Annotated in this window: 206 protein-coding genes and 1 tRNA gene (2 of these 207 cut by a window edge); 134 read left to right on the forward strand and 73 right to left on the reverse strand. The window is 67.4% G+C overall.

The window, feature by feature from the left end:
- The 5 genes from WKF39_RS01235 to WKF39_RS01255 all read left to right on the forward strand — a co-directional run.
- Nucleotides 1-77, forward strand: the final stretch of a protein-coding gene (locus WKF39_RS01235) for an RluA family pseudouridine synthase (RefSeq protein WP_340385095.1). It extends 868 nt beyond the left edge of the window; the window shows 77 of its 945 coding nt (coding positions 869-945); its start codon lies off the left edge, out of view; it ends in the stop codon at nt 75-77.
- A gap of 41 nt (nt 78-118) precedes the next feature.
- On the forward strand, nt 119-1,342 hold the full coding sequence (locus tag WKF39_RS01240; protein WP_340385096.1) for a pyridoxal phosphate-dependent aminotransferase: 1,224 nt from the start codon (nt 119-121) through the stop codon (nt 1,340-1,342).
- An 81-nt stretch (nt 1,343-1,423) separates the two neighbouring features.
- Complete coding sequence (locus tag WKF39_RS01245) at nt 1,424-2,410, forward strand: DUF6454 family protein (RefSeq protein WP_340385098.1); 987 nt, start codon at nt 1,424-1,426, stop codon at nt 2,408-2,410.
- An 80-nt stretch (nt 2,411-2,490) separates the two neighbouring features.
- Nucleotides 2,491-3,789 carry a hypothetical protein gene (locus tag WKF39_RS01250; RefSeq protein WP_340385100.1) on the forward strand — a complete coding sequence of 433 codons (1,299 nt, stop codon included), beginning with the start codon at nt 2,491-2,493 and terminating at the stop codon, nt 3,787-3,789.
- Nucleotides 3,786-6,533 carry a PQQ-binding-like beta-propeller repeat protein gene (locus tag WKF39_RS01255; RefSeq protein WP_340385102.1) on the forward strand — a complete coding sequence of 916 codons (2,748 nt, stop codon included), beginning with the start codon at nt 3,786-3,788 and terminating at the stop codon, nt 6,531-6,533. Before WKF39_RS01250 ends, WKF39_RS01255 begins: the two co-directional genes overlap by 4 nt.
- 41 nt (nt 6,534-6,574) lie before the next feature.
- Here WKF39_RS01255 and WKF39_RS01260 read toward each other — a convergent pair whose 3' ends face one another.
- Nucleotides 6,575-7,591 carry a hypothetical protein gene (locus tag WKF39_RS01260; RefSeq protein WP_340385104.1) on the reverse strand — a complete coding sequence of 339 codons (1,017 nt, stop codon included), beginning with the start codon at nt 7,589-7,591 and terminating at the stop codon, nt 6,575-6,577.
- 79 nt (nt 7,592-7,670) lie between these two features.
- The gene (locus tag WKF39_RS01265) at nt 7,671-8,078 is read right to left on the reverse strand and encodes a DUF1801 domain-containing protein (protein WP_340385106.1); all 408 of its coding nucleotides are present in this window, start codon (nt 8,076-8,078) and stop codon (nt 7,671-7,673) included.
- Between the two features lie 125 nt (nt 8,079-8,203).
- Here WKF39_RS01265 and dnaE point away from each other — a divergent pair, with 125 nt between their 5' ends.
- The gene (dnaE, locus tag WKF39_RS01270) at nt 8,204-11,749 is read left to right on the forward strand and encodes a DNA polymerase III subunit alpha (RefSeq protein WP_340385108.1); all 3,546 of its coding nucleotides are present in this window, start codon (nt 8,204-8,206) and stop codon (nt 11,747-11,749) included.
- Nucleotides 11,746-12,228 carry a hypothetical protein gene (locus tag WKF39_RS01275; protein ID WP_340385111.1) on the forward strand — a complete coding sequence of 161 codons (483 nt, stop codon included), beginning with the start codon at nt 11,746-11,748 and terminating at the stop codon, nt 12,226-12,228. Before dnaE ends, WKF39_RS01275 begins: the two co-directional genes overlap by 4 nt.
- A 10-nt stretch (nt 12,229-12,238) precedes the next feature.
- Here WKF39_RS01275 and ybaK read toward each other — a convergent pair whose 3' ends face one another.
- Nucleotides 12,239-12,730 (reverse strand): Cys-tRNA(Pro) deacylase, encoded by a 492-nt coding sequence (gene ybaK, locus WKF39_RS01280; RefSeq protein WP_340385113.1) that lies wholly within the window; start codon nt 12,728-12,730, stop codon nt 12,239-12,241.
- Nucleotides 12,731-12,764: 34 nt separating this feature from the next.
- Between ybaK and hisD the strand changes: the two genes are divergently transcribed.
- The 4 genes from hisD to hisH are packed head-to-tail and all read left to right on the forward strand — an operon-like array spanning nt 12,765 to nt 16,450.
- The gene (hisD, locus tag WKF39_RS01285) at nt 12,765-14,093 is read left to right on the forward strand and encodes a histidinol dehydrogenase (protein ID WP_340385115.1); all 1,329 of its coding nucleotides are present in this window, start codon (nt 12,765-12,767) and stop codon (nt 14,091-14,093) included.
- Nucleotides 14,093-15,169, forward strand: coding sequence for a histidinol-phosphate transaminase (locus tag WKF39_RS01290; protein ID WP_340385117.1), 1,077 nt, complete (start codon nt 14,093-14,095; stop codon nt 15,167-15,169). Before hisD ends, WKF39_RS01290 begins: the two co-directional genes overlap by 1 nt.
- Nucleotides 15,166-15,789 (forward strand): imidazoleglycerol-phosphate dehydratase HisB, encoded by a 624-nt coding sequence (gene hisB, locus WKF39_RS01295; protein WP_340385119.1) that lies wholly within the window; start codon nt 15,166-15,168, stop codon nt 15,787-15,789. Before WKF39_RS01290 ends, hisB begins: the two co-directional genes overlap by 4 nt.
- A 25-nt stretch (nt 15,790-15,814) precedes the next feature.
- A complete protein-coding gene (hisH, locus tag WKF39_RS01300; protein ID WP_340385121.1) occupies nt 15,815-16,450 on the forward strand; it encodes an imidazole glycerol phosphate synthase subunit HisH in 636 nt (211 codons plus the stop codon).
- A 27-nt stretch (nt 16,451-16,477) separates the two neighbouring features.
- On the opposite strand, the gene WKF39_RS01305 is transcribed toward hisH, so the two are convergent.
- Nucleotides 16,478-17,185 (reverse strand): alpha/beta fold hydrolase, encoded by a 708-nt coding sequence (locus WKF39_RS01305; protein ID WP_340385123.1) that lies wholly within the window; start codon nt 17,183-17,185, stop codon nt 16,478-16,480.
- A 44-nt stretch (nt 17,186-17,229) separates the two neighbouring features.
- On the opposite strand from WKF39_RS01305, the gene priA reads away from it, so the two are divergent.
- The 9 genes from priA to WKF39_RS01350 are packed head-to-tail and all read left to right on the forward strand — an operon-like array spanning nt 17,230 to nt 24,571.
- Entirely contained in the window at nt 17,230-17,955 is a 726-nt protein-coding gene (gene priA / locus WKF39_RS01310) for a bifunctional 1-(5-phosphoribosyl)-5-((5-phosphoribosylamino)methylideneamino)imidazole-4-carboxamide isomerase/phosphoribosylanthranilate isomerase PriA (protein WP_340385125.1), read from the forward strand.
- A gap of 53 nt (nt 17,956-18,008) precedes the next feature.
- A complete protein-coding gene (gene hisF / locus WKF39_RS01315; RefSeq protein ID WP_340385127.1) occupies nt 18,009-18,770 on the forward strand; it encodes an imidazole glycerol phosphate synthase subunit HisF in 762 nt (253 codons plus the stop codon).
- On the forward strand, nt 18,760-20,601 hold the full coding sequence (locus WKF39_RS01320) for an ABC transporter ATP-binding protein (protein ID WP_340385129.1): 1,842 nt from the start codon (nt 18,760-18,762) through the stop codon (nt 20,599-20,601). The genes hisF and WKF39_RS01320 overlap by 11 nt, the downstream gene beginning before the upstream one ends.
- Nucleotides 20,598-22,427: an ABC transporter ATP-binding protein gene (locus WKF39_RS01325; RefSeq protein WP_340385131.1), complete on the forward strand. Its 1,830-nt coding sequence runs from the start codon at nt 20,598-20,600 to the stop codon at nt 22,425-22,427. Before WKF39_RS01320 ends, WKF39_RS01325 begins: the two co-directional genes overlap by 4 nt.
- A 4-nt stretch (nt 22,428-22,431) precedes the next feature.
- A complete protein-coding gene (gene hisI / locus WKF39_RS01330; protein ID WP_340385133.1) occupies nt 22,432-22,779 on the forward strand; it encodes a phosphoribosyl-AMP cyclohydrolase in 348 nt (115 codons plus the stop codon).
- Nucleotides 22,776-23,351, forward strand: coding sequence for a Trp biosynthesis-associated membrane protein (locus WKF39_RS01335; protein ID WP_340385135.1), 576 nt, complete (start codon nt 22,776-22,778; stop codon nt 23,349-23,351). The genes hisI and WKF39_RS01335 overlap by 4 nt, the downstream gene beginning before the upstream one ends.
- Before the next feature lie 37 nt (nt 23,352-23,388).
- Nucleotides 23,389-23,601, forward strand: coding sequence for an HGxxPAAW family protein (locus tag WKF39_RS01340; protein ID WP_340385137.1), 213 nt, complete (start codon nt 23,389-23,391; stop codon nt 23,599-23,601).
- 26 nt (nt 23,602-23,627) lie between these two features.
- Nucleotides 23,628-24,140 carry a DUF4190 domain-containing protein gene (locus WKF39_RS01345; RefSeq protein ID WP_340385139.1) on the forward strand — a complete coding sequence of 171 codons (513 nt, stop codon included), beginning with the start codon at nt 23,628-23,630 and terminating at the stop codon, nt 24,138-24,140.
- The gene (locus WKF39_RS01350; RefSeq protein WP_340385142.1) at nt 24,137-24,571 is read left to right on the forward strand and encodes a DUF2752 domain-containing protein; all 435 of its coding nucleotides are present in this window, start codon (nt 24,137-24,139) and stop codon (nt 24,569-24,571) included. Before WKF39_RS01345 ends, WKF39_RS01350 begins: the two co-directional genes overlap by 4 nt.
- Nucleotides 24,572-24,573: 2 nt before the next feature.
- Here the strand turns inward: WKF39_RS01350 and WKF39_RS01355 are convergent, their stop codons facing one another.
- On the reverse strand, nt 24,574-24,879 hold the full coding sequence (locus WKF39_RS01355) for a hypothetical protein (RefSeq protein WP_340385144.1): 306 nt from the start codon (nt 24,877-24,879) through the stop codon (nt 24,574-24,576).
- Nucleotides 24,876-25,262, reverse strand: a complete 387-nt coding sequence (locus tag WKF39_RS01360; RefSeq protein ID WP_340385145.1) for a DUF4190 domain-containing protein — start codon at nt 25,260-25,262, stop codon at nt 24,876-24,878. The genes WKF39_RS01355 and WKF39_RS01360 overlap by 4 nt, the downstream gene beginning before the upstream one ends.
- Before the next feature lie 104 nt (nt 25,263-25,366).
- On the opposite strand from WKF39_RS01360, the gene trpC reads away from it, so the two are divergent.
- The 8 genes from trpC (at nt 25,367) to pyk (ending at nt 37,538) form a co-directional block, all read left to right on the forward strand.
- On the forward strand, nt 25,367-26,173 hold the full coding sequence (trpC, locus tag WKF39_RS01365) for an indole-3-glycerol phosphate synthase TrpC (RefSeq protein ID WP_340385600.1): 807 nt from the start codon (nt 25,367-25,369) through the stop codon (nt 26,171-26,173).
- Nucleotides 26,174-26,235: 62 nt separating this feature from the next.
- On the forward strand, nt 26,236-27,462 hold the full coding sequence (trpB, locus tag WKF39_RS01370) for a tryptophan synthase subunit beta (RefSeq protein ID WP_340385147.1): 1,227 nt from the start codon (nt 26,236-26,238) through the stop codon (nt 27,460-27,462).
- Nucleotides 27,459-28,256, forward strand: coding sequence for a tryptophan synthase subunit alpha (trpA, locus tag WKF39_RS01375; protein WP_340385149.1), 798 nt, complete (start codon nt 27,459-27,461; stop codon nt 28,254-28,256). Before trpB ends, trpA begins: the two co-directional genes overlap by 4 nt.
- A gap of 4 nt (nt 28,257-28,260) precedes the next feature.
- The gene (gene lgt / locus WKF39_RS01380; protein ID WP_340385151.1) at nt 28,261-29,112 is read left to right on the forward strand and encodes a prolipoprotein diacylglyceryl transferase; all 852 of its coding nucleotides are present in this window, start codon (nt 28,261-28,263) and stop codon (nt 29,110-29,112) included.
- 44 nt (nt 29,113-29,156) lie between these two features.
- Entirely contained in the window at nt 29,157-29,897 is a 741-nt protein-coding gene (locus WKF39_RS01385; protein WP_340385153.1) for a VIT1/CCC1 transporter family protein, read from the forward strand.
- A gap of 106 nt (nt 29,898-30,003) precedes the next feature.
- Nucleotides 30,004-34,551: a glutamate synthase large subunit gene (gene gltB, locus WKF39_RS01390; protein ID WP_340385155.1), complete on the forward strand. Its 4,548-nt coding sequence runs from the start codon at nt 30,004-30,006 to the stop codon at nt 34,549-34,551.
- Complete coding sequence (locus tag WKF39_RS01395) at nt 34,544-36,007, forward strand: glutamate synthase subunit beta (protein WP_340385157.1); 1,464 nt, start codon at nt 34,544-34,546, stop codon at nt 36,005-36,007. The genes gltB and WKF39_RS01395 overlap by 8 nt, the downstream gene beginning before the upstream one ends.
- Nucleotides 36,008-36,086: 79 nt before the next feature.
- The gene (gene pyk / locus WKF39_RS01400; protein WP_340385159.1) at nt 36,087-37,538 is read left to right on the forward strand and encodes a pyruvate kinase; all 1,452 of its coding nucleotides are present in this window, start codon (nt 36,087-36,089) and stop codon (nt 37,536-37,538) included.
- Between the two features lie 198 nt (nt 37,539-37,736).
- Here the strand turns inward: pyk and WKF39_RS01405 are convergent.
- Nucleotides 37,737-37,819: transfer RNA gene (locus WKF39_RS01405), tRNA-Leu, on the reverse strand.
- A gap of 70 nt (nt 37,820-37,889) precedes the next feature.
- On the opposite strand from WKF39_RS01405, the gene WKF39_RS01410 reads away from it, so the two are divergent.
- Together WKF39_RS01410 and WKF39_RS01415 are read left to right on the forward strand one after the other, a co-directional pair.
- The gene (locus WKF39_RS01410) at nt 37,890-38,507 is read left to right on the forward strand and encodes a response regulator (RefSeq protein ID WP_340385161.1); all 618 of its coding nucleotides are present in this window, start codon (nt 37,890-37,892) and stop codon (nt 38,505-38,507) included.
- A gap of 151 nt (nt 38,508-38,658) precedes the next feature.
- Nucleotides 38,659-39,942 (forward strand): ABC transporter substrate-binding protein, encoded by a 1,284-nt coding sequence (locus WKF39_RS01415; RefSeq protein ID WP_340385163.1) that lies wholly within the window; start codon nt 38,659-38,661, stop codon nt 39,940-39,942.
- Between the two features lie 204 nt (nt 39,943-40,146).
- On the opposite strand, the gene WKF39_RS01420 is transcribed toward WKF39_RS01415, so the two are convergent.
- From WKF39_RS01420 to WKF39_RS01440, 5 genes are all read right to left on the reverse strand, one after another.
- Complete coding sequence (locus WKF39_RS01420) at nt 40,147-40,926, reverse strand: ABC transporter ATP-binding protein (RefSeq protein ID WP_340385165.1); 780 nt, start codon at nt 40,924-40,926, stop codon at nt 40,147-40,149.
- The gene (locus WKF39_RS01425) at nt 40,923-41,831 is read right to left on the reverse strand and encodes an ABC transporter ATP-binding protein (RefSeq protein ID WP_340385166.1); all 909 of its coding nucleotides are present in this window, start codon (nt 41,829-41,831) and stop codon (nt 40,923-40,925) included. Before WKF39_RS01425 ends, WKF39_RS01420 begins: the two co-directional genes overlap by 4 nt.
- Entirely contained in the window at nt 41,821-42,816 is a 996-nt protein-coding gene (locus WKF39_RS01430; protein WP_340385168.1) for a branched-chain amino acid ABC transporter permease, read from the reverse strand. Before WKF39_RS01430 ends, WKF39_RS01425 begins: the two co-directional genes overlap by 11 nt.
- A 9-nt stretch (nt 42,817-42,825) precedes the next feature.
- Complete coding sequence (locus tag WKF39_RS01435; RefSeq protein WP_340385170.1) at nt 42,826-44,190, reverse strand: hypothetical protein; 1,365 nt, start codon at nt 44,188-44,190, stop codon at nt 42,826-42,828.
- A gap of 143 nt (nt 44,191-44,333) precedes the next feature.
- Complete coding sequence (locus WKF39_RS01440; RefSeq protein WP_340385172.1) at nt 44,334-45,080, reverse strand: DUF554 domain-containing protein; 747 nt, start codon at nt 45,078-45,080, stop codon at nt 44,334-44,336.
- A 120-nt stretch (nt 45,081-45,200) separates the two neighbouring features.
- Between WKF39_RS01440 and WKF39_RS01445 the strand changes: the two genes are divergently transcribed.
- Nucleotides 45,201-45,812 (forward strand): GNAT family N-acetyltransferase, encoded by a 612-nt coding sequence (locus WKF39_RS01445; protein WP_340385174.1) that lies wholly within the window; start codon nt 45,201-45,203, stop codon nt 45,810-45,812.
- Between the two features lie 54 nt (nt 45,813-45,866).
- Entirely contained in the window at nt 45,867-48,530 is a 2,664-nt protein-coding gene (polA, locus tag WKF39_RS01450) for a DNA polymerase I (protein ID WP_340385176.1), read from the forward strand.
- A 30-nt stretch (nt 48,531-48,560) separates the two neighbouring features.
- Here polA and WKF39_RS01455 read toward each other — a convergent pair whose 3' ends face one another.
- Nucleotides 48,561-49,778: a hypothetical protein gene (locus WKF39_RS01455; protein ID WP_340385178.1), complete on the reverse strand. Its 1,218-nt coding sequence runs from the start codon at nt 49,776-49,778 to the stop codon at nt 48,561-48,563.
- A gap of 45 nt (nt 49,779-49,823) precedes the next feature.
- On the opposite strand from WKF39_RS01455, the gene WKF39_RS01460 reads away from it, so the two are divergent.
- The gene (locus WKF39_RS01460) at nt 49,824-51,542 is read left to right on the forward strand and encodes a hypothetical protein (RefSeq protein ID WP_340385180.1); all 1,719 of its coding nucleotides are present in this window, start codon (nt 49,824-49,826) and stop codon (nt 51,540-51,542) included.
- A 46-nt stretch (nt 51,543-51,588) separates the two neighbouring features.
- Nucleotides 51,589-51,735, forward strand: a complete 147-nt coding sequence (locus tag WKF39_RS01465; RefSeq protein ID WP_340385181.1) for a hypothetical protein — start codon at nt 51,589-51,591, stop codon at nt 51,733-51,735.
- A gap of 77 nt (nt 51,736-51,812) precedes the next feature.
- Here WKF39_RS01465 and WKF39_RS01470 read toward each other — a convergent pair whose 3' ends face one another.
- Entirely contained in the window at nt 51,813-52,913 is a 1,101-nt protein-coding gene (locus WKF39_RS01470) for a glycosyltransferase family 4 protein (protein ID WP_340385183.1), read from the reverse strand.
- A 154-nt stretch (nt 52,914-53,067) separates the two neighbouring features.
- Between WKF39_RS01470 and WKF39_RS01475 the strand changes: the two genes are divergently transcribed.
- Both WKF39_RS01475 and WKF39_RS01480 read left to right on the forward strand, forming a co-directional pair.
- The gene (locus WKF39_RS01475) at nt 53,068-53,802 is read left to right on the forward strand and encodes a class I SAM-dependent methyltransferase (protein WP_340385185.1); all 735 of its coding nucleotides are present in this window, start codon (nt 53,068-53,070) and stop codon (nt 53,800-53,802) included.
- A complete protein-coding gene (locus WKF39_RS01480) occupies nt 53,769-57,791 on the forward strand; it encodes an alpha-(1->3)-arabinofuranosyltransferase family protein (protein ID WP_340385187.1) in 4,023 nt (1,340 codons plus the stop codon). Before WKF39_RS01475 ends, WKF39_RS01480 begins: the two co-directional genes overlap by 34 nt.
- Here the strand turns inward: WKF39_RS01480 and WKF39_RS01485 are convergent.
- Nucleotides 57,695-58,873: an acyltransferase gene (locus WKF39_RS01485; protein ID WP_340385189.1), complete on the reverse strand. Its 1,179-nt coding sequence runs from the start codon at nt 58,871-58,873 to the stop codon at nt 57,695-57,697. The two genes, WKF39_RS01480 and WKF39_RS01485, sit on opposite strands and share 97 nt — an antisense overlap.
- Nucleotides 58,870-60,708, reverse strand: a complete 1,839-nt coding sequence (locus WKF39_RS01490; RefSeq protein WP_340385191.1) for a hypothetical protein — start codon at nt 60,706-60,708, stop codon at nt 58,870-58,872. Before WKF39_RS01490 ends, WKF39_RS01485 begins: the two co-directional genes overlap by 4 nt.
- 107 nt (nt 60,709-60,815) lie before the next feature.
- Here WKF39_RS01490 and WKF39_RS01495 point away from each other — a divergent pair, with 107 nt between their 5' ends.
- The 3 genes from WKF39_RS01495 to rpsA all read left to right on the forward strand — a co-directional run bounded on the left by WKF39_RS01495 (nt 60,816) and on the right by rpsA (nt 64,784).
- Complete coding sequence (locus WKF39_RS01495; protein ID WP_340385193.1) at nt 60,816-61,826, forward strand: DUF3068 domain-containing protein; 1,011 nt, start codon at nt 60,816-60,818, stop codon at nt 61,824-61,826.
- Between the two features lie 53 nt (nt 61,827-61,879).
- Nucleotides 61,880-63,136: a M18 family aminopeptidase gene (locus tag WKF39_RS01500; protein WP_340385195.1), complete on the forward strand. Its 1,257-nt coding sequence runs from the start codon at nt 61,880-61,882 to the stop codon at nt 63,134-63,136.
- A gap of 181 nt (nt 63,137-63,317) precedes the next feature.
- Nucleotides 63,318-64,784 (forward strand): 30S ribosomal protein S1, encoded by a 1,467-nt coding sequence (gene rpsA, locus WKF39_RS01505; RefSeq protein WP_340385197.1) that lies wholly within the window; start codon nt 63,318-63,320, stop codon nt 64,782-64,784.
- 62 nt (nt 64,785-64,846) lie between these two features.
- On the opposite strand, the gene WKF39_RS01510 is transcribed toward rpsA, so the two are convergent.
- A complete protein-coding gene (locus tag WKF39_RS01510) occupies nt 64,847-64,978 on the reverse strand; it encodes a hypothetical protein (protein WP_340385199.1) in 132 nt (43 codons plus the stop codon).
- Nucleotides 64,979-65,071: 93 nt separating this feature from the next.
- Between WKF39_RS01510 and WKF39_RS01515 the strand changes: the two genes are divergently transcribed.
- Nucleotides 65,072-66,031, forward strand: coding sequence for a helix-turn-helix domain-containing protein (locus WKF39_RS01515; protein ID WP_340385201.1), 960 nt, complete (start codon nt 65,072-65,074; stop codon nt 66,029-66,031).
- A 69-nt stretch (nt 66,032-66,100) separates the two neighbouring features.
- On the opposite strand, the gene WKF39_RS01520 is transcribed toward WKF39_RS01515, so the two are convergent.
- Nucleotides 66,101-67,411, reverse strand: coding sequence for an AMP-binding protein (locus tag WKF39_RS01520; protein WP_340385203.1), 1,311 nt, complete (start codon nt 67,409-67,411; stop codon nt 66,101-66,103).
- Nucleotides 67,412-67,630: 219 nt separating this feature from the next.
- Between WKF39_RS01520 and WKF39_RS01525 the strand changes: the two genes are divergently transcribed.
- Together WKF39_RS01525 and coaE are read left to right on the forward strand one after the other, a co-directional pair.
- Complete coding sequence (locus WKF39_RS01525; RefSeq protein WP_340385204.1) at nt 67,631-68,383, forward strand: SH3 domain-containing protein; 753 nt, start codon at nt 67,631-67,633, stop codon at nt 68,381-68,383.
- Between the two features lie 9 nt (nt 68,384-68,392).
- On the forward strand, nt 68,393-68,995 hold the full coding sequence (gene coaE / locus WKF39_RS01530; protein WP_340385206.1) for a dephospho-CoA kinase: 603 nt from the start codon (nt 68,393-68,395) through the stop codon (nt 68,993-68,995).
- 6 nt (nt 68,996-69,001) lie between these two features.
- Here coaE and WKF39_RS01535 read toward each other — a convergent pair whose 3' ends face one another.
- The 3 genes from WKF39_RS01535 to WKF39_RS01545 all read right to left on the reverse strand — a co-directional run bounded on the left by WKF39_RS01535 (nt 69,002) and on the right by WKF39_RS01545 (nt 73,527).
- Nucleotides 69,002-69,898, reverse strand: coding sequence for a sigma-70 family RNA polymerase sigma factor (locus WKF39_RS01535; RefSeq protein ID WP_340385602.1), 897 nt, complete (start codon nt 69,896-69,898; stop codon nt 69,002-69,004).
- 225 nt (nt 69,899-70,123) lie between these two features.
- Nucleotides 70,124-72,226, reverse strand: a complete 2,103-nt coding sequence (locus WKF39_RS01540) for a S9 family peptidase (protein ID WP_340385207.1) — start codon at nt 72,224-72,226, stop codon at nt 70,124-70,126.
- Entirely contained in the window at nt 72,223-73,527 is a 1,305-nt protein-coding gene (locus WKF39_RS01545) for a DNA polymerase IV (RefSeq protein ID WP_340385208.1), read from the reverse strand. Before WKF39_RS01545 ends, WKF39_RS01540 begins: the two co-directional genes overlap by 4 nt.
- A gap of 123 nt (nt 73,528-73,650) precedes the next feature.
- Between WKF39_RS01545 and WKF39_RS01550 the strand changes: the two genes are divergently transcribed.
- The 3 genes from WKF39_RS01550 to WKF39_RS01560 all read left to right on the forward strand — a co-directional run bounded on the left by WKF39_RS01550 (nt 73,651) and on the right by WKF39_RS01560 (nt 77,745).
- A complete protein-coding gene (locus WKF39_RS01550; RefSeq protein WP_340385209.1) occupies nt 73,651-74,637 on the forward strand; it encodes a DUF4192 domain-containing protein in 987 nt (328 codons plus the stop codon).
- 9 nt (nt 74,638-74,646) lie between these two features.
- Nucleotides 74,647-76,125: a glutamate--cysteine ligase gene (locus WKF39_RS01555; protein ID WP_340385211.1), complete on the forward strand. Its 1,479-nt coding sequence runs from the start codon at nt 74,647-74,649 to the stop codon at nt 76,123-76,125.
- 219 nt (nt 76,126-76,344) lie between these two features.
- Entirely contained in the window at nt 76,345-77,745 is a 1,401-nt protein-coding gene (locus tag WKF39_RS01560) for an RNA polymerase sigma factor (RefSeq protein ID WP_340385604.1), read from the forward strand.
- A gap of 115 nt (nt 77,746-77,860) precedes the next feature.
- Here the strand turns inward: WKF39_RS01560 and WKF39_RS01565 are convergent, their stop codons facing one another.
- On the reverse strand, nt 77,861-78,079 hold the full coding sequence (locus WKF39_RS01565) for a hypothetical protein (RefSeq protein ID WP_340385212.1): 219 nt from the start codon (nt 78,077-78,079) through the stop codon (nt 77,861-77,863).
- 213 nt (nt 78,080-78,292) lie between these two features.
- On the opposite strand from WKF39_RS01565, the gene WKF39_RS01570 reads away from it, so the two are divergent.
- Nucleotides 78,293-80,350 (forward strand): DNA topoisomerase IV subunit B, encoded by a 2,058-nt coding sequence (locus tag WKF39_RS01570; protein WP_340385606.1) that lies wholly within the window; start codon nt 78,293-78,295, stop codon nt 80,348-80,350.
- Nucleotides 80,351-80,368: 18 nt separating this feature from the next.
- On the opposite strand, the gene WKF39_RS01575 is transcribed toward WKF39_RS01570, so the two are convergent.
- From WKF39_RS01575 to WKF39_RS01590, 4 genes are read right to left on the reverse strand one after another with little or no spacing between them, the layout of a single operon-like run.
- Complete coding sequence (locus tag WKF39_RS01575) at nt 80,369-80,863, reverse strand: carbonic anhydrase (RefSeq protein ID WP_340385213.1); 495 nt, start codon at nt 80,861-80,863, stop codon at nt 80,369-80,371.
- A gap of 14 nt (nt 80,864-80,877) precedes the next feature.
- Nucleotides 80,878-82,617 (reverse strand): MFS transporter, encoded by a 1,740-nt coding sequence (locus WKF39_RS01580; protein WP_340385214.1) that lies wholly within the window; start codon nt 82,615-82,617, stop codon nt 80,878-80,880.
- 28 nt (nt 82,618-82,645) lie between these two features.
- Nucleotides 82,646-83,338 carry an LppX_LprAFG lipoprotein gene (locus WKF39_RS01585; RefSeq protein ID WP_340385215.1) on the reverse strand — a complete coding sequence of 231 codons (693 nt, stop codon included), beginning with the start codon at nt 83,336-83,338 and terminating at the stop codon, nt 82,646-82,648.
- Between the two features lie 25 nt (nt 83,339-83,363).
- A complete protein-coding gene (locus WKF39_RS01590; RefSeq protein WP_340385216.1) occupies nt 83,364-85,811 on the reverse strand; it encodes a DNA topoisomerase IV subunit A in 2,448 nt (815 codons plus the stop codon).
- 111 nt (nt 85,812-85,922) lie between these two features.
- Here WKF39_RS01590 and WKF39_RS01595 point away from each other — a divergent pair, with 111 nt between their 5' ends.
- The 4 genes from WKF39_RS01595 to WKF39_RS01610 are packed head-to-tail and all read left to right on the forward strand — an operon-like array spanning nt 85,923 to nt 90,998.
- Complete coding sequence (locus tag WKF39_RS01595; RefSeq protein WP_340385217.1) at nt 85,923-88,616, forward strand: GNAT family N-acetyltransferase; 2,694 nt, start codon at nt 85,923-85,925, stop codon at nt 88,614-88,616.
- Complete coding sequence (locus WKF39_RS01600; protein WP_340385218.1) at nt 88,616-89,182, forward strand: DUF5998 family protein; 567 nt, start codon at nt 88,616-88,618, stop codon at nt 89,180-89,182. Before WKF39_RS01595 ends, WKF39_RS01600 begins: the two co-directional genes overlap by 1 nt.
- Nucleotides 89,179-90,282, forward strand: a complete 1,104-nt coding sequence (locus WKF39_RS01605) for a nucleotide pyrophosphatase/phosphodiesterase family protein (RefSeq protein WP_340385220.1) — start codon at nt 89,179-89,181, stop codon at nt 90,280-90,282. Before WKF39_RS01600 ends, WKF39_RS01605 begins: the two co-directional genes overlap by 4 nt.
- Before the next feature lie 56 nt (nt 90,283-90,338).
- A complete protein-coding gene (locus WKF39_RS01610) occupies nt 90,339-90,998 on the forward strand; it encodes a thymidine kinase (protein WP_340385222.1) in 660 nt (219 codons plus the stop codon).
- A 6-nt stretch (nt 90,999-91,004) separates the two neighbouring features.
- Here WKF39_RS01610 and sepH read toward each other — a convergent pair whose 3' ends face one another.
- On the reverse strand, nt 91,005-91,997 hold the full coding sequence (gene sepH / locus WKF39_RS01615; protein ID WP_340385224.1) for a septation protein SepH: 993 nt from the start codon (nt 91,995-91,997) through the stop codon (nt 91,005-91,007).
- A 119-nt stretch (nt 91,998-92,116) separates the two neighbouring features.
- Between sepH and WKF39_RS01620 the strand changes: the two genes are divergently transcribed.
- Nucleotides 92,117-92,737, forward strand: a complete 621-nt coding sequence (locus WKF39_RS01620; RefSeq protein WP_340385226.1) for a trimeric intracellular cation channel family protein — start codon at nt 92,117-92,119, stop codon at nt 92,735-92,737.
- Here WKF39_RS01620 and WKF39_RS01625 read toward each other — a convergent pair.
- Nucleotides 92,734-96,132, reverse strand: a complete 3,399-nt coding sequence (locus tag WKF39_RS01625) for a bifunctional proline dehydrogenase/L-glutamate gamma-semialdehyde dehydrogenase (protein ID WP_340385228.1) — start codon at nt 96,130-96,132, stop codon at nt 92,734-92,736. The genes WKF39_RS01620 and WKF39_RS01625 overlap by 4 nt on opposite strands.
- A gap of 35 nt (nt 96,133-96,167) precedes the next feature.
- Nucleotides 96,168-97,352 carry an MFS transporter gene (locus WKF39_RS01630; RefSeq protein ID WP_340385230.1) on the reverse strand — a complete coding sequence of 395 codons (1,185 nt, stop codon included), beginning with the start codon at nt 97,350-97,352 and terminating at the stop codon, nt 96,168-96,170.
- A 51-nt stretch (nt 97,353-97,403) separates the two neighbouring features.
- Between WKF39_RS01630 and WKF39_RS01635 the strand changes: the two genes are divergently transcribed.
- The 3 genes from WKF39_RS01635 (at nt 97,404) to WKF39_RS01645 (ending at nt 99,613) form a co-directional block, all read left to right on the forward strand.
- A complete protein-coding gene (locus tag WKF39_RS01635; RefSeq protein WP_340385231.1) occupies nt 97,404-98,456 on the forward strand; it encodes a ferrochelatase in 1,053 nt (350 codons plus the stop codon).
- Complete coding sequence (locus WKF39_RS01640; protein ID WP_340385232.1) at nt 98,453-99,250, forward strand: inositol monophosphatase family protein; 798 nt, start codon at nt 98,453-98,455, stop codon at nt 99,248-99,250. The genes WKF39_RS01635 and WKF39_RS01640 overlap by 4 nt, the downstream gene beginning before the upstream one ends.
- 63 nt (nt 99,251-99,313) lie before the next feature.
- Nucleotides 99,314-99,613 (forward strand): DUF4193 domain-containing protein, encoded by a 300-nt coding sequence (locus WKF39_RS01645; RefSeq protein WP_340385235.1) that lies wholly within the window; start codon nt 99,314-99,316, stop codon nt 99,611-99,613.
- On the opposite strand, the gene WKF39_RS01650 is transcribed toward WKF39_RS01645, so the two are convergent.
- Entirely contained in the window at nt 99,588-100,043 is a 456-nt protein-coding gene (locus WKF39_RS01650) for a DUF4235 domain-containing protein (protein ID WP_340385237.1), read from the reverse strand. The genes WKF39_RS01645 and WKF39_RS01650 overlap by 26 nt on opposite strands.
- Nucleotides 100,024-100,530: a DUF3093 domain-containing protein gene (locus WKF39_RS01655; RefSeq protein WP_340385238.1), complete on the reverse strand. Its 507-nt coding sequence runs from the start codon at nt 100,528-100,530 to the stop codon at nt 100,024-100,026. Before WKF39_RS01655 ends, WKF39_RS01650 begins: the two co-directional genes overlap by 20 nt.
- Nucleotides 100,531-100,584: 54 nt before the next feature.
- On the opposite strand from WKF39_RS01655, the gene dut reads away from it, so the two are divergent.
- The 4 genes from dut to WKF39_RS01675 are packed head-to-tail and all read left to right on the forward strand — an operon-like array spanning nt 100,585 to nt 102,723.
- Nucleotides 100,585-101,046, forward strand: coding sequence for a dUTP diphosphatase (dut, locus tag WKF39_RS01660; protein WP_340385240.1), 462 nt, complete (start codon nt 100,585-100,587; stop codon nt 101,044-101,046).
- Nucleotides 101,047-101,050: 4 nt separating this feature from the next.
- Complete coding sequence (locus WKF39_RS01665) at nt 101,051-101,680, forward strand: DUF3710 domain-containing protein (RefSeq protein ID WP_340385242.1); 630 nt, start codon at nt 101,051-101,053, stop codon at nt 101,678-101,680.
- Nucleotides 101,681-101,689: 9 nt separating this feature from the next.
- Nucleotides 101,690-102,040: an OB-fold nucleic acid binding domain-containing protein gene (locus tag WKF39_RS01670; protein WP_340385244.1), complete on the forward strand. Its 351-nt coding sequence runs from the start codon at nt 101,690-101,692 to the stop codon at nt 102,038-102,040.
- The gene (locus WKF39_RS01675; protein ID WP_340385246.1) at nt 102,037-102,723 is read left to right on the forward strand and encodes a DUF3159 domain-containing protein; all 687 of its coding nucleotides are present in this window, start codon (nt 102,037-102,039) and stop codon (nt 102,721-102,723) included. Before WKF39_RS01670 ends, WKF39_RS01675 begins: the two co-directional genes overlap by 4 nt.
- 113 nt (nt 102,724-102,836) lie before the next feature.
- Here WKF39_RS01675 and WKF39_RS01680 read toward each other — a convergent pair whose 3' ends face one another.
- Both WKF39_RS01680 and WKF39_RS01685 read right to left on the reverse strand, forming a co-directional pair.
- Nucleotides 102,837-103,499, reverse strand: a complete 663-nt coding sequence (locus WKF39_RS01680) for a TrkA family potassium uptake protein (RefSeq protein WP_340385248.1) — start codon at nt 103,497-103,499, stop codon at nt 102,837-102,839.
- On the reverse strand, nt 103,499-104,161 hold the full coding sequence (locus WKF39_RS01685; protein ID WP_340385250.1) for a TrkA family potassium uptake protein: 663 nt from the start codon (nt 104,159-104,161) through the stop codon (nt 103,499-103,501). The genes WKF39_RS01680 and WKF39_RS01685 overlap by 1 nt, the downstream gene beginning before the upstream one ends.
- Before the next feature lie 69 nt (nt 104,162-104,230).
- On the opposite strand from WKF39_RS01685, the gene WKF39_RS01690 reads away from it, so the two are divergent.
- From WKF39_RS01690 to WKF39_RS01730, 9 genes are all read left to right on the forward strand, one after another.
- A complete protein-coding gene (locus WKF39_RS01690; RefSeq protein WP_340385252.1) occupies nt 104,231-106,240 on the forward strand; it encodes an APC family permease in 2,010 nt (669 codons plus the stop codon).
- Entirely contained in the window at nt 106,241-107,449 is a 1,209-nt protein-coding gene (locus WKF39_RS01695) for a TRAM domain-containing protein (protein WP_340385254.1), read from the forward strand. It begins immediately after the preceding gene.
- 21 nt (nt 107,450-107,470) lie between these two features.
- A complete protein-coding gene (locus tag WKF39_RS01700) occupies nt 107,471-110,059 on the forward strand; it encodes a hypothetical protein (protein ID WP_340385256.1) in 2,589 nt (862 codons plus the stop codon).
- An 11-nt stretch (nt 110,060-110,070) separates the two neighbouring features.
- The gene (locus WKF39_RS01705) at nt 110,071-110,757 is read left to right on the forward strand and encodes an RDD family protein (protein ID WP_340385258.1); all 687 of its coding nucleotides are present in this window, start codon (nt 110,071-110,073) and stop codon (nt 110,755-110,757) included.
- 138 nt (nt 110,758-110,895) lie between these two features.
- Entirely contained in the window at nt 110,896-113,700 is a 2,805-nt protein-coding gene (gene acnA, locus WKF39_RS01710; protein WP_340385608.1) for an aconitate hydratase AcnA, read from the forward strand.
- Nucleotides 113,701-113,912: 212 nt separating this feature from the next.
- Nucleotides 113,913-114,995, forward strand: a complete 1,083-nt coding sequence (locus WKF39_RS01715) for a substrate-binding domain-containing protein (protein WP_340385260.1) — start codon at nt 113,913-113,915, stop codon at nt 114,993-114,995.
- Between the two features lie 96 nt (nt 114,996-115,091).
- Nucleotides 115,092-115,871, forward strand: coding sequence for an ATP-binding cassette domain-containing protein (locus WKF39_RS01720; protein WP_340385262.1), 780 nt, complete (start codon nt 115,092-115,094; stop codon nt 115,869-115,871).
- An 8-nt stretch (nt 115,872-115,879) separates the two neighbouring features.
- Nucleotides 115,880-117,142, forward strand: a complete 1,263-nt coding sequence (locus WKF39_RS01725) for an ABC transporter permease (protein WP_340385264.1) — start codon at nt 115,880-115,882, stop codon at nt 117,140-117,142.
- A 2-nt stretch (nt 117,143-117,144) separates the two neighbouring features.
- Complete coding sequence (locus tag WKF39_RS01730) at nt 117,145-118,368, forward strand: ROK family transcriptional regulator (RefSeq protein ID WP_340385265.1); 1,224 nt, start codon at nt 117,145-117,147, stop codon at nt 118,366-118,368.
- A 120-nt stretch (nt 118,369-118,488) separates the two neighbouring features.
- On the opposite strand, the gene WKF39_RS01735 is transcribed toward WKF39_RS01730, so the two are convergent.
- A complete protein-coding gene (locus WKF39_RS01735; protein WP_340385267.1) occupies nt 118,489-119,331 on the reverse strand; it encodes an acyl-CoA thioesterase domain-containing protein in 843 nt (280 codons plus the stop codon).
- 41 nt (nt 119,332-119,372) lie between these two features.
- Nucleotides 119,373-119,798 carry a nuclear transport factor 2 family protein gene (locus tag WKF39_RS01740; RefSeq protein WP_340385269.1) on the reverse strand — a complete coding sequence of 142 codons (426 nt, stop codon included), beginning with the start codon at nt 119,796-119,798 and terminating at the stop codon, nt 119,373-119,375.
- A gap of 46 nt (nt 119,799-119,844) precedes the next feature.
- Here WKF39_RS01740 and WKF39_RS01745 point away from each other — a divergent pair, with 46 nt between their 5' ends.
- The 10 genes from WKF39_RS01745 (at nt 119,845) to WKF39_RS01790 (ending at nt 128,521) form a co-directional block, all read left to right on the forward strand.
- Nucleotides 119,845-120,723 carry a TIGR03619 family F420-dependent LLM class oxidoreductase gene (locus WKF39_RS01745; protein WP_340385271.1) on the forward strand — a complete coding sequence of 293 codons (879 nt, stop codon included), beginning with the start codon at nt 119,845-119,847 and terminating at the stop codon, nt 120,721-120,723.
- A gap of 49 nt (nt 120,724-120,772) precedes the next feature.
- On the forward strand, nt 120,773-121,573 hold the full coding sequence (locus WKF39_RS01750) for an SDR family oxidoreductase (RefSeq protein WP_340385273.1): 801 nt from the start codon (nt 120,773-120,775) through the stop codon (nt 121,571-121,573).
- A complete protein-coding gene (locus WKF39_RS01755) occupies nt 121,570-122,637 on the forward strand; it encodes a diacylglycerol kinase (protein WP_340385275.1) in 1,068 nt (355 codons plus the stop codon). Before WKF39_RS01750 ends, WKF39_RS01755 begins: the two co-directional genes overlap by 4 nt.
- 56 nt (nt 122,638-122,693) lie before the next feature.
- Nucleotides 122,694-123,299, forward strand: a complete 606-nt coding sequence (locus WKF39_RS01760) for a TetR/AcrR family transcriptional regulator (protein WP_340385276.1) — start codon at nt 122,694-122,696, stop codon at nt 123,297-123,299.
- 83 nt (nt 123,300-123,382) lie between these two features.
- The gene (locus WKF39_RS01765) at nt 123,383-124,588 is read left to right on the forward strand and encodes a lipid-transfer protein (protein WP_340385278.1); all 1,206 of its coding nucleotides are present in this window, start codon (nt 123,383-123,385) and stop codon (nt 124,586-124,588) included.
- A 17-nt stretch (nt 124,589-124,605) separates the two neighbouring features.
- Nucleotides 124,606-125,037, forward strand: a complete 432-nt coding sequence (locus WKF39_RS01770) for an SRPBCC family protein (protein ID WP_340385280.1) — start codon at nt 124,606-124,608, stop codon at nt 125,035-125,037.
- 4 nt (nt 125,038-125,041) lie between these two features.
- Nucleotides 125,042-125,911, forward strand: a complete 870-nt coding sequence (locus WKF39_RS01775) for a MaoC/PaaZ C-terminal domain-containing protein (RefSeq protein WP_340385282.1) — start codon at nt 125,042-125,044, stop codon at nt 125,909-125,911.
- 54 nt (nt 125,912-125,965) lie between these two features.
- Nucleotides 125,966-126,844, forward strand: a complete 879-nt coding sequence (locus WKF39_RS01780) for an SDR family oxidoreductase (protein WP_340385284.1) — start codon at nt 125,966-125,968, stop codon at nt 126,842-126,844.
- Between the two features lie 7 nt (nt 126,845-126,851).
- Nucleotides 126,852-128,069, forward strand: coding sequence for an acyl-CoA dehydrogenase family protein (locus tag WKF39_RS01785; protein ID WP_340385286.1), 1,218 nt, complete (start codon nt 126,852-126,854; stop codon nt 128,067-128,069).
- On the forward strand, nt 128,066-128,521 hold the full coding sequence (locus WKF39_RS01790; protein ID WP_340385288.1) for a YiiD C-terminal domain-containing protein: 456 nt from the start codon (nt 128,066-128,068) through the stop codon (nt 128,519-128,521). The genes WKF39_RS01785 and WKF39_RS01790 overlap by 4 nt, the downstream gene beginning before the upstream one ends.
- 31 nt (nt 128,522-128,552) lie before the next feature.
- Here WKF39_RS01790 and WKF39_RS01795 read toward each other — a convergent pair whose 3' ends face one another.
- Nucleotides 128,553-129,149 (reverse strand): TetR family transcriptional regulator, encoded by a 597-nt coding sequence (locus tag WKF39_RS01795; RefSeq protein WP_340385290.1) that lies wholly within the window; start codon nt 129,147-129,149, stop codon nt 128,553-128,555.
- A gap of 108 nt (nt 129,150-129,257) precedes the next feature.
- Between WKF39_RS01795 and WKF39_RS01800 the strand changes: the two genes are divergently transcribed.
- Nucleotides 129,258-131,435, forward strand: coding sequence for an acyl-CoA dehydrogenase family protein (locus tag WKF39_RS01800; protein WP_340385292.1), 2,178 nt, complete (start codon nt 129,258-129,260; stop codon nt 131,433-131,435).
- A 2-nt stretch (nt 131,436-131,437) separates the two neighbouring features.
- Here WKF39_RS01800 and WKF39_RS01805 read toward each other — a convergent pair whose 3' ends face one another.
- Nucleotides 131,438-131,812: a VOC family protein gene (locus tag WKF39_RS01805; RefSeq protein ID WP_340385293.1), complete on the reverse strand. Its 375-nt coding sequence runs from the start codon at nt 131,810-131,812 to the stop codon at nt 131,438-131,440.
- Between the two features lie 5 nt (nt 131,813-131,817).
- Nucleotides 131,818-133,086, reverse strand: a complete 1,269-nt coding sequence (locus WKF39_RS01810; RefSeq protein ID WP_340385294.1) for an alpha/beta hydrolase — start codon at nt 133,084-133,086, stop codon at nt 131,818-131,820.
- A gap of 55 nt (nt 133,087-133,141) precedes the next feature.
- On the opposite strand from WKF39_RS01810, the gene WKF39_RS01815 reads away from it, so the two are divergent.
- Nucleotides 133,142-134,548, forward strand: a complete 1,407-nt coding sequence (locus WKF39_RS01815; RefSeq protein WP_340385295.1) for a wax ester/triacylglycerol synthase family O-acyltransferase — start codon at nt 133,142-133,144, stop codon at nt 134,546-134,548.
- A gap of 110 nt (nt 134,549-134,658) precedes the next feature.
- Here the strand turns inward: WKF39_RS01815 and WKF39_RS01820 are convergent, their stop codons facing one another.
- Complete coding sequence (locus WKF39_RS01820; protein WP_340385296.1) at nt 134,659-135,606, reverse strand: alpha/beta fold hydrolase; 948 nt, start codon at nt 135,604-135,606, stop codon at nt 134,659-134,661.
- Between the two features lie 100 nt (nt 135,607-135,706).
- On the opposite strand from WKF39_RS01820, the gene WKF39_RS01825 reads away from it, so the two are divergent.
- The 3 genes from WKF39_RS01825 to WKF39_RS01835 all read left to right on the forward strand — a co-directional run bounded on the left by WKF39_RS01825 (nt 135,707) and on the right by WKF39_RS01835 (nt 140,461).
- Nucleotides 135,707-137,881, forward strand: a complete 2,175-nt coding sequence (locus WKF39_RS01825) for an acyl-CoA dehydrogenase (RefSeq protein ID WP_340385297.1) — start codon at nt 135,707-135,709, stop codon at nt 137,879-137,881.
- A complete protein-coding gene (locus WKF39_RS01830) occupies nt 137,878-139,185 on the forward strand; it encodes an OB-fold domain-containing protein (protein ID WP_340385298.1) in 1,308 nt (435 codons plus the stop codon). Before WKF39_RS01825 ends, WKF39_RS01830 begins: the two co-directional genes overlap by 4 nt.
- A gap of 79 nt (nt 139,186-139,264) precedes the next feature.
- Nucleotides 139,265-140,461 (forward strand): lipid-transfer protein, encoded by a 1,197-nt coding sequence (locus tag WKF39_RS01835; RefSeq protein WP_340385299.1) that lies wholly within the window; start codon nt 139,265-139,267, stop codon nt 140,459-140,461.
- On the opposite strand, the gene WKF39_RS01840 is transcribed toward WKF39_RS01835, so the two are convergent.
- Genes WKF39_RS01840 through kstD form a run of 3 tightly spaced genes read right to left on the reverse strand, consistent with a single transcriptional unit; the run spans nt 140,458 to nt 143,641 of the window.
- A complete protein-coding gene (locus WKF39_RS01840) occupies nt 140,458-141,060 on the reverse strand; it encodes a methyltransferase (RefSeq protein WP_340385300.1) in 603 nt (200 codons plus the stop codon). The two genes, WKF39_RS01835 and WKF39_RS01840, sit on opposite strands and share 4 nt — an antisense overlap.
- A 29-nt stretch (nt 141,061-141,089) precedes the next feature.
- A complete protein-coding gene (locus tag WKF39_RS01845) occupies nt 141,090-141,959 on the reverse strand; it encodes a MaoC/PaaZ C-terminal domain-containing protein (protein ID WP_340385301.1) in 870 nt (289 codons plus the stop codon).
- Nucleotides 141,959-143,641 (reverse strand): 3-oxosteroid 1-dehydrogenase, encoded by a 1,683-nt coding sequence (kstD, locus tag WKF39_RS01850; protein ID WP_340385302.1) that lies wholly within the window; start codon nt 143,639-143,641, stop codon nt 141,959-141,961. Before kstD ends, WKF39_RS01845 begins: the two co-directional genes overlap by 1 nt.
- Before the next feature lie 57 nt (nt 143,642-143,698).
- Here kstD and WKF39_RS01855 point away from each other — a divergent pair, with 57 nt between their 5' ends.
- The 3 genes from WKF39_RS01855 to dmpG are packed head-to-tail and all read left to right on the forward strand — an operon-like array spanning nt 143,699 to nt 146,500.
- The gene (locus WKF39_RS01855) at nt 143,699-144,487 is read left to right on the forward strand and encodes a 2-keto-4-pentenoate hydratase (RefSeq protein ID WP_340385303.1); all 789 of its coding nucleotides are present in this window, start codon (nt 143,699-143,701) and stop codon (nt 144,485-144,487) included.
- 10 nt (nt 144,488-144,497) lie between these two features.
- A complete protein-coding gene (locus tag WKF39_RS01860; protein ID WP_340385304.1) occupies nt 144,498-145,409 on the forward strand; it encodes an acetaldehyde dehydrogenase (acetylating) in 912 nt (303 codons plus the stop codon).
- Nucleotides 145,406-146,500, forward strand: coding sequence for a 4-hydroxy-2-oxovalerate aldolase (dmpG, locus tag WKF39_RS01865; RefSeq protein ID WP_340385305.1), 1,095 nt, complete (start codon nt 145,406-145,408; stop codon nt 146,498-146,500). Before WKF39_RS01860 ends, dmpG begins: the two co-directional genes overlap by 4 nt.
- Before the next feature lie 345 nt (nt 146,501-146,845).
- Here dmpG and WKF39_RS01870 read toward each other — a convergent pair whose 3' ends face one another.
- Entirely contained in the window at nt 146,846-147,046 is a 201-nt protein-coding gene (locus WKF39_RS01870) for a helix-turn-helix domain-containing protein (RefSeq protein ID WP_340385306.1), read from the reverse strand.
- A gap of 109 nt (nt 147,047-147,155) precedes the next feature.
- Here WKF39_RS01870 and WKF39_RS01875 point away from each other — a divergent pair, with 109 nt between their 5' ends.
- From WKF39_RS01875 to WKF39_RS01910, 8 genes are all read left to right on the forward strand, one after another.
- Nucleotides 147,156-147,581, forward strand: coding sequence for an MmcQ/YjbR family DNA-binding protein (locus tag WKF39_RS01875; protein ID WP_340385307.1), 426 nt, complete (start codon nt 147,156-147,158; stop codon nt 147,579-147,581).
- A 29-nt stretch (nt 147,582-147,610) separates the two neighbouring features.
- Nucleotides 147,611-148,438, forward strand: a complete 828-nt coding sequence (locus WKF39_RS01880) for a hydrolase (RefSeq protein WP_340385309.1) — start codon at nt 147,611-147,613, stop codon at nt 148,436-148,438.
- Between the two features lie 257 nt (nt 148,439-148,695).
- Entirely contained in the window at nt 148,696-148,974 is a 279-nt protein-coding gene (locus tag WKF39_RS01885; protein ID WP_340385311.1) for a hypothetical protein, read from the forward strand.
- 147 nt (nt 148,975-149,121) lie between these two features.
- A complete protein-coding gene (locus WKF39_RS01890) occupies nt 149,122-149,697 on the forward strand; it encodes a helix-turn-helix domain-containing protein (protein WP_340385313.1) in 576 nt (191 codons plus the stop codon).
- Nucleotides 149,694-150,248, forward strand: coding sequence for an SRPBCC domain-containing protein (locus WKF39_RS01895; protein WP_340385315.1), 555 nt, complete (start codon nt 149,694-149,696; stop codon nt 150,246-150,248). The genes WKF39_RS01890 and WKF39_RS01895 overlap by 4 nt, the downstream gene beginning before the upstream one ends.
- A complete protein-coding gene (locus WKF39_RS01900) occupies nt 150,245-150,688 on the forward strand; it encodes a DUF6069 family protein (RefSeq protein WP_340385316.1) in 444 nt (147 codons plus the stop codon). Before WKF39_RS01895 ends, WKF39_RS01900 begins: the two co-directional genes overlap by 4 nt.
- Nucleotides 150,685-151,368, forward strand: a complete 684-nt coding sequence (locus WKF39_RS01905) for an MBL fold metallo-hydrolase (RefSeq protein WP_340385318.1) — start codon at nt 150,685-150,687, stop codon at nt 151,366-151,368. Before WKF39_RS01900 ends, WKF39_RS01905 begins: the two co-directional genes overlap by 4 nt.
- A gap of 905 nt (nt 151,369-152,273) precedes the next feature.
- Entirely contained in the window at nt 152,274-153,521 is a 1,248-nt protein-coding gene (locus WKF39_RS01910) for an IS256 family transposase (protein WP_340385320.1), read from the forward strand.
- A gap of 529 nt (nt 153,522-154,050) precedes the next feature.
- Here the strand turns inward: WKF39_RS01910 and WKF39_RS01915 are convergent.
- Both WKF39_RS01915 and WKF39_RS01920 read right to left on the reverse strand, forming a co-directional pair.
- Nucleotides 154,051-155,082 carry a tyrosine-type recombinase/integrase gene (locus tag WKF39_RS01915; RefSeq protein ID WP_340385322.1) on the reverse strand — a complete coding sequence of 344 codons (1,032 nt, stop codon included), beginning with the start codon at nt 155,080-155,082 and terminating at the stop codon, nt 154,051-154,053.
- Nucleotides 155,083-155,330: 248 nt separating this feature from the next.
- The gene (locus tag WKF39_RS01920; RefSeq protein ID WP_340385324.1) at nt 155,331-155,861 is read right to left on the reverse strand and encodes a hypothetical protein; all 531 of its coding nucleotides are present in this window, start codon (nt 155,859-155,861) and stop codon (nt 155,331-155,333) included.
- A gap of 741 nt (nt 155,862-156,602) precedes the next feature.
- On the opposite strand from WKF39_RS01920, the gene WKF39_RS01925 reads away from it, so the two are divergent.
- The 10 genes from WKF39_RS01925 to WKF39_RS01970 all read left to right on the forward strand — a co-directional run bounded on the left by WKF39_RS01925 (nt 156,603) and on the right by WKF39_RS01970 (nt 168,493).
- Nucleotides 156,603-156,944, forward strand: coding sequence for a hypothetical protein (locus tag WKF39_RS01925; RefSeq protein WP_340385326.1), 342 nt, complete (start codon nt 156,603-156,605; stop codon nt 156,942-156,944).
- Between the two features lie 328 nt (nt 156,945-157,272).
- Entirely contained in the window at nt 157,273-158,334 is a 1,062-nt protein-coding gene (locus WKF39_RS01930) for an IS110 family transposase (RefSeq protein ID WP_340385328.1), read from the forward strand.
- Nucleotides 158,335-158,895: 561 nt separating this feature from the next.
- The gene (locus WKF39_RS01935; RefSeq protein ID WP_340385330.1) at nt 158,896-159,687 is read left to right on the forward strand and encodes a hypothetical protein; all 792 of its coding nucleotides are present in this window, start codon (nt 158,896-158,898) and stop codon (nt 159,685-159,687) included.
- 1,158 nt (nt 159,688-160,845) lie between these two features.
- Nucleotides 160,846-162,057, forward strand: a complete 1,212-nt coding sequence (locus WKF39_RS01940) for an IS110 family transposase (protein ID WP_340385332.1) — start codon at nt 160,846-160,848, stop codon at nt 162,055-162,057.
- 189 nt (nt 162,058-162,246) lie between these two features.
- The gene (gene hsaA / locus WKF39_RS01945; RefSeq protein WP_340385334.1) at nt 162,247-163,413 is read left to right on the forward strand and encodes a 3-hydroxy-9,10-secoandrosta-1,3,5(10)-triene-9,17-dione monooxygenase oxygenase subunit; all 1,167 of its coding nucleotides are present in this window, start codon (nt 162,247-162,249) and stop codon (nt 163,411-163,413) included.
- A complete protein-coding gene (gene hsaD, locus WKF39_RS01950) occupies nt 163,413-164,321 on the forward strand; it encodes a 4,5:9,10-diseco-3-hydroxy-5,9,17-trioxoandrosta-1(10),2-diene-4-oate hydrolase (RefSeq protein ID WP_340385336.1) in 909 nt (302 codons plus the stop codon). Before hsaA ends, hsaD begins: the two co-directional genes overlap by 1 nt.
- Nucleotides 164,318-165,214, forward strand: coding sequence for an iron-dependent extradiol dioxygenase HsaC (hsaC, locus tag WKF39_RS01955; RefSeq protein ID WP_340385338.1), 897 nt, complete (start codon nt 164,318-164,320; stop codon nt 165,212-165,214). Before hsaD ends, hsaC begins: the two co-directional genes overlap by 4 nt.
- 11 nt (nt 165,215-165,225) lie before the next feature.
- Nucleotides 165,226-165,861 carry a flavin reductase family protein gene (locus WKF39_RS01960; protein WP_340385340.1) on the forward strand — a complete coding sequence of 212 codons (636 nt, stop codon included), beginning with the start codon at nt 165,226-165,228 and terminating at the stop codon, nt 165,859-165,861.
- 41 nt (nt 165,862-165,902) lie between these two features.
- Nucleotides 165,903-167,390, forward strand: a complete 1,488-nt coding sequence (locus WKF39_RS01965) for a hypothetical protein (protein ID WP_340385342.1) — start codon at nt 165,903-165,905, stop codon at nt 167,388-167,390.
- Nucleotides 167,391-167,452: 62 nt separating this feature from the next.
- On the forward strand, nt 167,453-168,493 hold the full coding sequence (locus WKF39_RS01970; RefSeq protein ID WP_340385344.1) for a hypothetical protein: 1,041 nt from the start codon (nt 167,453-167,455) through the stop codon (nt 168,491-168,493).
- A gap of 1 nt (nt 168,494) precedes the next feature.
- Here WKF39_RS01970 and WKF39_RS01975 read toward each other — a convergent pair whose 3' ends face one another.
- Entirely contained in the window at nt 168,495-169,517 is a 1,023-nt protein-coding gene (locus WKF39_RS01975) for a TIGR03617 family F420-dependent LLM class oxidoreductase (protein WP_340385346.1), read from the reverse strand.
- A 54-nt stretch (nt 169,518-169,571) separates the two neighbouring features.
- On the reverse strand, nt 169,572-170,051 hold the full coding sequence (locus WKF39_RS01980; protein ID WP_340385348.1) for a nuclear transport factor 2 family protein: 480 nt from the start codon (nt 170,049-170,051) through the stop codon (nt 169,572-169,574).
- Nucleotides 170,052-170,162: 111 nt separating this feature from the next.
- Between WKF39_RS01980 and WKF39_RS01985 the strand changes: the two genes are divergently transcribed.
- Entirely contained in the window at nt 170,163-170,834 is a 672-nt protein-coding gene (locus WKF39_RS01985; protein WP_340385350.1) for a PaaI family thioesterase, read from the forward strand.
- 31 nt (nt 170,835-170,865) lie between these two features.
- Here the strand turns inward: WKF39_RS01985 and WKF39_RS01990 are convergent, their stop codons facing one another.
- The 6 genes from WKF39_RS01990 to WKF39_RS02015 all read right to left on the reverse strand — a co-directional run bounded on the left by WKF39_RS01990 (nt 170,866) and on the right by WKF39_RS02015 (nt 177,023).
- The gene (locus WKF39_RS01990; protein ID WP_340385352.1) at nt 170,866-171,357 is read right to left on the reverse strand and encodes a nuclear transport factor 2 family protein; all 492 of its coding nucleotides are present in this window, start codon (nt 171,355-171,357) and stop codon (nt 170,866-170,868) included.
- 31 nt (nt 171,358-171,388) lie between these two features.
- Nucleotides 171,389-172,459 carry an acyl-CoA dehydrogenase family protein gene (locus tag WKF39_RS01995; protein WP_340385354.1) on the reverse strand — a complete coding sequence of 357 codons (1,071 nt, stop codon included), beginning with the start codon at nt 172,457-172,459 and terminating at the stop codon, nt 171,389-171,391.
- Nucleotides 172,460-172,535: 76 nt separating this feature from the next.
- A complete protein-coding gene (locus WKF39_RS02000; protein ID WP_340385356.1) occupies nt 172,536-173,432 on the reverse strand; it encodes an acyl-CoA dehydrogenase family protein in 897 nt (298 codons plus the stop codon).
- On the reverse strand, nt 173,429-174,583 hold the full coding sequence (locus tag WKF39_RS02005) for an acyl-CoA dehydrogenase family protein (RefSeq protein WP_340385358.1): 1,155 nt from the start codon (nt 174,581-174,583) through the stop codon (nt 173,429-173,431). Before WKF39_RS02005 ends, WKF39_RS02000 begins: the two co-directional genes overlap by 4 nt.
- Entirely contained in the window at nt 174,580-175,476 is an 897-nt protein-coding gene (locus tag WKF39_RS02010) for an enoyl-CoA hydratase (protein ID WP_340385360.1), read from the reverse strand. The genes WKF39_RS02005 and WKF39_RS02010 overlap by 4 nt, the downstream gene beginning before the upstream one ends.
- Entirely contained in the window at nt 175,473-177,023 is a 1,551-nt protein-coding gene (locus WKF39_RS02015; RefSeq protein ID WP_340385362.1) for an AMP-binding protein, read from the reverse strand. Before WKF39_RS02015 ends, WKF39_RS02010 begins: the two co-directional genes overlap by 4 nt.
- An 81-nt stretch (nt 177,024-177,104) precedes the next feature.
- Between WKF39_RS02015 and WKF39_RS02020 the strand changes: the two genes are divergently transcribed.
- The 8 genes from WKF39_RS02020 to WKF39_RS02055 all read left to right on the forward strand — a co-directional run bounded on the left by WKF39_RS02020 (nt 177,105) and on the right by WKF39_RS02055 (nt 184,964).
- Nucleotides 177,105-178,283, forward strand: coding sequence for an acyl-CoA dehydrogenase family protein (locus tag WKF39_RS02020; RefSeq protein ID WP_340385364.1), 1,179 nt, complete (start codon nt 177,105-177,107; stop codon nt 178,281-178,283).
- Nucleotides 178,280-179,098, forward strand: coding sequence for an SDR family oxidoreductase (locus tag WKF39_RS02025; RefSeq protein ID WP_340385366.1), 819 nt, complete (start codon nt 178,280-178,282; stop codon nt 179,096-179,098). The genes WKF39_RS02020 and WKF39_RS02025 overlap by 4 nt, the downstream gene beginning before the upstream one ends.
- A gap of 1 nt (nt 179,099) precedes the next feature.
- Entirely contained in the window at nt 179,100-179,702 is a 603-nt protein-coding gene (locus tag WKF39_RS02030) for a TetR/AcrR family transcriptional regulator (protein WP_340385368.1), read from the forward strand.
- The gene (locus WKF39_RS02035; RefSeq protein WP_340385370.1) at nt 179,699-180,862 is read left to right on the forward strand and encodes an acetyl-CoA C-acetyltransferase; all 1,164 of its coding nucleotides are present in this window, start codon (nt 179,699-179,701) and stop codon (nt 180,860-180,862) included. The genes WKF39_RS02030 and WKF39_RS02035 overlap by 4 nt, the downstream gene beginning before the upstream one ends.
- A gap of 132 nt (nt 180,863-180,994) precedes the next feature.
- Complete coding sequence (locus WKF39_RS02040; protein WP_340385372.1) at nt 180,995-181,429, forward strand: SRPBCC family protein; 435 nt, start codon at nt 180,995-180,997, stop codon at nt 181,427-181,429.
- A gap of 30 nt (nt 181,430-181,459) precedes the next feature.
- Nucleotides 181,460-182,371 (forward strand): sulfate adenylyltransferase subunit CysD, encoded by a 912-nt coding sequence (cysD, locus tag WKF39_RS02045; RefSeq protein ID WP_340385374.1) that lies wholly within the window; start codon nt 181,460-181,462, stop codon nt 182,369-182,371.
- A complete protein-coding gene (gene cysC, locus WKF39_RS02050; RefSeq protein WP_340385376.1) occupies nt 182,371-184,215 on the forward strand; it encodes an adenylyl-sulfate kinase in 1,845 nt (614 codons plus the stop codon). The genes cysD and cysC overlap by 1 nt, the downstream gene beginning before the upstream one ends.
- Entirely contained in the window at nt 184,212-184,964 is a 753-nt protein-coding gene (locus tag WKF39_RS02055; RefSeq protein WP_340385378.1) for a 3'(2'),5'-bisphosphate nucleotidase CysQ, read from the forward strand. Before cysC ends, WKF39_RS02055 begins: the two co-directional genes overlap by 4 nt.
- Before the next feature lie 82 nt (nt 184,965-185,046).
- Here the strand turns inward: WKF39_RS02055 and WKF39_RS02060 are convergent, their stop codons facing one another.
- From WKF39_RS02060 to WKF39_RS02080, 5 genes are all read right to left on the reverse strand, one after another.
- The gene (locus WKF39_RS02060) at nt 185,047-186,273 is read right to left on the reverse strand and encodes an HNH endonuclease (RefSeq protein ID WP_340385379.1); all 1,227 of its coding nucleotides are present in this window, start codon (nt 186,271-186,273) and stop codon (nt 185,047-185,049) included.
- A gap of 69 nt (nt 186,274-186,342) precedes the next feature.
- On the reverse strand, nt 186,343-187,410 hold the full coding sequence (locus tag WKF39_RS02065) for a nitronate monooxygenase (protein WP_340385381.1): 1,068 nt from the start codon (nt 187,408-187,410) through the stop codon (nt 186,343-186,345).
- Complete coding sequence (locus tag WKF39_RS02070) at nt 187,407-188,168, reverse strand: CoA-transferase (protein WP_340385383.1); 762 nt, start codon at nt 188,166-188,168, stop codon at nt 187,407-187,409. Before WKF39_RS02070 ends, WKF39_RS02065 begins: the two co-directional genes overlap by 4 nt.
- Nucleotides 188,165-189,037, reverse strand: coding sequence for a CoA-transferase (locus WKF39_RS02075; RefSeq protein WP_340385385.1), 873 nt, complete (start codon nt 189,035-189,037; stop codon nt 188,165-188,167). The genes WKF39_RS02070 and WKF39_RS02075 overlap by 4 nt, the downstream gene beginning before the upstream one ends.
- Nucleotides 189,034-189,846, reverse strand: coding sequence for an enoyl-CoA hydratase family protein (locus tag WKF39_RS02080; RefSeq protein WP_340385387.1), 813 nt, complete (start codon nt 189,844-189,846; stop codon nt 189,034-189,036). Before WKF39_RS02080 ends, WKF39_RS02075 begins: the two co-directional genes overlap by 4 nt.
- A gap of 37 nt (nt 189,847-189,883) precedes the next feature.
- Between WKF39_RS02080 and WKF39_RS02085 the strand changes: the two genes are divergently transcribed.
- The 3 genes from WKF39_RS02085 to WKF39_RS02095 are packed head-to-tail and all read left to right on the forward strand — an operon-like array spanning nt 189,884 to nt 192,058.
- Entirely contained in the window at nt 189,884-190,666 is a 783-nt protein-coding gene (locus WKF39_RS02085; protein WP_340385389.1) for an SDR family oxidoreductase, read from the forward strand.
- Nucleotides 190,663-191,541, forward strand: coding sequence for an SDR family oxidoreductase (locus tag WKF39_RS02090; protein ID WP_340385391.1), 879 nt, complete (start codon nt 190,663-190,665; stop codon nt 191,539-191,541). Before WKF39_RS02085 ends, WKF39_RS02090 begins: the two co-directional genes overlap by 4 nt.
- A gap of 22 nt (nt 191,542-191,563) precedes the next feature.
- Complete coding sequence (locus WKF39_RS02095) at nt 191,564-192,058, forward strand: nitroreductase family deazaflavin-dependent oxidoreductase (RefSeq protein WP_340385393.1); 495 nt, start codon at nt 191,564-191,566, stop codon at nt 192,056-192,058.
- Between the two features lie 96 nt (nt 192,059-192,154).
- Here WKF39_RS02095 and WKF39_RS02100 read toward each other — a convergent pair whose 3' ends face one another.
- Nucleotides 192,155-192,940, reverse strand: coding sequence for an SDR family oxidoreductase (locus tag WKF39_RS02100; protein WP_340385395.1), 786 nt, complete (start codon nt 192,938-192,940; stop codon nt 192,155-192,157).
- 76 nt (nt 192,941-193,016) lie between these two features.
- On the opposite strand from WKF39_RS02100, the gene WKF39_RS02105 reads away from it, so the two are divergent.
- Genes WKF39_RS02105 through WKF39_RS02125 form a run of 5 tightly spaced genes read left to right on the forward strand, consistent with a single transcriptional unit; the run spans nt 193,017 to nt 197,574 of the window.
- Nucleotides 193,017-194,123, forward strand: a complete 1,107-nt coding sequence (locus WKF39_RS02105; RefSeq protein ID WP_340385397.1) for a DUF1214 domain-containing protein — start codon at nt 193,017-193,019, stop codon at nt 194,121-194,123.
- Nucleotides 194,120-195,295 carry a sulfotransferase gene (locus tag WKF39_RS02110; RefSeq protein ID WP_340385400.1) on the forward strand — a complete coding sequence of 392 codons (1,176 nt, stop codon included), beginning with the start codon at nt 194,120-194,122 and terminating at the stop codon, nt 195,293-195,295. Before WKF39_RS02105 ends, WKF39_RS02110 begins: the two co-directional genes overlap by 4 nt.
- A complete protein-coding gene (locus WKF39_RS02115; RefSeq protein ID WP_340385402.1) occupies nt 195,292-196,068 on the forward strand; it encodes an SDR family oxidoreductase in 777 nt (258 codons plus the stop codon). The genes WKF39_RS02110 and WKF39_RS02115 overlap by 4 nt, the downstream gene beginning before the upstream one ends.
- Before the next feature lie 7 nt (nt 196,069-196,075).
- Nucleotides 196,076-196,540, forward strand: a complete 465-nt coding sequence (locus WKF39_RS02120; RefSeq protein ID WP_340385404.1) for an SRPBCC domain-containing protein — start codon at nt 196,076-196,078, stop codon at nt 196,538-196,540.
- On the forward strand, nt 196,537-197,574 hold the full coding sequence (locus WKF39_RS02125; protein WP_340385406.1) for an alcohol dehydrogenase catalytic domain-containing protein: 1,038 nt from the start codon (nt 196,537-196,539) through the stop codon (nt 197,572-197,574). Before WKF39_RS02120 ends, WKF39_RS02125 begins: the two co-directional genes overlap by 4 nt.
- Nucleotides 197,575-197,583: 9 nt before the next feature.
- Here WKF39_RS02125 and WKF39_RS02130 read toward each other — a convergent pair whose 3' ends face one another.
- From WKF39_RS02130 to WKF39_RS02140, 3 genes are read right to left on the reverse strand one after another with little or no spacing between them, the layout of a single operon-like run.
- Nucleotides 197,584-199,149 carry a succinic semialdehyde dehydrogenase gene (locus WKF39_RS02130; RefSeq protein WP_340385408.1) on the reverse strand — a complete coding sequence of 522 codons (1,566 nt, stop codon included), beginning with the start codon at nt 199,147-199,149 and terminating at the stop codon, nt 197,584-197,586.
- Entirely contained in the window at nt 199,146-200,765 is a 1,620-nt protein-coding gene (locus WKF39_RS02135; RefSeq protein ID WP_340385410.1) for a GMC family oxidoreductase N-terminal domain-containing protein, read from the reverse strand. The genes WKF39_RS02130 and WKF39_RS02135 overlap by 4 nt, the downstream gene beginning before the upstream one ends.
- A gap of 13 nt (nt 200,766-200,778) precedes the next feature.
- Nucleotides 200,779-201,942, reverse strand: coding sequence for a steroid 3-ketoacyl-CoA thiolase (locus tag WKF39_RS02140; protein WP_340385411.1), 1,164 nt, complete (start codon nt 201,940-201,942; stop codon nt 200,779-200,781).
- Nucleotides 201,943-202,042: 100 nt separating this feature from the next.
- Here WKF39_RS02140 and WKF39_RS02145 point away from each other — a divergent pair, with 100 nt between their 5' ends.
- A complete protein-coding gene (locus WKF39_RS02145; RefSeq protein ID WP_340385412.1) occupies nt 202,043-203,296 on the forward strand; it encodes a cytochrome P450 in 1,254 nt (417 codons plus the stop codon).
- Nucleotides 203,297-203,347: 51 nt separating this feature from the next.
- Here the strand turns inward: WKF39_RS02145 and WKF39_RS02150 are convergent, their stop codons facing one another.
- The 6 genes from WKF39_RS02150 to WKF39_RS02175 form a co-directional block, all read right to left on the reverse strand.
- Nucleotides 203,348-204,514, reverse strand: coding sequence for a thiolase domain-containing protein (locus WKF39_RS02150; RefSeq protein ID WP_340385413.1), 1,167 nt, complete (start codon nt 204,512-204,514; stop codon nt 203,348-203,350).
- Nucleotides 204,514-205,569, reverse strand: coding sequence for a thiolase domain-containing protein (locus WKF39_RS02155; RefSeq protein WP_340385414.1), 1,056 nt, complete (start codon nt 205,567-205,569; stop codon nt 204,514-204,516). The genes WKF39_RS02150 and WKF39_RS02155 overlap by 1 nt, the downstream gene beginning before the upstream one ends.
- A 112-nt stretch (nt 205,570-205,681) precedes the next feature.
- The gene (locus WKF39_RS02160) at nt 205,682-206,638 is read right to left on the reverse strand and encodes an OB-fold domain-containing protein (protein ID WP_340385416.1); all 957 of its coding nucleotides are present in this window, start codon (nt 206,636-206,638) and stop codon (nt 205,682-205,684) included.
- A 50-nt stretch (nt 206,639-206,688) separates the two neighbouring features.
- Nucleotides 206,689-207,141 (reverse strand): nuclear transport factor 2 family protein, encoded by a 453-nt coding sequence (locus WKF39_RS02165; RefSeq protein WP_340385418.1) that lies wholly within the window; start codon nt 207,139-207,141, stop codon nt 206,689-206,691.
- Between the two features lie 94 nt (nt 207,142-207,235).
- The gene (locus WKF39_RS02170; RefSeq protein WP_340385420.1) at nt 207,236-208,108 is read right to left on the reverse strand and encodes a DUF1295 domain-containing protein; all 873 of its coding nucleotides are present in this window, start codon (nt 208,106-208,108) and stop codon (nt 207,236-207,238) included.
- Entirely contained in the window at nt 208,105-209,604 is a 1,500-nt protein-coding gene (locus WKF39_RS02175) for an FAD-dependent oxidoreductase (RefSeq protein ID WP_340385422.1), read from the reverse strand. Before WKF39_RS02175 ends, WKF39_RS02170 begins: the two co-directional genes overlap by 4 nt.
- A gap of 89 nt (nt 209,605-209,693) precedes the next feature.
- On the opposite strand from WKF39_RS02175, the gene fadD8 reads away from it, so the two are divergent.
- Nucleotides 209,694-211,268 carry a fatty-acid--CoA ligase FadD8 gene (gene fadD8 / locus WKF39_RS02180; protein ID WP_340385424.1) on the forward strand — a complete coding sequence of 525 codons (1,575 nt, stop codon included), beginning with the start codon at nt 209,694-209,696 and terminating at the stop codon, nt 211,266-211,268.
- Here fadD8 and WKF39_RS02185 read toward each other — a convergent pair.
- Together WKF39_RS02185 and WKF39_RS02190 are read right to left on the reverse strand one after the other, a co-directional pair.
- The gene (locus WKF39_RS02185) at nt 211,265-212,599 is read right to left on the reverse strand and encodes a DUF222 domain-containing protein (protein WP_340385426.1); all 1,335 of its coding nucleotides are present in this window, start codon (nt 212,597-212,599) and stop codon (nt 211,265-211,267) included. The two genes, fadD8 and WKF39_RS02185, sit on opposite strands and share 4 nt — an antisense overlap.
- Nucleotides 212,600-212,738: 139 nt before the next feature.
- Nucleotides 212,739-213,533, reverse strand: a complete 795-nt coding sequence (locus WKF39_RS02190) for a crotonase/enoyl-CoA hydratase family protein (protein WP_340385428.1) — start codon at nt 213,531-213,533, stop codon at nt 212,739-212,741.
- A gap of 47 nt (nt 213,534-213,580) precedes the next feature.
- On the opposite strand from WKF39_RS02190, the gene WKF39_RS02195 reads away from it, so the two are divergent.
- From WKF39_RS02195 to WKF39_RS02230, 8 genes are all read left to right on the forward strand, one after another.
- Entirely contained in the window at nt 213,581-215,215 is a 1,635-nt protein-coding gene (locus WKF39_RS02195; RefSeq protein ID WP_340385430.1) for an acyl-CoA synthetase, read from the forward strand.
- Nucleotides 215,205-216,302 carry a nitronate monooxygenase family protein gene (locus WKF39_RS02200; protein WP_340385432.1) on the forward strand — a complete coding sequence of 366 codons (1,098 nt, stop codon included), beginning with the start codon at nt 215,205-215,207 and terminating at the stop codon, nt 216,300-216,302. Before WKF39_RS02195 ends, WKF39_RS02200 begins: the two co-directional genes overlap by 11 nt.
- A complete protein-coding gene (locus WKF39_RS02205; protein ID WP_340385434.1) occupies nt 216,299-217,135 on the forward strand; it encodes an SDR family oxidoreductase in 837 nt (278 codons plus the stop codon). The genes WKF39_RS02200 and WKF39_RS02205 overlap by 4 nt, the downstream gene beginning before the upstream one ends.
- Before the next feature lie 75 nt (nt 217,136-217,210).
- Nucleotides 217,211-218,044, forward strand: coding sequence for an alpha/beta hydrolase (locus WKF39_RS02210; RefSeq protein WP_340385436.1), 834 nt, complete (start codon nt 217,211-217,213; stop codon nt 218,042-218,044).
- The gene (locus WKF39_RS02215) at nt 218,041-218,826 is read left to right on the forward strand and encodes a 1-acyl-sn-glycerol-3-phosphate acyltransferase (RefSeq protein ID WP_340385438.1); all 786 of its coding nucleotides are present in this window, start codon (nt 218,041-218,043) and stop codon (nt 218,824-218,826) included. The genes WKF39_RS02210 and WKF39_RS02215 overlap by 4 nt, the downstream gene beginning before the upstream one ends.
- Nucleotides 218,827-218,833: 7 nt before the next feature.
- The gene (locus WKF39_RS02220; protein WP_340385440.1) at nt 218,834-220,480 is read left to right on the forward strand and encodes an AMP-binding protein; all 1,647 of its coding nucleotides are present in this window, start codon (nt 218,834-218,836) and stop codon (nt 220,478-220,480) included.
- A gap of 22 nt (nt 220,481-220,502) precedes the next feature.
- Complete coding sequence (locus WKF39_RS02225; protein ID WP_340385442.1) at nt 220,503-221,978, forward strand: wax ester/triacylglycerol synthase family O-acyltransferase; 1,476 nt, start codon at nt 220,503-220,505, stop codon at nt 221,976-221,978.
- A 143-nt stretch (nt 221,979-222,121) separates the two neighbouring features.
- Nucleotides 222,122-222,940: an alpha/beta fold hydrolase gene (locus tag WKF39_RS02230; RefSeq protein ID WP_340385444.1), complete on the forward strand. Its 819-nt coding sequence runs from the start codon at nt 222,122-222,124 to the stop codon at nt 222,938-222,940.
- Here WKF39_RS02230 and WKF39_RS02235 read toward each other — a convergent pair.
- From WKF39_RS02235 to WKF39_RS02245, 3 genes are read right to left on the reverse strand one after another with little or no spacing between them, the layout of a single operon-like run.
- Nucleotides 222,931-224,475: an AMP-binding protein gene (locus WKF39_RS02235; RefSeq protein WP_340385446.1), complete on the reverse strand. Its 1,545-nt coding sequence runs from the start codon at nt 224,473-224,475 to the stop codon at nt 222,931-222,933. The two genes, WKF39_RS02230 and WKF39_RS02235, sit on opposite strands and share 10 nt — an antisense overlap.
- Nucleotides 224,472-225,563 carry an acyl-CoA dehydrogenase family protein gene (locus WKF39_RS02240; RefSeq protein WP_340385448.1) on the reverse strand — a complete coding sequence of 364 codons (1,092 nt, stop codon included), beginning with the start codon at nt 225,561-225,563 and terminating at the stop codon, nt 224,472-224,474. Before WKF39_RS02240 ends, WKF39_RS02235 begins: the two co-directional genes overlap by 4 nt.
- Nucleotides 225,564-225,591: 28 nt before the next feature.
- A complete protein-coding gene (locus tag WKF39_RS02245; RefSeq protein ID WP_340385450.1) occupies nt 225,592-226,776 on the reverse strand; it encodes an acyl-CoA dehydrogenase family protein in 1,185 nt (394 codons plus the stop codon).
- A gap of 62 nt (nt 226,777-226,838) precedes the next feature.
- Between WKF39_RS02245 and WKF39_RS02250 the strand changes: the two genes are divergently transcribed.
- The 4 genes in view from WKF39_RS02250 to WKF39_RS02265 are tightly spaced (at most 14 nt apart) and all read left to right on the forward strand, a layout consistent with a single transcriptional unit that may run on beyond the window.
- Complete coding sequence (locus WKF39_RS02250; RefSeq protein ID WP_340385452.1) at nt 226,839-227,984, forward strand: Rieske 2Fe-2S domain-containing protein; 1,146 nt, start codon at nt 226,839-226,841, stop codon at nt 227,982-227,984.
- Nucleotides 227,984-228,283 (forward strand): hypothetical protein, encoded by a 300-nt coding sequence (locus WKF39_RS02255; RefSeq protein WP_340385454.1) that lies wholly within the window; start codon nt 227,984-227,986, stop codon nt 228,281-228,283. The genes WKF39_RS02250 and WKF39_RS02255 overlap by 1 nt, the downstream gene beginning before the upstream one ends.
- Before the next feature lie 11 nt (nt 228,284-228,294).
- On the forward strand, nt 228,295-229,383 hold the full coding sequence (locus WKF39_RS02260) for a ferredoxin--NADP reductase (protein WP_340385456.1): 1,089 nt from the start codon (nt 228,295-228,297) through the stop codon (nt 229,381-229,383).
- 14 nt (nt 229,384-229,397) lie between these two features.
- On the forward strand, nt 229,398-230,686 hold the 5' portion of the coding sequence (locus WKF39_RS02265; RefSeq protein ID WP_340385458.1) for an FAD-binding protein. 235 nt of this gene lie beyond the right edge of the window; only the first 1,289 of its 1,524 coding nucleotides appear in the window; the start codon lies at nt 229,398-229,400; its stop codon lies beyond the right edge, outside the window.

Below are 230,686 nucleotides of genomic sequence, written 5' to 3' on the forward strand. Positions count from 1 at the left end.
GCGACTTCGTCGAGTTCGAGTCGGACTATCCCGAGGACCTCACGGCGGCCCTCGAAGTCATCCGCGCCCTGGACTGACCTCGCTCCCTGCGGGGCGGTGGGTCGTGGACAATGACTGTATGAGCCCCGTCGTGCGCCAGTCCGAGAAGCTGAGGGATGTCCTCTATGACATCCGTGGACCCGTCAGCGCCCGAGCCGCCGCCCTCGAGGCCGAGGGCCACCGCATCCTCAAGCTCAACATCGGCAATCCGCAACCCTTCGGATTCGATGCACCCGCCGAGATCCTCCAGGACGTCATCGCCGCGCTGCCGGGCTCGGCCGGCTACTCGGACTCCCGGGGCATCCAGTCGGCACGGCGAGCCGTGGTGCATCACTACCAGCTGCAGGACGGCTTCCCGACGATCGACATCGATGATGTCTGGATCGGCAACGGAGTCTCCGAGCTCATCCAGATCGCGCTGCAGGCTTTGCTCGACAACGGCGACGAGGTGCTGGTGCCCGTCCCGGACTACCCCCTGTGGACTGCCGTGACCAACCTCGCGGGTGGGGTGCCGGTGCACTATCGATGCGACGAGGACAACGACTGGAACCCAGATCTTGCGGATCTGGAGTCCAAGATCACCGATCGCACGCGGGTCATCGTCGTGATCAACCCCAACAACCCGACCGGCGCGGTCTATGGCCGGGAGACGCTGACCGCGATCGCCGACCTGGCCCGCAAGCACGATCTCGTCCTCATGTCCGATGAGATCTACGACAAGATCCTCTACGACGACGCGGTCCACATCCCGATGGCCAGCGTCGCACCGGACGTCCTGACGCTGACGTTCAACGGGCTCTCCAAGGCATACCGGGTGTGCGGCTATCGGGCCGGCTGGCTCGTCGTGACGGGGCCGCTGGATCGCGCCCGCGAATATCTGGAGGGCATCACGCTGCTGGCCTCGATGCGGCTGTGCCCCAATGTCCCTGCCCAGAACGCGATACAGGTCGCGTTGGGGGGCTATCAGTCGATCAAGGAGCTGATCCTGCCCGGTGGCCGGTTGCTCGAGCAACGCGACACCGCGGTCAACGAGCTCCGCAAGATCCCCGGCGTCAGCGTCGTGACCCCGCAGGGGGCGCTGTATGCCTTCCCGCGTCTGGACCCCGAGGTGCACCCGATCAAGGACGATCAGCAGCTCGTGCTCGACCTGCTCCTGCAGGAGAAGATCCTGTTGACGCAGGGCACGGGCTTCAACTGGCCCGATCCCGACCACCTCCGCATCGTCACGCTGCCATGGGCCCGTGATCTCGCCGAGGCGATCCAGCGCCTCGGCAACTTCCTGAGCAGCTACCGACAGGACTGAGCCGGCATGGCGGCCGGGCCGTTCAGCCAGCCGTCACTTCGAGGTGGTGTGCGGTCCACCTGCGGCTCCTAGGTTCGAACGATGAACCCGATCAAGCGCGCGCTCGTGGCCGGACTGACCCTGATCGCGGTGCCGGCGGCGGTGGCCGTCGGCGATGTCGCCGGTGCGGCCGACAGGCCCGGCGCGCATCACGCCTCCGACTCCGCCCTTGTGCGGGCCTTTGCGTCAGTCAACCGCGACACCCCGTGGAAGCTGACTAGCAAGCTCAAGCTGGACTTCCCGACGTTCCACACCGAAGGCATCGCGTTCGCAGGTGACCGGGTGTTTCTGTCGGCGGTCGAGATCCTGGCGCCGACCGTGAAGTATCCCGCGCCGGTCGATGGCTACGACCGGACGCCCGGCAAGGGCATCGGCCACCTGTTCGTGATGGATCGTCAGGGCAACCTGGAGCAGGACATCGTGCTCGGCGAGGGCGACGCCTATCACCCCGGCGGCATCGACTTTGACGGTGAGAACATCTGGGTCCCGGTGGCGGAGTACCGGCCCGACAGCAGCGCCATCATCTATCGCATCGACGCCAAGACCCTGCGGGTTCACAAGCAGTTCGAGGTCAAGGACCACTTCGGCGGCATCGTGCTCGACAAGACCACCGGCCACCTCGTCGGCAACACGTGGGGCTCCCGCCGGTTCGCCGAGTGGAACCGCAAGGGCAAGCAGCTCAGCACCTGGCCGAACACGAGCTACTTCATCGACTACCAGGACTGCCAGTACGTGCCGGCAGGCAAGATGCTGTGCGGCGGGGTCACCAACCTGCCGCAGACGCCGAGCGCCGGGGGACCCCCCGCGACGTACGAGCTCGGCGGCATGGCGATGATCGACCTGAAGTCTCACCGGGTGCTTCGGGAGCTGCCGTTCCAGCAGTTCTCCACCGCTGGCCATGTCGCCACCCGCAACCCGCTCAAGCTCGCGGTCACGGGCAAGGAGCTCACGATGTGGGCTGCCCCGGACAACGGCGAAGAGGGCAACGGGACCGAGATCCTGACCTATCGTGCGACATTGAAACAGTAGTTTGCGGGTCTCCGGGACGGGCCGCTCCACGCGCAGGTAGCCTGTCACCTCATTCAAGGTTCGGGGGACCAGTGAACGGCATGGATCGACGCACGCTTCTGCTGGGATCGGCGGGACTCGTCCTGGCGGGTTGCAGCGGTGGCAGCGACCCCAAGGGCGGCAAGCAGACGACGAGTGGTCCCAACATCGTCAAGCCCGAGACCGGCACGGTCGTCACCGAGGCCGACGTCACAGCCCTGCGCGATCGTCTCAACAAGGCGTTCGAGTCCAAGGACGTCAAGCAGCTGTCAGGCGTGATCGACAGCGAGGACTTCGCCCTGAAGGACTTCGAGAAGCGCTGGTCCCGGCGCCTGGACAACTTCCGGCGGACCAACTTCCTCGAGGGCGAGTGGTATGTTGGGCTGCCGACCGGACGCACCCGCAACGGCGCGGGCGGCAAGGTCGAGTACAGCGGCGAGCTCGTCTTCGCGCACACCGTCAAGGGGTGCGACGGTCAACAGGTCGTGGAGAACATGCGAGCCGACTTCCGCAAGAAGTCCGAGGATGCGCCGCTCGAGCTCATGCACGTGGGTGAGGTCGACGGTCTCTTCGACCCGTCGTTCTGGGACGTGGCCAAGATCGATGCGATCGAGACCAAGAACGCATGGATCACCTTCCGCACCAAGGACGCCAAGCGCGCCAAGGCCTTCGCCTCGCGGATCGAGGCCGGAGCCAAGCGCGCGTTCGACGTCATGCCGAGGCCGAAGGGCGTCGACAAGCTCTTCTACGCCCTGACGTGGCCCGGGATCGACGGCAAGCTGTGGGGTGGGGTGTCCGTCGGTGAGGCCGACGCCCACGCCTACTACCACCCGTTCCTCGACCCGGCAGAGCTCTCACGCGGCCAGAAGAAGGTCTCGGGCAAGAAGGGCCTCCCGCTGGCGACCGGCCGCGTGGGCCTCCACCAGGCGTCGTTCGACCGCGACGACTTCGAGGACGTCGCATGTCACGAGGGAATCCACGTGCTCGCCGACCAGTGGTATGCCGCCGCAAGCGAGACACCGACGTGGGTCATCGAGGGGCTCGCGGTCTGGGGGTCGACGCGGCCGGGGTCGGGCAACCTCCTGGCGCGCGAGGGCGGACGCATCCGATCGACGTTCGGCGAGTTCCAGTCGGTCGTGCCCAAGGGCTACAAGGAGTTCCACGACTCACCGCGGGAGTACGAGTTCTACCAGTGCTCCGGCGCGATCTATGAATACCTCGATCAGGAAAAGGGACGTGACGCAGTGTTCGAGGTGGCCGAGGCCTTCTACTCCACACAAAGTCGCAAGGCAAGCGAGAGGAAGCTGGGTCGCAGCGAGAAGGACCTGGTCGCCGCGACTCGCAAGTGGCTCAACGCATGAGGCGCACAGCAGCCGTCGTCGTCGCCGTCCTGCTCGCGCTCACCGCCTGCACGGGTGGCGGAGGTGGCAAGGACAAGGACGACAAGGCCGGACAGTCCCTGCCGTTGCCGGCCAAGGCGCCGTCGGCCCGCGGCCCGGCCCTCGGCCCGGCACTCGAACCCAAGGTCCTGCTCGCCGCGTCGGACGACCTGGAGGAGCTGACCGGTGCGCTCGACACCGCTCAGGTGGAGCGGAAGTCCGGGGCTTTCATCAGCGGCCAGAAGGTCGTCGGCTACTCCGTCGACAACATCTCGGGCTACGACCTGAAGTCCGGCAAGCAGCTCTGGACCTCCAAGCTCGATCTGGGCGGCGGCACGATCTGTCTTGTGTCCAAGCCCGACCGGGCAGTCAAGACGTTCACGGTCGCCTACGGCGAGTCGAGCTACTGCCCGAACCTCGCCACCATCCGGGTGTCAGACGGCAAGGTCGTCAAGAAGACCGAGAAGCTGAGCGACATGCCGGACTTTCAGGGCGAACGGACCGGCGGTGCTGCCAACGAGCTGTTCACGGTCAAGGGCCAGGACTTCATCGTGGACATGAGCGGTGTGGTGTCGAAGATGGTCAAGGGAGAGCCAGAGCCGGTCGCCCGCCTGGAGGCGGACTCGTACTTCACCCTCTTTCCTACGCCCGAAGGCAATGTTCTGATCGGCTCACGATCCAGTGACGAAGCGTGCCGCGTCGACGGCTACGCCCTGCCGTCCTTCAAGCACCTGTGGACCGAGGACACCAAGACCCTGTTCCCAGACGTACGTGAGGACTGTGTGATCGCGGCCGTACCGGGCAACTCGGCATGGCTCACGCAGGAGACCACGCAGAAGTACTACATGACCCAGGTCGAACCCAGGACCGGCAAGGTGCTCGGGCGCGAAGATGCTTCGAAGGACTCCGGCGGCAAGGCTGCCAAAGGGGAGTTCGACCTCGCGAGCGCGTCGAACCAGTACGACCAGGCTCTGGGCCTGCCTGACGGTGACACGGTCTTCGCGCAGGTCAACGGCCTGACGCGCTACTCGCTCGAGACCGGCAAGGTCGAGTGGGACCTCGACCTCAATCAGATCCAGCTCGACTCGGACGAGGAGTACCCGAGCACGACCGTCCTGCCGCAAGGTGTCACGTCCGACGGCTACCTGGTCGCGTCCGTCAGCAACGACACCTCGGTCGAGATCGTGGCAATCAACGTCAAGACGGGCAAGCTGGCGGCTCGCTGGGCCGTGCCCAAGGACTACCGCAACGGGTTCCAGGTCGAACCCGGCATGACCCTGTTCGACTCGGGTCTCGTGCTGACCCGCAACTTCGAGGCCTGGGACTTCACGTTCGCCGACTACAGGGGGGTCAAGGAGCCCAAGGGCGACCTGTTCGACATCGGCGTCTTCACGTTCCCCAAGGCTGACAACTCGGCGGTGGCCGCCGTGGCCACCTCCGGACCGGTCGACAACGATGCCAAGGCGGTTGCCGGTGTCAAGACTCCCGCAGGATCCAAGGAGGACCGGTCGCCCGGCGCCATCAGCACCGGGTCCCGCGTGGTCGCCTACGCGGGCAACACCGTGACCGGCATCGACCCGAAGTCCGGCGACGAGAAGTGGACGCTCAAGGTCGACGACGACACCGCTGCGCGCGTCTGCGCCGCGGCCGAGCCCGACAAGGCGGTCAAGACGTTCACGATCGCCTACCGCGGGGGTGGCAAGGACGCGAGGTGCAGCACGCTGCTGCGCGTCAGCACCTCGGACGGCAAGGTCCTCGACCGCATCGAGCTGCCTGCTTCGGCTCGTTCGGTGTCACGCCTGGAGGTGCATGACCGGGTCGTCTATGTCATCACCGGCGACTTGTTGGTCAGTCGCATCGACGACGGCGCGCTGGTCCAGCAAGCCAAGCTGGCCCACCAGCCGTACGGATTGGAGCAGACCCCAGAGGACCCTTCTCTCGTGATCACCACGTCCGCCGTCAAGGGTGGCCGTGACTGGGCCATCGATGCCTACCAGCTGCCGTCGTTCAAGCGCGTGTGGTCGACCACCGGCCGCAAGATCTTCACTAAGATCGACCGCAAGAACCCGCTCTTTGCCTGGCGCGGAAACGGGCTGTTGATGTCGACCTCATTCGGTGACCCATCCAAGCCAGAGGCGAAGGTCAAGGACTCCCTCGTGCTGTTGGATCCTGACACCGGGCGGGTCGTGCAGCGCACGGGCTCGGTCGAGCGAGACTACCTGGCCGACGACCTGCGCAAGTTCACGCTGGTGCAGGCGGCGTCCTCGGCCTACGAGACCGTCGGGTTCGATGACGGCGACGTCGTTGTGGCGCAGAGCTCGGGTGTCATGCGCTATTCGCTCTCGGAGAAGAAGATCCGTTGGGCTGTCGACATCAAGTCGATCATGGACTCGATGGAGCAGGATCGCGGTGCGATCACAGTGACCCAGCACTATGACCTCATCGACGGCGGCAAGACCGTCCTGGTCACGCTCAACAACGACATCTCCGTGGAGTTCATGACGCTCAACGCGTCGAGCGGCAAGATCACCGGCCGGTGGAACGCGCCGAAGAAGTACCGCAACGGCCTGCAGGCCGACGCAGCCGTGAGGCCGTTCGACGGGGGAGTCGCGCTGTCGCACGTCGACTACTCGTGGGACTACGCGTTCCGCCAGTCCGGTCGCAAGGTGCCGCCGGGCCAGCGCTACGACGTCGGTCTGTTCAAGCTGACCAAGCCCAAGGGCTGATCGGCCCGATCGTCCCGCAAGTCCTGTTCGACTCGACTGACTCAGTCGTCGCGCAGGGCCTGTCGGACGTCGGCGGCGCCGTTCTCATCAGCATCACGCAACCGGTCGGCCGCGCCGTCGGCTGCGCGACGAGCGGCGGTCAGCGAGTGCTTGAGCTTGTCGAAGTGCTCGGTCCAGTCGCGCTTGAAGCCGTCGTTGCTGCCGACCCGGTCGTCGTCGGGCAGCATGCGGCCGGCCCGGATGGCCAGCCGGATGTCCTCGAGGCGCTGGGAGGCCTGCTCGATCGTGTGCGCACCCTGCCCCAGCTCCTCCCCGATCGACCGCACCGCACCGGGACCGGAGATGGTGTGGTGATCGGGGCCGCTGCCGCCGTCGTGCTCAACCTCTGACAACGCGGCACTGGAGTGCCGGGGCAGCTTCTCATCGAGCTGGTTGTCGGCGTTCTTGGTCTTCTGCATGAGCTCGGCGAACTCATCGACGATGCTGCGGACGTCGTGTCGGTATGCCGTGATGGCCTGGTCGACGGCGCCATCCTCCTCGAGCAGCATCGCGTCGGGCCTGGCACCGCCGCCACCGACGTTGGCGAAGGTCAGGCCGGCCTGCTGCTTGAACTGACCCTCGTGCGACTCCGACGCGTCGGAGTCGATGCGATGGATCAGCGCCTCGACGTTGTCGGGAGCGTTCTTGTGCCCGTGGAGGGCGTCGCGGAAGGCATCACGCGACGAACGCCAACGGCGGCGCAGGTCATCGACGCCACCCTGCGAGCTGGTCAGCACGTCAGCGGCGTGGTCGATCGCGTCGGCGAGGCTGTCAAGCTGCTGCGAGTCAGCATCCAGGACCCGGCCGGTGCGCTGGGCGGCGCCGGACAGCGCGAGGACGATGCGACCACGATCGCTGTCGGACGGGTTGGCCTGCTTGAGCTGGTTGCTGGCCTGCTCGATCTGACGGCACAGGCCGCGCAAACCCTGCACTGCGTTGCGCAGCTGGGTCGGCTCGCCCGGAATGTCGATGGTGTCGGGCCCGATCGGTCCGGAGACGAGCGTCGCGTGCATGGTCATGGTTCCCCCTGGAGAGCGTGAGTGCTACCCGAGTATTGCCGATGTCATGACCTGCCGACCAGCCCGTTCGCGGGAACGCTCAGCGACCGGTTTGCTTGCGCGCCGCGAACTCGGCGGCCTCGGCAGCGCGGAACCGCGCGATCGCGCCGATCAGGTCGACCGGGAGTGGCTCATCGAGCGGGAAACGGATCGCCGACTTGCTCGTCCGGTATGCCTCGAGCTCTCCCGCGAAGGTCGCGAAGGTCGCAGCGGTGGGGAAGAAGTTGATCGACGTGTGCTCGGTGTAGCCCGCGAACTGGATCACGACGACGCCATCTTGCTTGTAGGCCGGAATGTTGTAGCTGATGGTCTCCTCGGCGTCCGGCAGCGCCTCGCGGATGATCCGCCGGGTCTCGAGGAGCCGCGGCTCCACGTCATACGTTGCAGCAGCCAGGTAGTCCTCGACGGTTGCGTAGGTCTGCTTCTGACGGTCCGGGTGCTCGGTCATCACCCCAGTATGGGTCAGGGCACTGTCGTGGCGGCAGCGGATCGGCGCGCCGTCGAAGACGGTCGGGACCCTCGACTAGGCTGAGGACCTTCCCCCCAGATCGTGCCGAGGAGGCCACTTTTCCGATGTCGAGCGACTCGCCATTCGTGCACCTGCACGTGCACACGGAGTACTCGATGCTCGATGGTGCCGCCCTGCTGGACGGACTGTTCGACCGGACTTCTCAGCTGGGCATGCCGGCCATCGCGATGACCGATCACGGCAATCTGCACGGCGCCTTCGACTTCTACAGCAAGGCCAAGGCGCACGGCGTCAAGCCGATCATCGGGATGGAGGCCTACCTCACGCCCAACATCCCGCGCAGCGAGAAGAAGGCCGTGCAGTGGAACAAGGGCGCCAAGGATGCCGACGTCGCAGGACGCGGCGCCTACACCCACATGACCTTGCTCTCCGAGACGACCGAGGGCATGCACAACCTGTTCCGCATCGGGTCCTATGCGAGCCTCGAGGGCCAATATCGCAAGCCTCGAGCCGACCGCGACCTGCTGCAGCGTTATGGCAAGGGGCTCATCGCCACGACCGGTTGTCCGTCGGGTGAGATCCAGACCTGGTTGCGCATCGGCAACTACGAGAAGGCGCGGGCATCGGCTGCGGAGTTCCAAGACATCTTCGGCAAGGACAACTTCTTCCTGGAGCTGATGGACCACGGTCTGGCGATCGAGACCCAGGTGCGCGACGGATTGCTGCGGCTCATGAAGGATCTCGACCTGCCGCCGATTGCCACCAACGACTCGCACTACACGGCGCCCGAGGATGCCGAGGCGCACTCGGCCCTGCTGTGCGTCCAGTCCGGCAGCACGCTGACCGATCCCAACCGGTTCAAGTTCGACTCCAACGACTTCTACATCAAGTCGGCCAAGGAGATGCGTGATCTGTGGGAGGACCGCTTCGACCTCAAGGCGGCGTGTGACAACACCCTGCTGATCGCCGAGCGCTGCAACGTCGAGTTCGCCGAGTCCAATGGCGGCTACATGGCCCGGGCCGACGTACCGGCGGGCCACACCGAGGAGAGCTGGTTCGTCGAGGAGGTCTGGCGCGGCATCGAGTTCCGCTATCCGGGTGAGGCCCTGACCCCCGAGGTCAGGGCGCGCACCGAGATGGAGCTCGCGGTCGTACGGGACAAGGGCTACTGCGGCTACTACCTCGTCGTGGCGGATTTCATCAACTGGGCCAAGGACAACGGCATCAGGGTGGGCCCGGGCCGCGGATCCGGCGCCGGCTCGATCGCTGCCTACGCACTGCGCATCACCGATCTCTGTCCGTTGACCCACGGCCTGATCTTCGAGCGGTTCCTCAACCCGGAGCGACCGTCGATGCCCGACTTCGACATCGACTTCGACGAGCGTCGGCGCGGTGAGGTCATTCGCTACGTCAGCAACAAGTACGGCGAGGAACGGGTTGCGATGATCGCGACGTTCGGCCGGCTCAAGTCCAAGGCCGCGATCAAGGATGCCGCGCGCGTCATGGACTACCCGTTCACGCACGGCGAGCGCATCACCAAGGCGCTGCCGGCCGATGTGATGGGCAAGGGCGTGACGCTCAAGGGTCTGTTCGACTCCGGCGACAGGCGCTACGGCGATGGCGCCGACTTCCGCAAGATGCACGACGAGGACGCCGATGTCCGCAAGATCTATCAGACCGCCTTGGGTCTGGAGGGCCAGATCCGCCAGTGGGGCGTCCACGCGGCCGGCGTCATCATGTCGAGCGACCCACTGATCGACATCGTCCCGATCATGAAGCGGGAGCAGGACGGTGCGATCATCACGCAGTTCGACTACCCGATGTGCGAAGCGCTCGGGCTGGTCAAGATGGACTTCCTCGGCCTGCGCAACCTCACGGTCCTCGACGACACGCTGATCAACATCAAGCGCAACCGCGACATCGATCTGGTGCTCGAGGACCTGACGTTCGACGACCCCGCGACCTACGACCTGCTGGCCCGCGGCGACACGCTCGGTGTCTTCCAGCTCGACGGTGGGCCGATGCGATCGCTCCTGCGCAGCATGAAGCCCGACAAGTTCGAGGACATCTCCGCCGTCGGCGCGCTCTACCGCCCCGGGCCGATGGGTGCGGACTCGCACAACAAGTACGCCCGCCGCAAGAACGGTCGCGAGCCGATCGACCCGATCCACCCCGAGCTCGAGAAGCCGTTGGAGAAGGTGCTCGGAGAGACCTACGGCCTGATCGTCTATCAGGAGCAGGTCATGGAGATCGCGCAGGTCCTGGCGGGGTTCTCGCTGGGACAGGCCGACAACCTGCGCCGCGCGATGGGCAAGAAGAAGAAGTCCGAGCTCGACAAGCAGTACGCCGGCTTCCAGGGCGGGATGCTCGAGCGTGGTTACTCCCAGAAGGCCATCACGGATCTGTGGGAGATCCTGCTCCCGTTCTCGGACTATGCGTTCAACAAGGCGCACTCGGCGGCATACGGCGTCATCTCCTACTGGACGGCCTATCTCAAGGCCAACTTCCCGGCTGAATACATGGCGGCGCTGCTCACCAGCACCCGCGGAGACAAGGACAAGTCGGCGATCTACCTCAACGAGTGCCGGCGCATGGGCATCAAGGTGCTGCCGCCGGACGTCAACGAGTCGGTCTCCAACTTCGCCTCGGTCGGCGCGGACATCCGGTTCGGTCTCGGCGCGATCCGCAACATCGGTGAGAATGTCGTGGCCGGCGTCGTCGAGGGTCGCACGCCGGGGCCGGAGGGGGGGGGCACCTACACCGACTTCACCGACTTCCTCGACAAGGTCCCGACCCTGGTGTGCAACAAGCGGGTGCTCGACTCACTGATCAAGGCCGGGGCCTTCGACTCCCTCGGGCACCGGCGCCGCGCGCTGACGACGATCGCCGAAGACGCCGTCGACCAGTACATCGACCTCAAGCGCAACGCTGCGATCGGCCAGGACTCCTTGTTCGGCGGCATGGACGACTCGTTCACCGGCGTCACGGTGACGGTGCCGATGATGCCGGAGTGGGAAAAGACCCAGTTGTTGGCGTTCGAGCGCGACATGCTCGGTCTCTACGTCTCGGACCACCCGCTCCAGGGCCTCGAGCACGTCCTGCGCGCCAGCAGCGACTGCACGGTCGGTGAGCTGCTGACCGACGCCGACCGGCCTGACGGGAGCACCGTACGCATCTGCGGCCTGATCACCGGGGTCCAGCGCCGGATGAGCAAGAAGGGTGACAGCTGGGCCTCGATCACGATCGAGGATCTCGAGGGCGGCATCGAGGTCATGGTGTTTCCCGGGGCCTATCAGCTCGCGATGCCGGTGCTGATCCCCGACACGATCGTGGTGGTCAAGGGCCGGGTCCGGCGCAAGGACGACGGCATCGAGCTCAATGCCGTCGAGGTCACCCTGCCGGCCATGAACACCGGTGGACCGGAGCGCCCTCTGCTCGTGAGCCTGCCGGTCGCGCGCTGTACGGCCGACACGATCGGCACGTTCAAGCAGGTCCTCGCGGCGCACCCGGGTGTCTCCGAGGTTCACCTGAGACTGATCGGCAACGGCTCGACCAAGGTCATGCGGCTCGATGACAGCCTGCGTGTGGCACAGTCGTCGTCACTGATCGCCGATCTCAAGGAATTGCTGGGTCCCCATTGTCTCTCGTGAGCCGACTCCTGCTCTCCTTCGCCGCGATGCTCATGCTGGGCATCGCGGCCGGTTTCGTGTGGCTGACCCTGGCCAACCCGGCCGAGTGGGAGGCGCGTGCCGAGGGCATCGTGCTGACTGAAGCCGCCGCCAGGGGCCAGTTCTCGGTCATCGTCACCTTCGTCGCAGTCGGTGCGGTGGCCTCGGTCCTGTGGGGTGCATTCCTGGCGAAGGCCCTCGACGACCTGGGTTGGTTGCTCACCCCGATCGTCATCGCTTCGTCGGTCATCGTGGCCGTCGTCGCCTGGCGGTTCGGGGTCTGGCAGGGTCCGCCCGATCCGGCATCGGTCACCGGTGTCGCGGTCGGCGATCGCGTCCCGGCCAAGCTCGCGGTCGACGGCTTCTCGCCGTTCGTCGTGTGGCCGATCTTCGGGTTGATCGGTCACATCCTCATGACACTGCTCGGCACGACGAGGACCGGTCCGAGGCAGCACGTCTGACGGTCGCGAGTCAGCGGGCGATGCGGGCAACGACGGCGCCGGTCAGCAGCACGAGGTCGTTCGGGTGCAGCTCGGCCTCGAGGCCGCGACGCCCGCCCGACACGAAGATCGTCGGCCACTGTGCCGATGACTTGTCGATCACGGTGCGATGCTTCCGCTTCTGACCCAATGGCGAGATCCCGCCGATGACATATCCCGTGGCGCGTTGCGCCTGGGCTGCGTCGGCCATCTGCGCGCGCCTGCCATTCAGGGCATCTGCCAGCGCCTTGAGGTCCAGCGAGCCCATGACCGGAACGACCCCGACGCACAGCTCGCCGTCGATCTCGGCCATCAAGGTCTTGAACACCCGACCCGGTTCGACGCCCAGCGCTTGGGCGGCCTCCATGCCGAAGGACTCGGCCCGCGGATCGTGGACGTAGGAGTGGGGCGTGAAAGGGATGTTGGCCCGATGGAGCGCGACGAACGCCGGCGTTGCGTCGGTGGACTTCTTGTTGGCGGCCACCAGCCCACGGTAGCCCGTCCGTAGACTTGGCGCCGTGATGCAACGACTCGACCTGAGAAATCTTGAGCCTGCTGCCGAGGAACGGCACAGGGCCTACAGCGCTGTGGTGCCGCGCGCCGAAGTCGATGTCGAGCACGCCATGGCAGCGGTGCGGCCGATCTGCGAGGACGTCAGGTCACGCGGCGCCAGCGCCGTGCTCGATGCCGGCGAGCGTTTCGACGGCGTACGCCCGGCACAGCTCCGGGTGCCTGTTGACGCGATCTCCGGGGCTCTCGCGGCGCTCGACCCGAGCATCCGCGCGGCGTTGGAGGAGTCGATCAGGCGGCTCAGGACGACCAGCGAGGCCGAGCTGGAGCACAGTCTCGTCACCGAGGTTGCGCCGGGAGCCTCGGTCGAACGCCGCATCGTGCCGATGCAACGCGTCGGGCTCTACGTCCCTGGTGGCTTGGCCCCGCTGGTCAGCACCGTCATCATGAACGCAGTCCCAGCCCAGGTCGCCGGCGTGCCCGGCATCGCACTTGCGAGCCCGCCCAACGCCGAGTTCGGTGGACTGCCGCACCCCACGATCCTGGCGGCCTGCGGCCTGCTCGGCATCGACGAGGTCTACGCGGTCGGCGGAGCACAGGCACTGGCGATGTTCGCCTACGGGACCAGCGCCGAGAGCGGTGGGGAGTGCCGCCCCGTCAACCTCATCACCGGGCCCGGCAACATCTACGTCGCTGCGGCCAAGCGCTATCTCCAGGGCACCGTCAGCATCGACTCCGAGGCCGGCCCGACCGAGATTGCGATCATCGCCGACAGCAGCGCGGATGCCGCTTTTGTCGCGGCTGACGTCATCAGCCAGGCCGAGCACGACCCGATGGCAGCCAGTGTGCTGATCACCGACAGTGAAGCCCTGGCCGACGCCGTCGACTCCGAGCTCGAGGACCAGATCGGGTCCGCCAAGCACGCCGACCGCATCCGCACTGCCCTTGAGGGTCGGCAGTCGGCCACCGTCCTGGTGCGCGACATCGACCAGGCTGTCCACGTCGCCAACGGCTATGGTGCTGAACACCTCGAGATTCAGACCGTCGACGCAGCCTCGGTCGCCGCCCAGATCGTCAACGCCGGCGCGATCTTCGTCGGTCCACACACTCCGGTCTCGCTCGGCGACTATGCGGCCGGGTCCAACCACGTGCTGCCGACTGCGGGCTGCGCCTGCCACTCCTCGGGTCTCTCGGTGCGCGCATTCTGCAAGAACATGCATGTCGTCTCGTATGACGAGGCCGCGCTGCGTGAGGTCGGCGATCACGTCGTGAACCTTGCCGAGGCGGAGAACCTTCCGTCGCACGGTGCGGCCGTCACGATCAGGACCTCACGCTGATGCCGCTGCCCTCCTGGGTGCCGATCCGCGAGGACCTGCGGGACTCAGAGCCCTACGGCGCACCTCAGATCCCGGATGTCATCAACCTCAACGTCAACGAGAACCCCTACGGTCCCAGCCCGGAGGTGGCCGCCGGCATCGCAGACGCCGTGCACGCCGCGGCGACATCGCTCAACCGCTATCCGGACCGGGAGGCGGTGGCGCTGCGGGAGGGTCTTGCGACCTATCTCGGACACGGACTGACCCGCGATCGGGTGTGGGCGGCCAACGGATCGAACGAGGTCATGCTGCAGATCTTGCAGGCGTTCGGCGGGCCCGGCCGCACTGCGCTCTCGTTTGCGCCGACCTATTCGATGTATCCGGAATATGCCCGTGACACGCACACCCGTTGGGTCGCGGGACAGCGTGAAGCGGACTTCACGGTCGACGTGGATCGAGCGCTGGCGCTGATCGAGGCCGAGCAGCCAGATGTCGTGCTGCTGACATCGCCCAACAACCCGACCGGCACGGCGCTGCCGCTCGACACGGTTCGCGCGATCGCCACGGCGGCACCCGGGGTCGTGGTGGTCGATGAGGCGTACGCCGAGTTCCGTCGTTCGGGCACGCCGAGCGCGCTCGACGTCCTGGATGAATATCCCCGCCTGCTGGTGACCCGCACCATGAGCAAGGCATTCGCATTCGCGGGCGGACGCCTCGGTTATGTCGCCGCTGACACGGCGATCATCGATGCCCTGCGCATCGTGCGGCTGCCCTATCACCTGTCGGCCGTGACGCAGGCAACCGCGCTCGCGGCACTGGGTCACAGCGCCGAGCTGTTGGCCCGGGTCGACGAGCTGCGGACCACCCGGGACGAGCTCGCCGCGTGGTTGGCAGCCCGGGGTTTCGAGGTCGCGGACTCCGATGCGAACTTCGTCCTGTTCGGCCGGTTCGCTGATCGACACGCCATCTGGCAGGGTCTGGTCGACCGTGGCGTGCTGATACGGGAGACTGGACCCCGCGGATGGCTTCGCGTGTCGGTCGGGACCCCCGATGACATGCGGGTCTTCTATGACGCACTTCTGGAGGTGACCCGATGACGCTTCGATCGGCTCGTCGCGCGGCTCGTACCGCGCGCATCGAGCGAAAGACCTCGGAGTCCCATGTCGTCGTCGAGCTGGACCTCGACGGAAACGGCACCCACGACATCTCCACTGGCGTCGGCTTCTACGACCACATGCTGACCGCGTTCTCGCGGCACTCGCTGATAGATCTCACGGTCAAGGCCGAGGGCGACCTGCACATCGACGCGCACCACACCGTCGAGGACACCGCGATCTGCCTCGGCGAGGCGATCCGCGAAGCACTCGGCGACAAGGTCGGCATTCGCCGTTATGGGGATGCGCTGGTCCCGCTCGACGAGTCGATCGCGCAGGCCGTCGTCGACGTCTCCGGGCGCCCCTACTTCGTGCACTCCGGCGAGCCCGATCGGCAGATCACCGCGATCATCGGCGGTCAATACACCGGCGCCCTGACCGCGCACGTCCTCGAGTCGATCGCCCACCACGCCGCGATCACGCTGCACGTACGGCTGCTCGACGGCCGCGATCCGCACCACATCGCCGAGGCGCAGTTCAAGGCCGTCGCCCGTGCCCTGCGTGACGCGGTGGCGATCGACCCCCGCGAGTCCGGCATCCCGAGCACGAAGGGTGCTCTGTGACCGAGCGCCAGCGAGGGCGCCGGCTGTGACCGCACCGCGCGTCGCGGTGCTCGACTACGGTTCAGGCAATCTGAGGTCGGCTGTGCGCGCTGTCGAGCGTGCGGGAGCCCGGGCCGAGCTCACGAGCGACGCGACCATCGCGCAGGAGGCCGACGGGCTCCTCGTGCCCGGGGTCGGCGCGTTCGAGGCGTGCATGCGCGGGCTCGTCGACGTCGACGGTGTCCGCATCATCGAGCGCCGGCTCATCGCCGGTCGTCCGGTGCTGGGCATCTGCGTCGGCATGCAGATCCTGTTCGGCGAGGGCATCGAGCACGGCGTACGCACTGAGGGTTGTGGCGAGCTGCCCGGCGTGGTGGAGAGACTGCAAGCGCCGATCGTCCCCCACATGGGATGGAACACCGTGGAGCCGGGCGAAGGCTCCCGTATGTTCGCCGGCATCGAGGACCAGCGGTTCTACTTCGTCCATTCCTACGGCGTGCGGGACTGGGTGCTCAGCCAGCCGCCGGCGTTCCCCGATCCGGCCGTCACGTGGACCGAGTATGCCGGCGACCGGTTCGTCTCGGCGGCCGAGCACGGCCCGTTGTGGGCCACGCAGTTCCACCCCGAGAAGTCCGGCGACGCCGGCTCGCAGCTGCTGCGGAACTGGCTCGCGACCCTCTAGGTCGGTCGGTGAAGCCGTCGGCGCGCCTCAGATCGCGTCGCGGAGGACCTCGGCGAGCTGCTCGGGCTTGGTGAACTGAGGCCAGTGGCTCGTCGGGAGCTCGACGATCGTGACGTTCGAGATCTGCGGCAGCTCGGCGAAATAGGCCTCGCCCGCCGCGACATACTGATCGATCTCCTCGCGGGTGAACGTCGTGGTGATGATCGTGATCGGGACGTCGAAGCGAGCCTCGTTGGTCAGGACCTGGAGATCTCGGGCAACCCCGATCGGGATCGGGATCGCGCGGGCCCGGAAGTCATCGAGCTGTGCGTCAGTGAAGTCGTCGAGGTCGCGGGCGCCATCTTCGCGGAAGACGTCCCACGGCGGCAGCGGGATCTCTCCGTCCTCGTCCGGCAGGCCGGGGTTGATCGCTGCGCCGTGGGGCAACGGGCCGCTGTCGACATAGATGGCGCGTGCGACCTTGTCGGGTCGGCGGTCGACCGCCCCGTGGACCGCGGCGCCACCCCCGCTGTGCCCGACGAGCACGACCGGCTGGTCGGCCGCGTCGATCGCGTCGATCGCGGCCACGATGGCGTCGACGTGATCGGCGAGGCCGATGCTCGACCGGTCGGCGCCCGCCTCGAGACCCGGCAGGGTGAGTGCGGTGACGCGGTGGCCCGCGGCCTCGAGCGCGGGGGTGATGCGGTCCCACGAGGAGGAGTCAAGCCAGAAGCCGGGCACGAGGATGAGGTGCATACCGACCACGTTAGACAACCCGGGCGACATATACGATCACCTGCGTGACCCTCGAACTCCTCCCCGCTGTCGACGTCGCCGATGGGCAGGCCGTTCGCCTCGTCCAGGGTGAGCTCGGGAGTGAGACGACGTATGGATCCCCGCTCGACGCCGCGCTGCAATGGCAGACCGACGGTGCGGAGTGGATCCACTTGGTGGATCTCGACGCGGCCTTCGGCAAGGGATCCAACCGCGAGCTGCTCGCCGACGTGGTGGGCCGGCTCGACGTCAAGGTCGAGCTGTCCGGCGGGATCCGCGACGACGCCTCACTCGAAGCCGCGCTGGCGACCGGCTGCACCCGCGTCAACCTGGGCACCGCCGCTCTGGAGAACCCGACGTGGTGCGCCAAGGTCGTGGGGGAGCACGGCGACCAGATCGCCGTCGGCCTCGATGTGCGCGGCACCACGTTGGCGGCCCGGGGCTGGACCCAGGAGGGTGGCGACCTGTTCGAGGTCCTCGAGCGGCTCGAGCGCGATGGCTGCGCGCGCTACGTCCTCACAGACGTCACCAAGGACGGCACGCTGACCGGCCCCAACCTCGACCTGCTGCGGCAGGTCTGCGCCATCACCGACAAGCCTGTCGTGGCCTCCGGCGGCGTGTCGAGCCTGCAGGACCTCCGCGACATCGCGACGCTGACCGGGCTCGGCGTCGAGGGCGCGATCGTCGGCAAGGCGCTGTATGCCGGGGCGTTCACGCTGCCGGAGGCACTGGACGCCGTCCGCGAGGTCTAGCAACGCTCTGGTCGTCGACAGAGGTGTCCGGGCCTGCCAGATAGGCTCTCCCGGTGAGCCTTGCCATCCGCGTGATCCCCTGCCTGGATGTCGACAACGGCCGGGTCGTCAAGGGCGTCAACTTCGTCAACCTGCGCGATGCCGGCGATCCCGTCGAGATGGCCAAGGTCTATGACGCCGAAGGTGCCGACGAGCTGACCTTCCTCGACATCACGGCGTCCTCGGACAGCCGCGACACGACATTCGACGTCGTCGGTCGCACGGCCGACCAGGTGTTCATCCCGCTGACGGTCGGCGGCGGTGTGCGTACGCCCGAGGACGTCGACCGTCTGCTGCGAGCCGGGGCGGACAAGGTGGGCATCAACACGGCCGCGATCGCCCGGCCGCAGGTCATCGCCGAGATCGCTCACCGATTCGGCAACCAGGTGCTCGTGCTGAGCGTTGATGCGCGCCGCAGCAGTGACCAGCCGAGCGGCTTCGAGGTGACGACTCACGGCGGGCGGACGTCGGCGGGTCTCGACGCCGTGCAGTGGGCCCGAACCGCCACGGAGCTGGGGGCCGGAGAGATCCTGCTCAACTCGATGGACGCGGACGGGACGAGAGATGGCTTCGATCTGGAAATGATTCGGGCGGTCCGTGACGTTACACAGGTGCCACTGATTGCCAGTGGTGGCGCCGGCAGGCTCAAGCACTTCCCTGAAGCCATAGACGCCGGTGCCGACGCAGTGCTCGCCGCGAGCGTCTTCCACTTCGGCGACATGACCATCGGACAGGTGAAAGAGACGTTGCGAACAGCTGGACACAGTGTCCGATAGCCCTTCGACGAGCTCCGGACGGCCCACGACCGACGACCGTGATCTCGGTCAGACCGATCACACCCATGTGACCGGCCGCGGCTTCGCTCTGCTCGGTCGAGGCATCCGCGAGCAGCGATTCCTGTTCTCGCTCTCGGTGATCGGTAGCGTCCTCTACGGCGCCATGACGGTTGCCGACGCCTGGGTGCTGGGGTGGGCCACAGATCATGTGATCCGGCCGTCGTTCGCTCGCGGCGAGATCGTCAAGGGCGCCCTTGCCGGCGCCATCGCACTGTTCCTCGCCGTCGCGATGCTGCGGGCACTGGGCGTCATCGGCCGACGGCTCATCGGCGGCATCGTGTTCTACCGGCTCGTGGCGGACTACCGCCGCAAGGTCACCCGCAAGTACCTGACCCTCCCGATGGCCTGGCACCACCGCCACCCGACCGGCCAGCTGCTGTCCAACGCCAACGCCGACGTCGAAGCGACCTGGGCGGTGTTCATGCCGCTGCCGATGGCGGTCGGCGTCATCGCGATGCTGGTTGCGGCCATCATCGCGATGCTCGCCGCCGATGTCGTGCTCACGATCGTCGGCCTGATCGTGTTCCCGGCACTGTTCGCGATCAACGTGTTCTACCAGCGCTGGTTGTCACCCAAGGTCGCCCACGCCCAGGCGCTCCGCGGTGACGTCAGCGCGGTCGCGCACGAGTCGTTCGACGGCGCCCTCGTGATCAAGTCCTTGGGGCGGGAGTCCGACGAGACGGAGCGATTCACCCGGGTCACCCACGAGCTGCGAGACGCCAACATCGAGGTCGGCCGCATCCGCAGCATGTTCGACCCCCTGCTCGAGGCACTACCGAGCCTGGGCATTCTTCTGGTCATCGTGCTCGGCGTCGGACGGGTGGCCAGCGGTGCGGCCGACCCGGGCGACGTCGTGCAGGTCGCCTATCTCTTCACGGTCGTCGCATTCCCCGTGCGTGCGATCGGCTGGGTGCTCGGCGAGCTGCCACGCAGCGTCGTCGGCTGGGAGCGGGTCTCCTCGGTGCTGGATGCCGACGGCTCGATGCACTATGGCGGCCGGACGCTGGCGGGCTCAGGGCCGGTCGCACTCGATGTCGACGACCTGACCTTCAGATTCGCCGATGGCCAGCGCAACGTCCTCGGCGGCATCGACCTCGAGGTCGAGCCGGGCAAGGTCGTGGCGGTGGTCGGTGCCACCGGCAGCGGCAAGAGCACGTTGACATCGCTGCTGACCCGTCTCGTCGATCCGCAGGGCGGCGCGATCCGGGTCGACGGCCACGACATCCGCGAGCTGACGCACGACGAGCTGGCCCGCACGATCGCCGTCGTCCCGCAGGGCACATTCCTGTTCGACGACAGTGTCCGCGAGAACGTCACGCTGGGTGGCGACTACACCGACGAGGAGGTCTGGGACGCCCTGCGCACGGTGCAGGCCGACCAGTTCGTCGCCAACCTGCCGGCCGGCCTCGACGCCGAGCTCGGGGAGCGCGGCACGACGTTGTCCGGTGGGCAGCGCCAACGCCTGTCGCTGGCCCGCGCCCTCGTACGCCGACCCCGCCTCCTCGTGATGGACGACGCCACCAGCGCGGTCGATCCCGAGGTCGAGCAACGCATCCTCCGGGCACTGGCCGCCCACACGGCAGACGACGACGGTCCGACGGTGTTGGTCGTGGCCTATCGGAAGGCCACGATCGCGCTCTCCGACGAGGTCGTGTTCCTCGATGACGGTCTGATCGCCGACCGGGGCAGCCACGCCGAACTCGTCGAGCGCTCGAGCGACTATCGCGATCTCGTCAATGCCTATGACCAGGCCCGGGAGGTGGAGTCATGAGCACCAATCAAAGCGAGCGCCTGACCGGCACAGCCATCCTGCGCCGCGGACTTGCGCTCTCGCCGGCGATCAAGGACGGCCTCGGCCTGACCTTGCTGCTCGCGATTCTCAGCACGATCGGTGGATCTGTCATCCCGATCGTCATCAAGGAGACCGTCGACTCCGGCCTCGGCGAGGGCCGCGGCACCGAGCTCAGCGATGTCGCCGGCTACCTGATCGGGGCTCTCGGGGTGATCATCGTGTCCGGGCTGCTGGCCTACTGGATGCGCGTACGCCTGTTCGTCGCGAGCGAGCGTGGCCTGGCCCAGCTCCGTGTCGACGCCTTCCGCCACGTTCACGACCTGTCGATGCTGACGCAGAACGCCGAGCGGCGCGGTGTGCTGGTGTCCCGGGTGACCTCCGACATCGACCAGATCTCACAGTTCCTGCAGTTCACCGGGATCATGATGGTTGTCAGCGTGGGCCAGATCCTGGTCGCGACGGCAATCATGACCTACTTCTCCTGGCAGCTGACAATCGTGGTCTGGCTCTGCTTCCTGCCGCTCGGGATCAGCCTCAAGTTCTTCGCCGAGCGGCTCAGCCGGGCCTACGACATCGTCCGCAGGACGGTCGGCGAGATGCTCGCAGTCATCGCCGAGCCCGTCGTCGGTGCATCGGTGGTCCGGGCCTACGCGATCGAGCGACGTACGCAGGATCGGGTTGACGGCGGCATCAACCGCAACCTCGACGCCAACGTCCGGGCCCAGAAGCTCGTGGCCGTGACATTCGCGTCCGCGGGGGTTGCCGGGGGGCTGGCCAATGCCGCGGTGATCGGCTTCGGCGTGGCGATCGGCCTGTCGGGCCAGCTGTCGATCGGCACCGTCATCGCCTTCGCGTTCCTGGTCGGCCTGTTCGTCGGTCCCGTGCAGATGGCCACACAGGTCCTGACCGAGGCCCAGAACGCCATCGCCTCGTGGCGGCGCGTCATCGAGCTGCTCGACACGCCGGCCGACGTCGTCGATCCGGGCGCAAGCGGTGAGACCCTGCCCGATGAGACCCTGGGGGCCCGTTTCGAGGGCGTCACGTTCGCCTATCCGGACGGGCCGGTCGTGCTCAAGGACATCGACGTCACGATCGCCCCACGCCAGCGCATCGCGATCGTGGGCGAGACCGGTTCGGGCAAGACCACGTTCGCCAAGCTGCTGACCCGGCTCATGGACCCGACCCATGGCGTGGTCCGACTCGGCGAGACTGACATCAGCACGGTCTCGTTCGACGACCTGCGCAAGCACATCCTCATGGTGCCGCAAGAGGGATTCCTGTTCGACGCGACGCTGCGCGACAACCTGCGCTACGGCAAGAAGGACGCGACCGACGATGAGCTGATGGTGGTCTTCAACAGGCTCGGCCTGACCGACTGGTATGCCGCACTGCCGCGTGGGCTCGACTCGCAAGTCGGCCAGCGGGGCGAGTCGCTGTCCGCGGGGGAGCGCCAGCTCGTTGCGCTCGTACGTTCGGCGCTCGCCGATCCGGACTTCATCGTGCTCGACGAAGCGACGAGCGCCGTGGACCCACAGACCGAGCTGCGGGCGACGCGCGCCCTCGACCGGTTGCTCGACGGCCGCTCCAGCGTGACGATCGCCCACCGCCTCTCGACGGCCGAGAACGCCGACCGAGTCCTGGTGTTCGACGCCGGCCGGCTCGTCGAGGACGGGACCCATGCCGAGCTCGTCGTGCTCGGAGGTGTCTACGCGCGCCTGCACGCCAGCTGGATCGCGCAGGCCTCGCTGTCGAGCCACCATGCCGCCGTCGACCCGGTGGCTCCGACGATCTCTGGCAACGCCTGAGACAATGGTTCGCGTGAGCTCCCTCGACCCGACCATCGCGGCACGTCTCAAGCGTGACGCCGATGGCCTTGTGCCCGCCGTGATCCAGGATGTCGGCAGCCGTGACGTGCTCATGGTCGGCTGGATGGACGATGAAGCGCTCCACCGCACACTGTCGACCGGTCGTGGCACGTTCTGGAGTCGCAGCCGTCAGGCCTACTGGGTCAAGGGCGAGACCTCCGGCCACACGCAGGCCGTGCGTGAGGTCCGTCTCGACTGCGACGGCGACACCCTCCTGGTGCTGGTCGACCAGACCGGACCCGCTTGCCACACCGGCGACCTCACCTGCTTCGACGCGGACAGATTGCTGTGAACCCGCGCCGGCTCTACGGCCCGGTCGTGCTCGGCACCCTCGCCGCCGGGGGACTGGCGTTCTTCGCCGCGTCCCGGTCGTGGGCCGAGGTCAGGATCGCGACCGACGGCCTGCCGTCGGACTCCGTCAGCGTCACGGGAGCAGACGCCCAACCGCTGGTGCCCGCGTTGGCGATCGTCATCGTCACGGCGGCGCTCGCGGTGCTGGCCTCGTCGCCGCGTGTGCGCCGGGTGGTCGGAGCATTCACGATCCTGGTCGCGATCGCCGGCGCTGCCGTCGTGGTCCTGGACTCCTCGTCGCTCGGCGACGCCGTCGGCCGCGCGGTCGAGGAGTCGCCGGCCTACACCGGCACGGGAAGTCAGGACTTCTCGGTCTCGATCTGGAAGTACGTCACGACGCTGGGCTTCGTCGTCGCCGCGCTCCTCGGTGGGGTCACCGCCAGGCTGGGAGGCGTATGGCCGACGATGGGCAGCCGCTACGAGTCCCCCGCAGGCAGGCCAGCCGTCACGGCACCCCAGTCCGACGCTGAGATGTGGAAGGCGTTGGACGAGGGTCGGGATCCGACCCAGTAGTCTGAGCGCAGTTCACGACCACGAGGAGATTTCACCCATGCACGGATCATCGCCCGCCGCCTGGACCGCTGTCCTGATGTGCCTCGCCGGCACCTTGATCGGTGGCATCGCGCTGATCCCTGAACCCCACTGGGTGTGGTTCACAGTGGGTTGCGTCATCGCGGTGGGGTCCGGACTGGTTGGCCGGGCCATGGCGGCAGCCGGATTTGGCGTGAGTCGCGCAGACGGCGACTCCAACGCCAACCACTGAGCTCTCGACTGACCAGGACCAACGACATGAGCGACCAGCCGCAGTATCCCAGCTATCCCGGATCCGAAGAGCCCGATGGGCAGCAGCCCAGCCCGCCGCCGCCCGGCTATGGTCAGGCCCCGCCATCCGGGCAGCCGGACCAGCCCGCCTACGGCCAACCCGCCTACGGCCAACCGGCTTACGGTCAGGCACCACCGGCGTACGTTCAGCCGACTTACGGTCAGGCACCGCAGGCGTACGGCCAGCCGGCCTACGGCCAGCCCGGCTACGGCTACCCGGCCCCGCCCAGCAACAACAACAAGGCGTTGTGGGCGATGATCACCGGGATCGTCTCGATCTTCTTCTGCTACCTCGGTGTGCTGATCGGCCCCGTCGCGATCGTGCTGGCGGTGCTCGGCAAGAAGGACATCAAGGGGAGCAACGGGACCCAAACCGGTGATGGCATGGCGACGGCCGGGCTGATCACCGGGATCATCGGAACGTTGATCTGGGCTGCAGTCATCGCCCTGATCATCGTGGGAATCACCGTCGGCGCGTGAGCCTGCAGCCGGGGCTGGACACCGAGCGCAGCGCGACCGCGGCCGGTCTGCGGGCCCCGGCGATCGTCGGGGCAGTCGGGCTGAGTGCTGCGGTGCTCCTGCACTTCCACGACCCGCACGACTCGGGCTCCTACGGCTATTGCCCGTTCCTGGCGCTCACTGGCATACCCTGTCCGGGCTGCGGAGGACTGCGCGCGGTCAACGACCTGACTCGCGGCGACCTCGTCGGGGCTGCCAGCAGCAACATCCTTGCGGTCGCGCTGGTCGCAGCCCTCGCCGTGGCCTGGGTTCTGTGGGTCGTACGTCGTTGGCGCGGCAGCAGGGAGCGGATGTTCGTGATCAACACGCGCGTCGGCTATGCCGCGATCGCGCTGCTGGTCGTCTTCGGCATCCTGCGCAACACCCCATGGGGCTCCTGGCTGGCTCCCTGAACTCAGCGCGTCGTTACTGACAGAACCGCGGCCAACATGGCCAGGCCGATCGTTGTGATGCCAATCGTCAGACCCGCGACACCGAGCAGGTCACCGCTCTCCGTGCCGCCGGATCCTCGGATCTCACGCCGCCCGTGGATCGCGGTCGTGATGGCCGGGAAGGCCAGCAGAAGTCCGCCGATCGGCGCGAGGAACGTGCAGGCGAACGCAACCGTGCCGAACACGACGCTCAGGAGCACCTTGCGGTTGATCGGGAGGCCCGTCCCGTCGTCGGGCGCACCCGGGGGCGGGACGGGCTCCTCGGTCATGTCGTCGAGAAGTCGAGGGCCCCGGTGGCGAACAGGATGAGCGAGATGACACCGAAGACGATCGCGACGATGCCGAGGATGACACCGGCCGTCGCCATCCCTCCGCCGGTCTGCGAGCCGCCGGAAGCGGCGATCTCCTTCTTGGCCTGGTTGCCGAGGATCAGCGCCGGGATGCCGGTGAAGAATCCGCAGCACAGCAGTCCGAGGATGCCGAGGATCATCGACCACAGGGCCTTCTTGTTCTGCTGCGGCGGTGCGCCATAACCGCCTGGAGCGGGAGCCTGGAAACCGCCCGGTGGCGGTGGGGTGGAGCCGTAGCTCGGGAGATCGTTGGTGGGAGGGGTCGGTTCACCCGGGTAGGGGGGTGGCTCGTTCGTCGTCATGGCGCGAGCATAGTGATTTCCCGCATCGAAGGAACCCCCGGGAGGCATGAGTCCCTACAGGGTTACTCTTGAATCAGTCCAACGTGCGTGAGGAGGGGGTTCCTGTGTCCGTGCTCGACGAGATCTTGGCCGGCGCGGCCGCCGACCTCCAGGACCGCATGGACAAGACCTCCCTCGACGATCTCAAGGCGCAGGCCGCACGACAGCATCCCGCGCTCGATCCGATGCCGGCCTTCCGGGCCGACGGGGTCTCCGTCATCGCCGAGGTCAAGCGCGCCAGCCCCAGCAAGGGCCAGCTGGCGGCGATCAAGGACCCGGCAGCCCTGGCGTCGGACTACGCGGCCGGCGGCGCAGCCGCGATCAGCGTCCTCACCGAGCAGCGCCGATTCGGCGGCACGCTGGACGACCTGCGTTCCGTGCGCGCGAACGTCGACATCCCGGTGCTCCGCAAGGACTTCATCACGACCTCCTACCAGCTGTGGGAGGCCCGTGCTGCCGGCGCCGACATGGCGCTGTTGATCGTCGCCGCGCTCGAGCAGATCGCGCTGGAGAGCCTCATCGAACGAGCCCGCTCAATCGGTCTCACCCCGCTCGTGGAGGTCCACGACGAGGAGGAGGTCGACCGTGCCGTCGACGCAGGCGCCGACCTGATCGGCGTCAACGCGCGCAACCTCAAGACCCTCGAGATCGATCGTGGCACGTTCGAGCGACTCTCGCCCCGCATCCCCGACCGCTCAGTCAAGGTTGCCGAGTCCGGCGTTCGTGGTCCACACGACGTCATCGAGTACGCCAAGCTGGGCGCCCACGTCGTCCTGGTCGGTGAGACCCTCGTGCGCGGAGATGATCCCCGCGCGACCGTCGCAGATCTCGTGGCAGCGGGAGCTCACCCCGCCCTGCAGCACCGCTGGTGACCGGTCGAGCAGCGACCTGAGTACCTTCCTTCCAGCGCGAACTTGAGCCGAGAGTTACCAACATGTCCTACACCCAGCCTGATGCCACCGGACACTTCGGCCGCTTCGGCGGCCGCTTCATGCCCGAGGCGTTGATCGCCCCGCTCGATGAGCTCGATCGGGCCTGGACCGAGGCCAAGGCCGATCCGATCTTCGTGGCCGAGCTCGATCGAATGCTGCGGGAGTACGCCAATGTGCCCAGCCCGCTCTATGAGGCGCACCGCTTCTCCGAAGCCGCCGGCGCACGCATCCTGCTCAAGCGGGAGGACCTCAATCACACCGGTGCCCACAAGATCCGCAACGTCATCGGCCAGGCCCTGCTCGCCAAGCGCATCGGCAAGCCGCGAGCGATCGCCGAGACCGGTGCGGGCCAGCACGGGGTCGCCTCGGCCACGGCGTGCGCCTACCTCGACCTCGAGTGCGTCGTCTACATGGGCGAGATCGACACGGAGCGCCAGGCCCTCAACGTCGCGCGCATGAAGATGTTGGGTGCCGAGGTCGTGCCGGTCACCACCGGAAGTCGTACGTTGAAGGACGCGATCAACGAGGCGCTCCGTGACTGGGTCGCCAGCGTCGACACGACGTCCTATCTGTTCGGTACCGCAGCCGGTCCGCACCCGTTCCCGAGCATGGTGCGCGACCTGACGCGCGGCATCGGTGACGAGGCGCGGTCCCAGGTCCTCGAGCTCACGGGTGCACTGCCCGACGCCGCTGTCGCGTGCGTTGGTGGTGGCTCCAACGCGATCGGGCTCTTCAGCGCATTCATCGACGACGTCGACGTCCGACTCGTCGGCATCGAGGCCGGGGGCGACGGAGTTGCCACCGGTCGCCACGCCGCGACGATCACCGGCGGCGACGTGGGTGTGCTCCACGGCGCGCGCTCCTTCCTGCTGCAGGACGAGGACGGCCAGACGATCGAGTCGCACTCGATCTCCGCAGGTCTGGACTATCCCGGCGTCGGCCCGGAGCACTCCTTTCTCGCCGACACCGGCCGGGCATCATACGTACCGGCGACAGACGACGAAGCGATGGCGGCATTCGATCTGTTGTGCAAGACCGAGGGCATCATCCCGGCGATCGAGTCGGCCCACGCGCTGGCCGGCGCCCTCGACCTGGCCAAGGAGCTCGGGCCGGACGCGACGATCCTGGTCAACCTCTCGGGACGTGGGGACAAGGACGTGCACACCGCCGCGGAGTACTTCGGGCTGATCGATGAGCCGGTCGTCCTCGAGCCGGGGGTCGAGGAATGAGCCGTATCGACGAGCTCTTCGTGCGTACGCGGGCGGAGGGCAGGGCGGCACTCGTGGGCTATCTGCCTGCCGGGTTCCCGTCCAAGGAGATGTCGATCAAGGCCATCGAGGCGATGGTCGAGGGGGGAGTCGACCTGGTCGAGGTGGGCCTGCCCTACAGCGATCCGGTCATGGACGGGCCCACGATCCAGGCCGCTGCCGAGCAGGCGCTCGGTGGCGGAACACGGACAACCGATGTGCTCGACGTCGTGCGAGCCAGCGCCGCGACCGGTGCCCCCACGGTGGTCATGACCTACTGGAACCCGGTTGAGCGCTTCGGCGTCAACAGATTCGCCGAGGCTCTGGCGGCTGCGGGGGGATCTGGGCTCATCACACCTGACCTGATCCCGGACGAAGCGGCTGAATGGGTCGCGGCGTCCGCGCAGCACGGTCTCGACCGCATCTTCCTGGTCGCGCCGTCCTCGACCGACGAGCGCCTTGCGATGACGGCAGATGCCGCCGGTGGATTCGTCTACGCAACCGCGGTCATGGGTGTGACGGGTGCGCGCGAGCAGACCAGCTCACTCGGGCCTGAGCTCGTGGCCCGCCTGCGCAAAGTCACCGACAAGCCGGTCGGGGTCGGCCTGGGCGTGAGCTCTGGTGCCCAGGCGCGCGAGGTCGCCGAGTTCGCCGACGCGGTGATCGTCGGGTCCGCCCTCGTACGCTGTCTGCTGGATGCCGCAGACGAGTCCGCCGGGCTCGAGGCCATCCGCCTGCTGGCCCAAGATCTGCGCGCCGGCGTCGAGAGGAACTAGTCAGGTGAACGTCGCGACCTTCATCCCCAGCCCTTCGAGCGGTGTCTGGGAGATCGGGCCGGTTCCTCTGCGGGCGTACGCGCTCGGCATCATCATCGGTGCCCTGGTCGCGATCTGGATCGGTGAGCGCCGATTCCAGGCCCGTGGAGGACGCGAAGGCCTGATCGGCGACGTCGCGATCTGGGCGATCCCATTCGGCATCGTCGGCGCGCGGATGTATCACGTGGCGACCGATCCCGAGCTCTACTTCGGGGAGGGCAAGCAGGCCATCGATGCCCTCAAGATCTGGCAGGGCGGCCTCGGCATCTGGGGAGCCATCGCCGGTGGTGCGCTGGGGGCGCTGATCGCGTGCCGCCGCTACGACGTATCGCTCTCCTCGGTGGCAGATGCCGTCGCCCCGGGACTCCTCGTCGCGCAGGCAATCGGCCGGATCGGCAACTACTTCAACCAAGAGCTGTTCGGCAAGCCGACGACTGCGCCCTGGGGGCTCGAGATCGATGTCGCGAATCGCCCGGACGGCTATGCGCAGTTCGCGACGTTCCACCCGACGTTCCTCTACGAGCTGCTGTGGAACCTCGCAGCCGCGGCGCTGATCATCGCAATCGATCGACGGGTCAAGCTCACGGGCGGGCGCGCATTTGCCCTCTACGCGATGCTCTACACCTCCGGGCGGGTCTGGATCGAGGCGTTGCGGATCGACACGGTCAACCACATCGGGCCGTTCCGCCTCAATGTCTGGACCTCGATCATCGTGTTCGTGCTGGCCGCTGCCTTCTTCTTCGCGACCCGCAAACGTACCCCCGACCCCGCTGGGAGTGACGCTTTTGATGCGACACGCGGCAACGAACCGCAATAGCGTCACTCTCATCCTCAGCTGACGCAACCGAGAGCACCGAGCCCATGACTGACGCAACCGAAGGCATCGAACCCCTGCCGGCTCCCGACCATGTCGACCACGAGCACCCCGACGTGACGGGCGGCTGGCTCCGTCCCGCGGTGTTCGGCGCGATGGACGGTCTGGTCTCCAACTTCGCGCTCATCATGGGGGTCGTGGGTGGCAGCAGCGCCAACGACACCAAGCCCGTCGTCCTGGCCGGGCTGGCGGGGCTCGCGGCCGGATCGTTCTCGATGGCGGCGGGGGAGTACACCTCGGTGGCCAGCCAGAGCGAGTTCGCGCTGGCCCAGGTCGACATCGAACGCGATGAGATCCTGCACAACGAGCCGGCGGAGGAGGCCGAGCTCGCGGCAATGTTCGTCGAGAAGGGCGTCGACGAGGACGTCGCTCGCCAGGTTGCCACCCAGATCCACCGCGATCCGGAGAACGCCGTCAGGGTCCACGCCCGTGAGGAGTTCGGCGTCGACACCGATGATCTCGCCTCGCCGGTCCTCGCCGCCGCTTCCTCGTTCATCGCCTTCGCGCTGGGCGCGACGATCCCGCTGTTCCCCTACCTGATCGGCATCGAGTCCCCGTGGACCGCGATCGTGCTCTCGCTCATCGGCCTGTTCGCGTGCGGGGCAGTCGTCACCAGGATCACCGCGAGGTCGTGGTGGTTCGGCGGACTGCGCCAGCTCGTGCTCGGCGGAGCGGCTGCCGGGCTGACGTACCTCGTGGGTCACGCGGTCGGCGGTGTGATCGGCTGATGCGACACGGCGGCGGGGAGCCGTGTAATCTTGGCATGCTGTCCGAGGCCAACGTCGTCCCCGGCACGAAGATCTTCGTGACCACCGATGACGTGAAGTGAGGCCCATGGTGCGCGCCCCCCTCTTTTCGACGCAGCCTCCCGCCCAGGGTCTGTATGACCCGCAGCACGAGCACGACGCCTGTGGTGTCGCGTTCGTGGCGACCCTGACCGGTGTGCCGAGCAACGACATCGTCCTCAAGGGCCTCACTGCGCTGCGCAACCTCGACCATCGTGGAGCTGTCGGTGGCGAGCCGGACACCGGCGATGGTGCCGGCATCCTGATCCAGATCCCCGACGCCTTCCTGCGTGCCGTCGCCGGTGTGGAGCTGCCCGAGCTGGGCTCATATGTCGCGGGCATGGCCTTCCTCCCGACCGACGAGACGGAGGCCGCCGAGGCCCGGGTCCGGATCGAGGAGATCGCGACGGAGGAGGGCCTCGCGGTCCTCGGCTGGCGCGATGTGCCGGTCAACCCGGACATCCTCGGCTCGATGTCCCGCAGCGCCATGCCCTCCTTCGCCCTGATGTTCGCCACCGCGTCGGGAGACACCCAGACCGGCATCGACCTCGACCGCACGGCGTTCTGTCTGCGCAAGCGCGCCGAGCACGAGCACAAGGTCTACTTCCCGTCGCTGTCGAGCCGCACCCTGATCTACAAGGGGATGCTCACGACCGACCAGCTGGAGAACTTCTTCCCCGACCTCAACGACGAGCGGATGGAATCGGCGATGGCGATCGTCCACAGCCGCTTCTCGACCAACACGTTCCCGAGCTGGCCGCTGGCGCACCCCTTCCGCTTCATCGCCCACAACGGCGAGATCAACACCGCCCGGGGCAACCGCAACTGGATGCGGGCGCGTGAGGCCCTGCTGGAGAGCGACCAGATCCCCGGCGACATGCGCAGGCTCTTCCCGATCTGCGATCCGCTCGGCAGCGACACCGCGTCATTCGATGAAGTGCTCGAGCTGCTGCACCTTGGCGGTCGAAGCCTGCCTCACGCCGTCATGATGATGATCCCCGAGGCGTGGGAGAACGACGCCGACATGGATCCCGCCCGCCGCGCGTTCTATGAGTTCCACTCCTCGGTCATGGAGCCGTGGGACGGGCCTGCCGCCATCGCGTTCACGGACGGCAACCAGATCGGTGCGGTCCTGGACCGCAACGGGCTTCGACCCGGTCGCTACTGGGTCACCGAGGACGGCCTCGTCGTGCTCGCGTCGGAGGCCGGAGTCCTCGACATCGACCAGAAGACCATCACCCGCAAGGGTCGCCTGGAGCCGGGCAAGATGTTCCTCCTCGACCTCGACGAGCACCGCATCATCGAGGACCACGAGATCAAGAACACGCTGGCCGCCGAGCACCCGTACGACGAGTGGCTCTACTCAGGACTCGTACGCTTCGAGGACCTGCCCGATCTCGAGCACATCGTGCACACGCACGCTTCGGTGACCCGGCGCCAGCAGGTCTTCGGCTACACCGAGGAAGAGCTCCGCATCCTCATCGCTCCGATCGCCCGTACGGGCGCCGAGGCGATCGGTTCGATGGGGACCGACACGCCCATCGCGGCGATCTCGGAGCGTCCCCGTCAGCTGTTCGACTACTTCTCGCAACTGTTCGCGCAGGTCACCAACCCGCCGCTCGACGCGATCCGTGAAGAGGTCGTGACCTCGCTGGCCGGGACGATCGGCCCCGAGCGCAACCTGCTCGCGCCGAGCCCTGCCTCGTGCCGCATGCTGCAGCTGCCGTTCCCTGTGCTCGACAACGACGAGCTCGCCAAGATCCGGCACATGAACAAGGACGGCGACATGCCGGGCTTCTCGGTGCACGTCGTCCGCGGCCTGTATGACGTGCACGGCGGGGGAGCTGCGCTCAGGGCCAGGCTCGAGGAGATCTGCACCGAGGTGTCGTCGGCGATCGCCGACGGCGCCCGCATCATCGTGCTGTCGGACCGGCATTCCAACGCCGACCTCGGGCCGATCCCGTCGCTCCTGCTGACCGGTGCCGTGCACCACCACATGGTGCGTGAGAAGCTCCGCACGCAGGCTGGGTTGATCATCGAGTGCGGTGACGTCCGCGAGGTCCACCACGTCGCGTTGCTGATCGGCTACGGCGCGACCGCAGTCAACCCCTACCTGGTCCTCGAGTCGGCCGAGGACCTCGCCCGCGAGAAGGTCTTCGTCGCGGGGGTTGAGCCGGCCAAGGCGCTGCGAAACGTTGCCTACGGCCTTGGCAAGGGTGTCCTCAAGGTCATGAGCAAGATGGGCGTGTCCACGGTCGCCTCCTACACCGGCGCACAGATCTTCGAGGCGGTCGGCCTCTCCCACGAGATCGTGGACGCCTACTTCACCGGTACGTCCTCCAAGCTCGGCGGCGTCGGTCTGGACGTGCTCGCCGAGGAGGTCCGCTCGCGACACCTCAAGGCATACCCCACGAGCGGCATTGCCGGCTCACGCCGTCACCTCGAGGTGGGTGGCGAGTACCAGTGGCGACGTGAGGGCCCCGAGCACCTCTTCGATCCCGAGACGGTGTTCCGCCTGCAGCACTCCACGCGCACGGGCAGCTACGAGATCTTCAAGCAGTACACCTCCCGCGTCGACGACCAGTCGGAGCGGCTCATGACGCTGCGCGGACTGTTCCGGTTCAGCGAGGGCGAGCGCCCACCCGTGCCGATCGACGAGGTCGAGCCGGTCTCCGAGATCGTCAAGCGATTCTCGACCGGCGCGATGTCCTACGGGTCGATCAGCCAGGAGGCGCACGAGACGCTCGCCATCGCGATGAACCGCCTCGGCGGCAAGTCCAACACCGGCGAGGGTGGCGAGGACTCCGATCGCCTGTATGACCCTGAGCGCCGTTCGGCGATCAAGCAGGTCGCGTCAGGACGTTTCGGTGTCACCTCGGAATACCTCACGAACGCCGATGACATCCAGATCAAGATGGCGCAGGGCGCCAAGCCGGGTGAAGGTGGCCAGCTGCCCGGACCCAAGGTCTATCCATGGGTGGCCAAGACCCGCCACTCCACACCGGGCGTGGGGCTCATCTCGCCGCCGCCGCACCACGACATCTACTCGATCGAGGATCTCAAGCAGCTGATCCACGATCTCAAGAACGCCAACCCGTCGGCGCGCGTCCACGTCAAGCTCGTGTCGGAGATCGGCGTGGGCACCGTGGCCGCGGGCGTCTCCAAGGCCAAGGCCGACGTCGTGCTGATCTCGGGACACGACGGTGGCACCGGGGCGTCACCGTTGACCTCGCTCAAGCACGCGGGCGGTCCGTGGGAGCTCGGCCTGGCCGAGACCCAGCAGACCCTGCTGATCAACGGCCTGCGCGACCGCATCGTGGTGCAGTGCGACGGCCAGCTCAAGACCGGCCGTGACGTCGTCATTGCCGCACTGCTCGGCGCCGAGGAGTTCGGTTTCGCGACCGCACCGCTGGTCGTGAGCGGCTGCATCATGATGCGGGTCTGCCACCTCGACACCTGCCCGGTCGGGGTCGCGACACAGAACAAGTCGCTGCGCGAGAAGTACTCCGGCAAGGCCGAGTATGTGGTCAACTTCTTCACCTTCATCGCCGAGGAGGTCCGGGAGATCCTGGCGAGCCTGGGCTTCCGCTCGATCGAAGAGGCCGTCGGCCACGCTGAGCTCATCGACGTCCGCAAGGCGGTCGACCACTGGAAGGCAGACGGCCTTGACCTGACGCCGATCCTCTACGTCCCCGAGCTCCCTGAAGGGGCCTCGCTGCACAACACCACGGGCCAGGACCACGCCCTGGAGCGGGCCCTCGACAACGAGCTGATCACGCTGAGCGCCGATGCCCTGGACCACGGCGAGCCCGTACGTGCCCAGGTCGACATCCGCAACGTCAATCGTACGGTCGGCACGATGCTCGGCCATGAGGTCACCAAGCGCTATCGGGGTGAGGGTCTGCCGGAGAACACGATCGACATCACGTTCCTCGGCTCGGCCGGTCAGTCGTTCGGCGCCTTCGTGCCCAAGGGCATCACGTTGCGCCTGGAGGGTGACGGCAACGACTACGTCGGAAAGGGTCTGTCCGGGGGCCGGATCGTCGTGCGCCCGCCGCGGGAGGTCCAGTTCACCGCGGAAGCGCAGATCGTGGCCGGAAATGTCATCGGCTTCGGAGCGACGAGTGGCGAGATCTTCCTACGCGGCAAGGTCGGCGAGCGATTCTGCGTCCGCAACTCCGGTGTCAGCGCCGTGGTGGAGGGTGTGGGCGATCACGCGTGTGAGTACATGACCGGTGGACGCGTCGTGATCCTGGGCCGGACCGGGCGCAACGTCGCGGCCGGCATGAGCGGTGGCGCGGCTTACGTGCTGGATCTCGACGAGAGCCGGGTCAACATGGACATGGTTGAGTTGCGGCCGGTCCCTGATGAGGTTGCCGCCGAGCTGCAGGCCCTGATCCGCAGGCATCACGAAGAGACCGGTTCGGTTGTCGCTGAGCAGCTGCTCGGCAGCTGGGAGCAGTCGCTCTCCCGCTTCACCGAGATCATGCCGGTCAACTACCGGCTGGTGCTCGAGGCGCGCGACGCCGCCGAGTCCGAAGGACTGTCCGAGGAAGAGACGACTGCACGCATGATGGAGGTGGCCGCACGTGGCTGATCCCCGAGGATTCATCACGACGCCCCGCGAGGTTGCCGAGCGGCGTCCGGTGGAAGAGCGCGTCAAGGACTGGAACGAGGTCTATCCCGGAGGGCCGGGCCGGGCTCTGCTCCCGATCATCAGTGAGCAGGCCGGGCGCTGCATGGACTGCGGCATACCGTTCTGCCACTCGGGCTGCCCGCTCGGCAACCTGATCCCGGAGTGGAACGACCTCGTGTGGCGCAAGGACTGGGACGAGGCGCTCGACCGGCTCCATGCGACCAACAACTTCCCGGAGTTCACCGGGCGGCTGTGTCCCGCCCCGTGCGAGACGGCCTGCGTCGTCGGCATCAACCGCGACGCGGTGACGATCAAGAACGTCGAGGTCGCGATCATCGACAAGGCATGGGAGGACCGTCAGGTCCGCCCGGAGCCGCCGGAATGGTTGACCGGCAAGACAGTCGCCGTCGTCGGATCAGGGCCAGCCGGACTCGCCGCTGCCCAGCAGCTGACCCGTGCGGGTCACACCGTCGCGGTCTATGAGCGCGACGACAAGGCCGGTGGACTGCTTCGCTACGGCATTCCCGAGTTCAAGATGGAGAAGATCCAGGTCGATCGCCGGATCAACCAGATGGAGCGTGAGGGAACGGTCTTCCGCACCGGCGTGCAGGTCGGTGAGACCCTCACCGGACACCACCTGCGCGACCGCTATGACGCCGTGGTGCTCGCGATCGGCGCGACCGTGCGCCGCGACCTGCCCGTGCCCGGGCGCGAGCTCACCGGCATACATCAGGCCATGGAGTTCCTCCCGCAGGCCAACCGAGTGGCTCTCGGTGAAGAGGTCGAGGACCAGATCCTCGCGACGGACAAGGACGTCATCATCATCGGCGGTGGAGACACCGGAGCAGACTGCCTCGGGACATCGATCCGCCAAGGTGCCAGGTCCATCACGCAGCTGGAGATCCTGCCCAATCCCGGCACAGACCGTCCCGAGACCCAGCCATGGCCCACCTACCCGATGATCTACCGGGTGTCGTCGGCGCATGAGGAGGCAGGGGAGCGGGTCTATTCGATCTCCACCAAGGAGTTCCTCGGGCAGGACGGCCACGTGAGCGCTCTTCGCCTCGTCGAGGTCCAGATGGTCGACGGGAAGTTCGAAGAGGTAGAGGGCTCGGAGAAGGACCTGCCTGCGCAGCTCGTGCTGTTCGCGATGGGATTCACCGGTCCCGAGCGGGAAGGCCTCGTCGACCAGCTCGGCGTGGACCTGGACGAGCGGGGCAACGTCAAGCGCGACAAGCGTTACATGTCCAGCGTCGACGGGGTGTTCGTCGCCGGGGACGCGGGCCGTGGGCAGTCGCTCATCGTCTGGGCGATCGCCGAGGGTCGTTCCGCCGCGGCCGGGGTCGATGAGTATCTGTCCGGTTCGACCAATCTGCCGGCGCCGATTCCGCCCCATGCCCGGCCTCTGACGGTCTAGCTGTGATGGTTCCCGTGTGCGTCAGCCCCCACCGCACAAGTGACTCGCCGGTACGCCGAGCACTGGATAGGGTCGACGAGTGAGAAGAGCGAAGATCGTCTGCACCCTCGGTCCTGCCGTCGGTAACGCCCACAAGATCCTTCAGCTGGCCGAGGCCGGGATGGACGTCGCGCGGCTGAACATGAGCCATGGCGAGCAGTCCGACCACGAGCAGAACTACGCCTGGGTCCGTGAGGCCGGCGACAAGACGGGCAAGGCCATCGCTGTGCTGGCCGACCTCCAGGGCCCCAAGATCCGGCTCGGCCGGTTTGCTGATGGCCCCGTGCAGCTCGAGGCCGGATCGACCTTCACGATCACGACCGATGACATCCTCGGTGACGTCCACCGGTGCTCCACGACATACAAGGGCTTGCCGGGCGATGTCGCGGTCGGTGACGAGATCTTGATCGACGACGGCCGCATGCGTCTGCGTGCGACGGCGGTGACCGACACCGATGTCACCTGCCAGATCGAGACCAGCGGTCCGGTCAGCAACAACAAGGGCATCAACCTGCCCGGCGTCATGGTCAGCGTGCCGGCGATGAGCGAGAAGGACATCGACGACCTGCGGTTCGCACTGCGGCTCGGCGCTGACTTCATCGCGCTGTCGTTCGTACGCTCGGCCGACGATTACGACGACGTCCGCAAGATCATGGACGAAGAGGGCATCATCCGCCCGGTCATCGCCAAGATCGAGAAGCCCCAGGCCGTGGAAAACCTCGACGGCATCATGGACGCCTTCGACGGTGTCATGGTGGCGCGCGGTGACCTCGGCGTCGAGCTTCCTCTCGAGGACGTCCCGATCGTGCAGAAGCTCATCGTCGAGAAGGCCCGCCGCAACGCCAAGCCGGTGATCGTCGCGACGCAGATGCTCGAGTCGATGATCTCGGCACCGCGGCCGACCCGCGCCGAGGCGTCCGACGTGGCCAATGCGGTCCTCGACGGTGCCGACGCCGTGATGCTCTCGGGCGAGACCAGCGTGGGGGAGTACCCCATCCACACCGTCACGACGATGGCGCGCATCATCGAGTCCACCGAGGACCACGGACTTCCGCGCATGGCGGCCTTCACGTGGAAGGCCAGGACCAAGAGCGGGATCATCTGCCGGGCGGCCTCGGATGTCGCCGAGGCGATTCAGGCTCGCTACGTCGTCGCCTTCACGACCAGCGGTGACTCAGCACGGCGGATGACCCGCTATCGCTCGAGCGTCCCGGTCATTGCTTTCACCCCGGAACCGCTCGTACGCTCACAGCTCGCCCTCAGCTGGGGGATCGAGACATTCCTCGTCCCCGAGGTCACGCACACCGACGAGATGGTCCTGCAGGTCGACAAGGCGCTGCTCGAGATCGGCCGATGTGCCGACGGGCAGCAGGTCGTCATCGTGGCCGGGAGCCCTCCGGGCATACCCGGCTCGACCAATGCGCTCCGCATTCACAACATGGGCGACGCGATCAACGGCGTCGTCCCGGCATACCAAGACGTCACGGAGTAGGGCCACCCTCGCCCGGGAGCGGTGAGTTAGCGTCCAATCCCGACCAAGGGCGGTGAGCTAGCGACCGATCCCGGCGCCGCATAGGTCGCTAAGTCACCGGGCTCGGTGGCGCGGTGGCTCGTGTGCCGGCACCGCGGCCTTCGGCCGTTGCTTCCATACCTGGAGCTTTCGCCCAGTCAATCTGGGCTCAAGTTCCGGTGCCGGGTGCGGGAGTCGAACCCGCACGCCCTTGCGGACAACGGTTTTTGAGACCGTCGCGTCTACCATTCCGCCAACCCGGCTTGCGCTGCGGTGAACTGGACCCGATCGGTCGAGCCCATCAGGCGCTCGCGCGCGAGATAACCTTCTCACGTGACTGACTCCTCGCCTGAATCGGGACGGACCTCGCCGCGTGTCGTGATCGCGGAGGACGAGGCATTGATCCGTCTCGACCTGGCCGAGATGCTGGGCGAGGAGGGCTACGACGTCGTCGGGCAGGCCGGCGACGGCGAGGCGGCCATCGAGCTGGCAATGGAGCACCGCCCAGACCTGGTCGTCATGGACGTCAAGATGCCCAAGCTCGACGGCATCGCCGCCGCCTCACAGATCGCCCAGGCCAGGATCGCCCCCGTCGTGATGTTGACCGCCTTCAGCCAGCGCGAGCTCGTCGAGCGTGCCCGCGACTCCGGCGCCATGGCCTACCTCGTCAAGCCGTTCACCAAGTCCGACCTGATCCCCGCAATCGAGATGGCCATGAGCCGGTTCGCCGAGATCAGGGCCCTCGAGCACGAGGTCGTGGACCTGGCCGACCAGCTGGCCACGCGCAAGGCCATCGAGCGGGCCAAGGGCCTGCTGCAGGAGGCGTTGGGGGTCAGCGAGCCCGAGGCCTTCCGCTGGATCCAGCGGACCGCGATGGACCTGAGGCTGACGATGTTGCAGGTCGCCCAGGGCGTCATCGACCACGGCCCCGAGCTGGGATCGACCGCCTGATCGCTGCGTTGAGCGCCGCTGGTTACAACTTGGCTACGTTGCAGGCCGTAATCGGAACCTTGGCCCAAATGACCCATGGAAAGACTAGGTTCGGACCTACGTACACGCTCCCTGGCACGGGCCATGGGCTTTCTACATATCCGGAGGACTGATGAAACGCAGTACCCAGACGATCCGCATCGCGGCCGTCGTTGCCGCGAGCGCGCTTGTTCTCGCCGCATGTGGCGGCAGCGACGACAAAGGCGGAGACAAGAAGTCCGATGCCCCCAAAGCCAAGGGTGACGGCACCCTGACCATCGGCCAGCTGCTTCCGCAGACCGGCAGCCTCGCATTCCTCGGCCCGCCGGAGTTCGCCGGCGTCGAGCTCGCGATCGCCGACATCAACAAGGCCGGCGGAGTCCTGGGCAAAGACGTCGTAGGCGTCAAGGCCGACTCCGGCGACACCGATTCGGGCATCGCCCCGGCCGAGACCGACAAGCTCCTGAAGGCCAAGGCCGACGTCATCGTCGGTGCTGCCTCATCGGGCGTCTCGCTCACCGTGATCGACAAGATCATGTCGGCAGGTGCAGTCATGTTCTCGCCCGCCAACACGTCGACCGCGTTCGACGAGGGTGACTACTCCAAGCCTGACAACTACTTCCGTACGGCGCCGTCCGACATCCTGCAGGGTGCCGTGCTCGCCAACCTCCTGATCGAGGACGGACGTCAAAACGTCGCCATCCTGGCCCGCCAGGACGCATACGGCGAGACGCTGGCCAAGGAGGTCTCCAAGAACCTTGAGTCCGCCGGTTCGAAGGTCGCCGCCTCGGTGCTCTACAGCGAGAAGGACGGTCCGGGCGACACCCAGATCTCCGAGATCGCTGACGCCAACGCTGACGCCGTCGTGCTCATCGCCTTCGATGAGACCACGACGATCGTTCCGAAGCTGATCCAGGCAAATGCCGGCCCGAAGGACGTCCCGACATACTTCGTCGACGGCAACACGGCCAGCTACGCCAAGGACTCGACCACTCCGCTGCCCAACGGCACATTGACCGGCACCAAGGGCACCATCCCCGGCGCCGAGGCGGGCGATGAGTTCAAGGATCGCCTCGCCACGGTCGATGACAAGCTGTCGGAGTACTCGTATGCGGCGGAGTCCTATGACGCCACCGTCGTGTCGGCATTGGCGGCCCTCGCGGCCGGCGATGACTCCGGCGATGCGATCGCTGCGAAGATCCCGAGCATCACCGAGGGTGGCGAGAAGTGCGAGACGTTCGAAGCGTGCGCCAAGCTGCTCGAGGCTGACAAGGATGCTGACGTCGACTACAACGGTGTCTCCGGTCCGATCGAGCTCGACGAGCTCGGTAGCCCGACTGCCGCATCGATCGGCATCTACGAGTACAAGGCCGACAACACCTACAAGTCGGTCGACTACATCAGTGGCACGATCTGATCGACGCTGATCTGATCAGCTGATCTGGAGGAGGGCCCCGGTGCTTCGGCACCGGGGCCCTCTTCTGTCGTGCGGGACGTAGGTCGGGGGAGACGCACGACCGCCCGGCACCAAGGGCGCCGGGCGGTTGCGGTGGATCGATGTCAGTCGGCCTAGTCTTCCTTTTGACCCAGGGTCCCCAGCGAGCTGGGGCGAAGGCTCGACCTAGTCTTCCTTCTGACCTAGGGTCCCCAGATAGAGCTCGATGACCTTGGGGTCGTCCGCGAGGGACTTACCGGTGCCGGAGTAGGCGTTGCGGCCCTGGTCGAGCACATAGCCGCGGTCACAGATCTGCAGGCAGCGTCGAGCGTTCTGCTCGACCATGATGACCGAGACGCCGGCCTTGTTGATGTTTCGGGTCTGCACGAACACTTCGTCCTGCAGGACCGGTGACAGTCCCGCGGAGGGCTCGTCGAGCAGCAGCACGGAGGGGTCCATCATCAGGGCGCGGCCCATCGCGACCATCTGCCGCTCACCGCCGGACAGCTGACCGGCTCGCTGCTTGCGGCGCTCGCCCAGCCGGGGGAACAGGTCGGTCACGAAGCCGAACCGCTCGGTGAACCGCTTGGGATCCTGGTAGCACCCCATCTCGAGGTTCTCCTCGATCGTGAGGCTCGGGAACACGTTGTTGTTCTGCGGCACGAAGCCGATGCCCTTGGACACCAGCTGGTCGGCCCGCTGGTTGGTGATGTCCTCGCCTTTGAGCTTGACGCTGCCCTCGTGCACCTTGACCAGGCCGAAGAGGGCCTTCAACAGGGTGGACTTGCCGGCGCCGTTCGGGCCGATAATGCCGACGAGCTCGCCGGGCTGGCAGTAGAGATCGGCGCCGTTGAGGATGTTGACCCCCGGCAGGTAGCCGGCGATCAGGTCGTCGGCCCGCAGGACCGCGCCGTCAGCGTGAGCCAGGTGGTTGTCGTGCTCGGCGCTCTGAGTGGTCTCGGTCATGGCTTGGTCCCCTCGTCGAGCTCGGCCTCGGCGGCCTTCTCGAGGTCCGCGATGTCGATCTCGGTGATGTCGGAGTCGTGGTGGGCGCCGAGGTAGGCATCGATGACCCTCTGGTCGGCCATCACGGACTGCGGAGTGCCTTCGGCCACGATCTGGCCCTGCGCCATCACGATGACCCAGTCCGAGATGTCGCGGACCATGTCCATGTCGTGCTCGACGAACAGGACCGTACGTCCTTCATCGCGCAGCGACTTCACGTGGCCGAGCAGCGACTGCTTGAGCGCGGGATTGACGCCGGCCATGGGCTCGTCGAGCATGATCAGCTCGGGGTCGACCATCAACGCGCGTGCCATCTCCAGCAGCTTGCGCTGGCCGCCCGAGAGCGATCCGGCGAAGTCTTCGCGCTTGGCATCGAGCTTGAAGCGCTCGAGCAGGGCGTCGGCGCGATCGGTGTTGGCCTTTTCCTGCGCGCCCCACAACGACTTGAACGCCGCTGACAGGAACTTCTCGCCGCGCTGTCCCTTGGCGCCGAGCCGCATGTTCTCGATGACCGTGAGCTTGGATAGCACCTTGGTGAGCTGGAACGTCCGGACCATGCCGAGTCGGGCGACCTTGTAGGCCGGCACCTTGCCGAGGGCCGTGCCGTTGAAGGCCCAGGTGCCGTCGTCGGGCTCGTCGAATCCGGTCAGCAGGTTGAACAGCGTCGTCTTGCCGGCGCCGTTGGGGCCGATGAGGGCCGTGATGACGCCTCGCTGGATCTCGATGTGCTCGACGTCGACAGCCTTGAGGCCGCCGAACGTACGCGTGATGTTGTCGCCCTTGACGATCGGGTCGGGCTTGGGGACACCGGGTTCGCTGGGCACTCCTTCGAGTGCTGCGCGGGCGGCGCTGAGGTCAGCGGCCATCGATCGCTATCTCCCTTCGATCGCCGAAGATCCCCTGTGGTCGCAGGATCATCAGCAGCATGAGTCCGAGCCCGAGCACGATGAAGCGCACCAGGCTGGCCTGGGTGTCGGTCATGATGGAGGCGGGAATCAGCGGATCCGTGCCCCCCGTGGCCTGGCTGAAGAACGAACCGAGGCCGGCGATGAGGAACCAGAACAGGATCGATCCGATGACGGGACCGAGCACGCGGGCCGCGCCGCCCATCAGCAGGGCCGCATAGGCGTAGAACGTGAATGTGGTGTTGAAGTCGGTCGGGACTGCCGAAGCCTGCTTCAACACGTGGAACACGCCGGCGAGTCCGCCGAACACGCCGCCGAGCACCAGCGCCTGCATCTTGTAGGCGAAGACGTTCTTGCCGAGCGAGCGCACGGCGTCCTCGTCCTCACGGATCGAGCGGAGGACACGTCCCCAGGGGCTGCGCATGAGCGTCCAGATGAGCACGCAGCCGAGCGCCACGAGCGTCCAGCCCACCGTGATCGACCAGAGATCGTCCTTGCTGAAGGACACGACACCGATGTCGACCCCGTCGCCATACGGATTGAGGTTCTTGTAGGTCCTGGCGAATCCGGTGAGCCCGTTCGAGCCGCCGAAGGTGCCTTTGAACTCCACTGCACCCAGCACCAGTCGCAGGATCTCGCTGGACGCGATCGTCGCGATCGCCAGGTAGTCGGCGCGCAGGCGCAGGGTCGGCACGCCCAGGACGAGGGCGAGGACGATCGTGGCGAGCATCGCGACGATGAGGCCGACCCAGAACGGGAGGTCCCAGGTCACGACGCTGACAGCGAGGCCGAAACCGCCGACCGCCATGAATCCGGCCTGGCCGAAGTTGAGCAGCCCGGTGTAGCCGAAGTGCACGTTGAGGCCGATCGCCGCGAGGGCGAACACGATGGCCTGGGGTCCGAGCGCGGCCGAGAAGGCGGCGTCGATGACAACTGCGAAATCCATGATGTTCGCCTATCCGATCCGCTGAGCTCGGCCGAGGATGCCCTGGGGTCTGACGAGCAGGATCAGGATCAGCACGACGAGCGCGCCGACCTCCTTGATCGATGCGGGTACCGGGTTGTATCCGTTGATCGAGATGATCGGCGCGACCTCAACGATCAGGCCGATGATGATGGATCCGACGAGGGCGCCCCAGATCGTTCCGAGGCCGCCCAGCGTGACACCTGCGAAGACCAGCAGGAGCAGCTTGAAGCCCATCTGGAAGTTGACCTGCTCGTTGATCGCGAGCAGGACGCCGGACAGGCCCGTCAGGGCGGTGCCGAGGATCCAGACCGATGAGATCACACCGTCGACCCGCAGACCCGACGATGCAGAGAGCGCGGGGTTGTCTGAGACGGCTCGCATGGCCTTGCCGAGGCGGGTCTTCATCATCGCGATGCACACGATCACGATCGCCACGATCGAGATCCCGAAGATCGCGATCTCCTTGTCGGACAACGAGATCAGCCCGTAGTCCGTGCGAGGCTGCGCGACGTACTGGCTCAAGGTCTGAGTCGAACTGCCGAAGGTGTACTGGAAGATGCTGCGCATCAGCAGCGCCAGGCCGATCGAGACGATCATCATGGCGATCAAGCCTGTGCCGCGTCTGCGCAGAGGTCGCCACAGGCCTCGGTCCTGGACCCAGCCAAAGCCCGCCGAGACGACCACCGCGAGCGCACCAGCGGCGATGACCGGTATGCCGAAGCCGCGGTTGAACATGAAGGTGATGATGGCGCCGAAGGTGATGAGCTCGCCGTGCGCGAAGTTCGTGAGGCCGGTCGTGCCGAAGATCAGGGAGAGCCCGAGCGCTGCGAGCGCGATGATCAGGCCCTTCTTGAGGCCGGAAACCACCGAGTTGGTGAGTTTTTCGCTGAAGGCGACACTCTCGCCGACGGATGCGCCGATCGGGAAGGTCGCGAAGTTGTTGCCACCGAGGCGGGCGGTGATGGTCAGGTTGCTCTCGCCGCCACTGAGCTCGACCCCGTCGGGCAGGCTGTCGGGGTCGAGCGCGATGTAGTAGACACCGTTGGAGGGGATGGCGATGCTGATCCGTCCGGCGGTGTCGGTGACCTGCGTGCCGACCTGCTCGCCGGACTTGCTCTCCTTGAAGACCGTCAGCGTGACGCCGGGCACCGGCTTGGGTTCGCCCTTGCCGCCGTTGAGGTCCTTGAGGGTGACGGTGATGTTCTGGCCGTCGACGATCGGATTGGCCTCCGGCGCCTCGGCGCCGGCGGACGGGCTGGGGGCGGGCGTTGTCGCAGCGTTGGCGGTGACCGGTGCCAGCAGGATCAGGCCGGCCAGGATCGCCATGAGGAGCGTCGCTGGTCGCAGGTGCACGCGGGGATCTCCTGTCGTGGTTCCTAAAATCGGTCGATGGGTGGCTCGACCTGCAGTGACTATAGCCACATGCGGGAGTCACGCACGTCACACTGCGGACGCAGAAGGTAACAGTTGGGTTTCAATCCGTTCGGGACACGGTGTCAGTGCATCGCGACGGCCAGCTGGCACAGCACCGGCGCGATCACGAGCGCAGGCAGCAGGTCCGCGACATGGATGGACTTGATGTCGAGCAGCCGCAGTGCGACCCCGATCAAGATCAGGCCGCCGGTGGCCGTCAGTGCCGCAAGATGGGCGTCGGGCACGAATGCGCCCAGCAGTGCTCCGAGGACGGTCAGCGAGCCCTGGATCACCGCGATCGAGATCGCCGATGCCATGACCCCGATGCCGAAGGATGCGGCAAATGCGAGCGCCGCGAACGCATCGAGGGTCGATTTCAACAGCAGCTGGTCGGCACCGTTGCCGAGGCCCTCGTTGATCGACCCGAGGATCGTCAGAGGACCGATGCAGAAGACGAGCGAGCTGATGACGAAGCCCTCGATGAATCGTTGCCGTCCCTCCCCGGGCTCTCCGCGAGTCAATCGGACCTGTAGCCAGGCGCCGAAGTCCTCGAGTCGGTCCTCGAGCCGCAGCCAGGCGCCGGCGATGCCGCCGAGGACCAGTGAGCCCAGCACGATCAGCATCGGGGCGCTCCGGCCCACGGCATCACGCAATGCTGGGTCGGACACGGCCATGGCTGAGTCGGCAGCGATCAGCAGCGTGACGAGCCCCAGTGCCGACGTGACGGTCGTGCGTACCCGCAGGCTCAGCCGATGGCCGATCAACAGGCCGACCCCCGACCCCACGAGAACCGTCGCGATGTTGGTGGCTGTGCCGAACCCGACGAACATGTAAGGTCTCCCTCGACAATTGAGCATTCAACCGGACCCTTCCCGGCACCCGCGCGTAGTGTGTCACTCCGACGCCTGCGAGTTGTGCACAGGACTGTTCGAACTGACGACAGGAATCGCATGTCGGGCCGACCCCCCATCGTTCTCAGGGACGCAGATCGCGAAGACGCATCCGCCCTGATCGCGCTGTGGTCAGAGTGCGCTGACGCAGGCCAGGACGAAGGGTCTGAGGCGTTCACGCAGCAGGCGTTGTGGCGGGAACCGGGCGTCGCCGAGGCCGCTGCCGCCCTCGACCTCAATTTGGGGCGACCCGACAAGCGCATCATCGTGGCGATGGCGGACGGCGAGATCGTGGGAGCCACGGTCTGCGACATCACCACGCTGACCCCGATCAACCTGACCCGCGTCCTGCTCGTCACGGAGATCCAGGTGTCGCCGCGCTTCCGCCGCAGGTCCGTCGCTTCGACGCTGTTGTCGGCCGCCGCGACCTATGGTGAGGAGCACAATTGTGAGATCGTCGTCGCGGCGATCCCGGTGCACTCGCGCGAGCCGCACCGCTACCTGACCAAGATCGGGTTCAACCAGATCGCCGTCCTCCGCGCGATCCAGGCCAGCAAGCTGCGGTCGCGGCTGACCACCAAGGCCACCAACTCACGTGACACCGGGAAGCTGATCGCCGTACGTCGGACGTTGCGCCGCCGCACCGACGCGCGGGGCCACTCCCGCGCCTGACGCGCTCGAGCCGCCCGTCGCGGTTGGTCAGTCCCGGCGACTAGAGTCGCCGGTGTGGACCGCCTCTTGCTGATCGACGGTCATTCCGTCGCCTACCGTGCCTTCTTCGCCCTCCCCGTCGAGAACTTCTCGACCACGACGGGCCAGAGCACCAATGCGGTGTTCGGCTTCACGTCGATGCTGATCAATGTCCTGCGCGATGAGAAGCCGACGCATGTCGCGGTGGCGTTCGACGTCTCGCGCCAGACCTTCCGGCTCGAGCAGTACTCCGAGTACAAGGGCAACCGGTCGAAGTCCCCGCCGGAGTTCACGGGGCAGATTCCACTGATCAAGGAGATCCTCGACGCGTTGCACATCAAGACCTTCGAGAAGGACGGCTTCGAGGCCGACGACATCATCGGCACGCTGGCGACCCGCGCGGAGTCGGCCGGCATGGACGTGATGATCTGCACGGGCGATCGTGACGCGCTGCAGCTCGTCAGCGACCGGACCACCGTCCTCTATCCCCGCAAGGGGGTCTCGGACCTGGCCCGCATGACACCCGCGGCGGTCGAGGAGAAGTACGCCGTCACCCCAGATCACTATCCCGACATCGCCGCCCTCGTCGGCGAGACGAGTGACAATCTGCCGGGCGTCCCGGGGGTCGGGCCCAAGACCGCCGCCAAGTGGATCAACCAGTACGGCACCCTCGAGGCGCTCGTCAACGATGTCGGCAACGTGCCCGGCAAGGCGGGCGAGTCGCTGCGCGAGCACCTCGACAGCGTGCTGCGCAATCGCAGCATCAACGCGTTGATCCTGGATCTTGATCTGCCTGCTGGACCGGCAGACCTTGCCTTCGACACGGTCTGGGATCGCGAGGCGATCCACACGGTCTTCGACTCACTGGAGTTCAACGCCCTGCGGGTCCGTCTCTTCGAGGCCTTCGGCGACGTGGAGCCTCAGGCAGAGGAGGGCTTCGACCTCGAGGGCGTGACCCTGGCACCCGGAGAAGTGGCCGGCTGGCTCGACGCGCAGACCTCTTCGGGCTCTCGACTTGGTCTGCACGTGCAGGGCTCCTGGGGGCGCGGCACGGGCGACGTCGTGGGCCTCGCGATCGCCTCGGCCGAGGCCGCCGTGTGGATCAGCACCGACGACATCACGCCCGGCGACGACACCGCCATCGCGGACTGGCTCGCTGACGCGGACCGACCCAAGGTGCTGCACGACGCCAAGGGGCCGTCGCTCGCGCTCGCGGCCAAGGGCTGGCCGATCAAGGGGGTCTCGGCAGACACCGCGCTCTCGGCCTATGTCGTGCGGCCGGACCAGCGGTCCTACGACCTCGGCGACCTCTCGCTGCGCTACCTCAAGCGCGAGCTGCGAGATGAGTCCGACGACTCCGGTCAGCTGACTCTCGACACCGACAACATCGGTGCCGAATCGGGCATGTTGCGGGCCAGGGCGACGCTCGACCTCGCGGTCGTGCTCGACGAGGAGGTCGAGCAGGCCAGCGGCACTGCGCTGATCAACGATGTCGAGCTCCCGCTCGTGGCCACCCTGGCGCGGATGGAGCGCACCGGTATCGCGATCGACGACGATCACCTCATCACGCTCGAGTCCGAGTTTGCCGGGCGCGCACAGAACGCCGCCAGCGAGGCGTTCGCGGCGATCGGCGGCAAGGAGATCAATCTGGGATCGCCCAAACAGCTTCAGGTCGTCCTGTTCGACGAGCTCGGCATGCCCAAGACCAAGAAGACCAAGACCGGCTACACGACCGACGCCGAGGCCCTGCAACAGCTCTTTGCCAAGACCGAGCACCCATTCCTGCAGCACCTGTTGGACCACCGCGACGTGACCCGCCTGCGCCAGACCGTCGAGGGCCTGCGCAAGTCGATCTCCGACGACGGCCGCATCCACACGACGTACGCCCAGACGATCGCCGCGACGGGTCGACTGAGCTCCAATGATCCCAACCTCCAGAACATCCCCATCCGCACTGCTTCGGGGCGGCGGATCCGTGAGGCGTTCTGTGTCGGGGAGGGCTTCGACACCCTCGTGACGGCCGACTACAGCCAGATCGAGATGCGGATCATGGCTCACCTGTCTGAGGATGCCGACCTGATCGCCGCGTTCAACTCCGGTGAGGACTTCCACACCGTGATGGCGGCCAAGGTGTTCTCCAAGGATCCCAGCGAGATCGGCGGCGAGCTGCGCGCCCGGATCAAGGCGATGAACTACGGCCTGGCCTATGGGCTTTCGTCCTATGGGCTCAGCCAGCAGCTCAACATCACGACGGGCGAGGCGCAGGGCCTCATGGACGACTACTTCCAGCGGTTCGGGGGAGTGCGCGACTACCTCCGCGGCCTCGTCGACGAGGCGCGGCAGACCGGCTTCACCGAGACGATCATGGGCCGCCGCCGCTACCTCCCCGACCTCCAGAGCGACAACCGCCAACGTCGGGAGATGGCTGAGCGGATGGCGCTCAACGCCCCGATCCAGGGCTCGGCCGCGGACCTCATCAAGGTCGCGATGTTGAATGTCGAGCGCGCGCTCGACGATGCCGGGCTCACCTCACGCATGCTTCTGCAGGTGCACGATGAGCTCGTGCTCGAGGTCGCCGCAGGGGAGAAGGACCAGGTCGAGGAGCTCGTCCGCGAGCAGATGGCGTCGGCGGCCGCCCTGTCGGTGCCGCTGGACGTCTCGGTCGGGGTCGGCCGCACGTGGCACGAGGCCGGCCACTGAGCAGGTGGTGTGACCCGGCTCAGCCCTGACCTACCGCCGGGCGCGCTGGCTGGCGGCCGGTTCGCGCGCCGACCGGGGCATCAGATAGACGACGGTGGCCAGGACCGCGGCAACGCAGGCAACTGTGAGCACCAGACCCGTGATGCCGACACCCAGCCCGTATGCCGATGCGATCACCGCGGCGACGGCACCCCACAGCAGCACGACGACGCCGTGCGCGTGGCGGGCGAGCGCGTCAAAGACCAGCAGGTGCACGATCGCGAGGACGGATCCGGCGACGGCAAAGAGCCACAGGCGATCGGTGATCTCCTGATACTTGTTGCCACCCACGAGGATCAGTGCGAGTCGCGGAAGCGCGGCTGTCGCGAGCACAGCCAAGGACCCGAAGCCGGCAACCAGCGCCACAGCTCGCAGCCGCGCGTGGTGCGTCGTCGCGCGGGCAAGGTCGGGGAACAGCACGACGCTCACGAATTGGGGAAAGAACAGTGCGGCCTTGGCCAGGATCAGCCCGGAGGCATAGAGACCGCTCTCGTGCGCGTCGAATCGGTTGCGTGCGATGAGCGAGTCCAGGTTGCTGAGCACGAAGTAGGCCAGGAGGGCGTGCGTCGAGAACAATGCCTCCCGCAGGAGGGGGCGGCGGCTGTTTCGAGGGTTCGAGCCGTGACCAGTCATCAACCGGGCCCCGGCGAGGGCGGGGAGCCAGGACCCCACCGCGATCCCGACCATGGCGGAGATGACCGATGGCGAGATCAGCAGGGCGATCGTGCCGCCGGTCAGCCGACCGACGCCGTTGCCGATGTAGATCGCGGTGAGGGCGCCCCACCGGGACGTGCCTTGGGCGATCCCGGACTCGGCCCCCATCACGGTGAGCGGTACCAGCGTGGCCCCGCACAGGATCACGGGCCAGTGGCTGTCGAGCCTGAGGATCGGCGTCAGGATGAGCGACGACACGGCGACGAGGATCCCGACCGATGATGCGACGATCACCGTTACCCGCACGGTGTCGCCGATGATGTCGTCCTGGTGCTCCGGGTCGACCGCGAGCCGGCGAGCCGTGACCGCCTGCAGGCCCAGGGACGCGACCGAGCCGACCAGGAGGATGCCGAACAGTGCCGTGAGTGCACCGAACTCCCGTGGGAGGAGGGCTCGCGCGGAGACGACGTTGAAGGCATAGACCGTGATGTTCATGGTCATCATCCCGGCCGCCACGAGCGTGCCACCCGTCATCGTCGCGCGCGTGGTCCTCACCACGGCACAATAGCCGTGGCCGGGGTCGACCAAGGCAGGGGCAGGATGAACTGGTGGCAGCGTCACGATCTGGACCGAGCCGTTGTGCCGGTCTGGGCGGCGACCCTTGCCCTCGCGGTATGTGTCCCGCTTTTCGCGCGGGGCTACGTCCTGACCTACGACATGGTGTGGGTCCCTCAGCTCGACCTGGATCGACCCGAGATCTGGGGCCTCGGCACAGGTCTGCCCCGCGCCGTTCCGTCGGATGCAGTGGTTGCGCTGCTCGACACGGTGCTCCCGGCGGCTCTGGTGCAGCGGCTCGTCCTGTTTGCTGCCCTGTCGCTGCTGGCGCTCGGGACCGCTCGGCTCCTGCGCGAACGTCCGCTGGTGGCACAGCTGTCGGGCGCAACCCTCGCGGTGTGGAACCCGTTCATCGCCGAGCGTCTCGTCCTCGGTCAGTGGCCGCTCCTGCTGGCGCTGGCGGCATTCCCATGGCTGATCGGGGCGCTCGGCGGCAAGGACGGGCCGCGATGGGCGGTTGCGGTCATCGCTCTCGCGGCCACCGCGTTGACCCCCGCCACCGGGGTCATGGGGGTGCTCATCGCGGTGACAGCGGCGTGGCGGCGCGGTGTCGTGACGGTTGTGCTCCTCGCTGCCCTGGTCAACGGGCCGTGGATCGTCGCAGGGCTCCTGCGCGCGTCGATCTCCCGCACCGATCCGGCCGCCGTCAAGTTGTTCGAGCTCCAGCCTGAGGGTCACTTTGGTCGGTTGGGATCGGCCCTGACTCTCGGCGGTGTCTGGAACACCGAGGTGGTACCGACCTCACGGACACTGTGGATCGCAGTCCTGATCGCCGTCGTCATCGGGGCGGTCATCGTCGTCGGCCTGGTCATGATGTGGCGGGACGACCGGCGACTCCTGGCCGTCCTCGGGATGTCCGGAGCGATCGGGCTGGCCATCGCGCTCCTGGGCTGGTTGGCGCCCGAGCTCGTCACGAAGGTGGTTGCTGACGTGCCGGCGGGCGGACTCATCCGGGACGGCACCAGGTGGCTGGCCATGTTGGTTCCTCTGGAGGCCGTCGCGTTCGGGGCGGGCGTACACGCCGTCTTCCACCGGTTCGAGTTCACCGCCTGGGAGCTGCCGGTCGTCGTGCTGGCCGTCATGCTGCCGCTCACGGCGATCCCTGATCTGGCGTGGGGTGTGGGCGGCCGCCTGGACCCGTCGACGTACCCCGCATCGTGGAGCGATGCCCGGCGCGTCATCGAGAAGGCCAGGACTCCCGGCGACATCCTCGTCCTACCGTTCAGCGCCTACCGCAGACCGTCGTGGAACGACGACACACCAGTGCTCGATCCGGCCGGCCGGTACTTCGACCGTGCAACGGTCGTCAACGACGAGCTCGTCGTGTCGGGGCGCACCATTGCGGGCGAGGACCCGCGCGCTCGCCGCGTCGGCAGGGTCCTACAGGGCGAGGCGGTCACCCGGGGGGTGGCCAGGCAGGGGATCGGGCTGGTCGTGGTCGAGACCGACGCCCTCGGGGCTCGCGAGTCACTCCGGCAGCTCAGGGGCGCTCGCGAGCTCGCCGTCAGCGGCAATGACCTCAGGGTCTTCGCCATCCCGGGGGCACGTCCCGAACCAGTGGATGAGGGCGATCGTCGGCTCATGATCGGGACGTGGGGTGTGGCGGCCCTGACCCTGCTGGTCGCACTGATCGGAGCGGTCCGCGCAGGCGCCTCCCGATGGCGCAGGAGGCACGCCGAGACGCCGCCGCGAGTTCGGCCGTGACCCCTACTGACTGGTAGACTTGCGGCGTCTCGAGGGAGGACACAACGTGGGAACTATCACTGGCGGCATCGTCGCCTTCATCGCTGGTCTCGGTCTGGCTGGGGCCACCGTCGTGGGTGTCGTGCAGTCGCAGCAGAGTGCCGGCGAGGAGCCGGTCTCATCGACCACCGTGAGCTACGGCTCCAACAACTGAGAGCTGGCGTCCACGACGCCGGCTGACACGAAGGGCGAGCTCCTCGGAGCTCCCCCTTCGTGCATCCCTGGACTGGTCTACCTCTTCGGCGAGCACGACTCGATGATCGTGCCGAACTCCCGTTGGGAGATCGACCACGTGAACGCCCGGGACTTCTCTAGCGCCCCACGGCCGAGGAACTCGCGCCACTCGCGATCCTCGATCAGCGAGCTGAGCGCCGCGGTGAGCTCCTGAGGCGAGTCAGCGAGGATGCCGGAGTCCTTGTGGTCGATGGATTCGGTCGTGCCGCCGGCCGTGCTGTAGGCGACTGTCGGGGTGCTGTGGGCGCCGGCTTCACCGATCACGATGCCCCAGCCCTCCTTGAGCGATGGCAACGCCATGAGCCAGGCACCGGCCAGGAGCTCATGCTTGGTGCGGTCGCTGACGAAGCCGTGGAACACGACCCGATCCGCAACACCGCTTCGCTCGGCATGGGCGCGCAGCTCCTGCTCCCACCAGCCGGTGCCGATGACGTCGAGGATGAGGTCGGGCTGATCGCGCCGCATCGAGGCGGCAGCGTCGATCGCATGCTCGACCTGCTTGTGCGGCACCAGGCGACCGACGACCGCGATACGCGGTGTGACTGATCGCGACGTGTCGACGACCGGCGCGGGATCGTTGCCGTTGTGCACGATCGCGATGCGGTCACGGTCCACGCCCAGATCGATCAGCTCGAGGCGAGTCGCCTGCGACACCGCGACATACTGGCTGCGGCGATAGAGCCGCGGAGCGATTCGGCTCTCGATCCACCAGCCGATGCGGCCCACGAGTCCCGGATAGACGACGGGCCACTGCTCACGGTGCACGTGGTGCACGAGGACGACCACCGGCTTGCGCGTGGCAAGGCGGGTGAAGAAGGGCAAGCCATTCTGGACGTCGACGACGAGATCGACCCTGCCGTAGCGGCCGAGGAGCAGTGCGAAGAACGTGCGGACGTAGATGTCCAGCTTGGTCCCGCGGCGGACGAACCTGACGCCTTCGATGGTCTCTTCACGGGGGGCGTTGGCGTGTGAGGCGCACGCGATCGTGACCTGGTGCCCCTGCTCGACCAGCCCGCGGGCCATGCTCTCGACGTAGCGCTCGGAACCGCCACCCTCGGGGTTCTTGGTGTCCCGCCAGTTGCAGAAGAGTACGCGCATGTTCGGCCGACGGTTGTCGGCCCCTCCCTCGTGGCCGGCGTGCTGCCGGCGGCTCCCTCGCGACACGTCCCTCAACGTGGCGACGCCGTGTCCCTCAACACGGCGCGGCAATTCTAACATCGAGGGTGGTCCACCCCTCCCGTATCCTTTCGAGGTGCCTGACCTGCCCTTTCGCCCGGATCTGGCGCGTTCCTGGAGGTTGTTCCAAGCATTCCGGGTCGAGCAGACCGACCCGGGGCGCTTCTATGGAACCCTGGCCCGCGACTCGGTCGATCAGATCAGCACGTATGCCGATCTGGACGGCCGGTGGGTCCTCGACGTCGGAGGCGGGCCGGGCTATTTCGCCGAAGCCTTCCGCAGCGCCGGTGCGACCTACACGCCGCTGGACGCCGACCTCGGCGAGCTGTCGGGTCTGGGCGATCCCGAGCCCGGGACGGTGCTGGGCAGCGGCATGCGGCTGCCGTTCGAAGACGGCAGCTTCGGAGTGACCTATTCGTCCAACGTGCTCGAGCACGTCAGCGAGCCGTGGAGCATGGCCGATGAGATGGTGCGTGTCACCAGGCCCGGTGGACTGGTGTTCTTGTCCTACACGCTTTGGTACGGCCCGTGGGGCGGGCACGAGACCGCCCCCTGGCATTTCGTCGGGGGTCATCGAGCGGCTCGTCGCTACGAGAAGAAGCACGGACATCCGCCCAAGAACATCTTCGGCACGTCCCTGTTCGCCGTCACGGCGGCCGCCGGGCAGCGATGGGTGCGCCAGCAGACCGCCGCCGAGGTCGTCGCGGTGATCCCGCGCTATCTACCGCGCTGGGCGTGGTGGGTCCTGCGCGTGCCGGGGCTCCGCGAGGTGGTGACGTGGAACCTCGCGATCGTGCTGAGGAAGACGTGAGCGAGGCTCCGGTCCGCCGACGCTTCCGTCTCGCCGCCACGTGCCTGGTCCTGACCGCGCTGTCCCTCGTCCAACAGCCCGGCCGCATCGTTGCCGACACCAAGCTTGATCTGGCAATCAATCCGGGTGGGTTCCTCGCCAGATCGCTCGACCTCTGGGACGCGGACGGATTCTTCGGGCAGGTTCAGAACCAGGCCTATGGCTACTTGTTCCCGATGGGTCCGTTCTTTTGGATCGGCCACGGCGTGCAGCTGCCGCCATGGGTCGTCCAGCGGATGTGGTGGGCGTTGATCCTGTGTGTCGCGTTCCTCGGCATGGTGGCGCTCTGCAAGTCGATCGGGATCGAGTCGTTGGGCGTGCAGATCTTTGCGGGTCTGGCATTCGCGTTGTCCCCACGGATGGTCTCGGTCATGGGCCCCAGCTCGATCGAGGTGTGGCCGTCGGCGGTTGCGCCGTGGGTCCTGGTACCGCTGGTGATCGGGCTGCGACGTGGGAGTCCGCGTCGGCAGGCCGCGCTCAGTGCGGTTGCGGTGGCGTGCGTGGGTGGGGTCAATGCCGTCGCGACATTTGCGGTTGTCCCGCTGGGTGCGATCTGGCTCCTCACCGCGCCACGGGGTCCACGCCGCCGCGCACTGATGGTGTGGTGGCCCCCGCTGGTTCTGCTCGGCACGTTCTGGTGGCTCGTCCCGCTCTTCCTCCTCGGATCGGTGAGTCCGCCGTTCCTCGACTTCATCGAGAGTTCCTCGGTCACCACGTCGGCGGCCACTGTCGTCGATGCGCTGCGCGGGACGAGCAACTGGGTCCCCTACATCTCCTCCGATGCGGTCGCGGGCAAGGAGTTCCTCACGAATGCCGCCGTGATCGTCAATTCCGGCGTCGTCATGACACTCGGGGTGGTCGGACTCGTCCTGGCCCCGGCTCGCCACCGGCGGTTCCTGGTGTGGGGCACCCTGAGCGGCCTGTTCCTGGTAACGCTCGGGCAGACCGGATCGGTCTCGGGTTGGGGATCCGGTTCGATCCAGACTGCGCTGGACGGCGTACTCGCCCCTTTGCGAAACACCCACAAGTTCGATGTCGTGGTGCGGATTCCCCTGGTGCTCGGGGCGGCATACGCCCTCAAGACCGCGATCGACCGCGGAGCCCGGGCCGAGCGCACGGACCTGGTCCGGAGAGTCGGGGCGTCGGCGCTGGTCGTCGCGGCCCTGGTGGGGGCGACCGCGCCGGCGTGGACCGGCCAGCTTCCCAACCGGCGATCCTTCGAGGTGACCCCGGCCTATTGGCACCAGACCGCCGACTACCTCGCCAGGGCCGGCGTCGGAACGTCGCTGATGGTGCCGTCCTCGGGGTTCGGCGACTATCTGTGGGGGAGCACGGGCGATGAGCTGATGCAGCCGATCGCCCGATCACCCTGGGCCGTGCGCAACAGCATCCCCCTCACGCCGACCGGCACGATCCGTTACCTGGATGCGATCACCGCGGCGCTCGACCAAGGTCGGGGCTCGGCCGGGCTGGCGGCCCGCCTGCGCCGAGCCGGGATCGGGCAGCTGGTCGTCCGCAACGATCTCGAGCCGGAGGTTGCCGACGGGCGCACGGAGCCGGTCTACGCGACCCTGCGGGATTCACCCGGCCTCATTCAGGTGGCCGGGTTCGGCCCGAGGCTCGGCGGTGATCCGATGATCGATCTCGAGACGCAGCGTTCGTTCTCCGCCGGCGGGTGGCAGTCGACCCATCAGGCCGTCGAGATCTGGCAGATAGACGACCCGGACTCGACCACCGTCCAGGAGCTGTCGGACACTCCGACCATGGTCGGAGGATCCGACGGCCTGCCGATCCTCGACGACCTCGATCTGATCCGCGGCCGCTCGGTAGTCCTTGCACAGGATCAGGACGCGAGGTCCTCACTTGGCGAGCTGATCGTGACGGACGGGCTCAGACGGCAGGAGGCAGCATTCGGACGGGTCGACACCCTCCGGTCCGCGTCGCTCACCGTCGAGGACCCCTACACCCTGGATCGCAGGCTCCATGACTATGTCCAGGCACGGGATGAGCCGTGGATCAGCGTCCCGGAGCTGCGCGGAGCACGTGTGCTCGAGGCGTCGAGCTCGCGCTCGGCAGTGGACAGTCTCGTGGGGGTCGACCCTGGGGCTCAACCGTGGTCGGCATTTGACGGCGACGGACGTACGTCCTGGGTCGCCAACGCCGACACGGGCTGGATACGACTCGGTCTGCACGGCAAGCGGGACCTCGGCACCGTCAGGATTGTCGCCGACGCCGTCCCGGGGGAGAAGGTGCGACTGCGCATCGGCACCGCGAACGGTGTCGTGCGTCGTGAGGCCATAGGCGATCAGCCGGTGCGGGTCCGAGTCGGACGGGTCGACGAGCTGCGCATCGAAGGTGATCGCGAGGGTGCTCGTCCGCTTGCCATCGCCGATGTCTCCTCAACGGCGCTCCAGGTGTCCCGGCCACTGGTCCTGCCCAGAACACCCAGGGGGTGGGGAAGCCCCGACCGGGTCGTGCTGGGCATGGACGAAGGTGGACGGCCGGCCTGCATCACGGTCGAGGAGCTGGTTCGCTGCCGTGCGGGCGCCGGTGGCAGGAGCGAGGACGCAGTGCTGGTCGACCGCGAGCTCCCGATGCACACGACGGCCGCATATGACCTGGCCGTCACGACGCGGCCGCTGGCCGGGCCTGCCGCCGATGCGTTCTTGCAGGAGGGGCTTCCCTTGCGCGTCTCCGCGTCCTCGGCGGCGGCAGCGGACGTGCGGAACAGCGTCGCTGGAGCGGTCGACGGGGATCCCCGGACGGGGTGGATCTCCGAGCCGGGCGACACCGACCCGTCGCTCGACGTGACTTGGAGGTCACCCAGGACGCTCTCGCGGATCAAGCTCACGACGGCTCCCGGCCTTCCGGCCTCACGGGTCTCGGCGGTGACGGTGGAGCTGGACGACGGAACGCGGCGTCGGGTCGCCCTCAAGGACGGTGAGGGAACCTTCGCGCCCGTGCGGGTCAGACGTGTGGTCGTCCGGCTGTCCTCGGTCGGCGACGCCCGTGACTTCGGTGTCGACGGCTTCGCCAAGACCCTGCCGGTCGGTGTCAGCGAGCTGACGTTCGACGATCGGCCCGCCCGACGACCGGACCGGTCGTCAGCTGAGATCAGCCTCCCGTGCGGATCTGGTCCGATGATCCGCGTGAATGACCGTGCCCATCTGACGTCGGTGAGGACAAGCCGCGCCGATGTGGCGGCGGGGCGTTCCGCGGTCGCCCGCACGTGCACCGGGGACTCTGTGACCCTGACGGCCGGCGTCAACCGGGTCACGAGCACCGCTTCTGGCCTCTTCGACGCCGGCCGGTCGGTCCTGACCTCGACCGGAACGCCACGCTCGGCAACCGGCACCGGCGATCTGGTGACGAGGTCGCAGAACACCAATCCGGGTTGGCAGGCGACCGTGGAGGGTCGCTCCGTCACACCCGTCACGGTCAACGGCTGGCAGCGGGGATGGCGATTGGCCGGCACGGGCCCGACCGATGTCGCCGAGACCTACGCCCCGAACGCGTCATACCGGGCGGCGCTGGTCGCCGGCGCGCTGGGCGTCTTGGCACTCCTGTGCATCGCGTTGATCAGAGGCAGCCGCCCTCGTCCTGGTCCCGACGTCTGGTCAGCCGGGCGGGCGAGTCCTGTGGGTGTGATCGCGATGATCGCGGTGCTGGGGTTCACGGCCGGAACGATCGGTGTGGTGTGCGCCCTCGCCGGTATGGCCCTCGGCGCCTGGGTGGCCGCGCGCCGGGAGGCGTCGGGCTGGACGGTCGCCGGCCCGTTGGCGGTCGCTGTGGGTTGCTACGTGTGGTGGGCCGTGGCCGGGGGCGACATCCCGGTCATCCCGTGGCGGGCGCCTCAGCTGTGTGCGATGGCGTCGCTCGGTGTCGTCGTGGGAGTCCTGGCGCGTCGACCCGGCGCGAGCGACATGAACGGCCGCTCGACGGCGCGATAGAGCACTTCGGCAACCAGCAGGCTGATCGCGAGGATGATCGCGAACAGCAACAGGAACGGAGTGTCGAACACGGTGAACCCCATCATCGGAACTCCGACGGCGAGGACCGTCACGTGGCAGCAGAACAGGGCATACGAGATGTGCCCGAGGTGACGCAGGGCGGGCAGGGAGAGCACCCGGGCGACCGGGCTCTCGTCGCTGCCGAGGACGCACGGCGCGACTGCCAGCACCGCGATCAAGGCGTAGCAGGCATGACGCATAGCTGCCTGGCCAGCCGTGGGGGAGACCAGCAGGGGCGAGCCGCCGAGCGGCGTGGACACGATGAGGAAGATCGCTCCGGCGGTGAGCCAGCACGACGTACGGTCGCGGGCGGCGGAGATGAGCAGCCCAGTCACCCGGCCCGGCGCGGCTGAGTCGATCGTGAGCACGGCGAGACCGATGCCGAGGGCGAACCAGCTGGCATAGGACGGCAGCCAACGGGCCGCCTGCTCGGCCAGGTCCGAGCGCAGGTTGTGGGTGACCAGCACCCACGCGAGGCTGCCGGCCGCGCTGGCCGCGAGGAAGACCAGCAGTCGTACGGGTCGCCAACGGTCTCGGCAGACGACCTTGATGCAGAGGCCACCCAGGAGCGGGAGGATCAGATAGAACGCGACCTCGACCGTGAGGCTCCACATCTGGGTGAGACCCTGCGGCAGCTGGTTCTCCCGGTAGAGGTCAACCAGCAGCAGGTTCTGGATCCACCGGCCGATCCCCAGCGAGCGATTCTCCTCGATGAGCGCCAGGGCGGCGATCGCCGAGACGACATAGACCGGGAAGATCCGCAGCACTCGCTTGGTGAGATAGCGGCGAGCCGGTTCGTGGCCGACCCGGTCGTGGGCGGACACCAGATAGGGCCGGCTGAGCAGGAATCCAGACAGGACGAAGAAGATCGCGACACCGACCTCGAGTCGTTGCACCACGACCCCCCAGAATCCGCTGGTGTAGAAGCCGGACCAAAAGCCCGCATGCGTCGCGACGACCGCGATCGAGGCGACGGCTCGCATGGCATCGAGCTGAGGGAAGTCGCGGCGGGCGATGTTCATCGTGGCTCCATCTTCGCTCCGACGTGCAAGGCCTCGACACACACCCGTGCACCGGCCGGCAGGTCGAGCGTCACCCGGTCGATGCTGCCGGTCGTGCGGAGACTGAGGATGTGCGACCCGGACTCGACCCGCCCCTCGTAGCGCGTGGTCCCGACGGTCACGCCGATGTCATCGCTGGTGTCGGATCGGTAGGTCATCGAGAGCCAGAAGGGGAAATCGAATGTCGCACTCCCGAGCTCGATCTGCTGGGTCCCGCCCCCGCCGACCAAACACCTGGCGAGCTCTCGAGGACTGACCGCGATGTCTGGGGTCGCGACCCCCGGGACGACGGCCCCGGTTTCATCGAGGATTGCGAGGTCGGTGGCGATGTCTGGGGTCGTGAACGTCTGACGGATCGGCGACAGCACACGGCTCGGCAGGTTGTAGGGGAAGATCAGGGCGGGGACGACAGTGCCCGGCACCGGCTGGTCGGCGAGCTCGACCGGGGCGGACCCGGCCTCGAGGCCCTGCCGTGCGGTGGTCAGGTAACGCCTCGCCTCATAATCCTTGTGCCACGGCTGAACATAGGTCACGGTCGACACGATCGACCCCAGCACGAACGCGGTGAGATAGACACCGGCGATCGTGGTCGAGGTGCGAGCGGCGAACGGCGACGCCGACCGTTCACGCAGGACGTCCGGCAGGCCCCGGACCGGCATGAGGGCCAGGCCGACAGCCAGGGTCAGGAACGGCATGAAGTCCGACCAGTAACGGACTTCGGCTGAGGTCACCCTGCCGTAGACCCCGGCGCGGCCATAGGCAAGCAGGCCGACGGTGAACGCGACGTAGGGGACGACGAACCACAACGGCGTCAGCACGCCGCGATGGCGCATCATCAGGGCGACAACCACGCCACCGAGGATCAGAAGACAGCCGATGACCGCCGCCTGCGGCGGATCCGCGAGCTGACGCGGGCCTGACTCACCGCCGATCGACATCCACCTCCACGGACCGCCGAACAGCGCGGTCGACAAGTTGGTGACCACGAATCGCTCGGCCAGGCCGGAGTAGTCGACATCGCCCCGCGGCGGCGCGGGAGGCGAAGTGGCGAAGTAGGCAGCCAGATATATCGCGGACGGAACGGCATAGGCGACCCAAGCGAACCGGAACCGGACGAGTGAGGACCAGATCCGCCGCGGGACCGAGCCCTCGGCCGCATAGCAGACCGTGATGATGGCGAGCATCGGAACGATCAGGAGAGCCTTGACGAAGAACAGCAGCGCGACGACCAGGCACAAGGTCACCCCGATGGCATACCGCTTGCGGCGGGTCCGCAGCAACAGGACATGGAGACCGATCGCCAGGAAGACGAACGGTTGCACCATGAGCGAGTTGAGCCCGGCCGCCCACCACATCAGCGATGGGACGGTGATGGCCGAGAACAGGTAGATCGTGAGCGGCACGAGGATGCGCAGCCGGTCGCCGAACCACATGCGCAACATCCACCAGCACGCAAGGCCCGCTGCCGCTTGGAATGCCAGGAGCTCGGCGGCTGCGGCCCACCAGGCGAATGGTCCCGCGAGGTCAACCAGCAGCACCAGCACGAATCCCAACGGCATCCTCTGGAAATCGTGACGGTGGAACAGCCAGCCGAGGTCGGCCTCGCCGCGGCCCGCATCCGCGAGGAAGGTGAAGTCGTCGCCGAAGAACCATCCACTGGACACGGCCCACCCGCGGAGCACCACCTGCACCGCGATCAGCATCAGCGCCGCGGCCGTCACGACCCGGCGCGCGGCGATGGGATCGGACCGCACGTCACGGACGGCTGCGGTGCCTTCGACGAGCAGCGAGGTCACCCCGGCATCGTCCCACGTCAGGGGGTCGCGGCAGAGGCTGAGAGCGCTCGATGGGTGACCCTCTGCGGTGTTACGGTCAAGCGTTCATACCGTGGAGGGAGCCCACAGTGAGTAAGAAATTGGGAACAGTCGCGCTGTTCCTGGGTGCGTTTTTGCTGGCATTGGCCGCATTGTCCAAGTTCTACATGTACGACCAGCTGGCCGTCGTGCCGCTCAACACCGAGTCCACGAGCCAGTCGACCACGGCCCCGGGCGCCGACGCCGAATATCTCGACGCCGCCGCCGGGCTGAAGTCCACCTCGGGCCCGTTGAAGAACACCAAGGCGGTGATCGGCAATGTCGAGGAGGGCAAGAAGGCCAGCGAAGAGCTTGGCCGCGACATCGCGGTCTGGGACATCTATGACTGCACTGACAAGCCCGACTTCAACTGCGGCAGCGGTGAGACTGCGTTGAGCGCAGCAGACGACCGGGTCGCATTCGACCGCACGTCGGGCGAAGCGGTTTCTTGGAAGGGCAGCCGTTCGTCGTTCGACGGCAAGGACCTGCAGCCCGGTGACTTCGAGGGGCTCTATTTCAAGTTCCCCTTCGATGCTCAGAAGAAGACGTACCAGTTCTGGGACGGCACGCTTCGCAAGGCCACCCCCGCCACGTACGAGGGGGAGGGCGAGGTCAAGGGCATGAAGGTCTACGAGTACGAGCAGAAGATCGCGCCGGTCAAGACCGGCTCGATCGACGTCCCCGGCAAGCTGGTCGGTTCGGACGAGCAGACTGTCACCGCCGACCAGATCTATTCGAGCGTGACCGACTACAGCGTCGATCCGGTGACGGGCGTGGTCCTGGTCGGCCAGACAGCGCAGGACAGCTATCTTGAGGTCGACGGCCAGCGTGCGCTGACGACCACGGAGGCGACGCTGCGCTACACCGACGCGAACATCACGAAGACCGTCAACGAGTACGAGTCCAAGGCGATGCTGTTGTCGGCCGCCAAGACATACGTCCCGGTTGGCGGAGCGATCCTGGGTCTGGTCCTCATCGGGCTCGGCCTGTTCACCCGCCGTGATCGCGGCGATGTCGGCGCGCGCAAGGCTGATCGGGGCGAGCTCGTCGGCGCACGCTGACGGTGGGCTGGGCCGTGATGAACAGCTCGGCAGCGTAATAGGGTGGGACGTCTATGACCCTCGCCTCCGCTGCCGAGCTGTGCACGTTCGTCGACCGCTCACCGACCCCGTTCCACGTCTGCCAGACGGTTGCGGCCGAGCTCGAGTCCGCGGGTTACGTCAGGGTTCAGGAGCAGGACGCATGGCCGACCGCGGCCGGGCGCCACTACGTCATCCGTGGCGGTTCGCTCGTCGCATGGTCGAGCGACGCGGCACAGTCACCGACCGACGGCTTTCGCGTCGTCGGCGGTCACACCGACAGCCCCAACCTGCGGCTCAAGCAGCATCACGACCTGGCGCCGGCGGGACTCGGAGTCGTCGCCCTCGAGCCGTATGGCGGTGCATGGCTCAACTCCTGGCTCGACCGCGATCTGGGCATTGCCGGGCGAATCGCCTTGCGGGATGGCACCGAGCGGCTCGTCCACATTGATGAGCCACTGCTTCGGGTGCCTCAGCTGGCGATCCACCTCTCCGCCGAGCGCAAGGGTGATGAGCTCGATCCACAGCGCCATCTCAACGCGATCTGGTCGGCCGGATCAGGCACCTTCCTCGACCTCGTCGCGGATCGGACCGGTGTCGCCGGTCGCGAGATCGCCGGCTTCGAGCTGATGACGCACGACACCGCCGCGAGCGCTCTGACCGGGGCGGACGGTGACCTCGTGTCCGCCCCCCGGCTCGACAACCAGGTCACTTGCTTCGCGGGGCTTCGCGCCCTGCTCGACGCCCCGGCAGTGTCGGGCGTACGACCCGTTCTGGCCCTGTTCGACCACGAGGAGGTCGGCAGCACCTCCGAGCGTGGGGCGCAGTCGGACCTGTTGGCGACAGTGCTCGAGCGCATAGTCCTGGCGGCAGGCGGCTCGCGCGATGACTATCACCGCGCGATTGCCGCGTCGGTCTGCGCGTCCGGCGACATGGCGCATGCGACCCACCCGAACTACACGGAACGCCACGAACCGCTCCACCACATCGCGATCGGCGGGGGACCCGTGCTCAAGGTCAACGTCAACCTGCGCTATGCGACGGACGCGCCCGGCGCCGCAGTGTTCGCGTCAGCCTGCGAGCAGGCCGGTGTCCCGATGCAGCGCTACGAGCATCGTGCTGACCTGCCGTGCGGCTCGACGATCGGCCCGCTGAGCGCCGCACGGACCGGGATGCTGACAGTCGATGTCGGCGCTCCGCAGCTGGCGATGCACTCGGCCCGCGAGCTCATGGGCGGAGCCGATGTGGACACGTATGGCCGGGCACTCTCGGCATTCCTGTCACCCGCCTGACCCGACTTCCCGTGTGGGTCCGCCGTCGCGTAGCATTGAGGTTGCGCTGACGGCCTGTACGTACCTCGGACAGAGCAGGCCCGTGCTCGTGCAGAATCGAGCGAATCTCCTCGACACCACGCGATCCAAGGGCTGTCAGACGTGCCCGACAATTCCACCCATCCATCGGAGCAACTCCTCTATGACCAGCAGCATCGCCACACCCCACACCGCACCTCAGGTCGCGGTCAACGACATCGGCTCTGAGGCAGACTTCCTCGCCGCTATCGATCTGACCATCAAGTACTTCAACGACGGCGACATCGTCGAGGGCATCATCGTCAAGGTCGACCGTGACGAGGTCCTCCTCGACATCGGCTACAAGACCGAGGGCGTCATCCCCTCCCGCGAGCTTTCGATCAAGCACGACGTCGACCCCAACGAGGTCGTCTCCGTCGGCGACAACGTCGAGGCCCTCGTCCTCCAGAAGGAGGACAAGGAAGGCCGTCTGATCCTGTCCAAGAAGCGTGCGCAGTACGAGCGTGCGTGGGGCGACATCGAGAAGATCAAGGCCGAGGACGGCGTCGTCGAGGGCACCGTCATCGAGGTCGTCAAGGGCGGCCTGATCATGGACATCGGCCTGCGTGGCTTCCTGCCGGCATCGCTGGTCGAGATGCGCCGCGTGCGCGACCTCGATCCGTACATCGGTCAGAAGATCGAGGCCAAGATCATCGAGCTCGACAAGAACCGCAACAACGTGGTCCTGTCGCGCCGTGCTTGGCTCGAGCAGACCCAGTCGGCTGTTCGCCAGAACTTCCTCACCGAGCTCCAGAAGGGGCAGGTCCGCAAGGGCGTCATCTCCTCGATCGTCAACTTCGGTGCGTTCGTCGATCTCGGCGGCGTCGACGGACTCGTCCACGTGTCCGAGCTGTCCTGGAAGCACATCGACCACCCCAACGAAGTCGTCCAGGTCGGCGACGAGGTCACTGTCGAGGTGCTCGATGTCGACATGGATCGCGAGCGGGTCTCGCTGTCGCTCAAGGCCACGCAGGAAGATCCTTGGCAGCACTTCGCCCGTACGCACCAGATCGGCCAGATCGTGCCGGGCAAGGCGACCAAGCTGGTCCCCTTCGGTGCGTTCGTCCGCGTCGAGGAGGGCATCGAGGGCTTGGTGCACATCTCCGAGCTCGCCGAGCGTCACGTCGAGATCCCCGAGCAGGTCGTGCAGATCGGCGACAGCGTCATGGTCAAGATCATCGACATCGACCTCGAGCGTCGCCGTATCTCGCTGTCCCTCAAGCAGGCCAACGAGACCGAGGCCGCAGTCAGCGATGACTTCGACCCGACGCTCTACGGCATGACGTCGTCCTATGACGCCGAGGGCAACTACATCTACCCCGACGGCTTCGATCCGGAGACCGGCGAGTGGCAGGAAGGCTTCGACGAGGCCCGTGCCACTTGGGAGAAGCAGTACGCCGAGGCGCACGAGCGCTGGGAAGCCCACAAGAAGCAGATCATCGATGCCGAGCAGTCGAGCATCGAGGCTTCTGAGGCCGCGAACTACTCGTCGGACACCACCGCAGAGGGCGACGCTCCGCAGCAGGAGGGTTCGCTCGCCTCGGACGAAGCGCTGCAGGCGCTTCGCGAGAAGCTCACGGGCGGCGAGTAGCCACTCCGCTCAGCGAAGAACCCCCGGTCCATGTGGACCGGGGGTTCTTCTGTCTCCCGATGTCAGTTGAGATGGGGCGAGAAGTCCGCGTGGCTCGGCGGGCCGGGACGGCTGCCATACCCGTCTCGGGGGATCAGTACGGCGAGTGCGATCCCGGAAGCAATGACCAGCAGGGCGATGGTGAAGATCAACATGGCAGCAATTCTCGTCGCAGGCTATTCCTGCCACCAGTGGCAGAAATGACATCATGCATTGATTTACTGCCATCGCCCTGTCAGGATGGACACATGAAGAAGGTCGTGGTGATCGTGCAGGACGGTGTCGAGCCCTTCGGTCTCGGCGTGCTGGGTGAGGTCTGGGCCGAGCCCTACCACCCCGAGGACGACAATCCGCTGTTCGACTATGTCGTGTGCACACCCAACCCCGGCCGCGTCAAGGGCACGGCGGGCTATGACTACTTCATCGATCGCGGGCTGGACGAGCTCGACGACGCCGATCTCGTGGCGATCGTGCCCAAGCGGGACTTCCTGGAGCCCTCACCCGAGGTCGCGGCTGCCGTGCGAGCCGCCGCGGGCCGTGGCGTGCGCGTGCTCGCGTCGTGCACCAGCGTCTTCATCCTCGGGGAGGCGGGGTTGCTCGACGGGCGGGAGTGCACGACCCACTGGCGCTATGGCGGCCTGCTGGCCGAGCGGTTCCCCTTGGCCAAGGTCAACGCCGACGTCCTCTATGTCGAGGATGATCTGGTCCTGACCGGTGCGGGATCGGCCGCTGCGATCGACGCCTCGCTCCACCTCGTGCGGCAGGTGTTCGGAGCGAAGGTCGCCACCACGACGGCCCGACGCATCGTCGTGGCCCCTCACCGGGACGGGGGGCAGGCGCAGTTCGTCCGGACCCCGATGGGTCAGACCGAGGCCGACACGCTCGCGCCGTTGCTGGCCTGGGCCAGCGACCACCTCGATGAGCAGCTCTCGGTCGAGCGACTCGCCGCCCACGCCCACATGTCGCCGCGCACGTTCGCCCGACGCTTCCGGGACGAGACCGGGACGACCCCGCTCCAGTGGCTCACGAGCCAGCGCCTCGCACAGGCCGAAGAGCTGCTCGAGAACTCCTCGCTGCCGGTCGAGCAGATCGCCGGCCGGGTGGGATTCGGCAACGCCGCGACGCTGCGACACCACTTCTCCATCGCGCGAGGCACGACTCCCCAGCAGTATCGAAAGACCTTCACCTGCGTGGCAGAGGCCGGCTGAGCAGATTGACAGGCCGGTGTGTCACAGCCCGGTGCCTTCACAGCCCGGTGCCTTCACAGCCCGGTGCCTTCACAGTTCCGTGCGTCGGACCTTGCCGGTCGCCGTCCGGGGCAGGGAGTCGAGTCGTTCGTACGACTTGGGGCGCTTGGGTGGGGCCAGCCGTTCGGTCGCGAGCGCGCGCAGCGCGTCCTCGGTGATGTCGCCGACATAGGCCGCGCACACACGCTGACCCCACCGCGAGTCGACGCGCCCGAACACCGCCACATCGACCAGTCTCTCGGCGCCCTCCAGCGCGGCCTCCACCTCGGCCGGATAGACGTTGACACCGCCGGAGATGATGAGGTCCTCTCGGCGGGAGTCGAGATAGACCAGGCCGCCGTCGACCCGGCCCAGGTCGCCGACGCTGAACGCCGGTCCGTGGGCTGTGTCAGTCCAGGCCGAACGGGTCTTGTCGGGATCGCCCCAGTACGTGAATCGGGCCCATGGTGGCACGACACACCACAGCTGTCCGTCGTCGTCGACCGTGACCAGCCGACCGGGGCGCGCGCGGCCGACCGTGCCGGGGTGGGCGATCCACTCGTCGGCCGGGCATGCCGTCAGCTGCCCCTCGGTCGAGCCGTAGAACTCCCAGACCACCTCGGTCCCGAACAGCTGGTGTGCCCGCCGGCGGATGGGTTCAGGGCAGGGCGCTCCGGCGTGGGCCACCAGTCGGAACGACGCCGCGTCGAGAGTCGCGCCGTGCTCGTCGAGCCAGCCGAAGAGTCGCTGTAGGTGCGCCGGCACACAGAACATCGTCGTCGGTCGGAGCCGGGCCACCTCATCGACGAACGCCGGGGGGTCGAAGCCCGACATGACAGCGATCGCCCCTCCAGACAGCAGCGTGCCCATCGCGAAGCGCAAGGGTGCCGAGTGATAGATCGGCGAGATCACGAGGTGGAGGTCGCTGGGGTGGAACCCCCAGAGCTCACGTTCTTCGCGGACCAGCGCCTCCGCGTGATCCGGTGCCAGTAGTCCCGACCAGACGCCCTTGGGTCGGCCGGTCGTGCCCGAGGTGAAGTGCATCGGACGGCACCGGGGCCAGTCGTCAAGATCGATCGGATCGCCCTCGAGGAGTGATGCGAGCGTGGTCGCCTCGTCGATCACGAGGGCCGGCCCGACGTCGCGGATGATCTTGGTGCGTTCGTAGTCGGTGAGGCGGGGATCCAGCGGCACGGGGACGACTCCCGTGCGAGCCGCTCCGAGCACGACACTGACGTAGTCGACCGACCCGGCGACACACAGGACGAGCCGATCGCCTGCCCGCAACCCCTGGGCATGCAGCGCACCGGCGACATTGGCCTGCGTGCTCTCGCTCTGGGCAGAAGTGAGGACCTCGAGCACGTGATCCTCCACATCGTGAGACGTCTGTCACGTCGGTGAGCGGGGATCATCTCATCCAACGTGAACCCCCGGACAAAGTATGCTTCACTCGAACGCTGACCCTGACTTTCGTCTATGCCTCAAGGTGGTTCATCCGTGGCAGATTCTCGCCACAGGCAAGTTCGCAAGGCGCCCAGAAGCCTTCGTGCATCCCGCGCGTTTCTCCCCACTGCAGGTTTGGTGACCCTCGTGGTCGCCGGCGCCCTGGTGGTCTCGCACGATGGCGCGGCTCCTGAGGCCGCGGCGGCCCCCAAGCAGGACCTCTTTGCGGTCTCGGCGGACAGGCGGGCTGAGGCTCAGGCCCCCGCAACCGTCAGCCGTAGCGCTGAGCGCGCACCAGTGACCAACGAAGCCGCCGCAGAGGACAAGGTCGAGGGCACCCGGTTCGCCGTGGTCCCGGTCGAGATTCACGCCGCGCCCAAGGAGTCCTCGCCGGTCCTGGCCAAGGTCGACTCCGGCGAGACCGTTGACATCACCGGCGTCGTCAAGGGCGACTGGGCCCAGATCATCCACAAGGGACTCCCGCGCTGGGTGCCGGCCAAGAGCATCGCCACGGAGATGCCGCTCGGCAGCTCGCCATGCCCGATCGGATCCGAGGGCGGCCTGCAGCCCGACACGGTCAAGGTGCTCCGTGCCGTCTGCGCGAAGTTCCCGGAAGTCCGCGCATACGGTGGTATCGCCGGCCGCGGCGAGCACGCCACGGGTCATGCTCTCGACATCATGGTTGGCAACGGCAATCCAATCGGCAACGACATCGCCGCGTTCCTGCAGGAGAACCGCGCAGAGCTCGGCATCGAATACCTGATCTGGCGGCAGCGCATCTGGCGGCCCTCGACCTCAGGCGCCTGGCGGGGCATGTCGAACCGCGGCAGTGCCACGGCCAACCACATGGACCACGTGCACGTCACGACCTTCGGCAACGCTGCCGGCTGAGGGTCCTCGATGCTGAGGGTCGGCCTGACCGGCGGTATCGGTTCGGGCAAGAGCAGCGTCAGCGAGCTGCTGACGTCCCACGGAGCCGTCGTCATCGACTACGACCAGCTGGCTCGCGAGGCCGTCGAGCCGGGCAGCTCGGCGCTAGCCGAGATCGCCGAGCGCTTCGGAGCCGAGGTGATCGCCCAGGACGGAACCCTCGACCGACCCGCGCTGGGGGCCCTCGTGTTCGCCGATCCCCAGGCGCTGGCCGATCTCAACGCGATCACCCACCCCGCAATCGGCCGCCTTGCGGCAGCCCGCGAGGCGGCGGCGCCGTCTGATGCGATCGTCGTGCACGACAACCCGTTGCTCGTCGAGATGGGCGCGGCCAGCTGGTGCGACGTCGTGATCGTGGTCGACGTTCCCGAGGACGTCCAGGTGGACCGCCTGATGGCCAGCAGGGGGATGTCCGAGAGCGACGCCCGCGCGCGCATCTCGGCGCAGACCTCCAGACGACAAAGGACCGGCGTCGCCGATCTGGTGATCGACAACACCGGTCCACTGGACGAGCTCGCCCGCCTCGTCCGGGGCGCCTGGGACGACCTCGTGACGAGGTCCGCCTCGCGCTAGGTGCGATCAGGCGGCGAGTTCCGGATCTGCGATGCGGCGCAGGGTCGCCAGCGCTTCGCGCTCGAGCTGGCGGACCCGCTCGGCCGAGATGCCGTGGCGCTTGCCGATGTCGGCGAGCTTTTGCTGGCGGCCGTCGAGCAGGCCGTAGCGGGCCCGGACGATGTCGGCCTCCCGGTCGCCGAGGTGATCGACCAGTGTCGAGATCAGGTGCCGCGACTCGTCGTCGAGCACCGCGAGGTCTGGTCCGGGCTGCGTCTCACGAGCGATCAGGTCGCCCAGCGAGGTGTCGCCGTCCTCGTCGACGGGGGAGTCGAGGCTGACGTGGTCGCGTCCCCACGACATCAGGTCGATGACGCGGTCGACGTCCATGCCGAGCTCCAGGGCGATCTCCTGCGGCTCCGGGTCGTAGCCGAGCTGGCGCTCGAGGTTGCGGCGCGCGGCCGTCACCTGGTTGAGCTCCTCGACCACGTGAACCGGAAGGCGTACGACTCGGGCCTGCTGCGCGATGCCTCGGGTGATCGCCTGACGTACCCACCAGGTGGCGTACGTCGAGAACTTGAACCCCTTGGCGTAGTCGAACTTCTCTACCGCACGGATCAGGCCGGTGTTGCCCTCCTGGACCAGGTCGAGCATCGGCATCGCCGATCGCCCGTACTTGCGGGCGATCGAGACGACCAGCCGCAGATTGGCCTGGATGAACTCCTGGATTGCCAGGTCGCCTTCAGTAGCGAGCCACTCGAGCTCATCCGCGGTGGCGGACTTGGGCGCGCCGCCCTTGCGGCGACCCACTCGACCCTCCGCCAGGAGGTGACGGGCGAACAGCCCGGCCTCGACGGTCTTGCTCAGCTCGACCTCACGCTGGGCGTCGAGCAGGGGAGTGCGGGCGATCTCGGCGAGGTACATGCCGACGCTGTCCTTGCCCTCGGTGTTGCTGTTGCCATGTCGTGCGCTCACCGTGCGCCTCCCATCAGTGTCTGTACTGATGAGAACGCTTTCGGTACCCCAAGGATTCCGCTCTCAGTTGGTTCTTAGGAGCCCCGTGCTAAAGGGCGCCGCAACCGATGAGCGCAGCGAAGGTGTTCGCTGTCGAATCCTCGTGTCACATCGCCAAGCGACCGAAAGCGACGCTCACGAGCTCGCTGTCGCCACGTCGACGATCCAGGCGAGCTCCCACGCCCGCTCCTTCCACGAGGCGTAGCGTCCGCTGACCCCGCCGTGGCCGGCATGCATCTCGGTCTTGAGCAGGATCGGGGCGTCTCCCGTCGCGGTGGAGCGCAGCCTCGCGACCCACTTGGCCGGCTCGACATAGAGCACCCGGGTGTCGTGCAGGCTCGTCACGGCGAGGATGGCTGGATAGGGATGGGCGCCGACGTTCTCATAGGGCGCGTAGGACTTCATGTAGGCGTAGACGTCGGGGTCGTCGAGCGGATTGCCCCACTCGTCCCACTCGATGACGGTCAGCGGCAGGCTGGGATCCAGGATCGTGGTGAGGTTGTCGACGAACGGGACACTGGCGATGATCCCCGCGAATGCTTCGGGAGCCAGGTTGGCGACGGCTCCCATCAGCAGGCCGCCGGCACTGCCGCCCTCGGCAATCAGCCTGTCGGCCGACGTCCAGCCCTCGGCGACGAGGTGCCGAGCGCTCGCGATGAAGTCGGTGAACGTGTTGCGCTTGTGCAGCATCTTGCCGTCGTCGTACCAGTGCCGGCCGAGTTCGCCTCCGCCGCGGACGTGGGCGATCGCGAACACGAAGCCACGATCGAGCAGTGAGAGGCGCATCGCGGAGAATCCCGGATCCATGCTCGCCTCGTAGGCGCCGTAGCCGTAGATCAGTGCCGGAGCGGTGCCATCGCGCGGGGTGTCCTTGCGGCAGACGATCGAGACCGGCACCTGTGTGCCGTCGTCCGCAGTTGCCCAGCTGCGGTGCTGCTCGTAGTCCTCGGGGTCATAGCCCCCGAGGACGGGTGCCTGCTTGCGCAGCACCAGCTCTCCGGTGGCCACGACGTAGTCGAAGATCGACGCCGGCGTGACGAACGATCCCACGCCGACGCGGATGAGCGGCTGGTCCCACTCGGCATTGGCGCCCACCCCGCTGGTGAAGAGCTCCTCACCGAACTCGATCTCCTCGAGCTGGCCGAGCCCGTCGGCGCCCAGGGGGATGATGCCGATGCGGGAGAGTGCGTCCCGCCGAAAGGACACGACGAGCTGCTGGGCGAAGACGTCGACATCCTCCAGACGGGTCGACTCGCTGCCGGGGATGATGACCGTGCGGACGCTTGGATCGGAGACCCGCACCGCGGCGAGCTCGAAGTTGAGCGCGCCGTCATTGTGCAGGATGAGGAAGACGTCCTCGCCGCCGATCACGGCGTGCTCGAGGGAGTACTCGACACCGTCACGGCGGGGGAGCACGACGTGGAAATCGCCCTCGGGCTCGTCTGCCGCCAGCACCCGCACCTCGCTGGTGACCTTGGAGGACAGGCCGATGACCAGGAAGCGCTCGGACTGGGTGCGACCGACGCCGACGAAGTAGCGCTCGTCGGGCTCCTCGAAGACCAGGACGTCATCGGCGGTCGAGCCCAGCGTGTGGCGCCAGACGCGGTGAGGACGCCAGGCCTCGTCGACGGTCGTGTAGAAGAGATGGGTTGCGCCCGTGGACCAGGTCGCTCCTCCGCTGGTGGCGGGGATCTCGTCCGGGAGCACCTCACCGGTGCGCAGGTCCTTGACCCGGATCGTGTAGCGCTCGTCGCCCTGCGTGTCGACGGACCACGCGAGGAGGCCCCCGTCGTCGCTGACGCTGAATGCGCCGAGGGAGAAGAACTCGTGTCCGTCGGCCTCGATGTTGGAGTCCAGCAGGACTTCCTCACCGGCGATCTCGGAGCCGGCCTCCAGCACCGGCGGATCCCAGTCGTCGACGTCGCCGATCGGACACCGGCAGCGGATCGCATACTGCTGGCCCTCGACCGTACGTGCGTAGTACCACCAGCCGCCTCGACGGACCGGGACGGACAGGTCGGTCTCGAGCGTGCGCGCCTTGATCTCGTCGAAGATCTGCTGGCGCAGCGGCTTCAGGTGGGCCGTCGCGTCATCGGTGTGGGCGTTCTCGGCCTCCAGATAGGCCAGCGTTGCGGGATCGTCCTTGTCGCGCAGCCACTCGTAGTCGTCGACGAACTCGTCGCCATGATGGCTGCGGACAAGGGGCCGGCGCTCGGCAGACGGTGCGGGGGCGTTCATGCCTCGAACGTACCGGTGTGTCCTGCGCCGAGCGCGGGGTCCTCGGCCCGGAATGTGTGCACCGGTCCGGGCGGTGTCCAGCGGGTCTCGAATCGCACCGTGACACGGCCGAGCCCCGAGCCCCAGACCCACCCGTCGCCGTGGCTGTCGTGGTGCACATCCATGCCGGGATACCACCTGGTCGGGCGTATGAGGCTCTGCTCGATCGGCTCATCCTCGACGTCGTCGTCCTCGTCAGCCGCGAAGAGATCGTCCTGCACCCAGTCGGCGAGACCGCTCACGCCGACCCCCAGGAGGCGCAGGCCGTTGCTGATGTCCTCTCCGGCGAGGAGTCCGCGCGCCGTCGCCGCCAGGATGCGCGCATTGTCGGTCGGGTTCGGCAGGGTCGACGACCGGGTGTGGGTCTCGAAGTCGTGGTGTCGCATCTTGAGCGTCACGGTGCGTCCGGAGAGCCCGTTCTTGCGGAGCCGGCCGGAGACCGACCGGGCCATGCGCTCGATGATCGACTCGAGCTGGACCCGGTCGGAGATGTCCTGCTCGAAGGTGTCCTCGACGCTGACCGACTTGGTCTCGCGCGATGACATGACCGGCCGGTCATCATCGGCTCGTGCCATCCGGTGCAGCGAACGGCCGGAGGACTGCCCGAGCAGGCGGGTGAGCTCGTCCTCGCTGGGTGAGCGCAGGTCCTCGACCGTCAGGATCCCGACCCGGCGGAGTCGCTCCGCGGTGGCCGGACCGACGCCGGGGATCGCGGTGGCCTGCATCGGCCCGAGCACGTCCGCCTCCGTGCCGGGCTGGACGATGAACACGCCGTCGGGCTTGTTGATCTCGCTGGCGATCTTGGCCATCAGCTTGGACGAAGCGATCCCGACCGATGCGGTCAAGCCGCCGGTCAGGTCCGCGATGTCGGCCCGGATGCCGGCGACGATGCGCTCGACCTCGCCGGGATCGAAGTCGGGATCCGCGGCTAGGTCGACGAATGCCTCGTCGAGGGACAGCGGCTCGATCAGCTCGGACTCCTCCCGCAGCCGCTCCATCACGATGCGGCTCGCCTCGCGATACGCATCGAACCGGCCGCCGAGAAAGGCCGCGTGCGGGCACCTGGCCCGCGCCTCGGCCGTACGCATCGCGGATCGCACCCCGTGCACCCTGGCCTCGTAGGACGCCGTCGCGACCACCCCACGGGGTCCGATGCCACCAACGATGACCGGCCGGCCACGCAGGGACGGCTTGTCACGCTGCTCGACCGAGGCGAAGAAGGCGTCGAGATCCAGGTGCATGATCGACGCCGTGGACCGCATGGCCCCAGTGTCTCGCGCGGGTCGGACAGCACCGCCATGCACATGGAGTCGGCCGGATCCGGACTGTCCACAGATGCCGCGCGACGGGCTGACCGAGCACGGCGGGCTCGCGAGCGTGGACCCATGACACAGACACCCTCGGTCTACACGGCCCACGACATCCCCGATCTGCTCAACACCCTTCCGACGTTGTTCGGCTTCCGACCGGCCGAGTCGCTGGTGGGGGTGGCGACGTATGGCCCGCGGCGAAGGTTCGGGTTCCGGCTCCGCGTCGACATACCGGCTCACGAAGATGTCGAGGAGCTCGCCGGAGTCGTGGTGAAGCACCTGCGCAATCAGGGAGCGGAGGGCGCGATCTTCCTGGCGGTGACCGAGCAGCAGGACGTCGCCAAGGACCTGCTCTTCGCGATCGAGCGGCAGCTCGCCCCGATCAGCCTGATCGTCGCGGCCCGCGCGGACGGTCACCGCTATTGGAGCGACGAGCCCGGCTTCCCTGCCGAAGGCATCACCTATGAGTCGTCGGACCACCATCTCGCCGTGGTCCAGGCGGTCGCAGCGGGCCAGCAGATCCTGCCGGACCGCCAAGCGCTGGTCGACCGATTTGCTGCCGTGCAGAATCCCCGCCGCGCGTGGATGCACAGAGCTGTCGCTGAGGTGCTCGACCAGGTGATCCCTGTCGTGACGCGTACGCCGCCCGACGATCTGACGGCGGTCGCGATGCGGCAGGTCCAGCCGATCCTGGACCGCGGCCTGGCCGGCGGGACCCTCAGCGACGACGACCTGGCGCGATTGGCGATCTGGGTGTCGGGGATTCGTGTACGTGACGAGGTGTGGGAACAGATCACGCGGGAGCGCGCGGACGACATGTTGCGAGTCCTGACCGTGGTCTCAGGCAGTGTCGTGCCACCGTTCGAGCCCGCTGTCCTGTGCCTCACGGCATTCGCGGCCTGGCTGACCGGTGACGGCGCCCAGTCGCTGATCGCAGTTGAGCGTGCGTTGAGCGTCGACCCCGACTACTCGATGGCCCGACTGCTGCTCGACATGCTGGAAGGCGGTGTCTCGCCCGACCGATGGGTCGCGCTGCGAGCCGCCGACACCGCATCGCCCTAGGGTGGAGGCATGGGACAAGATGTCGACGAGCGGGAGTTCAGCCGCGAGGATCGCACCCGCTATCGGGCAAAGGTCCGCCGCTGTCTCGACGTCTTCGCCCGGATGCTCAGCGAGTACGACCTCTCGTTCGAGCACACCCACGTCGGCATCGAGATCGAGTTCAACCTCGTGGATGACAAGGGAGATCCGGCGCTCAAGAACGCCGAAGCCCTCGAGGCGATCGCCGACTCGGACTTCCAGACCGAGCTGGGCCTGTTCAACGTCGAGGTCAACGTCCCGCCGGCGCGGATCGACGGCACGGGGTTGGACGACCTGGAAGCCGCCCTACGGGACGACCTCAACCGGGCCCAGGCCAAGGCAGCCGGGGTGGGTGCGCACCTGCTGATGATCGGCATCCTCCCGACCCTGCAGGACGGACACTTCAGCCGCGAGGCGATCTCGGCCAACCCCCGCTACCACCTGCTGTCCGAGCAGATCCTGGCCGCTCGAGGCGAGGACATCGAGATCGTCATCGACGGTGTCGACCGCCTCGACACCACGGCTGACACGATCATCCCAGAGGCGGCGTGCACCAGCACGCAGCTCCACCTGCAGGTCGAGCCCGATGACTTCGCTGTGATGTGGAACGCTGCGCAGGCCATCGCGTCGGTGCAGGTCGCGATCGGCGCCAACTCCCCGTTCCTCCTCGGCCAGCAGCTGTGGCACGAGACCCGGATCGCGCTCTTCGAGCAGGCGACAGACACACGGAGCGAGGAGCTCAAGGCCCAGGGCGTGCGCCCCCGGGTGTTCTTCGGCGAGCGGTGGATCACGTCGGTGTTCGACCTGTTCGAAGAGAATGTCCGCTACTTCCCGGCCCTGCTGCCGATCGTCGACGAAGAGGACCCCCTGGCCGAGCTCGAGGCCGGCAGGGTCCCCAACCTGGCGGAACTGAGGCTGCACAACGGGACGGTCTATCGATGGAACCGGCCGATCTACGACGTGGCAGACGGCCGCCCCCACCTGCGGATCGAGAACCGGCTGCTCCCGGCCGGCCCCACGGTCGTCGACACGATGGCCAACGCCGCCTTGTTCTACGGCCTGGTCAAGTCGCTGGGCTCCAGCGATCGGCCGGTCTGGTCCCAGCTGTCGTTCCGGGCCGCCGAGGACAACTTTCATCAGGCGGCCCGCGCCGGCATCGAGACCGACATCTACTGGCCGTCGGTCGGCACGGTCTCGGCCCGTGAGCTCGTGCTTCGTCAGCTCCTGCCGTTGGCGCATGCCGGGCTCGAGGAGATGGGCGTCGACACCGCGGTCCGGGACCGGCTGCTCGGGATCATCGAGCAGCGGTGCATCACGGGCCGAAACGGCGCCACCTGGCTGATTGATGAGTTCGGACATCAGCTCGGGTCTGCTCCCGATCGCCTCGCCGCCATGCAGGCGACGACGCGCGCATACGAGGAGCACATGCACCACGGCGAGCCGGTGCATGTCTGGCCCACGCGCTCCTGAGAAGACCCTGAGATGGAAGTGCTTGGCCACTCGTGGCACACTTGGGCCAGAGGTTGACCACAGGCCTCATTGTTGCGCCCATCTATCGTCTGCGAGGTTGACGTGCCGGTGAATCCCGCATCTGGAAACCCCCTCCGGGCGGTGACCAAGCTCCTGTCGGGAGTGGGCAAGGATGGACCTGCGGAATCGCCGAAGAACGCCCCGGCCACCAAGAAGGCCGTGGCCCCCAAGGCGCCCGCAAAGAAGATCTCGGCAGCAGTGAAGGCAGCACCCAAGGCCGCTTCGACCAAGACCTCGGCGAAGAAGACCCCGGCCAAGAAGACCCCGGCCAAGAAGACCGCTGCCAAGAAGGCCAGCGCACCGTCCAGTTCCCCGGCGAAGACAGAAGCGACAGTGACCAAGACCGCATCCAGCCCCACCAAGAAGACCGCTGCCAAGAAGGCGCCTGCCAAGAAGGCCGCCGCCGCCAAGGACGCTCCCACCACCGAGGAGTCCAGCATCCCGGCGAACATCGACATCGCCAAGGTGCTCGAGGTCCCGGCCGTGCAGGTCGACTCGCAGGGCAAGAAGATCCTTCCGGACATTCCCGACGAGGAGTTCGAGAAGGACCTCGCGACTGATCCGACGCTCAAGGAGGACGAGAAGTCGTCCTACACGATCTCGGCCGCGGATGAGAGCGATGAGCCGGTCCAGCAGGTCATGGTCGCCGGCGCCACGGCCGATCCGGTCAAGGACTACCTCAAGCAGATCGGCAAGGTCTCGCTGCTGACCGCCGGTCAGGAGGTCGAGCTCGCCAAGCGCATCGAAGCTGGCCTGTTCGCTGAGGAGAAGCTCGCCAAGGGCGGACGCATCTCGGCCAAGATGCTCGAAGAGCTCGAATGGATCACGGTCGACGGCCGCCGCGCCAAGAATCACCTGCTCGAGGCCAACCTGCGACTCGTCGTCTCGCTGGCCAAGCGTTACACCGGTCGCGGGATGCTGTTCCTGGACCTGATCCAGGAGGGCAACCTCGGCCTGATCCGTGCGGTCGAGAAGTTCGACTACACCAAGGGCTTCAAGTTCTCGACCTATGCCACGTGGTGGATCCGTCAGGCCATCACCCGCGCGATGGCCGACCAGGCCCGCACGATCCGCATCCCGGTCCACATGGTCGAGGTCATCAACAAGCTCGCCCGCGTCCAGCGCCAGATGCTGCAGGACCTGGGTCGCGAGCCCACCCCCGAAGAGCTGGCGATCGAGCTCGACATGACACCTGAGAAGGTCGTCGAGGTCCAGAAGTACGGCCGTGAGCCGATCAGCCTCCACACGCCGCTCGGCGAGGACGGCGACTCGGAGTTCGGTGACCTGATCGAGGACTCCGAGGCCATCGTCCCGGCCGACGCGGTGTCGTTCACCCTGCTCCAGGAGCAGCTGCATGCCGTCCTCGACACGCTCTCAGAGCGTGAGTCCGGCGTCGTCTCGATGCGCTTCGGTCTGACCGACGGTCAGCCCAAGACGCTTGACGAGATCGGCAAGGTCTATGGCGTCACGCGCGAGCGGATCCGCCAGATCGAGTCCAAGACCATGAGCAAGCTGCGGCACCCGTCGCGCTCGCAGGTCCTGCGCGACTACCTCGACTGAGGGCGCACCGCCTGGGGGTGCCACACCCACCGCTGGGAGTGACACTCTTGAGGCGACGCGCCGGTGCGCGCCTCAAAGGTGTCACTCCCAGCGGGGTGAGCGGATGTGACGAAGTTCAGCCCTCGTCGGCGAGAGACTGGCTCGGGGCGAGTCGTTCGCTCTCGTCATGGATGCTCGCGGACATCTCGCGAAGCTTGTCCTCGTGCTGCCGTGCGTGGTGAGCGCAGAACATCAGCTCACCACCGCCGCCGAGTGTCACACGTACGTATGCCTGAGCGCCGCAACGGTCGCAGCGGTCGAGGGAGCTCAGCATGGGGGCTGTCAATGTAGTCATGATGACCTTCTCTCTGAGCATTCGGCGGTACTACTAGATCAACATCCAATCACGGGGAGCTATTCCTTCGTGGTCATTCGTGACCTACGACATACATACTCCCCGACGGGCACAAATGGACGCAGGCGCGCGGCGAGCCGCGTGTCACCGAGGGCAGGTCGCAACGGCTCGATATCCTAGGGCCACACGACAGATTCCGAGAGGCTTCCGACCATCGACAGCACGTACGACGCCCGCAACCTCCTGGTCCTGGAGGGTCTGGAAGCCGTCCGCAAGCGTCCGGGGATGTATGTCGGCTCGACCGACACCCGTGGCCTGATGCACTGCCTCTGGGAGATCATCGACAACTCGGTCGACGAGGCGTTGTCCGGCTTCGGGACGCACATCCGGGTGGCCCTCAACGATGACGGGTCGGTCGAGGTCCAGGACGACGGCCGTGGTGTGCCGGTCGACATCGAGAAGAAGACCGGGTTGACCGGGGTCGAGGTCGTCTACACCAAGCTGCATGCCGGCGGGAAGTTCGGCGGCGGCTCCTATGTCGCGACCGGTGGCCTGCACGGTGTCGGCGCCTCAGTCGTCAATGCCCTGTCGTCGCGCCTCGACGTCGAGGTCGACAAGGGCGGGGCCACGTGGGCGATGTCATTTCGGCGCGGTGAACCTGGCGTGTTCGCCGGCGACGGGCCCGAGGCGGAGTTCTCGCCCACCAACGAGCTTCGCAAGATCGGCAAGGTCGCCAAGGCCCGGACCGGCACCCGGGTGCGCTACTGGGCGGACCCGCAGATCTTCATCAAGGACGCCAGGTTCGCCTACGAGGAGCTGGTCGCCCGGGCACGCCAGACATCGTTCCTGGTCCCCGGTCTCGAAATCGTGATCAGCGACCGTCGCGGCGACGTGCCGCACGAGGAGAAATTCCGACACGACGGAGGCATCACCGAATTCTGCGAGTTCCTCGCGGCTGACGCCCCGGTGACCGAGGTCCTGCGCCTGCAGGGTGAGGATGTCTTCACCGAGACCGTCCCGCTGCTGGACGCCAAGGGCCACATGACGCCCCAGGACATCGAGCGCACCCTCGGGGTCGACATCGCGGTCCGTTGGGGCTCGGAGTGGGACACCGAGATCAAGTCGTTCGTCAACATCATCGCGACGCCCAAGGGCGGCACGCACCTCAACGGCTTCGAGCGGGGGTTGACCAAGACCTTCAACGACGTGCTGAGGACCACCCGGCTGCTCAAGTCCGGGGACCCCGACGTCGCCAAGGACGACGTCCTCGAGGGCATGACCGCGGTCGTGACCGTACGCCTGGCCGAGCCGCAGTTCGAGGGCCAGACCAAGGAGGTCCTCGGCACTCCCGCGGTGACCAAGATCGTCAACCAGGTCGTGTCACGGGAGCTCAAGGCATTCCTGACATCCACCAAGACCGCCGAGAAGGCCAAGTCCCGGCTCGTGATGCAAAAGGTCGTCGATGCCTCACGGACGCGTCTCGCCGCCCGGCAGCAGCGCGACACCCAGCGGCGCAAGAACGCACTGGAGTCCAGCGCCCTGCCGGCCAAGCTCGCCGACTGCCGCAGCAATGACGTCGAGCGCTCTGAGCTGTTCATCGTCGAGGGCGACTCGGCGCTCGGCACCGCCAAGTCGGCCCGAGACTCCGAGTTCCAGGCCCTGCTGCCGATCCGCGGCAAGATCCTCAACGTCCAGAAGGCCAGCATCGGCGACATGCTCAAGAACGCCGAGTGCTCCTCGATCATCCAGGTCGTCGGCGCGGGCTCCGGTCGTACGTTCGACGTCGACGCGGCGCGCTACGGGCGGATCATCTTCATGGCCGACGCCGACTCCGATGGCGCGCACATCCGCTGCCTGCTGGCAACGCTGTTCTTCCGTTACATGCGCGAGCTGGTCGATGCCGGCCGGGTCTACACCGCGGTGCCGCCCCTGCATCGCATCGAGCTGGCCAACCCCAAGAAGGGGCAGGAGAAGTACGTCTACACCTACTCCGACGTCGAGCTGCAGCGCAAGCTTGCTGAGCTGCAGCGCAAGAACGTCAGGTGGAAGGACCCGGTGCAGCGCTACAAGGGTCTTGGCGAGATGGACGCCGGCCAGCTGGCCGAGACCACGATGGATCCCCGCCACCGCACGCTCCGACGGCTCACGGTCGACGACGGCGAGGAGGCATCGTCGGTCTTCGAGCTGTTGATGGGCAACGACGTCCCGCCGCGCAAGGAGTTCATCGTGCAGGGCGCCTACGAGATCGACGCCGACAAGATCGACGCCTGACCCAGGCGCTCTGCGTGACTAGGCCACCGGGTTGAGCAGCCCGGAGTCCACGTCGTAGATGAAGCCCCCGACGAGGATGTCGTCGCTGATCAGCGGGTGGCTCTTGACGCGGAGCACGTCCGCGCGGATCGTGCTCGCCTGGTCGGTGATCGCTCCGAGCGTCATCCATGACGCATCGGCACCTGCGCTGTCGGCGATCCGGCCCTTGAGCTCGTCTTCGCTCGCGGTGGCCATGGCACACCGCGTGTGCTCGATGATCAGGACCCGGCGTACCTGCAGGAGGTTGACCCCGAGCACCAGGGCGACGAGGGCTTGGTCGGTCACGCGGCCGCCGGGGTTGCGCAGGATCTTGGCGTCGCCGGGCTCGAGCCCGATCATCTTGAGGGGATCGATGCGCGAGTCCATGCAGGTGACCATCGCGATGCCGGCATGGGCGATGCCGTCGAAGCCCGAGAGCTCGAACTTCTCGGAGTAGTCACGATTGGCGGCCAGCAGGTCGTCGAAGTCGGGCATGACGCACATCTTAGTCAGCGGTCTGAGGAGGTCTCACGCAGGAGCGCCACCGCGAGCACCGCCGCGATCACGGCGCACACGGCTGCCCCGATGAAGACCGTGTGCAGCTGGGTGATGCCGGCATCTCGCACGGCATCCTTGTAGGCCTGACAGGCCGTGGCCTGGCCGTTGCAGAGCTCCGCGGCCGGCGGGATCTTGTCCGATGCCGCGTAGAAGGCTCGAAGCCCGATCGTGGTGAGCGCCGATATGCCGAGCAGCATGCCGACCATGCGGGCAACGATCAGCAGTGCGGAGGCAACGCCGTGAACGGTGTCTGCGGTGTGGGCGAGCAGCGCCGCGTTGACCGGCGCTATTGCCAGTCCGAAGCCCAGCCCGCCCAGGATCAGCGACAGCGTCTCGACCTGGTTGTCGAGGGAGCTGGCGTCCCACGTCGACATGTGCCAGAAGGCGACGGCACTCATCAGCATCCCGGCGCACGTCAGCCCCGATGCCGGCACCCGGCGCAGCAACCACCCGCCGATCACGGCGCCGACCGGCAGTGCGACCAGGAAGCGCACCAGCACCAGGGCCGCATCGAGCTGGGACTCCCGGTGCACCGTCAGCCGGGCGAAGAACGGGATGTCCACCAGGGCAGCGATGAGCGAGGCCCCGACGAAGAAGGACACCACGAGGGCGCCCCATGCCGGACGCGCGCGCAGGGCGCCCCGGGGGATGAGTGGCCGTGGGGCGCGGCGCTGGCGCACGGCGAAACCAGCGAATGCCACGATCGCGAGCGGAACCAGCCACGGAGCCTGGTCGGAGACCGCCGCGCTCTCGGGCTCGGCGGAGGCAAAGGTGACGATGACGGCCCCGAGCCCGGTCGTGAGCAGCAGCGCGCCCCAGATGTCGGTCTCACGGGCGAGCGACGGCCATTGACGCCAGCCGACGAGGGGCGTTCGCGCGGTGGCCTGGCGCAGCAGGAAGAGCGCGAGCAGCCCGGCGGTGGCCAGCGCCAGGGGAGTGAGCCAACGGGAGTCACCCGCAACGGGCAGGAATGCTAGTCCGGACGTGACGCCCTGGGTCAGCCGGTCCGGCTCGAGCATCACGAGCGTGACCCCGGCCAGGGTGAGTATGGCGAGGGCGGCGCCGGGGATGTCGAAGCCTTGCTTTGGCGGGGCGTCCGGCGCGGCCGGCGCGGTGTCGCGTTGCGCGAATATCGCGGCAGCAAGCACGAGCCCGATGGCGCAGTTGAGCCAGAAGATGAGGCGCCAGTCGCCGAAGGCGAGCACGACGGCGCCATAGAGCGGGCCGAGGACGCTGCCGACCTCCTGGACCGCACCAACGATCCCGAGGGGGAGGCCCCGCTTGTGGGGCGGCCACAGATCGGCGACCAGCGCGAGAGTCGGCGGGATCAGGCCGCCGCCACCGATGCCCTGGATCAGTCGGCCCAGCACGACACTCTCGAGGTTGTATGCCGCCGCGGTGATCAGCGAGCCGGCGGCAAAGACCACCAGCGAACCGAGCAGCACCGGAATCCGGCCACGGAGGTCGGAGATCCGGCCGATCAGGGGCAGCACCCCGACATACCCGAGCAGGAAGCCCGAGACGATCGGCGCGGCCCGCTGCAGCTCGTCGAGCTCGAGCCCGGTCGACGTCATCATGTCCGGCAGCGCGAGCACCACGACATAGGTGTCCGCAGCGGCGAACGAGATCGCGACGGCCGCCAGTCCGAGCAGGATCCTCGAGGCCGGTGTGATCGCGCCCCGGGTGGTCATCGACCGAGGCGGGTCGGCGGCCCGATCGTCACGGCGCCTCGATCTCCACGGGAGTGTCGGATGTCGTGAGCGTGACCTTGTAGGAGACCGCGCCACCTCCTGGGTAGAACGGACCCTTCAGGGTCGCATCGCGCAGGACGTCCTTGTCGTCGAGGCGGTAGGTGACCGTGAAGGTCTTGTCAGCGTCGGCCGAGGGGATGACGTCCTTGACCACGCTGCCGGGAAGCGTGCCCTTGATCGTGGTCAGCACGTCCTGCCCGTCACGGGACTTGCCATCGTCGGTCAGCTTGTCGGTCTTGACCAGGATCTGGGTGATGCCGGTATCGGTGGAAAGCAGTGTTGCCGGATCGGGGGCCTTGAGCGTCGCGGGGTCGATCGTGAGGAACACGGGGGCGAAGCTGGTCTTGGCATAGACCTTGCCGTCGACCGCGATGACATCGGCATCGAGGCTCGAACCACCCGTGTTGACCGTGACCAACCCCTCGAACGCAGGGGAGTGGTTGCCCTTGCCCTTGGCGGACTGCAGGCCGGTCACACCATCGGGGAGCTTCTTGGTGGCCAGAGAGATGTTGATCGTCTCGGCGTCGTCGAGCACCTTCTTGGCTGTCGCGAGGCGTGCCTTGAGCTCGGCCGGATCGCCTTGGTCATCTGAGGAGCCGGAGCACCCGGAGGCGAGCACGACCGCTGCTATCAGGGACAGGATCAGGTGTCTGGTGCGCACGGGACAGTCTTGCATGGTTGCCGGCTCAGCTCGGGACAGAATCGGCAGGTCCCGACACAGCCAGGATCGGCTGGGCGGCGGGCACGCCGGACCCGTCGCGGCGGTCGGTCGGTTCGGGCAGGTCGACTGGTGACCCGCTCGCGGCACAGGCCATGGGTTGGCCGTCGCCGGCCCACGCGAGAAGCAAGGCATCCTCGCCCTTGAGCAGGCGCTGGCAGCGGACACCGCCGGTGGCGCGACCCTTGCTGGGATAGATCGTCAGCGGGCTGACCTTGACCGCACCATTTTGCGTGCCGGGCAAGGCGTCGCCGGATCCGGCGACCGTCACGACGTGAGCGGACTCGACGTCATGCACGGCACCGAACGACACGGCACGCGCGCCGGGCGCGAGCTTGACGCCCGCGACACCGCCTCCGGCGCGACCCTGTGGGCGTACGAGTGAGGCGGGGAAGTGCAGCAGCTGAGCGTCCGAGGTCACGAACACGAGCTCCTCGTCGCCGGTCGCAAGCTCGACCGCGCCGATCACGGCGTCGCCATCGTCAAGCGAGATGATGTCCCAGGAGTCGCGCGACAGCTGCTCGGGCTTGACCCGCTTGACGACCCCGCTGCGGGTGCCCAGCGCGAGCCCTGCCCCGGAGTCGCCGAGTCGGGTCAGTGCGAGCACCGTGCCCTCGAGGCCCGGGATCTCGCGCAGCGGCATGCCGCCTTGCAGATTGGGGGACTGGACTGTCGGCGGCAGGGCGGGCAGCTCGAGCATCGAGATGCGCTGCATGCGGCCGTCCGACATGACCACCCCGATCTCGCCCCGGGCGGTCGTGCGTATGGCTGACACGATCGTGTCGTGCTTGACCCGGCGGTCGACCTGCCCCAGGGGTGAGTCGTCGGACGTCCGGGCCAGGAGCCCGGTCGCCGAAAGCAGCGCCCAGCACGGATCGTCGGCGACCTCCAGCGGCGATGCCGCCGTGGCGGTCTGACCCGACGACTCGAGAAGCACGGTGCGGCGCGGCGTGCCGAACGTCTGGGCCATCTCGCCCAGCTCGTCCCCGATGACCTTTCGCAGGAGCTGTTCGTCGGCAAGGATCGCGTCGAGCTCCTCGATGGTCTTGCGCAGCTCCTCGGCCTCCTTCTCGATCTCGATGCGGGACAGTCGGGTGAGGCTGCCCAAGGTGCGATCGAGGATGAAGTCGGCCTGCATCTCGCTGAGGTCGAACACCGAGATCAGTCGCTCGCGGGCCGCGCCTCGGTTGTCGCTGGACCGGATCAGCTGGATGACCTCGTCGATGTCGAGGATCGCGATCAGCAGGCCGTCGAGCAGGTGCAGACGGTCAGCGGCCTTGTTGCGGCGGAACTGCGTACGCCGCCTGACGACCTCGATCCGGTGGCCGAGATAGACCTCGAGCATCGTCTTGAGACCCAGCGTGCGGGGCTGCCCGTCGACGAGCGCGACAGCGTTGATGCCGAACGAGCTCTCCATGGGGGTGCTCTTGTAGAGCTGCTCGAGGATCGTCTCGGGGATGAAGCCATTCTTGACCTCGATGACGAGATTAAGGCCCTTGTGTCGGTCGGTGAGGTTCTTGATGTCGGAGATGCCCTGGAGCTTCTTGGCCTGGACGAGCTTCTTGATCGCCTCGATGACCTTCTCGGGCCCGACGTTGTATGGCAGCTCGGTGACGACGATGCCCTTGCGGCGTGGCGTGACGCTCTCGATCCGCGCCGAGGCACGCATGCGGAACGAGCCGTTGCCGGTGGCGTAGGCATCGCGGATGCCGTCGAGGCCGACGATCTTGCCGCCTGTCGGGAGGTCGGGACCGGGGATGAAGCGCATGATGTCGTCGAGGTCGGCCGACGGCTTGCTGATCAGGTGGCGTAGCGCCTGCACGACCTCGATCAGGTTGTGCGGGGCGATGTTGGTCGCCATGCCGACGGCGATGCCGCTGGCGCCGTTGACGAGCAGGTTGGGCAGGGCTGCGGGCAGCACCGCGGGCTCGGTCTCGCGTCCGTCGTAGTTGGGTTTGAAGTCGACGGTGTCCTCGTTGATCGAGGCGGTCATCGCTTCGGCGGCCCCGTGCATACGGACTTCGGTGTAGCGCATCGCTGCAGGAGGATCGTCCTGCGAGCCGAAGTTGCCATGGCCGTCGGCGAGCGGGAGGCGCAGCGACCACGGCTGGATCAGCCGGACCAGCGCGTCGTAGATCGAGCTGTCGCCGTGCGGGTGCAGGCGACCCATGACCTCACCGACGACCCGGGCGCTCTTGACATGCCCGCGATCGGCTCGCAGGTTGAGGTCATCCATCGTGTAGAGGATGCGGCGCTGGACGGGCTTGAGGCCGTCGCGCGCATCGGGCAACGCTCGCGCATAGATGACCGAGTAGGCGTACTCGAGAAAGCTGGATCGCATCTCGTCGCTCACGTTGGTGTCGACGATGTGCTCCTCGAAGTCTTCTTCGGGAGCTTGCTTGCTGGTGCGGGCCATGCGTCTTCTCCTGATCAGGGTGTCCAACTCCGTGGACCCCGCATCCATTTTCCCCGGCCTGACCTGCGGACTTCCCGCGCCACGCCGTGACCCACCCGATAGGTTGGGGGCGTGACCAGCGAGGTGCATCCCGTTCAACAATGGGAGGCCGATGTCCTGCTCAAGGATGGGCGGGTGGCTCAGCTCCGACCGATCCTCGAGGACGATGCCGAACGCCTCGTGGAGTTCTATTCAAGGGTCTCCGAGCAGTCCAAGTATTTCCGGTTCTTCGCCCCTTATCCGACGTTGTCGGACAAGGATGTCGCCCGGTTCACGACGGTCGACCACGACCGCAGGGTCGCCTTTGTCGTGACGCTCCACTCCACGATCATCGGCGTCGGACGCTACGACGCCGTGAGCGATGACGAGGCCGAGGTCGCGTTCCTCGTCGAGGACGCGCAGCAGGGCCGCGGGGTGGGCCAGCTGCTCCTGGAGCACCTCGCGCAGGCCGGTCGCGAGAGGGGCATCCGTACGTTCGTCGCAGACGTCCTGCCGACCAACTCGCGCATGCAGCAGATCTTCCGAGAGATGGGCTATCAGGTCGACGGCACGGTCGACAGTGGCGTCACGCGGCTGACCTTCCAGATCGAGCCGACCGACCTCGCCGTCGGCGTGATGCGGGCCCGCGAGCAGCGCGCCGAGGCCGCGTCGATCGAGCGGATCTTCCGGGCTCGCAGCATCGCGGTGATCGGCGCCAGCCGCCGCCAGGACTCGATCGGTCAGGCGATGGTGCGCAACCTCGTGCTGGGCGACTTCAGCGGCAGCGTCTACGCCGTCAACTCCCAGGCCGAGGCGGTGTCAGGCCTGCCGGCATACAAGACCGTGCAGGACATCCCCGGCGACGTCGACGTCGCGATCGTCGCGGTGCCCGCGGATTCGGTCAACGACGTCGTGCTGGACTGCGCTGCCAAAGGCGTGCACGGACTGATCGTGATCTCGGCCGGGTTCGCCGAGGAAGGGCCCGAGGGCCGTCAGCGTCAGCGCGCCCTGCTGGGGCTCAGCCGTTCGTATGGTCTGCGGCTCATCGGACCCAACTGTCTCGGCTTCATCAACACCGCGCCCGACCTGCAGCTCAACGCGTCGTTGTCACCGTCGATGCCACCGCAGGGGCGTGTCGGCTTCTTCTGCCAGTCCGGCGCCCTCGGGACGGCGATCCTCGAGTCGGTGTCCCGCCGTGGGCTGGGGCTCTCGACCTTCGTGTCGGCCGGCAACCGCGCCGATGTGTCCGGCAATGACCTCCTGCAGTACTGGCAGGAGGACGATTCGACCGAGGTCATCCTGCTCTATCTGGAGTCGATCGGTAATCCGCGAAAGTTCTCCCGCATCGCCCGCAGAGTCTCACGCACCAAGCCGATCGTCGCGGTCAAGTCCGGACGTTCGACCCAGGGCATACCGGTCGGTCACACCGTCAAGCGCACCTCAGCACCGCAGTCCGCGGTCGACGCGATGTTTCGGCAGGCCGGCGTCATCCAGGTCGACACGTTGGACGAGATGTTCGACGTGGCCCAGCTCCTCGCGCACCAGCCGCTGCCGCGCGGCAACCGGATATCGATCGTCGGCAACTCCGACGCCGTGGCGCTGATCGTCGCCGACGCCGCCGCTGCCGCGGGGTTGCAGGTCACCGACCCGGTCTCGCTGGGTGCTGATGCCAACGCCGACGACTTCGAGGCGGCGATCGAGGCCGCGATAGCCAGCCCCGACACCGACGCGCTCGTCGCGATCTACATACCCCCCCTCAACACCAGCGGTGAGGAGGTCGCCAACGTGCTGGCCGCCATCGGGGAGCAGTCCGACAAGCCGATCGTCTCGACATTCCTCGGCAGCGAAGGTGTGCCGGTCCTGCTCCGGGTGCCGGACCTGCTCGGCGGATCTGCCGGCCGCGGGTCCGTCCCGTCCTATGCCGCGCCTGAGTCGGCGGTCCGGGCGCTGGCCAGGGTCGTCAACTATGCCGAGTGGGCTGCCCGCGACCACGGTGAGTTCCACCTCTCGCTTGACCACCGCACGGGTGACGCACGGACGCTCGTGCGGCAGGTCCTCGCCGCGGCTCCTCGTGGTGCGATCCTGTCGACCGAGCAGGTCCACGCGCTGCTCGCCTGCTACGGCATCGACCTCTGGACCTGGATCAACGTGCACTCGAGGCAGGAGGCGATCGAGGCGGGGAAGAAGTTCGGCGGCGAGGTCGTCCTCAAGGCCGGCAGTGAGCACCTCCGCTCGCGCCCGGACCTGGCCCATGTGTGGCACAACATCCGCAGCCCGGAGGAGATGGGCAAGGCGTGGGACGAGCTCACGACCTGGACCGGGATGCGCAAGGACACCAAATTCTTCGTGCAGCGCGCGGCGGCGGACGGCATCCACGTGTCGTTCAGCGTCATCGAGGACCCCTTGTTCGGCCCACTCGTGTCGTTCGGGCTGGCGGGTGCGCCCAGCGAGCTCCTGGGGGACCGGTCCTACGGCATCCCGCCGCTGACCGATCTCGACGCCGAGGCGATGATCCGCAACCTGAGGTCGGCACCACTCCTCTATGGCTACCGCGGCTCCGACGCCGTCGACGTCGACGCGGTGCAGGACATCATCGTGCGGCTCGCGGCGATGAAGGACGACCTGCCTGAGATCGCCGAGCTCGACCTCGAGCCGGTCCTGGTGCACGGCAAGGGCTACACGGCGCTGAGCGCGCGCGCCAAGGTCATACCGTCGGCCGATCGTCGCGGCGAGTGGTACGTCCGACGGCTCAGTCAACCTGCCTCGGCGGGCGATACTCTGGCGTGATGACCACCGACGACACCAGGGCTTTGTTCGACGAGGTCTCCATGAGCGGCTACTACCCCGAGATCGTCTCGCAGGGCCTGCGTGATGCGCTCGCGGAGGAGCCCGTCGCGGCCTATGTGCTGCACCACGAGCCGACATTCGACCACGACGAGATCCGCCGGCACATGACCGTGCTTGCGCTGACCCCGAGCCGACTGATCCTGGTGCACACCGATGAGCATCCCGGCGACGACCTGCTGCCCAAGCCCTACACCTCGACGACCTCGGAGGCCGTCGCGCTCGCGCAGGTGCGCTCGGTCGTGGTGACCCGCATGGTGACGTCGAAGTCCAAGCAGCTCGAGGAAGCGTTGCTGACGGTGGGTTGGGGCGCGGTCTCGCGCGTCGAGCTGGAGCCGGCACGCTGCACGGACCCCGAGTGCGAGGCCGATCACGGCTACACCGGCAGCCTGACCGGCGATGACTTCTCATTGCGGCTGGCCGCGGCCGCCGATGGGGGGTCGGCCGTCGAGCGACTGCTCGGATTCGCCCGCAGGCTGTCGGCTGCCACCACCGGCCGGGCGGCATGACGGCGCTCGGACTCGGCGGTCGCGCGACGATCGACCAGGTCATGCCGTCGGTGGCCGCGGCGTTGGGGACTCCCGGCTTCGCCGACACGCTGGGGCTGCCCGAGGCGCCGCGTTATGTGATCTTCCTCGTCGACGGGCTGGGACTCGACCTCCTGCGCGAGCACGCCGATGCCGCGCCATTCCTCGCCTCGCTGAGGAATGTCGAGGACGTCGTGTGCGGCATACCATCGACCACCGCGACGAGCCTGACGTCGCTGGGGACCGGTCTTCGTGCCGGCGAGCACGGCATGGTCGGCTACACCTCGCGAGTCCCGGGCAGCGGGCAGAGGCTCAACTCGCTCAAGTGGGACCAGCCGGTCGATCCGCACATCTGGCAGCCGCACCCCACGGTCCTCGAGCTGATCCAGAAGGCCGGGATCGCGGCGTCGGCGGTCAACGACGTGAAGTTCGCCGACAGCGGCCTGACGCTCTGCAGCCAGCGTGGGGTCCCGTTCCACGGCATCAACTCGATCTGGGAGCGGCTCGACGTCGTCGTGGACGTCATCGAGTCCGCGACCCGTTCCATGACCTACGCCTATGAGTCGCGGCTCGACCACACGGGTCACGCCAAGGGCAGCGCCTCGCAGGAGTGGCGCACGATGCTCACCACGATCGACACCGAGCTGGCCGATCTGCGTGACGAGCTGCCGCGGGACACGGTGCTGATCGTGACCGCCGATCACGGCATGGTCGACCTGCCGATGGACGGCCGGTTCGATGTCGACTCGTGCCCCATGCTGCTCGACGATGTGACCCTGCTCGCCGGTGAGGCTCGGTTCCGGCACGTCTACACGCGGTCGGGGGCTGCAGCCGACGTCGCCGCACGCTGGCAGGGCGAGCTCGGCGACCGCGTCGTCGTCCGTACGCAGGAAGGCATCGAGGACTGGTTCGGTCCGATCGCACCGGATGTCCGCGGCCGTATCGGCGATGTCGTGGTCGCCGCGCTGGGCGACTTCGCGGTCTTCTCGTCTCGCGAGTTCGGCATCGAGCTCAAGATGACCGGCTTCCATGGCTCGATCACCGAGGCCGAGCTGCGCATCCCCGTCCTCGTCGCGCCCTGACCCGACCAGAGGCGGTGTGCCAGCCACCGCCCCTGCACGGGTGGCTGGCTGGCAAGATGGTCTCCGTGGCGGATCTGAACTTCTACTCAGGGACGATGGACTGCGGCAAGAGCACCCTTGCGTTGCAGATGGACCACAACCATCGCGCGCGCGGCCGGGTCGGCCGGGTCTTCACGTCTCACGACCGGGCCGGCACGGCGACGCTGTCCAGCCGGCTCGGCCTCGCGGTCCCAGCGATCGAGGTCGACGACGATTTCCACTTCTGGCAGTTCACCGTCGACGAGCTGACGCAGGGCGGGCGCATCGACTACTTCGTGTGTGATGAGGCCCAGTTCTACACCTCTGGTCAGATCGATCAGCTGGCCAAGATCACCGACGAGCTGTCGATCGACATCTTCGCGTTCGGGATCCTCACGGACTTTCGGACCAGGATGTTCCCCGGCTCGCTGCGTCTGACCGAGCTGGCCGACCACGTGCACACGCTCCAGGTGGAGGCGCTGTGCTGGTGCGGCGAACGGGCCACGCACAACGCCCGGACCGAGGACGGCATCATGGTGACCGAGGGTGAGGTCATCGTGGTGGGAGATGTCGAGGAGATCGGCCGCCCGAGCCCGACAGTGGGCTACGAGGTGTTGTGCCGTCGTCACCATCGTCGGCATATGACCGCCGCGACCGCCAAGGCCGCTGCCATGTCTCCCGACGTCCTCCCGTTTTGACCGAGCTCAGTCGCCCTTGTCCCCGAACATGATCTCGTCCCAGCTGGGGACGCGGCGACGCTCGTGACGCTTCTTGCGCGGACCCAACGTGTCGGGCACTGCGACGTCGTGCTCGAGGGAGTCCTCGAAGTCGTCGACCTCGCGCTCGAGCGCCGCGACGGTCTCGGCGTCGTCGGGCTCGTCGGTCTCGCCGATGACGAGCTGTTCGAGCGCCTTGCGGTCGCGGGCCGCCTTGAGCGACGAGACACCGGTCCGGGGGTCCTCATGGACCTCGGTATGGACTTGGGCGACCTCGATCTCGATCTCAATCTCGATATCGTCGAGGATCTCGGGAAGGACGGAGGTCCCGGCCGAGGGCCCGACCGGCCGATCCGGGGCGCGTACGGCATCGGCGATTGCCATGTCGGCGGAGTCAGGCAGGGCGACGTCGCCGACCAGGTCGTGGGCGAACTCATCCGCGGGCACGACATAGCGGCTCTTGACGTCGAACAGGAAGGTTGCCGGATGGGCGGCGCCGTCGGGGGTGACGAGCACGGTCCAGCGGCCGTCCTCGCGGCGCCAGGAGTCCCAGGTCGCGGACTCGGGCACCCCGCCGGTCGCCGAGATGGTCTCGGAGACGAGGGTGCCGAGCAGGACGCCCGCGCCACCGATGTGCTTGCGACGGATGGAGGTCTTGCGGGCCTGCTCGCACATGAACTCACGCTCGGCGAGCACCGGTCCGGCGAAGCCGTCGATCTGCTCGACCGGAACGCCGGCAGAGTCGGCGACCGACTGAGGTGACTCGCCGCGACGGATGCGGGTCTGGATGTCGCGCGGGCTGAGTGAGCTTTCCATGCGGATCTCCAACTGGCCGGAGGTGTTCCCAGAGTGGGACGGCTTGCCGATCAGGGAAGAGAGGCGGTGATCAGCGGGGATGCGGAACTTCTCACCGGTGGACCTGTCACGCGCGATGAGGAACCGACTGTCCTCGCTCAGTCCGTCGAGACCGAGATCACGCATGTCATCGCCTCCGATGTGACTCCTGCTCCGGGTGGGCGTTCACTCAAAGCGTGTCTCCATCCTAGGCGGGCTGGGAGCGAACCTGCGGTGACGCGCCGACACCAGATAGCGTCGTCGCCGTGTCCGACACCCTTCTGCTGGTCCTCGATCTGGCCGGGATCGCGGTCTTCGCATCCACCGGAGCGCTCGTCGGCGTACGCAAGGAGCTCGATGTCTTCGGAGTCATCGTCCTTGCGCTCATCACCGGGCTCGGGGGCGGTGTCCTGCGGGACGTGCTGATCGGGTCTGTCCCTCCTGCGGCCCTGGACGACTGGCGCTATCTCGTCGTCCCGACCGTCACCGCTGTCCTCGTCTTCGCGTTCCACCCGGCGTTCGGACGGATGGAACGTCAGATCATGGTCCTCGACGCCGTAGGGCTGGCGCTGTTCTGCGTCACCGGAGCGGTCAAGGCGGACGAGGCAGGGCTCGGCGTCCTGGCCGCCTCGGCACTCGGCATGCTGAGTGGCATCGGCGGCGGCATGATGCGCGACGTGGCGGCCGGACGCGTACCGGTGATTTTTCGCGGCGAGCTCTATGCGACTCCGGCCTTTGCCGGTGCGCTGATCGCGACTCTCGTGCACCAGGAGGGACTCAGCCAGTGGTGGTATGTCCTGGCGTTCGCGGTCTGCCTGGGCTGGCGGTTGATCGCGCTCAAGCGGGGCTGGACCGCACCCCTCCCGCCCGGCACCGACCGGGGCTAGCGCTGAGGCGTGCGGGGGAGCACGTGCTCGAACTCGGCGTCATGGTTGCCGAAACGGTGGTTTGTGATCGAGATCGACTGCTCCTGGAGGAATGGCAGTGCCTCGATGCGACCGGACTGGGTGACGGGTCCGCCATAGATCGCGACGTCGGGATCGCCTTCGACCGCGACGGCGACAGCCTTGGCGTCCGACCCGATCAGGCGCACGCGCGCCGGCCGGATCTTCGCCACCTGGGCCAACCACTCGTCGTGGGTCTCGACCCTGACCTGCGGCACCAGGTCAGCCGGCACGGGGAGCTCCGAGCTGACGACAACCGGCGCGCCCATACGTGTGGCGGCGAGCAGCACGCGGATCAGCTCTGGCAGGGAGCCGTCGAACCGGATCGAGACCGGTACCGGCACGTAACGGAACACGTTGCGCTCGACACCCAGCTTCGAGACGTCCTTGAGCGCGCCGTATTCGCGGGTCCACGCGACGTGGTCCGATCCGGCAGCGGCGGTGAGCTCACGCAGCTCGGCCGAGCTGACCTGCTGTCGGGCAGCGTCCAGCAGTCGGCCCACGGCCTTCGAGAGCTCCGGCGTCCCAGTGCCGCGGAGCGGACGTGGCCGCCACGTGCCGAGGTGGGTCAGGTAGTTGGGACCACCAGCCTTGGCCGTGGTGCCGACTGATGACCGCTTCCACCCACCGAACGGCTGACGCTGGACGATCGCGCCGGTGATGCCGCGGTTGACGTAGAGGTTGCCGGCCTGGACCGTGTCGATCCAGGTGTTGACCTCCTCGGCATCCAGGGAGTGGATGCCAGCAGTGAGGCCGTAGTCGGTGGCGTTCTGCCACTCGATGGCCTCCTCGAGCGATCGGGCATGCATGATCCCGAGGATCGGGCCGAAGTACTCGGTCGTGTGGAACTGGCTCCCCGGTCGTACGCCCGTGCGAACTCCAGGCGACCAGACGCGGGCATCGGCCCCGAGCTGCCGGGGTTCGAGCAGCCACTGCTCCTGCTCGCCGAGGGTCGTCAGACCGTCCGCGAGCTTGCCGGCCGGAGGCTCGATGATCGGGCCCATCGTGACCTCCGGATCATCCGGGAGGCCGACCGTGAGCGATGAGACCGCATCGAGCAGCTGCCTGTGGAATCGCTCGGACTCCGCGACGGAGCCGACCAGGATCGCCAGGCTCGCGGCCGAGCACTTCTGACCGGCATGCCCGAAGGCGCTCTTGACGAGGTCGGCGACGGCGAGGTCGATGTCGGCGCTCGGCGTGATGACGATCGCATTCTTTCCGCTGGTCTCGGCGAGCAGCGGGAGGTCGGGTCGCCACGAACGGAACAGGTTGGCGGTCTCCCAGCCACCCGTCAGGATGACCCGGTCGACGTTCGAGTGGGAGACGAGCGTCTTGCTCAGAGGCCCTTCGTCGATCGTGGCGTATCGGAGGACGTCGCGCGGCACGCCCGCCTGCCACAGCGCCTCGACCATGACGGCAGCGCACCGGCGGGTCTGGGGGGCGGGCTTGATGATGACTGCGCTGCCGACCGCGAGCGCCGCGAGCACCGAGCCGGCTGGGATCGCGACCGGGAAGTTCCAGGGGGGAGTCACGACCGTCAGGGAGTCCGGCACGAACTCCGCGCCGTCGACGGCATCGAGGCGCCGGGCCGCTTGGGCGTAGTAGTGCGCGAAGTCGATCGCCTCGCTGACCTCGACGTCGGCCTCGGCGATGGTCTTGCCGGCCTCGGCGGCCATCACGGCGGCGAGGTCGCCGCGGCGCGCGGCGAGCGCATTGCCGGCCTGATGCAGGATCCAGCCGCGCAGCTCTGAGCCCCTGGCCTCCCACGCCTTGGCGGCCGCTCGGGTGTCGTGAATGACGCTCTCGAGGCTCGCAGGGCCGGGGATCTTGTTGACGCGGACCGTCTCGGCGCCGACCTGGGTGTAGGACGAGCGGGCCAGCACGAGCCGGCCCCACTCGCGGTTGGCAGCGGTCGACGGATCAGTGTCAGGGGTGTTGGTGAAGGTGTCGGCGTGCACAGGTGCCACCTCGACCTGCCGGTTCTGCGTCCTGTGGGGTTCGGGCACCGTGTCATCGAGGTCGTGGACAGAGGCGAAGAATCGGCTGATCTCGCGGGTCAGCAGCTCGGGCTCCTTGGCGAGCTCGAAGGCCGCCGACATGAAGTTGTCGCTGCTGGCATTCTCCTCGAGCCGGCGTACAAGGTAGGAGATCGCGACGTCGAACTCCGACGGGTGCACGACCGGCGTATAGAGCAGCAGCTGGCCGATGTCCTTGCGAACGGCATCGACCGGACCGCTGTCCATGCCGAGCAGCATCTCGAAGTCGACGGCGTCGCGAACGCCTCGGTCACCTGCGAGCAGCCAGGCGTAGGCGATGTCGAAGAGGTTCTGTCCGGCGACGCCGATGCGCACGGCGTCGATGCGGTCGGTTGTCAGCGCCCAGTCCAACACGCGCTTGTAGTTGGTGTCGGTCTCCTGCTTGGTCGTCCAGGTCGCCAGGGGCCAGCCGTGGACCGTCGAGTCGACCCGCTCCATCGCGAGATTGGCACCCTTGACCACGCGGACCTTGATGGGGGCTCCGCCGTTCGCGCGGCGCTTGGCTGCCCATTCCTGCAGGTCCTGCATCGCGCCGAGGGCGTCGGGCAGATAGGCCTGCAACACGATGCCGGCCTCGAGATCGGGGAATGACTCGAGGATCGCCTTGAACACCGCAACCGTGAGGTCGAGGTCGTGATATTCCTCCATGTCGAGGTTGATGAACGTCGGTTCACCGGTCGAGGCGCGTTCGTAAAGTGGTGTCAGCTGCGTGACGACGCGTGCGACCGATTCGTCGAAGGCCCACATCGACAGCTGGCTCGCGACCGAGGACACCTTGACCGACACGTAGTCGACATCATCGCGTTCGAGCAGCCGCATCGTGCCGTCCCGCCGACGTGCCGCTTCGCCCTCACCGAGGACGGCCTCGCCGAGCAGGTTGAGGTTGAGCCGGTCACCACCGGCCCGGAGCCGCTTGATGGTGCCCCCGAGCTGCTTGGGGCGGGCGTCGACGACAAGGTGACCCACCATGCGGCGCAGGGTCCGCCGCGCCATCGACACGACCAGCTTGGGGAACAGGACCGCCGCGACGGCACCCAGCTTGAGCAGCAGGCGCTGGGTGGCAGGAAGGAACGACGGTGTGTGGCGGGCGAGCGTACGGAGGTTGCGAGCCGCGACTCGATGGTCATCGGGTCGGACCACCCGATCGACGAATCCGATCGTGAACTCGAGCCCCTGACGGTCCTTGAGCAGCGTGGCGAGGCGTGCGGCAGAAGCGTCGGTGCGTCGCTTGGGGGCGCGCTTCGGGTCGATCCAGGCGCGCACGAGGTCGACGCTGCGCTCGGCGAGAGTGAGTTCGGTCATGTCGTGCCCAAGGTTAGTGCCCGCGGGCTCGAACTTCACCCCGCGCCACGACCTGGTCCGGAGTGGAAGGTCCAGGCGACCGCCGAGGCGACCAGCCCGGCCAGGAGGGGGACCAGGAAGCCGGCCGAGGCGCCGTGTCCGTCGATGACCCAGCCTGCTCCGGCGGCCCCGGGGGCGACCCCCACGGCCATGCCGGTCCCGGTCCAGGTGAGGGCCTCGGTCAGGCGGGCCGACGGAACGCCCATCTCGATCAGGTTGACCATCGCGATGAGGGTCGGTGAGATCATCACGCCGGCGAAGAACATGCCGGCCGCCAGCCAGACCGAGCTCGGCAGGAGGCCGAGCGGCGCGAAGAGCAGGCTCAACGCGAGCACCGCCCACCTGAACAGGCGGAGGGGATTGCGGCTCTGGGGGAGCGCCCCGACGGCGACGCCGGCGATCAGGCTGCCGGCGGCCCAGACGGCGAGGACCGCGCCGGCCGCGCCGGGCTGTCCCTGCTCCTTGGTGTAGGCGACGACGATGACCTCGGTCGAGCCGAACAGCACACCGAGGCCGACCGAGACGGCGACGAGGGGCCCGAGCAGGCTCCACCCGATCGGGATTCTCGCTCCGCCCTCGTGGACGATGAGCGGTGGGGCAGTGCTGTGCTGAAGCGCGAGGGCCCACGACCCCAGGGTTGCGGCGGCGCCCGCGAAGATCAGGCCGGACACGTCGGCGACCTGCAGCGTCAGGAAGGTCACGAGGACTGGCCCCACCACGAACACGACCTCGTCGAGGACTGCTTCGATCGAGAACGCCGTGTTGAGCTGGTCGCGGTCGGAGACAGCGTGCGTCCAGCGGGCCCGCGCCATGCTGCCGGTCTGCGGTGTGGCGACGCCGGCGATGATGGCGCACAGGTGGGGTAGCGGAGTCGACCAGCCCAGGTCGATCGCCGCGAGCGTGAGTCCGATGCCGACGGCATAGATGGCGCCGACACCCCACAGCACCTTGGCCTGGCCGACCCGGTCGGCGAGGCGGCCCTGGAAGGGTCCACATGCCGCCGCAGCGAGGACATAGGCGGCAGCCACGACACCGGCCCGGCCGTACGACCCGGTGCGTTCCGAGACGAGGAGCACGATGCCGAGCCCGGTCATGGCCAAGGGCAGGCGGGACCACAGGGCGGTGAAGGAGAACAGGGCAGCACCGGGTCGGGACAGGACGTCCCGGTATGTCGTGAGCATGGTCGCCTCCCAGCCTGAGCACCTTATCGACCCGGGTGGGAGGATGAGCGCATGGACGTACGCCCCTTCGACGCGCTCCTGCTGGTGTCATTCGGTGGGCCGGAGCATCCCGATGATGTCGTCCCATTCCTCGAGAACGTCACCGCTGGACGCGGCATCCCGCGTGAGCGGCTCGAGGAGGTCGGTCAGCACTATTTCCTGTTCGGCGGCAAGTCGCCGATCAACCACCTCAACCTCGAGCTGCTCGACGCGCTGCGCAAGGACTTCGCCGACAACGGCATCGAGCTGCCGGTCTACTGGGGCAACCGCAACTGGGACCCCTACCTCCGCGACGCGACCAGCCAGATGGCGGCGGACGGCATCCAGCGGGCGGCGTGCTTCGTGACGAGTGCCTATTCGTCATACTCGGGCTGCCGGCAGTATCGCGAGGATCTCCATGACGCCGTGAGCGGGCACCCGATCGAGGTCAGCAGGCTGCGGCACTACTTCAACCATCCAGGATTCATCGGACCGTTCACCGGTGCCACCGCAGAGGCGCTCGCGGTCGCACCTGATGGCACGCACGTCGTGTTCGTCACGCACTCGATTCCCGAGACCATGAACGTCGCGAGCGGTGGGCCTGGTCGGGAGATGTATGTCCGACAACACCGGAGCGCTGCTGAGCTGGTGGCTGACGGTGCGGGTGCACGGCGTTGGTCGCTGGCCTTCTGCTCCCGGTCCGGCTCGCCGCGCGTGCCGTGGCTGGAGCCCGACATCAACGACCACCTGCGCGAGCTCCATGCCTCGGGCGTCGCCTCGGTGGTTGTCGTGCCGATCGGCTTCATCTCGGACCACATGGAGGTCATCTACGACCTCGACACCGAGGCCGGGGCGACCGCCGCCGACCTCGGCCTCCGCTTCGAACGAGTGGGTACCCCCGGCGCGCACCCGGACTTCGTGTCGATGGTGCGTGAGCTGCTGCTCGAGCGCGCGGCCGTTGAACGCGGCGACGAGGCCTCGCGACCCGCGCTCGGTGAGCTCGGGCCGTCCCACGACGTGTGCCCGGTCGACTGCTGCCTCAACCCGCGCTCCGCGCTGCCGACGGTTGCGGGAGCCACGTCTTGACCGAGCATGAGGATCTGCTGACGCTGGCGCGTCAGGTCGGCCGCGAGGCGGCGGCGTTCGTCGCGGACCGACGGCCGGCCGGTCGGGTCGACGTCTCCGCGACCAAATCGAGCCCGACCGATGTCGTCACAGAGATCGACGAGGCGTGCGAGCGGCTGATCCGCGAGCGCATCTTCGCGGTCAGACCCGATGACGGGTTCGTGGGCGAGGAGGGTGACGACGTTGCCGGCAGCTCGGGGTTCGACTGGGTTGTCGACCCGATCGACGGCACCGTCAACTTCGTCTATGGCATCCCGACCTACGGTGTGTCGATCGCCGCGCGGCAGGACCAGCAGGTCGTCGTGGGTTACGTCGTCAACATCGCCTCAGGCGCCGAGTGGGGCTCGATCCTGGGTTCCGGTTCGTGGCGCTACGAGCACTCCTCCCGCAGGATGCTGTCGGCGCCGCGGCCCGATTCGGTCGCCCACGCGCTGGTTGCAACGGGGTTCAACTACATACCGGAGATCCGGACGACGCAGGCCGCCGCGATGGCTTCGTTCCTCCCACAGGTCCGGGACATCCGCCGGATCGGCTCGGCCGCACTGGATCTGTGCGCCCTCGCGGAGGGTCAGTACGACGCCTATCTCGAACAGGGTCTCAAGCCGTGGGACCTGGCCGCCGGGGGGCTGGTCGCGGCCGAGTCGGGGCTTGTCCTGAGCGGTATCGACGGTGGCCCGGATGAACGTATGGTGATGGCTGCGCACCCCGCCATTGCTGAGGAATATTTTGCCCTCGTGCGTGCTTGTGGGTTCTGAGTGTGAGCGCACCACGTACGTGTGGCACAATCACGCCGGTTGTTCCGCACAGAGGGAGATTTGATGGCTACCGATTACGACGCACCGCGCAAGACCGAGGAAGAGCAGTCCGAGGACAGCATCGAGGAGCTCAAGGCGCGTCGGCACGAGAAGAACTCCGGCAAGGTCGACGAGGACGAGACCGAGGCAGCGGAGTCATTCGAGCTGCCCGGAGCCGACCTCTCACACGAGGAGCTGGCCGTCCAGGTCGTGCCCAAGCAGGTTGACGAGTTCACCTGTTCGTCATGCTTCCTGGTGCACCATCGCAGTCAGCTCGCGTCGGAGAAGAAGGGCGTCTTCATCTGCCGCGATTGCGCCGACTGATCTTCTTGGTCGACGAACGCCCAGGAGCCGGATCCGCGAGGACCGGCTCCTTCTCGTTTTTCAGGGCACTGTTCTTGGAGTTCTCGAGGGGCTTCATGCCGGGGGGCAGGTGCCCGGTCGACTTGACCCAGTAGGTGGCCGTCCCGCGGCGCACGCCGACCTTGACCAGCTCGATGACGGCACCGCCCACGACGGCCCAGGCCACGGCCTCGCCAGTGCTGACATCGGGGTGGCGCCCGCTGCTTGGCGGCTTCTTGCCCGTCACAGCACGCCACGCGGCGACCGACAACCGGGTGGCGAGCATGCCTGCGACGATCGACGACCCACGGTCCATGACCCGCCAGGCGCCCTTGCCCGGAGACTTGGTGTTCGGCGTGCTCTTGGCCTCGGCCAAGAGCTTCTCGCCGTGCTTAGACTTCTTCTTCGCCACGGGTCATGTCTCCGATCGTGTCAGGCACCGTCGACTGCGGCGCCACATCAGTGTGGCCCAAGGCGGCCGCGAGCGCGTCGGGGCGCCGGCTGGACAGGAGCCAATATGGAGCCGGGTCGCTGTCATCGACGACCGGCACGAGCACACCACGGTCGAGGTAGGGGCGGGTCGCCAGATAGGCCCTGGCGTCTGCAGCGGTCCCGAGCCGCTCGCGGTAGTCGGCACGGTGCAGCGGCTCGGCGGCTCCGATGTGCGCACGATCGATCGACGCGCGGCCCACACTGAGACCCTCCGGCCCGACTCTGATCAGCAGCGAGCCGTAGCGCCAGACGGCATACAGGTCGATCACGGCCAGAACGGAGGTGATCGTGATCGCAATGGGCCATGTCGTGGCGACGAGCATGACCCAACCCCACACGGCCGCGAAGGCGACGGCCGCCACCCACCAGGAGAGGGGTGCGGTGAGGCGCTCGCGGTAGGTGGTCACGGTTCAACCTTGCCTCATGCCCGGCGACGGCGAGACGCAGGTAGGGTCGCTGCCATGTTCGAGGTGACTGTCACACGGCTGGATCCGGGGGTGCCGCTGCCGACGTATGCGCACCCGGGTGACGCCGGAGCGGACCTCGTCACGACGGTCGACGTGAGCCTCCTGCCGGGGGAGCGGGTCCTGGTGCCGACCGGCATCGCACTCGCGCTGCCGGACGGACTCGCCGCATTCGTCCATCCGCGCTCGGGCCTCGCGCTGCGTCACGGCCTGTCGATCGTCAACACACCGGGAACCATCGATGCCGGCTATCGGGGCGAGATCAAGGTCCTCCTGGTCAACCACGACCAGCGCGAGACGATCGAGCTGTCCAGGGGCGACCGCGTCGCCCAGCTCGTGATCCAGCGGGTCGAACGTGTCCAGTTCACGCCGAGCGAGTCCCTGCCCGAGTCGGCCCGCGGTGCTGGGGGCTACGGTTCAACGGGTGGTCACGCGACCGCCGGGATCACGGGGAGTTGAGCTGATGGCGCGCCGAGGCAAGAAGGTCCAGCCCGAAGAGGCTGCCGCCCCGACCGAGGTGGTCCCGGGCGTGCGCGACAACGGTCCGTGGGACGCCTCGGAGAAGTCGCCCGGCGACGACCCGACCTACGTCGATCTCGGTGCGCTGATCGTTCGGGGTCATGAGGGGTTCGAGCTGCAGATCCCGACCGAGGGCGACGGAGACGAGCTCGGGTCGGTCGTGCTCGTCGCCGAGGATGCCGCCCTCGAACTGCGCGCCTTCGCCGCGACCCGCTCGGGCGGTCTGTGGGACGAGGTGCGTGACGACCTGATCCTGGAGGTCGAGCGGCTCAAGGGTCACAGCCAACAGGTCGACGGGCCATTCGGGCCCGAGCTGCACATCCGTGTGCCGGTCGACCTGCCGGAGGGCGAGGAGGGGTTCCAGCCCAGCCGCATCGTCGGTATCGAGGGACCGCGTTGGCTCCTTCGAGGCACCTTCCTCGGTGAGGCCGGCCTGAACCCGAGTGACGAGGGCCTGTTGATGGACGCCTTGCGGGAGGTCATCGTCGTGCGCGGCGACGAGCCCCGCATACCCCGGGAGGCGCTCCTGCTGACGCTTCCGCAGGGCGCCGTCGCGAACGTGGACGAAGAGTAGGCTGGGGGCATGGGACGTATCAGCAGGACCCTGGACCGGCTCTCGTCGGAGAACATCGAGGCCGGCGAGCTCAAGAGCGATGCCGCCAAGGCGGGTTGCAAGCTCATCGCGACCCAGGCCGATCGTGCGGTCGTCACGATCCACGGTGTCCTCCGCTCGGTCACGCTGCGCCCTGTCGACGGCGTCACGGCACTCGAGGCCGAGCTCTACGACGGCTCCGACTGCGTGACCCTGATCTGGCTCGGGCGTCGCAAGATCGAGGGTGTTGCCGCAGGACGCCGGCTCAAGGCATTCGGTCGCATCGGTATGAGGTCGGGCAACAGGGTCATCTACAACCCGCGTTACGAACTCGAGGCATGACGCCCCCACCGGGTTCGGGGGAGACCGCCGCGCACGCAACTGTTGAGCAGGCCGTACGGTCGCAGCTGGCCAAGGCACTCGGCGGCCGTCGCGGCATCATCGAGAGTGCCGTCCCGACCGCGCTCTTCACGATCTGCTTCCTGGTCTCCGATGAGATCCGGTTGTCGCTGATCGTGAGCATTGCGGTGACTGCCGCACTCCTCCTGGTCCGCATCGTGCAGCGCTCGACGACGCAGTTCGTCCTCAATGCCCTGCTGGGCATCGGGATCGGCGCGTTCTTCGCCTATCGGGCCTCACAGTCCGGTGGTTCGGAGGAGGACGTCGCCCGGGCGGTTTTCACCCCCGGACTCCTCCTCAACAGCGGTTATGCCGTCGTCATCATCTTCACGATCCTGATCGGCTGGCCCATCGTCGGCTTCATGGTCGGATCGGTGACGGGCGACCCGGTCGCATGGCACGCCGACCGCGCGATCGTGAAGCTCTGCTCCCAGCTGACGTGGATCCTCGCCATCCCGTGCGTCATCCGCGTCGCGGTCCAGCTCCCGCTCTGGCTCGACCACCAGATCGGCCTGCTCGGCACGTCCAAGATCATCCTCGGCTGGCCGTTGCAGATCGCTTCCTTCGCCGTCATGGCCTGGCTCCTCGGCCGCAACCACACCCCGATCGAGGCCAAGGAAGCCTGACCCCCTCGGCGGGCGGTGACCTAGCGACCTATCGCTGCAGGGGAAACGTCGCTAGGTCACCGGTGCTGCTGGGGAAACGTCGCTAGGTCACCGGTGCCGGGGGCGATAGGAGGCTAGTGCTTGGGGGACAGGAGCTCGCCGAGGTGATCCTCGGCATCCTCCGGCGTCACGAACAGCAGCTCGTCACCGGACTCGAGCGAGCGGTCGGGATCGGGCCGCTCGATCGCGTTGTCACGCAGGATCGCCACGAGCACCACGTCATCTGGCCATGGCACCTCGCCGACCCGTTTGCCGACGTATGGCGAGTCCTCTGGCATCGTGAGCTCGACCAGGGTCGTGTTGCTCTGCCGGAACGTGAACAGGCGCACCAGGTCGCCGACCGTGACGGCCTCCTCGACCAGGGCCGACATGAGGCGCGGGGTCGAGACCGAGACATCGACGCCCCAGGACTCGCTGAAGAGCCACTCGTTGCTCGGGTGGTTGACCCGTCCGACCGTGCGGGGCACGGCGAACTCGGTCTTGGCGAGCAGCGAGCAGACCAGGTTGACCTTGTCATCGCCGGTGGCCGAGATGACGACGTCGCACGACTCCAGCTGTGCCTCTGCCAGCGACGACAGCTCGCACGCGTCGGCGAGCAGCCACTGGGCCTTCGGCACGGCCTCGGCACGGATGGCGGTCGGCGACTTGTCGATCAGCAGCACGGCGTGACCGTTGTCGATGAGCTCCTGGGCGACCGAACGGCCGACGGCACCTGCTCCGGCAATCACGACGCGCATCAGTCGGCCTCCGGCCCGGCATCGAACACGGCATGCGCCTTCTCGGCGGCGTCCTCACGCATGAACAGGTTCAAGTAGTCGCCTTCCTGGATCACGGTCTCGGGTTTCGCGATGAGCCCGCTGCCCAGCCGGGTGAGATAGGCGACGCGTACGTCGGCGGCGGCCTCGAGCTCGGCGATCTTGTGGCCGACCCAGCTGAAGGGTGCGTACACCAGGTCGAGGCGGACATCGCCGGACTGGTCCCGCCAGGCAGGCTCGGACCCGGCGGGCACGAGGCGCCTCAGCACCTGGTCCGCGGCCCAGGGGACGGTGGCCACGGTGGGCACACCGAGCCGTTCATAGACCTCGGCGCGACCCGGGTCATAGATCCGGGCGACGACGTTGTCGACCTTGAACTGCTCCCGGGCGACTCGCGCCGAGATGATGTTGGAGTTGTCACCGCTGGAGACCGCGGCAAATGCGTCGGCGCGCTCGATGCCGGCCTTGATCAGGACTTCGCGGTCGAATCCCATGCCGGTGACCGTGACGCCACCGAAACCGGGGCCGAGGCGGCGGAACGCGTCCGGGTTGGTGTCGATCACGGCCGTGGTGTGGCCGCGCTCCTCCAGGCTCCGCGTGAGGGTCGATCCGACGCGGCCGCAGCCCATGATCACGATATGCACGCAGGCGACGCTACACCGCGACGGGACGCGCTGCGCACAGAAGGCAGGTGACGGCTAGCATCGTCTCTCGTGGGTATCACCGAGGTCGTCAAGCGAGCACTGGTCGGCCGTAAGCTCCGCAGCACCCAGCTCGGTGAGACGCTCCTCCCGAAAAGGATTGCGCTGCCGGTCTTCGCCAGCGATGCCTTGTCCTCGGTCGCCTACGCTCCTGACGAGATCTTCCTGACCCTGTCCCTCGGTGGACTGTCGGCTTACACGTTCAACTGGAAGATCGGCATCGCGGTGGCACTCGTGCTCGCCATCGTCATCGCGTCCTACCGGCAGAATGTCCACGCCTATCCGAGTGGCGGCGGCGACTACGAGGTAGCGACGGTCAACCTCGGCGCCACCGCGGGGTTGTCAGTCGGCAGTGCGCTGTTGGTCGACTATGTGCTCACGGTCGCAGTGTCCGTCTCGTCGGGCGTTCAGAACGCCAGCTCCGCACTGCCGTGGCTCGATGGGCACGAGGCTACGACGGCCTCGATCCTGGTACTGATCCTGATGGGCATGAATCTGCGCGGCACCAAGGAGTCAGGCACGACGTTCGCCATCCCGTCCTACCTGTTCATGGTGGCGATCCTCCTGATGGGCGCGTGGGGGTATTTTCGCTTCCTGACCGGCAGCCTGCCAGACGCCCCGAGCGCGATCTACGACATTGCGCCGGAGGAGCAGTTCGAGCAGGGCGTGACCGGCGTCGCGTTGGTGTTCCTGCTCGCGCGGGCCTTCTCGTCGGGTTGTGCAGCGCTGACCGGCGTCGAGGCGATCAGCAACGGAGTCCCAGCCTTCAAGAAGCCCAAGAGCAAGAACGCCGCGACCACGCTCCTGCTGCTCGGGACCTTGTCGATCACCATGTTGATGAGCATCATCGTGCTCGCCGACCTGATGCGCCTGCGCTACGTCGAGGATCCCGGCCGCCAGCTCCTGCTTGATGGCAAGCCGGTGGGCTCGAGCTACCAGCAGGACACTGTGATCGGCCAGCTCGCGGGGAGCCTCTACAGCAATTTCACGCCGTTGTTCTACTTCACGATCGCCTGCACCGGAATCATCCTGATCCTCGCGGCCAACACCGCATTCAACGGATTCCCCGTGCTCGGCTCGATCCTGGCCCGCGACGGCTTCCTGCCCCGTCAACTCGACACCCGCGGCGACCGCCTGACCTTCAGCAATGGCATCATCCTGCTCGCCGTCGCGGCGATCGTGCTGATCCAGGCGTTCGACGCCGAGGTCACGAAGCTGATCCAGCTCTACATCGTCGGGGTGTTCGTCTCGTTCAACCTGAGCCAACTGGGCATGATCCGGCATTGGAACCGGCACCTGAAGACCGAGACCGATCCAGCCGCCCGCAAGAAGATGCAGCGTTCGCGGGTCGTCAACACGATCGGTTTGGCGATGACGATCACCGTCCTAATCATCGTTCTGATGACCAAGTTCCTCGAGGGTGCATGGATCGCGATCGTGGCAATGATCATCATCTTCCTCATCATGCGCGGCATCGGCCGTCACTACGACCAGGTCTCGACCGAGCTGGAGATCGATGACTCTGACGTGACCCTGCCGTCGCGGGTCCACGCGATCGTCCTGGTCAGCAAGCTCCACAAGCCCACGATGCGCGCCCTGGCGTATGCGCGGGTCTCCCGGCCCAACTCGATCGAGGCGCTGACGGTCGAATTCGACCCGGCCGAGACCGAGAAGCTCATGGAGCAGTGGGAGGAGCTCGCGATCCCCGTCCCGCTCAAGGTCGTCAACTCGCCCTATCGCGAGCTGGTCCGTCCCGTGGTCCGCTATGTCAAGGAGCTCCGCAAGTCGAGCCCCCGCGACATCGTCACGGTCTACATCCCCGAGTACGTCGTCGGTCGCTGGTGGGAGCAGCTGCTGCACAACCAGACGGCCCTCCGGCTCAAGGGCCGACTGTTGTTCATGCCCGGCGTCATGGTCACGAGCGTGCCCTACCAGCTCAGCTCCGCCGGTCGTGCCAAGCAGCGGCTTGGCAAGGATCGTCCGGCGCCGGGCGACGTGCGCCGCGGCTTCCGGGATCGGTAGATGTCGGCAGACCCGATCGTCGACGTCGGGCCGGTTGCGCACGGCGGTCACTGCGTCGCGCGCCTCGACGGCCTTGTCGTCTTCGTGCGACATGCGCTGCCGGGCGAGCGGGTGCGCATCCACATCACCGATCGATCGAAGTCGTTCCTGCGTGCTGATGCGGTCGAGATCCTCGAGGCCGCGCCCGGACGGGTCGAGCCGCCATGCCCTTACGCCGGCCCCGGTAGGTGCGGTGGCTGCGACTTCCAGCACGTCGACCCGGCGGTGCAGCGCGGACTGCTCGGTGACGTCGTGCGCGAACAGCTCCGCCGGCTGGCCGGCATCGCGTGGGACGGTGAGGTCGAGGCGGTCGAGCCGGACGCGCTGGGTTGGCGTACGAGGATGCAGTTCGCGGTCGACGGTGACGGCCGGCCAGGGCTGCGGAAGCATCGTTCCCACGAGATCATCCCGGTCGAGGAGTGCCTGATTGCCCACCCCGATCTGCCCGAGGTGCTGGGACGGGCGTGGGACGCCGAGTCGGTCGAGTCAATCGTGTCGTCGACCGGCGACACCCTCCTGGTCACCGATGCCAGCATCTCCGACGACGTCGAGTCGTCGGTCGGTGGAGTCGTGGCGGTCGACGGCACGATCCGCGGCGGGCGGGGCTCGGTCGTCGAGCGGGTCCTGGCCGCAGACTTCCGCGTCACCGGATCGGGGTTCTGGCAGGTGCACCCCGATGCCGCGACGACGTTGGTCGAGGCAGTCATCGAGGCCGCGGACATCGCTCCCGGAGACACGGTGCTCGACCTGTTCGGCGGAGTCGGCCTCTTCACGACGTTCCTTGCCGATGAGACCGGAGAGGAAGGTGTGGTCCTGAGCGTGGAGTCCGATGCCTCGGCAACGAGGGACGCGCGTCGCAACCTGCATGACTTCCCGCAGGTACGCCTGATTGGCGAGCCAGTGGAGCGCGCCCTCCGGCAGGGTGTGCTTGGGGCCGCCGCGCACGTGGTCGTGCTCGACCCGCCACGTACGGGAGCCAAGAAGGCCGTCGCCGGCATCGCCGGGCTCTCTCCACGACGGATCGTCTACGTCGCCTGCGACCCGGCCGCGCTGGCGCGAGACCTCGCTTCGTTCGCATCCCACGGCTATGTGCTGCACGGCCTACGAGCTTTTGCCCTGTTTCCCATGACGCACCACGTCGAGTGCGTGGCGGTGCTTGTGCCAGCCTGACACTCAGGCCACAGTGAGGGCATGCGCTTCGCCGACCCGCAGGCCTGTCCGGACTGCCGAGGAGCGATCGCAGGTCAGACGGTGTGCCCGCAGTGCGGTCTGGACCTGACGTCCCCCGAGGTACGTCAGCTCTGGCAGACGCTGTTGCAGGCCGATGAGCTGCTGGTCCGGGCCACTCGCAGCCGCGATCGCGGCGCGGCTGCTCCGCGTCCCGGCGGGGCCCCGCCGACGGCAGCCGCGCCGCCGCCACCACCACCACCGCCACCGCCACGACCACTGACCGACCCCCCAACGCCGGCGGCGCCGCTTCAGGCGCCCTCGCACGCCACCGTGCCACCCGTGCGCCCGCCGGGTGACCCCTTCACGAGCTATCCACGGCCCGACCAGCCGCCTCCCGCGCAAGCCAAGGAACGGCCGTGGTCGGTCGGGACGATCCTGCTCGTCCTCGGCGCCTTCGGCCTGATCGTCGCCGGTTTGATCTTCGTCACCCGCTCGTGGGAGGACATCGGGTTGGCCGGCAAGACCCTGATCCTGCTCGGCGTCACGGCGGTCATGGGCGGACTCGGCGTCTGGGTCACGCGTCGCCCGCTCCGGGCCTCCGCCGAGGCGGTCTGGACGGTCTTCCTGGCCCTGCTGACTCTGGACTTCTTCGCCGCCCGACACGAGGACCTGTTGGGTCTGCGGGCGCTCGAGCTCGACTGGGCGTGGGTCGTCTGGGGTGCCATCGCGCTGGGTCTCAGCGTGGGCATCTCCGTGTGGGCTCGGCCCCTGGTCAAGGTCGACCTGGTGGCGCCAGCCGTCGCCGGTGGTCTCGGCATCACGATCGCCGGTGTCGGCGCCGGTGCCGTCGGTGAGGACTGGGACTTCGCGTGGCGGGCCATCGTCGCGCTCGTGGTCGCCGGCCTGCTCGCCCTCGCCACGCGGCCTGCCGGCCTGCGGCCCATGACGATCACGGCGCGCGTGGTCTTCGCCGGGTTCTTCGTCGCGGCGTATGTCGCGGCATTCGTGGAGCTGGTCGACAACCCCTCCCTCGAGCAGCTGGTCGCCGGGGCGCGCGGCATCCCGATGCTGCTGATGGCCATCGCCTCGATCGTGGTCGCGGCCCTCGTGACACCGGTCCGTATCCCATCGGTCGCGCTCGCGGTGCTCGCCGTGACGGCGCTCGTCATCACCCCTTCCTCGGACCACGGGGGCCAGGAGGGAAGCTGGGTCGCGATCGCTGCGCTGTCCGCCGTGCTGGTCGTGGTCGCCTCACGCGGCACGGGGGACTGGTCGCGGGGTCTGCGGCTGGGAGCGATCCCGGCGGTCGGCGGCATCGTGCTGTTGCACATCGCCCTCCTGCTCGACGTGATCGAGGCGATGGGCGCTGTCATCGAGGACCCGTGGGAGGCCGGTGCCGGCGTCCGGCTCGACGCGGACATCGTCGCCAACAACGAGCCTTGGGTGGCGCCGATCGTCCTGGCCGCCCTGCTCGTCGTCGGCTGGTTCCTGCCCCGGTGGCCTGAGCTGGCGAAGCTGCGTTCCCATGTGACTCCGGTGTTTGCCTGCTTCGCCGGCCTTGGTGTCCTCGACGCGGTGGTGGCGGCCCGGCTCCCGCTCTGGCTCGCGGTGGCGCTGCTGCTCATCCTGGCTGTCGCCCTCGTCGTGGTGCAGACGCGCGCCGCCGCGACATACGTCGGCCCGGTCGCGCTGGTGCTCGTGGCTGCCGCGTCGGCCCTGGCTGCTGCCTCGCACGAGGTCTCGGCCGTCACGTGGTTGCTGTCCGCTGTCGTGCTCGCTGCGCTGGCCCGCCTCGATGCCCCCGAACCGCTGCCGGAGATCTATGCCGTCGTGGCCGTGCTGCTGGGCCTGGCCGGTGTCGCCGCCGCGGTCGAGCTGCTCGATGTCGACGATGCAGTCACCTCCCTTGTCGTCCTGGTCGGTGCTCTCGGACTCGTGGCGGCTGTGGGGACGGTGGCGAAGGACCATCGACTCCGGGTGCCGGTCGAGGCAGCCGCGGGACTCGTCGCCGTGGCCGCTGTGCTCAATGAGGGCTCGTCGGGCGAGCTCGCGGTTCGCTGGACGATCGTCGGCGTGGCGCTGCTCGCGCTGTGCGCCGTCGTGACCGACCGGCGCTGGTACCTCTGGCCCGGCATCGTCTCCCTGGTCATCGCCTACATCCTGTTGATCGTCGACAGCGGGTTCTCCTTCGTCGAGGCGTACACACTGCCGCTCGGTGCGATCGCCCTGGCAGTCGGCCTGTACTTCGCGCGCAAGCGGCCCGAGATGAGCACCTGGGTCCTGCTCGGGCCCGGCCTGGCGATCGCGCTCCTGCCGAGCGTGCCGCAGGCGCTCGTAGACCCGACCGACCTCAGGGCGCTTCTGCTGGGCCTCGGCTCCGCCGTGGTGCTCGCCGTCGGCGTCCGGCTCGGGTGGCAGGCGCCGTTCGTGCTCGGCGTGACGATCCTGACGCTGCTGATCCTGTTCAACATTGGCCCGTACGCCAACGCTGCACCACGTGTCGCGCTGATCGCCGTCCTGGGCGCGATCTCGATGGGTCTCGGCATCACCTGGGAGGACCGCGTCCGCGACGGCCGCAAGCTCGTCGGCTACGTACGATCCATGCGATAGGGGTGAACCACATGACCGAGTTCAGGACAGTCAGGCAGCTGCGGCGCGACGCGCTGGGCCAGGACGCCCTGCTGTTCTGCGCGGCGTTCACCGGCGGAGCGCTTGCCTACTTCCTGGCCCGCACGGTCCTCCAGGCCCTTGGTGGCGGACCCGACGGAGACTTCTGGTCGGTCAGCCTCTCGGAGGACCTGATCCTCAGCGGGCTGATTGCCGGCGAGCTGTTCCTGGTGTGGAACAACGGCCTGCGCCAGGGCGTACGCGGCCACAGCATCGGCAAGCACCGAGTGGGGCTCGCGGTCGTCGACGTGGGGGACGGCGCCCCGACCGGCGCCGGTCGTGGCCTGGTGAGGGGTCTCACGATGGCTGTCCTGCTCGACCTCGCCGCGGCGGCGATCCCGATCGGGTTGCCAACGGTCCTGCGACGGCTGACGCCCGAGGAGTGGCACGTCGGTGGTGCTGCCTACCTGGCGCTGATCGTCCTGGTCATACCCCTCCTGGTTCCGACCGACCGCGGGTTGGCCGACCGGCTCGCGCGGACCGAGGTCATCCGAGCCACCGGGGCGGATGCCGTGACGAGTCCGCGACGTCGCACCGTCCTCACGATCATCGACATCGTCGGCGTCATGGGCCTGCTCGCCGTCGCAGCGGCCTACATCGTCTACTTCGCTCCTCTCCTGCGCTTCCCTGACCTGTTCTGACCCGAGCGGGGAGTGGGCAAACCTCTCGACATCATGTATCTTGATGTCAAGAGATATGGCAGTCCGGGTTAGGACTACCTGACCGTGCGTCGTACGGCGACGCTGGGCAGGATGGAAGATGACGCGAAGGAGAAGACGATGGCCGTCGACAGCTTTGGATCGAAGGACACCCTCACAGTCGGGGATTCCACCTACGACTACTACCGCCTCGAGGCGGTGACGGGTGATGGCCTCGACGTGTCGACCCTGCCGTTCAGCCTGAAGGTCCTGCTGGAGTCGCTGCTGCGCACCGAGGACGGCGCTGACATCACCAAGGCCGACATCGAGGCGCTGGCTGGGTGGGACGCCGATGCCGAGCCGAGCAAGGAGATCCAGTTCACGCCTGCGCGCGTGATCATGCAGGACTTCACCGGTGTGCCGTGCGTCGTCGACCTCGCCACGATGCGCGAGGCGATGGCCGACCTCGGCGGCGACGCGACCAAGATCAATCCGTTGGCTCCGGCCGAGATGGTCATCGACCACTCCGTCATCGCCGACGTGTTCGGCACGCCGGAAGCGTTCGAGCGCAACGTCGAGATCGAGTACGAGCGCAATCGCGAGCGCTACCAGTTCCTCCGTTGGGGCCAGGGCGCGTTCGACGACTTCAAGGTCGTCCCGCCGGGCACCGGCATCGTGCACCAGGTCAACATCGAGCACCTCGCCCGCGTCGCGTTCACCCGCGAGTCCGATGGGGCCACCGTGGTCTATCCAGACTCGTGTGTCGGCACGGATTCACACACCACGATGGTCAACGGCCTCGGCGTCGTCGGCTGGGGTGTGGGCGGCATCGAGGCCGAGGCAGCGATGCTCGGCCAGCCGATCAGCATGCTCATCCCGCGCGTCGTCGGCTTCAAGCTCTCCGGTGAGCTGCCCGAGGGCGCAACCGCGACCGACCTCGTCCTCGTGATCACCGAACAGCTTCGCAAGCACGGGGTGGTCGGCAAGTTCGTCGAGTTCTACGGGCCCGGCGTGGCCGCGGTGCCGCTGGCCAACCGGGCCACGATCGGCAACATGAGTCCCGAGTACGGCTCGACGATCGCGGTCTTCCCGATCGACGACGAGACCACCAAGTACCTCAGGCTCACGGGGCGCAGCGACGAGCAGATCGCGCTCGTCGAGGCATACGCCAAGGCGCAGGGCCTGTGGCACGATGCGGACCAGGAGCCACGCTTCTCCGAATACCTCGAGCTGGACCTCGGTGACGTCGTCCCGTCGATCGCCGGACCCAAGCGCCCGCAGGACCGGGTGTCGCTGACCGAGAGCAAGGGCGCGTTCCGCACCGCTCTGGCCGACTACACCGAGCAGGACCTCGGCGGCTACGACGAGGCCGTCGACGAGTCGTTCCCCGCCTCGGACGCCCCCAGCAGCAGCGAGACAGGCAAGAACGGTGACAAGCCGAACGCGCCCGCGCCCTCGGGTGCCGGACGTGCCAGCAACCCGCAGAAGGTCACGCTCGAGGACGGGACCGAGTTCGAGCTCGACCACGGCGCCGTGACGATCGCCGCGATCACCTCCTGCACCAACACCTCCAACCCCTCGGTCATGATCGGTGCGGCTCTGCTGGCCAAGAAGGCCGTCGAGAAGGGCCTGCAGCGCAAGCCATGGGTCAAGACGACCCTGGCTCCCGGCTCGAAGGTCGTGACGGACTACTACGAGAAGTCCGGCTTGACGCCCTATCTCGACAAGCTCGGCTTCAACCTCGTGGGCTACGGGTGCACCACCTGCATCGGCAACTCCGGCCCGCTCATCCCCGAGGTCAGCAAGGCCGTCAACGACGGGGACCTCGCGGTCACCGCGGTGCTGTCGGGCAACCGCAACTTCGAGGGCCGCATCAATCCCGACATCAAGATGAACTACCTGGCGTCGCCCCCGCTGGTCATCGCGTATGCCCTGGCCGGATCGATGGACGTCGATCTTTACAACGATCCGCTGGGTCAGGACACCGACGGCAACGACGTCTACATGAAGGACATCTGGCCGACCCCCAAGGAGGTCGAGGACGTCATCGCGTCGTCGATCGACTCAGCGACGTTCACCAGGGAGTACGCCGACGTCTTTGCAGGTGACGAGCGGTGGCAGAACCTGTCGACCCCCGACGGTGCGGTCTTCGAGTGGGACCCAGAATCGACCTACGTCCGCAAGGCGCCCTACTTCGACGGTATGGAGCTCGAGCCGTCGCCGGTCGAAGAGGTCAGCGGCGCGCGCGTGCTGCTCAAGCTCGGCGACTCGGTCACCACGGACCACATCAGCCCCGCCGGAGCGATCAAGAAGGACAGTCCCGCAGGGACATACCTCTCCGAGCACGGAGTGGGACCGCGGGACTTCAACTCCTACGGCTCGCGTCGCGGCAATCACGAGGTCATGATCCGTGGCACGTTCGCCAACATCCGCCTGCGCAACCAGATGGCACCGGGCACTGAGGGCGGCTATACCCGCAACCTCATCGACGGCGGTGAGGTCACCTCGGTCTTCGAGGCGTCCGAGGCCTACCAGGAGGCCGGCGTCCCGTTGGTCGTCCTGTCCGGCAAGGAGTATGGCTCTGGATCGTCCCGTGACTGGGCCGCCAAGGGCACGGCCCTGCTGGGCGTCAAGGTTGTCATCGCCGAGTCCTATGAGCGCATCCACCGCTCCAACCTGATCGGCATGGGCGTCCTCCCGCTGCAATATCCCGAAGGTCAGAGCGCCGAGTCGCTGGGGCTGACGGGGGAGGAGACCTTCGACTTCACTGGCATCACCGAGCTCAACGACGGTCGCATTCCCAAGACCGTCCACGTCCAGGCCACTCCAGAAGGTGGCTCGGCGGTCGAGTTCGACGCAGTGGTCCGAATCGACACGCCGGGTGAGGCCAACTACTACCGCAACGGCGGCATCATGCCGTACGTCCTGCGGAGCCTGCTGGGCTGAATCGCAGTCGCGCCCAAGGGCACCGCCTCACAAGGCGGTGCCCTTGGCGTGTCTGTGCGAGGAACTAAATGTGGCTCGACACGACAATTTGTTGTCCGAAGCGCTGGACGTGACCCCCATCACGCTATACGTTGTTTCAAACAACAAACGCGTCACGTGGACGAAACAATGCGGCCGCGGCGCACTACTGGAGGAAATAGGAGGCGGTCTGTGTGAAGCGGACACGCAATCTCGTACTTGCAACACTCATGGGTGCGACCCTCGCGCTCAGTGCCTGCGGCGGTAGCGACAACGGTGACGGTGGTGGAGACGGCGGCAAGGCTGAGGGCAAGATCGGCGTCATCCTGCCCGACACCAAGTCCTCGGTCCGCTGGGAGAGCGCCGACAAGCCCGCGCTCGAAGCCGCGTTCAAGAAGGCCGGCGTCGACTACGACATCCAGAACGCCGAGGGTGACGCCGACAAGATGCAGACCATCGCAGACGGCATGATCACCGATGGCGTGACCGTCCTCGCGATCGTCAACCTCGACTCCGACTCGGGTGCCGCGATCGAGGACAAGGCCAAGAGCCAGGGTGTCAAGACCATCGACTACGACCGGCTGACGCTCGGCGGCTCGGCTGACGTCTACATCTCGTACGACAACAGCAAGGTCGGTGCCCTCCAGGGTGAAGGCCTCGCCAAGTGTCTCGGCGAGAAGGATGCCAACATCATCTATCTGAACGGCTCGCCGACAGACAACAACGCGACGTTGTTCTCACAGGGAGCCCACAGCGTCCTCGACGAGGTGACGTCGTACAAGAAGGTCGGCGAGCAGGCGGTTCCGGACTGGGACAACGAGCAGGCCGTCACGATCTTCGAGCAGCTCTACACCAAGGTCGACGGCAAGGTTGACGGCGTCTACGCCGCCAACGACGGCCTCGCGGGCGGTGTCATCTCGATCCTCGACAAGAACGGTCAGGCCGGCAAGGTCCCCGTCACGGGTCAGGACGCCACGGTCGAGGGCCTGCAGAACATCCTCGCCGGTGACCAGTGCATGACGATCCAGAAGTCGGCGACCGGTCAGGCTGGGGCGCTGGCCGAGACGGCCATCGCGATGGTCAAGGGTGAGGACCCGAAGACGACCGGCACCGTCGAGGATGAGACGGGCAAGCGTGACGTCCCGGCGATCCTGCTGGACCCCGTCGCGATCGACAAGTCGAACGTCAAGGCTGTCATCGATGCGGGCGACATGAAGGCCGCTGATCTGTGCACCGGCGACTTCGCGAAGCTGTGCGCTGACGCAGGTATCAGCTGATCCAGGGGTGTGGCCCGTCGCAACCCGGCGGGCCACACCCACTGCTTTTTGCGCCGCACCCCTCATTCTCGGAACCCGCACTTCGGAAGGCTCACCATGAGCGACACGTCCCCACTCCTCGAGCTGCGCGGAGTCAACAAGAGCTTCGGCGTCGTCCACGTCCTCCACGACGTCGACCTCGCGATCTATCCCGGCCAGGTCACGGCCCTCGTCGGCGACAACGGCGCCGGCAAGTCGACGCTGGTCAAGGCCGTCGCCGGCATCTACCCCCTCGACAGCGGTGAATACCTCTTCGACGGCAAGCCCGTCACGGTCCACGGCCCCAAGGACGCCGCTGCCCTCGGCATCGAGGTCGTCTACCAGGACCTCGCCCTGTGCGAGAACCTCGACATCGTCGAGAACATGTTCCTCGGGCGTGAGGCCAAGACCGGCCCTGTCCTCGACGAGACCACGATGGAGGCCAAGGCGCGGGAGGTCCTTGCTTCCTTGTCCGTACGCACCGTCAAGTCGGTGCGGCAGAGCGTCTCGAGCCTGTCGGGCGGTCAGCGCCAGACGGTCGCTATCGCCAAGGCGGCGCTCTGGAACTCCCGGGTCGTGCTCCTCGACGAGCCCACCGCGGCGCTCGGCGTCGCCCAGACGCGGCAGGTGCTCGACCTCGTGCGTCGCCTCGCGGACTCCGGCGTGGGCGTCCTGCTGATCTCGCACAACCTGACCGACGTCTTCGAGGTCGCTGACCGCGTCACGGCGCTCTACCTCGGCCGCGTGGCTGCCGACGTCGCCACGAAGGACGTCACGTCGCGCCAGGTCGTCGAGCTCATCACAACCGGTACATCTTCCGACCTGGACGGCGCCGCGGCCCCGTCTGCGAATGCCTGAGGACTGACATGACTGACATCATCACTGACGCGGAAGAGGCGGGCTTCGCCAACGACCGCACCCAGTCCAACACGCTGGGCGAGGCCGCTCACGCCTACGTCAACCGCGTCCGTGGCGGCGACATGGGTGCCCTCCCGGCGATCCTGGGACTCATCGTCCTGTTCATCGTGTTCGGTCTCGCCAACGACCGCTTCATCTCGGCTCTCAACATGGCCAACCTGATCACGCAGGCCGGCGCCATCATGGTCCTGGCAATGGGACTGGTCATGGTCCTCCTGCTCGGTGACATCGATCTGTCCGCGGGTGTGACCGGCGGCGCCTCGGCCGCGGTGATGGGCCTGTTGATCGCCGATCGTGGCGCTCCCTGGGGACTCGCTGTGCTCGCCGCCCTGGTGACCGGCGCCGTCATCGGCCTGGTCATCGGCCTGCTCGTGGCCAAGCTCGGCATTCCGTCGTTCGTCGTGACGCTCGCGTTCTTCCTCGGCCTGCAGGGTTTGACCCTCAGGCTGATCGGCGAGGGCGGGTCCGTGCGCGTCGACCAGGAGGTCGTCAAGGGCATCACCAAGAACAACGTCCCCGTCATGTGGGGATGGATCTTCGCCGTGGTCCTGATCGTCGTCTTCGCCTTCCTGACTCTTCGGAGCCACCGGGCAAAGGTCGCCAAGGGGCTGCAGCACCAGCCGTTGGCGGTCGTCGTCGCCCAGATCATCGCGCTTGCCGTGATCTTGCTGGGACTGACCTATGTCCTGAACATCAACCGCGCCCCCAATCCCGGGTTCGTGATCGAAGGCATACCGTATGTCCTGCCACTCGTCGCCGGCCTGCTGATCTTCTGGACCTTCATCCTCAGCCGTACGGCCTACGGCCGCCACGTCTACGCCGTCGGAGGCAACCCGGAAGCGGCTCGCAGGGCCGGCATCAACGTCGATCGGATCCGGATCTCCGTGTTCGTCATCGCCTCGTCGATGGCAGCACTCAGCGGCGTGATCGCGGCCTCGAACCTCGGCAAGGTCTCGACCTCGTCGGGCGGCAGCAACACCCTGCTGTACGCGGTCGGCGCGGCCGTCATCGGTGGCACGAGCCTATTCGGTGGCAAGGGCAAGGCCAGTGATGCCGTCATCGGCGGTCTGGTCATCGCGACGATCGCCAACGGTCTCGGGCTGCTCGACCAGGCGTCGTACATCAACTTCATCGTGACCGGAGGCGTGCTGCTCCTGGCAGCGAGCGTCGACGCGATCTCGCGCAGGCGGCGTTCCGCGACAGGGCTTTAGACATGGCAGCCACGGGACGGTCGGGAGCGGGCACGAACCAGGAGGACGTCCGCCGTCACAATCTCGGGACCGCTCTCAGCCACGTGCATCGGGCCGGGCGTATCAGCCGGGCCGAGCTGACGGCACGGATGGGGCTCAACCGCAGCACGATCGCCGGTCTGGTGGCCGAGCTGGAGTCCTTGGGGCTGGCCGACCAGGCCGCGCCGACGGGGATCCGGATCGGCGCGGGACGCCCGTCCGTCGACGTCAAGGCGCGTCCCGGTGCCTACGTCCTGGCCGTCGACCTCCGAGTCGACGGGCTCACGGTGGCCCGGGTCGGCATCGGCGGCGTGGTGCGGGCTCGCGCGTCCGGCCCCATACCGGCCGATCACGATCCTGAGGCGACCGCCGCGTCCGTCGTCGACCTGTTGCGGCTCGTCGTCAAGGATGTCGAGCCCGGCGCCGCGCTCGTGGGTGTGGGCGTCGGAGTGCCGGGCATCATCCGTGCCGAGGACGGCCTCGTGCGACTGGCTCCCAACCTGGGCTGGCACGACGTACCGTTCGCCAAGCTCCTGGCGGAGAGCATCGGGTCCGTCGGGATGCCTGTCTTGGGCAACGACGCCGACCTCGGTGCCCTGTCCGAGCACCTGCGGGGTGCCGGCGTCGGGGTCGAGGACCTGGTCTATCTGTCTGGTGAGGTCGGTGTCGGCGCCGGCGTCATCGTCGGCGGCCGCAAGCTCGAGGGTGCCGGTGGCTATGCCGGCGAGATCGGGCACATGCCGTTCGTTCCGGACGGCAAGCTGTGCCACTGCGGTGCTCGCGGGTGCTGGGAGACCGAGATCGGGGCGCTGGCGATCGCGCTGGCAGTTGGGTGCCCCCCCGAGCGGATCGGGGCGCTGGGGGAGTTCCTCGAGGGTGTCCACGAGTCGACGCCCGAGCTGAGCATCGTCGCCGGGCATCTGGGTCGCGGGCTGGCCGGTGCCGTCAACCTGCTGAATCCGCGGGTCGTGGTGCTCGGTGGCTATCTCCGTTCGCTGTTCCCGCTCGTCCAGAAGGAAGTCGAGGCCGAGCTCGCCATACACGCGCTGATCGCGACGCGTGAGCAGGTGCTCGTGACGTTGCCCGGCCTGGGCGGGGACTCAGTGCTGCACGGCGCCGCCGAGCTGGCCTTTGAGGCACTCTTGGCCGATCCGGTCGGCTGCCTCGCGTCGGCGTGCTTCGACGTCGACGCAGCCCTCGCCGGTTGACGGTTTACCACGGTCCCTAGGCAAACCGTTCGTCTTCCCTAGGCAACAGTGGTCCGCCCTAGGACAATCTCCCGCGGGCGGACGACACTTGCGTAGGGACCGTGGTAAACCGCCGGGGGGTTAGGTGCCGGAGGTCCGGCGGCCGCCGTCGTCATCGAACTCCACGTTCTCGAAGTCGACGGGACGGGCGGCGTTGGCGATCGCCGTGACCATGGCCGTGCCGAGAGGGCCGGCACGATCGAAGACCTCGACCGTGCCGACCGAGATGCCGTCGTGCTCGACCCTGTCGGTCGCCGACAAGCCGATCTCACGGCTAACGGGCGGCCTCGCCAGGGCGAGGGTGATGTCGGTGTTGATGAACTGCACTCCCTCGGACCCCCAGTTCACGACCATGCTGGTTGCGTCGGCGATGCTCGCCACCGACTGGAACGGGGTCCCCACCTCGCCGCCGACGACCTGCAGCCCGGCCTGCCAGGTCTGCTTGCGCCCGCGGTTCTGGTGGTCACCGAACGACTGCGACCACGGGGCCTCGCTCGTGAAGTGCGGCACGCGTGGCTCGTCGCTCGGCGGTACGACTTCGAGCGGCGGGGGCTCCGGGTGCTCGTCCGGCGTCCAGACGAGCCCGGACGGTGTCTCCGTCGGCAACAGGAAGATGCAGCTGGCCCGGGCGACCCGATGTCCGTCCTGCATCAGAGACGCGTCGATCAGGCACAGCCGTCGGCTCTCTCTCACGACCTCGGTCGTGACGGTGGAGGGGACCATCTTGGCGGGCTGGAACAGATCGACCGTATAGCGGGACGGCTGGAGGTCGCCCCGTCCAGCCTCGGCCAGGCGTACCTCAAGGGCGCGTGCCAGCGCGCCACTCACGGCCACGCCGTGCATCTGGTCCGGGCTCCACATGCTGCGGGAGAACTCGGTGGGGATGAGCTGGTCATTCTCGAGGGTGAACATGGCCAAGGACATGGGCCCAGCCTTTCAGGCGTCGGCGCGGGGGAGGCGGGCGGTCAGTCCTTGCGCTCCCAGGCCATCTCCTCGATGAGCTCGCGGCTGCGCCAGCCGTCCGGCGTACGCACGAGCCGGTGCATGTAGTAGCCGCCGACCTCCATGCGCCAGGTGCCGCCATCGGGCTGCGCGATCGCCATCGGGTTCATGAGGTAGACGCGTACGTCGGCGTGGTCGCCGTCGAGCGTGACCTCCTTCTGGCACACGTAGTGCTGCATCGTCGAGAACATCGGGAGGGTCTGGGCAAGCCAGTCGCGCACCTCATCCCTGGTCCCCTTGATCCCACCGCTCGCGGTGTAGTCGATCGTCGCGTCGGGTGTGAAGACCGCGTCGTATCGCGGCCAGTCCAGCGTGTCGACGGCCCGGGTGTAGGACGTGATCAGGTCATCGATCTCGATGCGGTCGGACAGGGTCTGAAGATCCAGCATGATCCGACCGTAGCCCTAAACTGAAACACGTTCTAGTATGGCGGCCATGCGATTCACGTATGCCGAGGCGATGACCGACTCGAAGTTCTACGCCCCGCTCGCGCAGGCCGCGGAGGCCGCCGGCTACCACTCGATGACGGTGGCGGACTCGCTGATCTACCCGAGCGACTCGGATGCGAGCTATCCCTACACCGATGACGGTGACCGCGAGTTCCTCGAGGGCAAGGAGTTCATCGAGACCATGACGCTCTGCGCGATGCTCGGCGCGGTCACCACGACGATCCGTTTCACTCCGTTCGTCCTGAAGCTGCCGATCCGGCCACCCGTGCTGGTCGCGAAGCAGGCATCCTCGATCGCCTATCTCACCGACAACCGGTTGGGACTCGGTGTGGGACTTTCGCCGTGGCCCGAGGACTACGCCGTGATGGGCGTCCCGTGGGCTCGCCGCGGCAAGCGGTTCGACGAGTGCATCGACATCCTCCGCGGCCTGACGTCTGGCCATGAGTTTGAGTTCCACGGCGAGTTCTATGACATCCAGCCGATCACCCAGACGCCCGCTCCCACCCAGCCGATCCCGATCCTGGTCGGTGGGCACTCGGACGCAGCCCTGCGCCGGGCCGCGACTCGCGGAGACGGCTGGATGCATGGCGGCGGACCCCACGAGGACCTCGACGCACTGCTCGATCGGCTCGCTGAGATCCGCAAGGCCGAAGGTGTCGACGACGAGCCGTTCGAGGTCCACGTCATCTCCATGGACGCCTACAGCGTCGACGGCTGCAAGCGCCTTGCGGATCGTGGCGTGACCGATGTGATCGTCGGGTTCCGTGTCCCGTACGTCAAGGGACCCGACACCGAGCCGCTGAGCAAGAAGATCGAGCATCTTGAGCGATTCGCCGCGGACGTCATCGCCACAGCATCGGACTGACCCGCAAGCGAGACTAGAACGTGTTCCAGTTCTGCGCTACTGTCCCGGCATGGTTCTTGAGAAGTTCCGACTCGACGGTCGCGTCGCGATCGTCACGGGAGCGGGCCGTGGCATCGGGGCCGCCAGCGCCCTCGCACTTGCCGAGGCAGGCGCAGACGTCGTCCTGGCCGCCCGCACGGAGGAGCAGCTGCGCGAGGTTGCCGAGCAGGTGGAGGGCATGGGACGCAAGGCTGTCGTCGTCTCCGCCGATCTGTCCGACCTCGATCAGGTGGCCGCGGTGGCGCAGACCGCCGTCGACGCACTCGGCCGTCTCGACGTGATCGTCAACAACGTCGGGGGAGCGATGCCTCGGGAGTTCGTCAAGACCAATGTCGCGGCCCTCGAGGACGCCTTCCACTTCAACGTCTCGACCGCACACGCCTTGACCCGGGCTGCCCTCCCGCACCTGTTGGCCAACGAGGGCGCCGCCGTCGTCAACATCTCGTCGGTCATGGGCCGGGTCAGTGGCCGCGGCTACCTGGCGTACGGCACGGCCAAGGCCGCGCTCGCCCACTGGACCCGCCTCGCGGCCCGTGACCTCTCGCCTCGCGTCCGGGTCAACGCGATCGCGGTCGGCTCGGTCGCGACCTCGGCCCTCGAGCTCGTCACCGGCGACGAGGGCCTGACGGCACAGATGGAGTCCAACACCCCACTTCGCCGCATCGGCGAACCCGAAGACATCGCGGCCACCGTCCTGTTCCTCGCGAGCCCCGCTGGCGCCTACCTCACGGGCAAGGTGCTGGAGGCCGACGGTGGCATCGACCAACCCAACCTCGACATGGGGTTGCCTGACCTGGGAGCAGAACTATGACCAGTCGAGTCGTGGCATGGAGCACGGGCAACGTCGGACGGCACGCCATCGCAGGCATCGACAACCGGCCCGACCTCGAGCTGGTCGGTGTGTGGGTGTCCAACCCGGACAAGGTGGGCCAGGACGCAGGTCGCCTTGCCCGCCTCGATCGTGACCTCGGTGTCCTCGCCACCAACGACGTCGAGGAGATCATCGCCCTTGAACCGGACTGCGTCGTCAACACCGCGATGGCAGATGATCGGCTGTTCGAGGCGATGGCCGACCTGGAGCGATTGCTCCGGGCCGGCATCAACGTCGTCTCCAGCGGTCCGGTGTTCCTCCAGTTCCCGTCCGGAGCAGCGCGCGGCATGGCCGACGGCGTTCAGCAGGCGGCGCTCGACGGGGGCGTCTCGCTCTACGTCAATGGCATCGATCCTGGTTTCGCCAATGACTGGCTGCCCCTGTCGCTGACCAGCATCAGTGAGCGCATCGACCAGGTGCGCTGCACGGAGCTGCTCAACTACAACACGTACAACCAGGCGATGATCGTGTTCGACGTGATGGGGTTCGGCAAGCCGATGGACCACGTCCCGAGGCCGCCCGAGCCGGGGCCCCTCCCGAGGGCGTGGGGGAGCGTCCGGCACCAGAGCGCCCCGGGGCTCGGCATCGAGCTCGACGACGTCGAGGAGTTCTATGAGCGACTGCCGGCCACCGAGACATTCGACATCGACAGCGGGACCATCGAGCAGGGCACCGTGGCGGGTCTGCGTTTCGAGGTCCGCGGCAAGGTCGGCGACAAGGTCGTCGTCGTGCTGGAGCACGTGACCCGTGTCCACGACGACATCGGTCCGGACTGGCCGCAACCGGCCGGGCTGGGTTGCTACCGGGTCGAGATCAAGGGAGAGCCCAACTACACGCTCGACCTTCAGCTGCTCGGCACCGACGGCGATCACAACACCGCTGGACTCAAGGCCACCGCGATGCGGCTGGTCAACTCGGTCCCGGCCGTCATCGGCGCGAAGGCCGGACTGGTCACGACGCTCGACCTGCCGCTGGTCACGGGTCGCGGCCTGGTCAACACGTAGCCTGCGCCTCGTCTCGCGCACGCTGACGGGCTGCTGCCACGGTTAGGATGCGCGGCATGGCACGCAGTGAGCGCACGTACGCCGGAAGCACGCTCGAGGTTCGACGCGAGCAACGCCGGGCCGCTCTCGTCGAGGCGACCCTCGACCTCGTCGGCGAGGGTGGCAGCAGCGCGGTGTCCGTGCGGTCCGTCTGCCGGGCCGCCGGCCTGACAGATCGCTACTTCTACGAGAGCTTCGCGAGCCGCGACGAACTGCTGGTCGCGGTCTTCGACGAGGTCTCCGCTGAGATGTACGCGACCGCAAGCCGCGTCATCGACGAGGTCGGCGGCACCCCGAGGGACAAGGCGCGGGCATCACTGATGGCACTGGTGCTGCTGACGTCCGACGACCCGCGCAAGGGTCGGATGCTGCTGCGCGAACCGCTCTCAGAGTCGGCGCTGATCGCGGCGGGCATGACCGGGGCGCCGACGATGACCCGCATGCTTGCGCAGAACTTCCCCGGCCCCGGCACGGGTGCCGAACGGGCCATGCGCGCGGTCGCAGTCGGCGGGGCGATTGCCACCTTGTTCGCCACGATGCAGCTCGGCAACCTGCACGTGACCATCGAGGAGTTGGTCGAGTTCTGTGTCGACCTGATCGCGCCGCTGCCCGATGACGCCTGATCGCTGAGCTCCAACCCTTGACGACATCCGTCCTCAGATCTAATGTGATGACGATCGTCATCAGTTGAGGAGTGGTCGTCACCATGCAGCAGTCCAAGCATCACAAGGTCTTCGTCGTCGGGGTGGGGATGACGAAGTTCGAGAAGCCCGGCCGCAAAGACGGGTGGGACTACCCCCAGATGGCCAAGGAGTCGGGCACCAAGGCGCTCGCGGACGCCGGCATCGGGTTCGACCTCGTCGAGCAGGCACACGTCGGCTACGTCTATGGCGAGTCCACGGCCGGCCAGCGCGCCGTCTACGAGCTCGGCATGACCGGCATCCCGATCACCAACGTCAACAACAACTGCTCGACCGGCTCGACTGCGCTCTACCTGGCCGCCCAGGCGATCCGCGGTGGCCTCGCCGACTGCACCTTGGCTCTGGGCTTCGAGAAGATGCAGCCCGGCTCGCTCTCGTCGAGCTGGGAGGACCGCGAGCAGCCGATGATGCGACACATGCTCGCCCTCGCGGAGATTTGGGAGTTCGCGATGCCGCCGGCGCCCTACATGTTTGGCGCGGCAGGTCGTGAGCACATGGACAAGTACGGCACCACCGCCGAGCACTTCGCCAAGATCGGCCACAAGAACCACCGTCACTCGGTCAACAACCCCTACGCCCAGTTCCAGCGCGAATACAGCCTCGAGGAGATCCAGGACGCGCAATCGATCTATGAGCCGCTCACCAAGCTGATGTGCTCGCCGACGTCAGACGGCTCGGCCGCCGCGATCCTGGCGAGCGAGCGCTTCGTCGAGGAGCACGACCTCGCCGACCAGGCCGTCGAGATCGTCGGGCAGGCGATGGTCACCGACCTGCCCGGCACCCTGGAGTCCGGATCCGCCATCACCCTGGTCGGCGCCGACATGAGCAGGAGGGCTGCTGATCTTGTCTACGAGCAGGCCCAGATCAGCGCCGATGACGTCGACGTGATCGAGCTGCACGACTGCTTCGCGACCAACGAGCTGCTGACCTACGAGGCGCTCAGCCTCTGCGCAGAAGGAGAGGGGGGCAAGCTCGTGGACAACAACGACACGACCTACGGCGGCCGATGGGTGGTCAACCCGTCCGGTGGCCTGATCTCCAAGGGCCATCCACTCGGCGCCACCGGCCTGGCCCAGTGCTCCGAGCTCACCTGGCAGCTCCGCGGCACCGCGGACAAGCGTCAGGTCGACGGCGCGAGCGTGGCCCTGCAGCACAACATCGGTCTCGGCGGCGCTGCCGTCGTCACCGCCTACCGTCCCGCCCAGCGTTAGTCATCGAGAGGACCACCATGGGAACCATCGAGAAGTCCGCCACCTTCCCCGTCTCTGCCGAGAAGCTCTGGGCCGTCACCGGTGACCCCAATCGCTTCGGCGACTGGCTGAGCATGCACCAGAAGTGGAAGGGCGATGTGCCGGCCGAGATCAAGCAGGGTGACACGATCGTCGAGGTCGTCAGCGTGATGGGCATGCCCAACACGATCACCTGGACGGTCGAGGAGTATTCACCCGGCGAGTCGGTGACGCTGGCCGGCACGGGCATGGCGGGAGTCAAGATCGCCATGACGGCCGCCGTGACGGACCACGGTGACAGCTCGACCCTCGATCTCAAGACGTCGTTCGAGGGCCAGATGCTGGTCGGTGCGATCGGCGCGGCAGTCGAGAAGGCCGGCCTCGCCGACCTCGAGACGTCGCTGGCCACTCTCGCCGAGCTCCTGGGCTGAGCTGATGACCGACCAGGCAAGCGGGGTCCGGTTCGTCTCCGAGGCGATAGGCAGGTGGAGCGACCCCGAGACGTTCGAGGTCACCCGCGAGCGGATCGCGGAGTATGCCGCCGCGACCAACGATCCCATCGAGGCGCACCTGGCCGGCGATGTCGCCTCGCCGGTTTTCGCCATCGTGCCGGTGTTCATGGGAATGATCGGTGCCGCGTTCACCGTCGCTCCGCCCGAGGTCGCGATGAGGGTCGTCCATGGCAAGCAGGACTTCCACCTGCGTCGCCCGATCAGACCCGGCGACACACTCACCTCACGGGTCAAACCCCTTGGATACTCCGGCGCCGCCAACGGGACGACGCTGGCGTTCGTTCTCGAGACCCGCGACGCCGAGGATCAGATCGTCAACGAGCAGTACATGACGGCGTTCTTCCGCGGCATCGATGTGGGTGAGAGCGTCGGCGAGCTGGCCCCGCCACACACGTTCGACGAGGCGCTGCGGGAGCAGGAGCCGGTCGCCACGGTCACCGCGCACGTCGACGGCGACCAGACCTTCCGCTACTCGCCGGCCTCCGGCGACCCGATGCCCATCCACCTCGATGAGGAGGCGGCGTTGGCGGCCGGGCTTCCCGGGATCATCAATCATGGCCTGTGCACCCAGGCATTCACCTCGTGGGCCGTCGTCCGTGAGGTGGCCGGCGGAGACTCCTCGCGGCTCAAGCGCCTGGCCGTACGTTTCGCCAAGCCGGTCCTCCCCGGGCAGGACGTCACCACCACCATCTGGAAGTCGCGCGCGGCAGACGGCCTCACGACGTACGCGTTCGAGAGCACCGTCGACGGCGTCGTCGTCATCAAGGACGGGCTGGCTGTCGTCGCCGACTGAGCAGCTGGCGCACGACAACCACCGACACACCCGACAAGACTGGAGAACCTGATCATGGGAGCACTCGACGGGCGCATAGCCGTCATCACAGGCGCCGGACGCGGCATCGGCCGCGAGCACGCGCTGCTGTTCGCGAGCGAGGGCGCGCGAGTCGTCGTCAACGACCTCGGTGGCAGCGCCGATGGGGCCGGTGCTGACGCCGGGCCCGCGCAGGAGGTCGTCGACGAGATCCTCGCTGCCGGCGGGGATGCCGTCGCCAACACCGACAACATCGCCACGTGGGACGGCGCGAAGACCGTGATCGACCAGGCAGTCGAGACCTTCGGCAGCCTCGACATCGTGGTCAACAACGCCGGGATCCTGCGGGACGGGTTCATCGCGACGTTGTCCGAGCAGGAGTGGGACCTGGTGATCGAGGTGCACCTGAAGGGTCATTTCGCGGTGATGCGGCACGCGGCGGCGTACTGGAAGGCCAGGTCGAAGGCCGGTGATCAGGTCGCCGCCTCGATCATCAACACAGCCTCCCCGTCGGGCACGATCATGCCCAACGCCGGCCAGTCCAACTACGGTGCGGCCAAGTCAGCGATCGCAGCCCTCACCTTGGTGGCCGCGGACGAGCTCGAACGCTACGGGGTGCGTGTCAACGCGATCGCCCCGATCGCCCGCACCAGGCTCACCCTCAACACGCCGGGCATGGGGGCGATCTTCGCGGCGCCGGTCGCCGAGGGTGAGTTCGACGCGTTGGCGCCTGATCAGATCTCGCCGCTGGTGGCCTACCTCGGCACCGAGAAGTGCCCCTTGACCGGCAAGGTGTTCGCCGTGCAGGGCGGTAGCATCCAGGAGCTGCAGAACTGGTCTGTCGGACGGTCCATATCGCACGACGGACCGTGGTCGATCGACACCATCTGCGACCTCACGGCCGACTGGAAGTAGGCGCGTCATGTATGAGTGGAGCGAGACTGACCTGGCTGTCCAGGAAGCTGTCCGCCAGTTCGTCGACACCGAGATCCGGCCGCGCCGCGAGGAGCTGGAGTTCGGGGACACCCCGCCGTACGACGTGCTCCGCCTGCTGTGGAAGACCTTCGGCATCGACGCCATGGGCGCAGACGCGGTCGAGAAGATGCTCGCCAAGGAGCGCGACGGTGGGAGCGGTCAGTCGGGCTCGCTTACCGGCGGCGACCAGGGCGGGATGGGGGTCATCCTGATCAAGGAGCTGTGCCGGGTCTCTCCGGGTCTGGTTGGGTGCTTCGGGGTCAGCCTCGGTCTGACGGCCTCGACCATCGTGGCGCGCGGGACCCTGGCCCAGAAGGAGCGGTGGCTGCCCGCGCTCGCGACGTTCGAGAAGGTCGGGGCGTGGGCACTGACCGAGCCCGGATCCGGGTCGGACGCATTCGGCGCGATGAAGACCTACGTCAAGCGTGACGGTGACGGCTATGTGCTCAACGGCCAGAAGACCTTCATCACCAACGGGCCGTATGCCGACACGACCGTCGTCTACGCCAAGCTTGACGACGGACGATCGGCCCCGGCCGATCGCAAGATCCTGACCTTCGTGCTCGATACCGGCATGACGGTATTCACCCAGGGCAAGCCGTTCCGCAAGATGGGCTTTCACTCCTCGCCGACGGGTGAGCTCTTCTTCGACGACGTACGCCTCGAGCGTGACCGACTCCTGGGCGAGACGGAGGAGCACGAGGGAGGCGACGGGCGCGACAGCGCCAAGACCGGCTTCGTCGCCGAGCGCACGGGCATCGCTGCGATGAGTCTGGGCATCATCGAGGAGTGCCTGGAGGTCTCGACGACCTATGCTAAGGAACGCGTGCAGTTCGGTCACCCGATCGCGGACTACCAGCTGATCCAGCTCAAGCTCGCGAAGATGGAGATCGCCCGTGTCAACGTGCAGAACATGGTGTTCCGCACCCTCGAGATGGCCAAGGACGGCAAGCAACCGACCCTGGCAGAGGCCTCGGCGATGAAGGTCTACAGCTCCCAGGCCGCAACCGACGTCGCCATGGATGCGATCCAGCTCTTCGGCGGCAACGGCTACATGTCGGAATATCCCGTCGAACAGCTGGCCCGTGACGCCAAGTCCCTGATGATCTACGCCGGCAGCAACGAGGTGCAGCTCACCCACGTCGCCAAGGGGGTGTTGGCATGAGCGAGGGGGCCGAGCTGCTGGACCTGGCCAACGGCGGCCTCGAGATGACCATCCCTGTTGCCCACGGGATGGGCATCCGCTTCGTCGAGCTGGGACCCGGTCACGCGGCGGCCGAGGCACCGATCGAGGGCAATGGCAATCATCTGGGCACGATGTATGCGGGCGTGCTGTTCACGGTGGCCGAGCTGCTCGGCGGCGCGTTGGCCATCTCGACCTTCGACACGTCTGCGTTCGCACCGGTGGTCAAGGGCTTGACGATCAGCTTCCTGCGCCCGGCCCGGAGCGCGGTGCGCGCCACGGTGGCGATGGACGACGAGACGGTCGATCGGCTCACGGCCCAGGCCAGCGAGGCCGGCAAGGCGGAGTTCGAGCTGGTGGCCGAGGTGCATGACGCCGAGGGAACGCTGGTCGCCACCACGACAGGGACATACCAGCTGCGCAGGATCGGCTGAGCCGCTCGCTGCCGGCTTGGCTGCCAGATGTCTAGCGCAGCAACAGCCGGACCGCGACATCCATCGAGCGGGTGACGTCGGCTGCAGAGGTGCGGCCGGTCACCCAGCCCATGAGTGCCGACAGCCATACGTCGCCGATCACGCGGACGATGGCCTCGTCCTCCTCGGTGGGCTCCCGGGTCTGGTCGGTGCCGTCGATCGCATGCGTGAGCATGGCGGTCAGCTTCATCCCCACGTCATGGATCTCGTCGGCGACCGAGGCGTCAGCGAACATGAAGGCCCGGGTGAGCGCCTCGGTCAGCTTGGGTTGCTTCTGCAGAGCCGTGGTGGTCACCCCGAGCACATGCATGACGCGTTCGTGCGGTGTGTCACCGGGCACCTGGCGGCTGCGCGACTGCTGCTCGGCGCGGTCGAACTGACGCCCGAGGGCCGTGACCAGGAGGTGGATCTTCGACGGGAAGTAGCGGTAGAGCGTGCCGAGCGCGACATCGGCGTCGTCGGCGACCGCGCGCATCTGCACCGCGTCGAAGCCGCCTTCGTCAGCGAGGGCGATCGTGGCATCGAGGATGCGGCGACGTCGCTCGCGCTGGGCGTTGGACCCGGGAGTGGTCTCGGTGGCGCTCGTCATCCGTCATCGTCTCCTGTCCACGGTCTGCTGGCTGAGGATAGCCACGTCTACCGTGACTATGATATTGAAACACGTTCTAGATTTGGAGGCACCCCTGTGTCGATAGGTGTGACGCACGATCACCTCGAACTTGGATCCATCCTACGGGCCTGGGCCGCTGGCCTCGGCGGGACCGCCGCGGTGCGAGCGGCCGAGAACGATGCCGGTGCATCCTTCGCAAAGACCTGGCAGTCAGTCGTCGACATGGGCGTGGCCGTCGTCGGGTTCGGCGAGCAGCACGGCGGTGGCGACGGCGATCTGCTCGACCAGATGGTGGCGCTGGAATCGGCAGCACAGGCCATGGTTCCAGGGCCGCTGTTGGGGACGAGCCTCGTGGGCCGGGTGGTCGGGCAGGCAGTCGCGCGGAAAGCCGAAGACGCAGGGAGCACCGGCACGAGGAGCTGGGACGACGTGCTCGCGGGTCTCGCCGGCGGCGCCAGCGCAGCGTTGGCGCTTGGGGGAGCGATCACGCTCGACGACACCGGAGCGCGCGGCGACCTCGACGTCGCGATCGATGTCGTCGACGCCGGTTGGTTGCTCGCGTCGACACGCGGCGGCTCGTGGGCACTGATCGCGTCGGACGGCTGGACGGCCGAGCCCGAGGTCGGTCTCGACCTGTCTCGGCGCGGAGGTCGGGTCTCCGTGGCTGCGACCAGCGAGCAGGTCGTGCTCCTGCCGGGCGTGGGCGACGACGATGTGCGCCACGTCCTCGTCGCGCTGGCGGCGGCCGAGGCGGCAGGCGTGGCGCAGTGGTGCCTCGACACCGCGGTGGCCTATGCCAAGGTGCGCGAGCAGTTCGGCGCGCCGATCGGCTCGTTCCAAGCGGTCAAGCACCTCTGCGCGGAGATGTTGGAGACCACGGAGTCGGTCGCGGCGGTTGCCTGGGACGTCGGTGCCGTTGATCGGCCGGACATACCGGCGGGGGAGACGGAGTATGCCGCCGATGTCGCCGCGATCGTGGCCCTCGACGGTGCCGTGTCTGTCGCGCAGGACTGCATCCAGGTGCTTGGCGGCATCGGCTTCACGTTCGAGCACGAAGCGCACCTCTATCTCCGCCGCGCTATTGCGCTGCGCACCGCGGTGGCCGCGATGACCGGGGGGGCCGAGCGGTCAGCGGTGAGGCTGGCCCGTCGTGCCGGCAACGGACAGCGGCGCACGCCCAAGATCGACTTCGGCGGTGCGGACGCGCAGATCCGCGAGGTGATGCGTGAGCGGATGGAGGAAATCGCCGGCAGGCCTGCGGGTGAGCAACGGGCCGCGCTCGCCCAGGCCGGACTTCTGACACCGCACTGGCCCCGGCCCTACGGTCTCGAGGCCGGCCCGGTGGAGCAGCTGGTCGTCGACGAAGAGCTGGCCCGCGCCGGGCTCGGCCGCCCCGACCTGGCCATCGGGGCCTGGGCGGTGCCGACGATCATCCAGCATGGGACAGCCCAGCAGGCCGAACGATTCGTCCTTCCGACGCTGCTCGGCGACCTCCTCTGGTGCCAGCTGTTCAGCGAGCCGGGTGCGGGCTCCGACCTCGCGTCGCTCAGCACTCGCGCCGTACGTACGGACGGCGGCTGGCAGCTGACCGGCCAGAAGGTATGGACGTCGCGGGCGCGTGAGGCTGACTGGGCCATCTGCCTCGCCCGCACCGACAAGGACGCCGCGCGGCACCGGGGGCTGACCTACTTCTTGGTCGACATGTCGTCGTCTGGGATCGACACGCGTCCGCTGCGCGAGCTGACCGGCGACGCGATGTTCAACGAGGTCTTCCTCGACGAGGTGTTCGTCCCCGACGAGTGCGTCGTGGGCGAGGTGGACAACGGGTGGAAGCTCGCCCGCACCACGTTGGCGAACGAGCGCGTCGCGATGGCAGGGACCAAGCTGGGCATGAGCACCGAACGAGCGGTCGAGCTGCTCGCTGGGTCCGACTCGCCGACCGATGCGTCACGGGTCGGTCGTCAGGTTGCGCTGGCGACGGTCTGCCAGCTGCTCGGCGTGCGGTCGACGCTTCGCTCGCTGGCTGGGCACGCCCCCGGCGCGGAGTCGAGCGTCGCGAAGCTGCTCGGCGTCCGCAACCGTCAGGAGGCGTCCGAGCTCGTGGTCGACCTTCTCGGGCCCGCGGCTCTGCTCGGGGCGGGTGACGAGGTCGCGGCTGACGTGCACGAGATGCTGCTGACCCGTTGCCTGTCGATCGCCGGCGGGACCACCCAGATCCTGCGCAACGTGGTGGCCGAACGCATCCTCGGGTTGCCCCGCAGCTGAGGTCAGCTCACCAGGGTGGTCTTGGGTCGTACGACGCAGAACTCGTTGCCCTCGGGGTCGGCGAGCACGTCCCACGACACGTCATCGCCCTGACCCACGTCGACTCGCCGGGCGCCGAGGCCGATCAGCCGCTCGATCTCTGGGTCGCGGTCGCCATCTGTCGTGGTCAGGTCGAGATGCACACGGTTCTTAACGGTCTTGGGGGTCTCGCCGGCCGGCATGAAGCACAGGCCGACTGGCGCGTCGGCGCTCGGACCGAGGACGACCTCACGCTCCCGGCTGGAGAGCACGGGCCAGCCGAGCGCCTCGGACCAGAACTGGGCGAGAGCGGGCAGGTCATGGGCGTCGATGACGACGTGGTGCAGACGCAGGGGCATGGTGCTCAGTATCGCGAGTGACGGCCCGCAACGTCACGAGCCGATCGCTGACTCGTCGCCCGGTGCCACTGCAGCCACCGCTGCACGGCCGCGATCGTGTGCTGGCTGCGGATCGATGAGAACACGTCGAACGCGTGCTGTGCACCGGCCAGCTCGGCGTAGGTCACCGTCGCGTCCGACCGCTCCTGGAGGGCAGCCACGAGGGCTCGCGCCTGGTGCACGGGAGCCAGCGTGTCGTTGCGGCCATGGATCACGAAGAAGTCGGGAGCGTGCTCGCCCACCTGAGCCAGCGGCGACGCGCGGACGAAGTCGTCGAGGTCGGTCCGCGGATCCTTCTTGAACACCCAAGGACCGAGGAACCGGTCCCTCAGGTCAACGGCTGCCTGGTCCTTTGTCATGCCGGCGAGGTCATAGATGCCGTAGAACGGGACGCACGCGGAGATCGAGGTGTCGGCGGTCTCGAAGCCGGGCTGATAGTCCGCGAGCCCCGGGGTCAGAGCCGCAAGGGCCGACAGATGCCCGCCCGCTGATCCGCCCGTGATCGCGATGTATGAGGGGTCACCGCCGTACTGCTCGATGTTCTCGTGGACCCAGGCGATGGCTCGCTTGACGTCGACGATCTGGGTGGGGAAGCGGTGCTTCGGCGCGAGTCGGTAGTTGGCGGCGATGCAGATCCAACCCTGCTGGGCCATCCGGTTCATCAGGATGAGCCCCTGCTGCTCCTTGGTGCCGATGGTCCAGCCGCCACCGTGGATCTGGATCAGCACCGGCGCGCCGCGCAGGTCGCGGTCGCGGGGACGATAGATGTCGAGGTGGGCCCGGCGTCCGCCCTCGGTATAGGGGACGTCGCGGAGGACCTCGACGTCGCGCTGGCGCAGCCTGAACGGCCGGACCACAGATCCCCTCGGCAGGCGAAGGTCGACCGGACCGGGGAGGTCGAGGTCGTCCAGATAGCCCTCGCCGATGCTCTGGCGGAGCGCTTCGTCGAGCTCTGCGCCGACGCGCCGCGCACCGGCGATGGTCCAGGCCAGGAGCCCGGCGGCCGCGGCGGCCGCGAGCAGCCCCGTTGTAGACGGCTTGCTCGAGCGTCGTCGCATGGTCAGCTCGGCAGCAGTGTCGCCTGCGGCCGCGACCAGCAGGTGGGGAGCCAGCTCGCTGACCGGCCAGCCGAGCGCGAAGCTCGGAATGCCGGACCAGCCTCGGGCCGTCGGTCGCACGGCGTTGAGGGCCAGCGCGGCGAGGGTGAGCTGGCGACGGGCGTACCCGGATGACATAGATGCTCCTCGGAACCGGGGGTAGAACTTGTTCTAGTGGGACTAGGATACGGCCATGGATCGACTCAGTGGACTCGACGCCAGCTTCTTGTATCTCGAGAGCGGCGCTCAGCTGATGCATGTCTGCGGGGTGATCGCCCTCGACCCCGCGACGATCCCCGGCGGCTATGACTTCACCCGGTTCAAGCAGGAGCTCTCCAGCCGGGTGTCCGGCATCGCGATGTTCAACCGCAAGCTCAAGCTCGTCCCCGGGGGGATCGACTTCCCCGTGTGGGTGACGGACGAGGAGTTCGACATCGACCGGCACGTCCACCGGCTGGCCACACCCGCGCCGGGTGGCGACCGCGAGCTCGCCGAGCTCGCCGGGCACCTCGCCGGCATCCCCTTGGATCGGTCGCGGCCGCTCTGGGAGATGCACGTGATCGAAGGCCTGGCCAATGGCAAGATCGCGATCTTCTCCAAGATGCACCACGCTTCGGTCGACGGGGTCTCGGGCTCGAACATGATCTCGTACTTGTGCAGCTTGGAACCCGACGCGCCACCCCTGGACGTGGGGACGGCACCGGGAGTCAACGAGCATCAGCGTCCACCGTCCGACCTCGAGCTGGTGGGCCGGGGAGTGCTGGCGACCGCGACCAAGCCGTGGCAGCTGGCCAAGCTGGTGGCGCCAACCGCGCGGACCTTGGTGGAGAGCGTCACGCGGGCGAGGCAGGGCACGGCGATGGCCGCGCCGATGACGGCTCCGCGCACGTCGTTCAACGGGACCATCTCGGGCCGCCGGTCGATCGCCTTCACCGATGTCTCCCTCGACGACATCAAGGCGATCAAGAAGGCAGTTCCCGGGGCCACCGTCAACGATGTGGTGCTGGCGCTCAGCGGCGGGGCACTGCGTCGCTATCTCCAGCATCGCGACGAGCTGCCCGAGACGTCGCTGCTGGCCAGCGTGCCGGTCTCGGTGCGCGAGGAGTCGAAGCGGACCGGCGGTCGCAACAAGGTGTCGTCGATCTTCTGTCGGCTCGGCACCGACGTCGAGGACCCGCTCGAGCGGATCACCGCGATGTCGGTGGACAACGCCAACGCCAAGGACCATCACCAGGCCGTCCCGGCAGACACCCTGCAGGAGTGGGCCGAGTTCGCCGCGCCTCGGACATTCGGGCTTGCGGTGCGGATGGTGTCCGATCTGCGGCTCGCCGAGAAGGCACCGGTGATCCACAACCTGGTCATCTCGAACGTACCCGGGCCACCGGTCCCGCTGTACTTCGTCGGATCGCGGATCGATGGGCTCTATCCGCTCGGACCCGTCTTCCACGGCGCAGGGCTCAACATCACGGTGATGAGCAACAACGGACAGATGCACATCGGCGCGATCGCCTGCAGCGAGCTGATGCCGGGCGTGTGGGACCTGATCGACCAGTTCCCGATCGAGCTCGAGGCGATGAAGTCGGCCGTGCTCGGCGACTGACCCCATACACCGACGAGCGGTGAGTTGGCGACCTTTGCCGTGGTTCGGCGGTGAGTTGGCGACCTTTGCCGTGGCTGGAAAGGACGCTAAGTCACCGCCCCCGGGCGGGGTCAGCGGCTGACGGGCTGCCGGGCGCTGATGCGTGCCGCAGTTTCGTGAGCCGCTTCGAGCAGTGCGGGGACGAAGGCCTTGTGGTCCAGCACGCATCCTGCGTGGCCGCAGGCGGCCTCGTGCACCGTGGCCCCCGGTATGCGTGCGGCGAGGTCGAGCTGGCGCTCGGGCGGGATCACCCGGTCGTCGGCGGTCACGACGACTGCGGTGGGCACGTCGATGTGCGAGAGCCACAACGTGGAGTGGTGGCGGCCGAGGGATGCGACGGCCTGCCCAACCGCCCAGGGACTTGTGGCACGCCACTGGCGCATCGCCCAGCTAGCGGTGTCGGAGCTGTCGGCGTCGATCGCCTCGACTGCGGCGGTGCTGGCGCGACTGATGACTCGCGAGCGTGACAGGGTCGCGCTCAGGCCCATGCCCACCTCCATGCCTGCGTGGAAGACGCGCTCGCGACCGATGGTGCGGAAGTGCGCGGTGCTGGCAGCGAGGATGAGCCCGCCGACCGCGTCCGGATGCTGACGCCACACGCGCTGTGCGATGACCGAGCCCATCGAATAACCGGCGACGATGGGTCGTACGAGGCTGAGCGCGTCGATCACCGCCGCCACATCGTCGGCGCAGTCCGTGATCAGGAATCGTTCGGAGGTGATGCCCCGGCCGTGCCACCGCTGGTCGAAGGTGATCACCCGGTAGTGCTTCGCCAGCTGTGGGATCGCGGGGAACCAGGTGAGCTGGCCCGTGCAGCCGACGGCGTGCAGGAGGACGATCGCCGGGGCATCGGGGGTGGGTCCGGGTACGTCTGTCAGCCAGGTGCGGCCTCGTCGGGGCAAGTCGAGCCAGCGCCCTTCTGGCAGCTCCACGGGGGGCAGGTCGAACAGGTCCCACGTCGAAGGATCGGGGAGCAGGTGTCGCGCGGCCCCGGCGCACAGCTTGAACGGGTTGGTCACGGCACTCCTCGCGGTTGGCTTCCATGAGATTAGAACACGTTATAGTTTTGGAGCAGCAGAATGTGCCGGAAGTTACGCCGCCTCGAAGGAGACGATCCACGTGGACCAGGTGCTCGACGAGGTGCGCTCCGTGATCGGGGACGTGCTCGACCGCGGTGACGGGTCGTGGCGCGCCCTCCACGAGGCTGGACTGCTGTCGCTGGCCGCCCCGGAGCAACACGGCGGCGAGGGCCTCGGCCTGGGCGAGGTCGCGGTGCTGCTGCATGAGGTGGGACGGCGCGCGGCTGAGCTCCCGGTCTGGGAGACATTGGCCTGTGGACTGCTGCCACTGGTCCGGTCCGGCTCCGAGGCACTTCAGGGCGAGCTCGTCCCCAGGGTCCTGGCTGGGGAGCTGCTGTTCGCACCGGCCCTCGGTGAGGCAGGGGACGCGTTGCCGGTCGCGCCAGCGACGACGTATGGCGACGGGGGCGTCACCGGCACCAAGGTCGGTGTGCCAGTCCTCGAGGGGACGAGGCTCCTGCTTGTCTCCGCCACCGGCGATGGCGGGCCGGCGGTGGCGATCGTCGATCCCGACGGCGCAGGAGTCGTCCACGTCCCCACACGGACCTCGCGTGGTGCGCCCGAGGCAACCTACACATTCACCTCGGCGCCGGTCCTGGGCATGCTCGATGCCGAGGTGGTGCGCGCCCACGCCATCGCCGGCCTAGCCGCCCTGGGTGCAGGTGTGGTCGAGGGGGCCCGGGACCTGACGGCGGGATACATCCGCGACCGGCGCCAGTTCGGTCGAGCGCTGGCTGAGTTCCAGGCGGTCGCCCAGCAGATCGCCGATGTCTACATCGCCTCGCGTACGTTCACCTTGACCGCCGGAGAGGTGGTCCGGCGCCTCGACGCGGGGGATCCGTCCACCGACGACCTGGCGGTCGCCGCCCACTGGTTCGCCGACCGAGCCCCGGCCATGATGCAGGTCTGCCACCACCTCCACGGCGGCATGGGCGTCGACGTGACCTATCCCATGACGCGCTACTTCTCGCGGGTGCGGGACATCGTGCGTCACCTGGGTGGGCCTGCTGCGCTGGCTGACGTGCCGGTCGCGGAGACCCTAGGCAAGAACGCCGAGCTGACTGTGGAGGAGCGCGCCTTCAAGGAGGAGGCTCGCGCCTATCTCACCGGATTGGCCAGCGATGCCGATCGGGACGAGATGCGCTCTGACCGGCACGGGCCGGCATACCACCGGATCATCAAGCAGATGGGCGCGGACGGGTGGATGGGTGTCGGTTGGCCCAAGGAATACGGCGGCCAGGGTCGAGGGGTCATCGAGCAGCAGGTGTTCGTCAACGAGGCGGCCCGCGCAGACGTGCACCTGCCGTCCGTGACCCTGCAGACCGTGGGACCGACATTGCAGGCCTTCGGCACGGACCAGCAGAAGGACATGTTTCTCGCCGACATCGTGACCGGTGACGTGCACTTCGCGATCGGCTACAGCGAGCCTGACGCCGGCACGGACCTGGCGTCGATGCGCACCACCGCCCGGCGGGACGGCGACCACTACGTCGTCAATGGTCAGAAGATGTGGACCACCGGCGGCCACGCGGCCGACTATGTGTGGCTGGCGGTCCGCACCGATCCCGACGCGCCTCCGCACCGCGGCATCTCGGTGCTGATCGTCGACACCAAGAACCCGGGCTATTCGTGGACCCCGATCGTGACCAGCGACGGCTCCCACCACACCAACGCGACGTACTACAACGACGTACGGGTGCCGGTCGACATGCTGGTCGGCGAGGAGAACCGCGGCTGGCAGCTGATCACGACGCAGCTCAATCACGAACGGGTGATGCTCGGGCCCGCCGGCAGGATCGAAGGACTCCGCGATCTCGTGCACGACTGGGCCGAGACTTGTGTCGGTCCAGATGGCACGCCCGTGCTCGAGGTGCCGTGGGTGCGTGACACCTTGGCGCGCGCCACGGCATCGTTCCGTGTCAACGAGCTGCTCAACTGGGCCATCGCCCGCGCGTCGTCCGACAGATCGGCGGTCGCGGACGCGTCGACTGCCAAGGTGTTCGCCAGTGACGAGATCCAACGGCTGGGTCTGGCTCTGGCCGATGTGGTCGACACGTGCGGCGACCCTGCCGACCCTGCGACGGGACGGCTTGCTGAGTTCCTCGACGCAACAGCCAAGCGCAATCTCGTCCTCAGCTTCGGCGGTGGGGTCAACGAGGTGCAGCGTGAGCTGATCGCGATGTTCGGGCTCGACCTTCCCCGGGTGCCGCGATGAACGAGCGCCACGATGAGATCATCGAGCGGACCGACGAGATCAAGGCCCGCGGCAACAGCCCCGCCCGCGAGGCGCCGGACCCGGTGAACGTACCGATGATCAGGCACTGGGCCGAGGCGATCGGCGACACCAACCCGCGGTGGGCACCCGGCCCCGACACCGAGGCACCGCCGGCGATGGCCCAGGTGTGGACGATGTACGGGCTCGACCCCGAGCGCATGCCTGGCGACCCACTCCCGGACAGCATGAAGGTGCTGGACGACGCGGGCTACACCTCCGTGCTGGGCACCAACTGCGACCAAACCTACGCCCGAACCCTGAGACCCGGCGAGGTTCCGAGCATCAGCACGCGCCTCGCGGACGTCGTCGGTCCCAAGGCGACCGGCGTCGGAGAGGGTTACTTCATCACCACGCAGAGCACCTGGACCGTCGGCCACGAAGAGGTCGCGACGATGACCTTCCGGGTGCTCAAGTTCAAGCCCGGCACCGGCCGGCCTGCAGTGGATCCGACCAAGACGGCCCGACCGACGATCAACCGCGACACGGCCTACTTCTGGGAAGGCACCGCGGCAGGCGAGCTGCGCATCCAGACCTGCAACGCGTGCGGTGAGCTCCGGCACCCGCCCGGCCCGGTGTGCCCGTCGTGTCACGCGATGGACCGCGGACACCTGGTCGCGTCGGGCAAGGGCCGCGTGCACTCGTTCCTGGTGCACCATGCGCCGGCGGTGCCGGGCAAGAAGCTCCCGCTCACCTTGGCCCTGATCGACCTCGACGAAGGGGTCCGGATGATCGGCGAGGTCAAGGGCGGTCAAGCCGAAGTCGCGATCGGCGACGAGGTCGAGGTGAGGTTCGACCCGATCGACGACGAGGTGACGCTGGCCACGTGGCGTCCCGCTGGAGAGTCCGACCCCGAGCCCGACCCGGAGCCAGAGGTGACGTCCGACATCCCGGTCTGGGAGCTTCCGATCACACCGACGCTCGTGGTGTCGACGGCGCTGGCGACCCGGGACTTCCAGGACGTCCACCACGACCGTGATCGGTCCATCGGACACGGCAGCAAGGACATCTTCGTGAACATCCTGAGCACGAACGGCCTGGTGCAGCGCTATGTCACCGATTGGGCCGGTCCTCAGACGCAGGTCCTGTCGTGCGCGTTGCGACTGGGAGCGCCTGCATTTCCCAACGACACCCTGTGCTTTACCGGCACCATCGTGTCCGAGAACGACGGTGTGACGACGATTGACGTCACAGCCGCGGTCTCGATCGGGACCCACGCCAACGCGCGTCTGGAGATCCGCCGGTGAGCGAGCGCCAGCGAGCGAGCTTTGAAGCAGGGTTCATGCCGTTGCCTCCGTGTCGTGGGCTTCAATTGGAGGAGACGGCATGACCACGTTCAGCGGCGCATCAGCCATCGCCGGCATCGGCGCGACCGAGTTCTCGAAGGAGTCAGGACGCTCGGAGCTGCAGCTCTCGGCCGAGGCGACACTCTCCGCCCTCGCGGACGCAGGGCTCTCGACCTCCGACGTCGACGGTCTGGTCACGTTCACGATGGACACGACCTCCGAGATCGCCTTGGCGCGCGAGCTCGGCATGGGCGACCTGCGCTTCTTCAGCCGGATCAACTACGGCGGAGGTGCGGCCTGCGCCACGGTGCAGCAGGCGGCGATGGCGGTGGCGACCGGGATGGCGGACGTCGTGGTGGCCTACCGCGGCTTCAACGAGCGCTCGGGTCAGCGTTTCGGCCAGGTGCAGAAATGGGCCGCGGAGCAGGTCAACACCAACGGTCTCGACAACGCCTGGTCCTACCCGCACGGTCTCTCCACGCCGGCGGCGACAGTCGCGATGCAGGCCCGGCGCTACATGCACGAGTACGGCGCGACCTCGGCCGACTTCGGTGCGGTCGCGGTGGCCGATCGTCGGCACGCGGCGACCAACCCGGCGGCGTTCTTCCATGAGAAGCCGATCACGATCGAGGACCATCAGGGCTCGCGGATGATCGCCGACCCCTTGCGCCTGCTCGACTGCTGCCAGGAGAGCGACGGAGCCGTTGCGATCGTCGTGACCTCCACCGAGCGGGCGCGAGACCTCCGCGCCGGTGCGGTCCCGATCGTGGCTGCCGCGCAAGGCAGCGCGGCCGACCAGTTCGTGATGACGTCCTACTACCGCGACGACATCGGCATCCCCGAGATCGGCGTCGTCGGCCGGGATCTGTGGCGACAGTCCGGCCTGTCGCCCGAGGACATCCAGACCGCTGTGCTCTACGACCACTTCACGCCCTACGTCCTGATGCAGCTCGAGGAGCTCGGCTTCTGCGGTCGGGGCGAGGCCAAGGACTTCATCGCCGGCGGGGCCATCGAGATCGGCGGCCGGCTGCCGCTCAACACCCACGGCGGACAGCTCGGCGAGGCCTACATCCATGGCATGAACGGCATCGCCGAGGCCGTGCGCCAGGTGCGGGGAAGCTCGGTCAATCAGGTCGAGGGTGCTCAGCATGTCCTGGTCACGGCGGGCACCGGCGTGCCGACCTCGGGCCTCATCCTCGGCGGACAGGCGCTATCCACCCGGCCGGATGGTCGCTAGCGGCGCTGGGCCAGCACGGCGAGCCAGCCGCCCTCGTCGGCCGATCGCTCCGTCCACTCCGGCGAGAGCCCGACACGTGCCAGCTCTGCGGTGAACGCATCCTCAGTTCGAAGAACCCGATAATAGGAATTGCCTGACTCGCCGTCTTCCCAGCTGACTCCCTCGCCGACAGGTATCGAGACGAGGAATCGACCGCCGAGGTGCAAGGCCCCGGCAACCTTCGCCAGCACGCCAGCCAGATCGTCCGGCCCGACATGCTGGAGGACGTGCAGTGCGACGACGGCATCGAAGGGACCGTCGAGCTCATCGCTGATCACGTCCAGGCGATCGACCGCCTTGCCACGAGAGCCCTGGAAGTCGATGAATGCCTGGGTGACGTCCGTACGCCGGACAGTCAGCCCGGCCTCCTCGAGGACATCGGCATCCCACCCGGGGCCGGAGCCGATCTCCAGCGCGTGGCCGTTCGGGACCACCTCGGCCAGGCGCGCCAGCGCTCCGGCGAGGACGCCGCTGCCGGCGGTGTCGCGGGCGTACTCGACGGCGATCTGCTCGTATGACGCGATAGTGCGGGAACTGTTTGTACGGGACTGGGGATCCATGCCGCCGAGCCTAGGGGAGGTGGCCGGGATCAGGCCCGCGTCACGAGGCAGTCGGCCAGCGCGGGTCGACCGTCATCGCCCACCGTCACGGTCACCACGATGCGGCCCGCCTCGTCCCAGGCCTGGATCGACAAGGTCTCGCCCGGGAAGACCACTCCGGCGAACCTCGCACCGAAGCCTCCGACGGCACTGGCGTCTCCGTCGAGCAGCAGGTCGATGACCTCGCGGAGCACGATGCCGTACGTGGCCAGCCCGTGCAGAATCGGCGCCGGGAACCCGGCAGCCTTCGCGAATGCCGGGTCGGCGTGCAAGGGATTGCGGTCGCCGCACAGCCGGTAGAGCAAGGCCTGTTGCGGTGTGACGGCGTAGGTCGTGCACGCGTCGGGCGCGCGGTCCGGCACGACGACGGCGGTGCTCTCGCCGCGGTCGCCGCCCCAGCCGCCCTCACCCTTGACAAAGATCGAGGACCGTACGCGCCACAGCTCGGCGCCGCCGGGATCGGTGGCGACGCCCTCTTGCCAAATGACGGCCGCCTTGCCCTTGTCCCAGACGTCGGTGATGCGGGTCGTCAGGCGGGCCGATCCGGAGGCCGGCAGCGGGCCGCTGACGTGGACCTCCTGAGCGCCATGGACGACCTGCGCCAGGTTGATGTCGCAGCCTGGCAGGTCGAGCGAGGGCGGGTCGGTCTCGTGGAACGACGGCGCCACCACCGCGAAGCTGGGCAGGACCTGGAGCGAGTCGTCGTCGAGCGTCCACCGCAGGGCATCGGCCGAGACGTGGTCGGCGGCATGCGAACCGGCTCCCACGGCGAGCTGATAGAGCAGCACGTCGCTGCTCGTCCACGAGAACTCGCGGGTGCCGACCTCGGCACCGATGGCGACGCTCGGATCGATCGGCATCAGTCGGCGCTCCCGTCATCGTCGGCGGGCTGTGAAGCGATGTCCTCCGCGGCGAGGTAGCCGAACGTGATGGCGGGTCCGATCGTGGCGCCGGGGCCGGCGTACGTCCGCCCCATGACGGCTGAGGAGCAGTTGCCAGCGGCATACAGTCCCTCGATCACGGACCCGTCGGGACGCAGCGCCCGGGCACGCTCGTCGGTGACGATCCCGCCCTTGGTCCCGAGGTCGCCGGGGACGATCTTGACTGCGTAGAACGGGCCCCGGTCGATGCTGTGCAGCGAGGGGTTGGGCTTGACGCGAGGGTCGGCGTAGTAGCGGTCGTAGGCACTCTCGCCGCGGTGGAAGTCCTCGTCGACACCGGCGTCGGCAAAGGTGTTGAACCGGCGAACGGTCTCCTGCAGAGCATCGGCCGGCACGCCGATCTCGTCGGCGAGACCGCTGAGCGAGGACGCCTTGCGCACCGTGCCGAACTTGTACCAGCGGCCGGGGAACGGCTGCCGAGGGGAGAGCCCGGCGAAGAGGTAACGGTTGCGATAGCGCTGGTCCATGACCAGCCAGGCGGGCACGTGCGAGACCCCGGTGGCTTCGCCCTCATAGATCGCGTGGGTTGCCTCGACATAGGGCAACGCCTCGTTCATGAACCGCCGGCCGGCCGAGTTGACGATGATCGAGCCGGGGAGGTTGCGCTCGGCGAGGCAGAACCACGGGCCGGATGGCAGGGGGATGGTCGGACCCCACCAGGCGTCGTCCATCAGGTCGGTCGCTGCGCCGACGGCCACCCCGGCCTCGATGCCTGCGCCGGTGTTGCTGGCCGCCGCCGTGCTCCAGTCGGCATCGGTGGGGGAGGGGAGATACTTCTCCCGCAGGGCCTCGCTCTTCTCGAATCCGCCCGAGCCGAGGATGACACCGCGACGGGCGCGGATCACGGTCTCGATGCCCCCGCGCTCGACCCGGACGCCGACCACCCGGCCTCCCTCGATGACCAGTCCGGTCATGGGAGTCTCGTAGTGGACCGGCACGCCGGCATCCATCAGCCCTTTGCGCAGGCTGATCGTGAGCGCGTTGCCCATCGCATACATCCGGCGGCCGCGGAGCGTGCTGACGGTCCGGTTGAACAGCACCCGCAGCATCGTGAGGGGGCCACGGATGCTGCGCAGCCCGAGGCTGATCTTGCGGAAGTCGGCCTGGGTGACGATCAGGTTGGCCGGCGCCTTGGCATACGGCGGGTGCAGGTGGGCAAGCTCGGCGCCGAGAATCCGGCCGTCCATCGGCACCGGTTCGACGCTGCGTCCGCGCGGCCTGCCACCGGGCTGCTCGGGGAGGTAGTCGGAGTATTCGGGGACCCACGTGAACTGCACGGGAGTCTTGGCGACGATGAAGTCCATGACCTCCGGGCCGCGCTCGAGGAACGTGTCGCGCCGTTCCTTCGGCACCTCGTCGCCGACGATCGAGTCGAGATAGCGCCGGGCCTCCTCGGCATCGTCGGCATCGACCTGGCCGGCATCTCGGAGCGCATGGTTGCCCGGAACCCATACTCCGCCGCCGGAGCGGGCGGTCGACCCGCCGAAATAGGCGCTCTTCTCGATCAGGACGGTGTCCAGTCCGAGCTCTGCGGCCGCAAGTGCTGCGGTCATCCCGGCGCCACCAGCGCCCACGACGACGACGTCGCACGTCTGTTCCATGTGACCTCCGTCGGGGGTGAACTACCGCAAAACTGTAACAGGTTCTACCATGCTCACATGCTCTCCGACGAGGTCCGACAGACCGTTGCCCGGACGCTGGCCACGGCCGAGCGTGACCGGAAGCCGGTCCCGCCCCTGCGGGACACGTGGCCCGACCTCGACGTGGTGGACTCCTACTCCATCCAGCTGCTCAACATCGCCGACCGGCTCTCGCGGGGCGCGAGCGTTCGAGGCCACAAGGTCGGACTCTCCTCGAAGGCCATGCAGGAGATGATGGGTGTCGACGAGCCCGACTATGGCCACCTGCTCTCCGACATGGAGGTCTTCTCAGGAGTGCCGGTCAGCGCTGGCCGCTATTGCATGCCGCGCGTCGAGGTCGAGGTCGCGTTCGTGCTCGGCCAGACGTTGCCGGGTGAGGGTTGCACCGCGGACGACGTGCTCGCCGCGACCGACCACGTCACCGCGTCGATCGAGCTGATCGACTCACGCATCACCCAGTGGGACATCAAGATCGCCGACACGATCGCCGACAACGCGTCCAGCGCCGGCTTCGTGCTTGGAACGGCCGAGATCGACCCGGCCACCGTCGACCTCACAGCGATCGAGGCCACGTTGCTGTGCAACGGCGAGGAGGTGGCGGCTGGACGATCCGACGCCGTCCTCGGCAACCCGGTGACCGCAGTCGCCTGGCTCGCGCGCAAGGTCGCCTCGTTCGGCGTGGCCCTCGAGGCGGGCCACGTGATCCTGCCGGGCAGCGTCCACCGCGCCATCGATGCCCACCCGGGCGACAGCTTCGAAGCAGTGTTCACCGACCTGGGCAGCGTCCAGCTGTCCTTCACCGAGTAGGGGAGATGTGATGACCCGCAAAGTCACCGCGGCCATCGTCGGACCCGGCAACATCGGCACCGACCTGTTGTACAAGCTGCTCCGCAGCGACCTGATCGAGCCTCGTTGGATGATCGGCGTCGATCCTGCGTCCGAGGGCCTCGAGCTGGCACGCCAGCGCGGTGTCGAGGCGTCGCACGAGGGGGTCGACTGGCTGCTCAAGCAGGACGAGCTGCCCGAGCTGATCTTCGAGGCGACGTCGGCATACGTGCACCGCGAGTACGCCCCCCGCTATGCCGAGGCCGGCATCACGGCGATCGACCTCACCCCGGCGGCGGTCGGGCCTGCGGTCATCCCGCCGGTCAACGGGCAGGAGCACGTCGCCGCTGACAACGTCAACATGATCACCTGCGGCGGCCAGGCCACGATCCCGATGGTCCACGCCGTCTCGCGCGTGGCGCCGGTGCCGTATGCCGAGATCGTCGCCTCCGTGTCCAGCGCCTCGGCCGGACCCGGCACGCGCGCCAACATCGACGAGTTCACCCGCACGACGAGCGCCGGCGTCGAGACGATCGGCGGTGCCGAGCGCGGCAAGGCGATCATCATCCTCAACCCGGCGGAGCCGCCGATGATCATGCGCGACACGATCTTTTGCGGAGTCGGTGCCGACGCCGACCGAGATGCCATCGCGGAGTCGGTGTTCCAGATGGTCAAGCAGGTGCAGGAGTACGTACCCGGCTATCGACTGCTCCAGGACCCGCAGTTCGATGACGCGTCCGAAGCGACGATGGGCCTGGCCAAGGTCAGCATCTTCGTGGAGGTCGAGGGCGCGGGGGACTACCTGCCGCCCTATGCCGGCAACCTCGACATCATGACCGCCGCCGCCACCCGCGTCGGCGAGTCGATTGCGCACGTGCTGCTCGAAGAGGGGACCGCCCGATGAACGCTCCAGCCCCCGTCTCCGGAGTCGACGCGTCGGTCGACTCGCTCGCACGCACCTGGTCGCAGACCGACCCCTCGAGCACGCTCGACCTCCGGTTGACCGACACCTGTCTGCGCGACGGCTCGCACCACAAGCGACACCAGTTCGTGCCCCAGGAGGTACGCGACATCGTAGGTGCCCTCGACGCTGCGGGCATACCGGTCATCGAGGTGACCCACGGAGACGGGCTGGGTGGATCGTCGTTCAACTACGGCTTCTCCAAGACTCCCGAGCAGGAGCTGATCAAGCTCGCTGCCGAGACGGCGAAGAATGCCCGCATTGCGTTCCTGATGCTGCCCGGCGTCGGCACCAAGGACGACATCCGCGCCGCTCAGGACAACGGCGGCCAGATCTGCCGGATCGCCACGCACTGCACCGAGGCCGACACGTCCGGGCAGCACTTCGGTCTCGCGCGCGAGCTCGGCCTGGAGACCGTCGGCTTCCTGATGATGAGCCACACCCAGTCGCCTGAGGTGCTCGCCAATCAGGCTCGCGTCATGGTCGATGCGGGCTGCCAGTGCGTCTATGTCGTCGACTCCGCCGGGGCGCTGGTCATGGAGGGAGTCGCCGACCGGGTGTCGGCTCTCGTCGCCGAGATCGGTGGCGAGGCCACGATCGGGTTCCACGGCCACGAGAATCTCGGCCTCGGGGTCGCCAACACCGTCATCGCTGCCCGTGCCGGCGCGACCCAGATCGACGGCTCGGTGCGCAGGTTTGGCGCCGGCGCCGGCAACACGCCGCTGGAGGCGTTCATCGGCGTCGCCGACAAGCTCGGTTGGAACACCGGCGTCGACTTCCTGCAGATCGTCGATGCGGCCGAAGATGTCGTACGCCCCGCGATGCCCGAGGAGTGCACCCTCAACCGGATGACGCTGATGATGGGCTATGCCGGGGTCTATTCGTCGTTCCTCAAGCATGCCGGCAATGCCGCTGATCGCTATGGCGTCTCGGGCGCGCAGATCCTGCTCGAGGCGGGTCGGCGCAAGCTGATCGGCGGCCAGGAAGACCAGCTGATCGACATCGCGCTGATGCTGAAGAACGGGGAGAGGTAGTAGTTCGACATCCTCGGAAGTCCTTCCTGGGCGAGGCGGGACACGCTCCGCCTCGCCGATGACCTCGCTCGGTGCCACACTGAGGTTCAACCGAGGCACTCAAGCGGCCACGACAACAGGAGGCGTCCCATGGACACACGGACTATTGCCATCATTGCCCTGATCATCGCGGTCATCATCGTGCTCATTCTCGTTCTCTGACGCGGGCCTAACACCAGCCGGCTCGGTAGCGGGCATCTTCGATGCCGCGCTCGCCTTGTCGGTATCGCACGGCCGTTTACGCCGCGGCACGCTGAGCGTGAACATGTCCGAAATCATGGCGAGCTGGAACGTGTGAGTGGGTAGTCAGCCCACCTTGCGATATTTGCGGTGAATCGTCTGTCGGGTCACGCCGAGGAGAGTTCCGATCTCGGCCCAGCTGAGGCCGGTGTGTCGAGCCCTGCGAACCGCAACCTCCTCGCGGCGGCTCATGACGCGTTTGGCCTCGGCGATCGCAGCGAGCTCACTCACGGCGTCACCGTCGTCTGCACCCACGGAAGTCTTCATACCTGTCAGCATGTGCTGACAGGTATGACGATGTCAAGACGTCGATGCTGCCGAGCTGGAGTGAAGCAACGGTCGGTCGGCGACTGGTACCGGCGCCTACCCTGAGAACGTGGCGAGAAGCGGGCAACGACCGGCCAGGGTCGCGGACGTTCACGATCTTGCGCTCGGCATGCCGCATGTCACGATCCATCCCGGCACTCAGAACAAGCCCGTCTACCAAGTTGGCGGCAAGTCGTTCGTGTTCTTCAGAAATCCGCGCCCCGACGCCTTTGACCCGGAGACCGGCGACCGATACGACGACGTCATCGTCTTCTGGGTCGCTGGCGAGGATGACAAGCTCGCGCTCGTTCAGGATGACGCTTCACCCTTCTTCACCACCCCTCATTTCAACGGCCACCCGTCGGTGCTGCTGCGGGCCAGTCAGATCGGCGAGATCACGTGCTCCGAGCTCGCAGAGATCGTGCAGGACGCCTGGCTGTCCCGCGCATCGGCCACACGAGGATCGGCCTGGCTCAGGGAGCACCAAGCTCAGTGACTCGCTGAACGTGTCTTATCGTGAGTGACATGACCGACTCGGAAGTCTTCTGGATCTGTCGAACGTGCGCGGTTGAGCATGCCCGAAAGGTGGACGTCTGCGCGATCTGCGCCGATGAACGCCAGTGGGTCCCGGTTGAGGGACAGCGGTGGACGACGCTTGATGAGCTGGAGACCGAGGGCTATCGCGCCGACCTGACCGAGCTGGAGCCGGACTTGTACGGCATCACAACGACGCCGTTGGCCGGCATCGGCCAGCAGGCCAAGCTTGTGCGCACACACGAAGGCAATCTGCTGTGGGACCCGCTCGGGTACGTCGACGCGGACATCGCCGAGCAGGTGCTCGCGCTCGGTAGCGTGCGGGCGATCGTTGCCAGCCATCCGCACATGTTCGGTGTTCAGGTCGAGTGGAGCCGGCTGCTCGGTGGGGCTCCGGTGCTCGTCGCGGAGGCTGATGCCGGCTGGATCGCCCGGCCCGACCCTGTCGTCGAGCTCTGGTCCGGTGATCGCGAGATCCTCCCCGGAGTCGTCCTGAGCCAGTCGGGCGGTCACTTCCCAGGCAGCGCCGTCGCTCACTGGGCCGCCGGTGTTGGCGGTCGTGGCGCCCTCCTCGCCGGTGACACGATCGCGCCGAACCCCGACAGAACCTCGGTGACATTCATGCGAAGTTTTCCGAATCGGATCCCGATGTCCGCTGCAGTCGTGCGCCGGGTCGCGGACCACGTCGACCGCTTCGCCTTCGAGCGGCTCTACGGCAACTTCGACAATGTCATCGACGCCGATGCTCGGGCCGTTGTACGGCGATCGGCCGATCGCTACATCCACTGGGTTAGCGGCGACTTCGACCATCTGACATGAGTCAGGCCATCGCGATTGATCCGGCGATACATCCCGACCGCGCGGGTCAGATCACTGCCCGCGGGCCGCTGGCTCCTTTCGGTCCTTGTCGCTGGTGATCCCGATCAGCGAGAAGGCCAAGCCGCGCAAGATCCACATCGAGGCGGCCGAAGCGCAAACCTCGATCGACGTCTAGCCAGATGAGGGCGGGCTGTCACGCTTACGCAGCGCGGCAGCCCGCCTCGCGGCGCGATCTTCCACATGCATGAAGTCGTTGGGTGGACGCCGCATACTCGATCCTTGTGGTGAGTTTCTTGCTGGCTGTCACGTTCGCCTGCGGTGTTGTGATTGCTGTTACCCATGTGTTCAACCGCCGATTCATCGCGCCCGTCCACGACGTCGTAGCGAACCTCACGGCATTCGCTTGCGCGATGGCGGCCTCGTTGATGCTCGAACACGTCGTCCCGGCGCTGTTCTCGGCGATCGCGATCGTGTGTTGGTTGGTTCTCGCGCGACGGACGGCTCTTTCTCACGCCGGGAATTCTTCCAAGTCGTGAAGTGCCCTTCGGCGGTCTGCATCTCCAGAAGTTCGATCAGTCCTGCATCTTCGGTTGAGCCGGCGACGTAGCGCGGTTTCCCATGCTCGTCCATCAACTGCAGAAGGCCCTTGACAATATTTTCTGTCAAAGGCTACGTTCAAGCGTATGGACGACATTCGAGTACTCAGTGACGCCGCCGTCGTCGAACTAGCGCTCGATCCGATCCGGGCCTCGATCCTCGATGCTCTGGCTGAGCCAGGGTCAGCGGCATCGGTCGCGGCGACGGTCGGCCTGACTCGTCAGAAGGTGAACTATCACCTGAAGACGCTGGAGGCGCATGGACTGGTCGAGCTGGCTGGCGAACGCGCTTGGGGCGGTATCACGGAGCGTTACGTCCGGCGCTCGGCACGACACCTCGTCGTCGCCCCCGACGTACTCGAAGGCAGAGTTTCCGATCCGAACGAGGTCGCCGATCGTCTCTCCGCTTCGTATCTGATAGCGGTGAACGCTCGGACCGTGTCCGAGGTCGGCTCGATCGCGAGCAGCGTCGGGGCGGGCACTCGAATGCCGACCCTGACTGTCGACACGGTGATCGGGTTCCGGTCGCCTGACGAGCGTGCCTCCTTCGCTTCGGAGCTTCAGTCGGCGATCACGACGCTGGTCGCCAGGTACCACCACGACGACGGGCGCCCCCATCGTCTGACCGTTTCGTCCTATCCCCGACCTGAGGAGCCCTCATGACCGATCCCGACCGACCTGACCGCGTCGAGCACCGGGCGAAGTTCACCCTTGCGGTGTCCGCCACCCCGGAGCAGGTGTGGGCGGCGATTGCGACTGACGAGGGGATCTCGGCCTGGATGGTGCCGACCCGACTGGATCCGCGGATCGGTGGTGAGGTGTCGTTCGATCAAGGTGGGTTCCGGTCAACGGGTGTCGTCACCGACTACACGCCAGATCGTCGGTTCGCGTATGAGGAGCCCTGGCCGATGACCGAGGAGATGCGTGAATGGGTGGCCGACACCGCCGGGCACGAGATCACCGACGAAGAGCTGGCGTCGATCTCCCCGATCGCTACCGAGTTCCTGATCGAAGCAGCCTCCGGCGGCAGTTGCGTGCTCCGCGTCGTCTCGAGCTCGTACGGGAGCGGAGCGGACTGGGAGAACGAGTACTTCGCCGAGATGGTGGCCGGTTGGGGCGAGATCCCGTTCGGCCCCGACGAACAGACGCCCTGGCTCGACAACCTCGCCAGGCACCTCAATGCGCTACACGCCAAGGAAGGAACACCCCAATGACCACCTCGCAACCGAAGCATCACGAAACGCACCCCCAGTCCGGCCAACCGAGCACATTGACGCTCGTTCGACGCGGCGCCTTGGCCGGTGCGGCAGCGTCCGTCGGTACCACGGCGATGGCTGCTATCGCCCGCGCCGCTGACGTCAGTCTCGAGGTCGACGCCGCGGCCATCCCGATCGCCGCCTTCGCGCTGTGGACCCTCGTCGGGGCCGCCCTGGGAGTCCTGATGGCTCGACTCCTTCGCGCGCGCCGACGGTTCCTCGTAGTGAGCATGGTCGTCACCGGGTTGTCGCTCATCCCGCCAATCGCGCTACCGGATGACTCTGCCACGAAAGCGGTTCTCGTCGCAGCCCAGCTCTTGGCGGCGGCCATCATCATCCCGAGCCTCAGCCGTGGGCTCACCTCGGCCCCAGCCGACGGCGGATCCCGAGACCGATGAACGTCTCCGCCACCATCACCGTCACGCCAATCCTCGTTGCCGACCTGCTCGTCGAGGGCGCCGTGATGCCTGTGTACGTGCACGTCATCGACCATCCCGATGCTCGGGTTCTGGTCGACACCGGCATGACGGAGCTGCACCCTGCGGTGGTGGCCGCCTTCGATCCCGTCCTCTATCCACTGAGCAGGCAGGATTTCGACGTCGCCGGCATCGACATCGTCGTCAACACGCACCTGCACGCCGATCATTGCGGCGGCAACCACCTCTTTGCCGACAAGCCGATCTACGTCCAGCGTCGAGAGCTCGAGGACGCCCTCAGCGAGGACGACTACACCATTCGCGAGTGGGTCAACGGTCCCGGACTGAGGTATGTGTCGGTCGACGGAGAACTCGACCTGCTTCCCGGCGTCCGGCTCGTCCCAGCGCCAGGTCACACACCCGGGACACAAGTCGTGGTGGTCGAGACCGGCGGACATCCGGTCGTCATCTGTGGCGATGCAGCGGTGTGGTTCGGTGAGCTGGACGAGCCGCGCACCGAAGGACAGCGGCGAATCCGCGCGCTCGATCCCGAGACGGTTTGGCTCGCGCACGCGCACGAGCCCTGGCGACCCGGCGTCGCCCACGCCGAAGACCAGGACCCGGCCCAACCGCGAGACGGCCAAGGTCGGTCGACCACCTGAGGGATTCGGCCGCTGCCCTGGCCACGACTGCCGACCGGCGGCCCGCCGCGTTCGCGCTCATCGACAAACGCCGCTTCAGGTGCGGCCCGAGCTGCGCGAGCAAGGGGCTCGGATCAGGCGCGTCCGGAACGCGGTGGGTGTGACGCGGGTCCGAGTGGCGAGCGGCCGCTCGGTAGGTGGGTGTGTACGTGCTTCGGACCCGCTCGTGGACTACGCCATCTGCGCGCCGTCCTCCAGCGACCACGAGGTTGCCATGGGTAGGAGGTCTTCGACAGTCACGCTTCTGGCACCTTGGAGGGTTGGCAGTATGACGCGAACGCCTGGGTAGTAGTCAAAGAGCACCTGCCGGTCGCGGCCACACGGACCGATCGGTCCGCGCCCGTGGTTTCCCACGGCGACGATGTGTGTCACCGCGGTTGCGCCACCCGCGCGTGCTGCCGCAAGAGCGACAAGCTCAGCGCAGGGGCCTCCCGTGAAGTGATAGAGGTTCACGCCAACAAAGATGCGTCCATCGCTAGCGCGGACCGCTGCTCCCATCGTATGGATCCCGTCCTCGTGAGGACCGGCGTCGGTCGCTGACTCGATCGTGCGTCGCGCGGCCTCCACTAGCTCGTCTTCTTCGGGCGTGAGGGACGGCGCGGAGGCTGGCAATGTGGTCACAGATCGCATGCTAGTCGGGCCGGCAGCAGCGAGACCCTCCAGCAACATCTCCCTGTCACACGCGGATGCGGCTTGACGGCGCTGGCGTGGATAGGCATCTGACCCACCGGCTTCATCCCACTTCAGTTAAGTCCCTGATAGTGGTGTAGCGCGGTCGTCGAGTTCATCGCCTGGATGGACATAGACGCGGCCACCGCGTGATCCTTCAAGAGATCTCTCACAACCACCTTGAAGAGGACACAACGATGACCGCTCCACACATTGTCGACCCTGCTGGCCTGCTTGGCGAAGCCCTGTCCGATGCCAGCCCAGATCTGATGCGGACGTTGCTGCAGACCACGATCAACGCGCTGCTCTGCGCCGATGCTGATGCGGTGGTCGGCGCCGAGTACGGTCGCCCGAGCCCGGACCGAACAGCCCAGCGGAACGGCTACCGACACCGGCCCCTGGACACCCGGGTCGGCACGATCGACGTCCAGATCCCCAAACTGCGCTCGGGGTCGTATTTCCCTGAGTGGTTGCTCGAGCGCCGCAAACGGTCCGAGGCTGCGCTGATCACGGTCGTCGCGGACTGCTACCTCGCCGGCGTCTCGACGCGCCGGATGGACAAGCTCGTCAAAACGCTCGGCATCAACGGCCTGTCCAAGTCGCAGGTCTCGCGGATGGCCGCTGACCTGGACCAGAGCGTCTCGGAGTTCCGCCACCGCCCCCTCGGTGACGCTGGCCCGTTCACGTTCGTGGCCGCTGACGCGTTGACGATGAAGGTCCGCGAAGGTGGCCGAGTGGTCGCCTCCGTCGTGTTGGTCGCGACCGGCGTCAACGCTGACGGACGCCGAGAAGTCCTCGGGTTGCAGGTCGCCACCAGCGAGACAGGGACTGCGTGGAACACGTTCTTCGCTGATCTCGTCGCCCGCGGCCTCGCAGGCGTCCGGCTCGTGACCTCTGATGCGCACGCCGGGTTGAAGGAAGCGATCGCAGCGAACCTGCCCGGCGCCGCCTGGCAGCGGTGCCGCACCCACTACGCCATGAACCTGATGTCGGTGACGCCCAAGAGCATGTGGCCGGCGGTCAAAGCGATGCTCCACAGCGTTTACGACCAGCCAGACGCGGCAGCTGTTCAAGCACAGTTCGACCGGCTGCTGGACTACGTCGACGACAAGCTCCCAGCCGTCGCCGAACACCTCACCGGCGCCCGCGAGGACATCCTCGCGTTCACCACCTTCCCCGAAGGCCTCTGGCAACAGATCTGGTCGAACAACCCCAACGAGCGCCTGAACCGAGAAATCCGTAGGCGCACCGACTCCGTTGGGATCTTCCCCAACCGCGACGCGATCATCCGTCTCGTCGGAGCCGTCCTGGCCGAACAAACCGACGAATGGGCCGAAGGACGCCGCTACCTCGGCCTCGAAATCCTCGCCAAGTCCCGCCTCAACATCGTCCCCGAGAGCAGCACCGACATCGACAAGGAGGACCTACCTGCACTGACCGCCTGAACCCCACGAGGGGTCACGCAGCGCTACACCACTTCCGGGGGCTTGACCAGACAAATGCCGTTCGGACCAACGGTTGCGCCAATGATGGGGTTAGCGCACGAAGCAACGCCAGGTGCGCTGCATCCGGGCTCGAGGTGGAGCGAGGTTGACCGGCGTGCCCGCTCCTCGTGCTCCGGGGTGCTCAGCGCACCGTTGACCGTCGAGCAGTGCGAAACAGGTAGACAGCTGTCAACACGGCTGTGGCGATCAGGGCGACCAGGGTGAGTAGGGGGACAACCGGTGAGGGATGCGATTCGCATGTCTTTGGCCCGTCACCGATCTGCGTGCAGGTGTACCCGCCCGCGCCCCCAATTACAAAACTGATCCCAACCAGGGCCGCTGGGATCATCAAGATCGCCCACTTCTGCGGGAGGGTCCACCTTCGGGACGTGAATGCCAGGAACAGACCAACCCCGATCCCGACCGGTCCAAGAACCAAGCCGACTGACGACATGCCCAAGGCCCAGTTCTCGCGCCGATAGCTCATGGCTCAATCCTCCACTATGTGAGCGGGTGACCTGCGGGTTTCATCGAATGGCCACATCTCTGCCGAGACCGCTCGTGTACACCTGGCGCTGCGGTGATGCGACGTTCTTGCGGTCGGCTCAGACTCTGGCGACGTAGGCGGTGAGGAAATGAACGCCGTGTCGGTTGAGGTTGCCGCGGGCCCTGTCGTAGTGCTCGGTGGTACGTGGGTCGGCATGTCGGGCGAGGATCTGGGCATCGCGGAGTGGGACGCCCTGGCATCCAGGGCGTTGGTGATTGCCGCGTGGCGTAGCGAGTGTGGGCTGATGTGCCGTGGGATGGTCGCGACTTTCGCGATCCTGGCGACCATCCGGTAGACGTCGCGGCGGTCGATCGGATTGCCCGAGTTCGGCCGCAGGATCAGCGGCCCGGTGGTGGGTTCGCCCCTGCACGCTTCCAGCACCCGCAGCACCGGGACGGTGATGGGCAAAGTCGCCGGTTTGTTGCCCTTGCCGACCAGGTGCAGCACCCGGTGCCCTCGCAGGGTTTCGCCGTAGTCGTCGATCCGGACCGCTGCTGCCTCTGAAGCGCGCAGGGCGTTGATTCCGAGCAGGTACGCCAGGGCGCCGTGGTGGACGGTGATGGTTTGGGCGACTTGCAGGAAGCGGATGAGCTCAAGGCGGTCGAGGCCTTGGGTGCGTGATTCGTCGTGGTAAATCTTCGACAGTCTGGCGTAGACGGCTGGATCGGATGGGATGAGCCCGTCGATGTGCGCGAAGCGGAAGAACCCCCGCACGGCATGCATCATCGTGGTCACCGAAGAGTCCATCAAGCCGGCATCCCCGAGTTGGCGGATGTACAGCTCGACGTGGGGGCGCTGGATCCCGACTAGCGGGTCCAGGCCGTTGCTGCCACACCAGGCGAACCACCGCCGGAGCTGAGAGGCGTAGAGGTTGTGGGTCTGCCCGGAGTAGCGGGCTAGATACGAGACCGCAGCCAACTGCGCTGTTGACATCGTGGCCGGTTGAAACGGGAAAAGACTGGTCGGATTGGACATGAAGACACCCGCGACGTGTCGACGCGCTCAGCCACGCCCGCCGCCAGCACGGCTGGGCATATGTGGCCATCTACGTTAGCCGCCGCGTTTGAAGGCGGCCGGTGTCGGAGGATCGCCGCAAGCCTCTGATCAGGGCCGGCCGCTCGGTGGGCGTTTGAGCCGACCTCCATTCGCATACCGGATGGCTTCATCGGGCTATTTACGAATCGCCGTGCCGCTCCTTGGTGTGATGACCGATAGGCCGTTCGCTACATCGACATTTGGCCAGCATTTGGTATGTCGCCACCGGGGAAACGAGTCATGTCGTACTCGGCGACGGAGACCGTGGCCTGCTCGGGAACGAGCGCCACGGTCACAAAGCGGTGATGCTTCGCGGCGGGAACCTGGGTCCGGCTGAGTATCGCGAGAAGCACAGAAGGCTCGAAGGTACTGATTTGTGCGGGTGCCAGTCTTGCTCTCATGCTTCGCAGTGTTCGACGGGTCAGCCTTCGGCTGACTGCCGACAACATCAAAGTCCAGGTTACCCAGGCAAGAAGCGGGCAGTAGAGCACCGTTGCTGCCAACCACGCACGGGGGAGTAGGACTACGCCGGAAGCAGCTGCGAGAGTAAATACAGTCGAGCTCGCGACGGCGCTCAGACGACGTGCAGCGGTGATGCCCTTGGAGACGTCCGCGCGCCAGGAGTCCCAGGTGACGTGATCGACTGTCGACGTCTCAACCCGGATCGGCTGGGCCCAGTCGCTCTCGTCACCCGCGGCGTGGGGATCGTCGTCGGTCACAACATCACGGTAGGCCACCTCGCCGATGCTGACGATGGAAACGACCCGCGCCCGCTCGCCGTGTAGTTACCGCGGAGCGATGACGAGGGGGGTTGCTTAGCAGCGCGATCGAAGTCATGAGGACTGGCTGCGTGGCGGCGGTCGCGGTGAAAGACGCGGGTATGAAGGGCGAGGTGCGAGACTGACGTGATGGAGTTCGCCCTCGGCTGGACCTTCGCGCTCGTGCTCGGGTTCCCCTTCACCATCGCGGTGGCGGTGTGGACGGTATACCTGAGCCACTCGTGGACTGCGGGCGCTTCGGACGAGCGGGGGGGTGGCGACTGTCCGCGGAAGCGCTTACCTTGCGGCTGTGATCTCGCTCGTCGCGTGAGTTGGCTCGTTCGCGTTGTGGACGTACGGTTTCGACTCCGTCGAGGCGGGGATGTCGCCGAGGGTTGACCGAGCACTTTGGGTCGGGCAGTTTCTGACCGCAGGAGGTCTGCTGGTCGGGATGATCGCTGCGGCCGCAGCGCGAGTTGTGCGTCGGAGGGCTACCGCGTTCTACTAAGTGCGACGGATAGCCCAAACAGACGCAGATGGGCTCCGATCCGCGCGCCGCAACTAGCGGCTTGGCGCGCAGATAGTGGTGGAGGCCTGCGCCTCTGACGCGGCGTTAAAGCGCAGGTCGTTAGTCGTCGTCACTAGCTAGCCGCAGGCTGTCTCGGTTGCTTCGTTGCCCCTACGGACCGATAGTTTGATCCGATGACATACCGCCGAGTCACGGGGCTGGCAGCCGCATTGGCCCTAGCGGCCCGTTTCGTCATCACAAACTCGTCGTGGGCAGACTCGATCGCATCCACCGCGCTTGGCGCCAGCGCCGCCGTTGCAGCAGTGCTCGCCTTTCGCGCGAACCAGATCAGCGCGGCCGAACTTCTGTTCACGTGGGTATCGGTCGTCCTCTATTCGGCCGGTGGGACCTACCTGGACCACTGGTCAGGCGAGGGTGACATTGGAGGCGTCGTACCGGGCGTCCTCGGGTTGGCTGGGATGCTCGTAGTCGCTTTGGCATTGAACCTGCCAACCTCGCGCCGGGTCCACCAGTAGTTGCCTAGGGAGGCCTCTACGTCGAGGCACTGGGACCAGCCTGCGCGAGCCACCGGCTACGCGGTGGAATGACTGTGAGGATCGCCAACGCAGCCCGAAGGTGCTGGGCTGTGGTTGGTGACCGTGAGTGTGACCCCTGGAATGACTGGCTTTGTGCCTTGTTGCGACCTGTCCGCTCGCGGTTGCCGGCCCCGGCCCGGTTGGAGGAGCTGGCCTGATCAGGAGCTTGACCATCTGGCGTTAGTGGCGCCGGATGTGTCTCATCACAGTCCTGCCGAGCCTCCGTCCCGGACCGGAACCACGTCCCGTCCGGCGAAGGAGAGAACGCATGAACAGTCTGACCGATCTGCGTGAGGTGGTCGATGTCGTCATCGGCGTCGACACCCACGTCCATACCCACTCCGCGGCCGTGGTTGATGCTGCGACTGGTGGTGTCCTCGATGAGATCACCATCGAGGCAACAGCCCAGGGCTATGCCGAGCTGGTGGAGTTCGCCAACAACCACGCGATGTTGCGGGCTTGGGCGATAGAGGGGACCGGCGGTCACGGCGCCGGTCTGAGTCGTCACCTGTTGGAGGCCTCAGAGATCGTCATCGAGTTGGATCGTCCGAAGCGGGCTGCGCGCCGCAACGGCGCGAAGTCCGATCCGCTCGATGCGATCCGCGCTGCGCGTGAAGCGATGGCCAGGCCGCGGTTGGGAACTCCCCGCACTGGGGGCGAACGCCAAGCACTGTCGGTGCTTTTGGCTACTCGCCGCTCCGCGATCAATGCCTCCACCGAGGCCCAGCTGCAGGTCTTCAGCCTGGTCATCGCAGCACCCGAACCGATCCGACTCAGATTCCGCGGTCAGAAGCTTGCCGCGATGCTCAACACCGCCGCGAACCTGCGACTGCACGCCTCCTGGGACACCGAGACGACCAGCACCGTGGTGGCGCTGCGGACCTTGGCACGTCGCGCGCACGCGATGCTGAAAGAGGCACGGGAGCTGCAGAAGGCGATCGTGGCCATCATCCGTAGTTGGCGTCCTGACCTGCTCGAGGAGTTCGGCGTCGGACCGATCGTGGCCGCGACGGTGTTGTGCGCCTGGTCCCACCCCGGCCGTATCCACTCCGAGGCAGCGTTCGCGATGCTCGCCGGCGTGGCACCGATCCCGGCGAACAGTGGCCAAGTCACCACTCGCTATCGGCTCAACCGCTACGGCGACCGCCAGCTCAACAACGCACTGCACACCGTGGTCCAGAGCCGGATTCAGTACCAGCCAGCCACCCGCGACTACGTCGCTCGCCGTACTGCCGAAGGCAAGACCGGCCGAGAGATCAAACGCTGCCTTGCCCGCTACGTCGCCCGCGACCTCTATCGCCTACTCGAAAACACGGCCGCAGCGGCTTGACGAAGCATAGGAGCGTCGCAGGGCCGACGGCGAACGAGGTGGTTAGCGTTGGCCTCGCTCGAGCCACTCCGAGTAAGTTCGCTGTTTGCGACGCCACTCCCTAACCCAAAGGGCCAAGAGCGACAGCCATAACGCTGCAGAAACACCGTTGAGAATGCGATGCTCGCCGAAGGCGAACAACAAGAGCTGGCCCACGCCGGCGAGACCGAAAGCGATCGCGAGCCAGCGTATGAACGACGGGTTCATCGGTCGGGACATGCTCCCTGCTGCGCGACGTAAGTCCCACGATCAGTCGCTCGCTCGAATACCGACTGGAGCTGGTTCTCGAGGATGCGCTGTCCGACCTTCTCTCCGTGGTTGCGGCTGAGTCTGAGCGCTCTTTGATTGCGGGTGGCTACTACCGTCCTGACGGGGCCCGGCAGCTGTGCAGCATTTCGGGGGCCACCACGATCCGTGAACCCATGTCCGTCTATGCCCACTACGCGGCGGCCGGCCACCGAGAGGGCCGGACGCCATCGCGAGGCGAATGCGAGCCGCCACGTCGGGCTAGTCTCTCGATCCATGACGTCCAAGCCCGGCACCACAGAGCGATCCGACGACGAGTTCAAACAATTCCTGGTGAGATTGCAGGAGCGTCTGGGTTCACACACCGCGTCGCTTCACGCAGGTCGACTATCTGCGACGGATGATCTGGCCGCAGTTCTCCGCACCTTGCTCACTCGCGGTGCCGGTGACGACGTCGTGAGGAAGGCCATCAAACGGTTCTCGCTCCAAGAGCCGATCGTTCTCGTCTCAGCGCCCATCACTCGGCAACGAAACTTGAAACTCGCCTTCGGAGCCCTCCCGGTAGGTATCGACGACAGCGGTGACGAGCACACCAACTACGTGGGAGTTCTCGACTGGATCAACAGCCTCGCGCTGTCGAAGGAAGGACTTCACCGCGAGTACTACACATGGGCGCAACTCATCACCGCGTATGCCAACACTAACGGCAGCCACCTCAGCAGAACCGTCCCAGATGTTCTCCATGAAGTAGTCGTCGATCAGGTCGGCGAGGTAGATCTCGGCGTGTATCTCATCTGGTGCGCAGCTGTCCTAGCCGACGAAGCGCTGCGTGACGTCATCCAGCAGCTCGGCATGGCCCAGGTCGATCCCGCAACGCCACCGCTGCTGGCAATCACTTGGATGATGCTCTCTGTCAACGCGGATCAGAAGCCCAACCTGAGATTCATCTATCACGCGCGCAACACCGGACCGATGCTCACCTTGAACGGCCCTCACCCGTTCCAGATCAGCACCACGCTGGACCCTGACGGAACAAACAGTCTGCATATTGCCCGGCCGAACATTTGACCGGCCTGCACCAACGGGTCGGTTCAACCCACGTACTGGACAGTCATGGTGCGGATCTCGTCGCCGGCCATGACCACCCTGTCCGCATCCAAGTCTTGGCGTTTGCCTGACGGGAAGATGCACCGGATGGGGCCCTGCAGGACGACGTCGCGGCTCTCCCCAACCGGGCTATATCATTGTCCCCTCGACAGCTACGCTGACCCGCTGAAGGTCCTGACCTCCGCGCGCGCTGCAAGTGTGGACGTTGTCGCTGTCACTGAAAGCCCCGACGCCTTCCGACGCTTTCGCACCCGCCTCGGACGAATTCCGGGCGTCAGCGTTGCCCTCGGTCTACACCCAGCCAGTCCTGCGGCATCTGCACCAGGGCAGTTGCAGCGATTCTTCAGGATGCTCCCCAGCGCAGAGTGGATCGGAGAGGTTGGCTTGGACTACAACAGCCGGGTTGGCGCACGAGAGCGGAGGGCCCAGTATTCGACCTTCTCCGCCGTGGTAGACCACGAACTCGCCAGGACCAGCCCTATGACTGTTCACTCACGCGGCGCGGCAGACGATGCCGTCGCCGTGCTTGCGGGGACGGGAGTCAGGCAGTGCTCCACTGGTTCACAGGCACTCCGAAACAAGCGTCGCGGGGGGTCGACGCTGGGCTCTGGTTCTCCATAAACAGCGCCATGGTCCGGTCCAAGAGCGGCGCCAGAGTTCTCGCTTCTGTACCTCACGACCGGCTTCTACTAGAGACTGACGGTCCGTACTGCACGTTCATAGGACGCCCTGCCGAGCCCAAAGACCTCCCGGACGTTGTTGAAGAAATGGCTGGTTGGCTAGGCGTGCACTCTTCCGAGATGATTTCAATCTTGAATGAGAACGCTCACCGACTTCGACAGCTCAAATGAACTGCCGAGTTCGCCGTCGATAATTGAGGACGACGTCATTCTGGGCTACTAGAGACTTCACGCAGGATCGGCGTCAGGCCAGACTCGATCCAGGTGCTCGGCGGAATGCTCAATTTTGGGCTGCCCACCTGCGTGCGGGTGTGGCTCTATTTCGGTTTGCGGACCGTCGGGCACCGTGACGAGGTGTGGCTCAAGAGGGGACTGCCCTGCTCGTAGTAGCAATGCCCACCTCGCCGTCCTATCCCTTCACGGCAGAGCGAGTGCATTCATGAGCAGAGTCATCATCGGGGTCGATCCCCACAAGCTGTCGGTGACCATCGAGGTCGTTGACGATCGAGAGAAGATCCTGGGGTCGGGGAGGTTCACCACCGACAAAGGCGGCTTCGCGGCCCTGCGTAAATACGTCCAGCAGTGGTCCGAACGCAGGTGGGCCGTCGAGGGAAGCCTCGGCGTCGGCCGTCCGCTCGCGCAACGACTGATGGAAGCTGGCGAACAGGTGGTCGACGTTCCTGCCAAGCTCGCTGCCCGGGCCCGGCTTCTCGACACCGGTCACGGTCGTAAGACCGACGCCCACGACGCGCACTCTGTCGCGGTCGCCGCGGTCCGCGCCAAGGACCTGCGTGTCCTGGCCCCTGACGGTCAGCTCGAGGCGTTGCGGATCCTGGTCGATCAGCGGGATCAGCTCTCAAACCAACGAGTCGCGACCGTGAACCGTCTGCACCGGCTGCTGGCTGAGCTCGTCCCTGGCCAGTCGAAGAAGGACATGACTTCCCTGCAGGCCAAGGCCATCTTGGCGAGCGTCCGTCCTCGGGACATCGTCGGAAAGACCCGCCGCCGTGTCGCCGCCGACGAACTCGCGACCCTGTTGGCGATCGAGAAGAAGGTCAAAGCGCTGACCGCTGAGATCAAGACGTTCGTGAACGCACGTGGCTCCAACCTGATGGACCTGGTCGGTGTCGGCCCAGTCGTGGCCGCGCGGATCTTGGCCGATGTCGGAGACGTCGTCAGATTCGCTGACCGCAACCGGTTCGCGTCCTGGACGGGCACCGCGCCGCTTGACGCATCATCGGGTGAGCAGACACGCCATCGTCTCTCCCGAGCCGGGAACCGTCGGATGAACCGGATGATCCATATCGCCGCGACCACCCAGATCAGGCTCGATACCGAAGGACGGGCCTACTACCAACGCAAGCTCGCGGCCGGCAAAACCAGGATGGAAGCGATGCGCTGTCTCAAGCGCCGGATCTCTGATGCCGTGTTCCGACAGTTGGTCGCTGACGCTCGAGCCTTCAGCCAACAAGAGACTGGTGCAGGTCCGGGAGGGCAATGCGGGGCGTCTATGAAATCCAGCGCGGTCGACCTACCCCCGCGAATCGACACTTCGGATCAGCCACTTCCCGGACCCGCAGACCAGACGCTACAACCGGCCGCACGACGACGGAAGGCTTCGCCAAACAACCCCCTGCCAGCCGCATCTTGACAACAGAGGGGAGCCGAAATGACCGGGGGCCGAGCACGTCTTTCGAGCGATGGCGAAGCGAAGTTTGGAGGCCGGAGGAACGCCTCGCGGCTGAAGCAAACAGCCGTCGCGGCGACCCGCACAGCCCCACGATGGACACCTCACTAGAACGTGTTCTAGTATTGGGGGACGAACTTCCAAGGAGCTGTGATGAGCCAGGCTGTGCTGGACGGCGTGCGAGACATTCTTCCCGGTCTGCGCGAGCGCGCGGAAGAGACCGACCGGTTGCGCCAGGTGCCCGAGGCCTCGGTCAAGGAGCTGGTCGAGACCGGCTTCTTCCGCATGCTGCAACCGCATCGGTTCGACGGGCTCGAGGCCGACCCGGTCGACTTCTACACCGCCGTCAGCATGATCGCGTCGGCCTGCGGCTCCACCGGGTGGATCTCGTCGGTGCTTGGCGTCCACCCGTGGCAGATCGCACTGTTCCACGACACCGCGCAGCAGGCGGTGTGGGGCGATGACACCTCGACCCGGCTGAGCTCGTCATACGCACCGACCGGCAAGGCCACCGTCGCCGACGGCGGCTACCAGCTGCAGGGCCGCTGGAGCTTCTCCTCCGGCTCGGCGCACGCGACCTGGGTCCTGCTCGGCGGGCTGGTCTTCAACGACGAGGGTCAGGTCGTCGACTTCAAGACCTTCCTCGTCCCGCGCGACAAGTACGAGATCGTCGACGTCTGGAACGTCGTCGGCCTGTCCGGCACAGGCTCCAACGACATCGTGGTCGACGAGACCTTCATCCCCGAGGAGTTCACCCTCTCGATGAGCGAGACCGGCCGCTGCGTCGGCCCGGGGCAGGAGCAGAACCCCAGCGACCTCTACAAGCTGCCGTTCCACTCGCTGTTCACCACGACCATCACGGCGCCGATCGTCGGCATGGCCCGCGGAGCGTATGCCGAGCATGTCGACATGCAGCAGAAGCGCGTCCGAGCGGCATATGCGGGGGAGAAGGCGTCCTCCGACCCGTTCGCCGCCGTACGCATCGCGCGCGCGTCGAGCGAGATCGACGGGGCATGGGCGCTGTGCATGTCCAACATCCGCGAGGAGCAGGCGCTGGTCGCCAAAGGCGAGAAGATCCCGCTCTCGCTGCGCCTGCGGGTGCGCCGCGACCAGGTGCTGGGCACCCAGCGCGCCATCGACGCCATTGACGCGCTCTTCGAGGCCTCGGGTGGCCGTGCTCTGGCCCAAGGAACCTATCTCCAGCGCGCATGGCGAGATGCGCATGCCGGCCGGGTGCACGCGGCCAACGATCCCGAGCGAGCGCTGCAGATGTACGGCATGTTCGAGTTCGGGCACAAGGTCGACCCGGGAATGTACTGATGGTCACCAGCTCCAACGGAGGACTCGATCGCGAGTCCACCCGGCGGTCCGCCAAGGCCGGCGACCTGACCCTCAACTACTACGAAGCCGGCGAGCCGACCGAGGTGGGCGGCGGTCTGCCGCTGGTGATGCTGCACGGCGGCGGGCCGGGCGCATCGGCGTGGTCCAACTTCGGCCCCGCGTTGCCCGGCTTCGCCGGCGACTTCCGAACCCTGCTCGTCGACCAGCCCGGCTTCGGGCAGAGCGACAAGCCGCCCGTCGTGGGCAACTACTTCCGCTTCGCTGCCGAGGCGGTCAAGGAGCTGCTCGACGAGCTGGGCATCGAGCGCCTCCACCTGCTGGGCAACAGTCTGGGCGGCGGCACGGCGATGCGATTCGCACTGCTCTATCCGGAGCGGGTCGGCCGGCTCGTGCTGATGGGGCCGGGCGGGCTGTCGCTCAACCTCTTCCACGCCGACCCGACCGAGGGCGTCAAGCGACTCATCGAGTTCTCCAGCGCACCATCGGAGCAGGCCCTGCGGGCGTTCATCTCCAGCATGGTCGTCAACCAGGACCTGGTCACCGACGAGCTCGTCGCGGAGCGGTATGCCGACGCGACGGCACCGGGCTCGATGGAGGCCATGCAGTCGATGGGTATGTCGTTCTGGAACCCGGACAGCTTCGAGGACGGCCTGCTGTGGCGCGACGCGCACAGGCTGCGGCGTCCGACCCTGCTCACGTGGGGTCGCGAGGACCGGGTCAATCCGCTGGACGGCGCCTTCGTGGCGCTGAAGATGATCCCCAAGGCGTCGCTCCACGTCTTCCCCAACTGCGGGCACTGGGCACAGATCGAGGCGGCCGAGGAGTTCCGAGAGGTATGCACGGCCTATCTCGCACGTCACGTCGAACGATCGAAGGGTAAGTCATGATCGACATACGGTCGATGGGTTATGCGCGGGTTGCCAGCACGGACCTGGGCGCGTGGCAGCACTTCGGCACCAAGGTCCTCGGTCTCGCCGAGGGGCGCGGGCCCACCGAGGGCAACCTCTACTTCCGGATCGACGAGGTCTCGAGCCGGTTGGTCGTGTTCCCCGCAGACGAGGACCGGTTGGACTGCGTCGGCTGGGAGCTCGCCGACCACGACGCGCTGCAGGCAGCGCGCGAGCACCTGATCAAGTCGGGCGTCGACTTCGCGGAGGGCACGCCCGAGGAGCTGGCCGAGCGCCGGGTGCAGGAGCTGATTCGGTTCACCGACCCCTTCGACAACGCCTTCGAGCTCTTCCACGGCATCACCTACGAGTCGCGCCCGGTCGTCACGCCGTATGCCGCCCGGTTCGTCACCGGCGACCAGGGGATGGGGCACGTCGTGATCCCCGTCGACGATGATGTCGAGGCGCTGAGCTTCTATCGTGACGTGCTCGGCTTCCGACTGCGCGACTCGATGTCGATGCCCGGCGAGTTCGTGGGCAAGGAGCCCGGATCGAAGGTCTGGCTGCGATTCCTCGGCGTCAATCCACGGCACCACTCCCTGGCATTCCTGCCGATGCCCAACGCGAGTCGATGCGTGCACATGATGCTCGAGGTGGAGCAGCTGGACGACGTCGGCCGCGCCCTCGAGCGGGTTCGCAAGCACAAGGCTCCGCTGTCGGCCACGCTCGGCCGCCACATGAACGACGAGATGGTGTCGTTCTATGTGAAGTCGCCCGGTGGTTTCGACATCGAGTTCGGCTGTGAGGGCATGACGGTCGACGACCAGCGCTGGGTGGCGCGGGAGTCGACCGCGGTGTCCTACTGGGGCCACGCCTTCGGCCAGTCGGGCTAGGCGGCCCCACCGTGGACCCCTTGACCGACGCCAACGTCCCCGACGGCATGAGGCCGGACGCCGCAGCCTCGTGGCCGCCCCGTGAGCTGATCGACTCGTTCCTGGGCGGCAGCGACGAGATGTTTGCCTGGCGTCCCGGCGAGGTCGTCCACATCGACGGTGAGGCAGCGCAGGCCGCCGCCCGGACATACCGCGATGTGCTCGGGCAATATGCCAGCGGCGTCACTGTGGTCACCACGACGCTCGGCGGTGTGCCCGTCGGCATGACGTGCCAGTCGTTCACCAGCGTCTCGCTGGATCCACCGCTGGTCGCCTTCCTGCCGATGAAGACATCGCGCGCCTTCGCGGCGATCCGTCAGTCCAGGCGGTTCTGCGTCAACTTCCTCGCCGCGGACCAGACTGATGTGTCGAACAGCTTCGCGTCACAGGCCGTGGACAAGTTCGACGGAGTCGCGTGGCACTCGACGAGCAACGGCATGCCTCGCCTCGAGGACACGGTCGGCTGGGTCGACTGCACCGTCCAGGACGTCCACGAGGCCGGTGACCACTATCTCGTCATCGGCAAGGTCGAGGACCTCGGCCAAGGGCAGGGCCACACGGACAAGCCATTGCTGTTCCACCAAGGGCGCTACCGCACAGCGGAGTAGCCACCACACACATCTGCCACACCGGGTTGAGCGAGGGCGACATGAATCTTGGCCGCACTGCAGTAGTACTGGGTGGAAGCATGGCGGGGCTGTCCGCAGTCGGGGCACTGGCGCCGCACTTCCGCGAGGTGATCGTCCTGGAGCGTGATGAGCTGCCACCCGACGCCGAGCACCGCCGCGGCGTGCCACAGAGCAAGCACCCACACTTCCTGCTCAACTCCGGGCGGCGAGCGATCGACGCGCTGTTCCCAGGCTTCGAGGCCGATCTCATCACCGCCGGCGGGATGCCGCTGATCGCGTCGATGGACACGGCATATCTCGAAGAGGCCGGGTGGGCGCCACGCAAGCAAGGGGCGCTGGACATGGTCTATGGCTCCCGCATCCTGATCGAGCGCGTCCTTCGGGACAGGGTGCGGCAGCTGCCCAACGTCATGATCCGCGAGGGTGTATCGGTCAACGGGATCGACACGGATGAGGGCGGTCGCGTGACCGGCGTGCGTTTCACCTCGACGGCAGGCGACGAACGCTTCGGCACTGACCTCGTGGTCGATGCGCTGGGCCGGGGCTCGTCGGTCTCGGACTGGCTCGTCGCTGCGGGCCAGCGAGAGGTCCCGGTCAAGACGCTGGACGCCAAGGTCACGTATGTCTCGCGCTGGTATGACGTGCCCGAACCTGAGCAGAAGTCCACCTCCTGGTGGTGGAAGCACATGGTGATCATGCCGACGCAGGACAAGGGCGACCATCCGCCCGAGCACGAGTTCCTGGTCAACTTCTTCCCGATTGAGGGCAACCGCTCGATTGCCTGCATGGGCTCCTGGGGTATCGACATGCCTCGCACGGTCGATGCCTTCGCCGCGTGTGCCGATCGCCTGCGTACGCCCCAGTTCGCCGCGGCGATGGCGGCCAGCGAACCGACGTCCCAGGTCCACCTGACTCGGTCGACCGGCAACAAGTGGCGGCGCTACGACAAGCTGCCGACCGCGCCCGAGGGCATCGTGTTCGTCGGTGACGCGATCTGTGCGTTCAACCCGTTCTACGGCCAGGGGATGAGCGCCGCAGCTGCCTCCGCGGTCCTGCTCCGAGATGCGCTGGAGTCGACGACCGAGCTGGACCAGAGGTTCTTCAAGGGACTCCTTGCGGCGCAGCGCAAGAACCTCAAGGTGGCGTGGGCGATGGCGATGGCGCGCGACCGGGGCTATGAGTGTGCGACCGGCACCGAGACGGCGCCGGCATGGCTGCGCAAGCTCCTGGCCGCGACGACATGGCCGATGTTCAACGCGATCACCGGCGCCTCTCGTGAGGACGCTGTCATCGACGAGCACTTCGCCAACGTCTTCAACCTGGACGAGTCGATCGGCCAGATGATGCGAAGTCCACGCGTGATCTACGGGTTGCTCCGCTACCAGGTCAAGGCTGTGCTCGGTCGACACCAGATCCCGTTCGGGTTTGACTCCCAGCTCGAGCCTCCGGGCACGGACTGGACCCGGCGGACCGGCGACCGTGAAGCCCAGCTGGAGGCGACGGGGTGAGCGCGACGTGTGAGGAGGCCGCAGAGCAGGTCACACGTGAGCTGGGTTTTGACTGTCATGACGTGAGTCCTGTCGTGTCGGTGCACAACCCGTTCGACCTCGCGAGCTGGACCATGCCGGTGCTCGAGGTGCTGATCATCGGCGGGGCGGTGTTCGCGCTGGTGCACGCCATCCGCAGGCTCCGAGCCGGTGACCCGATCAACCTGGCGTTGTGGTGCGCGCCGCTCGTCTATCTGTTCGTCACCGAGCCGCCGTTGTACTTCCCGGAGTGGTTCGGGCTCGACGAGCAGTTCGGCTTCATCTTCGCGCACAACATCTTCACGGTGCAGTTCATGTGGGATCGCCTGCCGCTCTACATCATCGCGATCTATCCGGCGCTGACCCAGCTGGCGTACGAGATCGTGCGGGTCCTCGGAATCTTTCGGGACCGGGGAGCGTTGGTGGGGTCGGTGGCGGTCGCATTCGTGTGCCACGTCTTCTATGAGATCTTCGACCAGCTCGGTCCCCAGCTGAAGTGGTGGGCATGGAACGACGACAACCAGGATGTGAACCATCCCGCGCTCGCCTCGGTGCCGATGAACAGCATGCTGCTGTTTGCCGCTGTGTCATTCGGCGTCATGACGTTCCTGGTCGTCAAGCTCGTGGGCGGTGGCCCACGCAGTGGATGGTCGCTGACCTGGCGGATCGTCCTGGCCGGCGTGCTGGCTCCACCTGCGATGGGGCTCTTCGGCATCCCCGCTGGCATCTTCGGCGGTGAGACCCCCAACGTCACGGCACAGGCCTGGGTCATAGGGGTGGAGCTGGGACTCGTATGGCTCGCCGGCGCGTGGATCCTGGCCACCCACGTACGCCGCGGTGTGGCGGGGGAGCCGATGACTCTGTTCGCGCGGATCTACCCGGCCATCTACCTGGTGGTGTTCGCGGCGCTCTGGCTCGCGGCGCTGCCGGCATTCCTCGACGTGGACGACGGCATCACGAGCGACGGCACCCCGATCGGCAGCGGTCTCTACACGCTCGCCTGCTTCATCGGCGCTGCGGCGATTCTCGCCATGCTGCACACGGGTCGCCGAGCGAGGGTCGACGAACCCGTGGGCGCTGACTGAGCTAGCCGTGGCTTGCCTCGGCAAGGTCCAGGGCGAGACCATCGGCGCCCTGATAGGGCATCGACAGGGTCAAGCGGTCGACCAGGCCGCAGAGTCGTTCGCGCATGGCCGTGCCCGCTTCTGCGACCTCACCCACGACGGCGAAGGTGTGAAGCACCTCGTCATCAATGAGGTCGGCGAGCTCAGACCACCTGCCGGTCTTGGTCAGCATGTTGGCCTCTTCGTGCAGGTCGCCCCACCCGTGGTGGTCGAGGACCGGCTTGTAGGCCGGCGTCGAGGCGTAGAAGCCGATCTGCTGGCGAGTTCCGGCGATCGCACCCGCCAGGGCCTCCTCGGTGTGTCCGCTGGCCACCATGGCCATGGCGGCGATCTCGAAGGTGTGGTCTGTCCGACCTGAACGGGCCTTCGTCAGCGCCGGGACCGTCACGTCCTCCAGATAGCTGCGGGAGATCAGGGGATGGCAGATGATCCCGTCACCGTACGTTCCGGCCGCCTTCACCATCAGCGGTCCGACCGCGGCCACCCAGACACGCGGGGCGTCAAAGCCCAGCGGGCCCGGGTTGAACAACGGCGGCATCAGGGTGTGCGCATAGAAGTCGCCGCGGAAGTCCAACGCGTCCCCGGTCTGCCAGGAGTGCCAGATCGCACGGAGTGCCTTGACGTACTCGCCCATCCGCTTGGCCGGCTCGGACCACGGCATGTCGTAGCGCCGCGTGATGTGGGCCTTGATCTGCGATCCCAGCCCGAGGATCGACCGACCTCCGCAGAGCTGGTGCAGGTCGTAGGCGGAGTAGGCCATCGACATGGGTGTGCGCGCGAACGCGAGCGCGATGCCGGTGCCGAGCTCCAACGTCTCGGTGTTCGCCGCTGCGAGCGCCAGGGTGATGAATGGATCGTGCACCGCTTCGGGGACGAAGAGCCCGCGGACACAACCTCGTCCTTCCACTTCCCTGGCCATCGCGCCGGCGTGCGAAGGCGGCCCGTGAAAGGCCAGGTCGATTGCCAACGGAACCTTGTCTGCCACGTCAGTCTCCTCGTTCGTCGTCCTGCGACGGTCGCGCATGACCGGCTCTTGGCGTCAGCGCCTGATCGCCGGATCCCAGCGGTTGGCCAGCAGCTTGAAGCTCGGGGTGTCGTCGATCGAGGTCATCGCCTCATAGATCCGCTCGTACCCGGTGGCCGAGATCCTCCACGTGCCGGCTTCCCGGCGGTATTGATCGGAGTAGTAGCCGCCGCCACGGATGGTCACCTTGAAGTCGGGCACGATCACCGTGTCCTCGAACGCCCACGAGCCGGTCGCCGTGTCACCCTCGACGTCGATCTCAGGGTAGTTGCCGATGTGAATCGTGATGATCCCCGTGCCGAGGTTCTCCGACATGTAGCGAACGACGTCGGCACGGTTGTCGAAGTGCAGAGGTGTGTCCATGGCCTGGGTCCCGTAGCGAGCTTGGACATCCTCGGTCAGGGTGTCCTCGAGCTCGTCCCACCGCTTGAGATCGAGTGCACGGAAGTAGCGGTACTTCAGGCGACGGATTGATTCGAGCGATTCAAGATCCATGACCGAATCCTAGAACGTGTTCTACATTGATGGCATGTGTTCTGGAATCGTGTTGTCCCCGGCTGTCCGCGGAATCGAGCTGGCTGCGCGCCTCGGACTCGGGAGTGGTTCATGACGCTGTCGTCCATGTCGTTCGTCCTCTCCGAGATGTCCACCGCAGCGGTCGAGGCCTCCGAGGTGCTGTATGGCGGGTTGGCCGCCGACGTGCGCCTCCTCGTCGACGTCGCCATCCGCACCCGGGTGGACGCAGAACGAGTCGCAGCAGCACGCGACCTGGTCCGGCAGGCGGAGCAGATCCTGGCCGAGGACGCCTCGCCCGAGGCCGCAGGCATTCACTTCAACACCGAGGGCAGGTCGTGGAACTGGGGCAACGCGGTGGTCGGCGTCCGCAACGCGATCGCTCCGCCGGTGGTCCTGCGCTGGGTCGACGACCGAACCGTACGATCCGAGGTCGACCTGGGAGCGGCCTACGAGGGTCCGCCCGGCTGCGTGCACGGCGGGGTTTCGGCCCTCCTGCTCGACCACCTCATGGGTGAGTGCGGGAGCGCGGCGCACACCCGACTCATCGTCACCGGGAGCCTCACGTTGCGCTATCTGCGTCCGCTCCCGCTGGGCAGGATCCACATGCAGGCGCAGATCTCGAGGGAGGACGACCGCAAGGTCACCGTCACGGCGCACCTCGGAAGCGACGACCATGGCGATAAACCAGCGGTCGAGGCGACCGGGCTGTTCATCGTTCCACGGTGGGCGCGCGAAGGGGCCGTTTCCGGCTCGCTCGACTGAGCAGCGGCCCCAGCCACCGATCAGCCGCAGGTCATCCGCCCCATGCCGTGAGCATCCTCTTGCCGGCTTCGCTCAGCGTCCCGTGACCCTCGGCCACCCGGCACCAGTCCAGCGTCATGTCAGCGAACTTCTGTGGGTTGTAGATGTCCTCCTCGCGGATCAGGTCGCCCTCGTCGTCAAAGGTCAAGATGGTGATGTTGGAGGCTTCGTGAACCGAACCGTCGCCCGGGTCGCGCATGATGTTGCGGATGTCGCAGATGACCCGGTTGGTGGGTGGATCGATCACCCGCCAGGCGGCAGGGAACCCGATCATCTCGTTGGCGGGGAATGTGGTCATTGTCCCGATGATCCACTGCCGGATCTCCTCGCGGCCGGAGAAGTCGCCGTATGCATGCTCGCAATAGGTGGCGTCCTCGGTGAACATGTCGGCAAACGCCGACCAGTCACCGCTCGCGCAGATCTCGTCGACGCGCGCCGCATAACGGTCGAAGGCTGCCTGCAACATGTTCTCGTTCTGGGCCATGGCGGTACTCAATCACACGTGGGGGACACCCCTAGAAGATGAGCGCTGCCCGCTGCTGGTGGGGGAGGCCGAAGAGCTGGTTGAGGGCTTGCGCCCGCTTGAGCACCAGGTGGGCGTCGTGCTCCCACGTGATCGCGATGCCGCCGTGCAGCTGAATCGTCTCGGCCGCGACGGCCATCGCGGACTCACCGCAATAGGACGCGGCAGCAGCGGCGAGGCGGTCAGCGTTCGGTGCGCCGTGCACGTGTGCCTGAACCGCCGCCCAAGCACCCGCGCGCGACATCTGCACGCCTACGAGCAGGTCGGCCATCCGGTGCTTGAGCGCCTGGAACGAGCCGATCGGGCGCCCGAACTGCTCGCGCTGCTTGGTGTAGTCGACCGTCATGTCGAGGCCGCGCTGGGCGCAGCCGACCTGGAGTGCGGTCGTCGAGAGGGTGCCGACCAGGTGTGTCGTCGCGAGCACGTTGGCCGCGTCGAGCTCGATGACCTCGGCCGGCACGCCGTCGAGGGTGAGCCCGGCGAAGCTGATCGTCGGGTCGAGGCCGGCGACACGCGTACGGGTGAGGCCCGCTGCGGTCGGATCGACGGAGAACAGGCCGATGCCGCCATCGTGGTGGGCGGGGACCAGCAGGATCTCGGCGACATCGCCGCACAGGACAGGGGAGACCGAGCCGTGAAGAGCTCCGTCGCTCCAGGTGACCTCCGCGGCGGTGTCAGCGGGACCCGTGACACCCGACCAAGCCAGCGTGGCAATGGCGCCGCCGGCGATTCGCTCGAGCAGGGGACCCTGACCTCCGGCAGAGACCAGGGCAGCAGAAGTCACGACGGACGGCAGCAACGGTGACGGAGTGAGCGCACGACCGAGCTCCTCCAGGACGACGTATGTCTCGGCGAGGGTGAAGCCGGCCCCGCCATGCTCCTCCGGGATGGCCAGCGCGGCCGCGCCGATCTGATCGCAGAGCGTCGACCACAGGTCGGTGTCAAACCCGGTGGGTTGCTCGATCGCACGCCTCACCGACCGGCTGTCGGAGCGGCGATCGAGCAGGTTGCGAACCGCGCTCGCGAGCTCGGTGTGCTCCCTCGTGGGGACCAGATCGGTCATGCCGGTTCCCCCGTCAGAAACGCACGATACGGAGTCGCCGGCATGAGCGGCTGACTGCTCCCTCGCTGGCGCTCGGTCATCGCGCATCCAAGAGCGATGTGAGCACGCGCTCGCGGTGGAAGGCCGGTGTGCCCCAGGCCGACTGCAAGGCCTGGATGCGCAGGAGCCACCGGCTCAAGTCATATTCGTCGGTGAAGCCGATCGCCCCGTGGGCCTGCAGCCCGACGCGCGCCGCAAGACGGGACGCGCTCGCGCAGTGGACCCTGGCCGCCGAGACGGCACGCGGTGACGGGTCGACCGCCGCACCGAAGACCAGCGGGCGGGCGAAGTCGAGGGCGATCCGCACGTCAGCAAGCTGGTGCTTGATCGCCTGGTAGGAGCCGATGGCGCGGCCGAACTGGGTGCGCTGCTTGACGTATGCCACGGTGTCGGCGAGCACCCGTTCACCGGCGCCGAGCAGCTCCGCCGCGGTGGCCAGGACGGCAAGGTCGAAGGCCGCATCGAGGTCTCCGTGCTCCACCGGTTCACCGGCCGTGACCTCGAACAGATGGCGGCTGGGATCCACAGATGTCACCCGATCACCCGCAGAGGCCTGATGGAGTCCTGCATCGACGATCGCGTAGACATCGGTCACCACGTCGGCATCGAGGGCATATGGCATCGCCACGGTGGCCCAGGACTCCGAGAGGTTTGCTGCTGGCAGCGCCACGGGGAGGTAGGCCGCCGACTCGATCCATGGGCCGGGCACGGCGTAGCGGCCGAGTGCCTCAAAGGCGACACACATTTCGACCGGGGTGGCCTCGGTGGCGAGGGCTGTCACGCCCAGGTCCGCCAGGCGGGACCACAGCCGGGTGCCCGGATCGCGGTCGCCGGCAGCCCAGGCTCGGTTGACGGCCAACGCGTCGGCGCGGGACAGCAGGTCGTCGAGGGACCGGGCGAAGCCGGTCTGTTCTGCGGTCAGCTCGAAGTTCATCCGGGCTCCCCGCGTGCCGCTCCGCGTGGTTCCTTGGGCAGACCGAGGATGCGCTCGGCGATGATGTTGCGTTGGATCTCATTGGTGCCCGCATAGATCGGCCCGGACAGGGAGAACAGATAGCCGTCGGTCCACGTCGATGCGACCTCGGCCTCGTCTCCGAGCAGGTCGAGCGCCGTCTCGTGGAGCGCCACGTCGAGCTCGCTCCACCACACCTTGTTGATCGAACCCGTCGCACCGACGTCACCGCCGTCGGCGAGCCGGGTCACGGTGCCCCAGGTGTAGAGGCGATAGGCCTCGGCACGGACCCAGGCCTCGACCACGGCTGAGGACAGCGCCGGGTCGGGCGCTTCGGCATACACGCCGAGGAGCCGATCGGCGGCCGCGCAGAATCGCCCGGGCGAACGCAGCGACAGGCCCCGCTCGTTGCCCGCCGTGCTCATCGCCACCCGCCACCCGTCGCCCGGCTCGCCGAGCACATCGGCATCCGGCACGAAGACGTCGTCAAAGAACAGCTCGGCGAAGCCCGCCTCGCCGTCGAGCTGCGCGATCGGCCGCACCGTCACGCCGGGAGCGTCCAGCGGGAAGCAGAAATAGGTCAGCCCGCGATGGCGCTCAGCCTCGGGGTCGGAGCGGAACAGGCCGAACCCCTGATGTGCGTATGCCGCGCGGGATGACCAGGTCTTCTGGCCGTTCAGTCGCCAGCCGCCGTCCACCGCGGTCGCGGTCGATCGCAGCGAGGCGAGATCGGAGCCGGCCTCCGGCTCGGACCAGGCTTGGGCCCAGATCGTCTCGCCGGTCGCCATCGGCGGCAGCCAACGTTCCTGCTGCTCGGCCGTGCCGTGGTCGAAGATGATCGGCGCGAGCAGGAAGATGCCATTTTGCGAGACTCGTCCGGGTGCTCCTGCGCGGTAGTACTCCTCCTCGAAGATCACCCACTCGACGAGGGAAGCGCCACGCCCGCCGACCTCATCGGGCCATGACACCACCGACCAGCGCGCGTCGGCGAGTCGGCGCTCCCACTCCTGGTGGGCGACGAAACCATCGGCGGTGTCCATCGACGGCAGGCACTCCGCCGGGACGTTGGCAGCCAACCAGGCTCGGGCCTCGTCGCGGAATGCGAGCTCGTCAGGGGTGAAGTCGAGGTTCACCCCTGCTCGCCGTCCTTTCGGTCACGAGCCTTGTCGGCCATCGACTTGGCGTCGAGGCCCCCGAGGGAGTCGCCCCCGACCTCGGCATTGTGGGCGTGGGCGAAGTGGTGCAGCCCGAAGACCGAGTCCATACCGGCGCGCATGCCCTGCAGGTCCTCGGCCTGGTTCACCGCCTTCTTGGTCAGCGCGAGGCCGAAGCGGGGCATCTGCGCGATCCGGCCGGCCATGGCCAGCACCGTGCTCTCCAGCTCGCTAGCCGGCACCACCTGGTTGACCATGCCGAGCTCGAGGGCGCGACTGGCGGGGAAGCGGTCGCCGGTGAACAGGAACTCCTTGGCAGCGCGCGGGTTCATGACCCATGGATGCGCGAAGTACTCGACGCCGGGGATGCCCATGCGCACGACCGGGTCGGAGAAGAACGCGTCATCCGAGGCCACGATGAAGTCGCACGACCAGGCCAGCATCAGCCCGCCCGCGATGCAGGCGCCGTGCACCATCGCGATGACGGGCTTGGGGATCTCGCGCCACCGGCGGCACATGCCGAGATAGACCTCCGACTCGCGGGCGAACCGCTGGTCGCCGCCTTCCTTGTCGGTGTGGTCCCACCAGATCACGGCCTTGCGCTCGAAGGTCGTGTCGACGTCACGCCCGGGCGTCCCGATGTCGTGGCCGGCGCAGAAGTGCTTGCCGTTGCCGGCCAGGACGATGACCTTGACCCGGTCATCGTCGGTCGCTCGTTGGAACGCGGCGTCCAGGGCATACGTCATCGCCGAGTTCTGGGCATTGCGATATTCCGGCCGGTTGAGCGTGATGCGCGCGATCTGGTCGACGACCTCGTAGGTCACCACCTCTGCAGACAGCCCAGGGTGTTCGGTCGTGGGGTGTTCGGTCATGGGGTGCTCCCTTCGTGGGTCGTGCGCAGATCGTTCTTGAGGACCTTGCCGGACAGGTTGCGGGGGAGTGCGTCGACGAAGACCACCTCGCGCGGCGCCTTGAAGTTGGCCAGTCGCTCCCGGGCGAACGCGATCACGGTCTCTGCATCGGGGCCGCTGTCGTCGCGCCGCACGACGTACGCCTTGCCGACCTCGCCGAGGCGCTCGTCCGGGGCGCCGATCACGGCGACGTCGACGACGCCGTCGAGGCGTACGAGTGCCTGCTCGACCTCGGCCGGATAGACGTTGAAGCCCCCGCAGATGTACATGTCCTTGAGTCGATCGGTGATGCGCAGATAGCCGCGGTCATCGAGCACGCCGACGTCGCCGGTGTGCAGCCACCCATCGGCATCGATGGCTTCGGCGGTGCCCGCGGGATCGTCGAGATATCCGAGCATCACCTGCGGGCCGCGGAGCAGGAGCTCACCCTCTTGGCCCACCGGCAGGTGCTGCCCGGTCTCGGGGTTGGCGATCGCCGTCTCCATGCCGTCGATCGCGCGGCCGCAGGACGTTGCCACGGTCTCGTCGCTGTCGCCCCGGCGGCACATCGTGGCGACGACGCACTCGGTCATCCCGAACGCCGTGATCACCAGGTCGAAGCCCATCTCGGTCTGCAGCCGCTCGACCAGCGCGACCGGCACGTTGGCGGCGCCGGTGTTGGCGAAGCGGAGTGATGAGGTGTCGGTGGTGGCGAAGGCCGGCGACTCCAGCAGCCCGAGGAAGATCGCGGGAGCGCCCGGGACCATCGTGATGCGGGCCGACTCGATCAGCTCGAGCGCCGCATCTGCGTCGAAGGTCGCCATGGGGTGCAGCACGCATCCGTGCAGGAGGCCGACGAGCACACCGACCTTGTAGCCGTAGGAGTGGAAGAACGGGCTGATCACCAGGTAGCGATCGGCGGGACCCACCTCGCCGACCGCGCTCCAGCTCGCTGCCGCGGCGACGGTCTGCCGGTGTGCGCTGAGCACGCCCTTGGGTCGGCCGCTGGTCCCGGAGGTGAACAGGATGTCGGCGATGTCGTCGGGGGTCACCGAGTCGGCCGCCGCGTCGACCGCGTCGACATCCTCTGCCCGGGCGCTCGCTGCGAGATCGGCGACGTCCGCCAGGTCGAGGATCGGGGCAGAAGGGACGAGGGTGCGCAGGTCGGCGATCTGGGTGCGGCCGAGGAAGCCATCCGCAACGACGACCAGCGTCGCGTGCGTGCGATCGACGATGTCGCCAACCTCGTGGGCGGTGTAGCGGGAGTTGGCCGGCACCAGGGTGCCGCCCGCGTATGTGACGGCGAGCCCGGCCACGACCCAGTCGATGCTGTTGGGAGCCCACAGGACGACGCGACCGCCCTTCTGCAGGCCGCGGTGGTGAAAGGCCGCAGCGGTGTCGCGGACCAAGGAGTGCAGCTCGGTGAAGGTCAGGGAACGGCCGTCCATCGAATAGGCCGGAGCGTCGCCATACATCTGTGCGGCGCGGCGCACGAGCGCGGGGACAGTGTCGCTCACGAGCTCGCTCACGTGCCCTCCTTCACCGCTGACCAAACAAGTGCTTGGTAGGCTACCTTAGCGGGGACGATCTCGAGCCGGAAGGAGCCAACGGTGAATGCAGCTGCCGATGACGCCTCCTTCCGCGACGAGGTGCGGGACTGGCTGGCCGAGCATCTCACCGGCGACTGGGCACATCTGAGGGGACTCGGTGGCTCGGGCCGTGAGCACGAGGCATACGAGGATCGACGTGCCTGGAACCGCAACCTCGCCGAGCACGGCTGGACCTGCCTCGGCTGGCCGGTCGAGCACGGGGGACGAGGGCTCAGCCTCGCCCAGCAGGTCATCTTCCACGAGGAGTACGCCCGTGCCGACGCACCGCGGTCGGTCAACCATCTGGGTGAGCAGCTGCTCGGTCCGACGCTGATCGAGTTCGGCACCGACGAGCAGAAGGCGCGGTTTCTGCCCGGGATACGTTCGGTCGACGAGCTCTGGTGCCAGGGCTATTCCGAGCCCGGCGCAGGCTCCGACCTCGCGGCGGTGAGCACTCGCGCGGTGCTCGACCCGGGCGCTGGCGGAGCGGGCGAGTGGGTCGTCGACGGTCAGAAGGTCTGGACCTCCCTGGCCCAGGAGTCCGACTGGATGTTCGTCCTGGCCCGCACCGAGCCGGGTTCGTCGCGCCACCACGGACTCTCGTTCTTGCTGCTGCCGCTCGACCAGGACGGTGTCGAGATCCGGCCGATCGAGCAGATCACAGGGGGCTCGGAGTTCAACGAGGTCTTCATGACCGGCGCCCGCACGCCTGCGTCGATGGTGGTCGGCCAGCCGGGGGACGGATGGCCGGTGGCGATGGCGCTGCTCGGCTTCGAGCGCGGGGTGTCCGTGCTCGGCCAACAGGTCGGCTTCGAGCGAGAGCTGGGCGACCTGATCGACCTGGCCCGCAGCAACGGCGCCCTCGACGACCCCGTCCTTCGGGACCGCCTCGCGGCGCAGAGCGCGGAGTTCGAGGTCATGCGGGTCAACGCGATCCGGTCGCTGACCGAGGCCACGCCGGGCGCGGACAACGTCGCCAAGCTCGTCTGGGCCGGTTGGCACCGACGCCTCGGTGAACTCGCGATGGAGGTCGCCGGCGCCGAATCCCTGACCGGGGCCACGCAGGCGTACGACCTGGACCGTTGGCAGAACCTCTTCCTCTTCTCCCGCGCCGACACCTTGTATGGCGGCAGCGACGAGATCCAGCGCAACATCCTCGCCGAGCGAGTGCTCGGCCTGCCCAAGGAGATCCGCGGATGACTCGCCCAGACACCCAGCAGCGTCGGCCCGAGCAGCCGTCGCCCGACTACGTCCCGGGGCACGGCCTGCTCGCCGACAAGGTCGTGGTGGTGACCGCCGCAGCCGGCGCCGGTATCGGCGCAGCTGTGGCGCGCCGGGCCCTCGAGGAGGGGGCGTCCCTGCTCGTCATCAGCGACACCCACGAGCGGCGTCTTGCCGAGGCGCGGGAGTCTTTGGCGGCTGAATTCGGCGAGGACCGCGTACGCGCTCTCGTTGTCGACGTCACGGACGAGGCCCAGGTGCAGGCGCTGCTCGACCTCGCGGACGAGCACGGCGGCGTCGACGTGATGGTCAACAATGCCGGTCTCGGCGGCACGTCCGACGTCCTGGAGATGACCGACGAGGAGTGGTCGCGCGTGCTCGACATCACCCTGACGGGCACCTTTCGATGTGTCCGCGCCGCGGGCAACCGCATGCGGGCTGCCGACAAGCCAGGCGTGATCGTCAACAACGCCTCGGTGATCGGCTGGCGGGCGCAGGAGGGGCAGGCCCACTACGCCGCCGCGAAGGCCGGAGTCATGGCCCTGACCAGATGCGCTGCGCTCGATGTCGCGCCGTACGGTATCCGGGTGAACGCGGTCGCTCCGTCGCTGGCGATGCACCCGTTCCTGGCCAAGGTCACCAGCGACGACCTGCTGGCCGAGCTCAAGCAGCGTGAGGCGTTCGGCCGTGCGGCCGAACCGTGGGAGGTGGCCAACGTGATGGTGTTCCTGGCGTCGGACTACTCGTCGTACGTGACTGGCGAAGTCATCTCCGTCTCGAGTCAGCGTGCCTGACATGAGCGAGCAAGCCGTCAAGAGCGCGCCGGGCTCGAACCGCCGCGACGAGCTGTTGAAGATCGCCGCAGAGCTGTTTGCCTCCAGGGGATTCAAGAACACCACGGTCCGCGACATCGCCGACGCTGCAGGCATCCTGAGCGGCTCGCTCTATCACCACTTCGACTCCAAGGAGTCGATGGTCGATGAGATCCTCTCGACGTTCCAGAACGAGCTGTTCGGGGCATACGCCGAGATCGTGGCCGGGTCCGCCGATCCGCGCGCCAAGCTCGAGGCGGCCGTCCGAGTGTCGTTCGAGGCGATCGACCGGCACCGCAACGAGGTGGCCATCTTCCAGAACGAGGCCGACTACCTCGGTACGTTCGACCGGTTCGCCTATCTGTCGGACCGCAACCTGCAGTCGCGCGACGTCTGGCTGACGCTGCTCGGTGAGGGAGTCCGTCACGGGACGCTGCGCCAGGACCTCGACGTCGAGCTGGTCTATCGCTTCATCCGCGACACGGTGTGGGTCGCGGTGCGGTGGTATCGGCCGGGGGGCAAGCTCAGCCACCACGACGTAGCCGACCAGTACTTGACCATCCTCCTCGACGGGATCACCGCATGACCACCGCCTACATCGTCGACGCAGTCCGGACCCCGGTCGGAAGGCGCGGCGGCGGGCGCGGCGGGGTGCGCTCCGCCGCCCTCGGCGGCCCCGGGTGGCGGGCCCTGATGGACCGCTCCGGGGTCGACCCGGGAGCGGTCGACGACGTGATCATGGACTGCTGCGACACGATCGGTTCACAGGCTGGCGACGTCGCCCGGACCGCGTGGCTGGTGGCCGGGCTGCCCGATCACGTCCCCGGGGTGACCATCGACCGGCAGTGCGGCTCGTCCCAGCAGGCAGTGCACTTCGCCGCGCAAGGTGTGATGTCAGGGACGCAGGACCTGGTCGTCGCCGGTGGGCTGCAGAACATGAGCGCGATCCCGATCTCCGCGGCGATGCTGGTCGCCGACCAGTACGGGTTCACCACTCCTTTCGCGGAGTCACCCGGCTGGCAGGCGCGCTATGGAGACCAGGAGGTCAGCCAGTTCCGCTCCGCCGAGATGATCGCCGAGAAGTGGGGGATCACCCGCGAGCACATGGAGGCACTCGCGCTGGCTTCGCACGAGCGTGCGCGTGCGGCGATCGCCGAGGGCAGGTTCGACGCGGAGATCGCGCCGGTGGCCCTCGATGACGGGCAGAGCTTCACGACCGACGAGTGCCCCCGTGAGACAACGCTGGAGAAGATGGCCGGGCTGCGGCCGCTTGCACCCGATGGCCGGATCACCGCGGCTGTCGCGTCCCAGATCAGCGATGCGGCGAGTGCCGTGCTCATCGCATCGGAGCAGGCGGTCGAGGATCACCAGCTCACGCCACGCGCACGGGTCCACCACCTTTCGGTGCGTGCCGACGACCCGATCTGGATGCTGACCGGGCCAATCGCTGCCACCAGGCATGCGCTGGACAAGGCGGGTATGGCGGTTGCCGACATCGACCTGTTCGAGTGCAACGAGGCATTCGCGTCAGTGGTGCTGGCGTGGATGCAGGAGCTGGATGTCCCGCACGAGCGGGTCAACGTCAATGGCGGGGGCATCGCCCTGGGTCATCCGATCGGCGCCACCGGCACCCGCCTGATGACCACGCTCCTGGGTGAATTGGAGCGGACCGGTGGCCGGTTCGGCCTACAGACCATGTGCGAGGGCGGCGGCCAGGCCAACGTCACGATCATCGAGAGGCTCTAGCGCGGCGTCACAGCGAGGACGACGCCAGGTGGCGGTGACCTAGCGACCTTCCGGCACCTCGGACAGGTCGCTAGGTCACCGCTTGATGGGAATTTCCGGACACGAGTCCAGGCTCGCGATAGCGTGCCACGCATGGCAGTCACAGGCAGCACCGAGTTCGATGTCACGGCGTCGCCAGAGCAGGTCATGGACGCCGTCGCGGCGATCGAAGACCTCCCGAAGCGCTCCAGCTCGCACCAGTCCGCCGTGGTCGAGTCCCGCCACGCCGACGGCCGGCCCCAACGCGTACGCGCCACGGTGAGCGCCGCCGGACTCACCGACGAGGAGGTCACCGACTACACGTGGGACGGGCTGCAGTCCGTGACGTGGACACTCGTGGAGAGCTCGTTCCAGTCCGCACAGGCCGCCACCTACACACTGACCCCGACGGACGGCGGCACCCACGTCCGGTTCGACCTCGAGATCGGCGTGAAGGCTCCACTGCCCGGGTTCGTGGTGAAGCGGATCCTCAAGGGCGCGCTCGACACAGGCAGCAAGGGGTTCAAGGCATACGTCGAAAGCCGTTGACGCTGGAGCGTTCGACTGCGAAACTAGAACATGTTCTACCTCACCGAGCTGACTGATCTGGACGAGCTCGAAGCCGAAGCCGTGCACATCTTCCGCGAGGTGGCGGCCACGATCGAACGGCCGGCACTGCTGTTCTCCGGCGGCAAGGACTCGGTCGTGATGCTGCACCTGGCGGCCAAGGCGTTCTGGCCCGCTCCCGTGCCGTTCCCCGTCATGCACGTGGACACCGGTCAGAACTTCGCCGAGGTCATCGAGTTTCGTGACCGTACGGTCGAACGCTTCGGGCTGCGGCTGATCGTCGCTTCGGTGCAGGACGACATCGATGCCGGCCGCGTCGTCGAGATCGGTGGTCCGTTGGGCCCGCGCAACAAGCTCCAGACCGTCTCGCTGTTGCGCGGCATCAAGGAGAACCGGTTCGGCGCGGTGTTCGGTGGAGCGCGACGCGACGAGGAGAAGGCACGCGCCAAGGAGCGCGTCTTCAGCTTCCGCGACGAGTTCGGGCAATGGGATCCGAAGAATCAGCGCCCTGAGCTGTGGAGCCTCTACAACGGCCGCCACCGCACGGGCGAGAACATGCGGGTGTTCCCACTCTCCAACTGGACCGAGCTCGACATCTGGAGCTACATCCGCCAGGAGGAGATCGACCTCCCGGACCTCTACTACGCGCACACGCGGACCGTCGTCGAGCGCGACGGCATGCTGCTCGCGGTCAACGAGTTCATCCAGCCCCAGCCCGGGGAGGAGCCGTTCGAGGCGACCGTGCGATTTCGCACCATCGGCGACGCGACCTGCACCGGCTGCGTCGAGTCGCAGGCCGCGACGCGGGAGGCGGTCGTCGCTGAGGTTGCTGCGGCCCGCGTCACCGAGCGAGGGGCCACGCGGGCTGATGACCGTGTGTCCGAAGCCGGCATGGAAGACCGCAAGAAGGAGGGCTACTTCTGATGTCGCAGCTGCTCCGCATCGCCACCGCCGGAAGCGTCGACGACGGCAAGTCCACCCTCATCGGTCGGCTGCTGTTCGACAGCCTGGCGATCATGGAGGACCAGCTCGGCGCCGTCGAGTCCGCGAGCGTGGCCCGCGGTCACGAGGGTCCTGATCTTGCCCTGATCACCGACGGCCTTCGGGCCGAGCGCGAACAGGGCATCACGATCGACGTCGCCTACCGCTACTTCGCGACGCCGAAGCGCAAGTTCATCATCGCCGACACGCCCGGCCACGTGCAGTACACGCGCAACATGGTCACCGGGGCGTCCACCGCGGACGTCGCACTGATCCTGATCGATGCCCGGCGGGGGGTCCTCGAGCAGTCGCGTCGTCACGCGTTCCTTGCCAGCCTGCTCGGCATCCCGCACCTCGTGCTCTGCGTCAACAAGATGGACCTCGTCGACTATTCGCAGGAGCGTTTCGACGAGATCCGTTCGGAATTCGCGGCGTTCGCGTCGAAGCTCGAGGTCCCCGACCTCACCTTCATCCCGGTCTCGGCGCTCGCCGGCGACAACGTCGTCACCGTCAGCACCGCGATGCCCTGGTATGAGGGGCCGGCACTTCTTCGTCACCTCGAGGAGCTGCACGTGGCATCGGACCGCAACCTGATAGACACGCGCATGCCCGTGCAGTACGTCATCAGGCCCCAGCGGGGCGACTTCCACGACTACCGCGGCTATGCAGGCACGATCGCCGGTGGCGTCTTCCGCCCGGGCGACGAGGTGGTCGTGCTGCCGTCGAGGTTCTCGACCAAGGTCACCCATGTCCGGGGTCCGGGCGGTACGGAGCTGGACGAGGCGATCGCCGGTCAGGCCGTGACGATCGAGCTCGCCGACGATCTCGACATCAGCCGCGGCGACATGCTGTGCCGGCCCAACAACAGGCCGACCAGCACGCAGGACGTCGATGCGATGATCTGCTGGATGGACAGTGATCTGAGGCTGTCGACCGACTCGACCTACACCATCCTGCACACCACGCGTGACACACGGGTGTCGGTGAAGGACCTGGAATATCGCCTCGACATCAACACCCTGCACCGCGGTGAGGCCGTCGATCTCGGGCTGAACGAGATCGGTCGGGTGCGGCTGCGCACCCAGAAGCCCCTGCATTTCGACCCCTACCGCCGCAATCGTGACACCGGCAGCTTCATCCTCATCGACGAGGCCACCCACAACACCGTCGCCGCGGGCATGATCCTCGGAGCCAGCCAGCACGACGCCAACATCGTCTGGCACAGCGGCGCCGTGACTCGCGAGCAGCGCAGGACCCAGGGGATGACTCTCTGGTTCACGGGCCTGTCCGGCTCGGGCAAGTCCAGCGTGGCTGTCGAGGTCGAGCGTCGCCTGGTCGCCGCCGGGCAGCCGGCATACATCCTCGACGGTGACAACCTCCGTCACGGCCTCAACTCCCACCTCGGGTTCAGTCCCGAGGACCGGCAGGAGAACGTACGCCGGGTGGCCGAGGTCGCCAAGCTCATGGCGGATGCCGGCGTGGTCGCGATCGTCTCACTCGTCAGCCCCTATCGTGCGCACCGCGAGGCGGCTCGCGCCATCCACGAGGCCGACGCCCTGCCGTTCCTCGAGATCTTCATGGACACCCCGCTCGACATCGCCGAGGCACGTGATTCAAAGGGTCTGTATGCCAAGGCGCGAGCGGGCGAGATCCCCGACTTCACCGGCATCAGTGCGCCCTATGAGGCGCCGTTGCGACCCGACCTGATGCTGCGTCCAGCTGATGGCGATGTCGGGACGCTGGCAGGGATCGTCATCGATCGAGTCGAGGAGGCAGGGGAGCGGTGATCGAGCAGAGCGATGCGGCGTTCGCGGCCGATCTGGCCGAGCAGGCCGGGGCGCTGCTCCTCGACCTGCAGCACACGCCCGGACTCACAGGCAAGGAGCTCGGCACGGCCGGTGATGCGGCAGCCAACGATCTGCTCCTCGGGCTCCTTGCAGCAGGCCGTCCCGGAGACGCCGTGCTGTCGGAGGAGTCGGCGGACTCTGCGGCACGCCTGCGCGCCGACCGGGTCTGGATCATCGATCCGCTCGACGGCACGCGCGAATACGGCATGGAGGGTCGCACCGACTGGGCGGTTCACGTCGCGCTGTGGGAGCGGGGCGCGTCCGGCTCGGCGATCACCGCCGCCGCTGTGGCACAGCCGGCACTGTCCACCGTCTACTCGACGGAGGGCGGAGCAGTCGCACGGCAGGCGCAGTCCACCCCGATCTTCCTGGTCAGCGACAGCCGGCCACCGATATTCGCCGCTGCGGTGGCCGCGGCGTGCGGTGCAGAGCTGCGGACCATGGGATCGGCCGGGGCCAAGGCGATGGCGGTGCTGCGCGGCGACGCCGATGCCTATCTGCATGCGGGTGGTCAGTGGGAATGGGACTCGGCGGCGCCGGTCGGCGTGGCACTCGCAGCCGGTCTGCACGCGTCGCGGGTGGACGGCTCGACCTTGACGTACAACGCCGCTCATCCCTATCTGCCCGACCTCGTCGTCTGTCGGGCTGATCTCGCCGACGAGATCCTCGCCGCGATAGCCGCCGCCTAAGCGACCCTTGATCACGAGAGGGAATCTGAGCTGGTTCGCTGTGCCCCTGGACCCGACCCTGCCTGTGTACCTGTGGCGCCCGCTATTGCCGGAGGTGGCCGAGGAGGGGCGGTGATGTGGAGCGGTACTGGTGACCGGTGGGGGTGGTCCACATGGACGCTCTGCCGTCGACTTCGACGATCCAGCCGGGTTGGTGCTTGATGGTGTGTGACCGCGTGCAGAGACCTTGACCGTTGCGCTCGGCGGTAGGGCCGCCGAGTTCGTACGGGATCACGTGGTCGAGGTCGCGGATCTTGCAATCGCACCCGGGCTGCCTGCAGCGGCGGTCGCGTGAGCGGATGTGGGTGGCGAGGGGTCCGTCGAAGCGGCGGCGGCGGGGGTCCCGAGCCAGCAGGGTTCCGTCGACGGGGTCGGTGAGCAGCCTGCGGACTGAGGCGCGGTGCGCTCGGGCGATGAGGTCGTCGGCGACGTCAGGGGAGAGCGGCCCGTAACCGGCGAGGTCGACGGGTTCGTCGCCGGCGCCGAGCATCGTGGCGGCGTCCATGACGAGGCCGATCTCGACATCGATCGAGTCGGCATGGACCACGCCGGTCGCCCGTTCGACGAGAGTGGCGACCATGATCTGTCCGGACGTCCGTTCATCACCAGAAGACCGCAGGCCTCGCGCCCAAGCATCCAACGTGTCGTGGACAGCGACCATCTGTTCGGCCGGTCCTCGGACGCGCAGCACGGCGACGCCGTCGGGTTCGGGGCACAAGGTGACGCGGCAATCGGCGCGGTTGCTCGCGGCTCGTGCGTGTGCGGCTTCGGCGTCGATCCCAATCACGGCACGTCGAGTGGCCTGCGCGGCCCTGACGTGCGTCAGACCGGGCAGCCGCGGTGCGATCTCGGCGTCGAGGATCACGAAGTCGTCCACGGACAGGGACTCCGACTCCCGGACGACGGCTCGGGCCACCGCTTCGCCGATGATGCCGTCACGGAAAAGCCCGAAGACCAGGGGGAGCCTCTGGAGTCCCATGGCGAGCCCAAACTGGGTGCCAGCCGCACCAGGGGAGATGTTGCGGGCCATCGCGACTTCACCTATGACCGAGAGCGACGGATCACCAGTCCCGAGAGGCATCAGCACGCGTCGTTCACGGCGGAGGGCTGCGATCTGATCGAGACGGGCAGCCTGCACGACGCACTCCAGACGATCGAGCGCCTTGATCGCGTCGATCCGCGACGCACCACCCTCATGAACGGGGTCCGCGGCGAAGTCATGCACAGTGATTTGCCGCAGGAGATCGGCGACAGGAACAGACTCGAACACGTGTTCGAGTCTATCACAAATCGCTGCGACGGCAAGGAGGATCGGCCTTTCTGAACTGGGGTCGTGGCCCTACAGGACGTACGCGCCTGCCCGTCCCAACGATGCCGCAGCGTCGGCGACGACCCGGTCGATCAGCTCCTCGCAGGTGGGCAGGTCGCCGATCACGCCGACCACCTGGCCGGAGGCGAGGACGCCGGCCGTCGCGTCACCGTCGACCAGGCCGGCCTTGAGCATCATCGGGGTGTTCGCGGCGAGGGCGAGCTGACTGAGGGTGCGACCCTGCTCCTTGCGCATCGCACGTCCATCGACGGCGAGCTCCTTCCACGTCATCCCGGCCATCCGCTTGAACTCCAGAGTGCGCCGGGCCGTGGGGAGCAAGCGGCGTACGCCGGCGGCACCCTCGACCTGGTCGACGAGGTCGGTGCGGAGCATGCGGTGAGGCATCCCATCGACCTTCCTCGTGACCACGGTGTCGTCCAGGCCGGCTGCCAGATATCGCTGCTTCACCGCGTCCGGCACCCGGCTCTCCGCGGTCAGCAGGAACCGCGTGCCCATGCCGACCCCCGCGGCGCCATACGACAGCGCCGCGGCCAGCCCGCGCCCGTCGAAGAAGCCGCCCGCTGCGATGACCGGGATGTCGACGGCGTCGAGGACCGTGGGGAGCAACAACGTGGTCGGGACCGAGCCGGTGTGGCCGCCGCCCTCGCCGCCCTGGATCATCACCGCGTCGGCGCCCCAGGACGCGACCTTCACGGCATGCTTGGGCAGCCCCACGCTGGGGATCACGACGATGTCGTGCTCCTTGAGGCGGGCGATCAGCTCGGGCTTGGGGGCCAGCGCGAAGGAGGCAACCTTGACGCCGTGCTCGATGAGGACCTTGCACCGGTCAGGGGCATCCGCGGCATCAGCCCGCAGGTTGACCCCGAATGGTTGATCGGTACGCGTCTTGACCTCGATGATGGCCTGCTCGAGCTCGGGGAGGGTCATCGTGGCTGACGCGAGGATGCCCAGGCCGCCCGCGTTGGCGGTGCCGCTGACCAGGCTGGGTCCGGCGACCCAGCCCATGCCGGTCTGCACGACGGGATGACGTACGCCCGTCAGCTGGGTGAGCGGGGTCGCCAGCAGCTGATCGATCACCGTGCAGGCACCTCTCGCTCGCGGAGGTTGCCGGGGTCGAGCAGCTCGCGGATCAGCGTCAGCTCGCCGCCCGTGGGCGTACGGGTCTCAGGGACTTCGCCATCGGCGTGGATCTTGCAGCCGCTGGCGGCGCGGACGTCCTCGACGGTCACACCCGGGTGCACCGAGACGAAGCGCATGGTGTGCCCGGGCCCACCGAAGTCGAAGACACCGAGATCTGTGACCAGCCAGTCGACCTGGTGGAATCGTGTCGCCGCTGGCCCGGCCTCCTCGGCCCGTGACCGACCGACACCGGAGACGATGTCGACCTGCTCGACGATGACCCGCGCGGAGTGCTTGGGCACCCAGTAGGACGTCTTGTTGTTGACGGTGTTGCCCGGGGCGCCGCGCACGCCGAGGAGCTGGCGGGTGGGCTGGTCCCAGGGTCCGATGGCAGAGATGTTCTGGTTGCCGTGCCGGTCGATCTGGGTGGCCCCCATCATGACGTGCCGCTTGCCGTAGGGGACGACGGACTCGAGCACGAGCCGAAATGGCATCCAGCCCTCGACGACATCCGTGCTCTGGCCCAGGGGAGGGGTGCCGCGCAGGATTCTCGCCTCGCCGTCGGTCAGCATCAGCTGCGGATTCGTCGTGTTCTTGGCCAGTCGGGCACCCAGCGTGGGGAGCAGGCCCATCGGGCTGCCCATGATCTCGCCGTCATCGGCGAAGCAGTCGGCCACGGCCACAGCGCAATACTCAGCGCGGGTCACGTTGGTCATGCCTTCGCCTCCTCGTGGAATGCGGTCACGGCCGCCTGATAGTCCGCCTCATCGCCTGCGAGGAACCGCTCGGCGAACCCAGTCCAGTCCTCGGGTGACTTGGCGGCGGTGGCGTAGGCCTTTTGGAACTTCTCGTCCCGCTCGTATGTCGGGGTGCAGGTGGTGAAGTGGGCGCCGTTGGGTGTCTCGACGACGCCCGTGACCATGGTGCGGTTGAGCAACAGGCTCTGCAGCGGCGCTTCGACGGTCAGTCCGGCGGTGTCGATGATCTGCTCGGTGGAGACGTATGCCTCGCGCGCCGCCATGCAGAACAGGTCGTCGAAGTAGGGGTCGGGGCCGAGGTATTGCGCGTTGCCCTGGCTGTCCGACCGGTTCATGTGCACCAAGGCCACGTCGAGCGTGAGGGCCGGTACGGCGGTCAGCTCCTCGCCGTCGTCATACGGTGACCGGACTGTGCGGAGGTCCGGGTCATTGTCGAACACGGCGGACCCCAGCCCCGCGCGCATCGGCAGGAACGGAACTCGCTGGGCCGCGGCGCGGAGCCCGGTCTGGAACATGCCCTCGTCCCACTCGCGGAACTGCGCAGTGCCGTCCTGTCGGGCCCGCCCGAACCACGGCTCGAGGGGGATCGAGTCGAGGGTGGCGAACGCATACGTCACCCGGCTGGCCTTGCCGCCCGCGAGCAGCAGACCGACGTCGGGGCCGGCGTAGGAGACCACGTGCAGGTCGGTCAGGTCGCTGCGGAGGATCGCCCGCACCAGCGCCATCGGCTTGCGCCGGGAACCCCACCCGCCGATGCCGACGGTCATCCCGCTCTCGATGCGGCCGACGACCTCGTCGATCGTGAGCTCCTTGGAGGGGGCCCTCATGCATTCGCCGCCTTGTTGGTCCCGGCACCCTGCTGTCTTTTCGCTGTCCCAGCACCCTGCTGACCTTTCGCCGTCCCGGCGAAGTCGTCGCGGAGCTCGTCGCTCACGCCCATCAGGTTGAGCTCCATCGTGAATCCCTGCTCGAAGCGATAGCTCGTGTTGACGTCGATCGGGTCGATGCCGTTGAGCGCCTCCTTGGCGGCGCGGATGACCCGGCCGTCCTTGGCCGCGATCTCCGCGGCGAGGCCCAGGGCCAGGTCGTCGAGCCCATCGCGCGGGGCGACGTCGAACACCGAGCCGTGCTGCACCAGGTCGACGGCGGGGATCGTCCGGGCGGTGAAGTAGAGGGTGCGCATCAGGTGCTGGGGGACCAGCCGGGCCAGGTGCGTCGCCGCGCCGAGCGCGCCCTGGTCGACCTCGGGCACACCGAAGTAGGCATCGTCGCTGGCGACCACGATGTCCGCGTTGCCGACAAGTCCCACGCCGCCACCGAGGCAGAAGCCCTGCACCGCGGCGATGACCGGCACGGCGCACTCGTAGACGGCCTTGAACGCGGCATGGCAACCCTTGTTGGCCCCGATCAGCGCATCGAATCCCGTGGTGCGCTGCATCTCCTTGATGTCGACGCCGGCGTTGAACCCCTTGCCCTCAGCACGCAGCACGACCACCTTCGTGGCGGGGTCCGCCCCGGCCTCGACCATGGTGTCGGCAACGTCGTACCACCCCTGGACGGGGAGCGCGTTGACTGGCGGGTGGTCCATCGTGATGACGCGGATGCCGTCGGGACGGAGATCGGAAGTGACACTCATGCCTACCTACCTAACATTTGCTTGGTAGCCTAGCAGCATGACTGTGGCCTTGGACCTGTCCGGACGTGTCGCCCTGGTGACCGGTGGCTCCCGTGGGATCGGTCGCGGAATCGCCGCCGTGCTGGTCGAGGCGGGCGCCACGGTGATCAGCTGTGGCCGTTCAGCGGCCCCGGAGCCGGCCCCGGAGCCGGTCGCGGATGTCGATTACCGCGTGTGCGACGTACGCGACGCCGACGCCGTCGAGGCTCTGGTGGCGGGGATCATCGCCACGCATGGTCGACTCGATCTGGTCGTCAACAACGCAGGCGGGGCGCCATATGCCCTGGCCGCCGAGTCGAGCTCGCGGCTGGACGACAAGATCCTGGGGCTCAACCTCTCGGCCGTCCTCAGCGTCTCCAAGGCGGCCAATGCCGTCATGCAGCAGCAGCCCGCCGGTGGTGCCATCGTCAACATCTCGTCGGTCTCCGCAGTGCGGCCCTCGCCCGGCACGGCTTCGTACGGCGCCGCCAAGGCCGGAGTCGACTCCCTCACGAGGTCCCTGGCAGTGGAGTGGGGACCACGTGTCCGGGTCAACACCATCGACGTCGGACTGTGTCGCACCGATGAGTCCGCCGACCACTATGGCGGCGCCGACACCGTTGCTGCGATCGAGGCCACCATCCCGCTGGGCCGCATGGCCGAGCCCGAGGAGATCGGCCGGGTCGTCGCCTTCCTGGGCTCGGACCTCGCCTCGTATGTCTCGGGGGCCAATCTCGCCTGTCACGGGGGCGGCGAGCCGCCCGTCTTCTTGCACATCGTCACGAAGGAGCAGCACACATGAGCATGCTTGAAGGTCGGATCGCCATCGTCACCGGAGCGGGTCGGGGCATCGGTCGGGCCCACGCGCTCGAGCTCGCCCGGCACGGCGCGAAGGTCGTGGTCAATGACTTCGGCGTCTCGCTGGCGGGTGAGCGCGAGGAATCGCCCGCGGACTCGGTGGTCGCGGAGATCCAGGCCTTCGGCGGCGAGGCCGTGGCCAGCGGCGCCGACGTCGCTGACTTCGTGCAGGCCGAGGCGATGGTGGAGCAAGCGATCGAATCGTTCGGCGGCCTCGACATCCTGGTCAACAACGCCGGGTTCGTCCGCGACCGGATGCTCGTCAACACATCCGAGGAGGAGTGGGACGCGGTCATCCGGGTGCACCTCAAGGGGCATTTCGCCCCCCTGCGGCATGCGGGTGCCTATTGGCGTACCGAGTCCAAGGAAGGCCGCCAGCGCGATGCCCGCGTGATCAACACCTCGTCCGGCGCCGGGCTCCAGGGCTCGATCGGCCAGACGACCTACTCCTCGGCCAAGGCGGGGATCGCCGGTATGACGCTCGTCGCTGCCGCCGAGCTCGGCAGGTATGGCGTCACGGTCAACGCGATCGCACCGGTCGCCCGTACGCGTATGACCGAGGGAGCGTTCGACACCTCGGCGATGGCTGCCCCGGAGGACAACTCACCGGTGGTCGCCTGGCTGGCCTCGGCGGAGTCCCGCGACGTCTCGGGTCGGGTGATCGAGATCGATGGTGGCCAGATCTGCGTGGAGCAGGGATGGGCGCACGGTCCCCGTCGCGACCTCGGTCGTCGGTGGGAGGCTTCCGAGGTCGGTCCTGCACTGAGGGACATGTTGGCGGAGGGCGCTGCCCCAGAGCCGGTCTACGGCGCCGGCTGACGCGGAGCCGTAGTCTTCGCGCATGGGCCTGCTCACTCCACTTGCCATACGAGTCGGCGCGATGCCCTGGCTGCCGCGCTACCTGCCGCAGATCATGAGGGTGGACAAGTGGCTCCAACGCCGTACAGGCGGCCGACTCAGCCTGCTCCGCATCGCGGGGCTCCCCAACCTGACGCTCACGGCGCTCGGTCGCAAGAGCGGAATCCCTCGCCAGACTCCGCTGCTCTGTGTGCCGTACGGCCAGGACATCCTGGTCGCAGGCTCCAACTTCGGCAGCGACAAGGAGCCGATCTGGGTCAAGAACATCGAGGCGAACCCCGAGGTGACGATCAATTTTCGGCGACGTACATCAGAGATGGGGGTACGCCGTCTCGCCGGTGATGAGCGCGAGGACGCATGGGCGCACATGCTCGAGACCTGGCCGAACTTCGCAAAGTACGAGAAGCGCACCGACCGCCGCATCAAGGTCTTCCTCCTGACGACCAGAGGCGATCGACGACCCACCAGTCGGCGGTGACCTGGCGACCTATCGGGGCCGCGGACAGGTCGCTGGCGCACCGCCCACAAACCGTGGCCGACATTGCTCTGAGGACGGGAGGCAGGTGAGTGGGTCTCAGACGGTGTAGCCCCCGTCGACGTCGAGCTTCTGCCCCGAGATGAACCCGGCCCGATGGGAGGCGAGGAAGCAGACCGCCTCGGCGATGTCCGATGCCCGGCCGAACCGGCGCAGAGGGATGTTCGAGCGGGTGATCGCCAGGGCGTTGTCGTCGAGCTCGCCCGATTCGATCAGTCGTGCGGCCATGCCGTCGGTGAGCATCCCCGGACCCACGGCGTTGACCCGTACGCCGTAGCGACCTTCTTCCGCGGCGAGACCTCGCACGAGGGCCTCGACCGCGCCCTTGGGCGCCGAGGACAACCCGTCCCGCACGGGGAAGCGCGCGGTGGCGGCCGTGGTCACCGCCACGATCGAGCCTTTGCTCTGCCGCAGCAACGGCAGGGCCGGCTGGACCAGGTTGAAGAACCCGGCCGCGTCCTGGTTGAGCTGCTCGGCGAACTCCGCGGGGGCGACGCTCGACAAATGAACCATCGGGACGTTCGGTCCGGCGGCGTGGACCAGCGTGTGCAGGCCGCCGTGCGCCTCGGCCACTGCCGACAGCACTTCGGCGCACTCGTCTGCTGATGTCACGTCGAGCGCATGCGCGGACGAGCGTACGCCGCACTCGGCCGCTGCCGCCGCAACGCTCGTGCCGGCCTCCTCGTTGGCTCGGTAGGTCACGGCGACGTCACTGCCTCGGGACGCGAGCATCAGGGCGATCGCCGCACCCAGGCCCCCACTGCCGCCGATCACAAGGGCCGCGCCGGGGGCGCCGGCGAAATCTGTCGAAAGGTCCTGGGTCATGAGGTTCGGAACTCTACCGAGCGGTTGTCGATTGCGCGGCGAACTGGTAGAACGTGTTCTAGATTTCTCTCTGGAGGTGCCAGTGGCAGGGCTCAGCGGCAATGCGGCTGCGGAGGCGTTCTCCGGGAGCGAATGGACCGAGTTCTGCCGGGCGCTCGAGCAGGCCGGCGAGGTCATCCTCCGGGACACCGCGCCCCACACGCCGCTCGACCGGGCCGAGGGCTACCGCTACCTGACCCGACTGCTCAGGGAGATGTTGTACTCGACGATCGAGAACTCCGACCCCGACTTCCCGCGGCTGCACGAGCTCGACCGGGTCAAGCTCGGAGCCGACAACCCCGACAACGTCTATCTGTCGGCAAACATCCGGGGCGACCGCACCTATCGGATCACCGGCACGCGCGGCACGATCGCCTACTTCAGCATCGGTTCAAAGGCCAACCGCTATGCGATCGACGGCACCATGGCCTCCACCGGCGAGCTCTCCGACCGGGATCTCGTCGTCGATGCCGACGGCACGGTTGAGATCATCGCGAGCGCCACCCCGCACGACAAGAACTGGCTGCCGCTCGCACCGGACTCCACAGGCCTGGTCGTACGCCAGACCTACCTCGACCGCACCACCGAGGTCGCCGGCCGGTGGCATGTCGAGCGGGTCGGCGAGCCGATCGAGCGCAAGGAGCTGGACCCGGCGTTCCTGGCCAAGGCCTTGCAGCGGGCGACGCTCGCAGTGCACGGCACGGCGGCGACGTTTGCTGACTGGACCGAGCTGTTCATGACCCGCCCCAACGAGCTGCCCGACTTCGGGCAGGACATGTTCCAGCGGGCGGGCGGCGACCCGGAGATCTTCTATGCCCACGGCTACTGGACGCTCGAGCCCGGGCAGGCGTGGGTCATCGAGACGGACGTCCCCGACTGCCCGTACTGGAACTTCCAGCTCGACAACTGGTGGATGGAGTCGCTCGACCATGAGCGCCGGACCACCGTCAACAAGCACACCGCCGAGCTCGATGACGACGGCCGGCTCACGATCGTCGTTGCCGACCGCGATCCCGGCCGGAACGTGGCCGGAAACTGGATCGACACGTGCGGCCACAGCACCGGCACGGCGCTGCTGCGCTGGCTCGGCGCCGACCATCACCCCATACCGACCTGCCGCGTGATCGACCTGGAGGCACCATGACGACCGCACATCCTGCCGGTGCACACGTCTTCGACAGGCTCAGCGTGGATGCGCTGCTCGCCGCCGCACGCGACAAGACCGGCCTGACCGACTATGGCGATGAGTGGTTCATCGAACCCTTGCAGGTGCTCACCGCAGCGCTCGCATCGGAGGCGAGGCTTTCCGAGATGGGGCTCATGCTGACGCAGCAGCGTCTCACCGCGCTGCTCGCTGACCGCCTGCGGCTGCGGGCACTGCAGGCGGAGCACCCCGAGATCCTCGAGGAGCAGGTCGTCGTCGCGACCGAGATCTGCGGGTTGCCGCGCACCGGCTCGACGCTGGTGCACCGCCTGCTGGCCTCGTCGCCGCACGTGACGTCGACGCTGTCGTGGGAGACGACCTATCTGCTGCCGTTCCCGGGGGAGGGGCCCGGCGCGGAGGTGCGCAAGAACAAGGCCCGCGAGCGCTTCGAGATGTTCCTGGAGATGAGTCCGGACTTCGGCGACATCCACACGATCGAGTGGGATGGTCCGGAGGAAGACGTCATCGTGCTCGACCGCACGTTCGTGTCAATGAGCTACGACTCGTTCTACCAGGTGCCGACGTACGGCCTGTGGCTGCGAAAGTTCGACCAGGCCCCCGCCTACCGGGAGCTGAAGGAGTGGCTGCAGGTGCTGCAGTGGCAGGACCCGGACCGCGCCGGCAAGCCCTGGGTGCTGAAGTCGCCACATCACCTCACGGCGGTCGACACCGTGCTCGACACGTTCCCAGACTGCAAGATCGTGATGACCCACCGATCCCCGACCAAGGCCGTGCCGTCATATGCCTCGATGGTCTGCGCGATCTCGAGCCAGTACAGCGACCAGGTCGATCCGGTCGCGATCGGACGCTACTGGCGGGACCGGTTCGTGACCACGCTTCGCGAGCTCGGCGACGTACGCGACCGGCGGCCCGACCGGATCGTCGACGTGCAGTTCAAGGACGTGGTCTCCGACCCGGTCGGGGTCGCGGTGCGGGTCTCGGAGGCGCTGGGACTACCAGCCGACCGCGATGCTCTCGAGTCGTACATGGAGCGCAACCGTTCGCAGCGGCACGGCTCCGGCGGACACACCTACACCGCGGAGGACTTCGGACTGTCCGAGGCCGAGCTCGAGGGCGACTTCGCGTTCTACGAGAAGGAGATCGCACGATGATCCTCAAGGACGACGTGGTCATCGTCTCCGGCGTCGGGGCCGGTCTGGGTGCACGGCTGGCCGCCCGCGCGGCGGCAGAGGGCGCCAAGGTCGTCCTGGCTGCCCGGTCCGGCAATGTCACGGACCAGGTGGTCAAGGAGATCACCGCAGCCGGCGGCGACGCGGTGGCGGTGCTCTGTGACGTCCGCAAGCAGGAGGACGTCGAGCGGGTCGCGGCGACGGCGGTGGAGCAGTACGGGAAGATCACCGGGCTGGTCAACAGCGCATACTCCCACCCCGGCTTCACCGACCTCCTCGAGACGCCCGACAAGCAGCTCCGTCGGGCGATGGACGTCATCCTCCACGGGTCGCTGGGGATGAGTCGTGCCGTCGTCCCGCACATGAGCGGTGGTGGCTCGATCGTCAACGTCGGCACGATGTCGACGCGCAAGCCCATGCGCGGCGAGGGCGGATATGCCGTCGCCAAAGCGGCGATGGGGTGTGCGACGCAGTACATGGCCCTGGAGCTCGGCGAGAAGGGCATCCGGGTCAACCAGGCGATCCTGGGCTGGCTGGACGGCCCGGGCGTGCGCTTCTTCCTGACGATGACGGCCGAGGAGAAGGGCATCACCGAGCAGGAGGTCTACGACGACATCGCGTCGCGCAATCCGCTCAACCGGATCCCGCCGGACGAGGCATGCGCGGGGGCGATTTTGTACCTGCTGTCGAGCCTCGCCTCCGAGGTGACAGGCGCGACGATCGACGTCAACGGCGGGGAGTACATGCCGGCATGAGCGCCTCATGACCCGGTCCGGAGCCGGGCACGTCGTCACGTCGGTGGCCGTCGAGATCGAGGCGCCCGCCTCCTTCGTGTGGGACGTGCTGGTCGACTACGAGCGCTATCCGGAGTGGAACCCCTACACGGTTGCCGCGACGACGACGCTGGAGGTCGGTGCGCCGATCGACCTCACCCTGCCGGCGTATGACGGATCGGAGGAGCTGTTCACCACCCGTGAATTCATCCGGGTGGTCGATCCGCCACGCCACCTGCGATACGACAACGCCGACCAGGTCCCGGGCGTCCTCGGGGTGAGGGACCAGTGGATCATCGAGCTCGGACCGGGTCGCTGCTCCTACGGCACGGCCGACACGCTGAGCGGCGAGCTGGCCGACGTCGCCCTGCAGCTGACGGGGGACTGGATCAAGGCGGGTTTCGACGCCGTGGCCCACGCTCTCAAGGCCCGAGCAGAGCTCCTGTGGGCATGAGGGCGCGCCTGAGCGAGCTCGGTTGGGACCATGACCTCGTCGTCGAGCCGGTTGGGGAACCGCCGGTGCCGACCGGCGACGAGATCGTCGTCGAGGTCGAGGCCTGCGGCGTCTGCGGCCGTGACTGCATCGATCGCGCCGGACGGTTCGGGTTCGTCCAGGTCCCGATCACCCCCGGCCATGAGGCGGTGGGGTGGGTGGTCGCCGCCGGCCCGGACGTCACGGAGTGGAGCGTCGGTCAGCGGGTGGCCTCGATGCACAGGGAGGGCTGTGGCACCTGTGAGTCGTGCGTGGCCGGTGAGACCTCGTTGTGCGGCTCGGGTGCAGCAGTCCTCGGCCTGCTGATCGACGGCGGGTATGCCCGCTGGCTCGCCGCCCCACAGGGCTGCTTCTATGCCATCCCCGACCACATGGAACCGGCGCTGGCGGCGGTGTTCCACTGCACTCTGGGCACGGCGTGGCGTGGGCTGACCCGTGCTGGTGTCCGCGCCGGCTCGCGGGTGCTCGTCACGGGCGCCAACGGAGGTGTCGGCGTCGCGGCGCTGCAGATCGCCAGCGGTCTGGGCGCGACCACGATCGCGGTGGTGCGCCGGGCGGAGCAGGCCAGCGCCGCCGAGGCGATGGGCGCCGACAGCGTCATCGTGGACGACGGCAGCAGCTTCCATCGAGGGCTCCCCGGCGGGCCCGTCGACATCGCGATGGACTGCGTCGGGGCCCCGACGCTCAATGCCTCGCTGCGGAGCCTCGTCGTCGGCGGCCGCCTGGTGGCGGTGGGCAACATCACCGGTGAGCGCATCGAGCTCAACATCGGCTATGTCATCACGTTCGGCCTACAGATCACCGGCTCGTCGGGTGCAACGCGCGCCGACATGGCGGGCCTGCTGGCGCACCATGTCCGGCGTCCGTTGGACGTCCCGATCCACGCCCAGCTGCCACTCAGCGATGCCGATCACGCGCAGCGGCTGGTGGCCGCCGGCGGACTGCACGGTCGGGTCGTCCTGGTCCCGGGCATGCCTCGGGCCCAGGCCGGCTGAGCAGGACGTTCAGCGGAGACGGGTCCTGCGCATCAGGCGCAGGGACAGCTGGGTCTGCTTGGCGTACGCGTCATAGGTCTGGTTGGCCTGAGGCTCCATGACCTGCTTCTTGAGCACGCCGATGTTCTGTGCGTCGGTGTACTTCAGCAGACCCTGGTCACCGTGACGAGCGCCGACACCCGACTGCTTCAGCCCGCCCGACGGAGTGCCCTTCGAGGCGTACGCCGTGGCGAGGATGTCGTTGATGTTGACGTTGCCTGAGTCGATCCGTCGCGCCACGGTTGTCGCGCGCTTGAGGTCCGTGCTCCAGACGCTTGCGTTGAGGCCGTAGTCCGTGTCGTTGGCCAGAGCGATCGCCTCGTCCTCGGTGCTGAAGGAGTAGAGGCCCACCACGGGGCCGAAGGTCTCGGTCGAGCCGGCCAGCATCTCCCCAGTGACGCCCTCGAGGATTGTCGGCTCGAAGAACGCCGGTCCGAGGTCAGGCCTCGCCTGTCCACCGGTCAGCACGGTGGCGCCCTTGGCCTTGGCGTCCTCGACGTGCGCGATCACCCGGTCACGGTGGTCGACCGAGACCAGGGAGCCGATGTCAGGCTCGAAGTCGTACGTCGCGCCGATGTTCATGGCCTTGGTCGCAGCGACGAACTTGTCCCGGAACTCGTCGTAGATCGAGTCGTGGACATACAAGCGCTCGATGTGCATGCAGATCTGGCCGGAGTTGCCGAAGCCGCCGAACAGCGCGGCGTGCACGGCCTCATCCACGTTGGCATCCTCGAGGACCAGCATCGGGTTCTTGCCACCCAGCTCGAGGCAGCAGTCGATGAGGTGCTTGCCGGCGAGCTCACCGATGATCCGGCCGGTGGCCGTCGAGCCGGTGAACATGACGTAGTCGGCCTGCGCCAACATCGGCCCTCCGACATCCGGACCCTCTCCGCAGATGACCTGGACCAGGCCGCGAGGCATGCCCGCCTGCTCCAACAGGTGCACACCGAACAAGGGGGAGAGGGCGGTCTTGTTGTCGGGCTTGAGCACGACACCGTTGCCGGGGATCAGCGCCGGGATCGTGTCGGAGATCCCGGTCGCGAACGGAAAGTTCCAGGGGGCGATGATCGCGACGACGCCCTTGGGCCGGCGCACCTCGGTCGAGTGCGACAGCACGGGGACCGGACCGGCGTGACGACGGTCCTTGAGCAGGGACGGAGCGCGCTTGATGTAGTGGCTGGTGCCCATCGGCACGTCGCAGGACTCCTCGAACGCCATCCGCCGGTTCTTGCCGCTCTCGACCTGGATGAGGTCGGTGATGAGGAGCTGATTCTTGATCACGAGCGCGTGGAACTTCTTGATCACCTTGAGCCGCTTCTTGAGCGGCCACGACGCCCACACCTGCTGCGCTGCACGAGCGTCGACGAAAGCCTGCGCGATGTCCCCCTCGGACGACTGGGGCAGCTCGACCAGCAGGTCGCCGGTGTAGACCTCGGTCAGCTTCCAGGTGTTGCCGGTGCTCCCGGGGACACGCCGGACCAGGCCGTCGAGGAATGGTGCGGTGATGGTGGTGGGCCGGGCCGCTGCGGTGCTCATGACAGCACCAGCTCGGCGGCCATGTCGCCGATCATGATCGACGGCGCATTGGTGTTGCCGCCGATGATCGACGGCATGATGGATGCGTCGGCGACCCGCAGGCCCTCCACACCTCTGACCTTGAGATCCGGCCCGACGACCGCTTGGTCGTCGACGCCCATTCGACAGGTCCCGACGCCGTGATAGACGCTCGTGGCCCGATTGAACAGCTCGGCCTTCATCGCATGCGCATCCAGGTCCTTGCCAGGATGGAGCTCGGACTTCACGTTGTCACCGAAGGCGGCCGACTGCATGATCTCCCGGATCATCTCGACACCTTCGAGCAGCACCTGCTGGTCGCCGGCCTCGGCGAGGTAGTTCATGTCGATCAGCGGCGCCTTGCCCGGATCGGCAGATGCGAGCCGGAGCGTGCCGCGGCTGCGCGGGTAGATCAGCGTCGACATCACGGTCAGGGCGGCGCGCGGATCGACCTGGTGGCGGATGGGGGCGTCCTGGTTGGGTGACGGGTATGCCCAGGGCAGCACGTGGATCTGCAGGTCTGGGACGTCGGTGGCCAATGAGGTGCGGACGAACGCGACCGTCTCGAACACCGAGTTCTCCATGAACGAACCACCGCGGGTGAGCTCCTTGGCCAGACCTCGCGCGAAGTACGACGCCCTGCCGCGGTGGAGCGCGCTGGGCATCAGCCAGGTGGTCGGAAGGAACATGTGGTCGTGGAGGTTGTCACCGACCGGGAGGTCGGCGACAACATCGACGCCCTGATCCGCCAGATGGGCGGCGTGACCGATGCCCGACAGCATCAGGAGCTGGGCGGAGCCGAACACCCCTGCTGAGAGGATGACCTCCTTGCCGGCACGGATCGTCCGTGTTGCGCCGCGCTTGTCGGTGATCTCGACTCCGGTTGCGCGGCCGTTCTCGATGATCACCCGGTTGACCCTGGTCTGCGGCTGGACGCTGAGGGTGGCCGGCTCGGCATCGGTGATGTATCCACGTGAAGCGGAGTATCGCTTGCCCTTGTGCGCGCTCTGCTGGAAGGTGCTCACACCTTCTTGCTCGGCGGCGTTGTAGTCCTTGAGGATCTTGACGCCGAGCGTGTCTGCTGCCGCCTGCTGGAACTGCAGGGATGCCTCGGTCGGCTGGGTGTGTCGGGTCACCTTGATCGGACCACCCGCACCGCGGTAGTCATCGGCGCCGTCCTCGAAGTCCTCGACTCGCTGGTAGGACTCGTTGACGGAGTCGGCGTCCCAGCCGGGGTTGCCCTCGGCTGCCCACGAGTCGTAGTTGGCGCGATTGCCGCGCACCCAGAGCATGCCGTTGATCGAGCTCGAACCGCCCACGACCTTGCCGCGCGGCTGCGGCAGCTGGCGGCCGTTGAGATGGGTCTGCGGGGTCGTGTAGTAGCCCCAGTCGACGGTCTTCTTCAGCTGGGGGACCGCGTGCATCGGCCCGATCATGCCCGGTTTGGTGACGAGGAAGGCGGTGTCCTTCTTGCCCGCCTCGAGCAGGATCACCGAGGCGCCGGACGCTGCGAGACGCGACGCGACGGCGGCTCCAGCGCTGCCAGCACCGACGACGACGTAGTCGGCCTCGTTGCGCGGGGTGTTCTTGTCAGTCATGGCGATCCTTCGGTCATATGCGTTCAATGATGGTGCCGGATGCCTGTGCGCCGCCGGCACACATCGAGATCAGTGCGGTGGTCGCGTCCCGGCGCTCCAGCTCGTGCAGTGCGGTGGTCAGCAGCCGGGTGCCGGTCGAGCCGACGGGGTGGCCGAGGGCGATGGCTCCGCCGTTGACGTTGATCTTGTCCTCTGGGACAGCGTGCACCTTGGCCCACGACATGACCACGCCGGCGAACGCTTCGTTGACCTCGCAGATGTCGATGTCGGCGATCGACATACCGGTGTCCGCGAGCAGCCTTTCGGTCGCCTGGACGGGTCCGTCGAGGTGGTAATAGGGATCCGATCCGACGAGGCAGGAGGCGATGATCCGGGCCCGAGGTGTGAGGCCGAGCGTGGCGGCCAGATCAGAGTCCATCAGCAGCAGCGCCGATGCGCCGTCCGAGATCTGTGACGAGGTGCCTGCCGTATGGGTCCCGTCGGGGAGCACAGGGTTGAGGCCGGCCAGCCTCTCCAACGAGGTCTCCCGTATGCCCTGATCGGTCTCGACCACCTGGGCGTCACCGGTGGGCTGGCCGTCCCCATCGAGGACCGGTGCCTTGATCGCGAATATCTCGCGAGCGAAGCGACCCTCGTCGCGAGCCGCGCGGGCCTTCTCCTGGGACCACAGACCGAAGGCGTCGACATCGGCCCGCGAGAACCCACGATCGCGCACGATCCGGTCGGCGCCCTCGAACTGGTTGGGCAGGTCGATCGACCAGTCGTCAGGCCGAGGCGACCCCGCGCCGGACGGGACGTTGGCGCCGAGCGGGACGCGGGACATCGACTCGACACCACAGGCGATGCCCGCGCTGATCAGTCCGGCGCCGATCATGGCGTGGATGAGGTGGGTCGCCTGCTGCGCTGAGGAGCATTGCGCATCGATCTGGGTGGAGGCCGTGGCGTTGGGGAGGCCTGCATGCATCCACGCACGGCGCACCATGTTGTTGGACTGCTCGCCGGCCGAGGTGACGTTGCCACCGATGACCTGGTCAACCACGTCCGCGGGCACACCGGCTCGGGAGATCACCTCGGCCTGGGTCAGGCCGAGCAGAACGGCGGGGTGGAGTCCGGCCAGCACGCCGCTCTTCTTGCCTTGGGGCGTGCGGACAGCATCAACGATCACGGGGGTGCCCATGGGGTAAAACTAGAACACGTTCTCGTCCTGCACAAGACTTCCGAAACGCTGGGAATCGTGTCAGGATGAACTAGAACGTGTTCTAGAAATCAGGAGTGATGTGACCACAACGCCCTCGGCCCCTGCCGTTCCCGCTGTTCCAGCCGGTTTCGACCCGACCGACCCCGACCTGTGTCAGGTGGGTGTCCCACTCGAGCAATTCGTCGAGCTGCGGCAGACGGCGCCGGTCTGGTGGGTCGAGCAGCCGCCGGAAGCACGAGCCGGCTTCGACGGTGAGGGCTTCTGGGCGGTGAGCAGTCACGCCGACGTGTCCGCCGTGTCGAAGAACAGCAAGGACTTCTCCAGCCAGGAGAACGGCGCGATCATCCGCTTCGCTCCTGACATGACCCGGGACCAGGTCGAGTTCCAGAAGGTGATGTTGATCAACCAGGATCCGCCGGACCACACCAAGATCCGGCAGATCATCAGTCGCGGCTTCACGCCGCGCTCGATCGACGCCCAGCATGACGTCCTCGTCCAGCGGGCCAACAGCATCATCGACCTCGCCATCGAGAAGGGCTCAGGCGACTTCGTCGACGAGGTCGCCTCAGAGCTGCCCCTTCAGGCAATAGCCGACCTGATGGGCGTACCGCAGGAGGACCGGCGCAAGCTCTTCGACTGGTCCAACACGATGATGTCCTACGACGACCCCGATTTCGAGGGGAGTCCAGATGATGCCGCCGCTGAGATTCTCGGCTATGCCATGGGACTGGCCGAGCAGCGCCGGGAGAACCCCCAGGACGACATCATCACCAAGCTCGTCACAGCCGATGTCGACGGGCACGGCAAGCTCGGCGAGGACGAGTTCGGCTACTTCGTGATCATGCTGGCGGTCGCCGGCAACGAGACCACCCGCAATGCGATCACTCACGGCATGAACGCGTTCTTCGACCACCCCGATCAGTGGGAGCTGTGGAAGGCCGAGCGGCCAGCGACGATGGTCGATGAGGTGATCCGGTGGGCGACGCCGGTGACCGTCTTCCAGCGCACCGCGCTCAACGACGTGATGGTGGGCGACCAGCAGGTCAAGCAGGGCGAGCGCGTCGGTCTCTACTACGCCAGCGCCAACCACGACGAGAAGGTCTTCACCGACCCCGGGACCTTCGACATCACCCGAAGCCCGAACCCCCACCTGTCGTTCGGCGGACATGGAGCCCACTACTGCATCGGCGCCAACCTCGCCCGGCTCGAGGTCGAGATCATGTTCAACACGATCGCCGACCGGCTTCCTGACATCACCAGGACCGGTGAGGCTCGACGCCTCCGGCATGGCTGGATCAACGGCATCAAGGAGCTCCCGGTCAGGTACGCCTGACCGTCATCGCCGCGTCGGCGGCCCCCCCCGCGGGGGGGCGGGCCGAAGCCGTCAGTGGGCGGGCTTGTCGGCGCCGACGACCCACATCGCGAAGAACTGCGAGCCGCCGCCGTACGCATGCCCCAGCGCCTTTCGGGCACCGTCGACCTGGTGCTCGCCGGCCTCACCCATCACCTGGAGCGCTGCCTCGCCGAAGCGCAGCATGCCGCTGGCGCCGATCGGGTTGGAGGACAGGACGCCACCACTCATGTTGACGGGGATGCGACCTTCGATCCGGGTCTCACCCGCCTCGGTGAGCTTCCAACCGTCCCCGGCCTCGGCGAAGCCGAGATTTTCCAGCCACATCGGCTCGAACCACGAGAACGGCACATAGATCTCGGCGCAATCGATCTCGTCGATCGGCGAGGAGATGCCCACCTGCTTCCACAATGCAGCAGCGGCCTCGCGTCCTGCATGGGGGTTGACCTGGTCGCGCTCTGCGGCCGTCGTGGGCTCGCTGCGCATCTGGGTGCCGTGGATCCACGCTGGGTTCTTGATGCTGGACTTCGCAACGGCACCCTCCGAGGCGATGACCAAGGCTGCTGCGCCATCGGAGGACGGGCAGGTCTCGTCGTACCGGATCGGGTCCCACAGCATCTGTGATGCGAGCACCGACTCCACCGTGGTGTCGGGGTTCTTGAGGTGGGCGAACGGATTCTTCAGCGCGTTCTGCCGGTCCTTTGCGGCCACGATCGCGCCAATGTGCCTAGGGGCCCCGGAACGTCGGATGTAGGAGCGTACGTGCGGTGCGAAGTAGCCGCCAGCTCCGGCGTGCACCGGCATGATGAACGGCACCGGCAGCGACAGCGCCCACATGGCATTGGACTCGGACTGCTTCTCGTACGCGACCGTCAGCACGCGTTGGTGCACCCCGGACTCGACCAGCGACGCGGCAACGATCGCGGTGGATCCGCCGACCGATCCGGCGGTGTGCACCCGGAGCAGAGGCTTGCCCGCAGCGCCGAGTGCCTCGGCGAGGTAGAGCTCGGGCATCATCACGCCCTCGAAGAGGTCGGGCGCCTTGCCGACGACCACCGCGTCGATGTCGTTGAACGTCACCTGGGCGTCTTCGAGAGCACGATCGACCGCCTCGCGCAGGAGCCCGGCCATCGACACATCTTCGCGCTTGGCGCGGTGGTGAGTCTGGCCGAAGCCGATCACGGCAGCGAGTGTGGACATCAACGAGCCTCCATCGTGAGCACCAGGTTCTGCTGCAGCGCCGGTCCCGACGTGGCATGGGCCAGCGCCTTCTTCGAGCGTCCGGCCTGCACCTCGCTGGCGGCCTCGCCGATGCGATTGAGTCCGGCGGTGAACATCGGGTTGGCGGTGAGCGCCCCACCCGACGGGTTGATGCGTACGTCGTCGCCAAGTCCCAGCGCTTTGCGCAGGATCAGCTCCTGGTGCGAGAACGGCGCATGCAGCTCGGCGAGGTCCACCCCGTCAGCTCCAGCGGCAGCACCCGCAGCGGCCGTGCCCTCGGAGGTGGTCAGGTCACGAGCGGTCAGTGAGATCGGCTCGATGCGATGCTCGAACCCGGTGATCCAGGCCGGTGTGCTCTTCAGGCGCTCCAGCGCGGGGGAGTCTGCGGCGGCGATGACCAGGGCGGATGCTCCGTCGGAGACCGGTGCACAGTCCCAGCGACGCAGTGGGTCTGCGTACATCGGCTGGCTGAGCGCGACGTCGACAGTGGTGGCGCCCTTGCGGATCGCCCACTCGTTGTCCGCGGCATCAGTCATCGACCGGGCGACCACCTCGGCCATCTGCTGCTCGGTCCACAGTCCCTTCTCGAGTCCCAGACGTGCCTGCATGCCGGCGATCGACACGGCGTCGGGCCACAGTGGCGTGACGGTGTAGGGGTCGAGCTGCAGTGTCATCGTGCGGCGGAGCGTGCCCGCGGAGGACTTGCCGAAGCCATAGACCAGCGCGGTGTCGACGTGGCCTGTCTGGATCTTGATCCACGCTTCGTACAGCGCCCAGGCGGCGTCCATCTCGACGTGCGACTCCATGACGGGCGGCAGTGCGCCGATCGCGTCGACGGCTGCGACGAACGAGAAGCCGCGCCCGGCGAGGTAGTCGCTGGAGCCGGAGCACCAGAAGTCGATGTCACTCTTGGTCCAGCCGGTCTCTTCCCAGATGTCGGCGAACATCGGTACGAGCTGCTCGACGCAGGTCGGCGAGCCGTCGAACACCTTTTCCTGCCGCTGGGAGAACCCGACGATCGCCACGTCTCTCATGCCGCCACCTCCGTGGAAAAGGCACGGTACGGAGGCATCGGCTCCGTGGAGAAGGCACGGTACGGAGGCATCGGCATGAGGTGCTGACTGCTTGCTCGCTGGCGCTCGCTCGTCATAGGTGGTTCCTGTAGGTCTCGTAGTCGGCGTCGGGCTCGCCCGTCGGCTCGAAGTAGCTGATGTTCTCGACAGTGGTGCCCCACTCGTCCTTCGGCTTCCACGCCGCCTTGACGCGCATGCCCATCCGCACGTCAGCGGCGTCCACGCCGAGGATCAGGTGCAGGAACGCGATGTCGGCCCCGTCGAGCAGCACGTAGGCCGAGACGTAGGGGATCTGGATCTTCTGTCCGGCGAATGGCACGTTGACGATGCAGAACGTGGTGATGGTGCCGGTGTCGGCAACCTCGACCTCGTCCGTGGTCGGCACACCGTCCACGGGGCAGGCGCCGCGCGGTGGCACGTAGACCTTTTCGCACACGGGGCAGCGCTGGCCGATGAGCTTGCCCTCGGCGAGCCCGCGGAAGAACTTCGACTCCTCTGGCGACGCGGCGTAGTCATACAGGAGGTGAACCGGGGAGATGATCCCTTCCACCTGGTCGCCTTCGGGACCTGGGATGGTCGCCGGCGAGTCGCACTCGGGCTCGAACCAGCGGATGTCGTTGATCGCTCCGACAGGTTCGTCAGCCCACACGGCGCGCACGCGCATACCGGTCTGGATGTCGGCGGCAGAGTCGACGGCGACGGCGTGGAGCAGCGGTCGATCAGCACCGTCGAGCGCAATCTGCGCGAACGCGAACGGCTTGTCGAGCGGCTGGCCGGGCACGGGCTCCGGCACCCAGGCCCAGCTCTGGACGATGCCCACATCGGCGACCGGCCGAAGCTCGGTGATGGGGGCGAACGTCGTGCCGTCGTACTCAGGCGGCGGGACTGCCACGGTTCCGTCGGAGAGCACGCCACCCAGGATCTGACGGCGCTTGAGGCCGGTCATGAATCCAGAGAGCGTGGGGCCGAGCGATCGGGTGTAGTCGAACTCGACGTTCAGGGGTGCGTGCAGGGTTCCATGTCCGGTCACGGGACAAAGTGAAACACGTTCTAGTTTTGCCTGCAAGAGGTCTCTGCCGGTCAGGCCGAGGTGAATGACGCCATCGTGCGGTCGGGCTCCCAGTACGCCTTCATCGAGGCGACCCGGCCGTCGTCATTGACGACGTAGACCATGATCAGGTCGGTCGTGGTGTGCGAGCCGTCGGCGAAGGAGGTCTTGATCCGCCCGACGTTCGCACACGTGCTGCTGCCGGGATTGGCGAACGAGTCGGTGATCGTGAACTCGAAGGTGTCGATCGGTGCGATGGCGACGTCCCAGAACGCCGAGATGCCGTCGTGACCGCGGTGTCCCTCACCCTTCTCATCGAACATCGACGGACCGACGGGATCCTCGAGCACGGCGTCCTCGGCATACACGCTGAGCCATTCCGTGAGGTCACCCTTGGCGACCGCGGAGTAGGAGCGCTGCGATGCTTCACGCGCGGGGTGGGGGTCGTTCGGGGCGTTCCAGGTGATGGCGTCCGAGGTGATCATGAGTTCTCCTTCGATGGGTTGCCTCTGATGCCGCGGTAGATGCCGCGCTTCACGATCAGTGGTTGGAGCAGGGCGTCGTTAACCTTCGGCCTGGTCAACGCTTGGCCTTCGGTGGCCGCGGCCAGAAGACGGAGACCCGTTCGATCACGTCCTGATAGTCCGGACGGCGCTCGAGGCTGCGCTTCTCCATCATCGGGATGCTCGCGAAGACGAACATCATCAGCATCGCGAGGGTTCCGGCGAACACCCACCACCAGTCGTCCGGCGACGCGGCGAGGCCGAACAGGGCCAGGGACAGCCAGAAGCCGACCTCGCCGACGTAGTTGGGGTGCCGCGACCACGACCACAGGCCGCGGTCCATGACCTGACCCGGCTGGCGATCCCGGACGAACCGGTGCATCTGCTGGTCGGCGCCGAGCTCGAGGGCGACCGCGCCCAGGCCGACCCCGCAGGCAACGACGTCGAGCCAGCCCACGCCCCGGTCCGTATGCGTGACGACGACATAGGCAGGGGTCAACGCCAAGAAGACCTGCAAGGTCGGGAACACGTGGATCGCCATCAGGTCGGTGGAGGCCTCGAGCCTGCCGGCCCCCTCCTTGAGCATCGGGTAGCGCCAGTCCTCGTGGTGCATGCCGGGCCACCCATACGCCCAGTTGGCCGTCAGGCGTATCGCCCACACGGAGATGACCAGCAGCACGAGCCACATGCGGGCCCCCTCGGCGCCGGTCTCGGCCCACCAGTAGATGAAGATCGCCGGCGGGATGACGCTCCAGTACGCGTCGTAGAAGCTGGAGTTCTGGTAGATCCGGCTGGCGCCGAAGATCACGAGGGTCGCGAGGAGATCGGCCACCAAGGTGTCGAGCCACAGCCGGTCAGTGCTGGGACCCCACCCGAGCCAGGCGGCCGCGACGGCGAACGCGATGACGTATGCGAGGGCGACGCGGACCAACGACTGGGTCTTGCTCATGTCCCCTCCGCCGCGCTTATGTGTTGCACGGCGAGCGAGGCGAACACCAGCGCCTGGCCCAGCGGTGCGCCGGGCCCGGGATAGACCGAACCGAATATCGATGCAGCGCTGTTGCTGGTCGCGTAGAGGCCCGGGATCGGCCGGCCGTCCCCGCGGAGAACCCTCCCGTTCTCGTCGGTGACCAGACCACCTTTGGTGCCGAGGTCCGACAGCACGAACCGCGCGGCGTAGAAAGGGGGAGTGTCGATCGGGACCAGAGCCCTGTCGGCCCCGCCGGTGAAGAAGGCGTCGTACTCGTCGACGCCGCGGCCGAAGTCGTCGAGGCCGCTCTCGACACCTGCGTTGAACCGGTCGATCGTCTCACTCAGGTCGGTCAGACCACGCAGGGACGCCAGCTCGGCAAGCGTGTCAGCGCGGACCCACGTGCCGGCGGCAAGATGCTGCTCCGGATCGCCCTCGGGCATCGCGATCGCCGGCAACCGCCCACCCTCGCGGGAGTCGAAGACGAGGTGGGACGGAATCCGGTCGGCTGACTCGGCCATCGCACGTCCGAAGCGGTCGTAGGGGAGGCACTCGTTCGCATACCGACGGCCGTGCGTGTCGACCATGACGCCTCCGCGGAACCCGAGCGTGAAGGATCCGCCGCCGTCCGGCTGCTCGAGGCCGGGGCACAGCCAGCCCTGGTCCATGTGGTCGATCGCGGCTCCGAGAGTGAGCCCGGCCTCGATGAGCTCGCCGGCGTTCGTACCGGCCGGCGCCATGGTCCACTCGGCGTCGCCGGGCACGCCGTACTCGAGACGCATGGCCGAGCTGCCCTCGAATCCGCCCGCGGCGACGAGGACGCCCCGGTCGGCCCGTATCGAGGTCGGTCCGTCAGCGGCGGTCGCCTCGACGCCGACCACGCGACCGTCCTCGACGAGGTAGTCGGTCACGTGGTGGCCGGTCAGCACGGTGCCTCCTTCGCGGACGAAGGCATGGAGCGCGCGGGCGATCAGCGCCTGCCCACCCGTGAGGGTCCTGCGTCCGCCCGCGCCGACCCGGTCACTCTCGACCGGTGGGCGTACGAGTGCGGCGACCTCCGCGGGCAGCTCGTCGCGGCGGATGTCGACGGGTTGGATCGACCGCCCCATCGTCACGCGCCCGGGAGCGTCGAAGTACTCAGGGAACGGCAGCCACTCGAACTCGAACGCGTCGTCGGCCTCCAGCGTCGCCACGAGCGTCGGGGCTTCGGCCAGGAAGGTCTCGACGACGGAGGGGAAGGGCGCGGGCAGCAGCGCCTCGAGGTAGGCCCGCGCGGACTCGGTTGAGTCGTCGACACCCGCCCGTTGCTGCACGTCGGAACCGGGGAGCCAGCAGGCGCCGCCGGAGTAGGCCGAGGTCCCACCGATCAGGTCGGTGCGCTCCAGCACCACTGTGCTGAGGCCCGACCGCTGCGCCAGGTAGGCCCCGATCAGGGCTCCGCCACCTGATCCGACCACGACGACGTCGGACGTCATGCCGTATGACTCGGTCGCTGGCGGCTGTTCATCCGCACATGGTAGGCCAAAAACTGGAACACGTTCTATCTGTGATCTAGTCTCGTGCCATGGCTCTGACAATCGACGGCGACACCTACCGAGTCCCGCACTCGGGGCAGATGCTCCTACACTCACTCAGGCGACACCGCAACGCCCCCGTCCTCCAGCTCGGGGACCGCACCATCACCGGGCAGGCGATGGCCGACCAGATGAGCTGCTACGTGCGAGCGCTGGAGGATCTGGGCGCGGGCACCGGCACCGCGGTCGGCCTGCTCGCCGCCAATCGGCCGGAGGTCCTGTTCCTGATCGGCGCCGGGCAGACGCAGGGATATCGGCGCACCGCACTGCACCCGCTCGGATCGCTCGACGATCACGCCTACGTGCTCGAGGACGCCGGCGCGACTGCCCTGATCGTCGACAACCTGCCGCCCTTCCTGGAGCGGGCCGAGGCGCTTCAGCACAAGGTCCCCGGACTCACGACGGTGATCACGATCGACGACCTCGCGGCGAGGGCTGCGACGTACGAGGTGCAGCCCCTGGTCGCCAAGGAGCTCCCACCCGATCACGTCGTCGGCGTCACCTACACCGGGGGTACGACCGGCAAGCCCAAGGGCGTGATCGGTACGGCGTCGAGCATCGCTGCGATGACCCACGTACAGCTGGCCGAGTGGGAGTGGCCTGACGCTCCGACCTTCCTCATCTGCACACCGCTTTCGCATGCCGGTGCGGCGTTCTTTGCCCCGACGGTCGCCAAGGGTGGGCGGCTCGTGGTGCTGCCCGGGTTCGACCCGGCGACCGTGCTGCGTACGATCGAGGAGGAGCGGATCACCGCGACGATGCTGGTCCCGAGCATGCTCTACGCGCTGATGGACCATCCGGACTCACGAACCCGTGACCTGTCCAGCCTGGAGACCGTCTACTACGGCGCCGCGGCGATCAACCCGACCCGTCTTGCTGAGGCAATCGATCGCTTCGGCCCGATCTTCGCGCAGTACTTCGGTCAGTCCGAGTGCCCGATGGTGATCACCTATCTGGCCAAGGCCGATCACACCCCCGAGCGACTCGCCAGCTGCGGCCGCCCCAGCGCCTTCCTGCGCACGGCCTTGCTAGGCGAGGACGGTCACCCCGTGCCGCAGGGAGAGCCGGGGGAGATCTGTGTCGCCGGACCGGTTCTCGCCGCCGGCTACTGGAACAAGTCTGAGGAGACCGCGGAGGCGTTCCACGACGGTTGGCTGCACACCGGTGACATCGCACGCGAGGACGAGGACGGCTTCTGGTACATCGTGGATCGAGTGAAGGACATGATCGTCAGCGGTGGATTCAACGTGTTCCCGCGCGAGGTCGAGGACGTCATTGCTGAGCACCCGGCGATCGCCCAGGTCGGCGTGATTGGCACTCCGCACGAGAAGTTTGGCGAGGCGGTCACGGCGATCGTCGTGCTGCGCGAGGACGCGGCCCATGACGACGAGGCATGTGCCAGGTTGACGGCAGAGATCCAGGCATCGGTGAAGGATCGCAAGGGTGCGGTCCAGTCGCCGAAGCAGGTCATCGTCGTGGACTCCCTGCCGCTGACCGCTCTGGGCAAACCGGACAAGAAGGCGCTGAGGTCGCAGTTCTGGACCGGCGCCCGCAGCGTCGGTTAGGCAGCCGCGGTGTGGGGTCTGAATCTCGCATTGCGCAGGGGTCTGCGTCGGGGGTCAACCGTGGCGGGTGGGATGTAGTCGGGGTGCCCGTCCTCGGCGAAGACGATGTCCCAGTGTTGGACGTGCACGATGCGGTGATGGTGGGCGCAGATGAGGACGCCGTCGACGAGATCGGTGGTGCCGCCTTCGGCCCACCGTTTGCGTGCATGGTGGCCGACGCACCAGGACGGCGGGCGGTCGCAGCCTGGGAAGGTGCAGCCGCCGTCACGCTTGCCCATGGCCCGGCGTTGGGCTGTCGTGAAGCAACGTTCCTTGCGTCCGCAGTCCAGGGGGAGTGGGCCACCGTTGAACACCATCGGCAGAAGCCCCTGCTCGCAGGCCATGCGACGCGCCTCACCGGCGGAAATGCGGCATCCGGTGGACACAGTGCCCGCCTTGAGCCCGTCGATGAGGCTGTCGAGGTCGATGTTGACGGTCACGGTGGTGCCGACTCCAGCAGTCTGGGGGAGCTTGTCGCCGGGCAGGTGTTCGATCAGGGTGCAGAACGCTGAGGCCATCTGCTGGCCATACGTCGGTTTGTCGTCCAGCACCGCCAGCGCCGGGTCGTCGACTGCTTTGCCGGCGGCCATCTTGATCTGGGGTGCGTTGATGGCCTGGAGGACGTTCTTGAGCATTTCGCCTTGGGCTTCAGGGATGATGAACTCGCCCTTGTAGGTGCCGTCGCGGCGGTCCGCGATCCACCAATAGGAGTTGGCCCAGGCTTTGGCCTCTCGAGCGATGAGGATGTCGTTCTCGTGTGCGTCGACCTTGTCGGGAGCGAAGGTGTCACTGATCCGGTCGGCTCGGCGGGACAGGTCCTTCAACGTCATTCGCGGGGCGTCGTCCAGCAGCTGGTTCTCGCACCCGTCACGTTGCGCCTCGGTGGGCCCGCCGGGTAGTGCCGTGAGTTTGTCGGCGATCAGCTCTGCCTGAGCCAAGGACACCTCGCCCCGAGCCAGTGCCTGCTGGGTGGCGGACACTGATTCGAGCTTCATGGCCTGCTTGACCAGCCGGTTGCCAGCGGCGGGATCGCCACCGAAGGTGTTGGCCAGCATCGCGCCGGTCGACGTTGCGCCCACGGTCGCGGCCGCCTCGGAGGCGTCGGCCGCATGAGCGGCGGCCAGCTGATGGGCCTTGACCCGGGACTCCAGCCGGGCCAGCGCCTCACAAGCAGCAATCTGGCCCGCCTGCGTCAAGGTGGCGTAGGAGCCGAGCGCAATCGAGTCCAACGCACCGGCGGCCGCTGACAGAGCGGGCGCAACGGCGGTCGGCAGCGGGGAGGACTCGAACATGTGTTCTATTCAATCAGAAAGCGCTGCTTCATGCAAGGCATGTGCGACTATTTTTATTGTTATTGCAGGAAATTAGTGACATCGTAAGGCTGCCGCCCTCAGCCTATCGAACGCCGCAGACAGGCCGCCTGACAGCCGGTCAGCGGCCCTGGAACTGCGGCGTCCGCCTCTCGGCAAACGCGCGGGGACCTTCCTTGGCGTCGTCGGAGGCGAAGACCGCGGCTCCGACGTCGGCGTCCGCCTTCCAGCACTCGTCCTCGTGCTTGCCCTCGGAGTCGCGGATGGTCTTGAGGACTGCCTGGACCGCGAGCGGTCCGTTGGCGGCGATCAGGTCGGCCAGCTCGTGCGCCTTCGCGAGTGCCTCGCCGTCGGGCACGACGTGTCCGATCAGGCCGATCTCCTTGGCCTCCGGCGCAAAGATGTGTCGTCCGGTGAGCAGCAGGTCCGCCGCGACCGTGTACGGGAGCTGGCGGGGGAGCCGCACGGCCGAGCCGCCCAGGGGGTAGAGCCCCCACTTCGGCTCAGAGACGCCGAATCGTGCGGACTCGCCGGCGACCCGGATGTCAGTGGCCTGCAGGATCTCGGTGCCGCCGGCGATCGCCGGGCCCTCGACCGCCGCGATGAGCGGCTTGGTCAGGCGGAAACCCTTGAGCAGCGGCTTGATGATCGCCGGGTCGAACTCGCCCGACTCGAACCGGTCGGTCGGTGCGGAGGACGACATCGACTTGAGGTCGGCGCCTGCGCAGAAATAGCCGCCGGCGCCAGTCAGGATCACGACCTTGACGTCAGGATCGGAATTGGTCCGGTCCCAGGCGTCGCTCATGATCGCCATCATCTCGGCGGACAGCGCGTTGCGCGCATCTGGACGGTTCATCGTGACGACCAAGGTGTTGCCGTGCAGCTCGACGAGGCAGTGCTCAGTGTGGGAAGACATGATCCAGAGCGTAGTCAAGAATGAGAACGTGTTCTAGTCTTGGCCTCATGCCACTCAACATCGCCGACCTGTTCGAGCATGCCGTTGACGTCGTACCGGAGCGTCCGATCATCCAGGTCGGGCCCCGCAGGGTGACCTACACCGAGCTGGAGGAGCAGGCCAACCGGCTCGCCCATTTCCTCTCTTCGCGGGGTATCGGCACGGGCGACCACGTCGGGATCTACGCCAAGAACAGCATCGAGCACGTCGTGTCCCTGCTCGCGATCTTCAAGATCCGTGCCGTCGCGATCAACGTCAACTATCGGTATGTCGAGGGTGAGCTCAACTACCTCTTCGAGAACTCCGACATGGTCGCTCTGCTGCACGAGCGCACGTATGCCGACCTGGTCGCCCGCACCGCGCCCCAGCACGCCAAGCTCACCACCGTCATGGCGATGCCCGATCCCACGGATCCCGACAATGACGCCGACATCTCGGCGTTCGGCGGAATCTCATGGGACGAGGCGCTGGCCGGACAGAGCTCGGAGCGGGACTTCGAGGCGCGTAGCGGCGACGATGTCTACATCGTCTATACCGGCGGCACCACCGGCTTCCCCAAGGGCGTGATGTGGCGCCATGAGGACTTCTGGCGGGTCCTCGGGGGTGGCATCGACTTCATGTCCGGCACCCGCATCGAGGAGTACACGCAGTCCGAGCAGGCCGGGACCAGCGAGCCGATGGTGACGTTCCCGCTGAGTCCCCTGATGCACGGCGGTGCCCAGGCGGCAATGCTGATGCACCTCTTCGCCGGGCACCTGACGATCCTCGAGCCGACGTTCAGTGCGGCGGAGACCTGGCGCATCATCGACCGCGAGAAGGTCCAGCTGATCTTCATGACGGGCGACGCGATGGCGCGCCCGCTGATCGAGGCCTATGAGCAGGGCACATTCGACGGCAGCTCGCTCGTCGCTGTCGCCAGCAGTGCGGCGATCTTTAGCCGGCCGGTCAAGGAGAGCTGGATGAAGGCATTCCCGAATGCCTTCTTCACCGACTCCGTCGGCTCGTCGGAGACCGGCTTCTCGGGTACCGGCCTGCAGGACAGCGACAACATCCAGGGGCAGGGGCCCGTCGTCGCGCTGGGTGCGGAGACCGTCGTCCTGGACGACCACAACCGGGTGATCGACCCCTCGGACGTCGGCGCGATCGGACGCCTCGCCCGCTCCGGCAGCGTTCCTCTCGGCTACTACGGCGACCCCGAGAAGTCGGCGCGCACCTTCATCGAGGTCGACGGTGTGCGCTACGCGGTGCCCGGCGACAACGTCCGCATCGAGGCCGGCAACTTGGTGAGCTTCCTCGGACGAGGCTCCAACTGCGTCAACACCGGGGGCGAGAAGGTCTACCCCGAGGAGGTCGAGATGGCGCTCAAGAGTCATCCCGAGGTCTACGACGCACTCGTGGTCGGCGTCACCGACGACACGTGGGGTCAACACGTGTCTGCCGTCGTCCAGCCGAGATCGGCGGAGCCACCCTCCCTCGAGGAGCTCCGCAACCACCTGCGGCCGCTGCTCTCGGGCTACAAGCTGCCGCGATCGGTTTCGTACGTCGATGAGATCCCTCGCAGCGCCACGGGCAAGGCCAACTATCCGGCCGCCAAGGAGCTCGCCGAAGCCACCCACCGAGGAGCCGACGCCAATGCGCACTGAGCTCTGTGAGCGCTTCGGGATCGAGCTCCCGATCTTCGCCTTCACCCCGTCCGAGCACGTCGCGGCTGCCGTCTCCCGGGCTGGCGGCCTGGGCGTCCTGGGCTGTGTCCGGTTCAACGAGGCCGACGAGCTCGACCGTACGCTCGACTGGCTCGACGACAACACCGACGGCAAGCCGTATGGCGTCGACGTGGTCATGCCGATGACGGTGCCGACCGAGGGCTCATCGGTCGACCTGAAGGCGATGATCCCGCAGGAGCACATCTCGTTCGTCGAGCGCACCCTGCAGCAGCTCGGCGTACCTCCGCTGCCGGAGGGTGAAGGGCGCGACGGCGTCCTGGGCTGGCTGCACTCAGTCGCCCGATCGCACGTCGACGTGGCTCTGGCCCACCGCCCCGTCCTGATCGCGAATGCTCTCGGGTCGCCCCCGCCGGACATCATCGAGAAGGCCCACGCTCACGGTGTGCAGGTGGCAGCACTGGCAGGCGCTGCGAAGCATGCGCTGTCGCACGTGCAGAACGGCGTCGACATCATCATCGCCCAGGGTTACGAGGCCGGCGGTCACACCGGTGAGATCGCCAGCATGGTGCTGACCCCGGAGATCGTGGACGCGGTCGGACCTGACGTCGCGGTCCTGGGCGCGGGCGGCATCGGCCGCGGCCGCCAGGTCGCGGCATCGCTCGCCCTCGGCGCTCAAGGGGTCTGGACCGGGTCGGTGTGGCTGACGACCGAGGAATACCAGAACCTCAACACCAACGCAGGTATGACCGAGGCGTTCCTGCGTGCATCCAGCGCCGACACGGTGCGCACGCGCATCTACACCGGCAAGCCGGCCCGGCTGCTCAAGACCAGGTGGACCCAGGCGTGGGACACCGAGGACGCGCCCGCACCGCTGCCGATGCCACTGCAGAACCTGTTGGTGGCCGACGCCCACAACCGGATGAACTCGGCCGGCAACCCGGACGCGATCTCGATGCCGGTGGGCCAGATCGTGGGTTCGATGAACACCGTACGACCCGTCGCAGAGGTGATGGCCGACCTGGTCCGCGAGTACGACGAGACGATCGCTCGTCTCACGAGCGCATGACGGACACGTTCGGGACCCGGATCCTCGAGGGAAAGGTGGCCTTCGTCGCAGGTGGCACCCGCGGCATGAATCTGGCGATCGCGCGCCGATATGCCGAGCAGGGTGCGAAGGTCGCGGTCCTGAGCCGCAACCAGGAGCGGGTCGACGCCGCGGTCGATGAGCTCAAGCAGATCGGCGGTGAGGTCCGCGGCTTCAGCGGTGACGTGCGTGACTACGACGCCATCGAGGCTGCGCTCACGAGCACCGCCGAGGAGCTCGGCCCGATCGACATCGTGGTCGCCGGTCAGGCCGGCAACTTCTATGCGCCGGCGACAGGCATGTCCGCCAACGGCTTCAAGGCGGTCGTCGACATCGATCTGGTCGGCACCTTCAACGTGTTCCGTGGCAGCCACGACCTGCTCCGCAAGCCCGGTGCTGCGCTGATCGCGATCACGGCTCCCGAGGCCGTCAGGCCGCTGAACTTCCAGGCCCACGTGTGTGCCGCCAAGGCCGGCGTCAACATGCTCATCAAGTGCCTGGCGCTGGAGTGGGGACCGAGCGGCGTGAGGGTCAACGGCATCTCCCCGGGCCCCATCGAGGGTTCCTGGGGCATGGAGAACGTCGCCTCACCGACCCAGGAAATGAAGGACCGGATCACCCAAGCCATGCCGCTCCGGCGATGGGGCACCAATGACGACGTCGCCGACAGTGCGCTGTTCCTCGCGTCGGACGCCGCGTCCTACGTCACGGGGACGATCCTGGACACCGACGGGGGTGCGGTGATCTCGATCCCCGGGACCGACTCGGCCGATCCCGACGACCCCAGGGTGAAGGGGCCCGAGCAACGCGGGTGACGACGGCCATCTGGACTCCGATCCTCGAAGAAGGCATACTAGAACGTGTTCTAGTTTCGAGATCTGGGGAGCAGCGTGTACGACTTCGAGAGCGAGACCGGGCCCACGCCCGGCTCATATGACGCGCGCACCCCTCATGGCCCGCCCTCGGCTCTGCTGACCGCACTGGAGCTCCCGCGCTGGATCGGGGAGTATGCGTCCTCGCGCGTCCTCGACACCGTCAGCCCGACGAGCAACCTCGGCGAGGGGCGCTCGGTGCTCGTGCTGCCGGGCTTCTCGGCCAACGACTTCGCGACCGGACGGCTGCGCGCGCACCTGCGCCAGCGCGGATTCCGCGCTCACGGGTGGCGGCTGGGTCGCAACGTCGGCCTCACCGACCGGCTGGTCGACGGACTGATGGACCGGTTCGTTGAGGTGGCCGACAGCTCTGATGAGGCGGTGTCGATCATCGGCTGGAGCTTCGGCGGCCTGCTCGCCCGCCGCATCGCACACGCATACCCGGACCGTGTGCGGCAGATCATCTGCCTCGGCTCCCCTTGGAGGGCCGATGGCGAGCGGACCCGCGCGACCGCCATGTTCGAGCGTTCCCGGATCCGCCACGGGCTCTCGGATCAGGCCCGTGACATCGTCGACGAGCTGAGACAGCCGGTGCCTGTTCCGACCACCGCAATCTGGTCTCGCTCTGACGGAGTCACCTCGTGGGCCGGCTGCACAGTGGACGAGACGACCACCCCTGTCATCGCCGAGAACATCGAGGTCGTCAGCAGCCATGTCGGGATGGTCGCGAGTCCGCTGGTGCTCGCCGTGGTGGTCAATCGCCTCCGCCAGGACCCCGAGGCGTGGCAGCGTTTCGAGTGGCGGCATCTGCTCGCGCCGGCCGCACCGGACACGAAGATCGCGTCGGCATGACCGGGGTTGACGGGAGAGCCCCGGAGTCGGTGGCCAAGGTCATGCCGCTGCTTCGGCTGGCGATGAAGGGCTACTTCCGGAGCGAGGTCCGGGACATGAATCGCCTGCCCGAGGGTGGTGTGCTCATCGTCTCCAACCATTCTGGCGGCCTGTTGCCGATGGATGTGCCGATCATCGCAGTCGGCATCGCCGATGAGTTCGGGCATGACCGACCGCTCTACTGCCTCTCGCACGACATCTTGTTCATCGGTCCGCTCGGGGGGATCATGCGCAAGTACGGGATGATCCGCGCCACCCGGGAGAACGCTCGGGAGGTGCTGACGTCCGGTGGCGCCACCATCGTCTTCCCCGGCGGGGACTATGACTGCCTGCGAGAGCAGAGCAAGGCAAACGTCATCGATTTCGGTGGCCGCACGGGCTACGTCCGTACCGCGATCGAGACCGGGGTCCCGATCCTCCCCGTCGTCTCGATCGGCGGCCACGAGGACCAGTTCCACCTCACCCGCGGCGAGTGGATCGCCCGATTCAGCCCCGTGAGCAGGGCGCTGCGGATGCCCTACTTCCCGATCAGCTTCGGGTTCCCGTTCGGCTTCACCCCGGCTTTCCCGATCAACCTCCCGTTGCCGTCGAAGATCACCACGCAGGTGCTCGATCCGGTCGACATCATCGCTGAGTTCGGGCCCGATCCCGATGTCGCCGAGGTCGACGTGGAGATCCGCAGCCGTATGCAGGACGCCCTCGATGTCCTGGCCGGTCAACGTCGCTTCCCGGTGCTGGGCTGACATGGCCGTGACGCACACCGTTCGGCGACTCTGGGTCGCTCTGGCCAAGCAGCTGTGGGTCGGAAAGGTCCTGTTCGGGAGCCGGATGATCACCCTCATGCGGCCGGACAAGTACTTCGGGATGGCGAGGGTCCTCCGAACTCAAGGCACCCACGCCACCAGCGGTTTCGCGCTCGCCGCGGTCCGCGACCCCGGCGGCGTCGGCCTGATCGATGATCGCGGAAGCGTGACGTGGGCCGAGATCCAGGTGCGCGCCGGCGCGCTCGGTGCCGGCCTCCTTGCCGCTCACGGCGGTCCGCTGGAGTCTGTTGCGGTCCTGGCCCGCAACCACCGCGGTTTCATCGACGCACTGCTCGCCGGCACCCGGGTCGGCGCGAACACCCTCCTGCTCAACACCGGCTTCTCCGGGCCGCAGCTGGCCGACGTGATGGAGCGCGAGGGGGCGCGGGTGATCGTGTACGACGAGGAGTTCGCCGAGGTGATTGCCGACGCCAGAGCACGGGTCGATGATCTGGTCGAGATCCTCGCCTGGACCGACACCGACACCGTCACCGATATTGGCACCGATCTCCTCACCACTGACGGCCTGATCGCCCAGCACCGTGACAGCCCTGCCCCGCACGCGTCCGTACCGGGTCGGGTGGTCCTGCTGACCTCTGGGACCACGGGCGCACCCAAGGGCGCACGGCGATCCGGCGGCGGCCCTGATGAGCTGGCCGGGATGCTCGAGGCGATTCCCTGGCGCGGTGGGGAGACCGTCGTCGTCGCGGCCCCGATGTTCCACGCCTGGGGATTTGGTCAGCTGGTGATCGGCGCCACCATGACCTGTACCGTGGTGATGCGCCGCAGGTTCGGTCCCGAGGCGACGCTCGCCCTGGTCGACGAGCACGGCGCCACCGGGCTGTCGGTCGTGCCGGTGATGCTCGAGCGGATCATGGATCTGCCGGCTGACGTCCTCGACCGCCATTCGCTGCGAAGTCTGCGGTTCGTCTCCGCGAGCGGTTCTCGGATGCGACCGGACTCGGTGACCAGGTTCATGGATCGCTACGGCGACGTGCTGCACAACAGCTACAACGCCACCGAAGCCGGACAGATCAGCGTCGCCGGCCCGGCGGACCTGCGCCAGTCGCCGGACGCCGCCGGTCGAGCGGTGCGCGGAACCCTGATCCGGATCGTTGACGACGAGGGACGTGCCCTGGAGCCGGATGACGTCGGGCGAATCGTGGTGCGAGGTTCCTCGCCTTTCGACGGTTACACCTCTGGTGCCACCAAGGACTTCGTCGAGGACTTCATGGTCACCGGCGACGTCGGCCGGATCGATTCCGCCGGCCTTCTGCACGTCCTCGGCCGGGACGACGACATGATCGTCAGCGGCGGTGAGAACGTCTATCCGATCGAGGTCGAGAAGGTCCTCGGCGCACACGACGCCGTCCGCGAGGTGGTCGTGGTCGGCGTCCCCGACGAGGCTTTCGGGCAACGACTTGCGGCGTACGTCGTCCCGAACGGCGAGGTGGACGCCGGCACCCTCACCCAGCTGGTACGTGCCAATCTCGCCGGTTACAAGGTGCCGCGGGACGTGCTGTTCCTTGACGAGCTGCCACGCAACGCGTCGGGCAAAGTCATGGTGCGCGAGCTGCCGGAGGCGACCCCATGAGCGAGCGCCAGCGAGTGAACAGATGAGCGCCACCCGGGTGCACCCGGCGATCGAACGCATGGAGGGCATGGACGCTGGCTTCCTCTACCTCGAGACGCCGACGGTGCACATGCACACCTTGAAGATCGCGATCCTCGAGCCATCCGAGCACCTCACGTTCGACTCGTTCGTCACCGGCACCCTGGCTCGACTCAAGCGGCTCCCGCCGATGCGGCGGCGGGTGGTGATGACTCCGTTCGGACTGAACCACCCCATGTGGGTCACCCAGCGACGGATCGACCCCCAGCGGCACCTGCATCGCCAACGAATTCCTGGCGGAGGCACGATGCGCGATCTGGAGGTGCTGATCGGTCAGATCGCCAGCACCCAGCTCGATCGGCGATTCCCGTTGTGGGAGCTGCACTACTGCGAGGGCCTGACGGACGGCCGAGTCGCCGTCGTGGGCAAGATGCACCACGCCCTCGCCGACGGATCTGCGGCCAACGCGCTGCTGGGCAACGTCACCGACGTGCGCAGCGCGGCCGTGCCACCGGCGCCCGACGAGGTCTATGAGTCGACCGACCGGGTCCCGGGCCGGCCGTGGCTGGTGCGTCGGGCGCTCGTGGACGCAACCATGCAGGTCTTCTCGCTGCCTGCTCTTCTCAAGCGCACAGCACTGGGCCTGTGGGCGGCCGGACGCTACCGGCGCGCGCACGGCAGGGAGGTGCCCATGCCAGTGCTCGATGCGCCGCGCACGTCCTTCAACGGCTCGCTGACTGCAAAGCGCAACTTCGCCACGGTCACGCTGCCCTTCGCCGAAGTCAGACGGATCCGCTCGCAGCACGAGGGGGTGACGATCAACGACATGGTCCTCGCGCTGGTGTCCGGAGTGCTGCGCCGTTGGCTTGCCGCCCACGACGAGCACCCTTCGCGTTCGTTGACCGCAGGAGTGCCCGTCGGAGCCGACCAACGTGGGGCCGCTCCGCGTCTGGGGGGCAACCGCGTCTCCAACATGTTCACGACCCTGGCCACGGACATCGACGATCCTGTCGAACGCCTGCGCCACATCTCGCGGACGAGCTCGAGCGCCAAGCAGATCCAGCAGCGCATGGGTGTCGAGCTGATGTCCGACTGGGGCCAGTTCATCCCTCCGAGCGTCTTCCCGGTCCTCGTGCGCGCCTACTCCCGAGCCAAGGCCGCGTCCTGGCACCCGGCAGCGTTCAACGCGACCGTCTCCAACGTGCCGGGGCCGCGGGAGCCGGTCTCGGTCGGCGGGGCACGACTCAGCGACATGTTCAGCGTGGGACCGCTTGCCGACGGCATCGGGCTCAATGTGACGGTGTGGAGTTACGTCACGAAGCTGAACTTCTCGTTGCTTGCCTGCGCCGACCTGCTCCCCGACGTGGAGGTGCTGGCCTCATACTTCCCCGCGGCGCTCGCCGAGCTTGATCTCGAGGCCGCGACCGGGGACTGCACCAACGATGAAGACGATCTCGACGCGGACGGAGCGACCGGATGACCATGAGGCAGCTGACTGGCAAGTTGGGCCCGGCCACGGCGGCGGCAGCAGGGCTGGCGGGCGCGGTGGTCGTTGGCGGGGTGCATCGTGCAGTCACTCGGTCCGGCAGGCTCCCGGAAAGAAACCCTCTGCCTCCCGGCCGCATGATCCACCTGGAGGGGCGTGGGGACGTCTTTGTCGTGGACACCGGCGAACCCCGTCCGGGCGCGCCAACCGTGCTCCTGCTGCACGCTGTGGCGACCACGGCGTCCCTGAGCTGGTTCACGACCGTCGATGGCATGCTCGCCGACTACCGTGTCGTGCTGATGGACCAGCGCTGGCACGGCCGCGGTGTTCCAGCGGACCGCTTCACCCTCGCGGAGTGCGCGGACGACATCGCGGCCCTCCTGACCGTCCTGGACCTCGACCGAGTCATCGTCGTCGGCTATTCCATGGGGGGAGCGCTGGCACAGGTCTTTGCCCGGCAACACCCTGATCGCATATCGGGTCTGGTGTTGTGCTCGACCGCCATGACGTGGAAGGGCAGCGCGGCCGAGGCGGTGTTCTATCCCATGTTGACCGCGATCACGTTCATGGGACGCCGGCACACCTCCTCGAAGGTCAAGGGTCACGCCAGCTCGCTCCCGCCGTTGACCGACATCGAGGACGATGTGGTGCGTTGGGCGTGGGCTGAGTTCCGGGCGACCAGCTTCTGGTCCCTGCCGGAGGTGCTGGGTGAGCTGGGCCGTTTCGACGCGCGAAAACACCTTGCCTCCGTCACGGTGCCGACCGCCGTGGTCGTGACCGGCAACGACAAGGTGATCGCTCCGGTGCGTCAGTACGAGATGGCGGGAACGATCCCGGACGCCAAGGTCTTCACAGCCCCGGGCGGGCACGCGTCGGTCGTGCTTGACTCCGCTCGCTGGTGCCCGGTCTTCCTCGAGGCGTTGGCACACGTCGCCGGCGTGGACGATCAGACGTAGCTGGTCCCGCGTTCCTCGCGGGTCCAGGTGATCCCGGTGATCCCGGCTGCGCTGAGCTCGCGATGGAGCACCTTGTGGGTCGCGGTGCGGGGGAGGTCGTCCACCAGCCGGACATAGCGCGGTCGTGCCTTGGGCGACAGGTCCCGCTGCTCGTCGAGGAACTGTTCGAGCTCGTGCGGGCCGAGTTCGCCACGCAGCACCAGCGCGGCTGCGACCTGGTCGCCGGAACGCTCGTCAGGGACCGCATAGACGGCCGCCTGGTCGATCGCGGGATGTCGGAGCAGGATCCGCTCGATGGGGGCGCAGGCGAGGTTCTCCCCGTCGACGCGCAGCCACGCGGCGGTCCGTCCGGCGAAGAAGACCCAGCCGTCCGGGTCGCGATAGGCGAGGTCGCCGGACCAGTACATGCCGCCGCGCATACGCTCGGCCGTGGCCTCGTCGTCGTTGTAGTAGCCGGCGAACTGGCCCTTGCCCGTCGTGTTGACCAACTCGCCGACACACGCGTCGAGATTGACGACCCGGCCGTCCTCGTCGAACTCGGCGCGCGGACTCTCCAGACCTGTCTCCGGGTTGTGGACGGCCACACCATCGGCCGGCCAGCCGAGCGCGGCCGGAGGTGTGCCCGGGATCTTGCTGACGATGACCGCGTTCTCCGTCGAGCCGAACCCGTCGATCACGTGACACCCGAATCGCTCCGCGAACGCGCGCATGTCGCGGTCTCCGGCCTCGTTGCCGAAGACGAGCCGCAGCGAGGAGTCGGCGTCGTCAGGACGTTCGGGTGTGGCCAGGATGTACGTCAGCGGCTTGCCGACGTAGGACGCATAGGTCGCTCCGTATAGGCGCACATCGCTGAGAAACTCCGAGGCCGAGAAGCGCTCCCGGAGCGCCACGGGAGCGCCAGTGACAAGGGAGGGTGCCCACCCCGCCATGACCGCATTGGAGTGGAACAACGGCATCGCCACGTAGTGCACGTCCTCGGCGCTGAGTCCGAGGCGTTCGGTGAGGTATCGGCCGGGATAGGTCACCTTCTCGTGAGTGATGCGTACAGCCTTGGGGCGTCCGCTCGTGCCCGAGGTGAAGATCAGCATGAAGAGCGACTCGTCGGTGGGCTCGGCCGGCGGGACGGACACTGGCACGATCTGGTCGCGCCAGCCGACTCCGTCGGTGTCGATCACGGTGATGCCGGACAGGTCGAGCCCGTCCAGCAGGCGGCGCTGGGCTGCCCCGGTCAGCAGAAGCTGGACGTCCGCGCGACGGAGGTCGGCGACCAGGGCCTCACCGCGGCGGGTGCTGTTGACTCCAACGGCGACGTGTCCGCCCAACCCCGCGGATGCCAGGCCCAGGAGCATCTCCGAGGTGTTGTCCATCAGCAGCCCGACATGGGGAGGTCGACCCGGCTCGAGGACCTGCCGGATGGCCGCGGCGCGGGCCGACGCGTCGGCGACGAGCTCGCGCCAGGTCCACGAACGCTCGCGCGTCAGAAGCGCCGGGGTGTCCTGCTCGGCTCGCGCAAGGAGGAGGTCCCGTACGGTCACGCGGGTCCGGCCGCGAGCAGTTGACCGAGTCGCAGCGCCTGCTCGGTCGCTCCGCCGTGCTGGAACTCGTACCTGGTGGCTGCCGTGAAGTATCGGTGGGCCACTCCGTCGAGGTCAACGCCCACTCCTCCGTGGATGTGTACGGTCGTGTGTGCGATCCGGTGGCCCGCGTCGGCGGCCCAGAGCTTGGCGGTGGCTGTCGCTTCCTCGGCAGGAAGGCGCTCTGAGAGCCGCCAGGCGGCCTGCCACACCGTGAGTGCCTGGAAGCGGGTGTCGATGTAACCATCCGCCAGCCGCTGCGAGACCGCCTGGAACGTGCCGATGGGGCGATCGAACTGCTCCCGGGTCTTGGCGTACTCGGCGGTGAGGGAGATGGCGCCCTCCGTGACGCCGAGCTGCACGGCGCAGGTCGCGACGGTGAGCAGGTCGACTAGGCGCCCGGCTGCCTCGCTGTCGCCGACGCGGCGATCGACAGGCACCCGGACGCCATCCAGCTCGACCAGTCCTGCGACGTCACCGTCGCTCAGGTGCTGCTCCTGCACCTGGAGGCCGGGGGCGTCCGCGTCCACCAGGAAGGCGCCAGTGCCGTCAGGTGTGGTGGCCGTGACCAGGAAGGCGGTCGCCACCGTGGCCGCGGGGACGAGGTACTTGGTGCCGGTGAGGGCGTATGCGCCATCGTCCAGGGCAGCGGTCGTGCTCGGAAGGGTCGGCGCGTGCTCGTGCTCCTCGGTGATCGCGCAGGTGAGCACTCCAGCTGCGAATCCGTCTCGCTGCTGCTCGTCAGTGCCGTGCTCTGCGAGGAAGAGTCGCGCGACCGAGTCGCTGGCCAGAGGTGCGGGCGCGACTGTGCGGCCCACCTCGACCAGCACTCGGCACAGCTCGAGGAAGCCGAGGCCCGCGCCGTCATGCGACTCGGGGGTGGTCAGGGAGAGCAGACCGGCACCGCCGAGGGCACGCCACAGCACCGGATCGAACCGGTTGCCGGCGGCCTCCACCTCAGCCAGCCGCTCCGGCCCGGTGTGGTCCTTGAGGATCGTGGCGGCCAGGCTGGCGGCGTCGTCTGCCTCGGGTGAAAATGTGAAGTCCATGCGTTGGCTCCTGAGCGGTTCGTTGGGTTCAGCGCCGGGCGGCCGGGAGGCCGAGCCCGACGTAGCCGATGATGTCTCGCTGGATCTCGTTGGTGCCGCCGCCGAAGGTCATGACCAGCGACGACCGGAAGTAGCGCTCGAGCCGCCCGGCGAGCACGGCGCCGGGCGAACCGGCTGCGATCCCGGCAGCGGGCCCGACGATCTCCGTGAGTGAGCGGTAGACCTCGACAGCGAGCTCGGAGCCGTAGACCTTGATCGCGGACGCGTCGGCGGGGGAGAGGGTGTCGATCTCGGTCGCGAGCTTCCAGCCCATCAGGGTCAGGGCATCGGTACGCGCCTGAGCGCGGCCCAGGAGGATCTGCACCCATTGCTGGTCAAGGACGCGGACGCCGTTCGCATCCTTGGTCTGCCGTGCCCAGTCGGTGACGAGCTCGATCGAGTGGACCAATGGGGCCGACGAGGTGAGGGCCACCCGCTCGCGGTTGAGCTGGTTGGTGATCAGCGCCCAGCCACCCCCGCGTCCACCGATCAGGTTCTCCGCTGGCACCCGCACATCGTCGTAGTAGGTCGCACTCGTGCCGACACCGGCAAGGGTCTGGACGGGTGTGTACGAAAAGCCATCCGCCCTGGCGGGGACGAGGATCATGGACAGCCCCTTGTGGCGGGGAAGATCCGGATCAGTACGACACGCCATCCAGATCCAGTCGGCGTACTGGATCAACGATGTCCACATCTTCTGGCCGTTGACGACCCACTCACCGGTCGACTCGTCGAGCTCGGCCCGCGTGCGCAGTGACGCGAGGTCGGTGCCGGAGCCGGGCTCGGAGTATCCGATCGAGAAGTGCAGCTCGCCACGGACGATCCGCGGGAGGAAGTACTCCTTCTGCGCCTCGGTGCCGTAACGCATGATCGTCGGACCGACCGTGTTCAGCGTCAGGTAGGGGATGGGTACTCCGGCGACGGCAGCGACATTGGTGAAGATCAGCTCTTCGACCATCGAGCGTTCCTGGCCGCCGTACTCCTTGGGCCACCCCATGCCCAACCAGCCGTCGGTACCGAGCTGGCGGATGACGTCCTTGTAGACGGTGACGTCGCCGAACTCCCCGGATGACGCGGCGAGGGCAGCCCGGCGCTCGGGGGTGACGAGCTCGGAGAAATAGCCCTTCAGCTCATCGCGAAGGCGGAGCTGGTCGGCTGTCAGAGAGACGTACATGTGGTAAAACTATAACGTGTTCTTGTTTTGGTCCACAGAGACCCGCTCCCTCGGAGGCAATCGTGACTGAGACCCGCGCTCTTGACGCCGGTTCCGTCCCGGACCGCTTCGCCCGGGGCTGGCACTGCCTTGGTCTCGAGCAAGCCTTCACCGACGGCAAGCCTCACGAAGTCCAAGCATTTGGCGGCAAGCTCGTCGTGTGGGCAGACTCTGCGGGGGAGCTGCACGTCCTCGACGGCTACTGCCGGCACATGGGCGGTGACCTGACGCAAGGCACCGTCAAGGGCGACGAGATCGCCTGCCCGTTCCACGACTGGCGTTGGGGCGGCGACGGCAAGTGCAAGGCCATCCCCTACGCGCGACGGGTGCCGCTGCGGGCCCGGACCCAGCGCTACGAGAGCGCGGTCCGAAACGGGCAGCTGCTGATCTGGCACGACCCCGAGGGCGCTCCGGCCGACCTCGAGGCTCTGCCGCCACTCCTCGAGGGTGTCGGCACGGACCGCTACACCGAGTGGACCTGGGACGTCATCGAGGTCGACAACGCCCACTGCCGCGAGATCATCGACAACGTCGTCGACATGGCGCACTTCTTCTACATCCACTTCGCGTTCCCGACGCACTTCCGCAACGTCTTCGAGGGCGATAAGGCCACTCAGTTCATGGAGTCCACCGGACGACCGGACATGAAGGCCGAGGGCTATGGCGACGAGGACCTGATCCTCAAGTCGGAGGCGACCTATTTCGGACCGTCCTACATGATCAACTGGCTGGACACCGACTACAAGGGCTTCCTCACCAGGGTCGTCTTGATCAACTGCCATGTCCCGACCGGGCCCAACTCCTTCAACCTGCAGTACGGGCTCTGTGTCGAGAAGCCGGAAGGCGTTGACGAGGCGACCGCGAAATACATCGGGGACAAGTACGCCGAGACGTTCAAGGTCGGCTTCCTGCAGGACGTCGCCATCTGGCAGAACAAGGCGCCGGTGCAGAACCCGTTGCTCTGCGAAGAGGACGGCCCGGTCTATCAGCTCCGTCGCTGGTACGAACAGTTCTATGTCGACGCAGCCGACGTCGCGCCCGAGATGGTCGATCGGTTCGAGTTCGAGGTGGACACCACCAAGGCGAACGAGAATTGGCGAGCCGAGGTCGCGGACAACCTTGCGCGCAAGGCATCAGAGGACCGTCAGGACGAAACGGTTGACGCCTGATGGTCTACATCGTCCCGTCCCTGCCGGAGACCCTCGCGGACCGGGCGCTCTACATCCAGAGCAGGCTTGTGGAGCTGCCGTGCCAGGGCTGCCAGGCGCGGGTCAAGGTGCGCAAGAACAGCGATCACCAGACCTCGATCCAGTGGACACGGGCAGCCGTCGCGGACTGTGCGACCTTCGCCTCGCTGGCCCGACAGGCGGGCGGCCGTCCGGTTCACGCGGGTTGTGCGCAGCTCTCGGCGTCGATCGAGGAAGCCGTGCGCGACGGTGCGCTCGCGGTCGGGCTGCCCGATGAGTAGGCGATCGAGGCATGAGTGAGCGCCAGGCCACCAGTGACTCGTTCGAGCTCACGGTGCTCGACGTGGTCGAGGAGACGGGGGAGGCCCGTTCGGTGGTTCTCGACCCGGGCGAGCATCGCGAGCACTTCTCCTACGTCCCCGGACAGTTCCTCACGGTCGCCGTCCCGAGCGACCGCACCGGCCTCGTGGCCCGCAGCTATTCGCTGTCCTCGACGCCGGGGGACGACGGTCCGTTGACGATCACGGTCAAGCGCACACCAGATGGCTACGCCTCGGGGTGGATCTGCGACCAGGTCCGTCCGGGCGACCGGCTGCGGGTCCTCCCGCCGAGTGGGATCTTCACGCCGAAGGATCTCGATGCCGACCTGCTGCTGTTCGCGGGGGGCAGCGGGATCACCCCGGTGATCTCGATCATCCGCTCGTCCCTGGCTCGTGGGTCAGGGCGGATCGTCCTGTTCTATGCCAACCGTGACGAACGATCGGTCATCTTCGGCCGGGCGCTCGCCGACCTTGCGGTCGAGCATCCCGAACGCCTGCAGGTCGTGCACTGGCTCGAGTCGGTGCAGGGCTTGCCGACCCAGGACCAGCTGCGCGCCTTCGCGGGTCCCTACGTCGAGAGGGACGCCTTCGTGTGCGGTCCCGCGCCGTTCATGGCAGCCACGGTGGCCGCCTTGAAAGAGCTCGGGTTTCCGCGTGAGCGTCGCCATCAGGAGAAGTTCGTGTCGCTGGGAGGAAACCCCTTCGACGTCGGCGTGGGACCGGTCCCCGACGTTCCGGTCGAGCTCGCCCCGCCAACCGGCCAACCGGCCCCGCAGTCCGTCGGCGCGGTTCACCTCCAGGTCGATCTCGACGGTGTGAACCACGAGTTCACTGACTGGAAATCAGGCATGACGCTGCTCGAGCACTTGGAGAGCAAGGGGGTCAAGGCGCCCTACTCCTGCAGGGAAGGGGAGTGCTCGGCGTGCGCGATCCGGCTGTTGGAGGGCGAGGTGACGATGCGCGCCAACGATGTGCTGGACGATGAGGACCTCGCCGACGGCATCCGACTCGCGTGCCAGAGCGACGCGGCGTCGGAGAAGGTTCGGGTGACCTACTCATGACCACGAGCTCTCAGATGGACATTCCCGCCCCGGCGCCGGCCCATGATGTGACGTCGTGGTCGGACAGCGTCGACGTGCTCGTCATCGGGGCCGGGATGGCCGGCACGGCCGCTGCGATCGAGGCAGCACAGGCGGGCGCCCGGGTCCTGGTCATCGACCGCGGAGGCCGCCTGTCGTGCACCAGCGCGATGGCCGGCGGACACTTCTATCTTGGCGGTGGCACGCCCGTCCAGCAGACGGCCGGGTTCGAGGACACGCCTGATGAGATGGCGAAGTACCTCGCTGCGGTCTCGCCCGACTGTGACCCGGAGAAGATCCGGGTCTACAGCGAGGGCAGCGTCGAGCACTTCAGCTGGCTCGAGTCCCTGGGATTCGAGTTCGAGAGGTCCTTCTACCCGCAGAAGGCAGCCATCCAGCCCGGCACCGAGGGTGTGATGTTCAGCGGCAACGAGAAGGTCTGGCCCTTCGCAGACATGGCTGTGCCGGCGCCGCGCGGGCACAAGCCACCCGTGGCCGGCGACATGGGAGGCGCCGCACTGGTGCTCGAGCTCGCCCTCGACAAGCTGGACGCGCTGGGTGTCGAGGTTCGCTACGACACCGGTGCCACGGCCCTCGTGACCGATCACGAGGGGCCGGACGACGAGTCGGTCGTCGGGGCCACCTGGAAGCGCTTCGGCGAAACGGGTGCTATTCGTGCGGGTGCCGTGGTGATCGCTGCCGGAGGCTTCGTGATGAACACCGAGATGGTGCACGCATACGCTCCGAGCCTCGAGGCGCTGCTGGCGCGAGGGATGGCGCTGGGCAACACGCACGATGACGGCCTCGGCATCCGCCTGGGCGAGTCGGTGGGCGGTTTCGCCGAGCACATGGACGGCGCATTCCTGACGGCACCGTTCTACCCGCCGGGTGACCTGGTCAAGGGGATCTGCGTCAACAGTCGTGGTGAACGCTTCGTGGCCGAGGACTCCTATCACTCACGGACCTCTGCCTTGGTCTTCGACCAGCCGGAGCAGAAGGCGTGGCTGATCCTGGACTCGCTCCACATGGCCGAGCCGGCGTACGGCCTGCAGCCTCTCGTGGACGGGTGGGAGACCGTCGCCGAGATGGAGGTGGGGCTGGGTCTGCCCAAGGGATCTCTGGCCCAGACCCTCGATGACTACAACGCGGCCGCGCGCACCGGAGCCGATCCGGTGTTCCACAAGGCCACGGAATGGGTCGAAGCTCTCGAGACCCCGCCGTATGGTGCCTATGACCTGACCCCGGGTCAGTGCTTCTACTCGGGGTTCACCTGTGGCGGGCTGCG

The organism is Aeromicrobium sp. (assembly GCF_037719875.1).
Taxonomy (GTDB): domain Bacteria; phylum Actinomycetota; class Actinomycetes; order Propionibacteriales; family Nocardioidaceae; genus Aeromicrobium.

Coding starts and splice junctions, on each gene's coding strand:
- WKF39_RS01240 (WP_340385096.1), top strand. CDS start 119: ATGAGCCCCGTCGTGCGCCAGTCCGAGAAGCTGAGGGATGTCCTCTAT.
- WKF39_RS01245 (WP_340385098.1), top strand. CDS start 1,424: ATGAACCCGATCAAGCGCGCGCTCGTGGCCGGACTGACCCTGATCGCG.
- WKF39_RS01250 (WP_340385100.1), top strand. CDS start 2,491: ATGGATCGACGCACGCTTCTGCTGGGATCGGCGGGACTCGTCCTGGCG.
- WKF39_RS01255 (WP_340385102.1), top strand. CDS start 3,786: ATGAGGCGCACAGCAGCCGTCGTCGTCGCCGTCCTGCTCGCGCTCACC.
- WKF39_RS01260 (WP_340385104.1), bottom strand. CDS start 7,591: ATGACCATGCACGCGACGCTCGTCTCCGGACCGATCGGGCCCGACACC.
- WKF39_RS01265 (WP_340385106.1), bottom strand. CDS start 8,078: ATGACCGAGCACCCGGACCGTCAGAAGCAGACCTACGCAACCGTCGAG.
- dnaE (WP_340385108.1), top strand. CDS start 8,204: ATGTCGAGCGACTCGCCATTCGTGCACCTGCACGTGCACACGGAGTAC.
- WKF39_RS01290 (WP_340385117.1), top strand. CDS start 14,093: ATGCCGCTGCCCTCCTGGGTGCCGATCCGCGAGGACCTGCGGGACTCA.
- hisB (WP_340385119.1), top strand. CDS start 15,166: ATGACGCTTCGATCGGCTCGTCGCGCGGCTCGTACCGCGCGCATCGAG.
- WKF39_RS01305 (WP_340385123.1), bottom strand. CDS start 17,185: ATGCACCTCATCCTCGTGCCCGGCTTCTGGCTTGACTCCTCCTCGTGG.
- WKF39_RS01325 (WP_340385131.1), top strand. CDS start 20,598: ATGAGCACCAATCAAAGCGAGCGCCTGACCGGCACAGCCATCCTGCGC.
- hisI (WP_340385133.1), top strand. CDS start 22,432: ATGGTTCGCGTGAGCTCCCTCGACCCGACCATCGCGGCACGTCTCAAG.
- WKF39_RS01340 (WP_340385137.1), top strand. CDS start 23,389: ATGCACGGATCATCGCCCGCCGCCTGGACCGCTGTCCTGATGTGCCTC.
- WKF39_RS01345 (WP_340385139.1), top strand. CDS start 23,628: ATGAGCGACCAGCCGCAGTATCCCAGCTATCCCGGATCCGAAGAGCCC.
- WKF39_RS01355 (WP_340385144.1), bottom strand. CDS start 24,879: ATGACCGAGGAGCCCGTCCCGCCCCCGGGTGCGCCCGACGACGGGACG.
- WKF39_RS01360 (WP_340385145.1), bottom strand. CDS start 25,262: ATGACGACGAACGAGCCACCCCCCTACCCGGGTGAACCGACCCCTCCC.
- trpB (WP_340385147.1), top strand. CDS start 26,236: ATGTCCTACACCCAGCCTGATGCCACCGGACACTTCGGCCGCTTCGGC.
- trpA (WP_340385149.1), top strand. CDS start 27,459: ATGAGCCGTATCGACGAGCTCTTCGTGCGTACGCGGGCGGAGGGCAGG.
- WKF39_RS01385 (WP_340385153.1), top strand. CDS start 29,157: ATGACTGACGCAACCGAAGGCATCGAACCCCTGCCGGCTCCCGACCAT.
- gltB (WP_340385155.1), top strand. CDS start 30,004: ATGGTGCGCGCCCCCCTCTTTTCGACGCAGCCTCCCGCCCAGGGTCTG.
- WKF39_RS01415 (WP_340385163.1), top strand. CDS start 38,659: ATGAAACGCAGTACCCAGACGATCCGCATCGCGGCCGTCGTTGCCGCG.
- WKF39_RS01420 (WP_340385165.1), bottom strand. CDS start 40,926: ATGACCGAGACCACTCAGAGCGCCGAGCACGACAACCACCTGGCTCAC.
- WKF39_RS01425 (WP_340385166.1), bottom strand. CDS start 41,831: ATGGCCGCTGACCTCAGCGCCGCCCGCGCAGCACTCGAAGGAGTGCCC.
- WKF39_RS01430 (WP_340385168.1), bottom strand. CDS start 42,816: ATGGATTTCGCAGTTGTCATCGACGCCGCCTTCTCGGCCGCGCTCGGA.
- WKF39_RS01440 (WP_340385172.1), bottom strand. CDS start 45,080: ATGTTCGTCGGGTTCGGCACAGCCACCAACATCGCGACGGTTCTCGTG.
- WKF39_RS01445 (WP_340385174.1), top strand. CDS start 45,201: ATGTCGGGCCGACCCCCCATCGTTCTCAGGGACGCAGATCGCGAAGAC.
- WKF39_RS01460 (WP_340385180.1), top strand. CDS start 49,824: ATGAACTGGTGGCAGCGTCACGATCTGGACCGAGCCGTTGTGCCGGTC.
- WKF39_RS01470 (WP_340385183.1), bottom strand. CDS start 52,913: ATGCGCGTACTCTTCTGCAACTGGCGGGACACCAAGAACCCCGAGGGT.
- WKF39_RS01485 (WP_340385189.1), bottom strand. CDS start 58,873: ATGAACATCGCCCGCCGCGACTTCCCTCAGCTCGATGCCATGCGAGCC.
- WKF39_RS01500 (WP_340385195.1), top strand. CDS start 61,880: ATGACCCTCGCCTCCGCTGCCGAGCTGTGCACGTTCGTCGACCGCTCA.
- rpsA (WP_340385197.1), top strand. CDS start 63,318: ATGACCAGCAGCATCGCCACACCCCACACCGCACCTCAGGTCGCGGTC.
- WKF39_RS01510 (WP_340385199.1), bottom strand. CDS start 64,978: ATGTTGATCTTCACCATCGCCCTGCTGGTCATTGCTTCCGGGATCGCA.
- WKF39_RS01515 (WP_340385201.1), top strand. CDS start 65,072: ATGAAGAAGGTCGTGGTGATCGTGCAGGACGGTGTCGAGCCCTTCGGT.
- coaE (WP_340385206.1), top strand. CDS start 68,393: ATGCTGAGGGTCGGCCTGACCGGCGGTATCGGTTCGGGCAAGAGCAGC.
- WKF39_RS01535 (WP_340385602.1), bottom strand. CDS start 69,898: ATGTACCTCGCCGAGATCGCCCGCACTCCCCTGCTCGACGCCCAGCGT.
- WKF39_RS01540 (WP_340385207.1), bottom strand. CDS start 72,226: ATGAACGCCCCCGCACCGTCTGCCGAGCGCCGGCCCCTTGTCCGCAGC.
- WKF39_RS01545 (WP_340385208.1), bottom strand. CDS start 73,527: ATGCGGTCCACGGCGTCGATCATGCACCTGGATCTCGACGCCTTCTTC.
- WKF39_RS01550 (WP_340385209.1), top strand. CDS start 73,651: ATGACACAGACACCCTCGGTCTACACGGCCCACGACATCCCCGATCTG.
- WKF39_RS01555 (WP_340385211.1), top strand. CDS start 74,647: ATGGGACAAGATGTCGACGAGCGGGAGTTCAGCCGCGAGGATCGCACC.
- WKF39_RS01565 (WP_340385212.1), bottom strand. CDS start 78,079: ATGACTACATTGACAGCCCCCATGCTGAGCTCCCTCGACCGCTGCGAC.
- WKF39_RS01575 (WP_340385213.1), bottom strand. CDS start 80,863: ATGCCCGACTTCGACGACCTGCTGGCCGCCAATCGTGACTACTCCGAG.
- WKF39_RS01580 (WP_340385214.1), bottom strand. CDS start 82,617: ATGACCACCCGGGGCGCGATCACACCGGCCTCGAGGATCCTGCTCGGA.
- WKF39_RS01590 (WP_340385216.1), bottom strand. CDS start 85,811: ATGGCCCGCACCAGCAAGCAAGCTCCCGAAGAAGACTTCGAGGAGCAC.
- WKF39_RS01600 (WP_340385218.1), top strand. CDS start 88,616: ATGACCACCGACGACACCAGGGCTTTGTTCGACGAGGTCTCCATGAGC.
- WKF39_RS01605 (WP_340385220.1), top strand. CDS start 89,179: ATGACGGCGCTCGGACTCGGCGGTCGCGCGACGATCGACCAGGTCATG.
- WKF39_RS01610 (WP_340385222.1), top strand. CDS start 90,339: ATGGTCTCCGTGGCGGATCTGAACTTCTACTCAGGGACGATGGACTGC.
- sepH (WP_340385224.1), bottom strand. CDS start 91,997: ATGCGTGATCTCGGTCTCGACGGACTGAGCGAGGACAGTCGGTTCCTC.
- WKF39_RS01625 (WP_340385228.1), bottom strand. CDS start 96,132: ATGACCGAACTCACTCTCGCCGAGCGCAGCGTCGACCTCGTGCGCGCC.
- WKF39_RS01630 (WP_340385230.1), bottom strand. CDS start 97,352: ATGCTCACGACATACCGGGACGTCCTGTCCCGACCCGGTGCTGCCCTG.
- WKF39_RS01635 (WP_340385231.1), top strand. CDS start 97,404: ATGGACGTACGCCCCTTCGACGCGCTCCTGCTGGTGTCATTCGGTGGG.
- WKF39_RS01645 (WP_340385235.1), top strand. CDS start 99,314: ATGGCTACCGATTACGACGCACCGCGCAAGACCGAGGAAGAGCAGTCC.
- dut (WP_340385240.1), top strand. CDS start 100,585: ATGTTCGAGGTGACTGTCACACGGCTGGATCCGGGGGTGCCGCTGCCG.
- WKF39_RS01665 (WP_340385242.1), top strand. CDS start 101,051: ATGGCGCGCCGAGGCAAGAAGGTCCAGCCCGAAGAGGCTGCCGCCCCG.
- WKF39_RS01670 (WP_340385244.1), top strand. CDS start 101,690: ATGGGACGTATCAGCAGGACCCTGGACCGGCTCTCGTCGGAGAACATC.
- WKF39_RS01675 (WP_340385246.1), top strand. CDS start 102,037: ATGACGCCCCCACCGGGTTCGGGGGAGACCGCCGCGCACGCAACTGTT.
- WKF39_RS01680 (WP_340385248.1), bottom strand. CDS start 103,499: ATGCGCGTCGTGATTGCCGGAGCAGGTGCCGTCGGCCGTTCGGTCGCC.
- WKF39_RS01695 (WP_340385254.1), top strand. CDS start 106,241: ATGTCGGCAGACCCGATCGTCGACGTCGGGCCGGTTGCGCACGGCGGT.
- WKF39_RS01700 (WP_340385256.1), top strand. CDS start 107,471: ATGCGCTTCGCCGACCCGCAGGCCTGTCCGGACTGCCGAGGAGCGATC.
- WKF39_RS01705 (WP_340385258.1), top strand. CDS start 110,071: ATGACCGAGTTCAGGACAGTCAGGCAGCTGCGGCGCGACGCGCTGGGC.
- acnA (WP_340385608.1), top strand. CDS start 110,896: ATGGCCGTCGACAGCTTTGGATCGAAGGACACCCTCACAGTCGGGGAT.
- WKF39_RS01720 (WP_340385262.1), top strand. CDS start 115,092: ATGAGCGACACGTCCCCACTCCTCGAGCTGCGCGGAGTCAACAAGAGC.
- WKF39_RS01725 (WP_340385264.1), top strand. CDS start 115,880: ATGACTGACATCATCACTGACGCGGAAGAGGCGGGCTTCGCCAACGAC.
- WKF39_RS01730 (WP_340385265.1), top strand. CDS start 117,145: ATGGCAGCCACGGGACGGTCGGGAGCGGGCACGAACCAGGAGGACGTC.
- WKF39_RS01735 (WP_340385267.1), bottom strand. CDS start 119,331: ATGTCCTTGGCCATGTTCACCCTCGAGAATGACCAGCTCATCCCCACC.
- WKF39_RS01740 (WP_340385269.1), bottom strand. CDS start 119,798: ATGCTGGATCTTCAGACCCTGTCCGACCGCATCGAGATCGATGACCTG.
- WKF39_RS01745 (WP_340385271.1), top strand. CDS start 119,845: ATGCGATTCACGTATGCCGAGGCGATGACCGACTCGAAGTTCTACGCC.
- WKF39_RS01750 (WP_340385273.1), top strand. CDS start 120,773: ATGGTTCTTGAGAAGTTCCGACTCGACGGTCGCGTCGCGATCGTCACG.
- WKF39_RS01755 (WP_340385275.1), top strand. CDS start 121,570: ATGACCAGTCGAGTCGTGGCATGGAGCACGGGCAACGTCGGACGGCAC.
- WKF39_RS01760 (WP_340385276.1), top strand. CDS start 122,694: ATGGCACGCAGTGAGCGCACGTACGCCGGAAGCACGCTCGAGGTTCGA.
- WKF39_RS01765 (WP_340385278.1), top strand. CDS start 123,383: ATGCAGCAGTCCAAGCATCACAAGGTCTTCGTCGTCGGGGTGGGGATG.
- WKF39_RS01770 (WP_340385280.1), top strand. CDS start 124,606: ATGGGAACCATCGAGAAGTCCGCCACCTTCCCCGTCTCTGCCGAGAAG.
- WKF39_RS01775 (WP_340385282.1), top strand. CDS start 125,042: ATGACCGACCAGGCAAGCGGGGTCCGGTTCGTCTCCGAGGCGATAGGC.
- WKF39_RS01780 (WP_340385284.1), top strand. CDS start 125,966: ATGGGAGCACTCGACGGGCGCATAGCCGTCATCACAGGCGCCGGACGC.
- WKF39_RS01785 (WP_340385286.1), top strand. CDS start 126,852: ATGTATGAGTGGAGCGAGACTGACCTGGCTGTCCAGGAAGCTGTCCGC.
- WKF39_RS01790 (WP_340385288.1), top strand. CDS start 128,066: ATGAGCGAGGGGGCCGAGCTGCTGGACCTGGCCAACGGCGGCCTCGAG.
- WKF39_RS01795 (WP_340385290.1), bottom strand. CDS start 129,149: ATGACGAGCGCCACCGAGACCACTCCCGGGTCCAACGCCCAGCGCGAG.
- WKF39_RS01805 (WP_340385293.1), bottom strand. CDS start 131,812: ATGCCCCTGCGTCTGCACCACGTCGTCATCGACGCCCATGACCTGCCC.
- WKF39_RS01810 (WP_340385294.1), bottom strand. CDS start 133,086: ATGTCATCCGGGTACGCCCGTCGCCAGCTCACCCTCGCCGCGCTGGCC.
- WKF39_RS01815 (WP_340385295.1), top strand. CDS start 133,142: ATGGATCGACTCAGTGGACTCGACGCCAGCTTCTTGTATCTCGAGAGC.
- WKF39_RS01830 (WP_340385298.1), top strand. CDS start 137,878: ATGAACGAGCGCCACGATGAGATCATCGAGCGGACCGACGAGATCAAG.
- WKF39_RS01835 (WP_340385299.1), top strand. CDS start 139,265: ATGACCACGTTCAGCGGCGCATCAGCCATCGCCGGCATCGGCGCGACC.
- WKF39_RS01840 (WP_340385300.1), bottom strand. CDS start 141,060: ATGGATCCCCAGTCCCGTACAAACAGTTCCCGCACTATCGCGTCATAC.
- WKF39_RS01845 (WP_340385301.1), bottom strand. CDS start 141,959: ATGCCGATCGATCCGAGCGTCGCCATCGGTGCCGAGGTCGGCACCCGC.
- kstD (WP_340385302.1), bottom strand. CDS start 143,641: ATGGAACAGACGTGCGACGTCGTCGTCGTGGGCGCTGGTGGCGCCGGG.
- WKF39_RS01855 (WP_340385303.1), top strand. CDS start 143,699: ATGCTCTCCGACGAGGTCCGACAGACCGTTGCCCGGACGCTGGCCACG.
- WKF39_RS01860 (WP_340385304.1), top strand. CDS start 144,498: ATGACCCGCAAAGTCACCGCGGCCATCGTCGGACCCGGCAACATCGGC.
- dmpG (WP_340385305.1), top strand. CDS start 145,406: ATGAACGCTCCAGCCCCCGTCTCCGGAGTCGACGCGTCGGTCGACTCG.
- WKF39_RS01870 (WP_340385306.1), bottom strand. CDS start 147,046: ATGAAGACTTCCGTGGGTGCAGACGACGGTGACGCCGTGAGTGAGCTC.
- WKF39_RS01880 (WP_340385309.1), top strand. CDS start 147,611: ATGACCGACTCGGAAGTCTTCTGGATCTGTCGAACGTGCGCGGTTGAG.
- WKF39_RS01890 (WP_340385313.1), top strand. CDS start 149,122: ATGGACGACATTCGAGTACTCAGTGACGCCGCCGTCGTCGAACTAGCG.
- WKF39_RS01895 (WP_340385315.1), top strand. CDS start 149,694: ATGACCGATCCCGACCGACCTGACCGCGTCGAGCACCGGGCGAAGTTC.
- WKF39_RS01900 (WP_340385316.1), top strand. CDS start 150,245: ATGACCACCTCGCAACCGAAGCATCACGAAACGCACCCCCAGTCCGGC.
- WKF39_RS01905 (WP_340385318.1), top strand. CDS start 150,685: ATGAACGTCTCCGCCACCATCACCGTCACGCCAATCCTCGTTGCCGAC.
- WKF39_RS01910 (WP_340385320.1), top strand. CDS start 152,274: ATGACCGCTCCACACATTGTCGACCCTGCTGGCCTGCTTGGCGAAGCC.
- WKF39_RS01915 (WP_340385322.1), bottom strand. CDS start 155,082: ATGTCCAATCCGACCAGTCTTTTCCCGTTTCAACCGGCCACGATGTCA.
- WKF39_RS01925 (WP_340385326.1), top strand. CDS start 156,603: ATGACATACCGCCGAGTCACGGGGCTGGCAGCCGCATTGGCCCTAGCG.
- WKF39_RS01930 (WP_340385328.1), top strand. CDS start 157,273: ATGAACAGTCTGACCGATCTGCGTGAGGTGGTCGATGTCGTCATCGGC.
- WKF39_RS01935 (WP_340385330.1), top strand. CDS start 158,896: ATGACGTCCAAGCCCGGCACCACAGAGCGATCCGACGACGAGTTCAAA.
- WKF39_RS01940 (WP_340385332.1), top strand. CDS start 160,846: ATGAGCAGAGTCATCATCGGGGTCGATCCCCACAAGCTGTCGGTGACC.
- hsaA (WP_340385334.1), top strand. CDS start 162,247: ATGAGCCAGGCTGTGCTGGACGGCGTGCGAGACATTCTTCCCGGTCTG.
- hsaD (WP_340385336.1), top strand. CDS start 163,413: ATGGTCACCAGCTCCAACGGAGGACTCGATCGCGAGTCCACCCGGCGG.
- hsaC (WP_340385338.1), top strand. CDS start 164,318: ATGATCGACATACGGTCGATGGGTTATGCGCGGGTTGCCAGCACGGAC.
- WKF39_RS01965 (WP_340385342.1), top strand. CDS start 165,903: ATGAATCTTGGCCGCACTGCAGTAGTACTGGGTGGAAGCATGGCGGGG.
- WKF39_RS01980 (WP_340385348.1), bottom strand. CDS start 170,051: ATGGATCTTGAATCGCTCGAATCAATCCGTCGCCTGAAGTACCGCTAC.
- WKF39_RS01985 (WP_340385350.1), top strand. CDS start 170,163: ATGACGCTGTCGTCCATGTCGTTCGTCCTCTCCGAGATGTCCACCGCA.
- WKF39_RS01990 (WP_340385352.1), bottom strand. CDS start 171,357: ATGGCCCAGAACGAGAACATGTTGCAGGCAGCCTTCGACCGTTATGCG.
- WKF39_RS01995 (WP_340385354.1), bottom strand. CDS start 172,459: ATGACCGATCTGGTCCCCACGAGGGAGCACACCGAGCTCGCGAGCGCG.
- WKF39_RS02000 (WP_340385356.1), bottom strand. CDS start 173,432: ATGAACTTCGAGCTGACCGCAGAACAGACCGGCTTCGCCCGGTCCCTC.
- WKF39_RS02010 (WP_340385360.1), bottom strand. CDS start 175,476: ATGACCGAACACCCCACGACCGAACACCCTGGGCTGTCTGCAGAGGTG.
- WKF39_RS02025 (WP_340385366.1), top strand. CDS start 178,280: ATGACTCGCCCAGACACCCAGCAGCGTCGGCCCGAGCAGCCGTCGCCC.
- WKF39_RS02030 (WP_340385368.1), top strand. CDS start 179,100: ATGAGCGAGCAAGCCGTCAAGAGCGCGCCGGGCTCGAACCGCCGCGAC.
- WKF39_RS02035 (WP_340385370.1), top strand. CDS start 179,699: ATGACCACCGCCTACATCGTCGACGCAGTCCGGACCCCGGTCGGAAGG.
- WKF39_RS02040 (WP_340385372.1), top strand. CDS start 180,995: ATGGCAGTCACAGGCAGCACCGAGTTCGATGTCACGGCGTCGCCAGAG.
- cysD (WP_340385374.1), top strand. CDS start 181,460: ATGTTCTACCTCACCGAGCTGACTGATCTGGACGAGCTCGAAGCCGAA.
- cysC (WP_340385376.1), top strand. CDS start 182,371: ATGTCGCAGCTGCTCCGCATCGCCACCGCCGGAAGCGTCGACGACGGC.
- WKF39_RS02070 (WP_340385383.1), bottom strand. CDS start 188,168: ATGACCAACGTGACCCGCGCTGAGTATTGCGCTGTGGCCGTGGCCGAC.
- WKF39_RS02075 (WP_340385385.1), bottom strand. CDS start 189,037: ATGAGGGCCCCCTCCAAGGAGCTCACGATCGACGAGGTCGTCGGCCGC.
- WKF39_RS02080 (WP_340385387.1), bottom strand. CDS start 189,846: ATGAGTGTCACTTCCGATCTCCGTCCCGACGGCATCCGCGTCATCACG.
- WKF39_RS02085 (WP_340385389.1), top strand. CDS start 189,884: ATGACTGTGGCCTTGGACCTGTCCGGACGTGTCGCCCTGGTGACCGGT.
- WKF39_RS02090 (WP_340385391.1), top strand. CDS start 190,663: ATGAGCATGCTTGAAGGTCGGATCGCCATCGTCACCGGAGCGGGTCGG.
- WKF39_RS02095 (WP_340385393.1), top strand. CDS start 191,564: ATGGGCCTGCTCACTCCACTTGCCATACGAGTCGGCGCGATGCCCTGG.
- WKF39_RS02100 (WP_340385395.1), bottom strand. CDS start 192,940: ATGACCCAGGACCTTTCGACAGATTTCGCCGGCGCCCCCGGCGCGGCC.
- WKF39_RS02110 (WP_340385400.1), top strand. CDS start 194,120: ATGACGACCGCACATCCTGCCGGTGCACACGTCTTCGACAGGCTCAGC.
- WKF39_RS02115 (WP_340385402.1), top strand. CDS start 195,292: ATGATCCTCAAGGACGACGTGGTCATCGTCTCCGGCGTCGGGGCCGGT.
- WKF39_RS02120 (WP_340385404.1), top strand. CDS start 196,076: ATGACCCGGTCCGGAGCCGGGCACGTCGTCACGTCGGTGGCCGTCGAG.
- WKF39_RS02125 (WP_340385406.1), top strand. CDS start 196,537: ATGAGGGCGCGCCTGAGCGAGCTCGGTTGGGACCATGACCTCGTCGTC.
- WKF39_RS02130 (WP_340385408.1), bottom strand. CDS start 199,149: ATGAGCACCGCAGCGGCCCGGCCCACCACCATCACCGCACCATTCCTC.
- WKF39_RS02135 (WP_340385410.1), bottom strand. CDS start 200,765: ATGACTGACAAGAACACCCCGCGCAACGAGGCCGACTACGTCGTCGTC.
- WKF39_RS02140 (WP_340385411.1), bottom strand. CDS start 201,942: ATGGGCACCCCCGTGATCGTTGATGCTGTCCGCACGCCCCAAGGCAAG.
- WKF39_RS02150 (WP_340385413.1), bottom strand. CDS start 204,514: ATGTCCACACTCGCTGCCGTGATCGGCTTCGGCCAGACTCACCACCGC.
- WKF39_RS02155 (WP_340385414.1), bottom strand. CDS start 205,569: ATGAGAGACGTGGCGATCGTCGGGTTCTCCCAGCGGCAGGAAAAGGTG.
- WKF39_RS02165 (WP_340385418.1), bottom strand. CDS start 207,141: ATGATCACCTCGGACGCCATCACCTGGAACGCCCCGAACGACCCCCAC.
- WKF39_RS02170 (WP_340385420.1), bottom strand. CDS start 208,108: ATGAGCAAGACCCAGTCGTTGGTCCGCGTCGCCCTCGCATACGTCATC.
- WKF39_RS02175 (WP_340385422.1), bottom strand. CDS start 209,604: ATGACGTCCGACGTCGTCGTGGTCGGATCAGGTGGCGGAGCCCTGATC.
- fadD8 (WP_340385424.1), top strand. CDS start 209,694: ATGGCTCTGACAATCGACGGCGACACCTACCGAGTCCCGCACTCGGGG.
- WKF39_RS02185 (WP_340385426.1), bottom strand. CDS start 212,599: ATGTTCGAGTCCTCCCCGCTGCCGACCGCCGTTGCGCCCGCTCTGTCA.
- WKF39_RS02190 (WP_340385428.1), bottom strand. CDS start 213,533: ATGTCTTCCCACACTGAGCACTGCCTCGTCGAGCTGCACGGCAACACC.
- WKF39_RS02195 (WP_340385430.1), top strand. CDS start 213,581: ATGCCACTCAACATCGCCGACCTGTTCGAGCATGCCGTTGACGTCGTA.
- WKF39_RS02200 (WP_340385432.1), top strand. CDS start 215,205: ATGCGCACTGAGCTCTGTGAGCGCTTCGGGATCGAGCTCCCGATCTTC.
- WKF39_RS02205 (WP_340385434.1), top strand. CDS start 216,299: ATGACGGACACGTTCGGGACCCGGATCCTCGAGGGAAAGGTGGCCTTC.
- WKF39_RS02215 (WP_340385438.1), top strand. CDS start 218,041: ATGACCGGGGTTGACGGGAGAGCCCCGGAGTCGGTGGCCAAGGTCATG.
- WKF39_RS02225 (WP_340385442.1), top strand. CDS start 220,503: ATGAGCGCCACCCGGGTGCACCCGGCGATCGAACGCATGGAGGGCATG.
- WKF39_RS02230 (WP_340385444.1), top strand. CDS start 222,122: ATGATCCACCTGGAGGGGCGTGGGGACGTCTTTGTCGTGGACACCGGC.
- WKF39_RS02240 (WP_340385448.1), bottom strand. CDS start 225,563: ATGGACTTCACATTTTCACCCGAGGCAGACGACGCCGCCAGCCTGGCC.
- WKF39_RS02245 (WP_340385450.1), bottom strand. CDS start 226,776: ATGTACGTCTCTCTGACAGCCGACCAGCTCCGCCTTCGCGATGAGCTG.
- WKF39_RS02255 (WP_340385454.1), top strand. CDS start 227,984: ATGGTCTACATCGTCCCGTCCCTGCCGGAGACCCTCGCGGACCGGGCG.
- WKF39_RS02260 (WP_340385456.1), top strand. CDS start 228,295: ATGAGTGAGCGCCAGGCCACCAGTGACTCGTTCGAGCTCACGGTGCTC.